Annotated in this window: 211 protein-coding genes, 2 tRNA genes, 7 pseudogenes and 1 riboswitch (1 of these 221 only partly in view); of the genes and pseudogenes, 94 read left to right on the top strand and 126 right to left on the bottom strand. The window is 51.4% G+C overall.

The window, feature by feature from the left end; all coding sequences use genetic code 11:
• Window positions 1-59 precede the first annotated feature (59 nt).
• Window positions 60-314: a YkgJ family cysteine cluster protein gene (locus tag IEV89_RS02345; protein ID WP_188470018.1), complete on the bottom strand. Its 255-nt coding sequence runs from the start codon at window positions 312-314 to the stop codon at window positions 60-62.
• A 255-nt stretch (window positions 315-569) separates the two neighbouring features.
• Here IEV89_RS02345 and yeiP point away from each other — a divergent pair, with 255 nt between their 5' ends.
• Together yeiP and IEV89_RS02335 are read left to right on the top strand one after the other, a co-directional pair.
• The gene (yeiP, locus tag IEV89_RS02340) at window positions 570-1142 is read left to right on the top strand and encodes an elongation factor P-like protein YeiP (RefSeq protein WP_188470016.1); all 573 of its coding nucleotides are present in this window, start codon (window positions 570-572) and stop codon (window positions 1140-1142) included.
• A gap of 290 nt (window positions 1143-1432) precedes the next feature.
• Complete coding sequence (locus IEV89_RS02335) at window positions 1433-2902, top strand: mannitol dehydrogenase family protein (protein WP_188470014.1); 1470 nt, start codon at window positions 1433-1435, stop codon at window positions 2900-2902.
• 62 nt (window positions 2903-2964) lie between these two features.
• On the opposite strand, the gene IEV89_RS02330 is transcribed toward IEV89_RS02335, so the two are convergent.
• Both IEV89_RS02330 and IEV89_RS02325 read right to left on the bottom strand, forming a co-directional pair.
• A complete protein-coding gene (locus IEV89_RS02330) occupies window positions 2965-3696 on the bottom strand; it encodes an FCD domain-containing protein (protein ID WP_188470012.1) in 732 nt (243 codons plus the stop codon).
• A 240-nt stretch (window positions 3697-3936) separates the two neighbouring features.
• Window positions 3937-4245 (bottom strand): YmdA family protein, encoded by a 309-nt coding sequence (locus IEV89_RS02325; RefSeq protein ID WP_188470010.1) that lies wholly within the window; start codon window positions 4243-4245, stop codon window positions 3937-3939.
• A gap of 265 nt (window positions 4246-4510) precedes the next feature.
• Here IEV89_RS02325 and IEV89_RS02320 point away from each other — a divergent pair, with 265 nt between their 5' ends.
• The 5 genes from IEV89_RS02320 to IEV89_RS21885 all read left to right on the top strand — a co-directional run bounded on the left by IEV89_RS02320 (window position 4511) and on the right by IEV89_RS21885 (window position 9758).
• Window positions 4511-5494, top strand: a complete 984-nt coding sequence (locus tag IEV89_RS02320; RefSeq protein WP_188470008.1) for a CobW family GTP-binding protein — start codon at window positions 4511-4513, stop codon at window positions 5492-5494.
• A gap of 52 nt (window positions 5495-5546) precedes the next feature.
• Window positions 5547-6248: a phosphatase PAP2 family protein gene (locus IEV89_RS02315; protein WP_188470005.1), complete on the top strand. Its 702-nt coding sequence runs from the start codon at window positions 5547-5549 to the stop codon at window positions 6246-6248.
• 449 nt (window positions 6249-6697) lie between these two features.
• A complete protein-coding gene (gene mepS / locus IEV89_RS02310) occupies window positions 6698-7282 on the top strand; it encodes a bifunctional murein DD-endopeptidase/murein LD-carboxypeptidase (protein WP_188470003.1) in 585 nt (194 codons plus the stop codon).
• A gap of 402 nt (window positions 7283-7684) precedes the next feature.
• Complete coding sequence (locus IEV89_RS02305) at window positions 7685-9493, top strand: extracellular solute-binding protein (protein ID WP_188470000.1); 1809 nt, start codon at window positions 7685-7687, stop codon at window positions 9491-9493.
• 139 nt (window positions 9494-9632) lie between these two features.
• A complete protein-coding gene (locus tag IEV89_RS21885; RefSeq protein ID WP_268235624.1) occupies window positions 9633-9758 on the top strand; it encodes a hypothetical protein in 126 nt (41 codons plus the stop codon).
• Between the two features lie 32 nt (window positions 9759-9790).
• Here IEV89_RS21885 and IEV89_RS02300 read toward each other — a convergent pair whose 3' ends face one another.
• Window positions 9791-10135 carry a YejG family protein gene (locus IEV89_RS02300; protein ID WP_188469998.1) on the bottom strand — a complete coding sequence of 115 codons (345 nt, stop codon included), beginning with the start codon at window positions 10133-10135 and terminating at the stop codon, window positions 9791-9793.
• A gap of 441 nt (window positions 10136-10576) precedes the next feature.
• On the opposite strand from IEV89_RS02300, the gene IEV89_RS02295 reads away from it, so the two are divergent.
• Entirely contained in the window at window positions 10577-10720 is a 144-nt protein-coding gene (locus tag IEV89_RS02295; protein ID WP_188469996.1) for a hypothetical protein, read from the top strand.
• A gap of 116 nt (window positions 10721-10836) precedes the next feature.
• Here IEV89_RS02295 and IEV89_RS02290 read toward each other — a convergent pair whose 3' ends face one another.
• Both IEV89_RS02290 and idnO read right to left on the bottom strand, forming a co-directional pair.
• Window positions 10837-11580, bottom strand: coding sequence for an SDR family oxidoreductase (locus IEV89_RS02290; protein WP_188469994.1), 744 nt, complete (start codon window positions 11578-11580; stop codon window positions 10837-10839).
• Window positions 11581-11592: 12 nt separating this feature from the next.
• On the bottom strand, window positions 11593-12357 hold the full coding sequence (idnO, locus tag IEV89_RS02285) for a gluconate 5-dehydrogenase (protein ID WP_188469992.1): 765 nt from the start codon (window positions 12355-12357) through the stop codon (window positions 11593-11595).
• 186 nt (window positions 12358-12543) lie between these two features.
• Between idnO and IEV89_RS02280 the strand changes: the two genes are divergently transcribed.
• From IEV89_RS02280 to IEV89_RS02270, 3 genes are all read left to right on the top strand, one after another.
• Window positions 12544-13527, top strand: coding sequence for a LacI family DNA-binding transcriptional regulator (locus IEV89_RS02280; protein WP_188469990.1), 984 nt, complete (start codon window positions 12544-12546; stop codon window positions 13525-13527).
• 181 nt (window positions 13528-13708) lie between these two features.
• On the top strand, window positions 13709-14629 hold the full coding sequence (locus tag IEV89_RS02275; protein ID WP_373283344.1) for a 2-hydroxyacid dehydrogenase: 921 nt from the start codon (window positions 13709-13711) through the stop codon (window positions 14627-14629).
• A gap of 114 nt (window positions 14630-14743) precedes the next feature.
• The gene (locus tag IEV89_RS02270) at window positions 14744-16099 is read left to right on the top strand and encodes an MFS transporter (RefSeq protein ID WP_188469986.1); all 1356 of its coding nucleotides are present in this window, start codon (window positions 14744-14746) and stop codon (window positions 16097-16099) included.
• Between the two features lie 52 nt (window positions 16100-16151).
• Here IEV89_RS02270 and IEV89_RS02265 read toward each other — a convergent pair whose 3' ends face one another.
• Window positions 16152-17348, bottom strand: coding sequence for a Bcr/CflA family multidrug efflux MFS transporter (locus tag IEV89_RS02265; protein ID WP_188470350.1), 1197 nt, complete (start codon window positions 17346-17348; stop codon window positions 16152-16154).
• Window positions 17349-17387: 39 nt separating this feature from the next.
• Window positions 17388-18095, bottom strand: coding sequence for a 16S rRNA pseudouridine(516) synthase RsuA (gene rsuA, locus IEV89_RS02260; protein WP_188469984.1), 708 nt, complete (start codon window positions 18093-18095; stop codon window positions 17388-17390).
• A 279-nt stretch (window positions 18096-18374) separates the two neighbouring features.
• Between rsuA and radD the strand changes: the two genes are divergently transcribed.
• Window positions 18375-20138 (top strand): DNA repair helicase RadD, encoded by a 1764-nt coding sequence (gene radD, locus IEV89_RS02255; RefSeq protein ID WP_188469981.1) that lies wholly within the window; start codon window positions 18375-18377, stop codon window positions 20136-20138.
• Between the two features lie 135 nt (window positions 20139-20273).
• Complete coding sequence (rplY, locus tag IEV89_RS02250) at window positions 20274-20564, top strand: 50S ribosomal protein L25 (RefSeq protein WP_188469979.1); 291 nt, start codon at window positions 20274-20276, stop codon at window positions 20562-20564.
• 100 nt (window positions 20565-20664) lie between these two features.
• On the opposite strand, the gene yejK is transcribed toward rplY, so the two are convergent.
• The gene (gene yejK / locus IEV89_RS02245; protein WP_188469977.1) at window positions 20665-21672 is read right to left on the bottom strand and encodes a nucleoid-associated protein YejK; all 1008 of its coding nucleotides are present in this window, start codon (window positions 21670-21672) and stop codon (window positions 20665-20667) included.
• Window positions 21673-21901: 229 nt separating this feature from the next.
• Between yejK and IEV89_RS02240 the strand changes: the two genes are divergently transcribed.
• The 4 genes from IEV89_RS02240 (at window position 21902) to IEV89_RS02225 (ending at window position 26525) form a co-directional block, all read left to right on the top strand.
• Window positions 21902-22129, top strand: coding sequence for a YejL family protein (locus IEV89_RS02240; protein ID WP_188469975.1), 228 nt, complete (start codon window positions 21902-21904; stop codon window positions 22127-22129).
• A 24-nt stretch (window positions 22130-22153) separates the two neighbouring features.
• A complete protein-coding gene (yejM, locus tag IEV89_RS02235) occupies window positions 22154-23935 on the top strand; it encodes an LPS biosynthesis-modulating metalloenzyme YejM (RefSeq protein WP_188469973.1) in 1782 nt (593 codons plus the stop codon).
• Between the two features lie 251 nt (window positions 23936-24186).
• The gene (locus tag IEV89_RS02230; RefSeq protein ID WP_188469971.1) at window positions 24187-24429 is read left to right on the top strand and encodes a DinI family protein; all 243 of its coding nucleotides are present in this window, start codon (window positions 24187-24189) and stop codon (window positions 24427-24429) included.
• A gap of 329 nt (window positions 24430-24758) precedes the next feature.
• Complete coding sequence (locus IEV89_RS02225; protein WP_188469969.1) at window positions 24759-26525, top strand: penicillin-binding transpeptidase domain-containing protein; 1767 nt, start codon at window positions 24759-24761, stop codon at window positions 26523-26525.
• Between the two features lie 406 nt (window positions 26526-26931).
• Here IEV89_RS02225 and rutR read toward each other — a convergent pair whose 3' ends face one another.
• A complete protein-coding gene (gene rutR / locus IEV89_RS02220) occupies window positions 26932-27612 on the bottom strand; it encodes an HTH-type transcriptional regulator RutR (protein ID WP_373283343.1) in 681 nt (226 codons plus the stop codon).
• 426 nt (window positions 27613-28038) lie between these two features.
• On the opposite strand from rutR, the gene rutA reads away from it, so the two are divergent.
• From rutA to rcsB, 11 genes are all read left to right on the top strand, one after another.
• Window positions 28039-29130, top strand: a complete 1092-nt coding sequence (gene rutA / locus IEV89_RS02215; protein WP_188469965.1) for a pyrimidine utilization protein A — start codon at window positions 28039-28041, stop codon at window positions 29128-29130.
• A 5-nt stretch (window positions 29131-29135) separates the two neighbouring features.
• Window positions 29136-29912 carry a pyrimidine utilization protein B gene (gene rutB, locus IEV89_RS02210; protein ID WP_373283342.1) on the top strand — a complete coding sequence of 259 codons (777 nt, stop codon included), beginning with the start codon at window positions 29136-29138 and terminating at the stop codon, window positions 29910-29912.
• 26 nt (window positions 29913-29938) lie between these two features.
• Window positions 29939-30328 (top strand): pyrimidine utilization protein C, encoded by a 390-nt coding sequence (gene rutC, locus IEV89_RS02205; RefSeq protein ID WP_188469963.1) that lies wholly within the window; start codon window positions 29939-29941, stop codon window positions 30326-30328.
• A gap of 9 nt (window positions 30329-30337) precedes the next feature.
• Window positions 30338-31177: a pyrimidine utilization protein D gene (gene rutD / locus IEV89_RS02200; protein WP_188469961.1), complete on the top strand. Its 840-nt coding sequence runs from the start codon at window positions 30338-30340 to the stop codon at window positions 31175-31177.
• Window positions 31162-31752: a malonic semialdehyde reductase gene (locus IEV89_RS02195; protein WP_188469959.1), complete on the top strand. Its 591-nt coding sequence runs from the start codon at window positions 31162-31164 to the stop codon at window positions 31750-31752. The genes rutD and IEV89_RS02195 overlap by 16 nt, the downstream gene beginning before the upstream one ends.
• 29 nt (window positions 31753-31781) lie before the next feature.
• Window positions 31782-32333, top strand: a complete 552-nt coding sequence (gene rutF, locus IEV89_RS02190) for an NADH-dependent FMN reductase RutF (protein WP_188469957.1) — start codon at window positions 31782-31784, stop codon at window positions 32331-32333.
• A gap of 24 nt (window positions 32334-32357) precedes the next feature.
• The gene (gene rutG / locus IEV89_RS02185; RefSeq protein ID WP_188469955.1) at window positions 32358-33707 is read left to right on the top strand and encodes a pyrimidine utilization transport protein G; all 1350 of its coding nucleotides are present in this window, start codon (window positions 32358-32360) and stop codon (window positions 33705-33707) included.
• A gap of 326 nt (window positions 33708-34033) precedes the next feature.
• Entirely contained in the window at window positions 34034-34420 is a 387-nt protein-coding gene (locus IEV89_RS02180) for a helix-turn-helix domain-containing protein (protein ID WP_188470346.1), read from the top strand.
• A 226-nt stretch (window positions 34421-34646) separates the two neighbouring features.
• Window positions 34647-36656 carry a DUF4034 domain-containing protein gene (locus IEV89_RS02175; RefSeq protein ID WP_188469952.1) on the top strand — a complete coding sequence of 670 codons (2010 nt, stop codon included), beginning with the start codon at window positions 34647-34649 and terminating at the stop codon, window positions 36654-36656.
• A 254-nt stretch (window positions 36657-36910) separates the two neighbouring features.
• Window positions 36911-39601, top strand: a complete 2691-nt coding sequence (gene rcsD / locus IEV89_RS02170; protein ID WP_188469950.1) for a phosphotransferase RcsD — start codon at window positions 36911-36913, stop codon at window positions 39599-39601.
• Between the two features lie 4 nt (window positions 39602-39605).
• Window positions 39606-40256, top strand: coding sequence for a response regulator transcription factor RcsB (rcsB, locus tag IEV89_RS02165; protein WP_188469948.1), 651 nt, complete (start codon window positions 39606-39608; stop codon window positions 40254-40256).
• A gap of 82 nt (window positions 40257-40338) precedes the next feature.
• Here the strand turns inward: rcsB and rcsC are convergent, their stop codons facing one another.
• Both rcsC and gyrA read right to left on the bottom strand, forming a co-directional pair.
• A complete protein-coding gene (gene rcsC, locus IEV89_RS02160) occupies window positions 40339-43209 on the bottom strand; it encodes a two-component system sensor histidine kinase RcsC (protein ID WP_188469945.1) in 2871 nt (956 codons plus the stop codon).
• Between the two features lie 143 nt (window positions 43210-43352).
• Window positions 43353-46031 (bottom strand): DNA topoisomerase (ATP-hydrolyzing) subunit A, encoded by a 2679-nt coding sequence (gyrA, locus tag IEV89_RS02155; RefSeq protein WP_188469943.1) that lies wholly within the window; start codon window positions 46029-46031, stop codon window positions 43353-43355.
• A 286-nt stretch (window positions 46032-46317) separates the two neighbouring features.
• On the opposite strand from gyrA, the gene ubiG reads away from it, so the two are divergent.
• The 4 genes from ubiG to yfaE all read left to right on the top strand — a co-directional run bounded on the left by ubiG (window position 46318) and on the right by yfaE (window position 51283).
• A complete protein-coding gene (gene ubiG, locus IEV89_RS02150) occupies window positions 46318-47055 on the top strand; it encodes a bifunctional 2-polyprenyl-6-hydroxyphenol methylase/3-demethylubiquinol 3-O-methyltransferase UbiG (protein ID WP_188469942.1) in 738 nt (245 codons plus the stop codon).
• 488 nt (window positions 47056-47543) lie between these two features.
• Window positions 47544-49826 carry a class 1a ribonucleoside-diphosphate reductase subunit alpha gene (gene nrdA / locus IEV89_RS02145; protein ID WP_188469940.1) on the top strand — a complete coding sequence of 761 codons (2283 nt, stop codon included), beginning with the start codon at window positions 47544-47546 and terminating at the stop codon, window positions 49824-49826.
• 64 nt (window positions 49827-49890) lie between these two features.
• Window positions 49891-51021 (top strand): class Ia ribonucleoside-diphosphate reductase subunit beta, encoded by a 1131-nt coding sequence (gene nrdB / locus IEV89_RS02140; RefSeq protein ID WP_188469938.1) that lies wholly within the window; start codon window positions 49891-49893, stop codon window positions 51019-51021.
• A 1-nt stretch (window position 51022) separates the two neighbouring features.
• Window positions 51023-51283, top strand: coding sequence for a class I ribonucleotide reductase maintenance protein YfaE (yfaE, locus tag IEV89_RS02135; RefSeq protein WP_188469936.1), 261 nt, complete (start codon window positions 51023-51025; stop codon window positions 51281-51283).
• A 626-nt stretch (window positions 51284-51909) separates the two neighbouring features.
• Here the strand turns inward: yfaE and IEV89_RS02130 are convergent.
• The 24 genes from IEV89_RS02130 to lrhA all read right to left on the bottom strand — a co-directional run bounded on the left by IEV89_RS02130 (window position 51910) and on the right by lrhA (window position 79341).
• Entirely contained in the window at window positions 51910-53115 is a 1206-nt protein-coding gene (locus tag IEV89_RS02130) for a nicotinamide mononucleotide deamidase-related protein YfaY (protein WP_188469934.1), read from the bottom strand.
• Window positions 53116-53274: 159 nt separating this feature from the next.
• Window positions 53275-53820 (bottom strand): YfaZ family outer membrane protein, encoded by a 546-nt coding sequence (locus IEV89_RS02125; RefSeq protein ID WP_188469932.1) that lies wholly within the window; start codon window positions 53818-53820, stop codon window positions 53275-53277.
• Window positions 53821-54040: 220 nt separating this feature from the next.
• Window positions 54041-55414: an o-succinylbenzoate--CoA ligase gene (menE, locus tag IEV89_RS02120; protein WP_188469930.1), complete on the bottom strand. Its 1374-nt coding sequence runs from the start codon at window positions 55412-55414 to the stop codon at window positions 54041-54043.
• Window positions 55402-56400: an o-succinylbenzoate synthase gene (gene menC, locus IEV89_RS02115; RefSeq protein ID WP_188469928.1), complete on the bottom strand. Its 999-nt coding sequence runs from the start codon at window positions 56398-56400 to the stop codon at window positions 55402-55404. Before menC ends, menE begins: the two co-directional genes overlap by 13 nt.
• Window positions 56400-57257, bottom strand: coding sequence for a 1,4-dihydroxy-2-naphthoyl-CoA synthase (menB, locus tag IEV89_RS02110; RefSeq protein ID WP_188469925.1), 858 nt, complete (start codon window positions 57255-57257; stop codon window positions 56400-56402). Before menB ends, menC begins: the two co-directional genes overlap by 1 nt.
• Complete coding sequence (menH, locus tag IEV89_RS02105) at window positions 57244-58041, bottom strand: 2-succinyl-6-hydroxy-2,4-cyclohexadiene-1-carboxylate synthase (RefSeq protein WP_188469923.1); 798 nt, start codon at window positions 58039-58041, stop codon at window positions 57244-57246. Before menH ends, menB begins: the two co-directional genes overlap by 14 nt.
• A complete protein-coding gene (menD, locus tag IEV89_RS02100; protein ID WP_188469921.1) occupies window positions 58038-59723 on the bottom strand; it encodes a 2-succinyl-5-enolpyruvyl-6-hydroxy-3-cyclohexene-1-carboxylic-acid synthase in 1686 nt (561 codons plus the stop codon). The genes menH and menD overlap by 4 nt, the downstream gene beginning before the upstream one ends.
• A 22-nt stretch (window positions 59724-59745) precedes the next feature.
• Entirely contained in the window at window positions 59746-61134 is a 1389-nt protein-coding gene (gene menF, locus IEV89_RS02095; RefSeq protein ID WP_188469919.1) for an isochorismate synthase MenF, read from the bottom strand.
• A gap of 234 nt (window positions 61135-61368) precedes the next feature.
• Window positions 61369-61692: an ElaB/YgaM/YqjD family protein gene (locus tag IEV89_RS02090; RefSeq protein WP_188469917.1), complete on the bottom strand. Its 324-nt coding sequence runs from the start codon at window positions 61690-61692 to the stop codon at window positions 61369-61371.
• Window positions 61693-61794: 102 nt separating this feature from the next.
• Window positions 61795-62322 (bottom strand): DUF1097 domain-containing protein, encoded by a 528-nt coding sequence (locus IEV89_RS02085; RefSeq protein ID WP_188469915.1) that lies wholly within the window; start codon window positions 62320-62322, stop codon window positions 61795-61797.
• Window positions 62323-62531: 209 nt separating this feature from the next.
• Complete coding sequence (nuoN, locus tag IEV89_RS02080; protein ID WP_188469912.1) at window positions 62532-63992, bottom strand: NADH-quinone oxidoreductase subunit NuoN; 1461 nt, start codon at window positions 63990-63992, stop codon at window positions 62532-62534.
• Window positions 63993-63998: 6 nt separating this feature from the next.
• The gene (gene nuoM, locus IEV89_RS02075) at window positions 63999-65528 is read right to left on the bottom strand and encodes an NADH-quinone oxidoreductase subunit M (protein ID WP_188469910.1); all 1530 of its coding nucleotides are present in this window, start codon (window positions 65526-65528) and stop codon (window positions 63999-64001) included.
• 36 nt (window positions 65529-65564) lie between these two features.
• A complete protein-coding gene (gene nuoL, locus IEV89_RS02070) occupies window positions 65565-67412 on the bottom strand; it encodes an NADH-quinone oxidoreductase subunit L (protein ID WP_188469908.1) in 1848 nt (615 codons plus the stop codon).
• A complete protein-coding gene (gene nuoK / locus IEV89_RS02065) occupies window positions 67409-67711 on the bottom strand; it encodes an NADH-quinone oxidoreductase subunit NuoK (protein WP_188469906.1) in 303 nt (100 codons plus the stop codon). The genes nuoL and nuoK overlap by 4 nt, the downstream gene beginning before the upstream one ends.
• The gene (gene nuoJ / locus IEV89_RS02060) at window positions 67708-68265 is read right to left on the bottom strand and encodes an NADH-quinone oxidoreductase subunit J (RefSeq protein WP_188469904.1); all 558 of its coding nucleotides are present in this window, start codon (window positions 68263-68265) and stop codon (window positions 67708-67710) included. The genes nuoK and nuoJ overlap by 4 nt, the downstream gene beginning before the upstream one ends.
• A 12-nt stretch (window positions 68266-68277) precedes the next feature.
• Window positions 68278-68820, bottom strand: coding sequence for an NADH-quinone oxidoreductase subunit NuoI (gene nuoI / locus IEV89_RS02055; protein ID WP_188469902.1), 543 nt, complete (start codon window positions 68818-68820; stop codon window positions 68278-68280).
• Window positions 68821-68834: 14 nt separating this feature from the next.
• Window positions 68835-69812, bottom strand: coding sequence for an NADH-quinone oxidoreductase subunit NuoH (gene nuoH / locus IEV89_RS02050; protein ID WP_188469900.1), 978 nt, complete (start codon window positions 69810-69812; stop codon window positions 68835-68837).
• On the bottom strand, window positions 69809-72535 hold the full coding sequence (gene nuoG, locus IEV89_RS02045) for an NADH-quinone oxidoreductase subunit NuoG (protein WP_188469898.1): 2727 nt from the start codon (window positions 72533-72535) through the stop codon (window positions 69809-69811). The genes nuoH and nuoG overlap by 4 nt, the downstream gene beginning before the upstream one ends.
• A 157-nt stretch (window positions 72536-72692) precedes the next feature.
• Window positions 72693-74063: an NADH-quinone oxidoreductase subunit NuoF gene (nuoF, locus tag IEV89_RS02040; protein WP_188469897.1), complete on the bottom strand. Its 1371-nt coding sequence runs from the start codon at window positions 74061-74063 to the stop codon at window positions 72693-72695.
• Window positions 74060-74584 carry an NADH-quinone oxidoreductase subunit NuoE gene (nuoE, locus tag IEV89_RS02035; protein WP_188470343.1) on the bottom strand — a complete coding sequence of 175 codons (525 nt, stop codon included), beginning with the start codon at window positions 74582-74584 and terminating at the stop codon, window positions 74060-74062. The genes nuoF and nuoE overlap by 4 nt, the downstream gene beginning before the upstream one ends.
• A 14-nt stretch (window positions 74585-74598) precedes the next feature.
• Window positions 74599-76398 (bottom strand): NADH-quinone oxidoreductase subunit C/D, encoded by a 1800-nt coding sequence (nuoC, locus tag IEV89_RS02030; RefSeq protein ID WP_188469895.1) that lies wholly within the window; start codon window positions 76396-76398, stop codon window positions 74599-74601.
• 148 nt (window positions 76399-76546) lie between these two features.
• Window positions 76547-77221 (bottom strand): NuoB/complex I 20 kDa subunit family protein, encoded by a 675-nt coding sequence (locus tag IEV89_RS02025; RefSeq protein ID WP_188469893.1) that lies wholly within the window; start codon window positions 77219-77221, stop codon window positions 76547-76549.
• Between the two features lie 21 nt (window positions 77222-77242).
• Window positions 77243-77680, bottom strand: coding sequence for an NADH-quinone oxidoreductase subunit A (locus IEV89_RS02020; RefSeq protein ID WP_188469891.1), 438 nt, complete (start codon window positions 77678-77680; stop codon window positions 77243-77245).
• A 716-nt stretch (window positions 77681-78396) separates the two neighbouring features.
• Window positions 78397-79341, bottom strand: a complete 945-nt coding sequence (lrhA, locus tag IEV89_RS02015) for a transcriptional regulator LrhA (protein ID WP_188469889.1) — start codon at window positions 79339-79341, stop codon at window positions 78397-78399.
• Between the two features lie 971 nt (window positions 79342-80312).
• Between lrhA and IEV89_RS02010 the strand changes: the two genes are divergently transcribed.
• Window positions 80313-81527 (top strand): pyridoxal phosphate-dependent aminotransferase, encoded by a 1215-nt coding sequence (locus IEV89_RS02010; RefSeq protein WP_188469887.1) that lies wholly within the window; start codon window positions 80313-80315, stop codon window positions 81525-81527.
• 145 nt (window positions 81528-81672) lie between these two features.
• Window positions 81673-82272, top strand: coding sequence for a 5'-deoxynucleotidase (gene yfbR, locus IEV89_RS02005; protein ID WP_188469886.1), 600 nt, complete (start codon window positions 81673-81675; stop codon window positions 82270-82272).
• A gap of 6 nt (window positions 82273-82278) precedes the next feature.
• Here the strand turns inward: yfbR and IEV89_RS02000 are convergent, their stop codons facing one another.
• From IEV89_RS02000 to yfbV, 4 genes are all read right to left on the bottom strand, one after another.
• Window positions 82279-84111, bottom strand: a complete 1833-nt coding sequence (locus IEV89_RS02000; RefSeq protein ID WP_188469884.1) for an SLC13 family permease — start codon at window positions 84109-84111, stop codon at window positions 82279-82281.
• Window positions 84112-84246: 135 nt separating this feature from the next.
• The gene (locus IEV89_RS01995; protein ID WP_188469882.1) at window positions 84247-84900 is read right to left on the bottom strand and encodes a sugar phosphatase; all 654 of its coding nucleotides are present in this window, start codon (window positions 84898-84900) and stop codon (window positions 84247-84249) included.
• 26 nt (window positions 84901-84926) lie between these two features.
• Window positions 84927-85421, bottom strand: a complete 495-nt coding sequence (locus IEV89_RS01990; RefSeq protein ID WP_188469880.1) for a YfbU family protein — start codon at window positions 85419-85421, stop codon at window positions 84927-84929.
• 178 nt (window positions 85422-85599) lie between these two features.
• A complete protein-coding gene (yfbV, locus tag IEV89_RS01985) occupies window positions 85600-86055 on the bottom strand; it encodes a terminus macrodomain insulation protein YfbV (protein WP_188469878.1) in 456 nt (151 codons plus the stop codon).
• Between the two features lie 535 nt (window positions 86056-86590).
• On the opposite strand from yfbV, the gene ackA reads away from it, so the two are divergent.
• Both ackA and pta read left to right on the top strand, forming a co-directional pair.
• Complete coding sequence (gene ackA / locus IEV89_RS01980; RefSeq protein ID WP_188469876.1) at window positions 86591-87793, top strand: acetate kinase; 1203 nt, start codon at window positions 86591-86593, stop codon at window positions 87791-87793.
• A gap of 206 nt (window positions 87794-87999) precedes the next feature.
• Entirely contained in the window at window positions 88000-90138 is a 2139-nt protein-coding gene (pta, locus tag IEV89_RS01975) for a phosphate acetyltransferase (protein WP_188470341.1), read from the top strand.
• Window positions 90139-90225: 87 nt separating this feature from the next.
• Here pta and IEV89_RS01970 read toward each other — a convergent pair whose 3' ends face one another.
• From IEV89_RS01970 to IEV89_RS01950, 5 genes are all read right to left on the bottom strand, one after another.
• The gene (locus IEV89_RS01970; RefSeq protein WP_188469874.1) at window positions 90226-91179 is read right to left on the bottom strand and encodes a transketolase family protein; all 954 of its coding nucleotides are present in this window, start codon (window positions 91177-91179) and stop codon (window positions 90226-90228) included.
• Window positions 91172-92005, bottom strand: coding sequence for a transketolase (locus IEV89_RS01965; protein WP_188469872.1), 834 nt, complete (start codon window positions 92003-92005; stop codon window positions 91172-91174). The genes IEV89_RS01970 and IEV89_RS01965 overlap by 8 nt, the downstream gene beginning before the upstream one ends.
• Window positions 92006-92109: 104 nt before the next feature.
• Window positions 92110-93486, bottom strand: coding sequence for a PTS ascorbate transporter subunit IIC (locus tag IEV89_RS01960; RefSeq protein WP_188469870.1), 1377 nt, complete (start codon window positions 93484-93486; stop codon window positions 92110-92112).
• 55 nt (window positions 93487-93541) lie between these two features.
• A complete protein-coding gene (locus IEV89_RS01955; protein WP_188469868.1) occupies window positions 93542-93823 on the bottom strand; it encodes a PTS sugar transporter subunit IIB in 282 nt (93 codons plus the stop codon).
• A gap of 119 nt (window positions 93824-93942) precedes the next feature.
• On the bottom strand, window positions 93943-94386 hold the full coding sequence (locus tag IEV89_RS01950; protein WP_188469865.1) for a PTS sugar transporter subunit IIA: 444 nt from the start codon (window positions 94384-94386) through the stop codon (window positions 93943-93945).
• Window positions 94387-94718: 332 nt separating this feature from the next.
• On the opposite strand from IEV89_RS01950, the gene IEV89_RS01945 reads away from it, so the two are divergent.
• The gene (locus IEV89_RS01945; protein WP_188469863.1) at window positions 94719-95735 is read left to right on the top strand and encodes a LacI family DNA-binding transcriptional regulator; all 1017 of its coding nucleotides are present in this window, start codon (window positions 94719-94721) and stop codon (window positions 95733-95735) included.
• A 51-nt stretch (window positions 95736-95786) separates the two neighbouring features.
• Here the strand turns inward: IEV89_RS01945 and yfcD are convergent, their stop codons facing one another.
• A complete protein-coding gene (yfcD, locus tag IEV89_RS01940; protein ID WP_229746336.1) occupies window positions 95787-96437 on the bottom strand; it encodes an NUDIX hydrolase YfcD in 651 nt (216 codons plus the stop codon).
• 385 nt (window positions 96438-96822) lie between these two features.
• Between yfcD and yfcG the strand changes: the two genes are divergently transcribed.
• Together yfcG and IEV89_RS01930 are read left to right on the top strand one after the other, a co-directional pair.
• Window positions 96823-97452, top strand: a complete 630-nt coding sequence (yfcG, locus tag IEV89_RS01935; protein ID WP_188469861.1) for a GSH-dependent disulfide bond oxidoreductase — start codon at window positions 96823-96825, stop codon at window positions 97450-97452.
• A 161-nt stretch (window positions 97453-97613) separates the two neighbouring features.
• Window positions 97614-98513, top strand: coding sequence for a TIGR01777 family oxidoreductase (locus IEV89_RS01930; RefSeq protein WP_188469859.1), 900 nt, complete (start codon window positions 97614-97616; stop codon window positions 98511-98513).
• Between the two features lie 290 nt (window positions 98514-98803).
• Here IEV89_RS01930 and rlmF read toward each other — a convergent pair whose 3' ends face one another.
• Window positions 98804-99769: a 23S rRNA (adenine(1618)-N(6))-methyltransferase RlmF gene (rlmF, locus tag IEV89_RS01925; protein WP_188469857.1), complete on the bottom strand. Its 966-nt coding sequence runs from the start codon at window positions 99767-99769 to the stop codon at window positions 98804-98806.
• A gap of 218 nt (window positions 99770-99987) precedes the next feature.
• On the opposite strand from rlmF, the gene IEV89_RS01920 reads away from it, so the two are divergent.
• Entirely contained in the window at window positions 99988-100617 is a 630-nt protein-coding gene (locus IEV89_RS01920; protein WP_188469855.1) for a flavin reductase family protein, read from the top strand.
• Between the two features lie 54 nt (window positions 100618-100671).
• On the opposite strand, the gene IEV89_RS01915 is transcribed toward IEV89_RS01920, so the two are convergent.
• The 5 genes from IEV89_RS01915 to dinG all read right to left on the bottom strand — a co-directional run bounded on the left by IEV89_RS01915 (window position 100672) and on the right by dinG (window position 107871).
• On the bottom strand, window positions 100672-102534 hold the full coding sequence (locus IEV89_RS01915; RefSeq protein ID WP_188469853.1) for a M3 family metallopeptidase: 1863 nt from the start codon (window positions 102532-102534) through the stop codon (window positions 100672-100674).
• A 114-nt stretch (window positions 102535-102648) separates the two neighbouring features.
• Complete coding sequence (locus tag IEV89_RS01910) at window positions 102649-102990, bottom strand: zinc ribbon domain-containing protein YjdM (RefSeq protein ID WP_188469851.1); 342 nt, start codon at window positions 102988-102990, stop codon at window positions 102649-102651.
• A gap of 923 nt (window positions 102991-103913) precedes the next feature.
• Complete coding sequence (ybiB, locus tag IEV89_RS01905) at window positions 103914-104876, bottom strand: DNA-binding protein YbiB (protein ID WP_188469849.1); 963 nt, start codon at window positions 104874-104876, stop codon at window positions 103914-103916.
• 75 nt (window positions 104877-104951) lie between these two features.
• Entirely contained in the window at window positions 104952-105593 is a 642-nt protein-coding gene (locus tag IEV89_RS01900; protein ID WP_188469847.1) for an FMN-binding negative transcriptional regulator, read from the bottom strand.
• A gap of 106 nt (window positions 105594-105699) precedes the next feature.
• Window positions 105700-107871 carry an ATP-dependent DNA helicase DinG gene (gene dinG / locus IEV89_RS01895; protein WP_188469845.1) on the bottom strand — a complete coding sequence of 724 codons (2172 nt, stop codon included), beginning with the start codon at window positions 107869-107871 and terminating at the stop codon, window positions 105700-105702.
• Window positions 107872-108174: 303 nt separating this feature from the next.
• On the opposite strand from dinG, the gene ompC reads away from it, so the two are divergent.
• Window positions 108175-109284: a porin OmpC gene (gene ompC, locus IEV89_RS01890; protein WP_188469843.1), complete on the top strand. Its 1110-nt coding sequence runs from the start codon at window positions 108175-108177 to the stop codon at window positions 109282-109284.
• A 193-nt stretch (window positions 109285-109477) separates the two neighbouring features.
• The gene (locus IEV89_RS01885) at window positions 109478-110284 is read left to right on the top strand and encodes a 5'-nucleotidase, lipoprotein e(P4) family (protein WP_188469841.1); all 807 of its coding nucleotides are present in this window, start codon (window positions 109478-109480) and stop codon (window positions 110282-110284) included.
• Between the two features lie 595 nt (window positions 110285-110879).
• Here the strand turns inward: IEV89_RS01885 and IEV89_RS01880 are convergent.
• On the bottom strand, window positions 110880-111413 hold the full coding sequence (locus IEV89_RS01880) for a GNAT family N-acetyltransferase (protein ID WP_188469839.1): 534 nt from the start codon (window positions 111411-111413) through the stop codon (window positions 110880-110882).
• 234 nt (window positions 111414-111647) lie between these two features.
• Between IEV89_RS01880 and IEV89_RS01875 the strand changes: the two genes are divergently transcribed.
• The 9 genes from IEV89_RS01875 to IEV89_RS01835 are packed head-to-tail and all read left to right on the top strand — an operon-like array spanning window position 111648 to window position 118449.
• On the top strand, window positions 111648-112442 hold the full coding sequence (locus tag IEV89_RS01875) for a MerR family transcriptional regulator (protein ID WP_188469837.1): 795 nt from the start codon (window positions 111648-111650) through the stop codon (window positions 112440-112442).
• A complete protein-coding gene (locus IEV89_RS01870; protein WP_229746335.1) occupies window positions 112423-112878 on the top strand; it encodes a nuclear transport factor 2 family protein in 456 nt (151 codons plus the stop codon). Before IEV89_RS01875 ends, IEV89_RS01870 begins: the two co-directional genes overlap by 20 nt.
• Window positions 112875-113591, top strand: a complete 717-nt coding sequence (locus tag IEV89_RS01865) for an SDR family NAD(P)-dependent oxidoreductase (RefSeq protein ID WP_188469834.1) — start codon at window positions 112875-112877, stop codon at window positions 113589-113591. Before IEV89_RS01870 ends, IEV89_RS01865 begins: the two co-directional genes overlap by 4 nt.
• Before the next feature lie 7 nt (window positions 113592-113598).
• Window positions 113599-114906 carry an NAD(P)/FAD-dependent oxidoreductase gene (locus IEV89_RS01860; protein WP_188469832.1) on the top strand — a complete coding sequence of 436 codons (1308 nt, stop codon included), beginning with the start codon at window positions 113599-113601 and terminating at the stop codon, window positions 114904-114906.
• A complete protein-coding gene (locus IEV89_RS01855; RefSeq protein ID WP_188469830.1) occupies window positions 114903-115619 on the top strand; it encodes a DUF1365 domain-containing protein in 717 nt (238 codons plus the stop codon). Before IEV89_RS01860 ends, IEV89_RS01855 begins: the two co-directional genes overlap by 4 nt.
• Before the next feature lie 2 nt (window positions 115620-115621).
• A complete protein-coding gene (locus IEV89_RS01850) occupies window positions 115622-116854 on the top strand; it encodes an SAM-dependent methyltransferase (protein WP_188469828.1) in 1233 nt (410 codons plus the stop codon).
• The gene (locus IEV89_RS01845; protein WP_188469826.1) at window positions 116851-117351 is read left to right on the top strand and encodes a DUF2878 domain-containing protein; all 501 of its coding nucleotides are present in this window, start codon (window positions 116851-116853) and stop codon (window positions 117349-117351) included. Before IEV89_RS01850 ends, IEV89_RS01845 begins: the two co-directional genes overlap by 4 nt.
• On the top strand, window positions 117351-117878 hold the full coding sequence (locus IEV89_RS01840; RefSeq protein WP_188469824.1) for a chalcone isomerase family protein: 528 nt from the start codon (window positions 117351-117353) through the stop codon (window positions 117876-117878). The genes IEV89_RS01845 and IEV89_RS01840 overlap by 1 nt, the downstream gene beginning before the upstream one ends.
• A gap of 22 nt (window positions 117879-117900) precedes the next feature.
• Entirely contained in the window at window positions 117901-118449 is a 549-nt protein-coding gene (locus IEV89_RS01835; RefSeq protein WP_188469821.1) for a DUF3833 domain-containing protein, read from the top strand.
• Window positions 118450-118575: 126 nt separating this feature from the next.
• Here IEV89_RS01835 and yedA read toward each other — a convergent pair whose 3' ends face one another.
• The gene (gene yedA / locus IEV89_RS01830; RefSeq protein ID WP_188469819.1) at window positions 118576-119499 is read right to left on the bottom strand and encodes a drug/metabolite exporter YedA; all 924 of its coding nucleotides are present in this window, start codon (window positions 119497-119499) and stop codon (window positions 118576-118578) included.
• Window positions 119500-119724: 225 nt separating this feature from the next.
• Between yedA and IEV89_RS21930 the strand changes: the two are divergent.
• Window positions 119725-119826: pseudogene (locus IEV89_RS21930) on the top strand (YohO family small membrane protein); the annotation flags it as partial.
• Between the two features lie 119 nt (window positions 119827-119945).
• Here IEV89_RS21930 and IEV89_RS01820 read toward each other — a convergent pair.
• The 6 genes from IEV89_RS01820 to IEV89_RS01795 all read right to left on the bottom strand — a co-directional run bounded on the left by IEV89_RS01820 (window position 119946) and on the right by IEV89_RS01795 (window position 126089).
• Window positions 119946-120692 carry an ABC transporter permease gene (locus tag IEV89_RS01820; protein ID WP_308420845.1) on the bottom strand — a complete coding sequence of 249 codons (747 nt, stop codon included), beginning with the start codon at window positions 120690-120692 and terminating at the stop codon, window positions 119946-119948.
• A complete protein-coding gene (locus IEV89_RS01815) occupies window positions 120689-121633 on the bottom strand; it encodes an ABC transporter ATP-binding protein (protein ID WP_188469817.1) in 945 nt (314 codons plus the stop codon). Before IEV89_RS01815 ends, IEV89_RS01820 begins: the two co-directional genes overlap by 4 nt.
• Window positions 121630-122796, bottom strand: coding sequence for an ABC transporter permease (locus IEV89_RS01810; protein ID WP_229746334.1), 1167 nt, complete (start codon window positions 122794-122796; stop codon window positions 121630-121632). Before IEV89_RS01810 ends, IEV89_RS01815 begins: the two co-directional genes overlap by 4 nt.
• A gap of 91 nt (window positions 122797-122887) precedes the next feature.
• The gene (gene osmF / locus IEV89_RS01805; protein WP_373283341.1) at window positions 122888-123805 is read right to left on the bottom strand and encodes a glycine betaine ABC transporter substrate-binding protein OsmF; all 918 of its coding nucleotides are present in this window, start codon (window positions 123803-123805) and stop codon (window positions 122888-122890) included.
• A 193-nt stretch (window positions 123806-123998) separates the two neighbouring features.
• On the bottom strand, window positions 123999-125105 hold the full coding sequence (locus IEV89_RS01800) for a suppressor of fused domain protein (protein WP_188469813.1): 1107 nt from the start codon (window positions 125103-125105) through the stop codon (window positions 123999-124001).
• Between the two features lie 324 nt (window positions 125106-125429).
• A complete protein-coding gene (locus IEV89_RS01795) occupies window positions 125430-126089 on the bottom strand; it encodes a TetR/AcrR family transcriptional regulator (RefSeq protein WP_188469811.1) in 660 nt (219 codons plus the stop codon).
• A gap of 175 nt (window positions 126090-126264) precedes the next feature.
• Here IEV89_RS01795 and IEV89_RS01790 point away from each other — a divergent pair, with 175 nt between their 5' ends.
• The 3 genes from IEV89_RS01790 to bhsA (IEV89_RS01780) all read left to right on the top strand — a co-directional run bounded on the left by IEV89_RS01790 (window position 126265) and on the right by bhsA (IEV89_RS01780) (window position 127620).
• Window positions 126265-126519, top strand: coding sequence for a hypothetical protein (locus tag IEV89_RS01790; RefSeq protein WP_188469809.1), 255 nt, complete (start codon window positions 126265-126267; stop codon window positions 126517-126519).
• Window positions 126520-126930: 411 nt separating this feature from the next.
• On the top strand, window positions 126931-127188 hold the full coding sequence (gene bhsA, locus IEV89_RS01785; protein WP_188469807.1) for a multiple stress resistance protein BhsA: 258 nt from the start codon (window positions 126931-126933) through the stop codon (window positions 127186-127188).
• A gap of 174 nt (window positions 127189-127362) precedes the next feature.
• Entirely contained in the window at window positions 127363-127620 is a 258-nt protein-coding gene (bhsA, locus tag IEV89_RS01780) for a multiple stress resistance protein BhsA (protein ID WP_188469805.1), read from the top strand.
• Window positions 127621-127759: 139 nt separating this feature from the next.
• On the opposite strand, the gene ddlA is transcribed toward bhsA (IEV89_RS01780), so the two are convergent.
• Together ddlA and IEV89_RS01770 are read right to left on the bottom strand one after the other, a co-directional pair.
• Window positions 127760-128857, bottom strand: a complete 1098-nt coding sequence (gene ddlA, locus IEV89_RS01775; protein ID WP_188469803.1) for a D-alanine--D-alanine ligase — start codon at window positions 128855-128857, stop codon at window positions 127760-127762.
• 60 nt (window positions 128858-128917) lie between these two features.
• Window positions 128918-129247 (bottom strand): DHCW motif cupin fold protein, encoded by a 330-nt coding sequence (locus tag IEV89_RS01770; RefSeq protein ID WP_188470333.1) that lies wholly within the window; start codon window positions 129245-129247, stop codon window positions 128918-128920.
• A gap of 310 nt (window positions 129248-129557) precedes the next feature.
• On the opposite strand from IEV89_RS01770, the gene IEV89_RS01765 reads away from it, so the two are divergent.
• Window positions 129558-130937, top strand: a complete 1380-nt coding sequence (locus tag IEV89_RS01765) for an NAD-dependent succinate-semialdehyde dehydrogenase (RefSeq protein WP_188469801.1) — start codon at window positions 129558-129560, stop codon at window positions 130935-130937.
• Between the two features lie 162 nt (window positions 130938-131099).
• The gene (locus IEV89_RS01760) at window positions 131100-132221 is read left to right on the top strand and encodes a ribosomal protein uL16 3-hydroxylase (protein WP_188469798.1); all 1122 of its coding nucleotides are present in this window, start codon (window positions 131100-131102) and stop codon (window positions 132219-132221) included.
• Window positions 132222-132308: 87 nt separating this feature from the next.
• On the opposite strand, the gene phnE (IEV89_RS01755) is transcribed toward IEV89_RS01760, so the two are convergent.
• The 4 genes from phnE (IEV89_RS01755) to phnC all read right to left on the bottom strand — a co-directional run bounded on the left by phnE (IEV89_RS01755) (window position 132309) and on the right by phnC (window position 136091).
• Window positions 132309-133229, bottom strand: coding sequence for a phosphonate ABC transporter, permease protein PhnE (gene phnE, locus IEV89_RS01755; RefSeq protein ID WP_188469796.1), 921 nt, complete (start codon window positions 133227-133229; stop codon window positions 132309-132311).
• Complete coding sequence (gene phnE, locus IEV89_RS01750) at window positions 133229-134092, bottom strand: phosphonate ABC transporter, permease protein PhnE (protein ID WP_188469794.1); 864 nt, start codon at window positions 134090-134092, stop codon at window positions 133229-133231. Before phnE (IEV89_RS01750) ends, phnE (IEV89_RS01755) begins: the two co-directional genes overlap by 1 nt.
• A 158-nt stretch (window positions 134093-134250) precedes the next feature.
• A complete protein-coding gene (gene phnD, locus IEV89_RS01745; RefSeq protein WP_188469792.1) occupies window positions 134251-135183 on the bottom strand; it encodes a phosphonate ABC transporter substrate-binding protein in 933 nt (310 codons plus the stop codon).
• A 77-nt stretch (window positions 135184-135260) separates the two neighbouring features.
• Entirely contained in the window at window positions 135261-136091 is an 831-nt protein-coding gene (gene phnC, locus IEV89_RS01740; RefSeq protein WP_188469790.1) for a phosphonate ABC transporter ATP-binding protein, read from the bottom strand.
• Between the two features lie 173 nt (window positions 136092-136264).
• Here phnC and dld point away from each other — a divergent pair, with 173 nt between their 5' ends.
• Window positions 136265-137968, top strand: a complete 1704-nt coding sequence (gene dld / locus IEV89_RS01735) for a D-lactate dehydrogenase (RefSeq protein WP_188469788.1) — start codon at window positions 136265-136267, stop codon at window positions 137966-137968.
• Between the two features lie 57 nt (window positions 137969-138025).
• Here the strand turns inward: dld and IEV89_RS01730 are convergent, their stop codons facing one another.
• Window positions 138026-138409, bottom strand: coding sequence for a nuclear transport factor 2 family protein (locus tag IEV89_RS01730; protein ID WP_188469786.1), 384 nt, complete (start codon window positions 138407-138409; stop codon window positions 138026-138028).
• A 64-nt stretch (window positions 138410-138473) separates the two neighbouring features.
• Between IEV89_RS01730 and IEV89_RS01725 the strand changes: the two genes are divergently transcribed.
• Entirely contained in the window at window positions 138474-138818 is a 345-nt protein-coding gene (locus IEV89_RS01725; RefSeq protein ID WP_188469784.1) for an SH3 domain-containing protein, read from the top strand.
• Here IEV89_RS01725 and IEV89_RS01720 read toward each other — a convergent pair whose 3' ends face one another.
• The 5 genes from IEV89_RS01720 to IEV89_RS01700 form a co-directional block, all read right to left on the bottom strand.
• On the bottom strand, window positions 138819-139349 hold the full coding sequence (locus IEV89_RS01720; protein ID WP_188469782.1) for a GNAT family N-acetyltransferase: 531 nt from the start codon (window positions 139347-139349) through the stop codon (window positions 138819-138821). It lies immediately after the preceding gene.
• 153 nt (window positions 139350-139502) lie between these two features.
• A complete protein-coding gene (locus tag IEV89_RS01715; RefSeq protein ID WP_188469780.1) occupies window positions 139503-141899 on the bottom strand; it encodes a glucose/quinate/shikimate family membrane-bound PQQ-dependent dehydrogenase in 2397 nt (798 codons plus the stop codon).
• 164 nt (window positions 141900-142063) lie between these two features.
• Window positions 142064-144217, bottom strand: a complete 2154-nt coding sequence (gene pqqU, locus IEV89_RS01710; RefSeq protein WP_188469778.1) for a TonB-dependent receptor PqqU — start codon at window positions 144215-144217, stop codon at window positions 142064-142066.
• Between the two features lie 253 nt (window positions 144218-144470).
• Window positions 144471-145457, bottom strand: coding sequence for a coiled-coil domain-containing protein (locus IEV89_RS01705; protein ID WP_229746333.1), 987 nt, complete (start codon window positions 145455-145457; stop codon window positions 144471-144473).
• A 422-nt stretch (window positions 145458-145879) separates the two neighbouring features.
• Complete coding sequence (locus tag IEV89_RS01700) at window positions 145880-146470, bottom strand: Yip1 family protein (protein ID WP_188469775.1); 591 nt, start codon at window positions 146468-146470, stop codon at window positions 145880-145882.
• A 329-nt stretch (window positions 146471-146799) separates the two neighbouring features.
• On the opposite strand from IEV89_RS01700, the gene IEV89_RS01695 reads away from it, so the two are divergent.
• The 8 genes and pseudogenes from IEV89_RS01695 to IEV89_RS01665 all read left to right on the top strand — a co-directional run.
• Window positions 146800-147459, top strand: coding sequence for an aspartate/glutamate racemase family protein (locus tag IEV89_RS01695; protein WP_188469773.1), 660 nt, complete (start codon window positions 146800-146802; stop codon window positions 147457-147459).
• Window positions 147460-147553: 94 nt separating this feature from the next.
• On the top strand, window positions 147554-147637 hold the full coding sequence (locus IEV89_RS22060; protein WP_019105993.1) for a small membrane protein YohP: 84 nt from the start codon (window positions 147554-147556) through the stop codon (window positions 147635-147637).
• Window positions 147638-148098: 461 nt separating this feature from the next.
• Window positions 148099-148941: a shikimate dehydrogenase family protein gene (locus tag IEV89_RS01690; protein WP_229746332.1), complete on the top strand. Its 843-nt coding sequence runs from the start codon at window positions 148099-148101 to the stop codon at window positions 148939-148941.
• 236 nt (window positions 148942-149177) lie between these two features.
• Entirely contained in the window at window positions 149178-149699 is a 522-nt protein-coding gene (locus tag IEV89_RS01685; protein ID WP_188469771.1) for a DinB family protein, read from the top strand.
• Window positions 149700-149859: 160 nt separating this feature from the next.
• Window positions 149860-150399: an MFS transporter gene (locus tag IEV89_RS01680; protein WP_268235626.1), complete on the top strand. Its 540-nt coding sequence runs from the start codon at window positions 149860-149862 to the stop codon at window positions 150397-150399.
• 24 nt (window positions 150400-150423) lie between these two features.
• Complete coding sequence (locus IEV89_RS01675) at window positions 150424-151206, top strand: AraC family transcriptional regulator (protein ID WP_188469769.1); 783 nt, start codon at window positions 150424-150426, stop codon at window positions 151204-151206.
• 102 nt (window positions 151207-151308) lie between these two features.
• The gene (locus IEV89_RS01670) at window positions 151309-151788 is read left to right on the top strand and encodes a DUF2269 family protein (protein WP_188469767.1); all 480 of its coding nucleotides are present in this window, start codon (window positions 151309-151311) and stop codon (window positions 151786-151788) included.
• Between the two features lie 147 nt (window positions 151789-151935).
• Window positions 151936-152115 (top strand): annotated as a pseudogene (locus tag IEV89_RS01665) (transposase); the annotation flags it as partial.
• A gap of 5 nt (window positions 152116-152120) precedes the next feature.
• Here IEV89_RS01665 and IEV89_RS01660 read toward each other — a convergent pair.
• The 3 genes from IEV89_RS01660 to IEV89_RS01650 all read right to left on the bottom strand — a co-directional run bounded on the left by IEV89_RS01660 (window position 152121) and on the right by IEV89_RS01650 (window position 154222).
• Window positions 152121-152417, bottom strand: coding sequence for a cupredoxin domain-containing protein (locus tag IEV89_RS01660; RefSeq protein ID WP_188469764.1), 297 nt, complete (start codon window positions 152415-152417; stop codon window positions 152121-152123).
• 155 nt (window positions 152418-152572) lie between these two features.
• Window positions 152573-153610: a S66 family peptidase gene (locus tag IEV89_RS01655; RefSeq protein ID WP_188469762.1), complete on the bottom strand. Its 1038-nt coding sequence runs from the start codon at window positions 153608-153610 to the stop codon at window positions 152573-152575.
• Window positions 153611-153691: 81 nt separating this feature from the next.
• Entirely contained in the window at window positions 153692-154222 is a 531-nt protein-coding gene (locus IEV89_RS01650; protein ID WP_188469760.1) for a type 2 periplasmic-binding domain-containing protein, read from the bottom strand.
• Window positions 154223-154481: 259 nt separating this feature from the next.
• Here IEV89_RS01650 and IEV89_RS01645 point away from each other — a divergent pair, with 259 nt between their 5' ends.
• A complete protein-coding gene (locus IEV89_RS01645; RefSeq protein ID WP_188469758.1) occupies window positions 154482-155384 on the top strand; it encodes a GGDEF domain-containing protein in 903 nt (300 codons plus the stop codon).
• Between the two features lie 222 nt (window positions 155385-155606).
• Here IEV89_RS01645 and IEV89_RS01640 read toward each other — a convergent pair whose 3' ends face one another.
• Both IEV89_RS01640 and IEV89_RS21590 read right to left on the bottom strand, forming a co-directional pair.
• Window positions 155607-156113, bottom strand: a complete 507-nt coding sequence (locus tag IEV89_RS01640) for a GNAT family N-acetyltransferase (RefSeq protein WP_188469756.1) — start codon at window positions 156111-156113, stop codon at window positions 155607-155609.
• Window positions 156114-156247: 134 nt separating this feature from the next.
• Window positions 156248-156379: pseudogene (locus IEV89_RS21590) on the bottom strand (glutathione binding-like protein); the annotation flags it as partial.
• Between IEV89_RS21590 and IEV89_RS01630 the strand changes: the two are divergent.
• Window positions 156376-156752: pseudogene (locus IEV89_RS01630) on the top strand (LysR family transcriptional regulator substrate-binding protein); the annotation flags it as partial. The pseudogenes IEV89_RS21590 and IEV89_RS01630 overlap by 4 nt on opposite strands.
• A gap of 59 nt (window positions 156753-156811) precedes the next feature.
• Here the strand turns inward: IEV89_RS01630 and IEV89_RS01625 are convergent.
• From IEV89_RS01625 to IEV89_RS01605, 5 genes are all read right to left on the bottom strand, one after another.
• Window positions 156812-157552 (bottom strand): SDR family oxidoreductase, encoded by a 741-nt coding sequence (locus IEV89_RS01625; RefSeq protein WP_188469754.1) that lies wholly within the window; start codon window positions 157550-157552, stop codon window positions 156812-156814.
• 255 nt (window positions 157553-157807) lie between these two features.
• The gene (pbpG, locus tag IEV89_RS01620; protein WP_188470327.1) at window positions 157808-158749 is read right to left on the bottom strand and encodes a D-alanyl-D-alanine endopeptidase; all 942 of its coding nucleotides are present in this window, start codon (window positions 158747-158749) and stop codon (window positions 157808-157810) included.
• Window positions 158750-158995: 246 nt separating this feature from the next.
• Window positions 158996-159424, bottom strand: a complete 429-nt coding sequence (locus IEV89_RS01615; protein WP_188469752.1) for a VOC family protein — start codon at window positions 159422-159424, stop codon at window positions 158996-158998.
• A gap of 64 nt (window positions 159425-159488) precedes the next feature.
• Window positions 159489-160418: a tRNA dihydrouridine(16) synthase DusC gene (gene dusC, locus IEV89_RS01610; RefSeq protein ID WP_188469750.1), complete on the bottom strand. Its 930-nt coding sequence runs from the start codon at window positions 160416-160418 to the stop codon at window positions 159489-159491.
• A gap of 105 nt (window positions 160419-160523) precedes the next feature.
• On the bottom strand, window positions 160524-161957 hold the full coding sequence (locus IEV89_RS01605; RefSeq protein WP_188469748.1) for an MFS transporter: 1434 nt from the start codon (window positions 161955-161957) through the stop codon (window positions 160524-160526).
• A 125-nt stretch (window positions 161958-162082) separates the two neighbouring features.
• Between IEV89_RS01605 and IEV89_RS01600 the strand changes: the two genes are divergently transcribed.
• Window positions 162083-162748: a helix-turn-helix transcriptional regulator gene (locus IEV89_RS01600; RefSeq protein ID WP_188469746.1), complete on the top strand. Its 666-nt coding sequence runs from the start codon at window positions 162083-162085 to the stop codon at window positions 162746-162748.
• Between the two features lie 61 nt (window positions 162749-162809).
• Here IEV89_RS01600 and rhlE read toward each other — a convergent pair whose 3' ends face one another.
• The gene (gene rhlE, locus IEV89_RS01595; RefSeq protein ID WP_188469745.1) at window positions 162810-164210 is read right to left on the bottom strand and encodes an ATP-dependent RNA helicase RhlE; all 1401 of its coding nucleotides are present in this window, start codon (window positions 164208-164210) and stop codon (window positions 162810-162812) included.
• A 392-nt stretch (window positions 164211-164602) separates the two neighbouring features.
• Here rhlE and IEV89_RS01590 point away from each other — a divergent pair, with 392 nt between their 5' ends.
• Window positions 164603-165805, top strand: coding sequence for a multidrug efflux MFS transporter (locus IEV89_RS01590; protein WP_188469742.1), 1203 nt, complete (start codon window positions 164603-164605; stop codon window positions 165803-165805).
• Window positions 165806-166665: 860 nt separating this feature from the next.
• On the opposite strand, the gene IEV89_RS01585 is transcribed toward IEV89_RS01590, so the two are convergent.
• The 6 genes from IEV89_RS01585 to moaA all read right to left on the bottom strand — a co-directional run bounded on the left by IEV89_RS01585 (window position 166666) and on the right by moaA (window position 170203).
• Entirely contained in the window at window positions 166666-167376 is a 711-nt protein-coding gene (locus IEV89_RS01585) for a Bax inhibitor-1/YccA family protein (RefSeq protein WP_188469740.1), read from the bottom strand.
• A gap of 118 nt (window positions 167377-167494) precedes the next feature.
• Window positions 167495-167947 carry a molybdopterin synthase catalytic subunit MoaE gene (moaE, locus tag IEV89_RS01580; RefSeq protein WP_188469738.1) on the bottom strand — a complete coding sequence of 151 codons (453 nt, stop codon included), beginning with the start codon at window positions 167945-167947 and terminating at the stop codon, window positions 167495-167497.
• A gap of 1 nt (window position 167948) precedes the next feature.
• Window positions 167949-168194 (bottom strand): molybdopterin synthase sulfur carrier subunit, encoded by a 246-nt coding sequence (gene moaD / locus IEV89_RS01575; RefSeq protein WP_188469736.1) that lies wholly within the window; start codon window positions 168192-168194, stop codon window positions 167949-167951.
• Window positions 168191-168670 carry a cyclic pyranopterin monophosphate synthase MoaC gene (gene moaC, locus IEV89_RS01570; protein ID WP_188469734.1) on the bottom strand — a complete coding sequence of 160 codons (480 nt, stop codon included), beginning with the start codon at window positions 168668-168670 and terminating at the stop codon, window positions 168191-168193. The genes moaD and moaC overlap by 4 nt, the downstream gene beginning before the upstream one ends.
• A 2-nt stretch (window positions 168671-168672) precedes the next feature.
• Entirely contained in the window at window positions 168673-169185 is a 513-nt protein-coding gene (moaB, locus tag IEV89_RS01565) for a molybdenum cofactor biosynthesis protein B (RefSeq protein ID WP_188469732.1), read from the bottom strand.
• A gap of 31 nt (window positions 169186-169216) precedes the next feature.
• Window positions 169217-170203: a GTP 3',8-cyclase MoaA gene (gene moaA / locus IEV89_RS01560; protein WP_188469730.1), complete on the bottom strand. Its 987-nt coding sequence runs from the start codon at window positions 170201-170203 to the stop codon at window positions 169217-169219.
• A riboswitch (molybdenum cofactor riboswitch) is annotated at window positions 170193-170363 on the bottom strand. Its footprint overlaps the gene before it by 11 nt.
• A 323-nt stretch (window positions 170364-170686) precedes the next feature.
• Here moaA and yvcK point away from each other — a divergent pair.
• Window positions 170687-171595 (top strand): uridine diphosphate-N-acetylglucosamine-binding protein YvcK, encoded by a 909-nt coding sequence (yvcK, locus tag IEV89_RS01555; RefSeq protein WP_188469728.1) that lies wholly within the window; start codon window positions 170687-170689, stop codon window positions 171593-171595.
• On the opposite strand, the gene IEV89_RS01550 is transcribed toward yvcK, so the two are convergent.
• Both IEV89_RS01550 and uvrB read right to left on the bottom strand, forming a co-directional pair.
• Entirely contained in the window at window positions 171592-171951 is a 360-nt protein-coding gene (locus IEV89_RS01550) for a VF530 family DNA-binding protein (RefSeq protein WP_188469726.1), read from the bottom strand. The two genes, yvcK and IEV89_RS01550, sit on opposite strands and share 4 nt — an antisense overlap.
• Before the next feature lie 197 nt (window positions 171952-172148).
• Window positions 172149-174155 carry an excinuclease ABC subunit UvrB gene (uvrB, locus tag IEV89_RS01545; RefSeq protein WP_188469724.1) on the bottom strand — a complete coding sequence of 669 codons (2007 nt, stop codon included), beginning with the start codon at window positions 174153-174155 and terminating at the stop codon, window positions 172149-172151.
• A gap of 979 nt (window positions 174156-175134) precedes the next feature.
• Between uvrB and IEV89_RS01540 the strand changes: the two genes are divergently transcribed.
• Window positions 175135-175845, top strand: a complete 711-nt coding sequence (locus IEV89_RS01540) for an ABC transporter ATP-binding protein (RefSeq protein ID WP_188469723.1) — start codon at window positions 175135-175137, stop codon at window positions 175843-175845.
• On the opposite strand, the gene bioD is transcribed toward IEV89_RS01540, so the two are convergent.
• From bioD to bioB, 4 genes are all read right to left on the bottom strand, one after another.
• Window positions 175835-176515, bottom strand: a complete 681-nt coding sequence (gene bioD / locus IEV89_RS01535; RefSeq protein ID WP_188469721.1) for a dethiobiotin synthase — start codon at window positions 176513-176515, stop codon at window positions 175835-175837. The two genes, IEV89_RS01540 and bioD, sit on opposite strands and share 11 nt — an antisense overlap.
• 151 nt (window positions 176516-176666) lie before the next feature.
• The gene (gene bioC, locus IEV89_RS01530; protein ID WP_188469719.1) at window positions 176667-177458 is read right to left on the bottom strand and encodes a malonyl-ACP O-methyltransferase BioC; all 792 of its coding nucleotides are present in this window, start codon (window positions 177456-177458) and stop codon (window positions 176667-176669) included.
• Window positions 177442-178593, bottom strand: coding sequence for an 8-amino-7-oxononanoate synthase (gene bioF / locus IEV89_RS01525; protein WP_188469717.1), 1152 nt, complete (start codon window positions 178591-178593; stop codon window positions 177442-177444). The genes bioC and bioF overlap by 17 nt, the downstream gene beginning before the upstream one ends.
• Window positions 178594-178596: 3 nt before the next feature.
• Window positions 178597-179634, bottom strand: a complete 1038-nt coding sequence (gene bioB / locus IEV89_RS01520) for a biotin synthase BioB (RefSeq protein ID WP_188469715.1) — start codon at window positions 179632-179634, stop codon at window positions 178597-178599.
• 118 nt (window positions 179635-179752) lie between these two features.
• Here bioB and bioA point away from each other — a divergent pair, with 118 nt between their 5' ends.
• Window positions 179753-181027: an adenosylmethionine--8-amino-7-oxononanoate transaminase gene (gene bioA, locus IEV89_RS01515; RefSeq protein ID WP_188469713.1), complete on the top strand. Its 1275-nt coding sequence runs from the start codon at window positions 179753-179755 to the stop codon at window positions 181025-181027.
• Between the two features lie 62 nt (window positions 181028-181089).
• On the opposite strand, the gene IEV89_RS01510 is transcribed toward bioA, so the two are convergent.
• Window positions 181090-182052, bottom strand: coding sequence for a LysR substrate-binding domain-containing protein (locus IEV89_RS01510; RefSeq protein WP_188469711.1), 963 nt, complete (start codon window positions 182050-182052; stop codon window positions 181090-181092).
• 188 nt (window positions 182053-182240) lie between these two features.
• Here IEV89_RS01510 and IEV89_RS01505 point away from each other — a divergent pair, with 188 nt between their 5' ends.
• The 6 genes from IEV89_RS01505 to IEV89_RS01480 all read left to right on the top strand — a co-directional run bounded on the left by IEV89_RS01505 (window position 182241) and on the right by IEV89_RS01480 (window position 188129).
• Window positions 182241-183395 carry a methionine aminotransferase gene (locus IEV89_RS01505; RefSeq protein WP_188469709.1) on the top strand — a complete coding sequence of 385 codons (1155 nt, stop codon included), beginning with the start codon at window positions 182241-182243 and terminating at the stop codon, window positions 183393-183395.
• A 40-nt stretch (window positions 183396-183435) separates the two neighbouring features.
• A complete protein-coding gene (locus IEV89_RS01500) occupies window positions 183436-184215 on the top strand; it encodes an ABC transporter substrate-binding protein (protein ID WP_188469707.1) in 780 nt (259 codons plus the stop codon).
• A 183-nt stretch (window positions 184216-184398) separates the two neighbouring features.
• Window positions 184399-185442: an NADPH-dependent curcumin/dihydrocurcumin reductase gene (gene curA, locus IEV89_RS01495; RefSeq protein WP_188469705.1), complete on the top strand. Its 1044-nt coding sequence runs from the start codon at window positions 184399-184401 to the stop codon at window positions 185440-185442.
• 44 nt (window positions 185443-185486) lie between these two features.
• Window positions 185487-186182, top strand: coding sequence for a type 1 glutamine amidotransferase domain-containing protein (locus IEV89_RS01490; RefSeq protein WP_188469703.1), 696 nt, complete (start codon window positions 185487-185489; stop codon window positions 186180-186182).
• Window positions 186183-186240: 58 nt separating this feature from the next.
• Window positions 186241-186723 carry a kinase inhibitor gene (locus tag IEV89_RS01485; protein ID WP_188469701.1) on the top strand — a complete coding sequence of 161 codons (483 nt, stop codon included), beginning with the start codon at window positions 186241-186243 and terminating at the stop codon, window positions 186721-186723.
• A gap of 92 nt (window positions 186724-186815) precedes the next feature.
• Window positions 186816-188129 carry a putative acyl-CoA thioester hydrolase gene (locus IEV89_RS01480; protein WP_188469699.1) on the top strand — a complete coding sequence of 438 codons (1314 nt, stop codon included), beginning with the start codon at window positions 186816-186818 and terminating at the stop codon, window positions 188127-188129.
• 118 nt (window positions 188130-188247) lie between these two features.
• Here IEV89_RS01480 and pgl read toward each other — a convergent pair whose 3' ends face one another.
• Complete coding sequence (gene pgl, locus IEV89_RS01475) at window positions 188248-189264, bottom strand: 6-phosphogluconolactonase (protein WP_188469697.1); 1017 nt, start codon at window positions 189262-189264, stop codon at window positions 188248-188250.
• Window positions 189265-189446: 182 nt separating this feature from the next.
• Here pgl and IEV89_RS01470 point away from each other — a divergent pair, with 182 nt between their 5' ends.
• The gene (locus IEV89_RS01470; protein ID WP_188469695.1) at window positions 189447-190268 is read left to right on the top strand and encodes a pyridoxal phosphatase; all 822 of its coding nucleotides are present in this window, start codon (window positions 189447-189449) and stop codon (window positions 190266-190268) included.
• A 62-nt stretch (window positions 190269-190330) separates the two neighbouring features.
• On the opposite strand, the gene modC is transcribed toward IEV89_RS01470, so the two are convergent.
• The 5 genes from modC to IEV89_RS01445 form a co-directional block, all read right to left on the bottom strand.
• Entirely contained in the window at window positions 190331-191392 is a 1062-nt protein-coding gene (gene modC, locus IEV89_RS01465) for a molybdenum ABC transporter ATP-binding protein ModC (protein WP_188469693.1), read from the bottom strand.
• A gap of 2 nt (window positions 191393-191394) precedes the next feature.
• Entirely contained in the window at window positions 191395-192084 is a 690-nt protein-coding gene (modB, locus tag IEV89_RS01460) for a molybdate ABC transporter permease subunit (protein WP_188469691.1), read from the bottom strand.
• Window positions 192085-192169: 85 nt separating this feature from the next.
• Complete coding sequence (locus tag IEV89_RS01455) at window positions 192170-193183, bottom strand: nickel/cobalt transporter (RefSeq protein ID WP_229746330.1); 1014 nt, start codon at window positions 193181-193183, stop codon at window positions 192170-192172.
• A gap of 124 nt (window positions 193184-193307) precedes the next feature.
• Window positions 193308-194081, bottom strand: a complete 774-nt coding sequence (modA, locus tag IEV89_RS01450) for a molybdate ABC transporter substrate-binding protein (RefSeq protein WP_188469689.1) — start codon at window positions 194079-194081, stop codon at window positions 193308-193310.
• Window positions 194082-194251: 170 nt separating this feature from the next.
• Entirely contained in the window at window positions 194252-194410 is a 159-nt protein-coding gene (locus tag IEV89_RS01445) for an AcrZ family multidrug efflux pump-associated protein (RefSeq protein ID WP_188469687.1), read from the bottom strand.
• A gap of 190 nt (window positions 194411-194600) precedes the next feature.
• Between IEV89_RS01445 and modE the strand changes: the two genes are divergently transcribed.
• The 10 genes and pseudogenes from modE (at window position 194601) to IEV89_RS01400 (ending at window position 204320) form a co-directional block, all read left to right on the top strand.
• The gene (modE, locus tag IEV89_RS01440; protein ID WP_188469685.1) at window positions 194601-195383 is read left to right on the top strand and encodes a molybdenum-dependent transcriptional regulator; all 783 of its coding nucleotides are present in this window, start codon (window positions 194601-194603) and stop codon (window positions 195381-195383) included.
• A 124-nt stretch (window positions 195384-195507) separates the two neighbouring features.
• Window positions 195508-196980, top strand: a complete 1473-nt coding sequence (modF, locus tag IEV89_RS01435; RefSeq protein WP_188469683.1) for a molybdate ABC transporter ATP-binding protein ModF — start codon at window positions 195508-195510, stop codon at window positions 196978-196980.
• Between the two features lie 365 nt (window positions 196981-197345).
• A pseudogene (gene galE / locus IEV89_RS01430) lies at window positions 197346-198321 on the top strand (UDP-glucose 4-epimerase GalE).
• A gap of 33 nt (window positions 198322-198354) precedes the next feature.
• Window positions 198355-198753: a galactose-1-phosphate uridylyltransferase gene (gene galT, locus IEV89_RS21585; RefSeq protein ID WP_229746329.1), complete on the top strand. Its 399-nt coding sequence runs from the start codon at window positions 198355-198357 to the stop codon at window positions 198751-198753.
• A gap of 16 nt (window positions 198754-198769) precedes the next feature.
• A pseudogene (galT, locus tag IEV89_RS21580) lies at window positions 198770-199187 on the top strand (galactose-1-phosphate uridylyltransferase).
• Window positions 199187-200282: pseudogene (gene galK / locus IEV89_RS01420) on the top strand (galactokinase). The pseudogenes galT (IEV89_RS21580) and galK overlap by 1 nt, the downstream one beginning before the upstream one ends.
• A complete protein-coding gene (galM, locus tag IEV89_RS01415) occupies window positions 200276-201322 on the top strand; it encodes a galactose-1-epimerase (protein ID WP_188469681.1) in 1047 nt (348 codons plus the stop codon). The pseudogene galK and the gene galM overlap by 7 nt, the downstream one beginning before the upstream one ends.
• A 187-nt stretch (window positions 201323-201509) precedes the next feature.
• Window positions 201510-201842: a PsiF family protein gene (locus tag IEV89_RS01410; protein ID WP_188469679.1), complete on the top strand. Its 333-nt coding sequence runs from the start codon at window positions 201510-201512 to the stop codon at window positions 201840-201842.
• Window positions 201843-201996: 154 nt separating this feature from the next.
• A complete protein-coding gene (gene gpmA / locus IEV89_RS01405) occupies window positions 201997-202749 on the top strand; it encodes a 2,3-diphosphoglycerate-dependent phosphoglycerate mutase (protein ID WP_188469677.1) in 753 nt (250 codons plus the stop codon).
• A 113-nt stretch (window positions 202750-202862) separates the two neighbouring features.
• Entirely contained in the window at window positions 202863-204320 is a 1458-nt protein-coding gene (locus IEV89_RS01400) for an MFS transporter (RefSeq protein WP_188469675.1), read from the top strand.
• 41 nt (window positions 204321-204361) lie between these two features.
• Here IEV89_RS01400 and aroG read toward each other — a convergent pair whose 3' ends face one another.
• Window positions 204362-205414: a 3-deoxy-7-phosphoheptulonate synthase AroG gene (gene aroG, locus IEV89_RS01395; RefSeq protein WP_188469673.1), complete on the bottom strand. Its 1053-nt coding sequence runs from the start codon at window positions 205412-205414 to the stop codon at window positions 204362-204364.
• A 223-nt stretch (window positions 205415-205637) separates the two neighbouring features.
• On the opposite strand from aroG, the gene IEV89_RS01390 reads away from it, so the two are divergent.
• On the top strand, window positions 205638-205979 hold the full coding sequence (locus IEV89_RS01390; protein ID WP_188469671.1) for a protein YbgS: 342 nt from the start codon (window positions 205638-205640) through the stop codon (window positions 205977-205979).
• A 557-nt stretch (window positions 205980-206536) separates the two neighbouring features.
• Window positions 206537-207490: a CDF family zinc transporter ZitB gene (gene zitB, locus IEV89_RS01385; protein WP_188469669.1), complete on the top strand. Its 954-nt coding sequence runs from the start codon at window positions 206537-206539 to the stop codon at window positions 207488-207490.
• A gap of 69 nt (window positions 207491-207559) precedes the next feature.
• On the opposite strand, the gene pnuC is transcribed toward zitB, so the two are convergent.
• The 23 genes from pnuC to sdhC all read right to left on the bottom strand — a co-directional run bounded on the left by pnuC (window position 207560) and on the right by sdhC (window position 229679).
• The gene (pnuC, locus tag IEV89_RS01380; protein WP_188469667.1) at window positions 207560-208282 is read right to left on the bottom strand and encodes a nicotinamide riboside transporter PnuC; all 723 of its coding nucleotides are present in this window, start codon (window positions 208280-208282) and stop codon (window positions 207560-207562) included.
• 51 nt (window positions 208283-208333) lie between these two features.
• On the bottom strand, window positions 208334-209395 hold the full coding sequence (gene nadA / locus IEV89_RS01375) for a quinolinate synthase NadA (RefSeq protein WP_188469665.1): 1062 nt from the start codon (window positions 209393-209395) through the stop codon (window positions 208334-208336).
• A gap of 435 nt (window positions 209396-209830) precedes the next feature.
• Window positions 209831-209906: transfer RNA gene (locus IEV89_RS01370), tRNA-Lys, on the bottom strand.
• Between the two features lie 49 nt (window positions 209907-209955).
• Window positions 209956-210031, bottom strand: a tRNA-Lys gene (locus tag IEV89_RS01365).
• 183 nt (window positions 210032-210214) lie between these two features.
• The gene (cpoB, locus tag IEV89_RS01360; protein ID WP_188469663.1) at window positions 210215-211012 is read right to left on the bottom strand and encodes a cell division protein CpoB; all 798 of its coding nucleotides are present in this window, start codon (window positions 211010-211012) and stop codon (window positions 210215-210217) included.
• Between the two features lie 9 nt (window positions 211013-211021).
• Window positions 211022-211531 (bottom strand): peptidoglycan-associated lipoprotein Pal, encoded by a 510-nt coding sequence (pal, locus tag IEV89_RS01355; RefSeq protein WP_140470458.1) that lies wholly within the window; start codon window positions 211529-211531, stop codon window positions 211022-211024.
• Window positions 211532-211575: 44 nt separating this feature from the next.
• A complete protein-coding gene (gene tolB / locus IEV89_RS01350) occupies window positions 211576-212868 on the bottom strand; it encodes a Tol-Pal system beta propeller repeat protein TolB (protein ID WP_188469661.1) in 1293 nt (430 codons plus the stop codon).
• A gap of 131 nt (window positions 212869-212999) precedes the next feature.
• Window positions 213000-214193 carry a cell envelope integrity protein TolA gene (gene tolA, locus IEV89_RS01345; RefSeq protein WP_188469659.1) on the bottom strand — a complete coding sequence of 398 codons (1194 nt, stop codon included), beginning with the start codon at window positions 214191-214193 and terminating at the stop codon, window positions 213000-213002.
• 127 nt (window positions 214194-214320) lie between these two features.
• A complete protein-coding gene (gene tolR, locus IEV89_RS01340; protein WP_140470461.1) occupies window positions 214321-214752 on the bottom strand; it encodes a colicin uptake protein TolR in 432 nt (143 codons plus the stop codon).
• A gap of 11 nt (window positions 214753-214763) precedes the next feature.
• A complete protein-coding gene (gene tolQ / locus IEV89_RS01335; RefSeq protein ID WP_188469651.1) occupies window positions 214764-215453 on the bottom strand; it encodes a Tol-Pal system protein TolQ in 690 nt (229 codons plus the stop codon).
• On the bottom strand, window positions 215450-215854 hold the full coding sequence (ybgC, locus tag IEV89_RS01330) for a tol-pal system-associated acyl-CoA thioesterase (protein WP_188469649.1): 405 nt from the start codon (window positions 215852-215854) through the stop codon (window positions 215450-215452). Before ybgC ends, tolQ begins: the two co-directional genes overlap by 4 nt.
• Window positions 215855-216003: 149 nt before the next feature.
• Entirely contained in the window at window positions 216004-216297 is a 294-nt protein-coding gene (gene ybgE, locus IEV89_RS01325; protein WP_188469647.1) for a cyd operon protein YbgE, read from the bottom strand.
• Window positions 216297-216416: a cytochrome bd-I oxidase subunit CydX gene (cydX, locus tag IEV89_RS01320; protein WP_188469645.1), complete on the bottom strand. Its 120-nt coding sequence runs from the start codon at window positions 216414-216416 to the stop codon at window positions 216297-216299. Before cydX ends, ybgE begins: the two co-directional genes overlap by 1 nt.
• 27 nt (window positions 216417-216443) lie before the next feature.
• The gene (gene cydB, locus IEV89_RS01315) at window positions 216444-217583 is read right to left on the bottom strand and encodes a cytochrome d ubiquinol oxidase subunit II (RefSeq protein ID WP_188469643.1); all 1140 of its coding nucleotides are present in this window, start codon (window positions 217581-217583) and stop codon (window positions 216444-216446) included.
• Between the two features lie 14 nt (window positions 217584-217597).
• A complete protein-coding gene (cydA, locus tag IEV89_RS01310) occupies window positions 217598-219166 on the bottom strand; it encodes a cytochrome ubiquinol oxidase subunit I (protein ID WP_188469641.1) in 1569 nt (522 codons plus the stop codon).
• A 699-nt stretch (window positions 219167-219865) separates the two neighbouring features.
• Window positions 219866-220741 (bottom strand): succinate--CoA ligase subunit alpha, encoded by an 876-nt coding sequence (sucD, locus tag IEV89_RS01305; RefSeq protein ID WP_188469639.1) that lies wholly within the window; start codon window positions 220739-220741, stop codon window positions 219866-219868.
• Window positions 220741-221907: an ADP-forming succinate--CoA ligase subunit beta gene (sucC, locus tag IEV89_RS01300; protein ID WP_188469637.1), complete on the bottom strand. Its 1167-nt coding sequence runs from the start codon at window positions 221905-221907 to the stop codon at window positions 220741-220743. The genes sucD and sucC overlap by 1 nt, the downstream gene beginning before the upstream one ends.
• A gap of 93 nt (window positions 221908-222000) precedes the next feature.
• Entirely contained in the window at window positions 222001-223239 is a 1239-nt protein-coding gene (gene odhB / locus IEV89_RS01295; RefSeq protein ID WP_188469635.1) for a 2-oxoglutarate dehydrogenase complex dihydrolipoyllysine-residue succinyltransferase, read from the bottom strand.
• 21 nt (window positions 223240-223260) lie between these two features.
• On the bottom strand, window positions 223261-226068 hold the full coding sequence (gene sucA, locus IEV89_RS01290; RefSeq protein ID WP_188469633.1) for a 2-oxoglutarate dehydrogenase E1 component: 2808 nt from the start codon (window positions 226066-226068) through the stop codon (window positions 223261-223263).
• Between the two features lie 373 nt (window positions 226069-226441).
• Complete coding sequence (locus IEV89_RS01285) at window positions 226442-227158, bottom strand: succinate dehydrogenase iron-sulfur subunit (protein ID WP_188469631.1); 717 nt, start codon at window positions 227156-227158, stop codon at window positions 226442-226444.
• A gap of 20 nt (window positions 227159-227178) precedes the next feature.
• Complete coding sequence (gene sdhA / locus IEV89_RS01280; protein WP_188469629.1) at window positions 227179-228945, bottom strand: succinate dehydrogenase flavoprotein subunit; 1767 nt, start codon at window positions 228943-228945, stop codon at window positions 227179-227181.
• Between the two features lie 3 nt (window positions 228946-228948).
• On the bottom strand, window positions 228949-229296 hold the full coding sequence (sdhD, locus tag IEV89_RS01275) for a succinate dehydrogenase membrane anchor subunit (protein WP_188469627.1): 348 nt from the start codon (window positions 229294-229296) through the stop codon (window positions 228949-228951).
• Window positions 229290-229679 (bottom strand): succinate dehydrogenase cytochrome b556 subunit, encoded by a 390-nt coding sequence (gene sdhC / locus IEV89_RS01270; RefSeq protein ID WP_188469625.1) that lies wholly within the window; start codon window positions 229677-229679, stop codon window positions 229290-229292. The genes sdhD and sdhC overlap by 7 nt, the downstream gene beginning before the upstream one ends.
• Window positions 229680-230632: 953 nt before the next feature.
• Between sdhC and IEV89_RS01265 the strand changes: the two genes are divergently transcribed.
• On the top strand, window positions 230633-230686 hold the start of the coding sequence (locus IEV89_RS01265; RefSeq protein ID WP_188469622.1) for a citrate synthase. Its footprint extends 1233 nt past the window's final position; only the first 54 of its 1287 coding nucleotides appear in the window; its start codon is at window positions 230633-230635; its stop codon lies beyond the right edge, outside the window.

Genomic DNA, 230686 nt, shown 5'->3' with positions numbered 1-230686 from the left:
AGATCAGTGTGTTGTCTCGGGCGGGTAAAAGAGGTTGACGAAAAACGGGCTGAAGCGACTTAAGGCAAAGTATCCATTTCAAGTTGCGTCAGATAAATCAGGGCATCATCACGGTGGTTGTGACACATCTCACGGCTGGCCTGTAAGCTGGCGCAAACCTTTGGGCGTAGCGGCGACGTGAAAATGTCGCATGAGAAGTTATCTGCCAGGTGAATACAACGCGTATTCGCTGGTTTGCCGTTCGGCATTCCCGGGATTGGGCTGGAAATAGACGGCGCAATACAGCAGGCTCCGCAGTGGGTACGACAATCCATCAGTGTGCCTCCTGCAGGTGTTGGTGAAGCGCGACAATAGCAGTCGCTCAGATGCGCCACCAGCGAAATATTTCCCTATTGAAACTTATTGGCTACGCGAGTTTTTAATCAGCGCAACGCAAAACCGCAATTCGTTAACAAACGCCCCGGCAACAGGTTTTTAGTCACTCTTTTTTCGCGAGAAGCTTGCCTGAAATCGGCGGTACGAGTAACGTGTCGCAAAATATTTTCTTTTCTTTTTGGACGAGTATTTATATGGCACGTGCTAATGAAATTAAACGCGGTTTTGTCGTTAACTATGACGGTAAACTGCTGTTGGTAAAAGACATCGATGTTCAAAGCCCAAGCGCGCGCGGTGCCAGCACCCTTTACAAAATGCGTTTTGCTGACGTGCGTACTGGTGGAAAAGTAGAAGAACGTTTCAAAGGTGATGACATCCTCGATACGGTCAGTCTCACCCGCCGGCGAGTAAACTTTTCTTACGTCGACGGTGATGAATATATCTTTATGGATGACGAAGACTTCACGCCGTACACCTTCAACAAAGCGCAAATTGAAGAAGAGCTGCTGTTTATCCCTGAAGAAGGTTTACCCGGTATGCAAGTCCTGACGCTGGACAGCCAGCTGTTAGCACTAGAAATGCCGCAAACGGTTGATCTGGAAATCGTTGAAACGGCACCGGGCATTAAAGGTGCATCGGCCAGCGCACGTAACAAACCTGCGGTAATGAGCACCGGTCTAAGCATTCAGGTGCCGGAATATCTGAGCCAGGGCGACAAAATCCGTATTCATATCGCTGAACGCCGTTATATGGGCCGTGCTGACTAAGCCATCCCATTACTGTTTTGACTAAGAGCGCTCAGGCGCTCTTTTTTTATCACCTTAATTGACGCAAAAACGGATCTAAAATGTCGTCTCTTTTGCTCTCTTTGGATCAACCTCACAAAAGCGACGCGAATCTGGACTAACCAATTTTCATTTCTGTCATATGACTTTACACTCATAGACCTGTTTTATGACTGAAATGCCGACAGCCAACTCGCTAGCCGTGCATCACTCACAATAAACTCTTTTTTGGCCTGACCAATTTTGGCTGTTCTAACATTATGGAGTCGTGCATGAAAACTATCGCTACAGCGTCGCTGCCTGTCGGTGTGCAATTACCGACGTACGATCGCAATTTGCTGAAAACCCGTATTGTTCACCTTGGATTTGGCGCTTTTCACCGTGCGCATCAGGCATTGCTGACCGACCGCGTGCTAAACAAGCTGGGTGGCGATTGGGGTTTTTGCGAAATCAGCCTGTTTGGTGATCCGAGTTTGATACAGTCCCTGCAGCGGCAGGACCATCTGTTCACCGTGCTGGAGAAAGGTGCGGAAGGAAATCAGGCTATTGTGGTCGGCTCGGTCCGTGAGTCATTACACGGCAGCGTTGATGGGCTGGAGGCGATCATAGAGAAAATGGCCGAGCCTCAGGTAGCCATTGTATCACTGACCGTTACCGAGAAAGGCTATTGCATTGAACCTGGCAGCGGTGAACTGGACCTGAACCATCCGCAAATAAAGAAAGACTTAACCGGCGAACATCCCCCGTCAACAGCGCCTGCCGTACTGGTCGAAGCACTCCGTATTCGCCATCAGAGAGGCTTGCCTGGCTTTACCGTACTCTCATGTGACAACATTCCGGAAAATGGCCACGTGGTGAAAAAAGCCATTTTGGGTATGGCCAGAGCAAGATCGTCTGAACTCGCCGAGTGGATTAGCAATAACGTCACGTTCCCAAGCACGATGGTTGACCGTATCGTTCCCGCGGCCACCGAGGATACTTTGCAGGAGATCACTAAGGCGCTGGGCGGAGTGACCGATCCCTGTGGCATAGCCTGTGAACCCTTCATTCAATGGGTGGTTGAGGACAATTTCGTGGCCGGACGCCCAGCGTGGGATGAGGTTGGTGCACAACTGGTCGCCGACGTATTACCTTTCGAGCAGATGAAATTACGCATGCTCAACGGCAGCCATTCATTTTTGGCTTATCTCGGGTATCTGGCAGGTTACCAATATATCAATGAATGCATGGAAGATAGCCATTACAAGCAGGCCGCACATCGCCTGATGATGCAAGAGCAGGCACCCACGCTTAGCGTTGAAGGTGTTGACCTGAAAGCCTATGCCGACAGCCTTATCGCCCGCTATTGCAATACGGCGCTCAAACACCGGACCTGGCAGATTGCCATGGACGGGACCATGAAGCTGCCGCAGCGCATGCTCGACTCGTTGCGCTGGCACCTTGCTAACGGCGGGCCATTTGAGTGTCTGGCGCTGGGTGTTGCGGGGTGGATGCGCTATGTCAGTGGTATTGATGATGCAGGTTTAACCATTGAAATCAAAGATCCGATGGCGGAACGACTGGCAGAAATCGTTGCCGCCACACAAGACGGCAACGAACGAGTCAATGCGTTGTTGGCATTAGCATCCGTATTTGGTGAGCAGTTGCCGCAGAACAGCAAAGCAGTACAGGCCATTCAAGAAGCGTATGCCAGCCTGCAGGAATATGGGGCTAAACAGAGCGTCAGCAGACTGGTGGGATAATCACGAAGTTGGGGATATACCCCGTCATTTGAAGGCTGCGATCGCAGCCTTTATTCATTTAATTATTCATTCAATACTGGCGGAACAGATTCAAACAGAAAACCGTCGAACGTTGGGTCTTCAGCATCCGAGACTTCCAGCAGCATCATTTTTACGTTTTCCAGATGTTGCCACATAGCCTGTTTGGCCGCTTTGGGATCACGTCTTAACACTGCCTGTAATATTTTTTGATGATCCAGTAGCCACTGTTGAACATGGTTGCTTTTACCAACGTGTTGCTGAATGCCTTGCCACATCGCGCTACGTTTACGGACTTGCCACAAATCCACCACCATATTAGCCAGCACGCTGTTTTGCGAAGCCTGTGCCAGCAAGGTGTGGAATAACTCGTCAGCGGTTTCATCCAACTGGCCACGCTCAATAAAGCCTCGTTCCAGCTCGATGGCATCACGCATTTTGAGAATATCGGTCTTGGTAGCCTGCATCGCTGCGAAAGCCGCTACTTCGCTTTCCAGTAGCTGCCTGGCCTGTAACAATTCGAACGGGCCATAGCCGCAGTCGCCCAGAAAGATATTGGCCTCGGGCTGACGGGGAAGCACATAGACGCCAGATCCCTTGTGTACTTCGACCACCTTCTCCAGTTCCAGCATGATTAACGCTTCCCGCACTACGCTGCGGCTGACCGAGAAGGTTTCAGCAATGTCACGTTCCGGAGGCAAGCGGTCACCAACAAGGTAGTCACCCGCCTCAATTGCGCTGCGTAATTTTCCGCCAACTTCCTGATAAAGTCGCATTGGATCGCCCAAATAATAATAAATTGGTCAGGCAGATAAAGCGCGGGATACCGTCACTTAATGCCTAAAAACAAGGGGAAAGTATATCACGCGCTGCCAGCGAGTCGTGTTCTGAGGTGAGAAAGTGTCGGTGGAGTCACCATTGGATAGACCAAATGAGACAACATATCAGACCATTTATGGCGCAGAGAATTCACCCAGCGCCATTGATTAGGAAAATTATTCATTGCCCATCATGCGTTAATTATAAGTAACGGTCACAATGGCCAGATAAGGGTTGTTATTGATATACCTTGTCGTCACTTGCCCTAAAGACTGAGGCAACGAAAAGTCCGGTAGATTACGGGGCGCTATAGCATGACGCTGAACGATACTTTTCCCCTCTCTAAAACAATGACTTATCACCTCACTCTGAGACATATTTAAGCTGCATATGTCTTCTACAATAGCACCGTGGAAATGAATAGTTCCCGATGATACATTGACTGCCGCCTGCGTCATCCCTGAGGCACCAAATCCAAAAAACAGGAGCATTGCTAATCTGTTCATGGCTACCTCATCTGCATTGTTTACTCACTATAAACATTAGTAAAACTTCACAAAAAAGCACGATCATTACGCACAACAAAAAACAAAACGGTCTTAAGTCGCATTAACACAACGTGCGGTTGTGGCTCTCTCATCGGCACAGAAGTGGATTTCCTTAAGCATAAGCGGCATCTTATTGATCGTCTTTTTCGACCAACAAGATGAATAACAAAAAAATACGATTACTTTCAATAAGATAACAAGCACGCTAGAAGAGGGGTTCTCAATGACAAAAACCAATCTCATTACCGGTTTTCTCGGCAGCGGTAAAACCACCACCATTCGCCATTTACTGGCGCAGAAACCTGATGGAGAAAAGTGGGCTGTACTGGTGAATGAATTCGGTGAAGTGGGTATTGATGGTGCGCTCCTGGCAGATAGTGGTGCGGTGCTCAAAGAGATCCCCGGCGGTTGCATGTGCTGTGTAAACGGCCTTCCAATGCAGGTGGGTCTGAATATGTTATTACAACAAGCCCGGCCAGATCGTCTGCTGATCGAGCCGACCGGCCTTGGTCACCCTAAGCAAATTCTCTCTTTGCTGACCTCTGAGGTTTACAACAACTGGCTGACACTCAATGCTTCACTCTGCTTGCTTGATGCCCGCAATCTTAGCGATCAGCGCACGGTAGAAAATGAAAACTTCCGCGATCAACTGGCAGCAGCTGATGTCATTGTTGCCAACAAGACTGACACCTATTCAGAACAGGACCATCAAGCCCTAAACGCCTGGCAAAGCCAGTGGGCTGCAGGCCGGAACATAGTGATCGCCTCGCATGGTGCTATTGACGTGAACTTACTGGAACGTCCGCGTCTTAATCAAGCGTCATTACCAGACGGTAAACACCACCATGCTCATGCCTCACCACGCGGACTGGCAGCATTGAACCTGCCAGGTAATCAGCGCTGGCGTCGGGCACTGAATCAGGCAGAGGGTTACTCAAGCTGTGGCTGGATTTTCGATGGGGAAACGGTATTCGATACCGTGGCACTGCTCGACTGGGCACGCCTGGCACCGGTGGATCGCGTGAAAGGCGTAATGCGAATTAAAGAAGGCACACTGCTGATAAACCGCCAGGGACAAGACCTGAGGATTGAAACGCGGTCAGTCGCCCCACTGGATAGCCGAATTGAGCTCATTACTCGTGACGAAGCCCAATGGAATGCATTGCAATCCTCTTTGTTGAAGGTTCGTTTAGATTTGAAACATTAATGTATCCTTCTTCTGCAATAGTTAACATTCGCTAAATAACAGGTTTACATTCATGTGGTATCGCAATCTCCCCGCCATTCTGATGCTCAATGTGTTGGGCATTGCCCTTTTTTTGTCGTACTACCTGCCCGCTAATCACGGTTTTTGGTTTCCGATAGATGCCTCGATTTTTTTCTATTTCAATCGGCAACTCGCAACCAGCGAGGCGTTTCTACACCTGGTCGCCATTACGAATAACCGTGCCTTTGACGGAATTTCACTGCTGACGATGGGACTGCTCTATTTATCATTCTATATAAAGCGTGATACCGCTGAGCGACGCCGCATGATTATTATTGGTGTGGTGATGTTGCTTACCGCAGTGGTACTTAACCAGTTAGGGCATCTGTTGCCCGTCAGCCATAAAAGCCCATCGCTGAGTTTCCCCGGCGTCAACCGTGTGAGTCAGTTGATTGGTATTCCGACCAAAGATGCTTCAGCCGATAGCTTCCCCGGTGACCATGGAATGATGCTGATGGTGTTCTGCTGTTTCATGCTGCGTTACCTGGGTAAAGGGGCGTTTGCGATAGCCGTGCTGATCACCCTTATCTTCTCATTACCGCGGGTGATGATCGGTGCGCACTGGTTTACCGATATCGCAGTAGGTTCAATGTCCGTTGTTCTGGTGGGAGCAAGTTGGTGGCTGATGACGCCGGCGAGTGACGCCATGGTTAGCTGGCTGGATCGCCACTTGCCTCAATTGCGTCGCCGCTAAATCCTTTTTATAGCCGTGTTTATTTTTGACACCTATATGTAAATATTATGGCCCGAATTTTTTCGCGCGCGCAGTATCGGGCCATTTATAAAGTTTAGGTTATGGAAGAGCATCACTGTTTTTTGCCCGAAAGGCCCGTTTCAGGCGGCTTGGTGCTAAAAATGTACAGAACCATTCATCATTTATTACATTAACGTTAATATCACGGCACATCTCAATTTCATATAACAAATCCCGTAAAAGCTCTCGCAATCCCTTATTCATTACGGTAATCTCCAAAACGTTTACACAGAAATGTGGCATAAACGGCTTGATCCCAGAAAAAGTGTGCGCTATAGCACGTTTCCCTGACCAGGCGTTTGCTGACTCTGTGTGCAGCAAGTAACCTCGCTACGTTTGGCAATTTATAACGATTTAATCGTTAAGGACATCAAGGGATAACAACAATAATGGTCAAGTCTCAACCGTTTATGAGATATATCACGCGGATAATTCCCGCGATTGGCGCAGCAATTATTCTCACTGCGTGTAGTGGTACACATTCTTCGGACACAGTAAACGCGCAAACTGATATGCGTGCAGTAAATGACAATAACAGTCTTCTACTGCAAGCCTCTCAGGATGAATTCGAAGCAATGGTTCGTAGCGTCAATGTAAAATCCAAAATTATGGATCAGTACGCTGACTGGAAAGGCGTTCGTTATCGGTTAGGTGGTGAAAGCAAGCGTGGTATCGATTGCTCAGCCTTCGTTCAGGTAACATTCCGCGAACAATTTGGTATGGATCTACCTCGTTCAACTTATGAACAGGAAGAAAAGGGCAAGAAAATCCAGCGCACTAAACTGCGTGCGGGTGATCTGGTTCTGTTCCGTGCAGGTTCAACAGGTCGTCACGTCGGTATTTATTTAGGTAACAATCAGTTTGTTCATGCTTCCACCAGCAATGGTGTGATGATTTCAAATCTGAACGAGTCCTACTGGAATAGCCGTTTCCGTGAAGCAAGACGTGTTTTAGCCAGTGGTGAACACAGCTAATTAGTACACGTACTTTTGTTGTCCTAAGCCAAGCGAATAAAAAAACGTCATCCACGGATGTCGTTTTTTTTTGCCTCTTTATTCCCTCCCTCTCTAAAAAGCCACAATGGCCCCCTTCGCCATCCCTACTTGCGAAACCTGACCGATGCAATGAAGCCTCTCAGCCACCACTCAAGAGAGGCTGTTATCGCAGAGGACATGATGCACAATGTTTGCGGCTGCGCTTTTGTCTTAGCCACTGTTTCAGATTATGGTAAAACAACCGAAATCAGGGAAAAAAGAGTTATGGATCATTCTTTCAGATAGGTTATCTGCACATCTCTCATTATTATTTACCCCCAGATTTCCGCGCAGCAAGCCGCTGCGATGAAATCCCGTCATCTTAGCAGGAGCGCTCCCCGGATGTTTATGCGTCTTTTTATCGCTGCTTTACTGTCTGTTTTGAGCCTGTCTGCTCAGGCTGAGACCATTGAAAGTAGCTACGCTTTTGCCATTTTTGGTGAGCCTAAATACGTCTCCCATTTCACCAGTTTTGACTACGTCAACCCTGCGGCGCCCAAGGGTGGCACTATCCGTCTTTCGGCTATCGGCAGCTACGACAATTTCAACCGTTACGCGTCTCACGGTAATGCCGCAGCACGCTCCGATACGTTGTATGACAGCCTGTTCACGACATCAAGTGATGAGATTGGCAGCTACTATCCGCTGATTGCTGACTCGGCACGCTATGACAGTCATTTCCGCTGGGTAGAAGTGGATATCAACCCGCATGCCCGTTTTCATGATGACAGCCCAATCACCGCCAAAGATGTCGCGTTTACCTTTAAAAAATTCATGACCGAAGGCGTACCGCAATTTCGCGTGGTTTATAAAGGCGCCGAAGTGAAAGCTATCTCGCGTTTGACAGTCAGGATCGTTTTGCCACGGGCAAACAAGGACATGATGCTCGGCCTGCTGGGATTGCCTATTTTGCCGCAGAAATTCTGGGAAAAACATAAGCTCAATGAGCCTCTGTCGAGACCGCCGTTAAGCAGCGGGCCTTACCGTATCAGTGACTACAAATTGGGGCAGTACGTCATCTATTCGCGTGTGACGGATTACTGGGCCGCCAACCTGCCGGTAAACCGCGGGCGATATAATTTCGACACGATTCGCTATAGCTACTACCTTGACGACAATAGTGCTCTGGAAGCTTTCAAGGCTGGCGCATTCGATTTCCGGATGGAATCTTCGCCAAAAAATTGGGCGGCACAGTATCAGGGGACTAATTTCAGTAAGCATTACATCGTAAAACAGGATCTGGAAAACCAGGCAGCGCAAGAGACCCACTGGCTGGCTTTCAATATTCAGCGTCCCCAGTTCAGTGACCGCCGGGTGCGCGAAGCCATTACGTTAGCGTTTGACTTCGACTGGATGAATAAAGCGCTCTATTACAGCGCTTACCAGCGGACTAACAGCTATTTTCAGAACACCGACTATATGGCGAAGAATTATCCTAACTCGGCAGAACTGGCGTGGCTCGCGCCGCTTAAAGGCAAAGTACCTAACGAAGTATTCAGTCAGTTATATCAACCGCCCCGTTCGGATGGCAGTGGCAACGATAGAGCTAATCTACTTAAAGCGACCAACCTGCTGAAACAGGCTGGCTGGACATTGCAGAACCAACAATTGATCAGTCAGAGCACCGGCAAACCCTTCACCTTTGAACTGTTGCTACCCCGTGGTAGCAACACGCAGTATGCCCTGCCCTTTCAGCACAATTTACAGCGCCTGGGTATCACCATGACGATCCGTGAAGTTGACAGCTCACAGTTTGTCCACCGTCTGCGTCAGCGGGACTACGATATGCTGCCGACGGTCTATCCTGCCACACCTTATCCGAGCGCGGATTTGCAAATCGTCTGGAACAGCAAATATATCAACTCGTCATATAACAAGCCGGGCGTAAAAGATCCGGCAGTTGACCAGTTGACCGATCAAATTGCTGCCCATCAGGGAGAACCGGAGACGCTGCTGGCACTCGGCCATGCGCTGGACCGTGTATTGACCTGGAACCAATATATGATCCCGATGTGGTACATCAATCATGAGCGCTACGCCTATTGGGACAAATTCTCGATGCCCGCAATCCGCCCGACTAATGGCCTGGAGCTGGATACCTGGTGGTATGATATGAACCGGGCAGCCCGACTGCCCGTCCAGCGCCGTTGAGGTGCCTGCTGTAACCCGTTATCTATAACCACGCCTGCGTCAAATGATCCCGACGCTCTGAATCAATCCATGCAGGATTGATTCTTGCGATCCCCAACGCTTTTTAACAGCATCTGGGATTATCAGCCGGGACCTACAGATGATACGCACAGAGTGTCATCATCTGATTGTGTTACACGAAGGGAAACGGAGGGCACAAGGCGAAGATGAAGCGATGTTCAACGTACCTGCACATGCTGATACCCGAGCGTTGCTCTCGCGCTGATCATTAACAATCTGAGCGGAGAAAGCGGGATGTTAGAAGGGGTAAAACGCTGAAACTGTTTCAGCAATGGCTGCACCGGTATTTTTCAAACGGCACATCGTGGCGCTTTCGTCATCACGTTTAACGAATAGGCAAGGCTCGCCGTCGCATTCCACCACAGCACTTTCAACCTGAATTTCCTGCAGGCACTCGGTTAGCCGGCGCATCACCCGCCAGGCAACATCGCCTTCATGGCTCAATAATTTCAGACCAATAAGGTTGCTGCCTTCCTCGCTGCCCGCCAGCGGAATCGGTTCAACTTTGATACCGGCAAAACCCGATAACCATCGGTAACTTTGCGGTAAACGATGTACTACCGAAAGTTGAATATTATTCACGTGAATCCCCAGATAATGATTAATTTCAACAAATAATTCACACAATAGTTACATACATATCCAGTTATAGCCGATTAATACTGAATATGCTTGCACGAAGTCAAAAAACTTAACATATTTGCAACTTTCACGCACAGAGTGCAGAGCAAATCGCTTATTTTATGTCCAACTCACCTTCATTGTGCGAGCCAGATCTCATTTTGGGTTACTTGTAACCTTTTCCATCTTATTTCTCAACCGATTTTAATCATTATCGCTACTATTTAGGTCTTTTTAATTTACATTTTAAAAACAATCCGGATTCAATACAAACCCCTTACGCCAGAGTAAACCATTCGATATCAACTCATTACAAAAAGGATAACGAAGCATCATCCAACGCTCCCGCTTCCCGGGATGATGAAAATGGACCCTGTCTTCAACTCTTGTGGTTGCACAAAAATGGTTAACATTATGGTATGGGTTGAAGGTGCCTACGTCGCCCGGCTTAATGACCAGCAGATGACTGATATCTCTAATGATGTGCTGAAAAATCAGCGAAATGCGGCTATTCAGTGCGGTGCGGCGGGAGGGGTTATTCTGTGAGTGTTGCTTTTTAGGTTGGGCAAGACGCGTAAAACCAAAACTGAATAACTTTTAGCTTACCGTTATCCAATAAAAAACGGCCCAATGAGCCGTTTTTTATTTTTTGAATCAGGACGTTATCCACGCCCAACCAACGGCATAGCGGTGGCCATAATCGTCATGGTTAATATATTAGCGTCAAGCGGTAAACCGGCCATATAGGCGACGGCCTCTCCTATACGCTCAACCTGGATCACCGGCTCTTCGGCAATTTCGCCATTGGCCTGCATTCTGCCAGCTAACGCCTTATTGCCCATATCGGTTGCCGCATTGCCAATATCAATCTGCCCGCAGGCGATATTAAAGGCGCGGCCGTCCAGCGAAGTCGACTTAGTCAGGCCAGTAATGGCATGTTTACTCGTGGTATAGGGCGCGGAGTTGGGACGCGGCGACTGCGCTGATACCGAGCCGTTATTTATAATGCGCCCACCCATCGGGATTTGCTGCTTCATAAGAGCAACTGCCGCGCGAGTACATAAGAACACACCGCTCAGGTTGGTATTGATCACGTCCAGCCAATCCTCCACGGCCAATTGTTCGATCGGCACATCTTTTACATTGGTTCCCGCGTTGTTAAACAACAGGTCGAGCCGCCCAAAGGTGGCTTTGATATCGGCAAACAGCGCGTCCACAGACTGCGGGCTGGTGACATCCAACTGGCGCGCTATCGCTTGCCCGGCAGGAAACTGTGTAACAGCCTGCTCAAGTTTATCCAGATTGCGTCCGGTGAGAATCACGGTGAAACCGCTCGCGGCAAGCGCCTTAGCCGAACTCAACCCAATACCGCCGCCACCGCCGGTGATCAGTGCAACTTTGCTCATTTTTATTCCTTTTTATACGGCTGCCAGCATACCGCCATCAATAAATAGCAAATGTCCATTAACAAAGTCAGAGGCTTTAGACGATAGGTAAACCGCACCGCCAATCAGCTCTTCTGGATTGCCCCAGCGCGCCGCAGGGGTGCGCTTACACAACCAGTCGGAGAACTCTTTATTGTCCACCAGCGCCTGTGTCATGTCGGTTTTGAAATAACCCGGTGCGATACCGTTAACCTGAATGTTATAACGCGCCAGCTCAACACACATGCCGCGGGTCAGCATTTTCACCGCGCCTTTGGACGCGGCATAAGGCGTTATGGTGTCTCGTCCCAGTTCGCTTTGCATCGAGCCGATATTAATGATTTTGCCGCGTTCACGTTGCACCATATAGCGCGCCACAGCCTGCGACACCAAAAATACAGATTTCTGATTGACCGCGATGATGTCATCCCAGTCTTTTTCCGGAAACTCAGTAAACTTGTGACGACGCTGAATACCGGCGTTGTTGACCAACACGTCAATCGCACCGATCTCCTTTTCAATATGGTCAATCGCCTGATTCACCGCTTGGCTGTCGGTCACATCAAACGAGACCGGATGCACAATAAAACCTTCGGTGCGCAATGTTTCAGCCACGCGGGAGGTCGTCTCTGCTGAGGTCCCGTTAATAATGATTTCCGCCCCATGCTGCGCCAGCCCTTTCGCCAGCAGGAAACCCAGACCGCGCGTGGAGCCAGTGACCAGAATTTTTTTGTTATCAAGGGAGAAGAGGTTTGTCATGATAAATGTCCATAGCAAAAAGTTACTTCACACTTAAGCGGTTTATCGACGGCCAAACTGTGACACAGATCACTCGGCTCCGTGTTAACAAACTCTGTTACCACAAGCGTGATCCTTATCATTTTGCTAACATGCTTCCTGCATAACTATGCTTCACGCTTCATTATTCACACAGGACCTGCGCGGATGAGAAACCAACGCGTCACGCTGCAAGATATTGCGTTACTCGCCGACGTGACCAAAATGACCGTCAGTCGTTTTTTGCGTACCCCGGAAAAAGTATCGCCGGAAACTCGCGAGCGCATTGCCAAAGTCATGGAGGAAGTGGGATATCCGCTGGAAGACATCGAGCGCCCACAAAAAACGCCTCGCATCGGTATTCTGGTCCCCTCTTTCAACAACCAGATCTTCTCGGATCTGCTGGCGGGCATTGAATCCGTCACTTCTCAGCAGGGTTATCAGACGCTGGTGGTCAATTACGAGTACAGCAAAGAACGTGAAGAAGAGCACATCATTAATTTGCTGACCTATCAGTTGGCAGGCCTGATTCTCACGGATTCCGTGCACACGTTGAAAGCCGATAAGTATCTTAATGCTGCTGCTATTCCGATAGCACAAGTGATGGGTCTCGATGACACCCACGGGCGCATTGCCGTGGGTTTCGATAATGTCCAGGCGGGTTATGACATGGCGAAGACCTTGCTCGCCAGCGGTAAGCAGCACGTCGTATATTTTGGTTCGATGTCGGATGCCCGTGACCAAAAACGCTATCTGGGGTATAGCCAGGCGATGCATGAACACCAGCTTGAACCGATGCGAATCACCCCAAATAAAGTCTCTTCGGTCTCTATCGGCGCCGGAATGCTGGCGCTGGCCCGGCAGCTCTATCCTCAGGTTAACGCGGTGTTATGTACTAATGATGATATTGCGGTCGGCGTGTTACAGGAATGCCTGAAGTCCGGCATCAGAGTTCCCGAAGACATGGCGATTTCTGGCTTTCACGGTCTGGACATTGGGCTGGCCACCACGCCGCTATTAGCCAGTGTTATCACGCCACGTTATGAAATGGGTAAAGTCGCCGCCGAGATTATTCTCAAAAAAATCAAAAAGATACCCACCATTGAACGCGTGGATTTGCATTATCAAATTTCTATGGGCGGGACAATTTGAGCCTCGCTTCGTCTTTACTCTCCATGAATGCTCATCGGTGAATTGTGGTTTAGGATCACGTTACAAGTAACACCCTTTTTTAACATGATCCAACGTGACGCCGGTCACGAAATAGTTTCCTGAAAATGCTTTTATTAGCACATCGATTCTGAGAAGAAAACTTTGACAGGTAACGACAATGATCCAACAACAAAAACCACGCGTATTAATTCTGGCTCCGGTCATGGACAGCCTGACTGAACAATTGGAACAGCAGTTTGCTGTAGATAAATATACCGACCAGCAGAATAAAGATGCTTTTTTGGTCTCCAACGGCAAAGGTATTGTTGGTCTGGTAACACGCGGTGATGTCGGTGTCGATAATAGTGTTTTGGAATGCCTGCCCGATTTAAAAGTTATTTCAGTTTTTGGCGTTGGTACCGATGCCATTGATTTATCCTATACGAAAAAACATAATATTCAGGTTGAAATAACCCGCGGTGTATTAACCGAGGATGTCGCCGATATGGCCATGGCTTTAATGCTCGCCACGTCACGCAATCTCTGTCAGGCCGATCATTTTGTTCGTGAAGGGAAATGGCTGGAAGGCAATTTCCCGCTATCGAGCAAAATCAGCGGCAAGCGTCTGGGAATATTTGGCATGGGCCAGATTGGTCAGGCGATTGCCCGTCGTGCCAGTGGCTTTGATATGCACATCAGCTATGCCAGCAATAACGAAAAACCCGAACTGCCTTACCGCTTCTATCCTGACGTTAAACAACTTGCCGCACAGATCGATGTGCTAATGATCGCGGTGTCTGGCGGGTCGCAATCTGCTGGCGTGATTAATGCATCAATATTTGACACCCTGCCTGACAATGCTCTGGTGGTGAATATTTCCCGCGGCAGTGTGATCAATCAGCAGGATTTAATGACTGCATTGCAGAATAAAAAAATAAGTGGCGCAGGGCTGGATGTATTTGCTGAAGAACCTCGGGTTCCCCACGAATTAATTGCTATGGACAATGTGGTTTTACAACCGCATGTAGGTAGCGGCACACATGAAACACGACAGGCAATGAGTGAAAAAGTATTGGCGAACTTGCATAAGCACCTGGATTAATAACAGCATCATTATTTGCATATCAATAACACATTATTAATAAAAGAATCAGATTAACCTTCCCTCATTTATTTAATATCGGGGAAGGCGGTCTGTATAGCCGAGGTGTCCACGATGGATAATAAAATCCCTAAAGCCCGTTGGTTACGCGTTATTACGCCGATATTAATTGCCTGTATTATCTCCTTTATGGACAGAGTGAATATCAGTTTCGCCATGCCTGGCGGAATGGATGCTGAATTAGGTATCACCTCGTCGATGGCTGGCCTGGCAGCCGGTATCTTCTTCATTGGGTATCTATTTTTACAAGTCCCGGGCGGCAGCCTGGCTGTACACGGCAGTGGACGTAAGTTTATTGCCTGGTCTCTGGTCGCGTGGGCAGTCATATCGGTGCTAACCGGTCTGGTCACCAATCAGTACCAATTGCTGTTCCTGCGCTTCGCGCTCGGTGTGGCGGAAGGTGGGATGCTGCCGGTGGTGCTGACGATGGTCAGCAATTGGTTCCCGGACAAAGAGCGCGGGCGCGCCAACGCCTATGTGCTCATGTTTGCCCCACTCGGCGGTATGATCACCGCTCCGCTTTCCGGAGTGATCCTGGATGTACTCGACTGGCGCTGGCTGTTCATCATTGAAGGGCTGCTCTCGCTCGTTGTGATGATGTTCTGGTGGTTTACCATCAGTGACCGCCCGGAAGAGGCCAAATGGTTATCTGACCGCGAACGCAATTATCTGGTCACTGAGCTGAACCGCGAACGTGAAGCCCTGAAAGCCCTGGCACCGGTACAAAATGCTCCGCTAAAAGAGGTGTTCCGCAACGGTTCAATCAGAAAGCTGATCATTATTAACTTCTTCTACCAGACCGGAATTTACGGCTATACCTTGTGGCTACCGACTATCCTTAAAAACCTTACCGGCGGCGATATGAGTTCGGTCGGGATGCTGGCTATCATCCCTTACGTTGGCACGATGTTGGGGATCATCACGATGTCCGTGCTATCGGACAAAACGGGTAAACGCCGTATGTTCATCGTGTTGCCGCTGTGCGGGTTTGCTGCCTGTCTTGCGGCCTCAGTGAGCGTCAGCCACAACATTATGGCGTCATACGGCTTCCTGGTCGGCGCGGGTTTCTTCCTGCAAGCTGCCACCAGCGCCTTCTGGACCATCCCAAGTAAAATTACCACGCCAGAAGTGGCGGGTAGCGCACGCGGTGTGATCAACGGTCTGGGAAATTTGGGCGGCTTCTGTGGGCCGTATCTGGTCGGAGTGCTAGTCAATATCTACGGTCAGAGCACCGCGATCTATGCGCTGGTCGCATCACTGCTGATTGCCGCGCTGGTCACCACGTTGTTGCCGAAAGAGTGTGACATGGCGCTGATACCGGGCGCGAAAGCCAAAACGATGGCAGATGAATATGCGAGAGCGCGCAAAATGCGTAAAGCCGAGGGGATCAAAGCGTCGGTTGTAGGGTAAAGAACACCGCTCCCCCTTCTCTGGGGGAGCGGTTGATGGATATCCGGCCTTTTCAGCCCCTCACTTTCATCGGGCGGCTGGCGTACAGAAACAATAACACGGCGGCAGTGACACAAAACGCCATCGACCCGACCATCGGCCAGGCGCTTTTGGCGGTAAATAACGACAGTATGGAGCCAATCGCCGCACCGGTGCCAAAGCGAATCGTACCCGCCAGAGAAGCCGCTGTTCCCGCCATATGTGGAAAGTCATCCATAATCACTGCCATCGCATTTGACGTCACCATGGCTATCACGCCAACGTAACCCGCGACACCGAGCACCAGCGCCCAGAACGGCAGCCCAAAGGCGCACACCACCAGTAACCAGATGCCCATAATCAGCTGCACAACCAGGCCGAAACGGAACATTTTCACTGCCCCCATCCGACGCACGTTACGGCTGTTGATGAGCGTCAGGATCACCAGGGCGACAATATTCAGCGCAAAGTAAAAGCCAAAGTTCTGCGGTAATACGCCGTTTAGTTCAATATAGACAAACGGACCGGCACTGAGAAAAGAAAATAATCCGGCAAAGGAGAAACCACTCGCCAGCATATAACTCAGTACGCGCTTATGCCGGAACAGCGAGGCAAAATTGCCAATACTGGCGCGCAAATGGAATTTTTGTCGCCGCGCTTTGGGGAGTGTTTCTTTGATGTAAACACCAACTAACACCGCAGCGATCAGCGCCGCAATGGCCATCGCCCAAAAAATGGCATGCCAGCTGAAGGCGACCATCAGCATACCACCGAGCATCGGTGCCAGCAGCGGTGCGACAGTCATGACCAGCACAACAAACGACATCATTCGAGAGAATTCATCTTTAGTGAACATATCGCGCATCAGGGCATTGATCACCACACTCGCCGCCGCCGCCGCTAAGCCATGCAGGAAACGCATATAGACCAGTTGCTCGACCGACTGTGCCAGTGCGCAGGCCGCGCCCGCAAGAGCAAAAATCAATACCCCCCAAAAGATAACCGGCTTACGCCCGAGGCTGTCCGCCATCGGCCCGTAAAACAACTGACCGACAGCGAAACCCAACACATAGGCACTGAGCGTCATTTGCACGCTGCCAGCAGGCACGCCAAATTCCTTAGCAATCACTGGCATACTCGGCAAATACATATCGATAGCTAATGGCATCAGCATCGAGATCAATCCGAGGATGAAAATCAACCCTATGTGCGATACCCGGTTCTCTTCCACTTGCACGTTCACCACCAAATGAATCAGATAATGAGAAAACTAACGGCCTGGCATTTCAACACTGGCCACTTCCTCGTCGGTCAGTCGACGGTATTCGCCCGGCGCCAAATCGTCGTCCATGGCAATCGCACCGATACGTTCACGGTGTAACGCAACAACGCGATTCCCTACAGCGGCGAACATACGTTTCACCTGATGATAACGACCTTCGCTGATAGTCAGGCGTACCACGCACTCTTCGATCTGCTCAAGTACGGCCGGTTTGGTCAGAGAATCTTCGTTATGCAGTTGTACCCCGGCGGTAAACTGCGTGGCAGTATCCTCGGCCAGCGGTTGCTCCAGGGTCACCAGATAGGTTTTTTCGCAATGATGTTTTGGCGAGGTAATACGATGCGACCACTGACCGTCATCGGTCATCAGTACCAGACCGGTCGTGTCGATATCCAGACGCCCTGCCGCATGCAGTTTGTAAGCGACAGGTTCTTCGAGGAAGTACAGCACGGTCGGGTGATCCGGATCGTCGGTGGAACAGACATAACCCTGAGGTTTATTGAGCATAAAGTAGCGCGGGCCACCAATTTGCTCCAACACGTTGCCGTCAAACTCCACGCGGTGCTGCGGTTCCAGTTTCAGCGAACCGGTTTTGATAATTTCACCGTCTACTGTGACGCGTTTATTACGGAGTTCACGCAGCGCGATTGCACGGCTGACGCCCAGTTGCTGAGCTAAAAATTTATCGAGACGCATTGAATCTGCCTAACCTTTGATGGCGACCTGAGAGATCGCATTTCTGATAAAACACAACACCCCGCCGTTACACCAGGGTAACTGACAGGGCTGAGAGTGATGAATACTTGGCGAGGCAGACCAGCTGCCTATTATTGAACAGGCAGTATAGCCGCGCTTGGCGCATCATCATAGAAGCTTGTGACACAGATCGACAAAAGTTAGCCGGGTTTGGTGATCGCCATCCGCGCTAACTTTTGGCATACTTAACCCCTGTATTTATCACCAGTGAATATTGCCGTGACCGCTTTCACCCTCCGCCCTTATCAACAAGATGCCGTTGACGCCACGCTGCGCCATTTTCGTCAGCATGATGAACCCGCGGTGATCGTCCTGCCGACGGGGGCGGGAAAAAGCCTGGTGATTGCCGAGCTGGCGAGGGTTGCCAGAGGACGCGTGCTGGTGCTGGCACATGTTAAAGAACTGGTGGCGCAGAATCACAGCAAATACCTCTCTTACGGATTGGAAGCCGATATTTTCGCCGCCGGACTGAATATCAAACAGAGCAGCGGCAAAGTGGTGTTCGGCAGCGTGCAGTCGGTCGCACCGAATCTTGCTGCCTTCGGCGGTGAGTTTTCCCTGCTGATCATCGACGAATGTCACCGTATTTCTGACGATGAAAACAGCCAATATCAGCAAATCATCAATCATCTGCGCACCAGCAATCCACGGTTGCGTCTGCTCGGCCTGACCGCCACACCTTACCGGCTGGGCAAAGGATGGATTTATCAGTATCACCATCAGGGAATGGTCCGCGGCGACGCCGACAGCCTATTCCGCGACTGTATTTATGAGCTACCACTGCGTTACATGATCAAAAATGGCTTTCTGGTCCCGCCAGAGCGTCTCGATATGCCGGTGGTGAGCTATGACTTCAGCCGCCTACAGGCTAACAGCAACGGCCTATTCAGTGAGGCCGATCTGAATGACGAACTGCGCCAGCAAAAACGTATTACTCCGCACATCATCAACCAGATTGTTGAGTTCGCCGCTGACCGCAAAGGGGTGATGCTGTTCGCCGCTACGGTAGAGCACGCGGGTGAGATATTTGGCCTGCTGCCAAAAGGTCAGGCAGCGCTGATCAGCGCACAGACACTGGCGTCTGAACGTGACCGGCTCATCGGTGAGTTTAAACAACAGCAGTTACGATTTTTGGTCAACGTCTCCGTGCTGACGACGGGTTTCGATGCACCGCACGTCGATCTTATTGCCATTTTGAGACCGACTGAATCCGTCAGTTTGTATCAGCAGATCGTTGGGCGTGGGCTACGCCTGTCACCAGGAAAAACCGACTGTTTGATCCTGGATTACGCAGGAAACCCGCATGATATTTTCACGCCAGAAGTGGGCAGCCACAAACCGGGCAGCGACAATAAACCGGTACAGGTCTTTTGCCCGGCCTGCGGTTTCGCCAATATCTTTTGGGGTAAAACGACGGAAGACGGCACATTAATTGAACATTTTGGCCGCCGCTGTCAGGGCGTTCTGGAAGATGATGATGGTGAGCGCGAGCAGTGCGACTACCGCTTTCGCTTCAAAAACTGCCCTCACTGCGGCGCAGAGAACGACATTGCCGCACGGCGATGCCATCAATGCCAGGAGATTCTGGTCGACCCAGACGATATGCTTAAAGCCGCACTGCGACTCAAAGATGCGTTGGTGCTGCGTTGTGGGGGCATGAATCTGGAAAACGGCCGTGATGAAAAAGGCGAATGGCTCAAAATCACCTATTACGATGAAGATGGCGCCGATGTCTCGGAGCGTTTTCGTCTCAGTACGCCTGCCCAGCGGATGGCTTTTTTGCATAATTTTCTGCGCCCGCACCAGCGTGCACCCGGTGTGGCGTTGGAATGGCAAACGGCTGCCGACGTCGTAGCGCAACAGATTCTGCTGCGACACCCTGATTTTGTGGTCGCACGGATGAAAGGCCAGTTCTGGCAAATTCGCGAGAAGATATTTGATTATCAGGGACGTTATCGCCGCGCCAATGAGCTGCGTGGTTGAACAGAAAATGGCGTAATTGATTGCTGATACAGCACGACTTCGGTATCATACCGCCCGCTTTCGCCTCGCGCGGGAGTAAATACCATCCACTGGGTCGCCTGTGATGGGATTAATTTTCTTATTAGAGAAAAAACAATGTTTACTATCAATGTAGAAGTACGCCCACTGGGTGAGCAGGGTAAGGGTGCGAGCCGCCGCCTGCGTTTAGAGAACAAATTCCCAGCTATCATTTATGGTGGCTCAGCTGCTCCAGTTTCTATCAAACTGGACCATGATTCTGTAAAGAACATGGAAGTTAAAGAAGAATTTTACTCTGAAGAAATCACTTTGGTTATCGACGGTACAGAAACCAAAGTTAAAGTTCAGGCAGTACAGCGTCACCCGTTCAAGCCAAAACTGGCTCACATCGACTTCGTTCGCGTTTAATCTTTTAGATTAGACAACAATGAGTTGATGCGCATCGGGACGCCGTGCGTGAACAATAAAAAACACCGCCTCGGCGGTGTTTTTTATATTGGGGAACAAACTACTTATTATTTCCAGACCGGCGCTGCAGTTGGTCACGCAAATTGGGTGGCGTGCCTTTAATCGTCAATGTATCCGTCGCCGGGTCCCAGAAAACCCGCTCGCCCATAAGCATCGCATCAAAGTTAATACTCACACCACCACCGCTGCCGGCAAACTTAGTCAGTTGACGCAAGGTGCTACGGTCAGCCGGAAAAGTCTCTTCCAGTTGATAGCCCTGTTCCTGAGTAAATTCTTTAAATTTCTTATCATTCCACGGTGGCAGTTCTTCGGACAGATCATCAAGCGCAATCTCTTCCCCCGACTGCAACTGCTCGTTGCAATAAGTGTAAACCTGTTGACGATAATTCTGCCGTTCGTTCTTGTCTAGCTGGGCCTCGGCACAGAAATCATCAACCGCCTGTAACAAGCCCCGGTTTTGAGCTTTGGTATCCAGACCTTCTGCTGCGCCAAGAAAATCCATAAAGAAGTCGGAGACTTTGCGCCCGACCCGGCCTTTGAGGAAGGTTAAATAACGGGTGGATTCAGGGCTGGTTTCCCATTCGGTCAAATCAATGCGCGCCACGATATCGGCATGGTTGATATCAAGGTAGTGGATGCTACTGACATCCAGCTGTTCATTCACCCGCATACTGCTGCGGCTGTTAAGCACAGCAATCAGTAAATAGTCTACCGCCAGGAAGCGGTAATGGCAGAACAGCACCACCCCGCCTTCGGCAAACGGGTACTTCGACAACTCGTCGCGCAAACGTCCGGTAGCAGCACGGCTAAAACCGAGAAAATCCTCTTCACCCTTGCGGCAGTTACGGAGCGCCACGGCGAGTTCGCTGTCTTGATTAAATAACCCGTAAGCTTTGCTCTTGGCGCTATAAACGCGATGCAACTCGGCCATCATCTCTTCAACCGCCGCATTCGGGGTTAGCAAGGTATCGCGCAGCACAACATCCAGCGTCTGCTCGTCACGCTTATTCAACTGGTGCAGAGCAATCTGCTCGATATCCAGGCTCATGGGGTTTCTCCGGTTAGAAATTTGATGGAATTGGGATCGATACCCAATGCAATGGCGCGTATTCAAACATTGAATATGTGATGCTTGCAACTGCAAAGCCTTACGCGCTGAAACACATACAAATACATCTCATCAATATCTCAACATCTGCCACATTATAAAAATGCAGAAACTGATGCCACGATACGTTAAGATATTGCACTTTGTCAGGCTTTGAGCACATTAATCTATGCCACAATCATCTCGTTACAGTGACGAACACGTTGAACAGCTCCTTTCTGAACTGGTCAATGTACTGGAAAAACACCGCACCCCAACCGATCTTTCATTGATGGTTTTGGGTAATATGGTGACCAATTTAATCAATACCAGCGTCGCACCTGCGCAGCGGAAAGCCATTGGCGGCTCTTTTGCAAGTGCATTGCAAGCGTCGATTAGAGAAGATAAAGCCCATTAATCCAATATTTTCCCAAGACCTCTTATGGTGACAAATAGTCAGCGCTATCGCGAAAAAGTATCCCAGATGATCAGCTGGGGGCACTGGTTCGCCCTATTTAATATTCTGCTCAGTCTTGGACTCGGCAGCCGCTATCTTTTTGTCTCTGACTGGCCTTCTTCGCTTGAAGGGCGACTCTACTCGCTGGTCAGTTGGCTTGGGCATTTCAGCTTTATCGGTTTCTCCACTTATCTATTGATCATCTTCCCGCTGACCTTTGTGGTGATGTCACAGCGTTTGTTGCGTTTCCTGTCGGCGATTTTAGCCACGGCAGGCCTGACGTTGTTACTGGTGGATACCGAGGTATTTACTCGCTTCCACCTGCACATTAACCCGGTAGTTTGGGAATTGGTGGTTAACCCAGGTCAGGGAGATCTGGCACGCGACTGGCAGCTGATGTTTATTTGCGTGCCGGTGATTTTCTTGATCGAAATGTTATTCGGCACTTGGGCATGGCAAAAGCTGCGTAGCCTGAATCGTCGTAATTTCGCCAAGCCATTAGTTGCACTGTTCATTGTCAGCTTCTTTGCCTCACACCTGATGTACATCTGGGCCGACGCTAATTTCTATCGCCCCATCACCATGCAGCGCTCAAACTTGCCGTTGTCCTACCCAATGACGGCCCGCAAGTTCCTCGAGAAGCATGGTTTGCTGGATGCACAGGCCTATCAAAATCGCCTGATTGAACAAGGCAATCCGGAAGCGCTGTCGGTCGAGTATCCGCTCAATGACATTAGTTTCCGCGATGCAGGCAGTGGCTATAATTTATTGATGATCGTGGTCGATGGCCTCCATGCCTCTACCACGGCTAAAGACATGCCTGCCTTGAGCGAATTCGCGCGGCAGAATGTCAGTTTTAATCAGCATTACAGCTCAGGAAACCGCGTTGACACCGGTCTTTTCGGCCTGTTCTATGGAATTTCACCCACGTATATGGAAGGCATTATTGCGGCACGTAAACCTTCTGTGTTGATGACGTCGCTGGCGAAGCAGGGTTACGAATTTGGCCTGTTCTCGTCCGATGGCTTCAACAGCCCGCTTTATCGCCAGGCCCTTCTGACCGACTTCTCCTTACCGGCGCCAAGCAATCAACCTGACGCGTCAGTGGCGCAGCAATGGCAACAGTGGCTAAATGCACGCAGCACACGTCCGTGGTTCTCTTATGTCAGCCTGAATGGAGTCTCGGCTTCCCTGCACCGTGGAAATGACGCGGTGCCAACGGGCAAAGCCTTTGTCGAGCGCTATCAGCAAGGTGCAACGGAAGTCGATCAGCAGATCGCGGTGATTTTACAAGGGTTGAAACAGCGCGGCATTCTGGATAAAACCGTGGTGGTGATCACCGCTGCGCATGGTGTAGCGCTAAATGAAAATGGGGTCTCGGATTCAGGCAATAGCATAAATCGCGACCAACTGCGCGTACCGCTGGTCATCCACTGGCCGGACACACCGGCGCAGTCCATCAACAAGCTGACGGATCACGAAGACGTCATGCTAACCCTGATGCAACGCCTGTTGCACGTTACCACCTCTCCGGCTGATTTCTCCCAGGGAGAAGACCTGTTTGCGGCCAAACGACGTCATAACTGGATCTCAACCAGCAAAAACGGCACGTTAATTATCACCACCCCGACCCATATATTACAGCTGGAAAGGAATGGTGATTACCGTGCCTATGACCTTGATGGCAAACGCATCAAAGATCAAAAACCTGACCTGGGACTTCTTTTACAGGTTCTGACCAATGAAAAGCGGTTTATTGCTGATTAAAACGGATGAAAGCGCGGCGACCCCTAAGCACGCTTTCCTCCCGTAATAAGACGTTCAACCTGTCGTTGTGCATATCAGCCGTCGTTCTGGCTTCCAACAAAACGTAAGCAAGACCCCATCACAGACATTACATAAATCTGCATTGAAAACTGTTGGAGCACCTGTTGATTATACTGTATATTTAGCCAGTTAATTTTACTTACAGCAAGCAAGAGCGGCTAACCCCGCGGTAACGTGAAGGATGATGAGTAATGCTGGTTGAATTGGTTTATGACAAACGAAACGTGGCAGGTGTCCCCGACGCCAGCGAGAAAATCAAGGCTGAGCTGACCAAGCGCGTGCACCGCCTGTTTCCTGACGCAGAAGTCAAAGTGAAGCCGATGCAGGCAAACGGGCTGAACACCTCGGGTGCCAGCAAGCAAGATCGTTCACATCTCAACCAGATGTTGGAAGCGATGTTCGAAGAAGCCGATGAGTGGCTGTCCATTGAGTAACAACCCGTTGTCTGTGGCTCAACATCATTTGCGTTGGAGCAAGACAGCAAGTGAATGCATCTCGATGAGCTGATTATCGCCAGTTGCTCTGGTGAATGAAGCCAGCTAACACAGCTGCGGCATAAAGGATGAAGAGTAATTCGCATTTACTTACAAAGCGCAACTTAAATAAACATAACCCGGCAACCGCTTATTATATGATGAGTAGGATATAAAATTCATTATCAATCAGAATGATGAGCGCCGGGTTTATGCTGCATTAATAAGGGTATTTATCGTCTGGTTCTTTGTTCCTGGCAACATCAGCATCAACGACTTGCGAAGCAACCATGCCCCCGAAAAAATCCAATGCACAGCCTCATTTTTATTCAAAACGTTTTGCCCTAATTTGCCTGGGCATCGTCGGTTGCATGTTATTTCTGCTGGCACGCGTGGGTTATTTGCAGTTACTTAACCACCCTATGCTGGAGCGCCAGGCGGATCAACGTTCACTACGCTCCACGGTGATCCCGGCCGATCGCGCAACCATTGCTGACCGCAATGGACATCCTCTGGCACTGAGCGTCGCGTCAAAAGATATTATCGCAGACCCTTTCCGCATCTTGCAGCTACACAGCGATCTTAACAGCCCGAAATGGCAGTATCTGGCCTCGGCGCTGAATATGCCGCTGTCGCAGTTACAACAGACTATCACCAGCGACCCACAGCGCCGCTTTGTCTACCTTGGGCGCAAAGTTGAACAGGGTATCGCTAATGATATCGGCCTGTTACATCTGAGCGGTATCAGCAGCCGGCATGATGACAGCCGGTATTATCCGATGAGTGAAGCGGCCGCCAACCTGGTCGGAATCGTAGGGACTGACAATGAAGGGCTGAACGGTATCGAGAAAGGGTTTAACTCGCTGCTGGAAGGTAAGCCAGGTATGCGTGAATACCGTCAAGATGGTCATGGCAATGTGATCGGTATCCTCAAAGAAGTTCCCCCTCAACAACCGCCCACGATCAATCTGAGTATAGACAGCTATATGCAGTACGTGATGTATTCACGCCTGAGCGCAGGTGTGATACAGAACCAGGCCGATTCTGGCGCAGCGGTGCTGGTTGACGTTAATACCGGCGAGATCCTCGGCATGGCCTCTTACCCATCCTACAATCCGAACAACTATGTTGGCGTACAGCCCAAAGACATGCGCAACGTCGCGATCAGTGACAGTTTCGAGCCTGGTTCTACGGTGAAACCGTTGGTGGTGATGGCAGGCCTTGCACGTAAGATGATCCGTCCTGACTCGGTGATCGATACCCATCCCTACACTGTCAATGGGCACCTGATTAGAGACGTCGGCCACTGGCCAGCGCTCACGGTTACCGGCGTGTTACAGAAGTCCAGTGACATCGCCGTTTCCCATATCGCGCTGGCCATGCCTGCGCAGGTGCTGGTTCAACTGTATCAATCATTTGGCCTCGGTAAACCTACCGATCTCGGTATTGGTGGCGAGAGCGGCGGTTATTTCCCACTGCATCGTGAACGCTGGGCAGACATAGAACGCGCCACCTTCTCGTTCGGCTATGGGCTGCGCGTCACGCCGCTGCAAATTGCTCGCGAATACGCCACTATCGGCTCTTTCGGTATCTATCGGCCCTTGTCGATCACCAAGGTGACACCGCCGGTGCTCGGTACTCGTGTGATGTCTCAGGATGTGGCGCAAACTGTGGTACATATGATGGAAAGCGATGCCCTGCCCGGAGGCTCGGGTCTCAGCGCCGCCGTGCCCGGCTATCGTCTGGCGATCAAAACCGGTACCGCTGAAAAAATGGGGGCCAGTGGCAAATATGATGGTGGCTACATCAACTACACCGCCGGTGTTGCACCGGCCAGTAATCCACGTGTTGCTCTGGTGGTTATGGTGAATAATCCGCAGGCAGGTAAGCACTTTGGGGGTTCCGTTGCCGGTCCGATATTCGGCCAAATCATGGGACAGGTACTCAACCATATGAATATCGCTCCGGACGCACTGGTGCCAGAAACACCTCCGAATACGGTTATCAAAGATGGACAGAAGACCAATCTGGTCAGGCGCAGCGCAACGGCAGAATAATTTTTCTCCCTGGATGCTGGATTTATGCTGCTTTTCTGGGTAACGTCCCACCGGTTTCGCCCGCAAGGGCGTTTGTGTGAGGAAGAGCTAAGGCTCTCAGAAGTAGATTATGAAACGTCTTATCATCGTGTTTATCGTATTTATTGTAGTATGTGCCGCAGTCATTGCATTGAATATGCAAGGAACCGGCCCCTGGTAACAGGGCAGTATGAGGTTATCAAGGAGAGCTGATTTTGCCTACAGGTAAGCGATTCGTCATTCTGATCATCGCCATTCTTATCGGAATTGTCGTGCTAAACGATATAATTGCCAGGCTGATTCACTGGATCTTGCTGCATTAATCAATGACCCATCTGGGGCAGTAAACATGCTGCCTCATCATGAAACCGAATCCATCCTGAGCCTTTTAAGCCCGAAGCCGTATACCTTCGGTAATAATGCGCTGTACGTTATTCACGGTCTGTTCAAAGAACGCCGGGTCGTTGAGGGTTTTGCCGGTGATAGCTTCGACCTGTACACCAAAATCCGCATAATGCTGAGTGGTCGCCCACAGCATAAAAATCAGCTGCATCGGATCAACCGGTGCGATCAATCGATCTTTTATCCAGCCGCGGATCACATCTGATTTATCTTCCACCAGCGTTTTCAAACTGCCGCCGAGTTCCTGTTTCAACAGCGGCGCGCCCTGCAGCATCTCCAGACAAAATAGACGTGAAGCTTGAGGATGATCGCGCGAGACGCAGAGTTTCAGGCGGATATATTCGCCGATAGCCTCCAGTGGATGCTGATCCGACTGCAAGGCTTTGAGCGGTGCCAGCCAGATATCCAGCAGCCCTTTCAGCACCGCGATATACAAATCTTCCTTCGACGGAAAGTAGTACAGCAGATTAGTTTTCGAGACGTCGGCACGCTCGGCCACCTGATCCAGGCTGGTGCCGTGGATACCGTACAACGAAAAAAATTCCAGGGCCGCAGCCATGATGTTGCCACGTTTAGCGGCGACGGCGCGCGAGCGTCGCGTCGGCGCTTTGGTTGCGACTTTGCGGGATTGACTTTCCCCGGCGACAGGCTGCGGATGTTCATCCATTGGCTTCACAATGTCTCCCTGAGACAAACGGCAAGGCGGAAATCATAACAAATGGGGATAGAAGCGACTATCGCTATGCATCCGCATAGTGAAAGCAACAACTCATCTAACACCACATAACCACAAAGGGTTATAAATTTAACAAATTTGCACCATTTCCGTTCAGTCCTGCCTGATTTACGTGCAGTTTGTTTTGACCAAATGGTCTAAAACAGACCGTTTGCTCCACCTCAACGCCAGATTATTTATTAACTCACTGAATATTAATATAATTATAAAAGTGGCATCCCCTTTGCAATAGTCTTCACGTCTGGAAATTTCAGCCCGGTGCAATTCGGAACCCGCAGGACGCACTCAAGCCGCGCAGAGATTTTCGCAAGCCCTTGTTTTGATCTCTTATTTTCAAAATCTGTCATGAGGTGAGCTATGAAAATCGGCGTCTTTATTCCTATCGGTAACAACGGCTGGTTGATTTCTGAAACCGCGCCACAGTACAAACCGACCTTCGAACTGAACAAAACCATCGTGCAGAAAGCCGAGCATTACAATTTTGATTTCGCACTGTCGATGATCAAACTGCGCGGCTTCGGCGGGAAGACTGAGTTCTGGGAACACAATATGGAGTCGTTCACGTTGATGGCCGGCCTGGCCGCCGTGACTTCCCGCATCCAGCTTTACGCCACCGCCGCCACGCTGGTGATGCCACCAGCGATCGTGGCACGCATGGCCGCCACCATCGACTCCATCTCTAATGGTCGTTTCGGCGTCAACGTCGTCACCGGCTGGCAGAAACCGGAATATGAGCAAATGGGCATGTGGCCGGGCGATGACTATTTCAGCCGCCGCTATGACTACCTGACCGAATACGTCAGCGTGCTGCGCGATCTGTGGGGTACTGGCCACTGCACGCTAGACGGCGAATTCTTCAAGATGGACGACTGCCGCGTCAGCCCGCGTCCGCAAGCCGAGATGAAAGTCATCTGCGCCGGACAAAGTGACGCTGGCATGGCCTTCTCCGCCAAACATGCTGACTTCAACTTCTGCTTTGGCAAAGGCGTCAATACGCCAACCGCTTTCGCACCGACCGCCGCGCGCATGAAAACCGCCGCCGAAGCCGAAGGCCGCGACGTCTCTTCTTATGTCCTGTTTATGATCATCGCCGATGAAACCGATGCCGCCGCCCGGGCCAAATGGGAGCTGTATAAATCCGGCGCCGACGCAGAGGCACTGGCATGGCTTACCGATCAGAGCAGTAAAGACACCAAATCCGGTGCCGACACCAATGTCCGTCAGATGGCTGACCCGACCTCTGCGGTCAATATCAACATGGGCACGCTGGTCGGTTCTTACGCCAACGTGGCCAAAATGCTTGATGAAATCGACACCGTACCCGGTGCAGAAGGCATTCTACTGACCTTCGACGATTTCGTGGAAGGCATCGAGAACTTTGGCCGCTTCATCCAGCCATTAATGAAAACCCGCCAGCACATCGCGACAGAACAGAAAGAGGTGGCGTAATGACCATGCTTCAAGAATCGAGAGCTGAGAAACCTAAAGCGATTGAGAATCAGACCATTGTCCGCCGCGAGCCGAAAAATACCGGCGATGAAGTCATCCTCACCGCCCGACCTGAAGCCATCGCCTTCACGCCGCAGCAAACCGCGCTGATTGTGGTGGATATGCAAAATGCCTACGCCTCACAAGGCGGCTATCTGGACCTGGCGGGTTTTGACGTTTCCGCCACCGCGCCGGTGATTGCCAACATCAAAGTGGCGATTGCTGCCGCACGTGCCGCCGGAATCAAAGTGATTTTCTTCCAGAACGGCTGGGATAATCAGTACGTCGAAGCGGGCGGTGCCGGTTCGCCGAACTTCCACAAATCCAACGCGCTGAAAACCATGCGCAAACGCCCTGAGCTGATGGGCAAACTGCTGGCGAAAGGCGACTGGGATTACGATCTGGTGGATGAACTCCAGCCACAGCCGGGCGACATCGTGCTGCCGAAACCGCGCTACAGCGGCTTCTTCAACACCCAGCTCGATAGCCTGCTGCGCAGCTACGGCATTCATCATCTGGTCTTCACCGGTATCGCCACCAACGTGTGCGTTGAATCCACGCTGCGTGACGGTTTCTTCCTCGAGTATTTCGGTGTGGTGCTGGAAGACGCTACCCATCAGGCGGGACCTGACTTTGCGCAAAAAGCGGCCATCTATAACATCGAAACCTTCTTTGGTTGGGTGTCGGACGTGCGCAGTTTCTGCGATGCAGTGGGTGACAAATCTGAACAAAACGCGGCCTGACCGTCAGCAGATAAGGAAAATAAACGATGCCTAAAAGTGCAATTATCCCGGCCGGTACCGGCGTTCCGTTGGCCCCTTTTGTTCCGGGCACGCTGGCCGATGGCGTGGTGTATGTCTCCGGTACGCTACCTTTCGATAAAGACAATAACGTTGTGCATCTGGGTGACGCCGCCGCACAAACCCGCCATGTGCTGGAGATCATCAAAAGCGTGATCGAAACCGCCGGTGGCACAATGGACGACATCACCATGAACTCGATTTTCATCACCGACTGGGCGAACTATGCCGCGGTGAATCTGGTTTATGCGGAATATTTCCCCGGCGAAAAACCCGCACGGTTCTGCATTCAGTGTGGGCTGGTCAAACCCGGCGCGCTGATCGAAATCGCATCGATTGCCCATATCGGTAAGCCGTGAGGTAACCCTATGTATTACAAGGTGTCAGGTAAGAAAAACGCAGACGCCGAAACCGTGGTGCTCTCCTCCGGCCTCGGCGGTTCGGGCGGTTTCTGGCAACCACAACTGGCGATGCTGAATGCGCATTTTCGCGTGGTGGTGTATGACCAGCACGGCACCGGCGTCAGTCAGGGCAGCGTCCCCGCCGGTTACCGGATGGAAGACATGGCCGACGAATTGGCCGGAATGCTCAACGAGCTGGACATCAACCGCTGCCATTTGGTCGGTCACGCGCTCGGCGGCATTATCGGCCTGCACCTTGCCCTGCGCTATCCGGCGCTGCTGCAAAGTCTGGTGGTGATTAACGGTTGGACAACGCTCGACAACCAGACCCGCCGCTGCTTTGAAGTGCGTCAGAATCTGCTGCTTAACAGCGGCGTCGATGCCTACGTGCAGGCGCAGCCGCTGTTTCTGTACCCCGGCGACTGGCTTGCTGAACACGAGACATTGTTGCAGGAAGAGCGCCAGCATCAGGTGGCGCATTTTCAGGGAATGGAGAACCTGCTGCACCGCTTACAGGCACTGATGGCGTCCGATCTTACCGACACGATTGGGGAGCTGATCGCCCCAACGCTGGCATTCAGTTGTAAAGATGATTTGCTGGTGCCGTGGATGCGTTCCGCTGATCTCGCCGCACGTCTGCCCAACGGCGAACACACGCAAATGCTGTACGGCGGTCATGCGATGAGCGTGACCGATCCGGAAACGTTTAACCCTATTTTACTGGATTGGCTGCTATGGCATTCATCGCAAAACAGTGCCACGCCCTCCAGCCGCCTGCCCACGGAGACATCATGGCCGAAGCATTAACCGCCAGCGCACTGGCAACTTTATTCACCGACGCCCGCACCCACAATGGCTGGCAAGACAAACCGGTCACCGGTGAACAGCTGAAAACCATTTATGAACTGGCGCGCATGGGACCGACCTCCGCGAACTGCAGTCCGGTACGTATTGTGTTTATTCAGAGCCCCGCAGCCAAAGAGAAACTGGCACCGGCATTATCCAGTGGCAACCTGAAAAAGACCATGACCGCCCCCGTCACGGCGATCATTGCCTGGGATCCGGAATTTTACGAGCTGCTACCTGAGCTGTTCCCGTCCGGCGATGCCCGTTCGTGGTTCACCTCCAGCCCACAACTGGCACACGACACGGCGTTTCGCAACAGCAGTTTGCAGGCGGCCTACCTGATCCTAGCCTGCCGTTCGCTGGGGCTGGATACCGGCCCGATGTCCGGTTTCGACAACGCCAAAGTCGATGAAGCCTTTCTGTCCGACACCGGCTGGAAATCCAACTTTCTGATCAACATCGGCTACGGCGATACCAGCAAAGTGTATCCGCGTGCGCCACGACTGGATTTCGACCGCGCCTGCCGCGTGCTGTAAGTCACTGACTGAACTCTGAGGACACGACCATGCAATCAACCCTGAACGCCACATTACCTGCAACAAACGGCGTCTCCACTGACATTCCGGCGGTGGAAAAACAAGAGTTCCGTGATGCGATGGCGCACCTCGGTTCCGCCGTCAACATCATCACCACCGACGGCCCCGGCGGACAGGCAGGTTTCACTGCCTCCGCCGTGTGCAGTGTCACCGATACACCGCCAACATTGCTGGTATGCCTGAACCGCTCGGCTTCGGTCTATCCGATATTTAAGGAGAATCAGGTGCTGTGCGTAAACACGCTGGCGGATTGCCACGAGTCGCTGTCCAACTTGTTCGGCGGAAAAACCCCGATGGAACAACGCTTCGACGCCGCCGAATGGACGCAGCTCGCCACCGGATCACCGATCCTCAGTAACGCGCTAGTGTCGTTTGACTGCAAAGTCACACAAGTCACCAGCGTCGGCACCCATGACATTCTTTTCTGTGAAGCCGTCGCGCTGCGACGCAACGATGAACGCCATGGACTGGTGTATTTCGACCGCCGCTATCACCCGCTGATGCGTCAGTTAACCTGTTAATTCACCCTATAAAGGGATCACAGCATGGCAAACACCCCCTACTTTCCAACATGGCGTAAAAGAACAGGCAATTTAGATGGCGCGGTGATCGCACCGGAGGAACGGCTGCCGTTGGGGCCGACCGTGGTCATGGGGCTGCAACATACGGTAGCGATGTTTGGTGCCACGGTGCTGATGCCGCTGCTGATGGGTTTCGACGCCAATATGGCAATCCTGATGTCCGGCATCGGCACCCTGCTGTTCTTCCTGGTGGTCGGCGGGCGCGTGCCCAGTTATCTCGGTTCCAGCGCGGCGTTTGTCGGGCTGGTGATCGCGGTGACCGGCTACAGCGGCCACGGTGCAAACCCGAATATCGGCGTGGCGCTCGGCGGAATCATTGCCTGCGGCGTGGTCTACACGCTGATAGGTTTTGTGGTGATGGCGGTCGGTACGCGCTGGATTGAACGCCTGATGCCGCCGGTAGTGACTGGTGCGGTGGTCATGGCGATTGGCCTGAACCTCGCGCCGATCGCCATTAACAGTGTGTCGGCTTCTTCCTTCGACAGCTGGATGGCGGTGGTGACCGTGTTGTGCATTGGCTCCGTCGCCGTCTTTACACGCGGCCTGGTGCAGCGCCTGCTGCTGCTGCTGGGCCTTATCGCCGCGTACCTGATTTACATGGTGGTGACCAACGGACTGGGGCTTGGTGCGCCGGTGGATTTCTCCGCCGTGGCTCAGGCACCGTGGTTTGGCGTTCCGACCATCACCACGCCGGTCTTCAACTCGCACGCCATGCTGATGATAGCGCCGGTGGCGGTGATTCTGGTGGCAGAAAACCTCGGCCACATTAAAGCGGTCGCTGGCATGACCGGCAAAAACCTCGACCCGTACATCGGCCGTGCGTTTGTCGGCGACGGTCTGGCGACGTTACTTTCCGCTTCAGCGGGCGGCACTGGCGTGACCACTTACGCAGAAAACATTGGCGTCATGGCGGTCACCAAAATTTACTCCACGCTGATTTTCGTTGCGGCGGCCGTTGTTGCCATTGTGTTGGGCTTCTCGCCCAAATTTGGTGCACTGATCCACACCATTCCCGGCCCGGTGCTCGGCGGCGCGTCGATTGTGGTGTTCGGTCTGATTGCGGTAGCCGGTGCGCGTATCTGGGTACAACACCAGGTGGATCTGGGACTTAACGGCAATCTGATCATGGTCGCGGTGACGCTGGTACTGGGCGCAGGCAACTTTACCCTGAGCCTTGGCGGCTTCAGCATGGGCGGCATCGGCACGGCGACATTCGGCGCAATCCTGCTCAATGCCTTCCTGAGTCGCAGCAACAAAGAAAAAACGTTGCCTGTTTCAGAAACTGGCACAGAAACTGCATTAAAAGATCACTGACGACCTCAGTTTCTCCTTAGCTCATCATCTTTGATGATCGCCAGCGGTTAGCCGGTCCACCCGTCCGGATTAGCCGCTGGTTTTTTTCTTTCTGACTTCCCCACTGATATACTCCATCAATAATGCTTCTACTCAATCAACACATTTTAGCGTGGGCGAGTCAGCGAGTGACATTTTCACCTACACTAACATGTAGGGTTGAGTGCGTTTTAATGAAATCCAGTGATACGGTCAGAGAGTCGACTCGTGTAATTAATATTAATAAAAACAAGACACTGCGTTGTATTCTCGTCTGACTTTACTATAAAAGGACCGTTTTTATGTTAATAGCTCAGGACATTCATCTTACGATCGTCCGTGAACTCAGCAAATGGATTGAAGGCCACCTTGGGCGCGTCATTCATCTTGAAGAATTGGCTGAATATTCAGGCTATTCGCTTTGGCATATGCAGAAACTGTTTAAAGAATCGACCGGGATCTCGCTAGGTAAGTATATCCGTGAGCGCCGCCTGGCCAGCGCGGTCTACCAGCTCAGCAGCAGCGATACTTCTATCTTTGATATCGCGATGGACTTCGGCTTTGGTTCGCAGTCGCATTTTACCTATATGTTCCGCAAACGCTTCAACATTACGCCTTATGAATTCCGTCAGAATCCTGAGATCAAACTCGACGTTGCCCCGCCGCTGCACATTATTCATCAAAAATCGGCCTGACCCAGTTTAGAAAACTCAAAAGCTCAACCAAGGATGCTCATCGGGTCGGCGTCCTTACGTCAATCCGACCGTGATATGTGCGCCGACGATAATCTCATTTTTGGGCAGTATTGGTCAGTTGGCGGAGCGATCGGTAGTATAAGAGCAATCTCGCTGATGTTAATAAATCCAACAGTTACAATAGCGTTAATGCGCCACCTTTCACTATCCAGATTCAAGGAACCTCATGTCACCACCGGATCAGTACGACAACCTATCCAGAGCCAGAATGCTTCTGGCAACCCGCCGTTTTGTAAAACTCGACGAGTGGCTGTTATCGCTGATGCGCGGCTGGCAGAATCAAACCGACCAGCACAGTGATTACGGCCTTGTTGTGCATCCGGGAAGTCTGATCACAGGTGCTGATACCCATACCGTCGACCCGCTGGAGATCCTGAGCGACTGGATACAGCAATGTCCGCAGAGCTACCATGCTCAGGTTTTACTGGGGATGTACTGGCATGAGCAAGCCTGGATTATCCGTAATAGCAATGGGGTAGAAGCCGTTGAAGACAGTCAATGGCTGGGAGCACAACTCTGCTGCGACTACGCAGTACTGGCTTTTTTACGCGCTATCGAACGGCATCCTCGCCCCACCCACGCCTTCCGACATTTGATGAACCTGAGTGGTGGGTTCGGCGAACCTTATTGGCTCCGTGATCTTTTCGCTGGTCAGCAACCGCTGCCGCTACATGAAAAATTCAATATTGCGGGCAGTGCCGTTTGGCGTGCAGGTGTGGTTTATTTACACGCGTTGGGTGTTGAACCGGCCACCCACTGGCCGCAATCCCTGCCCACCGCGCTGCGGAACAGCCGTAAAGTGGGTGAAGAAGCACTTGATTATTGGCTGCGTATGGCAATGTCAGTGCGCAATAGTGATGTCGGCACCATGGAGTCCTACCTGCTGTTCCATTCGGCAGCATGGGATGGCGATGACCAACAACAGATGGCGATCATTGATGGCCCACTTTGTGCTGGATTCAGCGAGCAAGAGCGCAATCATTTTCGCACCAATGCTCTGGCAGAAGCGCTCTCAGGTGAAATTGCCGATCGCGACTCCGAACAGGCGCAACAGTTGCAGCAGCGCTTGCAACATCTCCTGGCGCAGCCGTTGGATGATGCCGCCCGAATCCGCTTATTGGATCTTTATGGTACCTGCGCCGCCTATTGGCAGGATGACGATCAGGCCGGTCTGGCCATTTATAGCCAACTGTTCGACGTCTCACCACATGCCATGCCAGGACATTTCGCCGCGATGTTTATCTCGCGGGCGGTACTGGCCAATGGCGAACAAAAGGGCATGGCAGTGCTGACTAACCTGCTAATGCGCACCATCAGTCAGCCCAATAATCCGGTGTTGCTGGTGTATGCGGCTACCGCGCTGCAATACGGCCTGTACGGATTACCGCTGCAACCTGAATTGAGTGCAGATCTGATCGATCATGCAACGTCATTGATGACGGAGCAAAATACCAAAGAGCTGATTATTATCGCCCACGACCTCGCCATCAATGATGACATGGAGGCCGCTCATTTCCTGCTCACTGAAATGGCTCGCCGGGGCAATGCCCTGCACAGTTATGAACTCTATTTTTTCTACCGCAATGGCTGGCATCAGGAGGTTCCTGAGCATTTTCATAATGACAGTAACGCCATGGATTGTGTGCTCAGTGCGGCCCGTTCGGGGCTCGTTCCGGCGATGTTCACCTGCGCCAATGCTCTTCGTGAAGGCATTGGGGGAGAAGCAGATTACCCGCAGGCAATGCAGTGGTACCAGCGAGCTATCGACGCAGGTCATCCCGCAGCGGATTACTGGCGCGCAAGTTGTGCCCTGGATGATGGCCCTGAGCAAGATAAACGCATCGCAGCAGAAGCGTGGCTACCGGCAATTCTGCTCGACACCCAGCACCCGCATCGCAGTGAAGCGGCTTATACCCTCGGTATGGCGTGGTTGACCGGCAGCGGCGTGAAAAAAAATCGCCATATCGCAGAGCAATTCATGGAGTTCGTCCTTGAGCTGGATCCTCAATCTGATGCGGCCCGTCAGGCGCTGGAGAAGCTCAAAGGCTCACTGCGCGGCCGTATGAATCTGTGGCAGGACAAACGTAAAGCAGAAGAGGTTGACGCGGTGGCGAAGTATCGTGAAGCAACAGAAACACCGGGATCTCCCTCGCAAGAAACGGACATCGAGCAGTAAATAAGAGTTTTGGTCATAACGCACAGCTGAGGTTGCTGTTAAAATATGTCGCCCATGTTCAGCACCGCAGACAACCAGACAGCGATTTCTGGCCATTGCCTCTGTGACAATACTCGGTTATGTCGGTATTCTGGCAGGCTTGGCGTTAATGGGTTTTATCGCCAACTCAGCAGCCTATTGGTTGCCTTAAGCTGCGTTGCTGGTGACCGCCCGCGCTCGCCGTGACCCGATAATTAAGGAAATGCGTCACCATCATGCCAAGTAAATATCTGTCGCTGACTTCGACCAATATCACGCGTTTCTTCTGGTTGTTTATTTTGCTACTCGCCATGGGCCTGGGTATGTACGGCTATAATTATACGAATGCGTATCTGAAAGATAAGCAACGAACGTTGCAAACCACAGCAGAACGTTTGCAAAAACGCATCGACAATTACCGCTACCTCACTTATCAGATTTATGACAGTTTCACCGGTGAAGCGTTAACACCGGATGTCATTTCTGCACATGAAGTCCGCCTTCGTCAGGATATGTATTACATCACCAAACCGCATGAAAAAACTGATGCGCTGATTTTTGGTACCCATGACAGTTCGACGCTGGATCTCACCCTCAAAATCTCCAGCTTCCTCGATCACCAATGGGGAGCAAAAACACAACCCTACTCAATGTATTATCTGAATGGTCAGGACAACAGCATGATCCTGATCACCACACAGCCGCTGCAACAGCAAGACTCCCGGCTAAAAGAGGGCTACTTCACCAGTACCTTGCATGCACGACGAGCTGAAATGCTGCAGCAGGCCAATACGTTGGATGAACGCGAAAGCTACTCCAATTTACGCAAATCGCGCTTTTCCAATGACTATTTTTTCTCGCTGCGCACAACCTTTAATAATCCCGGGCATCTGGCCACCGTGATTGCTTTCGATATGCCAATGAGCGATCTGATCCCACACTCAATGGCGCGAGATAATTTCCAGCTAAGCAATAATAATGATGCGATAAATGAAGGGGATCTTTCCCAGACCACCAACATCAGCAGCATTGCGCTGCAGGGATGGTCGGTGAACTTCACCGTACCGCTGAGCAATTCCCCGCTGGCGCTGAGTTACCACGTCCCCTTGTTAAACCTGATTGTGGACCTGTCGCGTAATAATTTCTGGCCGGTGCTGATCAACATCTTGTTGCTGGGGCTGGCGATGGCCGGGATCTATTTTATCCGCCATCAGTACATCCGTCCGAGCGAAAATATGGCAGCACAACTGCACACTCAGCAGGCTCTGAGTCAGGAGATTATTTCCAGCCTCCCGCTTGGCCTGTTGGTCTATAACTTCAGCAATCACAGTGTGGTCATCAGTAACAAAATTGCCGACCAACTCCTTCCGCACCTCAGCCTGAATAAAATAGCGAACATGGCTGAGCAGCATCATGGCGTGATTCAGGCTACTGTGAACAACGAAGTGTATGAAATCCGCATGTTACGCAGTCAAATCTCGCCGGAAACCTATCTGTTCCTGCTCCATGATCAAGATAAAGAAGTGATGGTCAATAAGACCTTGCAGCAGGCACGCCGCGAGTTCGATAAAAACCTGCAGGCCCGTAAACTGATGCTGCACAATCTGGGCATTGAGCTCAATCAGCCGCTGAATGATCTCAACGGGCTGGTGCATGCCCTGACCGAGAGTTCGGATATGCAAGAGCGGCAAACACTGCAAGCTCGTTTGCTGAATGAGTCACGGAATGCACTGACGCTGGTCGATAACATTACCCTGCTCACCCGATTGGAAACCCAAGACTGGCAACCGATCCAGCAACCCTATGCATTGTCCCCACTGGTGGATGGGCTACTGCTTGAGGCGCTTCCGAAACTCAATCAAAAGGGTCTGACCATACTCAACCATTTCCACCCTGAGCCGGAAGTAAGTTTTGTCGGTGACAGCCAGGCGCTGAAAAAAGTGCTGTCCCTGCTGATCGACTACGCGATTGTGACCACCTCGGTGGGTAAGGTGACTCTGACGACAGAGCATGACGCAGAACAACCTGGCCAGCTGGTTTTCCACATTACTGACACCGGCAGTGGCATTTCAAAAGAAGAATTGAGCAATCTGAATTATCCTTTCCTGAGCCAGACCATGCTGGACCGATTTAATCATGGCTCTGGACTGACCTTCTTCCTGTGTAATCAGTTGTGCAAGAAACTGGGAGGACAATTAGAGATCCGCAGTAAACTGGATATTGGCACACGCTATACTGTACGGATCAAACAAGCGTTGGAGGAAATCGAACCTCATGCAGCCCATGAGAAACTGCTGGATGACGTGACACTGTTGCTGGATATTACTTCGGAAGAAGTGCGCGGTATTGTCACCCGGACAATGAACGCATATGGCGCGGTATGCATTGTGGCTGATGAGCGTCAGATCACCCGTGAGTATGACGTTTTACTCACAGACTCCCCACAAAATAGCGGCCAATATACGCTGTTGCTAACCAGCGATGAAGCCGGTTTCCAACAGCTCGAAAAGCATTATATTCGCGTCAACTACAACATCAGCAGTGCGCTGATTGATGCCACTTTGCTGTTAATCGAACATCAATTTTCTGAATCTGATGACAGTATTAACACCGAAGACTCCGGGGAAAAACCTCTCGACTTCTATGAAAAACAGCTCAAATCAAGTGATTACTATCAGCTGTTTGTCGAGACAGTACCGGAAGATCTCGAGAAACTGTATAATGAAAATCAACGCCGTGATTTTACATCACTTTCCCAGACCGCTCATCGCCTTAAGGGAGTGTTCGCGATGTTGAACCTGACCCCAGGCAAGCACTTGTGTGAAACGTTAGAACAACATATCGTCGCAGGCGACGTTTTGATGATCACTGATAACATTAATCACATTGATTCTTTTGTCTCCAGACTGCTGCAGCAAGGTAGCTAATCACATGAATAATATGAACGTAATTATTGCTGATGACCATCCTATTGTCCTGTTTGGGATCCGTAAATCACTCGAACAAATTGAGTGGGTAAACGTGGTAGGTGAGTTTGAAGATTCGACCGCACTGGTCAATAGTTTGAGCAAACTTGACGCCCACGTGTTGGTCACAGATCTGTCGATGCCGGGTGATAAATACGGCGATGGCATCACGCTGATCAAGTACATTAAACGCCACTATCCGCAACTGTCTATCATCGTACTCACCATGAACAATAACCCAGCAATTTTGAGCTCGGTGTTGGATTTGGATATCGAAGGCATTGTACTGAAACAAGGTGCGCCGACGGACTTGCCAAAAGCCCTGGCAGCGTTGCAGAAAGGCAAGAAATTCACACCGGATAGCGTAGCGAAATTACTCGAGAAAATCAGTGCTAACGGTTACGGCGACAAGCGTCTCTCTCCGAAAGAGAGTGAAGTTCTGCGTCTTTTCGCTGAAGGTTTCCTGGTGACAGAAATTGCCAGAAAACTTAACCGCAGTATCAAAACTATCAGTAGCCAGAAAAAGTCAGCCATGATGAAACTGGGCGTAGAAAACGATATCGCGCTGTTGAACTACCTTTCTTCCGTCAGTTCACAGCCCGTTGATCGGGACTGAGTAAACGCTGTTGTATTAACAACGTTTTACAGAATCAGTCGAAAGGCACCTAAGGAAAGGTGCCTTTTTTATTGACCGCCGTTTACTGATTTTCCCGGGTGTGCCGCACCACTTTGCTGTAATAGGCCAGCGTGTCGCGGAGGGTTTCCAGCGTGACGGGTTTAGACAGACAATTATCCATTCCCGCCTCAAGGCAACGCTGACGCTGTTCGGCCAGCGCATTTGCCGTGACGCCAATCACTGGCAAAGTATAACCCAGCTCGCGCAGCTTTTGCGTCAGCGCGTAGCCGTCGAGTCTTGGCATATTGACGTCGCTAAGCACGATATCGACGGTGTGGACTTTGATCGCCTCCAGCGCATCCATCCCATCATTGGCTGTGACAACCTGATAACTCATCGAATTGAGCTGATCGGCTAACAGACGACGGTTAATCGGGTGGTCGTCCACCACCAGCAAGTGAATATCACTGTTATCCTGAATTGCCGCTGATTCCTGCGCTGGCAATAATAGCTCATCCTCTTCTGCCGGATCGATCAGCTGATAGATACGGTTAAGCAACGCCGTGATTTCCAGTGGTGTTGAGGTACTGTGGATCCAATAACCTGGCCGGGTTTCCAGCGGCGGCCCGATATGATCGATGGAGAATTCAATATGTGCCGCCAACTTACTTTGATGATTCAGTGAAGTATCCGTTATCAGCACGTCATCTAATTGGCTGATATGACCGGCATCCCATCGTTGTACATTAGCACCCTGACACCGTAGCAGCTGCATGAGATAGCTTTCCAAATGCGCATTGCGGATCTCAAGCCACAACGTTTTACCCTGCCACAGATCAAGCGGTTGCTCCGACGGGAATATCGCATCATACAGCGGAATTCGCACGGTAAACTGGCTGCCCAGACCCGGCTCGGAATCGACGGCGATATCGCCGTCCATCAGGTTAATCAGCTTCTCACAAATTGCCAGCCCAAGCCCGGTTCCCTGAAAATGGCGCTGCACCCCGGTACCAACTTGAAAGAAGGGATCAAACAGGCGGGTGATCTCTCGTTCAGGAATACCGCACCCGGTATCGCGAACCTGGAATTCCATATAGTTTCCAGACGTTCGCGCATGCAGCACGATGCAGCCGGTATCGGTAAATTTAATGGCATTATTGAGAATGTTAGACAGGATCTGTTGCAGGCGCACCGGATCGCCCTGGAATGACATGGGGACGTTATGCTCGATGAAGCAGTAAAGTCCAAGGTGTTTTTTCACCACCAGCGGCAAATAGTTACCCGCAACGTGGGTGATCATTTCACGACAGGAGAAAGGCTGCGGTTCAATCTTCAACTGCTCAGATTCTATTTTCGAGAAATCGAGAATATCGCTGATGATTTTCAGTAACAGTGCTGACGAGTTGTTCATCGCCGTCACCAGGCGATCGACACCCTGCGGTAATCCCTGGGTTTGCAGCAGATCCAGGTTACCAATAATGCCATACAGTGGTGTGCGCAGTTCATGACTGACGGTGGCGAGGAACATGGATTTTGACTGGCTGGCCTGCTCGGCCGCATTCGCCATCTCCTGCAATGACTCTTCCATTTTGACCCGCGAACTGACGTCAATCAGTACGCAAATCGCCACATCCTCATTGCGATAACGCGAGTGGACAAAACTCAGCTGGATATTGTTGTTATCTTTGGTAATGACATCGACAAGATTGACCTGTTGATTGCAAATAATACGGGTAATGCGCTGACGATCTTCTGCTGTCAGCATGTTGATATAGTTATGCGCCAGTTCATTACTCAGAATATTCACGCCATCGCTGATGCGTAAAATTGAGATCCCAACCGGGGCTGAAGCCACTATTTTATGGTTGAACTGCTCATGCTCTTCCAGGCGAAAAGCATTCTCTTCAGCCGGCAGGAACATTTTTCGCTCAAACACCCACGCCAGAATAAACAGCAGCAGCGCTGAGAATATATTAAGCAATACCGCATTGAAGATAAGGATCTTAAAACGCTCAATCACAGTGCTAAACGGCAGGGAATAGACCACGCTCAGGCCAGAAGACGACAGCGGTTTTTTGTAGACCAGATCGTTATAACCATTCATATAACCAAAATAGGTCGGCTCTTCGGGGTAACGTTGTAATTGCGCAGTGTCATGCTCACTTTCGGATAAACGTAGCAACGATTGATTGTTATCATCGAGCAGCGTCACGCCGACATGTTGTGCCCCCGCAGCGACCATATCTTCCAGTCGCAATGTCTGCTGGACCCCCATTAACGCTTCGAGTTTGTTACCCACATAAATCGGCGTCAGGATATAGAGATAACCCAGGTCTTTATTCGGACCGGGCGACACCCAATAAATGCTTTTCTCTTTATCCTGATTTTTGCCATTGCGATATCGCAGAATCTTCTCATGCAGCGATTTGAGTCCCGCGCTATTTTCATTCTCAATTGGCACGCTGTTAAGGCCGAAATCCACCATACACAGACTCTCGCCACTGATGAAAAAAACCCGATTCAGGTCATAAGCGTCAGTGAAGTTATCTTTCCAGTAGTGAATCATATTACCGAGCGAGTTAAGCGAATTGCGGTAGCTGCTACTGAGTTGGGAACAGTCGGATTCGACATAGAGCGAATGATAGGTCGGCGCGATATTTTTACTACTAATGACGCCGTTGATGATATCGAGGCCATTCATAGAATCGCTGAGGCGTTTTTCAGCCATATATTTGATATCCCGCATAATATCTTCGGAATTTCGGATATAGCTCTGCGCTTGATCGTAATTGAGGTTGTCCTCATCACGGATTTCAGACTCTTTGGTATGGAAAATATTGAGCACGTAGAACGTCGTCAGCAGTGCGCCAAGTGACCACAGCATAAAGGCCAGAACCCGGAAGAGATAGCGGGAGATCCTGAGCGTTGTTCTAAACGAGGTAAGATATTTCAAGGGGCTACCATTAACATTGCGACGTCACCACGGCGGAAAACGGTCATCAGAATACACTATTGCCACAGAGACTAAAAAGGTCGATATAAAAGAAAGGGCATAACACGTCGCCATGTTATGCCCTGTTTCAACGCGGCTGAAACTTATCCTTTCTCAGGATCCGTGTCATCAGAATCCGCTTCATCATCTTCAACAGGTTCGTCGTCAGATTCTGCTTCATCCGGCAGGTCGCTCGCCTGAGCGGCTTCCAGTTCACCCTCTTCGGTGGCTACGCCGTCGAGTTCTTCGTCTTCAACCGGCTCAGCTACACGTTGCAGGCCGACCACGTGCTCGCCTTCCACAGTACGGATAAGTGTAACACCTTGGGTATTACGGCCTACGGTACTGACTTCAGAAACACGGGTACGGACTAGCGTGCCAGCGTCAGTGATCATCATGATCTGATCGGCTTCATCCACCTGGATCGCGCCGACGACCGGACCGTTACGCTCACTCACTTTGATCGAGATAACGCCCTGTGTCGCACGGGACTTGGTTGGATACTCAGCTGACTCGGTACGCTTACCGAAACCATTTTCCGTGACGGTCAGGATACACCCTTCACCACGAGGAATGATCAGGGAGACGACGCTGTCGCCTGAACCCAGACGGATACCGCGAACACCGGTTGCCGTACGACCCATTTTACGCACCGCTTCTTCAGAGAAGCGCACCACTTTACCGGCGGCGGAGAACAGCATAACTTCATTTTTACCGTCAGTCAGGTCAACACCAATCAGCTCATCCCCCTCATTGAGGTTAATGGCGATAATGCCAGCGCTGCGTGGACGACTGAAATCAGTCAGTGCGGTCTTCTTCACCGTACCGCTGGCCGTTGCCATAAAGACATGACGACCTTCTTCGTACTCGCGGACTGGAAGAATAGCGGTAATACGTTCATTTGGCTCAAGCGGCAACAGGTTGACGATTGGGCGGCCACGCGCACCACGGCTGGCTTCCGGCAGTTGGTAAACCTTCATCCAGTACAGACGACCACGGCTGGAGAACATCAGAATGGTATCGTGGGTGTTAGCCACCAGCAGACGGTCGATGAAATCTTCTTCTTTAATACGTGCTGCAGACTTCCCTTTACCACCGCGGCGTTGCGCTTCGTAGTCGGTCAGAGGCTGGTATTTCACATAGCCCTGATGCGACAGCGTCACCACAACGTCTTCCTGATTGATCAGATCTTCGATGTTGATATCGGAAGTGTTGGCGGTAATTTCGGTACGGCGCGGATCGTTATACTGATCACGAATCGCTTCCAGCTCTTCACGAATGACTTCCATCAGACGATCGGGGTTTTCCAGAATGAAGATCAGCTCTGCGATTTGCGTCAGCAGCTCTTTATATTCATCCAGCAATTTTTCGTGCTCAAGGCCGGTCAGTTTCTGCAGACGCAGATCCAGAATGGCTTGTGCCTGCTGTTCAGTCAGGAAGTATTTGCCTTCGTGAATACCGAACTCTGGTTCCAGCCATTCAGGACGTGCAGCGTCATCACCGGCACTGGCCAGCATGGCAGCTACATTGCCCAGATCCCAAGAACGGGCAATCAGGCCCGCTTTCGCTTCGGCCGGGGATTGCGCTGCGCGGATCAATTCAATGATGGGATCGATGTTAGCCAAAGCAATAGCCAGCGCTTCAAGGATATGGGCACGGTCACGGGCTTTACGCAGTTCGAAAATGGTACGACGGGTCACCACTTCACGGCGGTGACGAACAAACGCCGATAGAATCTCTTTCAGGCCAAGAATTTTTGGTTGCCCTTGATGCAGCGCAACCATGTTGATACCAAAAGAGGTCTGCATCTGGGTCAGGGAGTAGAGGTTGTTCAGAACCACTTCACCGACGGCGTCACGTTTGATTTCAATGACAATGCGCATACCGTCTTTATCAGACTCATCGCGCAATGCACTAATACCTTCCAGGCGCTTTTCCTTCACCAGCTCGGCGATCTTTTCGATCAGACGGGCTTTGTTCACCTGATACGGGATCTCGTGAACGATGATGGTTTCGCGGCCAGTTTTGGCATCAGCTTCGACTTCCGCACGAGCGCGAATCAGAATTTTGCCGCGACCGGTGCGGTAAGCATCTTCAATACCACGACGACCATTGATGATAGCTGCCGTTGGGAAGTCTGGACCCGGAATATGTTCCATCAGCCCTTCGATGCTGATGTTTTCATCGTCAATAAACGCCAGACAACCGTTGATAACCTCAGTGAGGTTATGTGGCGGGATGTTGGTCGCCATGCCGACGGCAATACCGGAAGACCCGTTAACCAATAGGTTAGGAATACGGGTTGGCATTACCGCAGGGATCTGCTCGGTGCCATCATAGTTCGGCACAAAATCAACGGTGTCTTTCTCTAAATCGGCCAACAGTTCGTGGGCGATTTTAGACATACGGATTTCGGTGTAACGCATGGCAGCAGCGGAGTCGCCGTCTACCGAACCGAAGTTACCCTGCCCATCCACCAACATGTAGCGAAGTGAAAAAGGCTGAGCCATACGTACGATGGTGTCATAAACTGCGGTATCACCGTGTGGGTGATATTTACCGATAACGTCACCGACCACACGGGCCGATTTCTTATAGGCTTTGTTCCAGTCGTTCCCCAGAACATTCATTGCGAAAAGTACGCGGCGGTGGACCGGTTTTAAACCATCGCGCACATCTGGTAGCGCACGTCCAACAATAACGGACATGGCGTAATCCAAATAAGAGTTTTTCAGCTCTTCTTCGATGCTTATCGGTGTGATTTCTCTGGCAAGGTCGCTCATGGAGCTGCTATCCCTCTACTGATTATTCATGGCCGCTGCCTGCTTAGGCATTACTTATGCAGATATAGCTAGCGCAAAGGTGTAAAATTATACCACAAAGCTGAGATCTGTGGAAAAGAACCTCCCTTTTTACCCTCTATTATCCAACGATTATCAAACCCTTGCCTCAGCCCCGAATAAAACGTCATCATTCGCTCAAACAGTAAGCAGAAAGACAAAACTGAACCCCTTCACAAGGAATATGTATAATCTGGCTTAACGACGAATTAAGGAGTTCACCACATTCATGAATACTGCATCGAATGCCCACACCCAGAACATTGACCATGATGAGATCGCCAAGTTTGAGGCCGTTGCTTCTCGCTGGTGGGACCTTGAAGGGGAATTCAAACCGCTGCACCGTATTAATCCGCTGCGTTTGAACTATATTCTCGAACGTGCCGACGGCCTGTTTGAAAAGAATGTTCTCGACGTCGGTTGCGGCGGCGGCATTTTAAGCGAAAGCATGGCGATTGCGGGTGCCAAGGTTACCGGGCTGGATATGGGCAGTGAGCCATTACAGGTTGCTCGCCTGCATGCACTGGAAAGTGGCGTGAACGTGAATTACATCCAGGAATTCGTGGAAGCCCATGCCGATGCTCATCCGCAGCAGTATGACGTGGTCACCTGTATGGAGATGCTTGAGCATGTGCCGGATCCGGCCTCCGTGGTAGCGGCCTGCGCACGTTTGGTAAAACCCGGCGGCCACGTATTTTTCTCAACCATCAATCGCAACAATAAAGCCTGGTTGATGGCGATCTTTGGCGCAGAATATGTGCTGAAAATGGTGCCCAAGGGCACACACGACATTAAAAAGTTCATCAAGCCGTCTGAATTACTGGCGATGGTGGATCGCACCTCACTGTTTGAACGTCATATTACCGGACTGCACTACAACCCGCTGACTGATCATTTCAAACTTGGGCCAAACGTCGATGTAAATTACATGGTCCACACACAGTCGTTAGTGACCTTCGTACAATAACGTTATCGTCAAGCAAAGAAATGAAATTCCAGGCGCAGAATCCCCTGTCAGAAGGCTAAATCTACGCCTGGAAAATCACTAAGATGTTAGTTTTTAGCGCGTTGGCGTAGCATAACTGCGCAACATGCTTTTTTAGAATAGTTGCCTCCATCAATATAGCTTTTTTTTCTAACGTTTAAGAAACCGGCAGTCGATCAACATTTCAAAAAATATAAGAAAATCGTATCGAAGTTATTGACACTCCAACGGTCCCAGCAATCACGTAGGCTTCAGGCTTTTACTGCAAAATTCTCCCCAGCTTATCCACAAAATGGGCCGTTTTGTTCACTTGCAAAAGGCAAGTTCAAACACTATCTTGTCATCAGAAAATAACAAATCCACAATATATTGTGTTTATATCCTGACCAGCACACTACAGACGAGTGAAGCCCTTCGGCCTGTATCGGCGTGTGCTCAAACTGTTATAAACCTCTAAGGTACAGCCCCTCATGAATCAGAGCCTCCTTGTTACTAAACGCGATGGTCGCAAAGAACGCATTAACCTTGATAAAATTCACCGAGTCATAGACTGGGCAGCTGAAGGTCTGCAAAACGTCTCCGTTTCACAAGTTGAACTCCGCTCCCATATCCAGTTTTATGACGGTATTAAAACCAGCGATATTCATGAAACCATTATTAAAGCTGCCGCGGATTTGATCTCTAAAGATGCGCCGGATTATCAATATCTGGCCGCCCGTCTGGCCATTTTCCACTTGCGTAAAAAAGCCTATGGCCAGTTTGAACCGCCAAGCCTGATGGCGCAGGTAACGCGCATGGTCGAGATGGGCAAATATGACAAACATCTGCTGGAAGACTACACGGCTGAAGAGTTCGAGCAGATGAACAGTTATATCGATCACTGGCGCGACATGAATTTCTCTTATGCTGCGGTCAAACAGCTCGAAGGCAAATATTTGGCGCAAAACCGCGTCACCGGCGATATCTACGAGAGCGCACAGTTCCTGTACATTTTGGTCGCCGCCTGCCTGTTCTCCGGCTACCCGCGTGAAACCCGTCTGGATTACGTGAAGCGTTTCTACGATGCGATTTCCTTGTTCAAAATTTCCTTGCCTACGCCAATCATGTCTGGCGTGCGCACCCCGACGCGCCAGTTCAGCTCCTGCGTACTGATTGAGTGTGGTGACAGCCTCGACTCCATCAATGCGACCTCAAGCGCGATCGTAAAATACGTTTCCCAACGTGCTGGTATCGGCATCAACGCGGGTCGCATCCGTGCACTGGGCAGTCCAATCCGTGGCGGCGAAGCCTTCCACACTGGCTGTATCCCTTTCTATAAACATTTCCAGACAGCGGTCAAATCCTGCTCTCAGGGCGGCGTGCGCGGCGGTGCAGCGACGTTGTTCTACCCGATGTGGCATTTGGAAGTGGAAAGCCTGCTGGTACTGAAGAATAACCGTGGTGTTGAAGGTAACCGCGTCCGTCATATGGACTACGGTGTGCAGATCAACAAACTGATGTATCAGCGTCTGGTGAAAGGCGGTGATATTACGCTGTTCAGCCCGTCTGACGTACCTGGGCTGTACGATGCGTTCTTCGCCAATCAGGATGAATTCGAACGCCTGTACGTACAATATGAGCAGGACAGCAGCATCCGTAAGCAGAAAGTGAAAGCCGTTGAGCTGTTCTCTCTGATGATGCAGGAACGCGCATCCACTGGCCGTATCTACATTCAGCACGTTGATCACTGCAACACTCACAGCCCGTTTGATCCGGCGATTGCGCCCGTTCGCCAGTCCAACCTGTGTCTGGAAATCGCGCTGCCTACCAAACCACTGGATGACGTTAACGACGAAAACGGTGAAATTGCCCTGTGTACGCTGTCGGCATTTAACTTAGGTGCGATTGAAAGTCTTGATGATCTGGAAGAGTTGGCAACGTTGGCGGTACGTGCGCTCGATGCCCTCCTCGACTATCAGGATTACCCAATCAAGGCCGCCAATCGTGGTGCTATGGGCCGTCGTACTTTGGGTATCGGCGTGATTAACTACGCTTATTATCTGGCGAAGAATGGCGTGCGTTACTCTGACGGCAGCGCAAACAACCTGACGCATAAAACCTTCGAAGCCATTCAGTACTACTTACTGAAAGCCTCCAATAACCTGGCAAAAGAGCAAGGTGCCTGCCCGTGGTTCAACGAAACCACTTACGCCCAAGGCATCATGCCGATCGATACCTATAAAAAGGATCTCGATGCTATCTGTGATGAACCGCTGCACTATGACTGGGATGCTCTGCGCGCCGAGGTCAAAACTCACGGTCTGCGTAACTCGACACTGTCAGCGCTAATGCCATCTGAGACCTCTTCACAGATCTCCAATGCCACTAACGGCATCGAACCACCACGCGGACATATCAGCATCAAAGCGTCGAAAGACGGCATTCTGCGCCAGGTCGTGCCAGAATATGATCGCCTGAAAGATCAGTATGAGTTGCTGTGGGATATGCCGAACAACGACGGTTATCTGCAGTTGGTTGGCCTGATGCAAAAATTCATCGACCAGGCCATTTCGTCCAACACCAACTATGACCCATCGCGCTTCCCGAACAGCAAAGTGCCGATGAAGCAGTTGTTAAAAGACTTGCTGACGGCCTACAAATTCGGCGTAAAAACTCTGTACTATCAGAACACCCGTGATGGTGCTGATGACGTACAAGAAGATATGAAAGCCGAGGTCGCTGACGACTGCGAAAGCGGTGCCTGCAAAATCTAATCAACTGTTTTGATTTATCATTTTATATAAAGCCCCTTCTCAGGGGCTTTTGTCCGAGGACAATATGGCTTATAGCACTTTCTCTCAGAACAAGAACAACCAGTTGCTGGAACCGATGTTTTTCGGCCAGTCCGTCAACGTGGCGCGTTTCGATCAGCAAAAACATGAAATATTCGAAAAGTTGATTGAAAAGCAGCTTTCCTTCTTCTGGCGCCCGGAAGAAATTGATGTGTCCCGTGACCGTATCGATTTTCAAGCGCTGCCGGATCATGAAAAGCATATTTTCATCAGCAACCTGAAGTACCAGACATTACTGGATTCCATTCAGGGCCGCAGTCCGAATGTAGCGTTGCTGCCGTTGATCTCTATTCCTGAACTGGAAACCTGGGTAGAAACCTGGGCATTTTCAGAAACTATTCACTCACGCTCTTATACGCACATCATCCGCAACATCGTGAATGATCCTGCCGTCGTGTTCGATGACATTGTCACCAACGAAGAGATCCTCAAGCGTGCAAAAGATATCTCCGGTTACTACGACACGCTGATTGAGATGACCAGCTATTACCATCTTCTTGGGGTCGGTACACATCAGGTGAATGGTAAAACCGTTGTCGTTGATCTGCATGAGCTAAAGAAAAAACTCTATATCTGCCTGATGAGCGTGAATGCGCTGGAAGCCGTGCGTTTCTACGTCAGCTTTGCCTGCTCCTTTGCATTTGCGGAACGTGAATTGATGGAAGGCAACGCTAAGATCATCAAAATGATCGCCCGTGATGAAGCCTTACATCTGACCGGTACTCAGCATGCGCTGAATCTGTTACGTTCAGGCCAGGATGATCCTGAAATGGCCGAGATCGCGAAAGAGTGTGAACAAGAGTGTCATGACTTGTTTGTGCTGGCCGCACAGCAGGAAAAAGAGTGGGCAGAATATCTGTTCCGTGACGGCTCAATGATTGGTCTGAACAAAGACATCTTGTGCCAGTACGTAGAATACATCACGAATATCCGCATGCAGGCTGTTGGCTTGACGGCACCCTTTAAAACCCGCACAAACCCGATCCCGTGGATCAATGCCTGGTTAGTGTCGGACAACGTGCAGGTCGCCCCGCAGGAAGTCGAAGTCAGCTCTTATCTGGTTGGTCAGATTGATTCAGAAATGAATGCCGACGATCTGAGCGATTTTGAGTTCTAAAATGCGCCAGCGGACAGTGACCCTTTCAGCGAATGGGCAGCAACTTACCTGCCTTGCTGAGCACCGCAATTTGCTGGAAGTATTTGAACATCACGACGTAGACGTTGAGTATCAGTGTCGGGAAGGTTATTGCGGGTCTTGCCGGATGCGGTTGGTCAGTGGTGCTGTGGAATACAGTCAAAAACCCCTGGCGTTCATCGCGGAAGGAGACGTACTTCCATGCTGTTGCCTGCCGGTTGAGGATATTGAAGTCGAGTTTTGATGGGTTTCGGCCCGCTATCCGCTACTGAAATCGGCTTTTAAAACCACGTCAAGGTCAAGACCTTGGGTTGCCACCCAAACTGGCCTTAAGAGGCGCCTATCGCCGCGCCTCTTAAGAATCTCCGGCTCTTAACTGCGCGCTACCGCTAAATCGGGATGGCCGTGTTTCAGGTATCTCAGTGATAGCCGCAAAATGTCAGCCCTACGGGCTTCCCGGCTGCGGGTTTGAGCCAACGATAAACACGTTGTCTCGCCACCGACTTGCCGGTGACATTTTGAACGCGGCCGAAGCTTTTTAAAGCTAATTCAAAACCCGATCTGCTTTTATCTTTAAAAACCTGTGGGTCGCATTCAAAAATGACGCCGACGGAGAGGTGAAAAACCGCGTGTCTTTTTACGCGGGTTGAAGCCCGAACTGAGAGCACCACGCAGCGGCGGAGTTTGCGGCTATAACAGCGGCACCTGAAACACGGCCATGGTGACCAGCGCAGTTGCCGGTGTTGCATCAGCAAAAAACGCAGGATTCCAAAGGGTTTCGTTTAAAACCCTTTGGGCCCGTGTGGGCAGCGAGCCCACGACCTTGAATTTAGAGATTTAAAAGCGGGTTTGGGCTGCAAGCCCAAAAAACTACGCCTTAGCTATTCTCTCTAACCACGGATAGTCCGCCACCGGCTCCCAGCCGTTCAGATACCGCCGTAACATATCCATCCCCACCATGGCGATAGTCTCCTGCCGTAACGCCAACCCGTGCCGCGTCGCACTATACCGGATCGTTAACCCGTAAGTTCCTGATGGAGTATGTAGCGCCAGACTGAGCTGATCGCCTGATAATGCCCCGACGGCCAGCGCCAATTGTGTGCCGCTGGTGTCGGCCAGTGTCTGCGCACGTGCTAATAAGTGTTCGAGAGATTTTTCCGGCGAGGCATCATCGCTGCGTGGCAAGAGTTCACCGTCAGCCAGCGGAACACCCGCGCTTTGCAGACGCCAGTTGAGCAGGCCGCCCGTAAAACTTTCACTGATCGCCAGATGCAGGTTTTGCGCGAGCAGACGTTCTGCAAGACGGTCCGGCAAGCTACCGAAACCTTCAAAAATAGTGCTTTCACCAGCTACTTCACGCACGCGCTCAAAGACTTTGCGCATTGCAACTTCCTGCGAACGCGGGCCTGTCACTTTCAGTTCAATGATCGGCGACGAAGAGCGATACCCCATCGTCACGCCGTCAGGCAAAACCATGGCATCCAGATCAGTGGCCAGATCACTTTCTCCACGTCCAAACGTGGTCAGACGCAGACACAAGGGGGCTTCGAGAGACGGGAATTTTTTGTGCAAGCGTGGAACAATTTGCTGCTCTACCATGACTTTGAATTCAGAGGGCACGCCGGGCGTGAAGAAAATCTGGCAACGATTGAGAATAATGCTGAATCCACAGGCCGTACCGACCGGGTTATCCAGGACTTCGGCTCCTTCGGGAATTTGCGCTTGTTTGCGGTTTGACTCAGCCATCGGACGGCCTCGTTCGGCAAAAAAGTCCTCCATCGTACGGATCCAGTTGGCATCTTCCACCAGACTGACACCACAGGCGGTAGCTGCTGCCAGCGCGCTTAAATCGTCGCTGGTCGGCCCCAGCCCGCCATTCACAATCAGCACATCGGCAATCTGACTGCGCTCTTTTATCACACTAACCAGCTCTTCCAGACTGTCACCCACCGTTTCACGGCTGGTCATTGGCAATCCTTCACCAAACAGATAACTGGCCAGCCAGGCAGCATTAGAATCGACTATTTGACCGTGCAGAACTTCTTCGCCAGTACTGAGCATCTCAACCCTAAGCATTGTTCTCTCCTCTTGTTTTGTCCCTTCACTGTAGAAAGGCTGCGTCCGAAAAACAATCGTATCGGCACAAAGTGATAGAACAGACGAAAAAAAAGCCTGCTAAGCAGACTTTCCGAATGTGTTCTGTGGATATCCCAAAAAATGTCGAGTGACGGGATATTAGAAATTAATCGCGCCGCCCACGTAAGCACCATCAGCGATCACGTTATCGCGATTACCATCTTTACCATCCAGCGCCATGTAGCGGTAACCCACGCTCACGGTAACTAATGGAATAGCGGTCAGACGGACACCCGCATTGGCTTCTTTGTAGTTGCCGATACCGCTGGAGAGGGAATCTGGGGAATAGTAGTAGTCACCGTAGAGGGTGAACAGTTTAGCGATTGGCAACTGCAAACCACCGCCAAGGGCAGCAGCATAACCCTCGTCACCGTCTTTAGGGTTGGTGTACAGACCTTTGCCGCCCACGGTCGCCATGAATGGACCTAATGGAATGTTATAGCCCAGGCCCAGACCTGCAACATCACCGTCGTCATCATTGTGTGTCCAGTCGCCGCTCAGCGCCAGGCCCGGCGAGGTCGTCCCAAAACCCGCGCCCAGATGAGTGTAATGCTCGCCAACTTCACCGTTGACACTGATGGCGCTGGCAGAGGCCGCAACCATCATCAGGCTGGCAGCAGCGCCAGCGACAAGTAATTTTTTCATTATTGATCCTAAATAATTGCAACACAGCAGTAAATCTTCCCTATGGAGTCTAAAGCAATTTACCGTAATGCAACATCTTTTTGCCTCGTCAACTGATCAGGCAGTACACAAAGAATGGTAAGAATCATCAATGACATCGATGAAAGCAAGATCCTGGCACAACAAGAAGAACCACTATGTGTGCGGACACAGCGGCTCTTCTTGTTCCCTCGGGCGATAATTACACCAGCTGCTTCTCCAGCCATTGCTTGAGTTGCTGGCGGGAGATCTTAATGCCGCCCTGCACGACCTCCTGCGGCAAGCGGTAGTAACGCACCGGTTGTTGGTAACGCGCCAGTTTTCCTTGTAACCACTGAGCCAGATGCTCAAAAGTTGCGTCAGGATGGGTGTCCACCAGCGCGACGGGCCGTTGACCAAATTCATCATCGTTCACTGGCAGTACGAAGGCGTGATTCACCTGCGGATGCGACTGTAATACCCGCTCAATATCTTCAGGCTGAATACCCTCTCCGGCGCTGAAAAACAGATTATCCACTCTTCCGGCGATATACAGTTCATCGCCCTGCCACACCCCACGATCGCGGGTATGGAACCAGCCCTCGGCATCAGTTAATGGCGTTAACTCGCCGTGCTTCCAGTAACCAGCAGCCAGACTCGGCGTGCGGATCAGCACTTCGTCATCTTTTAGCATCACTTCTTTACCGGCCAGAACATAACCGACACTTGGTGTACCGTCAGCGCGTTTAGCCACTACGGTAGAGGCGGTTTCCGTCATGCCATAGCCACACCAGCAGCGGATACCCGCCTGTTCAGCCTGTTCCGTCAGTTCGAGCGGAATATGTGCGCCACCGAGTAGAACGTTTTGTAATTTTTCCGGCAACTGAGGTTGTTGTAACAAACGCCAGAGCTGTGTCGGCACCAGTGAGGCGTGGCTGCAATGTTCCAACGCAGTTTCCAGTGATTCACCGTCAGCCAGCACCACGGCAGCACCGGCACTCAGCCAGCGCCAGATGATCCCTTGCCCTGAGACATGGAACAGCGGCAGAGAAAGCAGCCAGCTGTCGCCCTGAGAATAGGGGATTAGCCCGAGAACACCCGCAGTACTGGCAAGATGTGCCTGTATGCTGTGAGCGGCAGCTTTGGGCAATCCGCAGGAACCTGAGGTCAGCGTCAGCGTCGCCAGACGCTCAGGCTGCCACGCGGCAGCATTCTTACATGAACCAACATGGCGTAGTTCGAGTGCAGGTAGTGCCAGTGTGAGCGACGTATCGCTGAGGTCGAGAATAAAACTGATATCCAGCGACGGCAGCAGTTCCGCGTTCAATCCAGCAGGCAACTGCGGATTGAGGAGCAATAAGTGGGCACCGGTTTGCAGCAAAGCCAAATAAGCCAGCAACGCATCAGGGCTATTTTTACTGCGCAGTACGACACGGGTTCCTTCACTGACGCCCTGCTGAATAAAACCGGCTGCCAACGAATCTATGCGCTGTTGTAGATCGCGCCAGCACCATGCAGTACCGCGTGATTTCAGCGCTACTGCGAACGGCGTCCGTTCGGCCCACACACGCCAGGGCCAGTTATTCAGGCATGCCATATTGGCTCCAGTTGATCTTCTGCTATCAGCGGCAGCGGTGAGTCAGGCCAGCGGCGAACCAGCTGTGCCTGCATCAAGTCCAGGGTGTCCAAACCCGGCACAACGTCCGGCGTAAGCCAGGCGGCCATACGTGCCAGCTGATTCAGGCCCAGGCTGGATTCAATACTGGAGCTGATCACCGCCACCAGTCCGGCGCGGTGCGACTGAGCAATCAGCTCACGACAGCGGGTCAGGCTGCCGATTAAGGTCGGTTTGATGATGATGGCCACCAGCCCCGGTTCAGCGTGCACCTCAAAGCCTTTTTCACGCACGCTCTCATCCCATGCAATGGCAATCCCTGTGTCGCGGGCAAACTCAAGGGATTGCTCCCGCGTAGTACAAGGTTCTTCAATAAAGGCGATACGTGAGCGTAGCTCCGGCGCTACATATCGGGCAAAGGCCGCCGCTTTAGCCGGTGCCCAACTGCGGTTAGCATCCAGACGCAGGTGTAAATCAGGCAGCGCTTCCAGCAACATGGTGACATTGAGGCCATCACCCACGGCTTCATATAACCCGACTTTGACCTTCGCCACTTTATTCCCATTACCGTCGCCAGGTAATGCGCCAAGACGACTATACAGCTCGTCGGGATCACCATGACACAACGGCGCGCTGTGAAGACTTACCTCCGCGGGCAACTGCCTGCGCAGTTCTGCATCAGCCATACTTAAACCAAAAGCCACCGACGGCAGGGCGCTAAATGCAGAAGCTACCGCACTGAGCGACGCTCCCTGAGACCACTGCGCCAACGCATGCAGCGTAGCCTGCTGAGCTTGTTCCAGGCTTTCCTGACTAAAGCCCGGTAGCGGCGCGACTTCGCCCCAGCCGATTTGGTCATCCTGCCAAAGCTGCACCAACAGCCCATCGCGGGATTTCAACCGCTGATTTCGCAATACCACGCCCGCCTCCATTGGCAGACTGTACCGGTATACCGTAACGCGGCGCATTACGGATTACGCTTGAATTTGCTGAAGTCCGGCTGGCGTTTTTCATTAAACGCGTTGCGGCCTTCCTGACCTTCTTCGGTCATATAGAACAGCATGGTGGCGTTACCCGCCAGCTCCTGTAGGCCAGCCTGCCCGTCGCAGTCGGCATTGAGTGCCGCCTTCAGACAACGTAGCGCCATCGGGCTGTTTTCCAATATTTCACGACACCAACGCACGGTTTCTTTTTCCAGATCCGCCAGCGGAACGACGGTATTCACCAGCCCCATATCCAGTGCAGCGGCCGCATCATACTGGCGGCACAGGAACCAGATTTCGCGGGCCTTTTTCTGACCAACGATACGGGCCATATAAGAGGCTCCCCAACCGCCGTCAAACGACCCCACTTTCGGGCCAGTCTGACCAAAAATGGCGTTATCGGCAGCAATGGTCAGGTCACACATCATGTGTAAAACGTGGCCACCACCGATGGAGTAACCGGCCACCATCGCCACTACCGGTTTTGGGCAGGTGCGGATCTGGCGCTGGAAGTCGAGCACGTTAAGATGATGCACACCGCTGGTATCCTGATAACCGCCGTAATCGCCGCGGACTTTCTGGTCACCGCCTGAGCAGAACGCTTTGTCGCCTTCGCCAGTCAGAACAATCACGCCGATATTATCGTCATGGCGTGCATCATCCATCGCACGGATCATCTCTTTCACGGTCAGCGGACGGAAGGCGTTGCGTACCTGAGGGCGATTAATCGTGATCTTAGCGATACCATCCGCAGATTTGTGATAACGGATATCTTCAAATTCGCCGCTAAAGTCCAGCCATTCGACGGGTGCATAGAGTTGTTTTTCATCAGGATAGATCATGTTCTACCTCCTTTGATACAGGTGAAGTAATCAGTGCCAGTGCCTGACGGGCAAAATCCGCCGGGTTGGCACGATGGGCGTTATGCCCGGCATTGGCGATGAGTCGCAGCGGGAAATTCGCCTGCTGTGCAAGAATGATAAATTTGGAATCAAGGCTGCCACACAACCAGACGATCGGTAGCGGTAAGTGTGAAATACATTCGCGCAGGTCCGGCTGTACCGACAGCGACGTAGCGCTGAGCATGGCGGCAAGCCGCACCGGATTATTATTGAGCCGCAGTGCGACCAGTTGCTGACGCAGCTCGTCGGTCAGATCGCTAAACACCGGCTGGCGATACCAAAGTTGTAATACCTGTTGCCAGGTTTGATGCATGAACCGCGTCGCCCACAGATGGTCATGATGGTGGCGTTGCCGGCGGTCGCGCAGGCTTTTCAACCCCGGATGAGCGCCTTCCACCATCACGCCCAGTAAACCACGGGTATCGCCGTGGGTGGCGTGATAGAGGCTGATACGCCCACCGAGGGAGTAGCCGATCAACCAGTGCTCGTGAATCTCCATTTCCCGCAACGTTGAGCTGAGTAACTGGCTGACATCGGCAAAACCGACGGTGGTGACGTCGGCTGAAACACCATGACCGGGCAGATCAATGAGCAGGCAGGGCCAGTCAGAGAACCAGGGCATCAGCGATTGCCAGTCTTCACCACTGCCAAGCAGACCGTGCAGAAACACCAACCATGGTTTCCCCGTGATATGACCATTCACCCGCTGACAGGATAGGGTCATAACCCCCCCGCCCGCGTCACCAATTCACGCAATATTTCAGCGCCATCAGTGGGGCTGACTTTCAATTCAATGAGTTTCACGCCGCCGCGCTCCCAGCAATCATGCACCGCTTCACTCAGCGCCGGAAGATCCGTTGGACAGGCATAATTCAGTCCGAACATCGCCGCGGCATGGCTGAATTCAACATCCTGCGGCATACAGTAGAAGCGCTCACGTTCCGCCTGCGGCGTAGGGAGCAGCGAGAAAATCTGCCCACCGTTGTTGTTAACGACGATGATAACCGTCGGCGCTGAACTTTGACGCATCAGCGCCAGCGCGTTGAGATCGTACAGGGCGGAGAGGTCACCGATCAGCACCAGCGTTGGTTTACCCGTCGCACGCTGGACCCCTGCGGCGGTAGAAATCAAACCATCGATACCGCTGGCGCCACGGTTAGCAAATACCGGATATCCAGCCGGCAATTGCGCCAGAGCGTCGACTAACCGGACCACCAGACTGTTGCCAAGGAACAACTGTCCATGCTCCGGCAGCAGCGCCGGTAAATAGCGGGCCAGAGCGGCTTCGCCAAAATGGTCGTCTAAACAAGTCTGTACCCGCTCATCGACCTGACGTGAGAGCATTTCCAGCTCGGAAGCCCAGTGGGCCTGCGGCTGCGCCGGATGCAGTGTCAGCCACTCGCTGACCGGCATCTGCAAACGCCGACCACAGTGCTGCGCGGGATCAAGGCGTCCCGGTAGCGGATCCACCAGCCAGTACTCCTCGGGCTGGCAGTTAGCCTGCCATTGTAGCAAGCGTTTACCGGTCAGGCTGGAACCCAGCTGAACCACCAGCTGCGCCTGCTTCAGCGTGCTGTACGCCTGCGGATTCGCCAGCCATAAATCTGCACAGGGAAGCGGATTACCGGTTTGCGATTGCACATCACTCAGCAGCGGCCAACCGAGGATTTTCGCCCAATGTGCTAATTGCAGTCCTTCTATTGCATTCATTCGCCCGGCAACAATCACCCCGCGTTTTTGTCGCCAGTATGACCAGTCAGGCTGGGCGAGGTGCGGTTGCGGCGCACAATGGCGCAGCCACGGCTGAGTGCCATGCCACCAGTCGCCCAGGCTTTGGGACCACTCGAGATAATCATCCCCTTGCTCACCATACAGCGGCTCGGCAAAAGGACAGTTGATATGCAGCGCACCGTGACCCAGTGCTGAAATCCCCTGATCAATCGCCGAGACCAGCCAGCGTGCGCTGATGTCCGGGGTCGGGCGCGGCAGATTGAGGGTTTGCTGAGCATGGCTGGAAAACATTTCTGGCTGGCGGATGGCCTGATTGGCCCCGCAGTCAATCAGTTCTGGCGGACGGTCGGCGGTCAGCATGATCAGCCGCTCACCGGTCAATCCGGCTTCAATGATGGCCGGATAGAGATTTGCCACCGCCGTGCCTGACGTCACAATGACGGCAACCGGCTGACCGCTGGCCTTCGCCAGCCCCAGTGCCAGATGGCCCAAACCACGTTCGTCAAAGTGTGTGTGGCAAATCAGATGTGGATTAGCCGCCGCCGCCAGCGTGAGAGAGGTCGAACGTGAGCCGGGCGCGATACAGACATGCTGTACCCGATGGCGGCTCAGCGCTTCCAGAATGAGCGTTGCCCAGCGGCGGTTAAAGATGGCGTTAGAAAGCGTCGATGACATGAGTAACTCCGGCAAAGCGGGCTTAACCAGCCCGAACGGCGGGCGCATAATTTTCGTCTGACAGATCGTTCTCAACGGATTGAGCGTTTCCGTCCAGCAAGGTGCGCAACCCGGCAGCTTTATTCTCGATCTCCAGCCATTCCTGTGCAGCGTCAGAACCGGCAACAATGCCTGCTCCAGCAAATAAATCCAGTTGGCTACCGTTCACCGCCGCAGAACGCAGCGCCACGGCAAATTCACTGCGAGCCAAACTGATATACCCCGCAGAACCGGCATACCATTGACGATTAAAGGGTTCATGTTGTGCAATAAAGTCCCGGGCCGCCTGTCGCGGCAAGCCGGCCACGGCGGCAGTAGGTTGCAATCTTTGTAGGCAATCAGCGTCATCGACATAAGTGAGTACAGCATGAATACTGCGGCGAAGATGCTGCACTTTACGCAAACGGAGAATCTCAGCGGAGGTCACGTCTAATGAGTGTGTGCCTCCTTGTAAACGCTGACAGATATCATCAACCACCAGCATATTCTCTCGCTGATTCTTGGCATCTTTCAGCAGCCATTGTCCCAGTTCCTGGGCTTTGCGATTGTCGATTGTGCCAGCCACGGTTCCGGCCAGCGCTTCAGTAAAAAGCGCATGACTTTCGCGCAAAAAAAGTCGCTCCGGACTGGAGCCGAGAAATGCCTTTTGCGCCGTGAAGGCCAGCATAAAGTGATAACAATGATGATTCACAGCGCGGCTGGCCGCTAAAAATGCGGCGGCATTTAGCGGCTGACGGAGGGTCAGCGTTGTCTTACGTGCCAGCACCACTTTATCAAACTGCCCCTGCTCAATGCAGGTCAGTGCCGTATGAATCATCTGTTTCCACTGTGGTTCTGTGGGCAGATGCTGATGTTGCAGTACCTCAGCGGTCAGAACTGGCAGAGGGCGGCTCTTCACCAGCGAACGCAGGAAGATCCGCATCTGACGGGCTTCGTCGCGTAAGGAGTCTGTACTGTAGAGATGACAAAGGAGAGTATATTGGTTATCTCGACGGCTGATCTCAATACGAGGCAAAAAGAGTGTATTAGCCTCTGACGCGATGTTCTCTGCAACCATCGCATCCGCTCCGTGAAAGGCGTTAAGCCCCCAGATACGTAATTCAGTGAGTTGCGGATACTGTTGCAGAAAGGCCTGAGCAGCGGAGAGATGGCCGAAGGTGCGGGCGCTGCTACACAGGGCTACCTCTTCATGTTCATCACGCTGCTGCCAGTAGAATTTTGGATAACAGCTTTGCGCGTTCAGCCACTCCAGCATGTCCGTTTCCGGTTGACCTACCAGTACATAACTAAACTGCCGCAGGCCTGCCGTATCAGGGAAATTTTCTGAGAGTATGACGTCCAACTGATCAATAATTGCTGAAATCTGTTTCACCGTAACCCCAGGCCGTATCCGATGGATTGATGTCAGGCAGGAATGCCCTTCTGGATCAAAAAACGGGTTAAATCAAATACGAGTGAAGTATGCGGCGTTACGGACATGGATAATATGCGACAGATCAAACCGAGGCGCAAGGCAGTTAATATGAAGGGAATAGAAGGCAGTGAACAGGCGTTACCGAAGGTGAAACCGAACAGAGACAACCATGGCTGCCTCTGTGAAAAACATTTAGCGACGCAACAGAAGACCCACGACTAAGCCCACGGCTGCACCTGCACCCACGCCGTGCCATGGGTTGTCACGGACGTACGTGTCGGTTTGTTCCGCGACCTGGCGGGCTTTCTTGCAGTAAGAATTGAGACCGCCGTTGAGGCGCGACTTCACATCTTCCAGTGCTTGCTCCGCACGGCTTTTGATTTCAATGTACTTTTGGTCCGCTTTATCACCCGACGATTTGAGAACTTCCTCCAGTGTTTCAGAAAGCATTCTTAAATCATCATCCAGGGAAGTTTGCTGTGGCTCAGTCTGGCGCGGTTCAAATTGGTTCGACATAGTTATCTCCTTATTTGTGATTTTCACAATACCCCTTAACCCTAGCGCAGATTTGCCCAGCGTGCAGTGCCAAAAACGAGGGGATACACTCCGATGACGCTTTTAAGAACCTTCCGACCGCTGTGCCGGGGGGAATGACGCGTCGCCAGGTGCTTTTCTAAGCACGCGTCGCCGTTGCTTTGCACGCCGTTCTGCCAACCATAGGCCACTATTTTTCATCGCGTACCCAAACAGCAGACCGACTAACAAAGAGAGAACCACCTGACGCCAATTTCCCTGTGCCGCAAAGGTCGCACAGGCACCAATGAAAGTACCAGGCACAAAAGCCAGCCACTGCTGCCATGCCTGAAGACACATCAGGAATGCCACTACGCCAGTGAGCATATAACCTACCAGAGTCCATTCAGGGCGCAGGTTACTGCCAGCTAAGATCACCTCAGCCCAAAAGACTCCGCTCAAGCATGTCAGCGTACTGATAGCCAGGCCGCGCAATCCCCCTTTCGGGCAAGCGAAATAGGCCGTACAGCCGAGGAAACCCGCCCAGCTGATCAGGCCAAGGCTGATAGCGACCCAGCCCCAAACGCCAGAAAGAATGCCGGTTGTAATGGCGATCATCACCAGTACGTTCATGATATGTGAACCTATACTCATTTGGACAAGCGCGCAGTTTACGCATTGGCAGGAAGAATGAAATGGCAGGGATCACAATATTGATGTAATTACCCCCATTACGTACATTAAATTGTGATTCAAATCACAATTTATTATTCCCTTGTACAAAATACAGTCATAAAAAAGCCGCTCAGAGGAGCGGCTTTAGGATGTTCAGTGACCCACGCTTACAGTATCGGTTGAGCCATTTGCACCAAGGTTATAAGCGGTTGTGGGTAGATACCCAGTGCCAACACCAGAATCGCGGAGATCAGCACCACCACACCACCAGCGGTCAACGCCCAGTTGTTCGGGGTATCGCGCACCAGCGTTTCCGGCGCACTGAGGAACAGACTCACCGTCACACGCAGATAGTAGTAAAGACCAATGGCAGAACCGACGACCACAGCACCGGTCAGCCACCACAGATGCGCGGTTACACCGGTCGCAATCACGTAGAACTTACCGATAAAGCCCAATGTCATCGGGATACCAGCCAACGACAGCATCATTACTGTCATTACCGCAGACAGAATGGGCTTATGCCAGAACAGACCACGGTAGGAGAACAGTGATTCCGCATCCGGGCCTTTATACGGGCTGGACATCAGGCTGACTACGCCGAACGCACCAAGGCTGCTGAACAGGTAACCGGCCAGATACACGCCGACGGTTTCCATAGACAACTGATGGGTTTGTACCGCAATTAGTGCCACCAGCAAATAGCCGAGGTGAGCGATAGACGAGTAACCGAGCAGACGCTTGATGTTGTTCTGGCTGATAGCCATCAGGTTACCGACCAGAATCGAGCAGAAGGCGATAATGCCCAGCACGATGCGAATCGCTTCGCTGTCAGCCACCGGCGCATACAGGAATAAACGCATGACTACCGCAAAGATAGCGATCTTGCTGGCGGTTGCCAGGAAGGTTGATACCGGTGCAGGTGCGCCCTGATACACGTCTGGCGTCCACAGGTGGAACGGAACCAGTGACAACTTGAAGCCCAAACCGACTATCATCATGCCCAGACCCGCCAGCAGCAGCGGCTGGTGCAGCATCACGCCATCGGCCAGGTTTTTACCCAGCGCCGCGAAGGACAAATCACCGGACTGTGCGTACAGCAGCGCCATACCGAACAGCAGGAAAGATGACGCCGCCGCAGATAGCAGCATGTATTTGATAGCCGCTTCCAGCGAGCGTTTCTGACGGTAGGCATAACCGATCAGGCCGAACAATGGCAGGGAAATCAGTTCGATCCCGAGGAACATTGACGCCAGATGGTTAGAACATGCCAGCAGAATGCCACCCATGGTCGCGATAAGCACTAACAGATAGAACTCTTCGCGGTTGTCCGGATAACCGGCCAGCCATGGGTAAGCAAACGTACTGGTTGCAAGACTAGCCAATATAACTAACCCAATGTAGAACATTGAGTAACCGTCAATACGCAGCAACGGCGTGACATCCTGTGGCCCGACCAGCCCGACGTAGTAAAGGGAAAGTAAGGCAACGTTCAGCCCGATGACTGTCAGTGTGGCATTAAGAAAATGGTCGCGTCGCCACGCAATGGACAGCATCACCACCACCACCGTCAATCCGACGATCATCAGCGGTAATAGTGCGATCAGATTTTGAAGTGTAAATGTCATGGCGAGTTACGGCCTTGTCGTTGAAATAGTGGAAACTGATGACCCGTACCAGTGCTGAATGTTGGTCATCGCTGCACTTGATGTATCCAGAATTACCTGCGGGAAGAAGCCCAGCGCCACCAGCAATACCACCAGCAACAGGATAATCGACAGTTCGCGTGAGGTCATGCCCGGCAGAGGTTCGTCAGATTTTGCTTTGCCGTAGTAAGCGCGCTGCATCATCGCCAGAGAATACACAGAGGCAAACACCAGACCGAATGTCGAGATGACAGTAATAACCGGAACAACCGGGAAGCTGCCAAACAAGATCATGAATTCACCCACAAAGTTACCGGTACCCGGCATCCCTAAGGTCGCCACTGCAAAGAACAGCGACAGTGCAGGCAGGTATTTTATGCGTCCCCACAATCCACCCATCTGACGCATATCGCGGGTATGCAGACGTTCGTACAGCTGACCACAGATGATGAACATACCGGCTGCGGACAGACCGTGTGCAATCATCTGAATCACTGCGCCTTGGTACGCCAGCTGGCTGCCGGTGTAGATAGCGATTAGCACGAAGCCCATGTGCGACACAGAGGTGTAGGCGATCAAACGTTTGATATCGGTTTGTGCGAAGGCCATCCACGCGCCGTAGAAGATACCTATCACACCCAGCCACATAGCAATCGGGGCGAATTCGTGCGAGGCATTCGGGAACAGCGGCAGACAGAAACGCAACATTCCGTAGGCGGCGGTTTTCAGCAAGATACCCGCTAAGTCAACGGAACCCGCGGTCGGTGCCTGACTATGCGCATCCGGCAACCAGCCGTGCAACGGAACCACCGGCATTTTCACCGCAAAGGCGATGAAGAAGCCCAGCATCAGCAGATATTCAACGTTATGTGACATCGGCGTTTTCAGCAGGTCAGCGTAGTTGAATGTCCAGATACCGGTCGCGTTATAGTGCACAAACACTAAGCCAAGAATCGCAATCAACATCACCAGACCGCTGGACTGCGTATAGATGAAGAATTTGGTTGCTGCGCTGATACGCGTTTTACCGTCTGACGCTTTGTGACCCCACAGAGCAATCAGGAAGTACATTGGCACCAACATCATTTCCCAGAAGAAGAAGAACAGGAATAAGTCGATGGCAAGGAACACGCCGATCACGCCGCCGAGGATCCAAAGTAAGTTCAGGTGGAAGAACCCCTGATACTTCTGGATCTCACGCCACGAGCAGAGGATAGCCAGTACGCCGAGCAACCCAGTCAGCACCACCATCAGCAGGGACAAACCGTCCAGCGCCAGATGGAAACTGATACCAAATCGTGGGATCCACGGCAGTGAAAATTCAGACTGCCATTGCGGAAGACCCGCTGGGTTGACTAAAGAATAACCTCCCTGCAACCACAGTTGCAGGGAAAGTGCCAAGGTAAGCCCCATCGAGATCAGAGCTATCCAGCGCGGTACTTTGGTCCCGAAGCGCTCAGTCTGCCAGCACAGCAGCCCGCCGATAAAGGGGATAAGAATTAGCCAAGGAAGTAGCATGGCGTTTTGTGTCCCTATTTTTCTAACGATTTATTCTTAAACAATCAGCAACAGTGCCAAAACAACCACTGCTCCCAAACCCATTGACGCGACATACCAACGTGTCTGCCCATTTTCACTCAACGTCAACCCACGGTTACCCAAGCGGGAAAGCACGGCAGGGAAGTTCATCATTGAATTAAGCGGATCACGTTGCAAGAGCTTAGTGATGGCCAGATACGGCTTGACGAAAATCATGTCGTATAGCCAGTCGAAGCCCCACGCGTGGAACCACCAGATCGTGAAGAAGCGGCCAACGGCGCTTTTCGCGATGCTGTTAACCAGAGTGCGTTTGCCAAGGTACAGCGCAGCAGCCAGCAGAATGCCGGCAATCGCCACAACGCCCGAGGTGATTTCCAGGGTCAATATGCTGCCATGTGCCAGCTCAGTCGTATCAGGTAAGACGCCTTTCAGCGGCGGAACGATCATCGCACCGATAAAAGTCGACAGTACCATTAGAACCAGCAATGGCAGATGGTGTGTGATGCCTTTACCCGCATGAGCTTTAATTTTCTCTTCGCCGTGAAACACGATGAAGATCATGCGGAAGGTATACATGGATGTCATAAACGCACCGACCAGACCGGCAATCATCAGATTGAGGTGGCCGTTAGCCAATGCACCTGCGAGGATTTCATCCTTACTGAAGAAGCCTGCCGTAAGGATTGGCAACGCAGACAAGGCTGCACCACCGACCAGGAAGCAGACATACACCAGCGGAATCGATTTACGCAGGCCACCCATCTTGAAGATGTTCTGTTCGTGGTGGCAGGCTAAAATGACCGAGCCAGACGACAGGAACAACAGCGCTTTGAAAAACGCATGGGTCATAAGATGGAAGATAGCGGCATCCCATGCCTGAACGCCAAGTGCCAGGAACATGTAACCAATCTGGCTCATGGTCGAGTAAGCAAGGACGCGTTTGATGTCGGTTTGCACCATCGCGGCAAAACCGGCCAGTACCAACGTAACACCACCAATGATGCCCACCAGATGCAGAACATCAGGCGCCATCAGGAACAGGCCATGAGTACGTGCAATCAGGTAAACACCGGCAGTCACCATGGTTGCGGCGTGGATCAGTGCAGAAACCGGTGTCGGACCGGCCATGGCATCTGCCAGCCAGGTCTGTAATGGAAGCTGCGCAGATTTACCCACTGCCCCACCAAGTAACATCAGCGTCGCCCAGGTGATAGCTGTATCACCCACAGCCAGTTTCTGCGGTGCCAGCACCATCAATTCACGGATGTTCAGCGTACCCAGCTCGCGGTACAAAATGAACAGCGCAAATGCCAGGAATACGTCACCAACGCGGGTGACGATAAAGGCTTTCATTGCTGCCGAGCCGTTGGCCGGATGGGTGTAGTAGAAACCGATCAACAGATAGCTGCACAGACCCACCCCTTCCCAACCGAGGTACATCAGCAACAGGTTGTCTGCCAATACCAGAATCACCATGCTGGCAATAAACAGGTTGGTGTAAGCGAAGAAGCGCGAATACCCTTCTTCACCGCGCATGTACCAGGAAGCGAACATGTGGATGAAGAAACCGACGCCGGTCACCACGGACAACATGGTCATCGACAACCCATCGAGGGTCAGTGTAGCGGCGATGTTGAAGTCGCCTACCTGCATCCAGTTCCATAGGTTCTGGTTGAAAATTTCAACGCCAGCAGCACGCTGGGTCATGAAATCGAAGCCGACATAAATTGTCGTCAGCGCAGCCAGACCAATTGAACCTACGCCAACGGTAGCGGAGGTATTTTCAGACCAGCGACCGCGTGAGAAGGCCAACAAAATGAAGCCAATCAGCGGGAACAGAATGGTTAAATATAATAGGTTCATCCGCGCATCTCACTGACAGTGTCGATATTCAGGGTGTGGCGGCGGCGATGGAGTTGCAACAGCAACGCCAGACCAATACTGGCCTCCGCCGCTGCCAGGCTGATTGCCAGGATATACATCACCTGACCGTCTGCCTGACCCCAATAGCTCCCGGCCACGATGAATGCTAGCGCCGCTGCGTTGATCATCACTTCCAGACTGATCAGCATAAACAGCAGATTACGGCGAACAAGCAGCCCGGTTAGCCCCAAAACAAACAAAATTGCGGCCAGGATCAGGCCATGCTGTAGAGGGATCATGCTCTCTCCTCCGTTTTTCTTTTCGCCATTTCAGTGGTGCCAGGTGCATCACCAAACACTTCACCCGCTTTCTGTTCACGGCCAATATGGAAGGCCACCACTAAACCAGCCAGTAGTAACATAGACGCCAGCTCAACGGCCAGAACGTAAGGACCAAACAGCGCGATACCAACCGCTTTCGCGTCTACCATCGTACCGTTGATGCCGTGGTCGTGGAGGCCAGTAATTGAGGTGATCATCACACCCAACAGCACTATCGACAGAATCGAAGGACCAATCCAGGTGGAAGGCTTAAGCCACAGGCGTTCCTGTTCTTCGACGTTGCCAAGGTTCAGCATCATCACCACGAAGACGAACAACACCATAATGGCACCGGCATACACGATGATCTCCAACGCACCGGCAAAATACGCACCGAGCGAAAAGAACACTGCAGCGATCGCCAGAAGCGAGACGATCAGATACAGCAATGCGTGAACGGGGTTGGTGTGCGTGATAACACGCAATGTCGCCAACACGGCCACCACGGCTGCAATATAAAATGCAAATTCCATGCTTGCGGCTCCTTAAGGCAACAGACCTTTGACGTTGATCGGTTTGGCTTCATTTTCGGCTTCGCCTTTCGACTTGCCGTCAACTGCCATACCGGCCATCCGGTAGAAGTTATATTCCGGATACTTACCCGGCCCCGAGATCAGCAGATCTTCTTTTTCGTACACCAGATCCTGGCGCTTGAATTCACCCATTTCAAAGTCCGGCGTCAACTGAATGGCTGTTGTCGGGCAAGCTTCTTCGCACAGACCGCAGAAAATACAGCGTGAAAAGTTGATACGGAAAAACTCAGGATACCAACGACCGTCTTTATGTTCGGCTTTTTGCAGCGAAATACAGCCTACCGGGCAAGCTACCGCACACAGGTTACAAGCAACACAGCGCTCTTCACCGTCCGGATCGCGCGTCAGCACGATTCGACCACGGTAGCGAGCCGGTACGTTAACTTTTTCTTCCGGGTACATCTGGGTTTCGCGCTTGGCGAAGGCATGCAGGCCTATCATCCACAAGCTGCGAACCTGGGTGCCGAACCCGACAACTATGTCTTTCAATGTCATGGTTAAATCACCCCTTATTGCGCGTTGTACAAGATGACCGCAGCGGTCGCCAGCAGGTTAATCAACGTCAGCGGCAGGCAAACTTTCCAGCCGAATGACATCACCTGGTCATAGCGCGGACGCGGCAGAGCAGCACGTATCAAAATAAACATCACCATGAAGAATGCCGTTTTCAGCGCAAACCAGATAACCGGCGGCAGGAACGGTCCCTGCCAACCACCGAAGAACAAGGTGACAATGAGCGCAGAGACAGTGACGATACCAATGTATTCACCCACGAAGAACAGACCGAACTTCATACCGGAATATTCAATGTGGTAACCATCTGCCAGTTCTTGCTCCGCTTCTGGTTGGTCAAACGGATGACGGTGACACACCGCAACGCCCGCTATTGCAAAGGTCAAAAAGCCGAAGAACTGAGGAATGATGTTCCACATGTGCGTCTGAGAATTGACGATGTCCTGCATATTGAACGAGCCAGCTTGCGCCACCACGCCCATCAGTGACAAACCAAGGAACACTTCATAGCTCAGAGTCTGGGCGGACGCACGCATCGCACCTAACAGCGAGTATTTGTTGTTACTTGACCAGCCAGCGAACAGCACAGCATAAACCGTGAGGCCAGCCATCATCAGGAAGAACAGAATACCTATGTTCAGGTCAGCCGCGAACCAAGTCGGCGTGACCGGCACGATGGAGAAAGCAATCAGCATCGAGCTGAAGGCAATCATAGGCGCGAGGGTAAAAATGGCGCGATCGGTGAACTTCGGTACCCAGTCCTCTTTGAAGAACATTTTGATCATGTCAGCAACCAGCTGTAGCGAGCCACCCCAGCCGACACGGTTTGGTCCGTAACGGTTCTGGAACAGCGCCAGCAAGCGGCGTTCACCAAAGCTCATGAACGCACCGCAGACCACGACCACTAACAGGATCACTACGGCTTTGAGCACGGCGATAAGCACCGCGATCACTTCAGGTGTAAACCAGCTCATCGTGCTGCCTCCCGCAGATTCTCAACCGTTGCACCGACCAGAACCGGCGGAATACCCGGCAAGCCCAGTGGCAGACCAACTTGTCCCTGACTCAAGGTTTCACTCAGGCGTACCGGCAAGCTCAGTGTCTGACCGCCACAGGTGAATTCCACCTGCGAACCTGCATTCACACCTAACTGCGCAGCATCTACCGGGTTCACCATTACGTAAGGTTGAGGCATACGTTGCTGAATCACGCCAGAACGCTGGCTCATCTCTTCGCTGCCGAACAGATGATAGTACGGAGCAACACGCCATTCATTGGCAGACGCACTAAACGCCGCAGGAATGTCGGAGAAGTAATCCAACGTCCCCTCGCCTGCTTCGATCATGCGCACACCCGGATCACCATGACGCAGACTGCCGCCAACTTCGCTCTGGAATTTGTTCCAGGCTTGCGGTGAGTTCCAGCCCGGTGCCCAGGCAAAGGGTACCTGATTGCGGTCGGCTAACGGGTTGTTGTTCCCTTCCATCGAGAAGGCAAACATGGTGTCTTTATCTTGCGGCTGACGCGGTTCATGTACGCTGATGTCCGCACGCATCGCCGTACGGCCACTTGAGCGGTGTGGTGAACGGGCGAGTTTCTGACCACGAATACGGAAGCCCGCATTGGGTGCTGCTTCAACCATGCCTTTCAGTTGTGGCAGTGCTTCAACGCAGGCTTCGATCACGTGATCAAGCTGAGTCCAGTCGACCTGACGGCTGTTGAGCGTGGAGTGCAGCGAGTGCATCCAGCGCCAGCTTTCCAGCATCGCAACGGTAGTGTCGAAATACGCGGGGTCATAAACCTGGAAGAAGCGCTGGGCGCGGCCTTCCTGATTCACCAACGTACCGTCACTTTCTGCAAAACTTGCTGCAGGCAGGATCAGGCTGGCCTTATCCATAATGCGGGTGCGCTGATGATCAAGCACCAACAGATTCTGGACGTTGTTCAGTGCCGCTTCGACTTGCGCTTCCGGTGCGTGACGGTAAAGGTCATTTTCCATCACGATGGCGCTGTCTGCACCGCCGTTGACCAACAACTCAAGTGCAGCGTCCAGCGTGCCACCACCAATCATCGACAAACCAATGCTGTTGGCCGCTGACGCAACGAAGGTAATACCGACGTCACTGCCGCGAGCCTTCAGGGCTTTCGCCACGTTAGCGGCCGCCGCGATAATCGCGTCACTGCCGGCATTGCTGCCAGTAATAATCAGTGGCTTACGTGCACCCGCTAAGGCTTGTACGATCACATCGATTTTTTTGTCGAGACCGTCAGCCAGGTCGGAAACTGCGGGGGCTGAATCATCCAACGCATGGGCGATGGCAAAGCCGAAACGGGCTTGATCATCGACTGGTGCGCGGTAATTGTAAGCAGCGATATCGTCGAGACGGGTGTTATCAACGTTGGTGATAAACAGCGGATGCTTGGCGTGCTGTCCAATGTTCTGCACGGCGGCAATCTGCCAGTCAGCAACGCGCTGTGCTGCAGCCATCGCACGGGCTTTACCTTTCACTGCCTGGCGAACAGATAGCGCAATACGCGCACCGGTCTGAGTCAAATCTTCGCCCAGAACGAGCACTGCGTCGTACTCTTCGATTTCCCGCAGCGCTGGCGTATGCACGCCACTGTTGCGCAATACGTTGAGCATCAGCTCAAGACGGCCCTGTTCGGCAGCATTGATACCGGTATAGAAGTTGTCAGCACCCACCAATTCACGCAGCGCAAAGTTGCTTTCGAGACTCGCGCGAGGAGAACCGATACCGATGGTTTTTTGTGCCTGACGCAGAATGTCTGCCGCGCCTTGCATCGCCTGTTCAGCGTTCAGTTCGATCCAGTCGTTGCCGCGCAATTGCTGGGGTTTCTTTGGTCGATCTTTTGCATTGACGTAGCCATAACCGAAGCGGCCACGGTCGCACAAGAAGTAATGGTTAACCGTGCCGTTATAACGGTTTTCGATGCGGCGCAGTTCTCCATAACGTTCACCTGGGCTGGTGTTACAGCCAACGGAACATTGCTGACAGATGCTTGGTGCAAACTGCATGTCCCATTTACGGTTGTAGCGTTCAGAGTGGGTTTTGTCAGTAAATACGCCGGTAGGACAGACTTCAACAAGGTTACCGGAGAATTCGCTTTCCAGCGGACCCTCTTCAGGGCGACCAAAGTAGACGTTGTCATGTGCGCCATACACACCCAGATCGGTACCATCCGCGTAATCCTTGTAATAACGGACACAACGGTAACAGGCGATACAGCGGTTCATTTCGTGAGAGATGAACGGCCCGAGATCCTGGTTGTTATGAGTGCGCTTAGTGAAACGGTAACGACGCATGCTATGACCGGTCATGACCGTCATATCCTGAAGGTGACAGTTGCCGCCCTCCTCGCACACAGGACAGTCGTGCGGATGGTTAGTCATCAACCACTCGACCACACTTTCACGGAACTCTTTGGCTTCGCCGTCATTGATAGAAATAAAAGTCCCATCAGAGGCCGGTGTCATACATGACATCACCAAACGTCCACGCGTGTCTTCCGCGTTTTGATATTGCTTAACCGCACATTGGCGGCAAGCGCCGACGCTTCCCAGCGCCGGATGCCAGCAAAAATAAGGAATATCGAGGCCGAGAGAGAGGCAAGCCTGCAATAGGTTGTCCGCTCCATCTACATCGTATTCTTTGCCGTCTACATGAATCGTAGCCATAGTCAGCATGCTTCCACGTGGCCCACCTAACAGTGGGTGTTAATCAAAAATTCTTGCCGGGTTGGCGATTGTCATCTTGGCAGCGCGTCCCGTTGAGGGCTTCGCACGCAGCGGGCTCACCGTCCGCTGTCTGTTGCCATTAATTTTACTTAATCTTTTACCAACGCTGTTTGAGCAGGTTATTTGGCTGAATCCCGCCAATCGCCCGCGCATTGTTGTAATGTTGTTTGGCGATGCCTGCTTCAAACTCGTCCCGGAAATATTTAATCGCACTTTGCAGAGGTTCCACAGCACCCGGCGCGTGTGCGCAAAAGGTTTTGCCCGGACCCAATTGGCGGCAAAGCTGCTCGAGGGTTTCAATATCCCCTGGCTGACCTTCACCACGCTCCAGCGCGCGCAGGATCTTCACACTCCATGGCAAACCATCACGACATGGCGTACACCAGCCACAGGACTCGCGTGCGAAGAACTCTTCCAGATTCCGGACCAGCGACACCATACCGATTTCATGGTCGACAGCCATCGCCAACCCGGTACCCATACGGCTACCGGCTTTACCGATGCTCTCAAAGTCCATAGGCAGATCGAGGTGATCGGCCGTCAGGAAGTCGGTACCTGCGCCACCCGGTTGCCAGGCTTTGAATTTCAGGCCATTACGCATGCCACCGGCATAATCTTCCAGGATTTCACGGGCAGTAATACCAAAGGGGAGTTCCCAAACGCCCGGGTTTTTTACCCGGCCAGAGAAGCCCATCATTTTGGTGCCGGCGTCGTTGCTTTTACCTGCGGAAATCCCTTTATACCACTCCACGCCATACTCAATAATTGCCGGCACATTGCACAGGGTCTCGACGTTGTTTACACAGGTCGGTTTACCCCATACACCTGATGAAGCCGGGAACGGTGGTTTGGAGCGAGGGTTAGCGCGACGGCCTTCCAGGGAGTTGATCAGGGCAGTTTCTTCGCCGCAGATGTAACGGCCAGCGCCGGTATGTACCACCAGTTCGAAGTCAAAACCGGTACCGAGGATGTTTTTACCCAATAGGCCTGCCGCTTTGGCTTCTTCAATGGCTTTGCGCAGATTGACGGCGGCTTCAATATATTCGCCACGCAGGAAGATGTAACCACGGTAAGCTTTCAGGGCGAATGCGGAGATCAGCATCCCCTCCACCAGCAAATGGGGCATTTGCTCCATCAGCAAGCGGTCTTTATAAGTACCGGGTTCCATTTCATCGGCGTTACACAGCAGATAGCGGATGTTCATGCTTTCGTCTTTCGGCATCAGACTCCACTTCAACCCCGTGGAAAAACCTGCGCCGCCGCGGCCTTTAAGGCCCGCATCTTTGACCAACGAGATCACGTCATCCTGCGCCATGCCTTTCAGGGCTCGCTCAGCACCGACGTAGCCATTTTTGCTACGGTACTCATCGAAGAAAACCGGTTGTTCGTCTTCGCGCATACGCCAGGTCAACGGATGCATTTCCGGCGTGCGGTCGATTTTTTTTGGTGTAAACCCCTGGAATGTCATAAGTAACGCTCCAATAATTCACTGATTTTCTCAGGCTGCAAACGACTGTGAGTGTCCTCGTCGATCATCATCGATGGGCCTTTATCACAGTTACCCAGACAGCAGGTTGGCAGCAGGGTAAACCGCCCATCTTCGGTAGTTTCGCCCGGTTTGATATTCAATTGCTGTTCAAGTGCCGCCTGGATCCCCTGATAACCGGTGATGTGGCACACCACGCTGTCACAGTAACGGATCACATGTCGGCCAACCGGCTGACGGAAAATCTGGCTGTAAAATGTCGCCACGCCTTCCACATCACTGGCGGGAATATTCAGGATTTCAGCGATAGCGTAAATCGCACCATCCGGAACCCAGCCACGGTGCTTTTGCACGATTTTCAGCGCTTCGATAGACACCGCACGGGAGTCTTCGTAGTGATGTTTTTCATGCTCAATGGCTTCGCGCTCAGCGTCATTGAACTCAAACGCAGACTGCGTGTTTGGCTCTGAAACGTTGATGTACTGAAGCTCTGAATTGTTCATGGAATTAGTCATCGTTAGCGGTCCACATCTGACATTACGAAATCGATACTGCCCAGGTAGACGATTAAGTCTGAAACCAGGCTGCCACGGATAACTGACGGGATCTGCTGCAAATGCGGATAACTTGGCGTACGGATACGGGTGCGGTAGCTCATGGTGCTGCCGTCACTCGTCAGGTAGTAGCTGTTTATCCCTTTGGTGGCTTCAACCATCTGGAAAGATTCTTGCGCTGGCATGACCGGGCCCCAAGATACTTGCAGGAAGTGCGTGATCAGGGTTTCGATATGTTGCAGCGTGCGCTCTTTCGGTGGCGGCGTTGTCAGCGGGTGATCGGCTTTGAACGGGCCTTCCGGCATGTTTGCATAGCACTGTTCCAGAATGCGCAGGCTCTGACGCAGCTCTTCCACTTTTAGCATCACACGCGAGTAGCAGTCACTGACACCATCACCAACCGGCACTTCAAAATCGAAGTTTTCATAACCGGAATACGGGCGCCATTTGCGCACGTCAAATGGAATACCGGTTGCACGAAGACCTGCACCGGTAGTGCCCCAAGCCAGCGCATCATCCGCATTATAGGCAGCAACGCCTTTGGAACGGCCAATCAGAATCGTGTTTTTCAGCGCGGCTTTAACGTAAGAGTCCAAACGGGCTGGCATCCAGTCCAGGAATTCACGCAGCAGACGCTCCCACCCTTTCGGCAAGTCGTGGGCCACGCCACCGATACGGAACCACGCTGGGTGCATACGGAAACCGGTGATCGCTTCAACCAGATCGTAGATTTTCTGACGGTCGGTAAATGCGAAGAACACGGGAGTCATCGCACCGACGTCCTGAATGAACGTACTGATATAAAGCAAATGGCTGTTAATGCGGAACAGTTCGGAAAGCATCACGCGGATGGTGTTAACGCGATCACCTACGGTGATACCGGCCAGTTTTTCAACGGCCAACACGTAAGGCATTTCATTAACGCAACCGCCGAGATATTCGATACGGTCAGTGTACGGAATGTAGCTGTGCCATGACTGACGCTCGCCCATTTTTTCCGCACCGCGGTGGTGGTAGCCAACATCCGGTACGCAGTCGACGATCTCTTCACCATCGAGCTGGAGAATAATACGGAATGCACCGTGCGCAGACGGGTGGTTTGGACCAAGGTTGAGGAACATGAAGTCCTCGTTTTCGGTACCACGCTTCATGCCCCAATCTTCAGGCTTGAAGGTCAGCGACTCCATCTCCAAATCTTCTTTCTGTTTGGTCAACTCGAAAGGATCGAATTCGGTCGCGCGCGCCGGATAATCTTTACGCAACGGATGCCCTTCCCAGGTCTGCGGCATCATTATGCGCGTCAGATGCGGGTGGCCATCGAAGGTAATACCAAACATTTCCCAGGTTTCACGCTCATACCAATTGGCATTTGGGAACACCTTGGTGATGGTTGGAAGATGCAGGTCGTTTTCCGCCAGCGCAACTTTGAGCATAATGTCGCGGTTTCGCTCGACAGAAAGCAAGTGGTAGAAAACGGAAAAATCCGCGGCCGGTAAACCGTCGCGGTGAGTACGTAAACGCTCATCCATACCATGCAGGTCGAACAGCATGACGTAAGGTTTTGGCTGTTTGCGTAAGAAAGTGATCGCTTCAAGTATCTGTTCACGCTTGATCCATACCACGGGTATTCCGGTACGGGTTGCTTGAACAGTAAAGGCCTCTGGCCCAAAACGGTTGCGCAATTCGCCGATGACCGGATCATCAAGATGATCGCGGGTTTGCCATGCTGGCTGAGCGGTGTCTTGCGTCGTCAAATCTGTCATTTTATTTTCACCACACTAAATGGTCATTTATGCCGTAAGGGGAGATCCTTCACCCTCAGGGTTGACTATACCTGGCCTCTTTCAAGTCGCATCTGCGCTGACTGCCTTGATGAAACTCGACTGACCTTGTATATGCCAGACCGCAGTGTTAAATCTCGTCAGGAGACTTCAGATTCGTCACGGCGATACGCTCTGCGCGTTTACGCTCTTTCTCAGACTGCATATTTGCACGGTAAACGCCCTGATCACCAACAACCCACGACAGCGGGCGGCGCTCTTTACCAATGGACTCTTGCAGCAGTAACAGGGCCTGCATGTAAGCTTCCGGACGCGGTGGACAACCTGGGATATAAACATCAACGGGCAGGAATTTATCAACGCCTTGTACTACGGAATAGATGTCATACATGCCGCCTGAATTTGCACAGGCTCCCATGGAGATCACCCATTTCGGTTCAAGCATTTGGTCATACAATCGCTGGATCACCGGTGCCATTTTGGTAAAACAGGTCCCGGCGATGACCATGAAATCAGCCTGGCGCGGCGAAGCACGCAGAACTTCCGCACCAAAACGTGCAACATCGTGAACCGCAGTAAACGAGGTGACCATTTCAACATAGCAACAAGAAAGGCCGAAGTTATATGGCCAAAGGGAATTTTTGCGACCCCAGTTCACCATCCCATGCATCGCCTCTTCGAGGTTCCCCATAAAGACGCTGCGCTTAACTTGCTCCTGAAGAGGATCACCAACGATCTCTTGCTTTTGCAGGGGGTACCGGTCGTTCTCACCGTCCGGGTCTATGCGGGTGAGCGTATAATCCATCTTAATATGCCTCGCTATTACTTACTGCGGATGACTGTTGGTGTTAATCGCTGGGCTCGGTTTAACAGGTCCTTTCGAACGTGTTGGTGTCCAGTCTAGTGCGCCAATGCGTACTAGATAAAACAGGCCGGCTAACAGGACTAAAATGAAAATGGTGGCTTCAACGAACCCGGTCCATCCGCTTTCACGGATAGAGGTTGACCATGCATAGAGATAGAGGGCTTCTACGTCGAAAATAACGAAGAACATCGCTACCAGATAAAATTTGGCGGAAAGACGCATGCGGGCCGTACCCACAGATGCGATACCAGATTCAAAAGGTGTGTTTTTGTATCGCGCTCTGGCTCTCCCACCCAAGAACGCTGCACCCAATAACATGAGGCAACAAAGACCCATTGCGACGATCAGAAATACCGCGAACGCCCAGTGTTGAGCGATAACTTCAGTGGCTGTTGACATACTCTTAGCTTACTCATCAAAAGCGGCGCTATAGCATCTGCTCTTTGACGGCAGCTTGCGCACCACATCGATTCAAGGGAAGGATTAATAACCACATAATATCACGGCCTATAAACGGTTTAAGCCAGTGATTTACTGTGGGCTTTTTACCCCTTTATATAACCTTTTGTCAACTTAGACAAAAGCATCTCTACATTAATTTACATGAACATCATTTTATTAACATATCATGCGAACGCGACGTGCTAAATCGAGTCAGTGAATAGTTTGATAGAACAAGGCTATGTTTTCAGGATTTAATGCATCGGGCTAAAGAATACCATCTCCTCAGGAGGAAACGGTTCTTCCATGTACTAAACAAGGTTATTTTTTTGATCCAAGACACATTTTGATGAGATTTTCTGCTAAAAAACACAATGTTTTGACAACTTTTTTTGATTATCATCGATAAAATAGCGTGCTTGATTTACTCCATGCTCACTAAGCCCCCCCCAAAAGAAAGTTCTTTCGGATGAGGATTTGGCTTAAAAAAAGCAATCTTTGTCGCTGTTGTCGGAGTGACACTTATAGATAAGATGAAAAAATAGGGGTTATGGTCATGAAACCGACCAAAACCCCTATTTTTCCTACCTGGCATACTCATAAAGAAGGATGAGTCTTTACTACCGTCTTCACATTTCTGGAGGGCTGGGGGTAAGTGTACTCAAATAACAGACTTAAATTTTAGGATTTGCGACGATGATCTGATTGTCATCCACTGCCGGACGTTGAGCATAAGAACTTAATGAATAGGGATCGTTACCCTGTTCCAGGGCATTAAAAATTGCCATTGCCAATTCATTTTCACTATGTGCATTCTTATAAAGAACATACTGCGTGTCCGGCAGGCGCGGCAAGCCATCTTGATCACCCAAAACCCGCAATTCTGGGCTCATCATCTCAATCGGTCGCGCGGTAATACCCAGGCCAGCTCTTACAGCAGCACGGATAGCCGATAACGTAGAGGCCACGTAAGCAATACGCCATGGGATGCCTGCCTGATTAAGGTAATCGATTGCCATAGACCGGTAAGGACTCGGTTCATCAAGCAAAACCAGCGGCACACTATCACCAGACGGATAAGCAAAATCAGCAGAGCAGTACCATAAGGTTGGCGATGTACGTAAGACTATATGCGGATGATCCGACGTCGTCATCGTGGTGATCGCCAGATCCACTTCCTCACTTTCCAACATAGGCAGCATAAACGGACTGCGTTTGACCCTAACGTCAATCGAGAGCTTCGGATACACAGAGGTTACACGGCTTAAGAGGAAGGGAAGAATGGTATCTGCAGTATCATCTGAGGCCCCAATGGTGATGCCACCCTGTACATTGCTATACATAAGCGAAGTACAGGCTTCATCGTTAAAACGCAGAATTTTCCGCGCATATCCCAGTAGCTGAATTCCGTGTTCAGTCAATAATTTATTACGTCCATGTCTGGCAAACAGCTCTTTCCCTACCAGTTGTTCGAGACGCTGCATCTGTTGGCTGACGGCTGACTGAGTACGACATACTGCAGCTGCGGCGGCGGCAAACGTATTCAAATCAGCAACTGCAACAAAAGTCCTCAGCAGATCAAGGTCAAGATTAAGGATTGGACGATTTGCATTTGTCATAGTTTTTCTTCACTTTTAAAATCTAATAACAAGCTACCCTGATTAATGCGGTAAAGTACCCGCAAATTCAGAATACCAGATATGGCACGCACTCACTCATTAGTTGAGTAGAAATGAGAAATATTTCTGCAATATGGCTAAAAATTATCGGGGATTGCCCCTCGTCATGTACAAAACGCCTTAATATTTTCTCATTTTAAATAACCAGAAATGATTAGAACTACTGATTTGAGAACTTTATTGATTAATCAATACCGGTGCACAGTTAGCAACAGAGCGCTGTTCAGCAACTGTTGCACAACAAAACCGCGACGCAATGCAGAGTACACATAAGGCTTATTAATTAATAATTCCTCTAATTTGAATTATTAATGGATTTTCCATTTAGCCCGTTAGAAAACCACATGAAAGATGGGATCATTAAGCTAAAGCATGCTTCGGAATTTTCTACATTTATTGATATTATTCAAAATAAGTTTTAATAAAATATATTGATTAGTCCTGCTTACAAATTTAAGAGTAAGACTTACGTAGTACTGTTCCGATCTGTTAATTTATCCAGTGTTTTACAGAATTAGGTATAAACACGTTAGGATATCTTTTATCCACTAAACATAATCTTAAGAACCTACCTGACTTTTTAAATTTTTCCTTATCACCCCGCCCCATCAGCTTAGGCAACTTGTATTTCACGTCCGCAAAGCAGAAACATCTTGTCTGCAAGGTCAGTAACGTATCATTTCTTTGGTTTATCATGCTTACATTAAGTAAAATAAAAGGTAATCAAACCAAGTAAATAATAAAAAACCAGATAATACATCACCACCCATGCCACATCTAATGTTTTGCACTAAAGCCAAGCATACCCCTTCAAAAGTAGAGCCGGTGAGAGTAAATTGTGCCCTTCGCTTTGTTCCACGGCTACCATGCGCCAGGGAAGAACAGGCTTTACAGAAAAGGCTCACATTCACATGTCCCCGATTGAAAAATCCCGCAAACTGGACAACGTCTGCTACGACATTCGCGGCCCGGTACTCAAAGAAGCAAAACGTCTGGAAGAAGAAGGTAATAAGGTTCTCAAACTCAATATTGGCAACCCTGCGCCATTTGGTTTTGATGCACCTGATGAAATTCTTGTTGATGTTATCCGTAACTTACCGACAGCCCAGGGCTATTGTGACTCGAAAGGCCTTTTCTCTGCCCGCAAAGCCATCATGCAGCATTATCAGGCGCGCGACATGCGTGACATTACCGTTGAAGATATCTATATAGGCAATGGGGTTTCAGAACTGATCGTGCAATCTATGCAGGCACTGCTGAACACCGGCGATGAAATGTTGGTTCCTGCGCCTGACTACCCTTTATGGACTGCTGCAGTATCACTTTCCGGCGGTAATGCTGTCCATTACCTCTGTGATGAAGGGGCGGACTGGTTCCCAGACCTTGATGATATCCGTGCAAAAATCTCCCCGCGGACCCGGGGTATTGTGATCATCAACCCGAATAATCCTACCGGCGCGGTGTACAGCAAAGAGTTGCTGATGGAGATCGTCGAGATCGCCCGAGAGCATAACTTGATTATCTTCTCAGATGAAATCTACGACAAAATTTTGTACGATGATGCCGAGCATATTTCCATTGCAGCGCTGGCACCGGACTTGTTGACAGTCACGTTCAACGGTCTGTCCAAGACTTACCGCGTGGCAGGTTTTCGTCAGGGATGGATGGTCCTTAACGGACCCAAAAAACATGCTAAAGGCTATATCGAGGGGCTGGAGATGCTAGCGTCGATGCGTCTTTGTGCCAATGTCCCGATGCAGCATGCCATTCAGACGGCACTCGGCGGCTATCAGAGCATCAGCGAGTTTATACAACCGGGCGGGCGTCTACTTGAACAACGCGACAAAGCCTGGGAACTGATCAATCAGATCCCAGGAGTATCATGTGTTAAACCCCGCGGCGCGCTGTATATGTTCCCACGCATCGACGCCAAACGCTTTAACATTCATGATGACCAAAAATTGGTTCTTGACCTGTTGTTACAGCAAAAAGTCCTTCTGGTTCAGGGCACCGCGTTTAACTGGCCGTATCCGGATCACGTGCGTATCGTCACCCTGCCGCGCGTTGATGAACTGGAAATGGCCGTCAATAAACTCGGTCGATTCCTCGAAACCTACCGCCAGTAATCAGGATAAAAACGCGTCATCCTCCAGGTTGCCCAGCACACAGCAGCAACATGAAGGATGACGCGTATCTCTTCACATAATCCTTTGCATAACCCAGCGCCACTGCACACAATAGAACCTCCTTCGCTGTTGTTGTGAGAGACCTATGAGCCAAAGCCACTTTTTTGCCTACTTATCCCGTTTGAAACTGATTGGCCGCTGGCCACTAATGCGCAATGTGCGTACTGAAAATGTCTCCGAACACAGTTTGCAGGTCGCTTTTGTCGCCCATGCGCTGGCCGTTATCAAAAACCGAAAATTTGGCGGCCATCTGAATGTGGAACGCGTAGCATTGCTGGCGATGTACCACGATGCCAGTGAGGTGTTGACGGGCGATATGCCGACGCCAATTAAGTATTACAATCCGCAAATTGCGCATGAATACAAAAAGATAGAGAAAATTGCCCAGCAGAAGATGATCGACATGCTGCCAGCAGAGCTTCAGGCTGATTTCCGCTCGCTGATTGATGAGCATTATTACAGCGAGCAGGAGAAATTGACGGTGAAGCAGGCTGATTCGCTTTGCGCTTATCTGAAGTGCCTCGAGGAACTGTCCGCAGGGAACACCGAATTCACGCTGGCAAAGGCGCGCCTGGAAAAAACCCTCGCATTGCGCCAAAGCCCGGAAATGGACTATTTCATGGAAGTCTTCATTCCAAGCTTCAGCTTGTCGCTGGACGAAATCAGCCAGGATTCGCCACTCTGAAATGCATCAGAATGGGAACAGAACCGGCACCAGCAGGATACTAACGGCCATCACGATCAAAGTAAAAGGCACGCCAATCCGGACGAAGTCGCTAAAGCGGTAATTTCCTGGCCCCATCACCAGGGTATTTACCGGTGATGAAACCGGGGTCATAAAGGCCGCTGAGGCGGCAATAGCGACGATCATAGTAAAGGGATATGGCGATAATCCCATCTGTTGCGCCGTGGCGATAGCGATAGGAGCCATCAGAACCGCAGTGGCCGTATTTGAAATAAACAGGCCAGTGATGGCGCACAGGATGAACAAACTGAGTAGCATAATATGTGGGCCATGTCCTCCGCTGATCCCCATTAATCCCTGCACGATTAACGCAATCCCACCGGTTTTCTGGAGCGCCAGCGCAAACGGCATCATGCCAACAATCAGCAGTAAACTTGGCCAGTGAATTGACTTGTACGCCCCTTCCATCGTGATACAACGGAATTTACCCATGAGCAGGCAGGCAGCGATAGCCGCAATGACATTGGGTACTTCGTCGGTAAGCATCAACGCGACCATTAACGCCAAACAAAAAAGGGCATGCGGTGCCTGGCTAACTGCCGGAGCAACATCATCGACCTCAGCAGGCAGGTTTAATACGACAAAATCATGCATCTGCTGTTGCAGTTGGCGAATGAGTTTCCAGTCACCTATCACCAGCAGCATGTCGCCAAGTTGCAGCGCCTCATCAACCAACTTACCTTCCAGCACCTCACCCTGACGGCGTATGCCTACAACGTTCAAACCATAACGTGACCGGAAACCGACCTGACGCAGGCTTTTACCCAGAAGTTCTGAATCGGGGATCAATGACACTTCGGCCATGCCGACGTCGCGCGACTGTTCTGAGAAATACTCGCCGCGTAGCACCATCGGCTCAAGCTGTTCATCAACACAGAACTGACGGATGGAAATTTCACTATCCGACATGTCGAGCAACAAGACATCGCGAGCACGAAGTTCAGTGTTGCCGGTGGCGCTAACCATTACCCGGCGGAATTTTCGCCAGCGCTCGATGCCCACCACATTGGCACCGTATCGCGAGCGTAAATGTAGATCGTCAAGTGCTTTGCCTGCCAGCGGAGAACCCGGACGTATCGCCATCCGGCGCGCCCTGCCGGTAAGGCGGTAATCGCGAATAAGATCTCGAAAAGTACGCCGCTGCCAGGTCTCTTTTTGTACAGCACCGTTCTCAGATGAGAGCCATCCCCGCGCTAGTAACATATAGCCGACACCCATAAACAACACCACCAGACCTACCGGAGTTACGCCAAAAAATCCAAACCCATCAAATCCTTCATGCAGCAACTCGCTGTTCACTACCATATTGGGCGGCGTGGCAACCAAGGTCATCATGCCGCTGATAAGGCCAGCAAAACTCATTGGCATCATCAGTCGCGCCGGAGCGGTTTTCATTTTTGCTGAGACATTCAGTACCACGGGGATAAAAATTGCCACCACGCCGGTTGAACTCATAAACGCACCGAGTCCGGCAACGGTCAGCATCAATAAAACCAACATGCGGGTTTCACTGTTACCAGCAACTTTCATCAACCATTCCCCGACCTGCCAGGCAATGCCGGTGCGAACCAGACCATGACCGACCACAAATAGTGCAGCGATCAAGATCACGTTCGGGTCACTGAATCCTGCCATGGCTTCATTGAGCGTCAGAGTTCCGCTCATCACAAAAGCGATAATCACCAACAGGGCGACCACGTCCATCCGCAGTTTGTTGCTGGCAAAAAGTACTATCGCTGCCGCCAGTAGCGTCAATACCCAAATCAGTTCACTGGTCAAAACAAGGCTCCCTTTGTAATGAGAAGGTAAAAGCGACAAAAGCAGGTAAAGCGTATATTCAAGAATGCCATAAAAAACCCCGCCAATGCGGGGTTGATGTCAACGAAATTGTTGTTTTAAACAGCATGCCGTAAATTAGCGCAGGCTCACGCAGACAGTCTGCCCGTTCGCTTCAACCAGCAGCACTTCCAGCGTAGTCAGGATCATATCAACCCGATCCATTCCCGGCGTATCGGAGGGCGCATTCACGGCGATCACTTGGCAACCAGCAGCAAGACCAGACATAACGCCTGCAGCAGCATCTTCGACCACCACGCAATCTTCCGGCGCCAGACCCAATCGTTCCGCACCCAGCAGATAGGCATCTGGCTGAGGTTTACCCCGTTTTACCTGTTCAGCAGTAATAAACACCGCCGGTCTTGGCAAATGAGCGGCACCGTGACGCGCATGCGCTACCGGAACTGAACCCGAGGTAACAATCGCCCAGGGGATATTCTGGCGGTTCAGTTCACTAAGCAACACATGTGCGCCCGGAAGCGCGGTGACACCTTCGGTATCAGACGCTTCCATCTGCTCAAGTTTGAGAAATTCGCGCTGAATTCTCTCTTCACTTTCGCCCGGCATAAAATGACGTAAAGAAGTTATCGCCTGTTTGCCGTGAATAAACGCCAGTACTTCTTGTGGAGCAAGCCCACGACTCAGCGCCCAACTGATCCACGCTCGTTCTACCGCGGGTAGTGAGTCCACTAACGTTCCATCAAGATCAAACAAGAACCCTTTGCAAAGCACAGGCAAGCTCCTTTAAATTTTTAATTTCAGGCGTTAATAATTTGTGCGATCTCAACCGCGCTCAAATGATACTGGCGAGGACATGCCAGCCAGATGGCCAACATGCGCTGATACTTCTCCCACATCTTGGTTTGGGAATTAAAACCGTGCGTTCCAGAATCAAAATCGGTGTAGCGCCCTTCCGTGTTAACCATAAAACGTACATAGCTGAGATAACGGGATTCAGTCGCAGCATCGAAGCCAAGAAAATCCAAACGGCGGCGATCTATACCTTGAGTATCTTTAATGTGGGTCCATGAAACCTGCATTGCGTGGTGCATTTCCATGACGTTGATGACAATACGGCAGGTCTCTTCTGACAACTCACCAAAGTCACGATCGAGTTCACGCATCTGCAGCCCAAAACCACGCTCGATCACGGTTTGTAGCCGGCGATATCGGTCAACGTTATCCGGATCCAGCATTGTCATCATTTTATATTGATTGGATAAAATCAGGCGTTGAGCGTTTGTCATTTCCATCGTGAAACTCCTCTTGTCTGCATAATGACCGAAGAATGGCACAGGGCAAACTTGTGCGAAATCGCAAGCTAAGCATTCTTTGATTTGAACCCATAAACTGAGTTGAAATGCATTTAATTAAGAAGCCTCAATGAACATGCAAAAGCCGCATTGAGTAAAACGGATGCCGCAGCATCCGTTAAATATCGTCCAGAAAGGTTTTGTCCAGTTGTTTGAAAGCACGCTTCAACACATCGGCCAGCGACTGGTAAGTGGGCGTTCCCTCTATAGGTGCCAGCGCCTGCCCGGCCTCTACCAATTTTTGACGCACATCATGGAACCAGCCGAGTAAAGTGGGAGGCAAAGGGGTAAGTGATCGGCGACCCAGCCACCAGAGCCCCTGCATCGGTAGGCTACAAGCGAAGATAGATGTCGCTGCCGCCGGGCCAAGCTGGCCTCCAAGGGCAATCTGCCAGGTTAATGTGAAGACAGCCAATGGTGGCATAAAGCGCACCGCAAAACGCGTCGCTGTCGAGATGCGGTTCTCAGGAAATACAGGCGCCAGACGCTTATCGGATGGCCAGGTTTTCATGTAATGCTGTCCGCGCTGGAAAACCTGAAACCAACTGACAGAACCTGATGGCTTACTGGTCATAATGAACCTCAACTTCACCTATAAAAATTAAAAAATAGTTTTAAAAAACAAACGGGATTTTAACCCAATTAAATATATTTTGTTTTTGCGGGCACAATCGGTATCCTGTGCCAGCAAAATCGGGGCTTTTGATCAACAGCCACATCCTGTCTAATCGCGGTTTGACGCCCCTAAACCCGTTTTTACAGCAAGCTGATATAATATTGCTTCTGCAAAGGGTGTTTTGTAACTAAATAGAGTCTTATTTGTTAGTGTTTTTACAAATAAACAACACTAAAAAATAACATTCTGAAGAACAGATAACCGGTACATTGTGACCATAGCCAGTATAACTTTTGTTCTATAAAGTGCAGACCTTTATTAACGTGAGTGATTCTTCATCTTTTTCATTGGCATGCTGGTTTTGGTTGTCTGGCATGATACGAATCATAATTACCAGACTCATTATGCGCTACGCTTGGTGTCAACCTGACGATTTATTAACCACGCGTATTGTTTATTTACTATACAACACCAACTATCAATAGGTACTTCCATGTCGAGTAAGCTTGTTCTGGTTCTTAACTGTGGCAGTTCTTCCCTTAAGTTCGCCATCATTGATGCAGTGAACGGCGAAGAGCACATTTCAGGTTTGGCCGAATGTTTCCACCTGCCGGAAGCCCGCCTTAAGTGGAAAATGGACGGCAAAAAAGAAGAGGCCGCTTTAGGTGCCGGTGCTGCGCACAGTGAAGCGCTTAAATACATTGTTAACAACATCCTGTCGCAAAAACCTGAACTGTCTGCTGAACTGGTTGCCATAGGCCACCGCATCGTTCACGGCGGCGAAAAACTGACGAAATCAATGCTCATCAATGAAGCAGTGATTCAGGGTATCAAAGAATCTATTCCGTTTGCACCACTGCATAACCCCGCGCACCTGATTGGCATCGCTGAAGCCTTGAAATCCTTCCCGAAACTTGCTGATAAAAATGTAGCAGTCTTTGACACAGCATTCCATCAGACCATGCCGGAAGAGTCATATCTTTATGCACTCCCGTACAGCCTATATCGCGATCATCACATCCGTCGTTATGGCGCACACGGCACCAGTCACTTCTACGTGATGCAGGAAGCTGCAAAAATGCTCAACAAGCCAGTGGACGAAGTGAATCTGATCACTTGCCACTTGGGTAACGGCGGTTCCGTCAGCGCAATCCGTAACGGTAAATGCGTAGATACTTCTATGGGTCTGACCCCGCTGGAAGGTCTGGTGATGGGGACCCGCAGCGGTGACATCGACCCGGCGATCATCTTCCATCTGCATGACGCACTTGGCATGAGTGTTGATCAAATCAACAAGCTGCTTACCAAAGAGTCTGGTCTGCTGGGCCTGACTGAAGTCACCAGTGATTGTCGTTATGTTGAAGACAACTACGCAACCAAAGAAGATGCCAAACGCGCGATGGACGTCTTCTGTCACCGTCTGGCGAAATACATCGCTAGCTACACGTCACTGATGGAAGGTCGTCTGGACGCGGTTGTCTTCACCGGCGGTATCGGCGAAAACGCAGCCATGGTGCGCGAGCTGTCTCTGGCGAAACTTGGCCTGCTGGGCTTTGAAGTTGATCACGAACGCAACCTTGCTGCACGCTTCGGCAAATCCGGTGCCATCAACAAAGAAGGCACTCGCGCCGCGCTGGTTATCCCAACCAACGAAGAGCTGGTTATTGCTCAAGATGCCGCCCGTCTGACCGCATAATATTGCATCCACTGCCAGCGTCTGCTGGCAGTTTTTTACATAACAATTTTTCATAACAGGCGAGCGTAGCCAGTCCGGAAGCAGCCAGCGTAAAGTCCCCATCGTGACCTGTTCAAATACAGGATAGCGAATCCGCGCAGCCCCTTCCCCACCGGGTTATGCTTCGTCTGGCAAACCAGAGAGGTTTAGCCGTGTCCCGTACAATTATGTTGATCCCTACAGGCACCAGCGTCGGTCTGACCAGTGTCAGTCTTGGTGTGATCCGCGCCATGGAACAAAAAGGCGTTAGCCTGAGCATCTTCAAACCTATCGCTCAGCCGCGCACTGGCGGCGATACACCCGATCAGACCACCACCATTATCCGCGCCAACTCCAACGTTCCGGCAGCGGAACCGCTGAAAATGAGCCATGTGGAAACGTTGCTAGGTTCAAACCAGCAAGACGTACTGATGGAAGAGATCATTGCCCGTTATCACGAAAATACCAAAGACGCCGAAGTGGTGCTGGTTGAAGGTTTAGTGCCAACACGCAAACATCAGTTTGCCAACGCACTGAACTACGAAATTGCCAAAACACTGAATGCTGAAATCGTGTTTGTTATCGCGCTGGGTAATGACTCTCCGGCCCAGTTGAAAGAACGAATCGAACTGGCCAGCAGTAGCTTCGGTGGCAGCAAAAACAAAAACATCACCGGCGTTATCATCAATAAACTGAATGCCCCGGTTGATGAGCAAGGCCGTACACGCCCGGATCTGTCAGAAATCTTCGATGACTCCACCAAAGCCAGCGTGGCCAACGTTGACCCAAGCCAGCTGTTTGCTAACAGTCCGCTTCCGGTGCTGGGCTGCATTCCATGGAGCTTTGAACTGATTGCTACTCGCGCAATCGATATGGCGAAGCACCTGAATGCCCGCATTATTAATGAAGGCGATATACAAACTCGTCGTGTGAAATCTGTCACCTTCTGCGCGCGCAGTATTCCGCACATGCTGGAACACTTCCGTCCGGGCTCACTGCTGGTTACCTCTGCGGACCGTCCGGATGTGCTGGTTTCAGCCTGCCTTGCCGCAATGAACGGCGTTGAAATTGGCGCAATTCTATTGACCGGTGGTTACGACATTGATGATCGCATCAACACGCTGTGTGAACGTGCTTTCAAAACTGGGCTGCCGGTGTTTATGGTTGAAACGAATACCTGGCAGACCTCGCTCAGCCTGCAGAGCTTCAATCTGGAAGTCCCTGCGGATGATCACCAGCGCGTTGAGAAGCTGCAACAGTATGTGGCTTCACACATCAACAGCGACTGGATCAATTCTCTGAGCGCCCATTCAGAGCGTTCACGACGCCTCTCTCCGCCAGCGTTCCGCTATCAGTTGACTGAACTGGCCCGCACGGCTAACAAACGTATCGTACTGCCGGAAGGCGACGAACCCCGCACTGTAAAAGCCGCGTCGCTGTGTGCTGAACGTGGTATTGCAGAGTGCGTACTGCTGGGCAACCCAGACGAGATTCAACGCGTCGCGGCCGCTCAGGGTATTGAATTAGGTAAAGGCATCCAGATTGTTGACCCAGCCGTCGTGCGCGAAGAATACGTTGCCCGTATGGTCGAACTGCGTAAAAGCAAAGGCATGACTGAAGTGGTCGCCCGCGAGCAGTTGGAAGACAATGTCGTGCTCGCTACACTGATGCTGGAAAAAGGTGAAGTTGACGGTCTGGTCTCTGGCGCGGTTCACACCACGGCTAACACCATTCGTCCAGCCTTGCAGTTGATCAAAACCGCACCAGGCAGCTCACTGGTTTCTTCTGTGTTCTTCATGCTGCTGCCCGAACAAGTTCTGGTTTACGGTGACTGCGCGATTAACCCGGACCCAACTGCTGAACAGCTGTCTGAAATCGCCATTCAATCTGCTGATTCCGCTGCCGCTTTTGGCATCGAACCGCGCGTTGCGATGATCTCCTATTCAACCGGCGACTCAGGTGCCGGTAGCGACGTTGAGAAAGTGCGTGAAGCTACCCGTCTGGCGCAGGAAAAACGTCCTGATCTTATCATCGACGGTCCGTTGCAGTACGATGCCGCGATTATGGCTGATGTTGCGAAATCCAAAGCGCCAAATTCTCCGGTTGCCGGTCAGGCTACCGTGTTCATCTTCCCAGACCTGAATACCGGGAACACCACTTACAAAGCGGTTCAGCGTTCTGCGGATCTGGTTTCTATCGGGCCAATGCTGCAAGGCATGCGCAAACCGGTAAATGACCTGTCCCGTGGCGCACTGGTAGACGATATCGTCTACACCGTGGCACTGACGGCGATTCAGTCTGCTCAGACACAAGCGGCAGCAAAGTAATTCTCTGAATTATTGCGCGCTGTAGCCACTACCCGCAAGACAGCAAAACGCCGACATCATGTCGGCGTTTTGCCTCGGCCTTTCTGTTCACAGCAACTGCCTGGCGGCCTCAAGAATCTGCTCAGCAGTCAGCCCGTATTCATGCTGTAAAAACGCCTGCGTGCCAACCTGACCATAACGCTCTTTAACGCCCACACGGCGCATAGGTACCGGATGATTCTCCACCAGCACTTCAGCCACCGCAGATCCCAACCCATTGTGAATACTGTGGTTTTCGCAGGTCACGATCTTGCCGGTTTTTGCGGCATACTGAATGATGATGTTTTTATCGATTGGCTTGAGCGTAAACATGTCGATCACCGCAGCACTAACACCTTCGCGTTCCAGCATCTCAGCCGCTTTGAGTGCTTCTGCCACCATAATGCCGTTGGCAATCAGCGTCACATCGGTGCCGTCTCGTAGTAAATTGGCTTTGCCGATGGTAAACGTCGAGCCTTCTTTGTAGATCTGAGTCGCCTGTTTACGGATAGTCCGCACCCAGTAGAAACCGTTCAGATCCATCAGCTGCAACAGAATATTGCGGAACATCACCGCATCCGTCACTTCCATGACGACCGAGTTCGCCAGCCCGCGCACGATTCCCATATCTTCGAACGACATATGTGTACCGCCGTTGTGACAGGCACTGACGCCCGCATCCGACGCAATAATTTTGACATTGTTCTTTTGGTAATCCAGCGACATAAACAGCTGATCGAAGCAGCGGCGGCTGGCGAAAGCAGTAAAGGTATGCACAAACGGCACGCGGCCGGTGAGCGATAACCCTGCTGCCACACCGATCACATTGGCCTCCATAATGCCGCAGTTAATCACATGCTCCGGATAATCTTTATGCACGTCATCCATTGCCATCGAACTCATCAAATCCGCTTCCAGCGCGATGATTGGCGTGTTCTCAACAATTTTTTCACGCACGGTATTGGCATAGACTTTACGCATTTCCACGGCGTCTTTTTGTAATTCCAGAGAGACTTCAAACATGGGCGGCCTCCAATTCGGCGATCGCGTTTTCAATTTCCAGCTTCACATCCGGCGTTAAACGCAGATGGTGTGAGTTCGCCAGTTGCTCAAGATAGGTCACGCCCTGCCCTTTAATGCTGTCGAGGATCACCACCAGCGGACGCTGCTCGCCCTGACGTTCCGGCGTCACAGCATCGCGTATTGCGACTACGTCATCGCCTTTAATCGTCTGTACATCGAATCCGAACGCACTAAATTTACCGGCCAAATCGAATGGTTTAATCACATCCTCCAGCATGCCATCAAGCTGCTGCTTGTTATAATCGATAAACAACGTCAGGTTGTGCAGGTTATGGTGCGCAATAAACTGAAAGGCTTCCCAGCACTGGCCTTCGTTCAGTTCGCCATCGCCGAGAATACAGAACACACGGTTCGCACGATCGGCCAATTTGTGCGAGAGCGCCATACCGGCGGCAATAGACACTCCCTGTCCGAGCGAACCAGTGGTGGCATCGACGCCTACGGTGCGCAGGCGATCCGGGTGGCTCGGCAGTTTAGTGCCGTTTTCATTCAGCGTTTTAAGCTCACTGACAGGGAAATAGCCCTTCAGCGCCAGCGTGGCATACAGCGCCGGACCGGCATGGCCTTTAGAGAGCACAAAATAATCCCGCTCCTGCCAGTCAGGCTTTTTCGGGTCGATGCGCATCACATCGCCATACAATACCGCCAGCGTTTCCACCACAGACATACTGCCGCCGTAGTGTCCAAACCCCAAACCCGTCAGCATTTTCAGCGTCTCAATGCGGATTCGTCGGGCCAGGTCATGTACCTCGTGGAGATCTTTCATCTTGTTGGGTCCTTATTAAGTGAGCACTTATCCAGACCTGTTATTTCTAACAGGCCTGGAGTGTGTTTCCCTGATGGTGATGAGAGAGTGAATAAGTGGTTGAATTACTCTTCGCTAACCGCTTTCGCCGCCGCCGGTTTTTTACCCAAATAATTGTAAGCGACGAGCACGGCGAAGATTCCGACAATCAGCGCCATGATGGCTTCCTTCGACATAAAGCGAGCCAGATTGCCCAGCAGAATACCGATGACCCCGAAGTCTGCGTCAGAGAAGGTGGCATTAGCGAAGCCCAACGCGCCAAGGACAGGCAGCAACAGAACCGGCAGGAAGGTGATCAAAACACCGTTAGCAAAAGCACCGACCATCGCACCGCGACGTCCGCCAGTTGCGTTACCGAACACTCCCGCGGTCGCACCGGTGAAGAAGTGTGGCACGACACCAGGCAGAATCAGCACCATATGCATCTGGCCTAACAAGAACAGGCCAACCAGACCGCCAAGGAAGCTGAACAGGAAGCCGATCAGCACAGCGTTTGGCGCATAGGGATAGACGACCGGGCAATCCAGCGCCGGGCGAGCGTTAGGAACCAATTTCTCAGAGAAACCGACAAACGCTGGGACAATTTCAGCCAGAATCAGACGCACACCTTGCAAGATGATGAACACACCCGCCGCGAAGGTAATCGCCATGATGATGGCGTATACCAGATAGTTCTGGCCTGCGCTGTAGGTTTGCTCAACGAAAATTTGCCCGGCAAACACCGCCATAATCAGGTAGATGATAATCATGGTCAGAGAGATAGAGATGGAACTGTCACGCAAGAAACTGAGATTTTTAGGCAAGTTCATCTCTTCGGTAGAGCGTGAACCCTTACCGACTTTGCTGCCGATCCAACCGGAAAGCACATAACCGATGGTGCCGAAATGGCCGAAAGCGATATCGTCATTCCCAGTAATTTTACGCATATAACGCTGCGCCAGCGCCGGGAAGAACGCCATGATAAGGCCCAATGTCAGTGAGCCGGTGAAGACCAGCGCCACGCCTTCAAAACCGGCCACGGTCAGAATGACGCTGATCATACAGGCCATGTAGAACGTGTGGTGCCCGGTCAGGAAGACGTATTTGAGGCGAGTGAAACGTGCCACGATAAGGTTGGCGACCATCCCGAAAGCCATAATTAATGCCGTTGGCGCACCGAATTTTTCCATCGCGATAGAAACAATCGCTTCGTTATTCGGAATGATCCCCTGAATATTAAAGGCATGTTCAAACATTCCGCCCAATGGATTTAACGAGCCGACTAATACCGTCGCACCGCCTGCTAAAACTAAAAATCCAAGTATTGTTTTTACCGTACCTTTAACCACATCAGAAAAGTTTTTCTTTTGGGCGACCAGACCGATCAATGCAATGATACCGACCAGCACTGAAGGCACTTTTAATATATCAACCACAAACTTGAGCGTTTCCTGGATAAACATATCCACCTCTGATATCTATTGTTTTTTATTGTAGGGTAATCAGTGTCGGTCAGGATCAGGACAGTGAGTACTTGTCAAAGTGTGCGATCAATTTAGCTTCCAGCTCGTTGATATCCACAATATTGGTAATGACAACCAGCTGATTTTCCGGAATGTTAGCGCTTGCGGCGATGTCTTTTGCCATCACGAACAGATCGGCTTCACCGGGAATGGCCGATGACAAATCAGAATGCTCAACGTCAGCCTGAATATTTAATTTTTTCAGCACCTTTTTAATGTTCATTTCGACCATAAAGCTGCTGCCTAAACCGGAACCGCAAATCGCCATGATTTTCATCTTATTCACCTGTGTTTTAAAATGTTTTTAGGTTTACGCACCAGAATGCCTTCTGATGTTTTTTCTCGTCAGTACTTTCGTTATAAATTAATGTAATTCCATTAATTTATAACTCACGGTCAGAATTTCGCGATGATATCCTGAATTGTTTTAACATCGGTTGCTTGGTGTATTTTTTTCATATCTTCATCACTAGAGAAGAGCTCTGCTAATTCAGAGATCAATTCGATATGACTGTGTTTATCTGGTGCCGATAACATCACCACCGTATAAACCGGGTCATTATCTTCAGAATTAAACTTCACGCCTTGTGGCAATGTGAGTAACGACAACCCTAACCCTTTCGCGCCCTCTTCTGGTCGGGCATGCGGCATCGCAATGCCTGGTGCCAGAACGAAATACGGCCCTAACGTTTCCCGTTGGGCAAAAATTGCCGCCAGATAGTCAGGTGTGATCGTCCCTTCTTTCAGCAGTGGCTCAGCGCTGACTTCCACTGCCTGCCGCCAGTCCGTGATATCTGTTCTGATCTGAATCCTGTCAGATGTTAACCAATCATTCAGCATCGCTGTAGCTCCGGTTTAATTTTCATTAGCTGGCGTGCCAAATTCCCCCAGACAACACCAACGCCTCTGACTTTACTCACCGGTAGCGTTAACATCCGTGATACAACTCACAAAGATAGCGCTACCAAATCGCTACCATTACGTTCTGTGATAGCGCTATCAAAAATAGTCGCCTATCGCCATCACCGGGCCGCAGGTCGCACAAATAACGGTATACTTTGTCAGGAAATCACCGATAATTTACTCAACTCTGCCGTGGACCCTTCGGGTATAACCCCTTCCCCGGCTTGCTTTTTTCGCTATACCTCGGGGTATAGGAGTCAGGATTGTGAATGTCGATTAACAAAAAACGACGCAGTACCGGAAGAGTCACGTTGGCTGATGTTGCTCTATTGGCGGGAGTTGGCAGCATGACCGTATCCCGGGCGTTGCGAACGCCGGAACAGGTATCCGATAAACTACGGGAGAAGATCGAAGAAGCTGTCAGCCAATTGGGGTATCTACCCAATCAGGCCGCCAGTTCGCTGGCTTCCGCTTCGTCTTATACTATTGCGATGATTGTGCCAAGTTTGTCCGAGTTCGGCTGTGCTGACATGTTTGCCGGGTTACAGAAAATCCTACAACCTGCGGGCTATCAAATCATGCTGGCAGAATCACAGCACCGGATGGAGCGTGAAGAGAAGTTGCTGGAAACCTTTCTCTCTTACAACCTGGCGGCGGCCATTTTGCTCAGCGTTGAGCACTCGGCTAACGTGCGCAACTGGCTGGACAATGCTTCAATACCCGTTTTGGAAATCGGGGCGTTGACCGAATCTCCCATCGACATGAACATTGGCATCGATAATGTTGAAGCGATGCATCAACTGACCAAAGCGGTGATTGATAAAGGCTATCAAAACATCGGTATGCTATGCGCCAATCAAGAACAGTGGATTTTCCAGCAACACCTGCAAGGTTGGCACAAAGCCATGCTGCGGGCGCACAGATCGATACACCGAGTCATTAACTCGGCAGAACCGGCCAGCTTCTCAACCGGTGCGCGCCAGCTACCGGAGTTTCTGCTTGCCTGGCCTGAACTGGATGCGCTGGTGTGTGTGTCCGATGAGCTCGCCTGTGGCGTATTGTATGAATGCCAGCGGAGGCGCATAAAAGTGCCAAACGATCTCGCCGTGGTCGGCTTTGGCAATGGCGACGTCAGTCGTGTCTGCCAGCCTCCGCTTACCACGATGACGGTTCCCCACAAAGAAATTGGCACCCGTGCAGCACAAGCTTTATTGGCAAGAATTCATGATGAAGAGTGGGAGGAGGTGACGATTGCCTCGTCATTGTGTCGGCGGGACAGTTGTTGAGCAGCCAGGGTTGAAAATGCAAAACAGCAGGCGGCCTGAGCCACCCTACTGTTATTTTAGATCACACTTCACCCGTATTTTGTCTTCTTCACGACCACTCAGCGAGAACGACGAACGTTCAACCGGCAGAGGATCGCCAGGCAATATAGGTTCTTCACGTACCAGCGGCTTGCCGTGTTCTTTCTCATTATTCCGCGTCATCCACAGCGACAGCGCTTTTAGTGAGTCTGGGGTAAATTCATCACAACGCGCGGTGATCTCCTCCGGCGTCATCCAGCGAACTTCGTCGATCTCTTCCTCTTGCAAAGCAAATGGACCGTGCGACACGCAGCTAAATAGCGCGCCCCACACGCGACATTTATTCGGCTCTTCAAAATAGAACATGCCATGCTCGGCAAAAGGCACACCAGCAATGCCCAGCTCCTCTTCTGCTTCGCGACGTGCCGAGTCCAATACCACTTCGCCGCTTTGCACTACGCCACCCGCTGTGGCATCTAGCCAGCCGGGGAAGAAATCCTTGGTCTCGGTGCGTCGTTGCACCAGGATATTACCCATACCATCATGTACCACAATATAGCTGGCACGATGGCGCAGGCATTGAGCTCGCATCTGCTGACGGCTGGCCTGGGCAATAACCTCATTTTCTTCATTGACGATATCAACCCATTCGCCGGTGTCGGTGTTCTGCTCTTGTTCCGCCATCCTATGAAACCTTCTCTTGAGCGCAGGCTTTTGCGCAATTAATTGTTGTTCTGCCGGGAGAGAATTTACCACTTTGTTCAAGACTGTCTATCGGTAAAAAAGCGCATGCAAGATGATTCTATCTGTCTCTATGGGTGTGCTTCAATAGCAACAGATGCGTTATCTCACTGTTAAACCTATGTCACCCATCAGGGGATGCCATCAGACTTGTCTCACTGTAGTAGTGACCTTTAACGACTATGTTAACCTAAGGGCGTTCGATTCATGGCGGATAACGCCAGATGCTGCATAAATATCTATTTTTTCAAAACATTAGACGCACCCAGCCCTGCCGATTGGTGGACACATACCAACGGACAGAGAATAAAATACCGCAGGAGGCAATATGATTGATCTTTATTTTGCACCAACACCTAACGGTCACAAAATCACGCTCTTCCTTGAAGAAACTGGACTTCCCTACCACCTTCACCGTATTGATATCAGAACGGGTGATCAGTTCAAACCCGAGTTTTTAGCCATCTCACCTAACAATAAAATTCCGGCCATTGTTGACCATCAACCCGTCGATGGAGGAGCCCCGGTCAGCGTGTTTGAATCGGGTGCCATTTTGCAATATTTAGCGGAGAAAACCGGCAAACTGCTCAGCCTGGAGTTGCGTGAACGCACCCGGACACTGGAGTGGCTGTTCTGGCAAATGGCCGGGTTCGGTCCGATGCTGGGTCAGAATCACCACTTCAACCATTACGCCCCGCAACCGGTGCCTTATGCCATCGAACGCTATCAGCAAGAGACCAAACGCCTGTACGGTGTTCTGCATACCCAGCTCATGAAAAATGCCTACATCGCCGGAGAGCATTACAGTATTGCAGACATCGCCACCTATCCGTGGGTCGTCTCTCACGAACGCCAGCGTATCGATCTGGCAGACTTCCCTGCCGTGCGTAACTGGTTCGAACGCATTAAAAATCGCCCGGCTACCGAAAAAGCCTATGCAATCGCTGAACAAAAGTAAGCACCTTTGCCTTGGCTCTCGCCAAAGGCCTCTTCAGGTGACGTGAAGTCTTCAAAATAAATACGGTGAGATGTGCTCTGCATCGCGTGCTAAGCAAGTAGAGTAATCTATGCTGGTAGGAAGTGTTCGCGCATGCATTCAAACAGTTAAGGAGCCAGCCTATGCAAATATTGATAACCGGTGCCACCGGTCTCATCGGACGCAGACTCACCGAGCGCCTTCTGGGCCAATCGCATCAGATCACCGTATTGACACGCACACCTGAAAGGGCTGCTAAAATCCTCGGCCCGGAAGTGCTTCTGTGGAAGACGCTTGACGATAAAACGTCACTCAATGGCTTTGACGCAGTGATCAATCTGGCAGGAGAACCCATTGCCGACAAGCGCTGGACCAAAGAGCAGAAACAGAAATTATGCGACAGCCGCTGGAAAGTCACTGAACGCCTGGCGACATTGATCAATGCCAGCCAGAACCCGCCACCGGTGTTTGTATCCGGTTCAGCAATCGGTTATTACGGTGATCAAAGGCAAGCCTTGGTGCCGGAGGACGAACCGCCTAATAAGCAATTTACCTGGCAGCTTTGTGAGCGCTGGGAAGCGCTGGCCCTGGCTGCTGAAAGTGACCGTACCCGCGTGTGTCTACTGCGGACGGGTGTCGTATTGGCGAAAAGAGGTGGGGCGTTGGCAAAAATGGTCCTGCCCTTCCGCGCCGGTCTTGGCGGCCCGTTAGGTGACGGCCAACAGTACATGCCGTGGATCCACCTCGACGACATGGTAAACGGCATTATTTTCCTGCTGATGCACGAAACGCTCAGCGGTCCTTTCAATATGGTTTCTCCCTACCCGGCACGTAACGAACAATTCAGCGCCCTGCTCGGCGAGGTTCTGCACCGTCCGGCCTTTATGCGCGTTCCTGCGGGGCTCATCAGGTTGTTGATGGGCGAATCCGCCGTTCTGGTCCTCGGCGGACAGCGGGCCGTTCCGCAACGGTTGGAAGATGCTGGGTTTACATATAGTCATCAGGAGTTGAAAGCAGCACTGGAGGATCTACTGGCGGAGTGAAGAATACGTTGTTTTATCCCGCCTGGCCGGCTGAGCACCGCGGCTTGTAAACTCAACGTCAAAAGGTGGAGTTGATACCTAAACCGGCGTTAAGAGGTGCCAATCGCAGCACCTCTTAAATATCTCCTGCGCTTTAACTGCGCGCTTGGCGAAATCGAGGTGGCCGGGCTTCAAGCATCACGTCTATAAGCGCTAAGGCACAGTCAACAATAGAACCGCTGAAGATTTTCAGCCTGACGCCATGTTGTGCGTCAGGCTGAGGAATTGCACAATAAAACCCGCAGATGACATTAGTTCCAGCGTTTATCAGCCCAGCTTTTTTGCTGCCACGGCGTGAGAAACGTCCAGGCGACAAAACGGCTGATCTTATTGCCTTGTGTCATTTCGACGGTACGCACATCGGTGGCTTCCAGTTCTTCCAGCGCTTCGTAAATCAGTGGCAGCGTGGTTTTTTTAGAAATCAGAACGGTGAACCACAAGCAATTATTACGTTTTTCAGCACTCTCTTCCGCCATACGCACCACAAAGGACTCTTCACCGCCTTCACACCATAACTCGTTGTGCTGGCCACCGAAATTCAATTCAGCCTTGCCGGTGCGACGATCGATGCCGAGATTCTGACGCTTACGTTGACTGCTGCCTGCCGCTTCTTCTGCGGAACCGTGGAATGGCGGGTTACACAGCACCGCATCATAACGCTCGTCGTGACGGATAATCGTGTCAAAAATACGCGGTGGTTTTGCCTGTAAACGAAAACGGACCTGGTTGGTCAGCAGCGGATTGGTCGCAACAATTTTCTTCGCCGCCGCCATCGAAGTGGCATCAATCTCACTGGCGGTGAAACGCCAACCATATTCGCGCAGGCCGATAATGGGATAGATACAGTTAGCGCCTACACCGATATCCAGAATAGCAATGTCTTTGCCTTTCGGGATTTCACCCTGATTGCTACCCGCCAATAAATCGGCCAGGTGATGCACGTAGTCCGCGCGCCCCGGAATAGGCGGGCAGAGATAATCGGCAGGGATTTCCCAGTTTTCAATCTGATAGAAATGACGCAGCAAAGCCCGGTTCAATGCTTTGACCGCCAGAGGTGCAGCGAAATCCACCGACAGATCGCCCCATTTATTTTCAGAGACAAACGGCTCAAGCTCAGGGCTGCTGGCAATCAGGGCCGGGAAGTCATAGCGGCTGCGGTGGCGGTTGCGCGGATGCAGGCCGCTTTTTTCTTGCGGGAAGATTTTTTTGTTTTCCACCTGAATGACTCTCCGGAGTATTTTATGAAAAAATAATTTTATAAATCGTATAGGGTGATGAAAAGACGGGTCTTGCGAATGAAAACCAACCTGTCGTAATTTCTGGCGCGTAAGATAACACAAACCGCCCACCTCTGCCGGACACTGACGGGCAGAGGTGCAGAAAAACGATTAACGTGCCAACCAACACCCCCACTATCGCGCCACAGAGGAACACTATGAGCATAGACGAACGTTATTATTATGAACCTTCCGCGGGTCACGGCCTGCCACATGACCCGTTTAATGCCATCGTTGGACCTCGCCCTATCGGCTGGGTCGCATCACGCAATACCGCGGGTCAGCGCAACCTCGCGCCCTACAGCTTCTTCAACGCATTTAATTATCATCCACCCATTATTGGTTTTGCCAGTATCGGCTGGAAAGATAGTGTGGCAAACATCGTGGAAACCGGCGAATTCGTCTGGAACCTCACCACCCGCTCGTTGTTGGAAAAGATGAACCAAAGTTCAGTTTCCCTGCCACGCGACGGTGATGAGTTTGAATTTTCCGGCCTGACACCGCGCCCCGGCCGCATCGTCGCCGCAGATTGTGTCGCGGAAAGCCCGGTTAATTTTGAGTGCAAACTCACGCAATGCATTCAGTTGCAAAGTGCAGCCGGAGAAAAAGTCGATACCTGGCTGGTTCTCGGTGAAGTCGTCGCGGTGCACATCGCAACAGATTTGCTGATTGACGGGGTTTACCAGACGGCGCTGGCTGAACCCGTGCTGCGAGCCGGTGGCCCGACCGCCTACTACGGCATATCTGAGGAGAATCGATTTGACCTGATTCGCCCTGACGCCCGCTAAATTCTGCGATAAAAAAGCGCGGGATTCGTCCCGCGCCCGCTGATCTGACAGTGATTACTTCCCTAAATATGTTTGCTCGACAAAATCAGCGAAGTCCTGACACATCGCGTCATCGCCATCGGCGCTGTCCGCCAGTACACGGTTGCCATCCACGACGCGGATATGCACGTTGAGGTCGAAATCGGCCACCGGCTGTTCACGCTGCGCTGCCCGTCTGATCGTCTCCTGTGCCTCTTCCCATGCCACGTCTACGGTCTGGTTACATACCTGCGCAAGATAATCTGGGTTAAAGCCTTCGCCGGTCAGACGACGCAAAGTCTCATCATGGCTGATGCTATTACCCGGCGACCAATAATGTTTCGCCAGATCGGGGCCGATGGCAGGATTATCTGTTAGGTAACCATCGCGTTTCAGGAAGAAGGCGCGAGTCTGTTCTACCGCCATCAGTGCCAGCAGGTATCCCTGATAAGAGCAGGCGGACTCCATCGACAACAGATGCGGAATGGCCAGCGTCGGGCGCGGGCTGCCGGTAACCCCCAGAATGTGCGTTTCGACATCGCGGGCCAGCGCCAGCATGGCTTCTGGTGTGCGTTTCTCATCCGGCCATTGATAAAGCTGCCATTCAAAATAAGGCACCAGCAAAATATGGCGCTCGTTGAACGCACGCATCGGCTGACGGGCGGCAATGTTGTCGTGGATCAGCGTATCCGGCACCGGTTCTCCAGCGGCGTTTTTCGCATAACGTTTCAGCCAGTCGGCATCATCGAGCAGGCTGTCGCAGAACATGGATTGCGTTTCCGCATAAGCCATTGAGGTCGGTGGGAATTCTTGCGAGAAACAGGGGGCATTTTGTCGGATATTAGCAAAGTGCGCCGCGTGTCCGCCTTCGTGGAACAGCGTATTCAGCCCGCTCGCCCCACTGCCCAGTTGATCCGGTTTCGCCAGACTGGTGAAGTTGATCTCGCCGGGGACCCATTTACCCTGATCATAAAATGCCGGTACCGGGCTGTGCATAAAGCCGTTCTCATATTTGCCTTCGCGAACCAGCAAATCGAGCTGCATATCGGCACCATTGAAGCCAATGTTCAGGCGTTTGAAACTGTCGAGCCAGCGGCGCAGAGAGTCAGCAAAAGGAAAGTAAGGATCGAGCTGGCGGGTAACGTCGCCGGCGCTGGCAAAGCGGATGTTCCATGGTAATAATGCCGCATCCCCCTCTCGCGCCACCAGTTCATTGAGACTGCGCACATTGCCTTCACGCGTCTGCTCTTCGAAACGATCAAGAATGGCGAACAGTTGTTCCGGCGTCATACGCTCGGTTTTGTTCACTTTGTAATCGAAATAGTTGCGGAAGCCTAACTGACGCGCAAAGCGATTGCGCAGACCAATAAGCTCCGGTAAGCCGTTATGCAGCAACCACTCTTCCAGTTCGCGCAAGGCAATCTGCGAACTGCGGCGGTAAGACTCATTTTCATTGGTTGCCTGATTGGTCAGCAGCTCACCCAGCGAGGCGTTAACGCGTTCCCCTTTGGCATTGATGTGGGTCAGACGATGCTGTTTACGTTTGGCGTAGAGGGCAGACTCAGCCTGAATAATCTCATCCAGCAGCGCTTGTGCTTTGGAATCTTCGATCGCATTGCAGTCAAAAAAACGATACCAGCCTTGCAGGCCGTGCAGCAGGGCTTTGCCATCGTCGTCGAGGGTCTGTTTTTCCAGTCCGGAAATCAGTTCACGCAGCTCGCTCAGGCGGGAAGGTTCGGCGATAAAACGTTTATAGGCGGTTTCAGCCGCTGAGAATTCAGCAGAAACATTCTCATCGCCGGTACCCATATAATTTTGCCAGAACAGGTTTTCTTTGGTTTTGTGGACGTTGAGGTAGTCGTGATTCAGGGCGTTAAAATAGTCTTGAGGCTTTTTCATGCAATCTTCTCTACTGAAAGTTAACGAGATTATGCATTGAGTGTAAAGTGAGCTAGCGGTTCTGTCGATGTCACAAAACCGCTAAAGGTGCTGGCGGGGTCATGCGGAGGCAAATCAGTTTTTCTTAACGAACTCGGATTTCAGTTTCATCTGCCCAAAACCATCAATCTTGCAATCGATGTTGTGGTCACCTTCGCATAAACGGATGCCTTTCACTTTGGTGCCAATCTTCAGCATCGAAGAGCTGCCTTTAACTTTCAGGTCTTTAATGACGGTGACTGAATCGCCATCCACCAGTATATTACCGTTAGCGTCAACGACCACCAGCGCGTCATCTTGAGCTTCAGTATCGCCTTCCAGTGACCAGACATGTCCACATTCAGGACAATTCAGCATCGCACCATCCTGCCAGGTAAATTCAGAACTGCAGCTTGGGCATTTAGGTAACTGTTCCATGGATAAACCTCGTTAAATTGGTTTTAAAAAATGAGTAAAATCAGTATTTAAAGCTTTAATACTGGGTATTTTACCTTTTAATACGCAATTTTGATAGTGAGTGACCTAATTCTGCTTTTAAATTCAAAATGTCGGGCTGCCGCCCAAACCGGCTTTACATGCAACTTCAAGGTCAAGACCTTGGGTTGTCATCCAAACCGGCTTTAGATTCAACTTCAAGGTCAAGGCCTTGGGTTGCCACCCAAACTGGCTTTAGATTCAACTTCAAGGTCACAACCTTGGGCTGACGCCCAAACCGGCTTTAGATTCAATTTTAAGGTCAAGACCTTGGGTTGCCACCCAAACTGGCCTCAAGGGTGGCTTATCGCCACCACCCTTGAGAATCCCGGGCTCTTTTAAAAACAGCAGCTGCGCAAGTTGGGATGGACGTGTTCCAGTGACCCCAGTGATAGCCGCAAAATGGCGCCGCTTAGGCGGTGTCTTCGCTGCGGGTTCCAACCCGCGTAAAAAGACACGCGGTTTTCCACCTCTGGCTCAGCGCCATTTTTGAATGCGGCCTTGGCTTTTTAAAAACGAAATCCAGCTCTGGATTTTGCCTTGCGGTTGGGGTTGGGGTTGGGGTTGGGGTTAGAATTTTAAAGAAGCTTCGGCCGTGTTCAAAATGTCACTGGCAAGTCGGTGGAGAGACAACATCTTTACCGTTGGCTTGAACCCGCAGCCGGGAAACCCGAAGGGCTGACATTTTACGGCGATAACGACAATCCCTGAAACACGGCCATGGTGACCCGCGCAGCAGCGAAAACCTCATGAAAGAACTCGGGAGTCCAGAGGGCGGCGACGACGGGCCGCCCTCTGGACGGTGTGGGCCGATGCCCACAACCTTGAACTTGAATTGAAATTTTACTTAGGCTTTTCCCAAAAGCCTAAAACACCTGCTCTATAATCATCCGCGCTTCCGCCATATCCCCCGATATTCCGGTGGCCACCAAACAACAAACCAACTGATTAGAGATAGCCTGCGGAATAGCCCGTTGCCCGTTCAGGCACTCCTGGGTGAAGGCCACGGTGGCAGCAACCTCTTTTGATACAGGCAGTTCGACATTAGCGAATTCCTGCTTCTCAATGAGGATCTCCTGCGCGCCGTTGGCGATCAAATAGACGGGTGGACTACGCAGTGGGTTGGCATAAACTTCACCTTCCGTTCCCTGCGAGAGCAAAGCGCGCCCATCGACCTGACTGAAGAACGACGATACTTTCTGAATATATTCCGGGTGCGACACACTCGACAAACGCAGCGATGCTTGTCCGGCAAAAGGCGTGATCAATTTTGCCAGCGTATGGCTGCTATTCCGCACACCCATTTTCCAACGTAGCGCAAGCTGCTTGTCTATCGGCGCGCACAGCACCGATATAGGGACGAAAACCGGCAGACGCCCTGCATCAAGCTGCTGTTGTGCCTGCTCTTGGTTATGCGCCGCTCCGACGCCCAGCGCGCGTAAGATCTCGGCGCTGGTGATCCGTGTTGGGTCTTCATCCACACCGTGAACCAGTACCGGCAGCCCGAGTTTACTGAGCAGCATCGCCAACAGTGGCGTCAGGTTGGCCTGTTTACGTGCACCATTATAGGTAGGGATCACCACCGGCATTGGACCTTCTGCTGGAGTTTGAAGTCGCATCACCTGCTCCTCCATCGCCTGATAAAACCCCAGCATTTCCTCTTCTGACTCGCCTTTAATGCGCAGGGCGATAAGCAGAGCGCCAAGCTGCAAATCAGGCACCGCACCAGCCAGCATGTCACGGTACAGCGCCAGCGCCTGTTCACGATCCAGATCACGGGCGTGATTCTTCCCGCGACCCACTTCTTTGATAAACCTGGTGTAGTCCATGGCCCCGCCATTAATCAATATCGAATGCTGCCAGCATAACTCAGTCGCACACAGGGGAAAACGCCCGTCGCGGGCTCATTTCAGAGAATTGGCCTTCGCCATGCTGCTTGCCAGCCCGCTTTGTGGGCCTTGATGTTCGCGCAACCCCTGAATGACACCGCTGACATCTTCCCGCGTACGGTTCTGGTTGAGCTTCCACTTACCTTCTGTCTTGCGCGCTATCAGCTCAATACCAACAATACCTTTGAGCTGCGCCGCGATGAAGTTTTCCGGCGCATCGCTCACTGACCACGGCTCACGCTGTCCACCTTCGTGTACAGTGGTGAGTTCATGCAGCAACGTCAGCAGCCAGTCGCTGTTGTCGATTAGGGTCGCTTCGCCGCTCACCTGCACGGTGATGTAATTCCAGGTCGGTACCGTTTTCCCGCCATTTTGCTTTTTCGACGGATACCACGATGGCGAGACATACCCTTCTTCTCCCTGAAACACCACCATGCACTGGCCGTCAGCCGCCAAAGATTTCCATTGCGCATTGCCACGCGACAGGTGCGCACGCAAGGTGAGTTGCCCAGCCGTGTCGATGTCGACTAAAAAAGGTATAGGGTTGGCTTCGAAGCCGTCAGGCCCGTGGGTGATCAGCAACCCCAGCGGATACTGGCGGATAAGCTCCGCCTGCACCTGGATATCATCTTGTTTGAATGCAGTGGGTAAATACATCGGAGCCGTTCCTTGTTCATCCTTTATCAGAGAATTATTGATAATGCATGAACGAGGAAGAGTAAAGAGACGAAAGAAGGGGATTACACGAATACAGCACGCAAATTTATTTCGCTTTACGGCGACGCTTCACGGTTTTGGTGGCACTTTTGAGCCGATCGGGGCGTTTTACTGAACCCGGTTCTGGCATTTCCCGGTGCTCAATAGGGAATATTGGCAATGCGGCCAGCAGGCGTGATCCGTAATTTTTCGTGATCAACCTGCGGTCATAAATCACGATTTCGCCACGGCATTCATGGCTGCGGATCAACCGCCCTACTTGCTGTATCAGATTGAACGAAGCACTCGGTAAGCTTTGTACTTCGAACGGGTAACGCTTCAGGGTTTTCAGCCACTCACCTTCGGTCAGAATGACCGGACTGTCGATGGGAGGAAACGCGATTTTGTGAATGTGAACCTGTGTCAGCAGATCACCTTTCAGATCCAGTCCTTCAGCAAAAGATTGCAGGCCGACGAGTACGCTGGTGCTACCCGCTTCCACCCGTTTGCGGTGCTCTTCCACCAGCCGGTAGCGAGGCTGATCCCCTTGCACGAGCAGCATCAGGCGCAAATCAGGCAGCAGGCTGACAAACTGTTGTAGCGCACGGTTGCTGGCGAACAAAACCAATTGGCCTCTATGTAACCCTTTTGCCAGTTCGGCGCGGAAGAAATCAGCCATTTCCGCCAGATGTGCCGCTTCATTCGCCATCAACGGTTCATTTATCATCTGCGGAATCACCAGTTTGCCCTGTTCGATATGGTTGAACGGTGAGTCCAGGCTGACAAAGCGGTCACCGGCTTTCTCACTCAGACCACTAATCTCCTGCAGGCGGGAAAAACTGTTGAGTGAACGCAGCGTCGCTGAAGTGATCACCACGTGAGGTACCTTGCGCCAGAGCAATTTCTCGAGCTGTTCACTGACGCGGATGCCCACGCAGTGGAAAATCAGATGGCTCTGGTTATCGAAATAGTGACGCGTGACCCATTTGCCAATCGGCGCATTGGACGCTTTCTCCATCGACGCTAGCTTCCACAATTTGCTCATGGTTTCGAGGTAACCCTGCATGCGACTCATGTGCAAAATGGCGCGGTGCAGACGCATTATGTCGTGCTTGCCAGTCTTTTCACTCAGATCGTTAACCATGTACTCCGCCAGGCTGCGCAGACCGTCGGTCAGCTTGAACAACCGGGCACAGAGTTCGGTAAGTTCTGGTGGCAGCGCACCCATTTCAAATCGGTATTCTGCTTCCGGCACATCCTGCGGCAGAAACTGGCTCACCTGTTGCTCTATCAGCAGCAACAGTTCGCGCATTTCGGCACAATGTGTATGCAGACGTTCAGCATGGGTAAGCGGCGGTGGGTTTTTCGGTGTAAACAACGCCAGACATTGTTCAATCTGGCGAACAAAATTATCGAGTTGCAGATGATTCCACACCGCGCCGATCTCCGCCTCGACTTTGAGCGCATCGCGGGCTACGTCGGGCAGATGATGGCCTTCATCCAGTACCAGCAATAAATCCTTGGCTGGCGGAAGCACAGACTCTGACTCCAGTGCCGCCATCACCAGCGCGTGGTTGGTCACCACCACATCGGCGCTTTCAATTTCTTTGCGCGCCACGAAGTACGGGCACTCTTTGAAGTAATGGCAGTTGCGCCCGAGGCAGTTGGCTTTGTCAGTGCTGATTTTGGCCCACAGCGGATCCAGAATAGTCAGCTTGTAGTGATCGCGCAGACCATCCCACTCGTAGCGGGCCAGCGCGGTTTCCAGCGTTTTTGACAATTTCTGCTCTTCGCCACTCGAAGGTGCCAGTTCCTCACCCAGAAAAAGACCGAGATCGCCCTGTGCATTCTCATTACTCATCATCGACAGATTGCGCGGGCAGACATAGCGGCCTCGGCCAAAAGCGCCGGTGAATTTTAAATCTGGAATGATCTTTTTCAACAAAGGTAAATCTTTACTAAAAATTTGATCCTGCAGCGCCACATTGGCGGTACTGACAATCAGCGGTTTCTCCTCTTCGCGGCTGACCGCGATGCCGGGGATCAAATAGGACAGCGTTTTGCCGACACCCGTCGGTGCCTCGATCGCCAGATGGCGTGCGGAATCACCGGAGAATGCCTTCGCGACCTCAGCAATCATCTGACGCTGTGGTGCTCGAGAAATAAAGTCCGGGATTTGCTGTTGCAGGGCTTTGTACCACTGACTTATCTGATCTTTAACCGCGGGGGAAAGCGCCATTCATCTCTTATAAAGTTGCGTTGTTAAGGGAAAATCTGGCGGCCATTGTCCCACAGACCGGGCTGCGACGCAGCCCGAAATCGTGTTGCCTGACTCAAATGGCAGGATTCATTTATCGAATAAAAAGAAAGTTCATTTCTAATTGTCATAAATTGATCACATATGTACGGTAAAAAACCCTCGCTGAGAAAATTTCGAACTCACACGAAATGAATAGCAAAATGATGAATAGCGTCTTTCTACAAGACTTCATATAAAGCTTTCCAACCAAAGCTTTTAATAAAGAATGCAGGGTAAAAAAACATGAAACGTAAAATTCTGGCACTTTTAATTCCTGGTTTATTGATTGCATCAGGCGCACATGCAGCAGAAATTTATAATAAAGACGGCAACAAACTCGACCTATACGGGAAAGTAAAAGGTCTGCATTATTTCTCTGATTCAACAGGTAATGATGGCGACCAGAGTTATGTGCGTTTCGGTTTTAAAGGTCAGACGCAAATTAACGATCTGATCACCGGTTACGGCCAGTGGGAATATAACATCATGGCAAACCACGCCGAATCCGACAGCGCAACACCAAGCACCACGGGCACCAAAACGCGTCTGGGCTTTGCCGGTCTGAAATTCGGCCAATACGGTTCATTCGATTACGGCCGCAACTATGGCGCACTGTATGACGTCGAAGCCTGGACAGATATGTTCCCTGAGTTCGGTGGCGACGGTTACACCAAGGCTGACCGCTTCATGACTGGCCGTGCCAACGGTTTGGCAACTTACCGTAACCGCGGCTTCTTCGGTCTGGTTGATGGCCTGAATGTTGCTGTTCAGTACCAAGGTAAAAACGAAAACGACGGTCGTGGTAGCAGCACAGCAAACGGCGACGGTTATGCACTTTCTACCACTTACGCTCTGGGTGATACCGGCGTGAGTGTCGGTGGCGCTTATGCATCATCTGACCGTACTGTTGGCCAGAGCAACTCTGCCTACGGTAAAGGTGATAAGGCAGACGCATGGACAGGCGGCATGAAATATGATGCCAACGGTGTTTATTTAGCCGCTATGTATGCTGAAACCCGTAATATGGTCGCGATCACTGTCCCTACAGGTATTTCTGGCGCACCAGCTGGAAGCGGTTTTGCTAATAAAACGCAGACCGTTGAAGCTGTGGCACAATATCAATTCGACTTCGGCCTGCGCCCTTCCCTGGGTTATGTACAGACCAAGGGTAAAGATATTGAAGGCATCGGCGACGTTGACCTGGTTAAATATTTCGAGGTGGGCGCTACCTATTATTTCAACAAAAACATGTCAGCCTATGTTGATTATAAAATCAACCAACTGGATGACAACAACAAATTGGGTCTAAATACCGACGACGTTACTGCTGTTGGTTTGGTTTATCAGTTCTAAGATTGACCCGTGTGACCTTCACAAGTCCACACACCCCTCATTGATAAAATGTTACTCGTTTCATTATTCGCCGGGCTCATCCCCCGGCTTTTTTATTATTTGTGTCGCATGACCCGATTTTCACTCTTCACTAATCTTATGAATCTGCTAATGTTTTAAGGATTTTTCTTATAATGCGTAAAGGTGATAGTGAATGAAAAAGATGACGCTTTGTACCACCAGTGCATTGATCCTGCTGACACTGACCGGCTGTGCACAGCAAAAAACGGATGCTCAACAAAAGCTTAACGATCAATCTGTGATGGCGCTGAACTGGTTCCAACAGTCTGGTGAGTACCAGGCGCTAACCTATCAGGCATTCAATATCGCCACCGTGGCGTTTGATAATGCCAAGCCTCTCGACGGCAAACCCAAAGCCGTGGTCGTTGATCTCGACGAAACGATGATCGACAACAGCGCCTACAGCGCATGGCAGGTGAAAGCCAACAAGCCGTTTGACAGCAAAACCTGGTCAGAATGGACCTCGGCCAAACAGGCTCTGGCGGTTCCGGGGGCTGTTAATTTCGCTAATTATGTGAATTCCCATGGCGGCACGATGTTCTACGTGTCGAACCGAAAAACCAGCGAATACGCCGCTACCATGGAAAACCTCAAACGCCTTGGTTTCACTGGCGTAAACGAAAAAACCTTGTTGCTGAGTAGCAATACGTCCAACAAACAGACGCGCTTCGACTCAATTAAAGCCGCGGGCTACAACATTGTTCTCTACGCCGGAGACAACCTGAATGACTTTGGCTCGGCGACGTATCATAAAGACAATACCCAGCGCCGCGCCTTTGTGAACCAGAACCACAGCCAGTTCGGCACACAGTACATCGTATTGCCAAACCCGCTGTACGGTGACTGGGAAAGTGGCCTCGCGGCGGATTACAACAAGCTGACGCCAGAGCAGAAACTCAAGGTTCGTGAGGCGAACTTACGGGTATGGAGTGGGAAATAAGCGTTAAAAAGCAGAGAAACGTTTTTTAAGGTCAAAACCTTGGGTTGCCACCCAAACCGGCCTGAAGGTCAAGGTCGTGGGCGTCGGCCCACACCGGGGTAAGGGGATTGAAACGAATCCCCTTACCCATCCCGCGTTTTATTCACTCCGTTGCTGCGCAAGTTGAAACGGACGTGTTCCAGTTACCCCATGTGATAGCCGCAAAATGTCAGCCCTACGGGCTTCCCGGCTGCGGGTTCGAGCCAACGGTAAAGATGTTGTCTTTCCACCGACTTGCTGGTGACATTTTGAACGTGGCCGAAGCTTTTCTAAATTCAAAACCGGCATGGTGATTGACCTTCAAAAGTCGAGGCCGCATTCAAAAATGAGGCAGACGGAAAGGTGCAAAACCGCGCGTCTTTTGGCGCGGGTTGGAACCTGAACAGAGGGAACCGCCTAAGCGGCGACATTTTGCGGCTATCACTTTGGCGCCTGAAACACGGTCATTGTGACCTGCGCAGCTGCTGTTTTTAAGAGCCGGAGATTATTAAGAGGCGCGGCGATAGGCGCTTCTTAAGGCCAGTTTGGGTGGCAACCCAATGTCTTGAATTTAAATTTAAAGAATCTTGTACATCACTGTTGTCGGTTCCAGCTCCCCGTCCGTCGACATCGCATAGGCTGGAATTCGTCCCGAAATCTCATACCCCAGCGAAGTGTATAAGCTCTCGGCGGCACCGCCAGAAATCGTGTCCAGCACCAGCAGGGTTTTGCCTGCGCTGCGCGCGACAAGCTCGATGGCCACCATCAATGAACGGGCGATACCCAGACGGCGGGCGTCGGGGTGGACCATCAGTTTATTCACATCAGCACGGTGAATGCCATTGGCGGGCTGGCTGACGGCAAGCTGCACCGTGCCGATAATCTTGCCGTTTAGCCGCGCCACCAGCAACCGGCGCTCTCCGGAAGTGAATGCAGGAATGAGTTTCAGCCAAAATGCCAGCGCTTGTTGATGCCCGAAAGGTGGAATAAAACCGATACTCGCTCCCTGCGCCACTGCCTGATCCAGCATCTCGGCCAGTTGATTCAGATCATCGGCACTGAGGGCACCGTCACACACTTCGCTCACAACCACTTCATTTTGTTTAGACATGCTGTTGGCCTCAGGGATCACTGGCTGGAGGATATTAAGGTCGGGAAATGACAATCGCATAGTACGCATCTTCCGGGCCGGGAACGTGAAATGATGAAGTGATGTACAGAGGGAATCAAGGGATATCTGACAAGCTCTGATAAGGGTCTAAGTTGTACAAGGATAATAAACTTGTACAAGTTTCCTCATTACAGCTAGAGTAAACATTAACGGTATGAATATTTCGGAAAACTTATGTCTTTGTACAGCATCGGCGAGGTGGCTCGCATTTGTGGTATCAATCCCGTCACTCTCCGCGCGTGGCAGCGACGCTATGGTCTGCTTAAACCGCAGCGCAGCGAAGGTGGCCACCGGTTGTTTGATGACAGCGATCTCGACACTATTCGCATCATTTTGTCGTGGATCAACCGTGGCGTGCCGGTCGGACAGGTAAAAGCCCTGCTGGAAGGTAAAGTGGAACCGGTGCCGACCGGCTGGTCGCAGTCGGAACATCGGCTGCTGGACGCGTTGCAAAACAGCAGTATGCAGAAAGTCCGTCAGTTGCTCAGTGAATTGGGGCGCGATTACCCGGCGAACGCGCTGGTTAATAACGTTTTGCGCCCGCTGCGTGCCCGGCTCGGATCCGGTGGCCCGTCATTGATGCTGTTACGCAATTTGCTGGATGGCATCCTGATTGAACACGCAGTGATGTGTCTGAATGCCGCCCGTAAAAAAACCGGTGTGCGAGTCGTGCTGTTGGGATGGGGATCGATAGACAGCATTGAACTTTGGCTTGAAGCCATTATTCGCAGTGAAGAAGAAGGTGTACAGATTGACCTGCTGCCACAACCGCTTGAAGAACCCCATCTGGATAACATTCACGCGCACCAGATTCTGTTGTGGTCCGAAGGACGCCTGACCCGTTTGCAGAAAAACAAACTCGCACAGTGGCATGCTCAGGGCCTCCCAGTCGACCTGCTCGGAAGCGCGGCACTGCTTACTGAATCAGCCCCTCACCAAGGAGACGACCATGACTTACAGCAGTGTTGATATTAATGAATCGATGGAGACGCTTGAGCGGCTGGCTGATTTTTATCGTCGTCTCGATGTCAGTCAGCTACCCCGGTTGTCGCAGATTTATCACCCGCAGATTAAATTTATTGATCCCGTCGGTCAGCATGACGGCCTGGCGTCGCTGGAACATTATTTCCGGCAGTTGCTCAAAACCGTGAACTCTTGCCGTTTTGATATCCAGCACATACATCGGCACGGCAGCGAAGCCACACTGTTATGGCGTATGGATTATTCACATCCTTCGCTCCAAAAGGGGCAAGACCTGTCCCTGGATGGCATCAGCCATTTGCGCCAGGCCGATGGCCTGATTATCTATCAGCGCGATTATTACGATATGGGTGCCATGTTGTATGAGCATGTTCCACTGCTGGGAACGGCCGTCAAGGCGTTGAAGGAGAGATTGAAATCATGAGCCATGTTTTGATCACCGGTGCCAGTTCAGGCATCGGCAAGCAGCTCACACTGGACTACGCCGCCGACGGTTGGAAAGTCACCGCCTGCGGCCGTGATCCCGCCAAACTTGAGGCACTCCGCGCAACCAACCCAAAGATCAATACACTGACTTTCGATATGACCGATCTGGCGTTAACCCGTCAGTCACTGGCATGGGTTCAGGCTGATGTCATTATTCTCTGCGCCGGAACCTGCGAATATCTGGACAACGGCGTGGTCGATGCCGAGAAAGTGTCTCGGGTAATGAATACGAATGTGATTGGCCCCATCAACTGCCTTGACGCGCTACTGCCGGGTTTACAAACCGGCGCACGTGTCGTGTTAGTGGGTTCGACCGCTTCACTGGTGCCTTTGCCACGGGCGGAAGCCTATGGCGCATCCAAAGCTGCATTAGCCTATTTTGCACGCTCTTTGGCGCTTGATCTGGTTCCTCGAGGGATTCACGTTTCATTTGTGATGCCCGGGTTTGTTAAAACGCCGCTGACAGAGCGCAATGACTTCCCGATGCCGATGATGGTCACCGTCGAGAAAGCCTCTAAATATATCCGTGATGGGTTGGCCCGCGGGGCAAGTGAAATTGCCTTCCCGCCGCTGTTTGCCCTGTTGCTAAAAACGGTCGCTCTGCTGCCTCTGGCGTGGCAGAAGCGACTGGCTCAACGGTTGGTGAGGTAACCCCATTATGAAAATTGCCATTATCGGCAGCGGTATTTCCGGGCTGAGCTGCGCCTGGATGTTGTCCCGCCAGTCACCCGATGACACCATCACCCTGTTTGAAGCTGGCGAAACCCTCGGTGGCCATACTGCCACCGTCGATATTGCCCTTGATGGCCGCGAATACGCCATTGATACCGGGTTCATCGTCTACAACTCGCGCACTTATCCACACTTCATTGCTCTGCTCAAAGAGTTAGGATTGCAGGGACAGCCGACCGAGATGAGTTTTTCGGTGCGTAATCCGCAAAGTGGAATGGAATATAACGGCCATACGCTTAATACGCTTTTTGCCCAGCGCCGCAACTTTTTCAAACCGACATTCTGGCGCTTTCTGCGCGAAATTTTACGTTTCAACGCCTTGTGCAAACAGCGTTTGCAAAGCCCGAACAATGACGAAATGACGCTGGGCAATCTGCTGGTGCAGAATCATTTTTCTGAGTTTTTCTCCCTGCACTATGTGCTGCCAATGGGCGCGGCTATCTGGTCATCCTCGCTGGGAGAGATGAGTGAGTTTCCCCTGTCGATGTTTTTACGCTTCTTCGACAATCACGGCCTGCTGGACGTCGCCAATCGCCCGCAGTGGATGGTGGTACCTGGCGGTTCGCGGGAGTACATCCGCCGGATGCAGCAAAAACTCCCATCCAGCGTTGAATTACTCACCTCAACCCCGGTACAGAGCGTGCTGCGCCATCAATCCGGTGTGACATTGCAAACCTCACGTGGTACGGAGGATTTCGATCAGGTGATTTTTGCCTGCCATTCGGATCAGGCGCTGGCGCTGCTAGGCGAAAACGCAACCGACGACGAGAAAGCCATCCTCGGCGCACTCCCTTATCAGTCCAATGAAGTGATTCTGCATACCGATACCCGTCATCTGCCACAGCAGAAACGAGCGTGGGCCAGCTGGAATTATCTGCTGCCGGTTGAAGACCCGGCGGTTCGTGAACGCCAGGCCAACGTGACGTACAACATGAATATTTTACAAGGCCTGAATTCACCGCATACCTTCTGCGTATCGCTGAACCCGGTCACGCCGGTGGACGAGAGCAAAATCCTGTTCCGCACGCATTACATGCATCCGGTGCTTAACCTTGCCAGCCACGCCGCCCAACGGCAACGTGGCAGGATCAACGGCCATCACCATAGTTGGTTCTGCGGCGCTTACTGGTACAACGGCTTTCATGAAGACGGCGTCAACAGTGCCCGCGACGTAGTAGATCAGCTACTGAAAAAGGCCAATCCTCTGCCTCAGCCTGAGCAGGAGCTGTCATGAACAGCACCTTGTACGTCGGCGGGGTACGCCATCGTCGGTTCACGCCGGTGGAACACCATTTTGACTATGCGATTTTTATGCCGCTCATCGATCTCGATGAACTGGATAAGCTGCATCAGGTGGGGATTCGACTGGAGACGTTTTCCGCTGCCAGCTTCCGGCGCAGCGACTATCTGGGCGGCGGTGACATCAAGACCAAAGCGCAGGATCGTATTGCTGAACTGACCGGTGACCGGCTAACCGGTCGGGTGATGCTGCTATGCCAACTACGTTATTTTGGCCTCTATTTCAATCCGGTCAATTTTTACTACCTGTATGACAGTGGCGATGTATTGCGCTGGATGTTAACCGAAGTGCGCAATACGCCGTGGAACGAGCGCCACACTTACGCCGTCTTGCCAGATGGCAGCCTGCCCGTCGCTAAAGCGTTTCACGTATCCCCCTTTAACCCGATGGATATGGTGTATCACTGGCAGTTGACACCGCCCGGCAAACAGTTACGTATCCATATAGAGAACCATCGCAAAACGCGAGAGTTCGACGCCACACTGACGCTGAAAGCTCAGCCTCTGACCCGCCAGACCTTGCGTAAGCAACTCTGGCGACTGCCTTTGATGACCGCTAAAACGGCTGTCACCATTTACTGGCAGGCGATCAAACTGTGGCTCAAACGCGCACCTATTTATCCTCACCCTCCCGCTGATAAGGACTGACGATGAGCAATCCAGATGTACAGCTTGCCCGTGAAGGCGTGACAAGCCGACGCAGTAAAGCGGCCCGCAGCGTGATCCTCAGCATTCTGAAACAGCTGCGCGGCGCCGGTTTAACCATTCAGGAACCGGGAACGGAACCGCTGTTTTTCGGCGATGAAAGCGCGCCACTACAAGGTGTGATTGAAGTCCAGCAGCCGCGTGCCTACCGCCGTGTTTTGCTGGGCGGCAGCATTGCAGCAGGCGAGAGTTTTATCGATGGTGACTGGACCACGCCGAACTTAACAGCCGTACTGCAATTACTGGCCGAAAACCTCGGACTGGTCGATAGAATTGAAGCCCGTCTGAGCTGGCTCAGCGCACCAGTGAATCGTCTGATCCATCTGCTGCGTAGCAACAGCCGTAAGCAGGCGCGCAAAAATATCTCGGCACATTATGACCTTGGCAATCAATTCTATCAGGGTTTCCTCGACAGCCAGATGCTCTACTCCTCGGCCTGGTATCAGGAGCCGCAGATGACGCTGGATCAGGCTCAAGAAGCCAAAATGCGCCGCCTGTGCGAACAGTTACAATTACGCGCCGGGGATCATCTGCTGGAAATCGGTACTGGCTGGGGGGCAATGGCGGAATTCGCTGCGCGCGAATATGGCTGCAAAGTCACTACCACGACCATATCCCGCGAACAGTATGATTTTGCCGTGCATCGCATTGAAACCGCCGGGCTGAGCGACCGGGTCACCGTATTGTTTGAAGACTACCGCACACTGCGCGGCCAGTACGACAAACTGGTGTCTATCGAGATGATCGAAGCGGTCGGTAAGCGCTATTTGCCCACCTTCTTCAAACGCTGTAATGCACTGTTAAAACCGCAAGGACGCATGGCGATTCAGGCCATCACCATCGCCGATCAACGCTACAAATATTACAGCCGCAATGTGGACTTCATTCAGCGCTATGTTTTCCCCGGTGGTTTTCTGCCCTCGATCACCGCCATGAGCGAGGCGATGACCCGCCACACGGGTCTGGTGGTGCGCGACCTGTTTGATATTGGTTCAGACTACGCCCGCACACTGCACGAATGGCGCGAGCGTGTCATCTGCTATTGGAACCAGCAAGCCTCACCCGATAGCGATGATCACTTCAAAAGACTTTGGCTGTTTTATCTGTGCTATTGCGAGGCCGGTTTCCGGGCACGCACCATCAGTACCGTGCAGATGACGGCTGAGAGACGCGCATGAAACCCCTGCGCTTCTGGTTACTGACCCTAGGCTTCGATGCCTGGTGGACGCTGGCCGTGTGGGGGCGCGAACGGGTGATACTGCTGTTATTGATCAGCAGTTTTTTGATGATGGCGTTGACACCATCACAGCGTCGTCTTTGGGTCGCGTTGGCCTGCATGCTGGGCATCATGATGGATTCACTGTGGTGCATCCTCGGTCTGTTTGAATTCGCTAACTCGCCGGGATTACCGCCGTGGATGATGGCGCTGTGGCTGGGGTTCAGCGCTTGGTGGCTGTGGTTACTCGGAAATGTACGACTGACATGGTACTGGCTGGTACCACTCGGTGCGGTCAGCGGTCCCTTGGCTTATTACATTGGCATGCGGCTCGGCGCGATGAACCTGCTCGCCACGCCGTCTTACGTGTGGTTGCTGCTGGCAGTGGGTTGGGCAATCTTCCTGCCGCTGATCAGTCTACCGATATTACTCAACAGGAATACGCGACGGAGAACCTGATGAAACATATTGCAATCGCCGCGTTGGCATTGATCTTTTCATGTGCGACTTTCGCTTCGACGCCCTGGGACCATTGGCAACGAGTAGGTCGCGCCACGTTAAGCTGGGGACCCTTCGACGTTTATCACTCCACATTACTGACGCCCGATGGCAAATATCAGGCGCAGCAATGGCCGCTGGCGCTGGCGATCGACTACCTGCGCAGCATTGATCGCCAAGAGCTTGCCAAAGCGACCGAAGATCAGTGGCAGGCGCTGGGCTTGGTAAATACCGCAAAGAAAAATGGCTGGTTGAATGCGGTAGAAAACACCTGGCCGGACGTCAGAGAAGGGAGTGAGATCGTTTTTGTGGCCGATGCCCAAGGTGGACAGTTCTACAGTCGTGCGCCTGGCAGCGTCATCGTCAGCCCAATTGGCAAACCGTTCAGCCCAGAATTTCGCGATGCGTTTCTGGCGATTTGGTTATCGCCTGGCACCCAATATCCTGATTTACGCAGCAAGCTTACTGGCGCAACGGCGTCAGATTAAGGTTCATCCGACCGGAGGTTTTATGACAGTTTTACACTCTTTTCTGCGCAAAGGTTTTCTCGGGCTGATGGCGGCCAGTGTGTTGTTACTCACCAGTTGCAGTGCCGACATCAAAGATTATGCACAAACCCAGCCAAGGCTGGATATCTTCAGTTATTTCAACGGTGACAGTGTGGCCTATGGCATGGTGCAAGATTATACCAACAAACAGACCCGACGCTTTACCGCGAAAATTCGCGGAGACGTGGTGGGCGATACGCTGACCTTGCATGAAGATTTTGTTTATAACGACGGCGAGAAACAAACCCGTGTCTGGCATATCCGTAAGCTCGCGGACGGGACTTATACCGGCACAGCAGGTGACATTATAGGCACCGCCACCGGCAAATCCGCTGGCAATGCCTTTAACTGGAACTACGTGATGGACGTGAAATCAGGCGGCAGCACCTACCGTCTGACCTTCGACGACTGGATCTATCAGCAGGATGAGCAACACCTGTTTAACGCCACATCGCTAAAGAAATTCGGCGTAGAAGTGGCGCGAGTCACCCTCTTTTTCGAGAAAAAATAACCTCGTTAAAAACAAGACCGCGAGATCCCAAAGGAGGTTCGTTTACACCTTCTTTGGGACAGTGTGGGCAGCGAGCCCACGATCTTGCATTTGGATTTAAAAGCAAGTCTGGGCAGACGCCCAAGCCTATCGGTCGGTATTAACTTCCTGTAAAGAAGCCGGTTTTCTTCCAAAAACAAACTTCCCTAAGGTCACCAGCAGTACGGCACACAGGATAACCCCTAACGCCATCCACTCGACCGGCGAGAGCGATTCGCCGGCGAAACTGATCCCCAGTAGCACTGCCACGATCGGGTTAACGTAGGCGTAACTGGTGGCAATCGCCGGACGGACAGTTTTCAGCAGGTACATATAAGCACTGATAGCAATCATTGAACCAAACACCATCAGGTAAGCGAGCGCCAAAAAACCGCTAAATGAGGGCATGGCCGTCAGATGTTCGTGGGTAATACGGCTGGCGATCAGCAAAACCCCGCCAGCCACAATCATTTCGGCAGCACCGGCCATCAGGCCAACCGGCAGCGGAAGGCGAGAACTCCATACCGAGCCGAACGCCCAACTCAGTGAAGCCAGCAGAATCAGCAACGCGCCCCAGGGATTACCACCCAGATTGCTGCCGGTATTGAGCAACACAATACCAAACAGGCCGATACCTACACCGGTCCACTCTATCCGGCTATTCGGCATTCCCCATAAACGGCTGAAGCACAGGGTAAACAGTGGCACCGTCGCAACCATCACCGCAGCAATACCTGAGGGTACCTGCATATGCTCCGCCACGGTAACCAGTCCGTTACCTACCGCCAGCAATAAAATGCCGATGGCACCTGCGGCCAGCCACTGTTTGAGCGACGGTAATTTGTGTCCGCGCAGCAGCAAAAAAGCAAACATCACGCAACCCGCCACAAAGAAACGCAGTCCGGCCATCATCAACGGTGGCCAACTTTCAACACCAATGCGGATGACGAAATACGTCGAACCCCAGATAAAATAGAGTGCAAACAGCGCAGCGATCAACGGCAGGAAAGAGCGAGCGGCAGAACGGGTCATGATGACGACACTTTTAAGCAGACATTCGAAGGGAAACAGTTAACGCTATTACGGGTCAAAACAGCGAGGGAATCTGTGCTATTGCATCAAAATGTTGCTAAATAGTTTCACGACCTGTTGATTTGCAGTGCAAATATGGACAGGCTGCTGGCCTGATATAAATAGACGGTTGCAGGAACCAGCAAACAACTTATAATTCCGGGCAATAATTGAAGAGGTTCTATGATGAAGAGTTTCGGCAAAAAATGTCTTATCGCCCTGTTCGGCCTAATGGCTATCGGCGCTATCGGCGGTGTGATGGTGGCGGGCTATGCGGTGGTGATCCAGGATGATAAAGCACCTGATACGAGCGCAGAGCCTGCTGTCACTCCGGCGCCGGTGACTCATAACGCGTCCTGACGGCGCGTTTTTTCACTCCATCCTCCTTTCGCACCTCGCGCTTATTCCTACGGTGGTGTGACCTGCCAGCCTTGCAAATAGCGGCTCCAGCGCTCAAAAGTCATATCAACGATAATCGCCAGCAGCGCCACAATGATCGCACCTTGCAATACATAGGCCGTATTAAACCCACTCAGACCAATGATGATCGGTGAACCGAGACTTTGCGTGCCCACTGTCGAGGCGATAGCCGCCGTGCCAATATTAATAATCACCGAGGTGCGGATCCCGGCGACGATCACCGGTGCCGCCAACGGCATCTCCACTTTAGTGAGGATTTGCCAACTGCTCATGCCGACACCCTGCGCAATCTCCCGTGCTGAAGCGGGTACCGATTCGATGCCCGCAATCGTTCCCTGTAAAATCGGGAGTAAACCGTAAAGTACCAGCGCGATGATGGCGGGTTTTTCGCTAAATCCCATCACGGGAACCGCCACCGCTAATACCGCGACCGGCGGAAAAGTCTGTCCCATGGCGACGATGGTCTCCACCAGCGAGCGGAACACTTTGCCCGCATGTCGGGTGACGCCCACTCCCGCCGCCACGCCAATGATGACGGCGATCACGCTGGAAATTCCCACTAACATCAGGTGTGCCTGCACCAATGATGCAAAGCTCTCTTGCTGGTATACCGGCCGGTCCAGCGCCGGAAACATCCAGTGAAAGAGGCCACTGAGTGAGGTCATACCCCACACCAGCGCGATCAGCAGCAGCGTGACCCACGGCAACGGATCTTTCAGCCAACGCAGTGTCATATATCCTCTCTTTCGGCAATTAAATCGCTGAAATGCAACACACCAAGCGGCTGGCCAGCCTCATCGATGACCGGTAACCGCTCGGTATGACGCGCCACAAACACGGATAGCGCCTCACGCAGCGTCATTGATGCCGCTACAGGCGCGTGATTTCCAGTCAGCAACTCTCCGCGTCGGGTCCGTTCTCCCACCAGCCCGAGAGACAACAGTTTAATGCCCATATCACTGCGACCAAAGAAGTCACGCACGAACGGCGTCACGGGTTTGGTCAGCATTTCCAGTGGCGTTCCATGTTGAATAACCTGCCCGTCATTTAATAAGACGATACGGTCTGCCAGACTCAGCGCTTCGTCAATATCATGAGTGACCAGCACAATGGTACGGTTAGTCAGTTGGTGAATACGCGCCACTTCCTGTTGCAGCGTGCCGCGAGTGACAGGATCCAGCGCGCCAAAGGGTTCGTCCATTAGCAACACCTCAGGATCGGAGGCCAACGCCCGTGCGACACCCACTCGTTGCTGCTGTCCGCCAGACAACTGATGGGGATAGCGTTGACGAAACTGCGCCGGATCCAGATGTAGTAACGCCATCAGCTCGGTAACGCGGTCGCGGATTTTGGCTTTCGGCCATTTAAGTAACTGCGGTACCGTGGCAATGTTCTCTTCCACTGTCCAGTGAGGAAACAGCCCAATCGACTGAATGGCATACCCCATCCGCCGACGCAGATCCTGTACGCGGAATTTTTCTATCGGCTCTCCGGCAAAGGTGATTTCCCCCTGATCGTGCTCCACCAGCCGGTTAATCATCTTCAGCGTGGTAGATTTCCCCGAACCGGAAGTGCCAATGAGCACGGTGAACTCGCCCTGGGCCATTTCCAGCGTCAGATCGCGGACCACCGCTTTTCCGGCAAAAAGCTTACTTACCTGCTTGAAATGAATCATCTGCGTGAGGTTTCCAACATTGAGACTAAAAATTTAAAGATCCCATCGACAATCACCGCCATCAGCACCACGGGGATAACACCCAGTAGCACCAAATCCAGTGCGCTGCTAAGCAGCCCCTGGAACATAATGGCACCAAGGCCACCGGCACCGATCAGCGCCGCCACCACCGCCATGCCGACAGTTTGCACGGCTACAATACGCACACCGGTGAGGATCACCGGTAAGGCAATCGGCATCTGGATTTTATAAAACACCTGCATCCGGTTCATGCCCATACCACGGGCAGATTCGAGGACACCTGACGAAACCGAATCCAGACCCGCAATGACACTGCGCACCAGTGGTAACAGCGAATAGAGCACCAGCGCGATGATGGCCGGTGCCAGACCAATACCGCTAATACCGTGATCTGCCAGCCAGGGAATCGCTTTAGCCAACCCGGCCAGTGGAGCCAGCAGCAGACCGAACAGAGCAATCGACGGCACGGTCTGAATAATGTTTAGCACTGAAATAATGGGCGTCTGCCAACGCACCGAACGGTGACAAACTATTCCCAGCGGCAGACCAAGCAGGACGGCGGGTAACAACGTGCCGAACAGAATGCCCAAATGCTGCCACAGTGCAGCATTAAACACCTCCGACCGGTTGTCATACTCTTTAAGCAGCGACAACTGATCAAGCTGGCCGCTGCCAAGCAAGACAACTACCGGCAGAAACAGCTGTAAATTCAGCAAAATTCGCCAGGTATGATTTGGCGTGAAGCGAGAGATGGCATCAGAGGCAATCAATAGCGACAGCGCCCCGCAGGCCCAGAATCCGCCACCCAACGAGGTACGTGCCAGACTCTCTTCATCACCGCCCATCAGCGTAACGGCGGTATGCCCGGCAAGCGCCGTCAGGCCAAACAGCAGCACTTCCGCCAGCAGCATGACGATGAACATGTTGCGACGAGAAGAAGAGAAGAATGAAAACAACAGCAGAAACAGTACCGGCAGCAGTAATAGTGCGCCGGTCCCATTCAGTTGGCTGGCGAGATAAAGCCCCTGCCCCGACACCAACCGATTGGGCGCAAGGCTGAGAAATGCCAAACCCGATCCGGAGGCAATCAGCAGGATCACCAGCGTCAATAACACGCGGTTTTTAACGAAGTCCTGGGTCAAAAAATCACCTGAAGCTAAAAAGATCTGCCCGCGCAGTCAGCCGGAGCTGGCCTTACGGGCCGGAGTCATTATTCTACCGTCATGACGGGGCTTATTTTTTCACGAAGCCTTTTTCCTGCAGATATTTTGCCGCCACTTTCTTCGCATCCATGCCACCCACGGCAATTTTAGCATTGAGTTTTTGCAGCGTCGGGCCATCCAGTGAATCAAATACCGGCTTGAGCAGTTCAGGGATGTTCGGATGCGCTTTCAGCACAGATTCACGGATGATCGGTGCCGGAGCGTAAATCGGCTGAACACCTTTTGGATCGCTCAGCGTTTGCAGGCCCAGCGCCGCTACCGGGCCGTCGGTACCGTAGGCCATCGCTGCATTGACGCCAGAGGTATTCTCTGCCGCTGCTTTAATCGTCACCGCAGTATCTCCTCCCGCCAGCGACAGCAACTGATTCTGTTTGAGCTTGAAGCCGTAGGCATTTTCAAACGCCGGTAAGGCATCCGGGCGTTCGATAAATTCAGCCGACGCCGCCAGCTTGAAGTCACCGCCACTGCTGATGTAGCTGCCAAGATCGCCGAGCGATTTCAAATTATGCGCACTGGCCACATCCTGACGCACTGCGATGGTCCAGGTGTTATTGGCAGGCGAAGGATCCAACCAGACGATTTTGTTCTGGTCGTGATCGAGCTTCTTCACTTTTTCATAACCGGCTTGGGCATTTTTCCATGCCGGATCTTTTTCATCTGAGAAGAAGAAAGCACCGTTACCGGTGTATTCCGGATAGATATCAATCTCACCGGCGGTGATCGCTCCACGCAGCACCTTGGTGTTACCCAACTGCAGTTTATTGGTGGTTTTGATGCCGTTAGCTTCGAGTACCTGAATGATCAGGTTACCGAGCAGTGATCCTTCGGTATCAATTTTCGACCCAACACGCACATTGTCTGCCGCCTGAGCAGAGATGCTCGTCGCCGAGACCATCGCCAGCGTCGCCGCGACGAGGGTTCCACGCATACGCCCTGTCATAAAAGCCATGTTTTTTCCTCTCAACGCATTACCCGTCATGCTGCAATGCTTTAAAAACGATATGCAATCAAGGATAGACCAATTTTTACGACGGGCAAAAAACGGCGAGGCAAAAAGGTCCCAGCGGCTTTTTAAGTCAGAGAGGTATGGGCGACAAGCCCAGGGTTTTGAATATGAGCAACTAAATGACCGGCTCCCTCGGCGCAAACACATGCCTTGCGCCCTGTGCGATCATCGCGGCAACCAGGTCAAATCCTCCGTTGGGGCGCGAGAGTGCCAACTCACGTTCGGCGGTGAAAATTGGGCTAATCCAGAACAGATTAACCGGGTCACCAAAGTTATCAGGCAGAGATACTTTGCTCGACGGCGAACAGAGTGCGGAGGAAACGACGTGGCCTTCGTAACCCAATGGGGCCATCGGCGAAATCAGCGTATGCCCTTCCCCGAGCCAGCTTAGCGTGGTCCATGGCAGTTGTGCATAACCGGACAGCGCACTGGCCATCTGAACCGCATTCTCTTCGTTCACATACTGTTTGCCGACAGCGAACGCGAGTTCAATGCGCCGGTGTTCACGAGCTTCATCGGTGAAAACAATGTCGATTTGCGGCATCGGCCGGATGCTCATACCGAGGGTGAAAAAGTAATAATTTTCATCATCTTCATGCTGGGAGATCGCCATTGGCGGCCAGTTGCCCTGATCGATACCGTAATATTTCACCGATGGCCCAAAACGATTTTCATAGCTGCCGAGGAATTTACGCTGAATTTTCAGCCACGGATTTTGCTCTTCCTGCTGCCAGTCGCGCCAAAATTGGCGGGTTTTGTCGGCCAGATCATATTGAGGATTCGTGGATGCCGAGCCCAGCGGGAGCGTCAGCAAGTTCTGTTTAATGCAACCTGCGGAATAACACACAGCGTGATCAATATACAGGCTCCAGCCAGGGATAACGGCCAGCAACAACCCCTGATACCAGAGCGCGGCACCGTCATCACTTTCATTCCACAGGATCTGAATATGTGCAGGATCGAGCGGCGCTTCAGCTTCAAGGCTACGGCAATATTGCGCGGCCAGCATCGGCGCCTGCCCATGCTCCATGGCGTGCTGATCGTCTTGCAAAGGTGCAGGAGAAAGATTGCGGATCCAGCAGGCACGCATCCGCGGGAAGCGGTCACGTAAATCTTCGCAGGCGTAAATATAGAAATAAGCCACGCGTTCGTCCTGCTCGACCAGCGCGGTCAATGTTTGTTTATCATTACTCACTTCAACGAGAATGTCTGACTGGCGCATAAAACCTCTGCGGGTTGGGCCTCAATGAGAATATGAAGCGTCTGGGTCGCTTTCCAGTCAGTGTAGAACGGTTATCATCCGGGGATAACGGGCAAAAGTCCCAAAAGTCACTGCACTACGCGTTTTTTCACCGCGATTTTAATGGCATGATTCCTCCAACAGAGGAATAAAGACGCTAAGCTCTGCTTACCGATCAGACCAGGCGTTATCCGCATACCTCGTGCGCTGTAGCAAAAAATAGAAAGTAAAACGCCAGGTCTGGTTATTGAAAATAACCAGACCTGGCGTTGCGTCTTCGGCGACGTAATAGAACGGGATCTAACGTCAATGCGCGAGCGGTTGTGCGGCAGTGGCTTTATTCAACTCAGGCCACAGAACTAACACCAGATCAATCAACCGGTGAAGCTGTTCGGCGCTGGCACCATCACGTGCTTGCACGGACATTCCCTGAATGGTACAGGCGATATATTTGGCCAATAAGGCACTATCCGTGGTCTTCGGGACTTCATCAGTGAGTTTCTTCTTCTCGAAATATTCGCACAAAGTACGTTCCTGAGAAAGATGCCGTCCGCGCAGCATCTCGGCAATATCCTGAGATGAAGAGGACATCCCTGAAGACGCGCTGATCATGAAACAACCGCTTGGAGTATCGCAGTCGGTAAACAACTCCGCCGTAGTACGCAGATACTGTTCTATAGCTTGCTCGACGGACAAATCTGTTCTGCTTAGCAGACAGAAACTCTTTTCGTAAAAGGTTGCCAGATAGTGTTCAACGGCAGCGCGGAATAACCCTTCTTTATTGCCAAATTCCGCATACAGGGTAGGCGCTTTCGCACCGGTGGCTTCGACCAAATCCGCTAATGAGGTGGCCTCGTAGCCATGACGCCAGAATAAATTCAGGGCCTTGCTCAGAGCAGTTCCGCGATCGAACTGTTTTGGGCGACCGCGACATTTCCGGACCAAAGCCGTCTGTTCAGTGCTCATACACCCTCCCTCCATCACCCAGTGGTTCTGGTTGTTATTAATATAACGATCATTATTAAAAATAGTTGCACACAAGTCCAGCAGAGATTATTATTTAATTATCGAGCGATAAATAAATAGCTCACACCAGCAAGTCATACGCTGTCATCAGCGAATAATCCCAGGACAACACATCATGCACAATCTTAAGATCCTTCTTGCAGTATTGGCGTTAACCGCTGTCCCGGTTGCCCATGTCGCCGCACAGCAGGTTATCATGATGCCAACCCAGAGTCAGGAAGTCGCCATGGTCAATGTGACTGGAGACAGTAATTTTTGTCATCCTGGCCGTTTTGCTAACGGCAAGTCCTCACAACAACCTATCCCGACTTCGCCGACAATGCCACCCACTCCAGCGGGTTCAGTCAATCATCCGCCTGTTTACTACTAAGGCGTGTGATCTGAACCCAGCAGAGTGAAGAACGAGGCGACATGATGTCGCCTTATCTTTGTCTGCTTATCTCAACCGTTAAGCACCTTCTCGGTTTTAACATCCTCAGCCGCCCAAACCAACCATTACATTAATACGCATTAAATAATCATACGCACTCATGGCGACAAAACGTGCATCGTCTTTTTCATCAGATAACAGTCAACTTTTTCGCGCATTTTACTTTACAACCTCGCAACAACAAGCCTCATTAACGTGACCTGAGTCACAGCACGATTAGTTAACGATTATTAAAAAAACATCTTGCGCAAGAACCGGTCAGTCGCTAACATTAACTTATCGAACGTTAACTAATAACGTTTACCGAATCAAAAATAGACTTATCCAGATTAACGAACAGGAACTGACATCATGAAAAACGTAAAAATGACGCTCGCAGCACTGGCACTGGCTACCGTATCTTTCTCTTCAATGGCCGCAACTCTGGTTGATTCAGCACCAGCGAACCAACAGAAAATTGGGGTTATCAGTGCGACATCAGGCAGTGACCTTTCCAGCCTGCAACACGAACTGAATGCTAAAGCTTCCGAAATGGGTGCAAGTTCATACCGCATTATCGGTGCCTCAGGTGATAACTACCTTTACGGTACTGCTGAACTGTACAAATAACAGCGGACAGGTTTAAACCCACCACCGCACAATTAGTTAACGATTAATAAATAAATACATTGCACAGAATGTGATCCCGGTCTAAGATTTAATTATCGAACGTTAAATAAAACGTCTGACCCATTTTTCACCTGCTGATGCGCAGAATATCAAAGAACAGAGAAGGTCTTTATCATGAAAAACATCGCAATGACATTTGCAGCAATCGCCCTGGCTACCGCATCATTCACTACCCTGGCAGCCACTCAGGTTCAGTCTACACCGGCTAATTCACAAGCCATCGGTGTGATAAGCGCGCAGGCAGGTTCTAACCTGTCCAGCCTGGAAAACAAACTGGCGGCTAAAGCTGACGCCAATGGTGCAAGTTCATACCGCATCATCTCCGCTTCCGGTGACAACCGTCTGTACGGTACTGCTGAGCTGTATAAATAAGTATTGAGTTTCACAACAGTATGCAGAAGAGGCGGCGCTTGCCGCCTTTTTCGTGCCTGCCATTAATATCTCGCATTCTTTTAGCACGACCTCGCAAAGACACCCTGCCCTGCCCCTCTTTTTCACTTTAGCTCTAATATCAGTGTGCTGAGCTTTTCAGCTGGCTGTCTTGCTGATGTTGTTCCAGCGCCAGTTCGACAAGTTTGGTGATCAATTCGCTGTAACCCAGACCGCTGGCAGCCCATAGTTTAGGGTACATGCTGATGTTGGTGAATCCCGGCAACGTATTGATTTCATTAATAACCACATCGCCCTGCGCGGTGAGAAACACGTCTACACGCGCCATTCCACGACACTCCAAGATTTCAAAGGCCTGTAAAGCGATGGCACGGATGCGATCATGGGTTTCCTGCGGTAAATCCGCCGGAACGGCCACTGAAGCACCTTGCTCATTGATATATTTTGTGTCGTAAGAGTAGAACTCATCTTGCAGGATCACTTCCCCACAGAGGCTGGCCTGCGCATGGGCATTGCCCAACACGGCGCACTCAATCTCGCGGCCAACAATGGCGGATTCCACCAGCACTTTGTGGTCGAAATCGAATGCCAGCGCCACAGCGGTGATATATTCGGCTTCATCAGTGACTTTACTGACCCCCACTGAAGATCCCTGATTGGCCGGTTTGATAAACAACGGCAGGCCAAGCGATAAGGACACAGCTTCAAAAGTATGCAGGTGTCGGTTACTGCGCGTCAGGCTGACAAAAGGAGCAACGTTCAGTCCTGCATCACGTAGCAGACGTTTGGTCACGTCTTTATCCATACTGACCGCAGAACCCAATACGCCCGACCCGACAAAAGGCATGTTTGCCATGCGCAATAAACCCTGTAATGAACCATCTTCCCCCAACGTGCCGTGCACAATAGGGAAAATAACGTCCAGCTGTGAAAGTGCACTGGCGCTGCTGGTTTCAATCAGCTGGTTTTCAGTCTGGCCAGGGATCAGCGCAACCTGATTATTCGAACGATTTAGGGCAATCAGCGACGGGTTTTCAGCGTTGATTAAATAGTTACTGGCATCGTTAATGTGCCATTCCCCCTTTTTATCGATCCCCAGCAGCGTGACATCAAAACGACTCTTATCAATGGCATCGACGATATTTTTTGCCGACTGCAATGACACTTCATGCTCAGCCGACTTACCGCCAAAAATGATACCTACGCGTACTTTACTCATCCACGACTCCTTGACATCAATATTCTGCACGGTTACAACACTGACAGCTCAGTTGCGCTTTCAGTCCACAACAAAAAGTTTTGCACCTTTAACGGTGGAAGACTGATGCGCTTCAGCATCATCGGCCACCTGATAACTCATACCCGGCGTCAGGGTGAAGGTACGCCCATCATCCAGCCGGGTTTGTAATTCGCCTTCCAGACAGAAAAGCACGTGACCTTTGCTGCACCAATGGTCAGCCAGATATCCCGCCGAATATTCAACAATACGCACACGGATCTCACCAAAATGCTGAGTACGCCACAAGGCCAGCCCCGTTTCACCGGCATGTTCTGTCGGCGCGATCTGGCTCCAGTCTGTGGTACAAAAAGGAATATCGACAAGTTGCATGCGTTTCTCTGCTTCGGCAAAGGGGAAAGGAAAACCAGCATAAAAGTGAGCATGGTTTTTATCAATCACTGTTCCCTGATCACCTGACGATTTGTAGAAATAGTGAGTCAATAAAGCGTTGCAAGCCTGAAGCTGAAAAGTTGAGTAAAGGCGACTTATCTGAGGATCACGCGCCAGGCCAGACGTGGCGCGGGTTAAGCCAGTACGATTAAAAACCCCCAAACTGGTGTGTTTCGAAAGATGACTATGAGACGAAGCTCTCATTTCTTCGTCTATCCTTAGTCTATACGTTCAAAACAAGGAGCACGTCATGCCTTACCAAACAATCAATCCGTTCAACAATAAGCTCATCAAAGAATATCAAACACATAATGACCAGCAAGTTGAGCAGACGCTGAGTGCGGCACATGCCCTTTATAAGTCTGACTGGGGTCAGGGCGACATGCAGCAGCGCTTGAAAGTCCTGCATAAACTGTCAGACCTGATGTCATCCCGCGTAGAAGAACTCGCAGAAATCGTCAGTGTCGAAATGGGCAAACTGATTGAGCAAAGCCGCGCCGAAGTGAAGCTTTGTGCTGAGATCGCAAAATATTACGCCGATAACGCAGAAGCGTTCCTCAAACCCGTGCCTTACAAATCCAGCCTGGGCGAAGCTTGGGTGGAACATAGCCCGATTGGTGTGATCATGGCCGTTGAACCGTGGAACTTCCCGTTCTATCAGTTAATGCGCGTGCTGGCACCGAATCTCGCGGCCGGTAACAGCGTTATCGTCAAACACGCCAGTATCGTTCCACATTGTGCGGAAACCTTTGAGAAACTGGTGACCGAAGCGGGTGCGCCAAAAGGGGCTTACACCAACCTGTTCATCTCCCAGGATCAGGTCGCGAATATCATCGAAGATGACCGTGTTCAGGGTGTCGCGTTGACAGGTTCTGAAAAAGCAGGTGCCGTTGTGGCTGCCAAGGCTGCCAGTAAACTGAAGAAATCAACGCTGGAACTGGGCGGTAATGATATTTTTGCGGTTCTGGAAGATGCAGACATTGAGCATGCTGCCAAAGCCGGGGCGCAGGCCCGTGTTTCTAATGCCGGTCAGGTTTGTACCGCCGCCAAGCGCTTTATCATTCATGAGAAAGTGGCCGATGAGTTCCTGAAAAAATTCACCGAACACTTTAAGGCACTGAAAATCGGTGATCCGTTAGAGGCCAGCACCACGCTTGGCCCACTCTCCTCCGCCGAGGCGTTGAAAACGCTCGCCAGGCAGGTTGAGCAAGCGGTTAAAAACGGCGCCAAACTGCACGTCGGTGGTAAAAAAGTGGCGGACAACCCAGGTAACTTCTTTGAGGCGACGATTCTGACCCACATTACCCGTGACAATCCGGCCTATTTCGAAGAGTTCTTCGGCCCGGTCGCGCAGGTTTATGTGGTCAAAAATGATGAAGAGTTGGTCAAACTGGCCAATGACTCAAACTATGGTCTGGGCGGCGCACTGTTTACCCAAGACATGAATCGTGCACGTCAGCTGGCGACGAAAATTGAAACGGGCATGCTGTATGTCAACTCTCCGACCGATACCGCGCCGGAGCTGCCATTTGGCGGCGTGAAGCGTTCCGGTTTTGGCCGTGAGCTGTCCGATCTGGGTATTAAAGAGTTTGTGAATCAGAAATTGGTTGTCCTGGCCGCTAAGTCTTAATTTCCTCCCTCATGACCGCTTCCCTCTCAGTAACCTGAGAGGGAAATCAAATCCCTCCGACTTTCCAACGCGTCATTCCCGAAGCCTTGACCCATGACAAAGCACGGCCTGCCTCATTCTCTCTATAATCGTGGCCGTTTGTCCTTCCACGGGTATATCAACATGGCTTATGAACTCAATCTGAACTGGCAAGAATTTTTAGAAAAGTACTGGCAAAAACGACCGGTGATCTTAAGAAAGGCGTTCATTGATTTTATCGACCCTATTACCCCTGACGAACTGGCCGGGTTGGCGATGGAACCTGAAGTGGACAGCCGTCTTGTCAGTCATGCCAAGGGTGAATGGCAGGCCAGCAACGGTCCGTTTGAGCATTTTGATGGTCTGGGTGATACAGGTTGGTCACTGCTGGCGCAGGCGGTAAACCACTGGCATGCGCCCTCTGCGGAACTGGTCCGCCCTTTCCGCGTGCTGCCCGATTGGCGTTTAGACGATCTGATGATCTCCTATTCCGTCCCTGGCGGCGGCGTTGGGCCTCATATCGATCAATATGACGTGTTTATCATTCAAGGCATGGGCAGCCGTCGCTGGCGTGTCGGCGATAAATTACCACTCAAACAGTTCTGCCCGCATCCGGCTTTGTTACACGTCGAGCCTTTTACACCGATCATCGACGAAGACCTCGAGCCAGGCGATATTTTATACATCCCACCGGGTTTCCCACACGATGGATTTACCCATACCGAAGCGTTGAATTATTCAGTGGGTTTCCGCGGGCCTAACAGCCGGGACTTAATCAGTAGCTTTGCTGACTATGCGCTGGAAAACGATCTTGGCGGCGAGCACTACAGCGATCCTGACTTAACGCTGCGCGACCATGTAGGCAACGTTGAAGAGTATGAATTGGAACGCGTGCGTCGCATGATGCATGAGCTTATTGACCAGCCAGAAGATTTTAAGCAGTGGTTTGGCCGTTTTGCGACCACGCCGCGACACGAGTTGGATATCGCGCCTGCCGAGCCGCCTTATGAAGCACAAGAAATCGCCGATGCGCTGATGCAAGGTGACAATCTGAACCGCCTAAGTGGCCTGCGCGTGCTGAACGTTGGCGAACGTTTTTTTGTTAACAGTGAACCGCTGGAAACATCCAACCATGACGCCGCTGATGCATTGTGCCGTTTCACTCTGATAGGCCGTAAAGAGCTGGGAGATGCACTGCAAGACCCCGCTTTCCTTGCTGTACTCACCAATCTGGTTAATCAGGGTTACTGGTATTTTGACCAATAACCCCCCTGTTTAACGACGAAAATAACAACCAAAGGCAGCATCCATTAACCATGGGCTGCCTTTGGCATTCATGGAAGGACAGGGTTATTACGGACGATAAAGCTGCACGGGGACTTTCGGCTTACGCGGTTTATCGAAGAGCTCGATGTCTTCACCATGAATATATTTAGCCCGCAGAATAGATGAAATCTTATCCATCGCCATCACGATCACCACTAAAATCAGGGTGATGAACATCACCACGTCCCAATTCCATAATCGCATATTCTCGGCATACACCAGACCAATCCCGCCGGCACCGACAAAACCCAGCACCGCAGCGGAACGGGTATTGGACTCAATCTGGTATAGCGACAGTGCAAGGAAGGTCGGGAAGGATTGTGTGAAGATGCCGAAGCGGTGAGTTTGTAACGGCGAAGCGCCCAACGCCCGCAGCCCACGGCTTGGCGAACGTTCTACGGCTTCGTGACCCTCGGCGTAAAGTTTACCCAGCAACCCCATATCCTGCATGATAATCGCCAGGACACCGGCCAGCGGCCCCATGCCAACGGCGCGCACGAAAATCAGCCCCCAGATCGCCATATCCAACCCGCGCAGCACGTCCAGCAGGCGGCGAACCACCAGCGATATCGGACGCAGCACCGGGGTAGACATCACATTACGCGCCGCCAGAAATGAGAGCGGCAACGCAAGCAATGTGGCGGTGATCGTTCCGGCAAATACGATCGCCAGCGTCATGGCGATCTGCCCAAAGTAGTACATCAGCGGCCACTCAGAGAAGTTATGCCAAACAAACATGCGCATAAAATAGCGGCCAATCTGACTGGTTCCACGTACAACGGCCTCCCATGGAATGCCGTAAAAGGTAAAAAAATAGAGATAATACAGAACGATAAGCACAGCAAAAATACTGAGATAGCGCAGATAGCGGCGCTGAGCGGCAAACAGGTGGGGATGATCGCGCCTGATGTCAGCCATTGCCGACGGTGTCAGTGCTTTAGTCAGCATCAGAAGGTGCCCTCTACTGCGCGTTTACGCAATTTTCCAGATAAGAAGTCCATGACGGAAACCACCAGAATGATCAGCAGCAACGTCATGCTAACCTGGTCGTAACGGTCAAGCTTGATGGAGGTCATCAGCTCCTGGCCGATGCCACCCGCGCCCACCAGACCGAGAATCGTGGACTGCCGGAAGTTGATTTCAAGACGCATAAAACTGTACGAAAGGAAGATGGGTTTGACCTGCGGCCATATGGCGAAGCGCATACGTTGCAGACGCCCTGCGCCACAGGATTTCAGGCCACGCACCGGTTTGTCCGATGCGGTTTCAATAGATTCGTAAAACAACTTTGTCAGGCTACCGACGGTATGTAACGTCAGGGCAATAAAACCCGGTATCGCACCGATCCCAAACGCCATGACGCACATTACCGCCCACGCCAGTTCAGGCATGGTGCGCAGAAAAGCCACAAAGGTACGGATGCTGAATTTCAGCCATTTGGGCGAGTCAGTGTTACTGGCGGCCATAAAAGCCAGTATGATCGCCAGCGCGGTCGATAAGATAGTGGAAGAGAGCGCCAGTTGAATGGTTTCCCAAATCAGCGGCAACTGTATATTTAGGCGGTAACCCCAATAGGCCAGCGAACCTTGAGTATGAGCATCGGCAAACAGCAAGGACCAATGTAATACCGGCACCGTTTCACCAATGTAATCAAAGAAATGCGGTGCAGAAAGAAATACCGTTTTCAGATTGAGTTCAGAAACATTGCCTGACCACAAATAAAGCACCAGCATCAGCCCTGACCAGACCAAGGCCTCACGCTTTTGCTTACCGCGTATTTGCTGATAATAACGATTGAAATCTTTATTCAAAATAGAATTCCGGTTTTATCTGGAAATGTTCATCTATACGATAGGGGTTATTGTCGCAGGCAATTTGGATGCGGGCAGCGCACAGGATCCAGAGCGTACATAAAGTACGTGAGGAGTCCGGGCACTGCCGCATTCAAAGTGGCAAGTAAAATAGTCTATTAACGGCTGCCCTTGGTGAGCTCTCGTTTCATATCGATAATCTGTTGATATTCGGCCAGCGTAGTGTCACCAATATGCATTTTACCGCCAGAGGCTTTAATCCAGCAGGCGTGGTCGTCTTTATCCAGTTTCTTAATAGCGGCAACCAGCTTAGTTTTGAATTTTGGTGGTAAATCACTGCGAACTAAAATCGGGCCATTGGGAATTAACGGCGATTCCCAGATAATACGGATTTTGTTCATCAGATCAGGTTGATCCATACGGATCATGCGGTTGAAAGCACCGGAGGTATAGCCTGTTGCGCGATCGCCAATCATTGAAGTCCAGGTCACTGCGCCGTCAAACTGGCCATTCAGCACACCGAGAATATCTTGTTCATGACCGCCGGAGAAGGTCACGCTGGAGAAGAAATTGTTATATTTATTGTCAGTATTGCCGCCAAACTCTTTCTTGAAGGCGTAGTTCGGGATCAAATAGCCTGATGTAGAATCAGGATCAGCAAAACCAAAGGCTTTGCCTTTCAGGTCAGACAATTTTTTGTACGGGCTGTCCGCTTTCACGACCACCACAGAATGGTAACCACGGGACTGGTCAGTGTCATCAACCGTGATGCCGATAATATCTACAGCTTTAGGGTTATTAATATAAACCGAGGCGAAGGCGGAAGGTGACATACTTAATACCATATCCACTTTCCCACCTAATAACCCCTGAATAACACCGGAGTAATCAGAAGAATTACGCAATTTAGTGTCGACATGTAACTCTTTATCGAAGAAATCTTTTACACACTGATTATCGCCGATTTGTTGAGTCGCATTTTGCCCACCCAAAATACCTAAATTCAGTTCCTTTGGTGCATCTTCTGCCATTGTGTGCATCGCGGTCAATGACCCAGCTACCAGGACTGCCAGACGTAATAATTTCTTCATGTAATATATGGCCTTGTGTAGAAGGAGATAAAGTTGAGATAAATAAAAACAAAAAAATGATATACCGTTATATTTAATTACTGTGCTTCACCATCCTCCCCATATAACTGCTGGAGAATGTCATCATTTAATTGATCAGGATGACCATCAAATATTATCTGCCCTTTGGCAATACCAATAACCCGCGTGCAGAAGTCTTTAACCAGTTCAACGGAATGCAAATTCACCATGACGGCAATATTCTCATCACTGACTTTTTTCAGCGCATTCATGATCCGTAGGGTATTTTTCGGGTCCAGCGAGGCCACCGGTTCATCGGCCAGCAGGATTTTCGGATTCTGCATCAGTGCACGGCAGATCGCCACACGCTGCATCTGGCCGCCTGAGAGATTCTCAGCACGCTGAAGCGCATGCGGCAACATATGTAACCATTCGAGCAACGATATCGCGCGAGCGCGGTCTTCGTCGTCAAACTGGTTAAAGAAAGATTTTAACGTCGAGGTTTGGCTCAGGCGACCAAGCAACACATTGGTCAGCACATCAAGACGCGGGACCAGGCAAAAGTCCTGGAAGATCATGCCACAACCCGCACGCCAGCGGCGCAGCGCTTTGCCGGTCAGGCCCGCCAGTTGTTGTTGCTCGCCATTTTCATAGTGGCAAACCACACTGCCCTCTGACAACGGGATCGTACCGTTAAGCACATGCAGCAACGTCGATTTCCCCGCGCCAGAACGGCCAATCACGGCGACAAACTCGCCGGCATGCAGGTCAAAATTGATGTCGTTAAGTACACGCTGACCGGATTTATAGGACTTCACCAACCCTTTTACATCCAGGACTTTGTTCTGCTGCTGTGGCCTGGCCTGAGGATATTCAGCCTGTGCCAGCTTAAGTTGAGCTTGCGCCATGATGCTGTCTCTCGGTTGCTTAAAGATTATGCTAGTCATTAAGCGTGAGTTTTATGACACATTGATGATGTTTTAATGGTTTTCTGGTGACGTTAACCTTCCCCCGGTAGCATTTAAGTCTATGATTATTTCTGATGCCAATTGCGCTCAAGCGACAAACTGAAGGAGAAGAAATGAGCATTTATCAGGACAATCAGGGGCTGATTTTGCGTCTGAAAGAGATTGCTGGTAGCCGTCACGTATTAACGGGCGACAGTAATACGGAACGCTACCGCAAAGGATTTCGTTCAGGCGGCGGTAAAGCACTGGCTGTCGTGTTCCCGCAGACCTTGCTGCAACAGTGGCAACTGCTGAAAGCCTGCGTCAACGCCGACAAAATTGTCATCATGCAAGCCGCTAACACCGGGCTGACCGAAGGTTCAACGCCCAGCGGTGACGATTACGACCGTGATATTGTGATTTTCAGCACCCTAAAACTCGACCATATTGAACTGCTTGACGGCGGCAATCAGGTGATTGGCTTTCCCGGCAGCACATTGTACAAGCTGGAAAAAATCCTCAAACCTTATGAGCGCGAACCCCATTCAGTGATTGGTTCTTCGTGTATCGGCGCATCGGTTGTGGGTGGAATTTGTAATAACTCCGGCGGTTCACTGGTAAAACGTGGCCCGGCTTACACCGAGATGGCGCTGTATGCACAAATCGACGCTCAGGGTGAATTACAGCTGATTAACCATCTGGGGATCGCTCTGGGTGATACGCCGGAACAGATGCTGACGCGGCTGGAAAAAGGCAATTTCAAAGACGAAGAGATCAGCCACGACCAGCGTCAGGCCTCTGATCATGACTATGCAGCGCGGGTACGTGATGTCGAAGCGGATACACCGTCGCGTTTTAATGCTGACCAGCGCCGTTTGTTTGAAGCCTCCGGTTGTGCTGGCAAACTGGCCGTATTCGCCGTGCGCCTCGATACCTTCCCAGCCGAGAGCCAACAGCAGGTCTTTTATATCGGCACCAACAGCACCGCTGTGTTGACCGAATTGCGCCGACAGATTCTGCGTGATTTCAAAAACCTGCCCGTCGCCGGTGAATACATGCACCGCGACATTTTCGACATCGCCGAAGTCTATGGCAAAGACACTTTCATGATGATTGATAAACTCGGCACCGACAAAATGCCGGACATGTTCAGTGCCAAAGGCAAATTTGACGCCCACATCAGCAAAGTGCCGTTCCTGCCGAAGAACATTAGCGACCGGGTAATGCAGTGCATCAGCAAGGCCCTACCCAACCACCTGCCACCCCGGATGAAGCAATACCGCGACCGCTACGAACATCATCTGTTGTTGAAAATGTCCGGTGCAGGAATTGAAGAGGCGCAGGCCTTCCTTACCCAATTCTTCAGTGAGAATGAGGGCGACTTCTTCGTATGCACCGACGATGAAGGGAAAAAAGCCTTCCTGCATCGCTTCGCTGCCGCCGGTGCCGCAGTGCGCTATCACGCTGTGCATGAGAAAGACGTGGAAGACATTCTGGCACTGGATATTGCGTTGCGTCGCAATGACCCGGATTGGTTCGAAACCCTACCGCCGGAAATCGATAATCAGTTGGTGGCGAAACTCTATTACGGCCATTTCATGTGCCACGTTTTCCACCAGGATTACATCGTCAAAAAAGGGGCCGACAGTCAAAAACTCAAACATAAAATGCTGGAAATCCTCGACGCCAAAGGCGCGGAATACCCTGCCGAACATAACGTCGGGCATCTATATTTGGCAAAACCCCATCTGAAAGCTTTTTATCAACATGCCGACCCGACCAACAGTTTTAACCCTGGGATTGGGAAGACGAGTAAATTAAAAAATTGGCGAGGTTAGTACAGATTTTTATACCGGCAGTTCAACAATAGAGAAGCAGAAACAGCTCAGGCGCGTTTATAAACCGAGGCGGTTTCTGTTCCCGGTAGTGTCCGGCGTTCCCTGATGAAACAGCAATTGCCAGCCAGTACCTTCGGTCAGTGTCCAGCATGATGAACGCAACGCAGCACACACATTTCCTGCGCCACTGCGCACCACGGTTTTGTATGTCAGGATCACACATCCTGCATTGACCGGTTGCAGGTTAAAATCGGAAGCGACAATTTGCGGTGCCGCGGCTTCAGCGGTCAACGCGGCAATCGTTTCCTGCCGATTAGTGAGAATACCTGAACGGGTGATCTCCATAAAATCCGGGTGCAGTATCTTTTCCAGCCACAGGCGGTTGGCGCGTTTAGCATCATGAAGACTGCATTCAAGGTCTTTGATTTCATTTAAATGCATAGGTATTTCTCCCGATTCAATTTGCCCATGTCACAGAGATAGCCTAAACCCGTGGAGGTCGTTCTTGAACAGACGAGCTATTGTGATCAAGGAGTATCGTTCTTCCTACCCAAACCCTATTTCATTAACAAAAGATGACATCGTGGTTATCAGCCATTGCGATCTTGAATGGCGTGGCTGGGTATGGATCCAGCTCGCTTCAGGAAATGCGGGCTGGGCACCGCAACAAATATTCTCGCCGGTATCTTCGAACCACGTCATCTGTATGGAAAATTATACGGCACATGAGCTATCTGTTATTACCAACGAAATCCTCATGGTGGAAAGATCACTTAATGGATGGTTCTGGGCGATCAAGGGCTGTGGAGAAGCAGGTTGGGTACCACAAGAATATGTCGAGCTGATCTAATCACTGCAACGGGTGATGTTGCTCATCGTAGTGATCACGCTCAGACACCTGATAAAAAATAAAGTGCATCGGCAAGTCTCTGTCTTGCATCACTTTCTCTTCGTATTGGCCCTGGGTCAGTGAGCCAATAGCCGAACGCCAAAAGTTCAGCGCAGGGATATTCTCAAGCAAGACGCGCGTCTGCCAGAGTCCTGGTTGCCCGGTCACCGCCAGGCGAAAGGCTTCCTTCCCGACGCCTTGTCCTTTGAATTTGCGTAATACAAAAAATTGATCAATATCGAAACGGTCGACATTATCAGGATAACGGCGTAACAAGCAGAAACCGGCTAATTCTTTGTCGTGATAAATGAGCCAAGGCCAGTGATGTTCATCTGACCAATAAGGTTCCAATAAAGCCGGGCTGTATTCATAGCGACCATCGAGGCCACAAGGCCACTGCCCCGATTCGGACAAATCGTAAACATAATAGGTAAATAAGTTCTCGACGATATGGCGATATTCTTTTGCTGGTATGAGTTGAACGGTTCCCATGGTTATTCCATTACATTCGCGAGATTGTTCTACGGTTTTTATATTCAAGTGCAACCACACTATAGCGGCCCAACGCAATTTGCACCTCTCCCTGCTTGCACCGACAAAAAAGGCCGCTTTCGCGGCCTTCGTTATATCAAAACACTTTTAGCGCTATGACTTCGCGTCTGGCAGTGCGTAAGCGATGATGTAATCTCCCAGCTTGGTGCCGAACGAACCATGGCCACCGGCCGCGATGACAACATACTGTTTGCCATTCACCGAGTAAGTCATTGGCGTCGCCTGACCACCTGCTGGCAGACGAGCTTCCCACAGCTTGTCGCCGTTGCTCATGTTGAACGCGCGCAGGTAGTTGTCTGCGGTTGCCGCGATGAAGAACACGTTACCGGCGGTGGAGATCGGCGCACCCAGCATTGGCATGCCCATTTTGAACGGAAGCGGAAGCGGTGAGCTGTCGCGCACGGTGCCGATACGTTGTTTCCATACGATGTCGTTGGTTTTCAGGTCAACCGCCGAGATGTAACCCCATGAAGGCTGTTTACACGGCAAGCCCAGCGGAGACAGAAACGCGTTTAGGGTCACCGCATAAGGCACACCGTACTGATGCTGAATACCTGATTCAGAGCCCGAACCGCCCTTCTCGTTAGGTTCAGGTTCGATCGGGTTGCCTGGACCACGCGGGATCAGTTTAGACACAAACGGCAGCGCAATGGGGTTAGCAATAGCCAGCTGACGATCAGTATCAACAGAGATACCGCCCCACTCGAACATCCCGAGATTACCAGGGAAGACCAAAGTACCCTGCTCAGATGGCGGCGTGAAGGTGCCTTCATAACGCAGTTTATGGAACATCACACGACACATCAGCTGGTCGTAAATCGTCGCGCCCCACATGTCTTTGCCAGTCAGCTTGGCTTCCGGACGGAAGGTCAATTTGGAGAATGGCTGAGTCGGGGACACATGGTCGCCCTTCGCCGCGCCTTGCGGAACCGGCTTCTCTGGTGCATCGACGATCAGCTTACCGTCACGACGGTCCAGCACGAAGATGTTACCGGTTTTGGTCGGTACATAAATCGCAGGGACTTTGTTGCCGGATTTGTCAGTGATATCCGCCAGCGTTGGCTGCGCCGGAACGTCCATATCCCAAAGGTCGTGGTGGACGGTCTGGTAGAACCATGCCAGTTTGCCGGTGGTCGCATTCAGCGCCAGCAGACCGCTCGCATAACGTTCCATATCCGGCGTACGGTTGCCGCCCCAGATGTCCGGCGTTGCGACGCCAATGGGCAGGTACACCAGATCCAGTTTGTCATCATAAGACGCAGGTGCCCATGAGTTCGGCGAGTTGGCCGTGAAGTGTTCACCATCCGTTGGCAGTTTGTTCGGATCAGAAGCACCCGGATCAAACGCCCACAGCAGTTTACCGGTCTCTACGTCGAAACCACGGATCACACCGGAAGGCTCGCGAGTTGAGAAGTTATCGGTCACCGCACCGGCCACAATAATCACAGATTTGGTGATGATGGGTGGTGACGTTGGCTCGTAGTGACCTGGCACTGCGTTAGGCATATTGTTTTGCAGGTTCAGCTCACCGTTGTTACCGAATGCCGGGCAGCGTGCGCCGGTTTCAGCGTCCAGCGCGAACAGACGGCCATCGTTGACAGGCAAAATGATGCGGCGTGCGCACACAGCAGGTGCCGCGCCGTTCGCTGCATTGCCTTCGGCGGCAGGCGTGGTCTCATGATAAGACACACCACGGCAGGTCACGTGCTGGAAGGTCGGGTTCGGCTTGAGCTGCGGATCAAATTTCCACTTCTCTTTACCGGTTGCGGCATCCAGCGCAAACAGCTTCTGGTGCGGCGTACACAAGTACAGCATGTCGCCGATCTTGATTGGCGTCACTTCGTCGGTGATTTCGCCCGGATCGTTGGCCGTTTTCAGGTCACCGGTACGGAAGGTCCACGCAACGTCGAGTTTGCTGACATTCTGATCGTTGATCTGGCTCAGCGGCGAGTAACGGGTACCGCCCTGAGTACGGCCATAGGCTGGCCAGTCACCGTCAGGAATGCCGGAATCTGATTTCGCCGGTGCGGAGTCTGCGGCTTTAATCGTGCCGTTGATCACCTGCGGGTCATTGAAGATGGCGTAACCGAGCACCGCCACGGTGAAGACCAGTGACAGCGCCAGTGCACCGCGCGCGAAAGCGTTTTTAGCCGCCATCTGGCGGTAAACGAACGGCAATATGATCCACAGACCGAGGAAGAAGGTCACGTCCAGACGCGGCGTCAGCGCCCAAAAATCCGTGCCCACTTCCCAGACTGCCCACACCGTGGTGCATAACAGGAACACGGCATACAGCAATAATGCAGAAGCCTGACGGCGATACAGCAGCCACGCGGTTACCAGCGAAACTACACCGGCAATAATGTAATAAAGAGAACCACCTAATTTTGCCAGCCAGATACCGCCGACAAGAAGATAAATCCCGCTTAACGCGGCGAACAAAGCGGTAATTATAACGACGATGCGTGATAACGAGGCTTTCGTTTCCATAGTTGATGACCTTACTGATTTTTATAATTGTCGATTTAGAATGAGCTAAACCTTCAAGAACATCCGGCTCTCACCGGGTGTCATTCCTTGCGAATGCTGCCGGGCTTTAACAGGTGCAAGTGCAGATGTTTTGGCAGCGCTGCGTGGTTCATAGAAATAAGACATTACTGGAAGCTATAAGAAAGCGTAGCTCCACCGCCGTAGTTCCTGCCAGCTGCAGGTTCAAAATAGCGACCATTACCTTCGTTGACGATCACTGAACCGACATAACTTCTGTCAAACAGGTTGTCGACGCGGGTGAACAGGTCGAGCGCCACTTTGTCCCAGTTAAAGCGGTAACCCGCATTTACGCTGGCGACGGTGTACGCCGGTGCCTGCTCGCTGTTCTCGTCATTGACTTCAATATCACTCATGTAACGGACATCCGCACCGGCGTGCCAGCCATCGACCGGTGCCCACTCTAATGAAGCGTAGCCCATGTTGCGGGCAATCCCCGGCAGACGGTTGCCCGCTGGCGTGCAGTCGCCGGATCCACAGGTCTCGTTGCGGAAGGTCGCATCGAGTAAGGTCCAGGTCATCTTCACGCGCCAGTTCTCTTCAATCTGTTGATCCAAAGAGAGTTCCAGACCGCGACGGCGGGTTTTCCCGGCATTGGTATAGCTCGAACGGCCACCGACGCTTTGGGCGACAATCAGCTCATCATCGGTATCTGTCTGGAAGACGGCGGCGGTCACCAGACCATTGCCGACGCGCCATTTGCTGCCGAGTTCGACGGTATTGCTGGTCGAGGGTTGCAGGCCGAGGTTCAGGCCGGCGTTGCCGTCGGTGCGGTATGAAAGTTCATTGATGGTCGGTGTTTCAAACCCTTTACCTGCGGAGATATAGGTATTCAGCGCCGGCGTCACCGCGTAGTTCAAAGACGCCATCGGCAGCAGTTTGTGATAACGACGCGAACCGCTGTCATCCGGGTTGGTGCCAGTAATGTAGTAATCGGTGGAATCGAAGTTCACCGTGCTGTAGCGCGCGCCGACGTCCAACGTCCAGCGTGGCGTCAGGTTCCACGTGGTTTGCAGATACGGGTCGAGGTTCCACATGACGTTCTTTTCGTTGCGGCGCTCATTGCCCTTCACGCCCAAATCGCCCTGGTCGTTGAAGTTCTCATAACCGAAACGGCGCTCGGTCATGGTTTCATAATCCACACCGCCGGTAACCGAGAACGGCACGGAGCCGATCTGGTCATCATGTTTCCAGCGGGTATCCACACCGGAGTATTTACGTTCAAGCACGATCACGCCGCCCGCGTTAAGGGGATTTTTCTGCGCCGTGGCCGGAATGGTCTGGTATTGCGTGGTGTGACGCTCGCCGTGGTAGGTCATTAGGCTGAATTCGTCATGCTCTGTCATCTGACGCTGATAGCGCAGGCCGACCTGCGTCTGGTCGAGGCTCTTGCGGGCGTTGTACTGATCGGCGCGCGTCGCCTGTTTCGGATTATCGTGCCATTCAGACTCTGTCAGGCCGCCCGGATCGTTGGCATCGATGGAAACGCTGTTGAACATCAGCGTCAGGGTGCTGGCGTCATCAATACGCACGCCCAGTTTTCCGTTGCCAAGATTTTTCTGCGTGCCGCTGTGATCGCGGTAACCGTTAGTGGTGAAACGGGAACCGGAAATGAGGTAGTTCACGTCACCCGCATGAGTGCCGTCGCCGGTCGCTCCGCTGGCTTTTATGCTGTTTCGGAAAGAACCGTAACTGCCGAAATAGGTTCCGGCTTCGAGGGTCGTCGGTTGCGAACCGGTTTGCGTATCAACATTAACCACGCCGCCGGAAGCATTGCCATACAGCGCCGAGAAAGGCCCACGCAGCACTTCAACCCGATCAACAGAATTCAGATCGATATTCGACGTCTGTCCTTGCCCATCGGGCATGGTGGCGGGAATACCATCGACATAAATACGCACACCACGCACACCATACATTGAACGGCTGCCGAATCCGCGTACCGAGAGCTGTAAATCCTGCGCATAGTTTTGTCGGTTCTGCACCTGCAAGCCAGGAACGCTGCCCAGACTTTCTGACAGATTGACCTGCGCTTTGCTGTTACGGAAATCCTCACCGTCGATCACGCTGACCGCCGCTGGGGTATCCAGTTCGGACAGGTCGCTGGCATCTTGTTTTTTAATGATCATCAATGACGATGAATCGGAGGTGTTCTCTGAGTCACCTTTCGGCGTATCGGTTGCTGACACCGCATAACTCACTGAGATAGGGCTTAAAAATGACAGGAAGGTGATGATAAAAACAGAGGTTTTGGCATTCACTTTAGGCGTTCTTTTGTTTTTAGCTAAAAACGCGAGTTGACGGGCCGATTTAAATTACGACACACATCCCATTTTTAGACGTTTGGAGTAGACAAAAAACCATCAATCTGATTGAGAGTCAGGAAGGTGTTCACTATAGTTTTTTTCTTCCTGTTAGTATATACGCAACTTTACAAATATAACTTTTTAACAAAATAGCGCACACAGAGTGCACTGAAAGGTTTGGCAATCCATGCCAGCGATGGCTTTGCCGTTACACTTTCCGGCTCCAGACGATCATGTGGGAAAGCGCATAGACCACCACCCCCAGAAAAACGGCGGGAGTGAAGCTCTCCAACAGGTGTCCGGGTTGTGCTTCGGAGTACATCATGAACCCCATCGCCGCAAGGCTCATCATGGCACTCGGCGCGTGGAACCATCGGGTGAAACGTTCTTTTTTCGCTTTATAGGCAGCAAACTCTTTAGCAATGCGTTCCAGGGCGTTGCTCAGCCTCTCACAGTCATCATAATTATTGCGGGATTCCTCCGCTAACTGGCTGTTTTCATCTTCCAGTTCAGCGATCTGTTTTTTCAATTTCGCCGTTTCATTTTTCGCAGACAACCCTTCAAGCTCTTCGAGTTTGAGACTCGCGCGAAGCCGAGTGATTTTACGGTTAGCCTCTAAGGTCAATTCTTTCTGCTGCCCGAGCAGTGCGTAGTTGCCATCCGCCCTGCGGTTTGATGCGTGGCGTTTATCTTCTTCCTCACGCACCCGGCAGTTAGAGTCGGTTTCCACCTGGTTTAAACGCTGTTGCAGGGCATCGCGTGTCGAAGCCAGTGCGGCCATCTGGCTGCCGATGTAGGTGATCAAATCATTCGCCGCATCCAGCTCGACAGAATTTGAATTCCCCGCTGTCCACTGGCGTGTGCGAATCAATGCCAGCTCGTCGGCGTACTGTTTTTTCTGTATTTCTGACTGTCGTTGTAGTTCTGTCATCCGCGTATTCAGGCGGAGGATCTCCGTTTTCATCCGCTCAACATCTTCTGCATTGCTGTTGCTGACTTTACTGCGTGTCACGGCAAGTTCGTTAGTCAGGCTGCGAACCTGCCTTTCCAACATGGCCAGCTTCTCGAGCGTGACGGCGGAGTCCTTATAGATCGTTTTTGTCTTAGCTTTTACGCTGCTCTCTGCGTCGGGACGAATGAAGCTGACACCTTTGAGCGCACTTTCCACTTCTCGGGCGATGAAGATTTTATCCATCGTCTTCATCCGGTTGCAGGCGCTAGCCAAAAAACTGGCAGCTTCATGACCGTTAGTGGTTCCAAATGCTTGTTTGATAAGGCTCTGAATAACGCTCATTTTTGTCGCGCTCACTCGCAATAAATATTTAGGACACACCTAATACAGCGCTGATGTGTATCAAAATCCAATAACTCTGGGTATAAAAGAGGATTTCTTTTTTTCGGGCTATCTTAAGCGCGAGTATAGGCGGATTCATTGCGCCTACGTATGACAGGCAGCACTTTTTTGTTTAGCCACAATAGCGGACTTTAGGCAGGATGGCGCAGAAAGTAAGCCGGAGTCAGGTTAGCCTATTCCGGCTTTCTTTGTCGATGTGATGCAGAGATAGATCAGACTGAAGTGAGATCCCCGCCCGCAGGCGGGGAAATTGCATCAAAGCCTCAAAATAGTTTCGTTCCGTAACCCCACATCAATACGGTCAGTGCCAGCAGCAACTCCAGCACCAAAACGCCCATTGCCAACGTTGAACTGGAGAACAGAAATCCTTCGCGTTGGTCGATATTGAGGAAGTTAGGAATACCGAGATACAGCAGATAACCGCTGTAGCAAAGACCTATCAGCCCGACAAACAGGCATAACCAGACCATCGGGTAGAGCGCGACAATACCGCTCAGGAACATCGGCGTCGCCACATACCCAGCGAAAACGATGCAGCTATCGAGCGTTGGGCGGCTGTCATAACGGCGTGCCATCCAGTAGATTATCCGCCCCATGAGTGCCACGGCGCCCAACATCATGACGTAAAAAATTACGGCAATGTAGGCGGCAGTGAACAGGGAGACCAGCAGGTTCTGACCATCGCCAAAATTCCACCCCAGTTGAGTGGTACCGATAAAGGAACACACCACCGGGATCAGCGCCAGTAACAATACGTGATGATAATAAAGGTGTGAGACAGTTTCCCTCTCACGCTGGATTCGTTGCAGTTCAGGGCCGGGATGGGACATCAGTCCCCAGACATGATTGACCATAGTACACCCCCATCAACGCCGAAAGCCGCCAGCGGCGCGGGTGAAATATCCTTCCGGGATGCCGGGGACAGTAGTGTCTTGGGGCATAAAGAAGGTGGCGGCCTGAGTTAATTATAGTCCCCCATCGGCGATGTGCTTAGTTATGATCAAAACGGCAACATTCAACCTTAAGCCGCAAACATAACCTCACCGCAGTTATCCCCATCTTGTAAGAGCAATCCTGTTTGTCTTCTTTACCTTTATTTCCTGAATGATTTTCACCACCCTGCGCCTATAATGCTGAACATTATATAAGCGGTGTCTATCACCCCATCACCTTCGGAGCCACTTTGCGCATAGCCTGTTTACATACCGCCGACAGCAATATCGCGGTTTTCAACGCTACAGCCGACCAACTAGGCCTGACACCAGACCGGTTGTCTCATCATTTACGCCCCGATCTTTTACTGGCTGCGGCGAATGCTGGCGGGCTGACTGCCGACATTCAGCAGCAGACCGTCGACGTGCTACTGGAACTGGCACAAACGGCAGATCTGGTGTTGCTAACCTGTTCAACCTTGGGACCGGCCGCCGCTGTCGCCAGTGATCTGGCTTTGGTGCCGGTATGGCGTGTCGACCAGGCTTTAGCCATACAGGCGATGTCCCGAGCGGGCAAAACACAGGTACTCTATGCCGTGCAAACGACGTTGGAACCGACGAAAAAACTGTTTGAACAGGTTAACCATCACCCCCAGGCGGAAATGGAATTTAAGTGGGTTGAAGGGGCATGGGAAAAATTTATGGCCGGGGATATCGCCGGATATTTGCAGAATGTTGCTGCCGCTGCCGACCGTGCATTCCAGCAAGGTGTCGACCGGGTAGCACTGGCACAGGCTTCGATGTCAGGTGCCGCCGAATTAACTCAGTTTGGCGTGCCGCTCACCAGCCCGCGCTGTGGATTGCGTGTGGCCATTGAACATCTGCGCAAAAGGCAATTTGAGGAAGGTTAACAGCAAAATCTGCGATCTTGCCTATACTGTGTGAAGGATATCATCGGCTTACAGAAGATGATTTTACCGACAACACCATCTTGAGGGATAGCGCATGAAAATTATACTGTGGATCATCGCCATTATTTTTATTGTCGGTTTACTGACCCTGACCGGCGTATTCAAACTGATCTTCTAACCGGTTGTTCTGCCCTACATTCGATTTTGCTGAAAAAAAACCGCCTACAGCTAACACTGAGGCGGTTTTTTTATATTAGTGCATCACGAATACATGGTGGGGACTGAAAATCCATGTCGGCGGTACCAAATGAAATAATTTCAGCCCTTTGGTAACGACCCCACTTGATTGAGGGAGAATCGGTCCGGTTAATGATGGTATCGAAGATACTGCCTCGTTCTGTCATTTTTGGCTTACCTCTCTCCATGAAGAATTCAACAAAAGCAATACCATAAAGGTGTAACTGCCACAATGTGCGAGGAATGGGCATTGACGCTGAAAGACGCTCTGTCCAGAAGTGCAACTAGCCATTTTTCGAATGAGGTCTCACCCTCAAGGTGATACTTTTTCAACAAGCGCAAGGCTGACATCAACCAAATGACGCTGACATCGGATTAACTTATCCTCGTATGTAGCATCAAATGATTGAAGATCTTTCTATGGGGACAGATATGAATGAACTCAGTATCGTGAGCGGGAAATTGCAACTTTTATCCATCATCGGAGATCCGATAGTTCAGGTAAGCGCACCGCTTATGATAAATACAGCGCTTCACACAGAAAATATCTCCGACGTGTTGATGGTACCGCTTCATGTAAAACCTATCGGCCTTCAGAATGTACTTGATGGCCTAAAATCTATGCTGAATTTTCGGGGGGCTATTATAACCATGCCCCACAAGCAGCGGACGCTTTCATTTATTGATTCAGCCAGTGAAACTGCGGTGGCGGTTGGGGGGTGTAATGTTATCAGAAGAGATAACGAAGGATTGTTGTACGGCGATATGCTTGACGGTGAAGGGTTTGCATTGAGTCTTTTGAATCGTGGGATCAATATTGAAGGTAGCAAGATTTACCTGGCTGGGACAGGGGGTGCTGGCTCAGCCATCGCACACGCCATGGCCGACCGAAAACCTGCTGAACTACTCATTTATAACCGGACGCTGGAAAAGTCAGTTGAACTGATTAAAAAGCTTTCTGGTCTTTTCCCAAATATAAACATAAATGTCGGTACTAACATTCCGGAACAGGTCGATATTGCAATCAATGCGACATCTTTGGGGATGGGGGAAAACACTGATTTGCCTTTCTCTATTGAAAAGCTGGGGCCAAAGACCCTTGTCTGCGACATCGTGATTTTTCCTGAAAAAACCCGTCTAATCAGTCTGGCTGAACAGCAAAAACTTCCCATTCACACAGGTAGAGCGATGCTTGATGCCCAGATTAAGTTAATGCTGGATTTCATGCTTCGTTTGGAAAATTAATGCTCCGTCAGGTTCACAACGTCCACTTATTTCACAACGCAGTTCAGCTAAAAGGCCGCCATCTTTTCTACGAGCAGTGAGTTCAACGGGTCAAGAGTGAAGGACGTCATGCCACAGTGAATACATCACGAACCGCGAGGTATTCTGACCGACGAGAAACCTGGCAGAACAACCGTGGTGCAAGCTGGCATTCTGATTCGTTAATGCGATGAGGAACTCAGTGCCGGTCTTTTGATATGATATCTGCGCATAAAAATCTGGAGCCAATCAGGGATAAAGACACAATAGTTACGTTGCTGAAATATAAACGCTGGATTGATTCCGAAACACTCCAGGCAATACAAGAGATAGACAGCTCCTTTTACGTGGAGAAACATCACCTGATGCTAAGGCTGATGAACCATATACACGTAGTGGATATGATTTTCAGAGCTAATATCACGGGTCAGCAACATGGTTACACGGCCCTGAATACACGAGAAACGCCATCATTAGATGAGCTTAAAGTGAAAATGGCCGAATGTACGGACTGGTATATCCAGCATGTCAACTCGATGACTGTAGCAAACCTCGGTGAAACGATTAAATTCAGGTTCGTGGATGGAGGTGACGGAGAGATGAAAGCCATTGATATGCTCAACCACGTGCTTTTTCACGGAACATACCATCGAGGCGCTGTAGGCTGGCTGGTTTCGGAATGTGGTGGGACACCTGCGAAGGACGTTCTGACCGTTTTCCTGAGGGATCATAACCAGTAAGATCATCCCGGTATAAGCGGTTTTCGTTGAGTAGTGACCTGAAAGCCGCTTTAAACATCCCAGCATTTTGGCGAGTGATCGGGTACTCCAATGATTCAGGAATGCCGCTTCTGACTCTCTGCTGCCCCCAGAAACATCTTTGATAGCTTTAAACGGAAGAGTGACTTTGGTTTTGCTGTCAAGCGCAGGGCTATATACTTCCGTGACTTTATTACCCTTAGCGCTTAATCAGCAAGCCGCCTCAACGGGATTATTAATTATGCTTGCGGCGTTGGGATGGGTTATCGGGGCAGCCGTTTGTGGCGCGAGATTAGCGAAGTCCGGTTACAGAAAAAATGCCTTTATCGGCATGCTACTGCTTACACTTGGCGCTTTCCTTGTCATGCCCGGCCTCTCGCACCAAAGCCGATATATTATTGCAGGCGCATTATTAATGATTGGTCTTGGCATGGGGTTTGCGGCAACCACCACGTTAGTCTTTACCCAAAACAAGGTACCGGCAGAACACCTCGGTGCCTGGACTGCAACGGTACAATTCTTGCGAAATATGGGCGCGGCACTGGGTGTTAATGCCCTCGCCACACTCCAACTGCGTTTATCTGAGGTCTATGCTTTCCAGGGATGCTTCGCCACGCTAGGGGTTTGCATGCTGGTTGGCTTAGTCTTTACGCTATGGTTGCCGAAAGGTTATTCAGCTTAGTATTTAAGAAAATGAAGGGAAGCAATGACGTTAGAAAACGATGCGCTTGTTATTGAACGTGTGCTCGACCGGGTAGATGAAGATGAGCATCTACCTCACCGTCACCCACTCGGACAGTTTGTTTTGGTGAAACACGGTGTGCTGCACGGACACACTCAGGAGCAACACTGGTTAATGAAGTCAGGCATGGCGGTATGGATACCGCCCAATACCCTGCATTCGGGGGAAGCTTATAATCGCGTTGACCTTACCGTCATGTATATCGCGCCGGAACTGTGTGATTCTTTTGTCTCTGAGGTCAAACTTATTGAGGCCTCCTTTCTGATAACCGCGCTGTGCGATCGTCTTGCCAGTGCCGATCGTCCGGTTTGTATAAAACGCCGTAATAACATGTTGCAGCTGCTGTTTGAAGAAATTGAGGAGATGCCAGCCAGCAATTTAACGCTGCCGCTGCCTAAGGATCCCCGCCTGAAAAAGGTCACCGACAGCCTGTTGGGCAATCCGTCACAGCGTCTCAGTCTGGCCCAGTGGGGAGCTAAAGTCGGTGCAACAGAAAGAACCCTGGCACGGCTGTTTCGTAAAGATACGGGTTTACGTTATACCGAATGGCACAATCGCATGCTGCTGGCCGTCGCGTGGCAAGGTCTGGCAAACGGCGCAACGAATGAACAGCTTTCGATGATGTTAGGATTTTCTTCAGGTGATTCTTTCGGTCACTGGTTTAGACGTGTGGCGGATAACTGTCCGGGGGAAGTTCGCCGATATTTACAGGCGCTGAATTTGAGTACTGCACATCAGGCTGATTAAGGTTGTCAGTTTTGTTCTTAAAGAAGTCATTTTTGAACATTCTTAACACTAACGCTCGCCAGTAATTTATCACGACTTATTGATTTTACTGGAAGAGTTACGATGAATTATGACCTGATTAAAGTTGTACATGTGTTAGCTGCCGTCGTTGCCGTCGGACCAATGATCTTTGCCCCTTGGTTATCCCGCAGGCTGAAAAACTGTCACGCCGACAACAAGGCATGGCTGTTAAGCGGACTGAATACCACTGATACTTATTACAATATTGCCGGGTGGGTGTTAATTTTGACCGGTATCGGCATGTTTTATCTGCAAGACTGGCACCGTATATTTCAGCTGTGGTTTATCCTCAGCGTCGTTATTTTCATCTTCGATTCTATTGTGGAAAAACGTATACGTGACCCGGCCAATGATGCACTCGCGAATCTCCAACCTAGTGATAGTCAATGGTCAGAGAATACCGACAGACTGCACCAAGCGGTCACTGCACAAATGCTCAGCACGGTACTCATTTTTGTTATCATGTTGGTTCACAGCCAGCTTAATTTTAATCTTCTCGACGCAACGCCATTTTCCAGATAATAAAAACGTGGTAGATAAGACTGAGCTAATAACCACCTCATTTTGACTGAGCCAATCGATACAGCACGTATCTTCGCTGCTCAAAAAGGACGCAAGGATCGAATCCGGCGTCCTTTCTATCAAAATATCGTCCCGCCTCAGCGTACCATGCCCCGCATTGCACACAGGGTAGCAAAGCGACTTCACGCTATCCTGAATGCGATGAAAAAACGGGTATCGAATGGGAATACGGAGTCCCTTAACAGCAAAATACGGCTGCTCAGGGACAAAGAACGTTTCAGGCTAGGCGTAATGTTCCACTATAGGAAACTGAATATAAATTTTTGAGCAAATCACTTAAGAGAGTTATAGAATTTTTTTTGCTGGTAATGTTGTATTCGCTCGTCATTCTCCTTTTCTTTTTCCTTTTGCCACATATTGCTGCATCCCGGATCGCTAGGGGTAAGGCAATATGGCGTTTTATCAGCTTGAGACTCACTTTTCTCCCAAGATAATGTTGACGTTGCTTCTGGTGGTAATAAATAGTCTTTATTATCATCAGCATAAAGCATACCGGGTGAAGCCGATACTGCTACACCATGAAGCAGCAAGATAAAGGGGGCATAAGCATAATTTTTTAAGCATGGCATGAACGTTATTCCTTTAAACGTAAATACATATGACATCCATATAGAAGTCTACATTCCTGATACGGCAAAAAGAGTAAGAAAGTTACAATATAGTGCTGTTGATTGTCACACCGTGATGCGAGATACATCCGCTTTTACCCTTAACATGGTTTCGTCTAGAGTTGCTGAGTGACTGAACTGCCATTTTCAGTGAATAAGACGGTTGCACTTGCTCCATTCACCAAAGAAAGTTGAGGCGGTATGTGACCAATATCAACATCATAAAGCACGGGAACAGCAATATCGCCAAGAGCGGCTCTGAGGGCGTCCATATAGTTATGCTTAGTCGGATCGCTTACGTCAGGTACCGCACTTCTACCGATGAGAATACCGCTTAAATTATTAAACCAACCCTGTAAGCGTAAGCTGAATAATGCGCGTGTTAATTCACAGGGAGCCATTTCCACGTTTTCAAAATAGAGAATAACGCCTTCACCGCTATTCTGTGCCTTGAATAAAGGTAGATTTCCGAACCGCGTACCCGCTAACCTCGATATTATTTCGAGGCAGCCACCAATTAGGCATCCACTAAAGCTGGCTGAAGATGTCACGCCATCAAGGTGTTTCCACTGTGTTTTTTGCGTCAGATTGAAACCTTCATTTGTCGCTGTTCCCCACTGATTTTCATCCGTTTGAAAGGCTTTTGAAGAATGCTGTTTAATAACAGTTCCTCGGGCAGATCCCAAAATTTCCCATACAGCCTGAGTGGTAGAATCTAACGCTTGAGCACCAAGATCCATGAGGTTCGGTCCATGCAGCGTTGCCCAGCCAGAAAGCGTAGTGAGTGGAAAATGAAGTGTACTCAGGTCTGAAAAGCCCACAAACCATTTTGGTTCAGACTCAGCTAACAGGTTGAAATCAATCAGTTCAAGCAGCTCCATAGCAAGATCGCCGCCCCATGGAGGCATAACAGCTTTTACTTCCGGATCAGTAAGATAAGACATCAGCTCGTCTGCTCGTGAGACTTTACAAGCGCTTTGATTTTTATGCTGCGAACGCAAGCATCTTCCTTCGCGAACTCGGAAACCTTTTTTCTTGAGATTAGCGATGGCAAGTTCCAGCCGGGGATGCAGATGCTGAGGTACACCAGAAGATGGAGCGGTTACCGCAATCAAATCTCCAGCAACCAGCTTGGGCGGAAAGCGAGCACTCATATTTAAAACCTTTTTAATACAAACGTGAGAATCCATAATCCATAAATTAAGCCTGGATGTAAAATCAGCTAATCTGCTGATTCACACAGCCTCATTTTTGCGAAGCGGATATTCATCACACGACATCCTCCCAGATACCTGATCGAGCGTGAGTACAAGGATCTGGCTGAATGACGCGCAGGTGCGTAGCTTGGTTGCATCACTGAAATCCCGACTGTAGAGCACAAATTCAGCATCAGGCAGCTCCGGCAATGCTAACGCGGTGGGAGAGAACATCTCTGTGGGATGAATAGCGGAAAGATTTAGGCAGCCAATACCGAGTCCCGCGGTAACCGACTCAGGTAAACCGCGCACTCCAGACGCGATAGGGCGAATAACATCAGGTCGGTGATGTTTTTTTAATGTCTGACAGGCTATCTTATGCAACGTGCAGCCTTCGGATAGCAAAGTAAGTGAAATCGGAGCAGACAGACTTTGTTGAGTACCCTTCGCTGCTTCAATCCACCGTAGAAGTTCGCGAAATAACACTTTTTCTCTTCCGGTCTTAGTGTGAATACCGCCGCCAGAAATCCTCATCACTATCGCTAAATCCAACTCACACACATACCCCATTGTTTTTCATTATCTCAAAGATGTCTCTATGGTAAAGTCAGTTTTCGAAGCCCTTTCTGAAGGACGGTTCACTGTAAAGGCGCCCAGACTATTCAAGCTTTCACCGTCAAGCGAGGCCCACTGAATTCTGAAAACTGAAGGCCGCAGTTTCAATACGGCGGCTCCCTTACGAGGTTGATGCATTCAATTTTTGTGTTAAAAATAACATGTTTTGTGTTGATATAAGTACCATGGTCAACTATTTCAAGAGGATTCTAAATTGCTGGGAAAAGATAATTTTTGGGGGAAGAAGGTCAAAACAAGTCATCTAATTATAAAGGTGATACTTCCAATTTTTTTAATGATAGTCATAATCTTATCAGTGAATGTAAGCATGCTGGGTGTTTTGAACGATATTTCCCCATTTTTGAAAGCCGGTTTATATTTCGATATGCTTTCTGTTTTTTTTCTGGTTTCACTGTTTGTATTATCCTGTAGCATTCCAGTCTATAACTATAAGATTTATATTATCAGAGCTGGATTTGTGCTATGGATTGCAGGTCAGACCTTTGATTTATCAGATGAGTTTACCTATCAGCCGAAATGGATGGCTTTTTATTGCGAAGATTTTCTTAAAACTATAGGGATGTTCATTGTTTGTTTTTTTAGTTTTAAATTAGTCAGGAAACTTGGCTTTATGCACTCTGAAGCAAATATACAATCTTTTAGTGATGAACTAACAAAATTACCCAATAGGAGATTTTTTATCAAGCATCTCGATGATCTGGAAAATGAACGGTTTGCGCTATTATTAATAGATATCGATCATTTTAAAAAAATTAATGACACTTATGGTCATGATGTTGGCGATCTTGTTCTTAGTGATTTTGGTGAGGTCCTTTCACATTTTTGTAGTGAACTATCGATGCCTGCCAGAATAGGTGGCGAGGAGTTTGCTATATTAATAAAAAATACATCAGAAAATCAGGTTAAAAAAATTGCAACCGATGTTTTCAATGCATCAAATAAAATAAAAATTAACGAGAATGCATTCCTTTCAATTAGTATCGGCGGTGGCATTAAAAAAGAAGCAGAAACCGTAAAAGAACTATTGAAAAGAGTTGATGTTATATTATATGAAGCCAAAAAATCAGGGCGTGGTAAAATTATGTGGTCGGAGTGATTTAAAATAAATGATGATGTATTCAATAGGATTATTATAATTACAACAGATAGTACTCATTGACCTGCTCTCAATTTTTTGCCGCATTGCAGAATACGGTCACGTCCGGATCTGAGGATCTGAGTGAAAATATTTATGTCACAATGACGGCCTTACGAACGGCGAATGATCCCAGCTTCTGTAAAACGGGTCAAAATCACGCCGATTTACCCAATAATTCGGTTACAAATCGGACTCAGACTCTCGCCTCATAAGACATTCATCATGAAATACACCATTAACAAATAACGCAGCGGTATCTGTTGCCCATTCAGTGAATCCAAAAGAACGATAAAGAGCTTGTGCTGCGTGATTAGTCGTTACTACTGAAAGTTTTATTGTCCGGGCTGATTTAGCAGCCTCCAGCGCTGCGGCTAAAAGCGCTCGGGAAAGGCCCGAACCTCTCATCTCGGCACGGACATACATTCCCCAGATAGTGGCAATATGGCTTAGCTTTGGGGCGGCACTACAACTAACGCCAATGATACCCTGTAAGGTGTTCTGAAGATCGAATCCTCCAAAGACACAATCGCCCAGTAACCGCTCAGCAAAGAACTGTGTTGGTTTCTTATTCCAGTCCTCATAGGAGGCACCAAAAGCGTCAGGATGAAGCCGCAGTGCTTCCAGCCTTACTCGTCTAAAATCGTCAAGATCATTCACATTAAGACGGCGCACACTAAGTGTTTTCATTCCGAGCTCCTTGCTACCGCAAATTTTTACTCACCCACAATGGTATCAACTTACAATAATAACGTATCTACGACGCATCTTTGTTGTAAGCCCAAAGCGTTAATGCCAGCTCCTGGCATAAGGTCGCCAACGACTTTACACCAGCCCAGCACGGTGAAAAGGTAGGCATCAGCAACGCTGAACGACAAGCTCATCAGATAAGCTTCCCCGGAGAGCGTATCCTGGAGGAAATCGAACCGCCTGAATAGCTTCTCACGAAAAAATGAACCCCATTCCTGGACGTGCAGAAGTTGTATTAGGCCAGGATGCATGGGTGGCGGTATTACCAGCCCGTCATGTGCAGGCACGCCATAAAAGGGAGTGCGGCATAACGCTTGAAGAACTGGCAGCCCAACCCTTTATTCTCGCGACAGGCGGCTGTGTAGTGAATGGAAAAAGTCTGATGAAACAGTCTGGCTTGCACGATCTGACGTACGCGTGACAGTACGTGAAGGCATGGGAGTAGCGCTTGTACCTAAATCAACCCTGCCGGAAGAATTGCGCGGCCTGTGCGTGGTGCCAGTGATACCACCTATACACCGAGAATTTGGGCTCGTTTGTTCGAAAGCCGGAAAGTCTTCTCTAGCGACGCAGGCATGACTTAAAGGGCTGCGCAAAGGAGGGTGTTCTGCTGTTGAAGACTTAATTCAGTTTCTTAATCAATAGTGAACCAGTCCGCCGTCCACAGCATACTGGCTTCCGGTTACGTAAGACGCATCATCTGAGAGCAGAAAAAGTGCGACGGCGGCAGCTTCATCAGCGGTACCGGCTCGCCGGAGTGGCACTTGGCTTACCACAAAATCTTCAAACTGTTGCCGCAACTCATCGGGCATGAAGTGTCTAAAATTAGTCTCGATTGGCCCTGGTACCAGCGTGTTGGCGCGAATGTTGCGCGTAGCAAGCGAGGCGGCCCAGCTTTTTACCATGGCGACAACGGCGCCTTTGGTTGCAGCATATAGGCTCGTCATTGCCGCACCTTCGTAGACCGAAGACGATGCGGTGACCAACACGGATGCGCCGGGATTCAACAGGTTGGAAAGTGATGCAAGCTGAAGCATAGGCCCGCGGACATTGGCATTCATCATGCGATTAAAGGCGTCGGCCGTAACGGATTCCGGTGCGCCAACTTCTGTGTAACCCGCATTCAGCCACAATCCGTCAAGGTGTCCCCAGCCGCTGACAGCCGTTGCGAGTGCATCAATATCAGCCTCACTTGCTGCATCACTTTTCAGGATCAATGCGGTGCCCGGCAACAGCTTGCGGGCTTGGGCCAGACGTTCTTCACTGAGCCCTGTGATGGCAACGTGTCCCCCCTCTTTTACAATGCGCAGTGCACCGGCCAGCCCCATGCCACTAGTGCCACCCGTTATAAGTAAACGTTTGCCGTGAAATCTGCTCATAACTACTCCCTTTTATCCTTAAAATCGCCATTTACCTTACGAAAGATATACACAACCGTCATCTGTTTCATCATGCAGCCATGACATTAATGGATGGCCTACCAAGATTAGATACACTGGCAGTTCGTAATTTCGCTGTAATGAGTTTTTAGAATTGTTTCAAGGTCTGCTCTGCTACTGGCACTGAGCGGTCTGTCGGATTTGATCAAAACTTATCTTCCGAAATGGTCAGACCGCGTATAAGTCAGTACCCGATTAATCGTCAGCTTGTTCGATATTTGGCTGAGTGCGTTGCTGATCTTTAGTCTTACGGTAGTTTTTGGCGATTTGTGGCACAGACACCGTTTTGCCGGTTTCCATCCAGGTACGCAGACGGTTGGCATCCGCGAATGCGGTGAATTTACCAAAAGCATCCATCACCACCAGCGTCACTGGCCTGCCATTAATGGTGGCGCGCATCGCAAGACAGTGGCCTGCCTCATCGGTATATCCGGTTTTGGTCAGCTGAATTCTCCAGCTGGGGTTCATGATCAAATGGTTGGTATTACGGAAAGGTAACGCATAGGCCGGATGGCTGAAGACCGCCGTTTTTTCAGCGGTAGTGCTTAGCTCGCCAATCAGCGGATATTTTTGCGAAGCCAGCAGCAGACGCGTCAAATCACGCGCCGTAGACACGTTGCGCGGCGACAGCCCGGTGGGTTCGACATAATGGGTTTGGGTCATCCCCAACTGTTTGGCTTTGGCGTTCATCGCATGGATAAAGGCATCATAGCCACCGGGATAATGCGCAGCCAGACTGGCAGCCGCGCGGTTTTCAGATGACATCAGCGCCAACTGTATCATCTGCCGACGGGTAATTTCACTGTTCACTTTGACGCGGGAAAAGACGCCGCGCATTTCGCTGGTGTTATGGATATCAACCGAAATCACTTCGTCCAGCGGCAGCTTGGCATCCAGCGTTACCATCGCGGTCATCAGTTTAGTCAGTGAGGCAATCGGCCGCACCTGATCAGGATTTCGGGAATAAATCACTTCGTGGGTTTTAAGATCAACCACCATGGCACTGCCGGAAGCAATTTGTACAATAGGTGCAGTCACCGGCGCACGTTTTTCGCCAGCCGTTGCAGAACAGACAGACATCATGCCTGTGTTTAAGGCCAAAAGGCTCAGAATCAAAAGACGGATTTTCACATGCATTGCTCTGTATTTAAAAAGGGAATTCATCAATAACTCACCGGAACTGCCGGGGATTATAAGGGAGGCGAGGCAAGATGACACTCGGATTTTATGCAGGCATTTGTGACAAAGTCTGTCACAAATGCCCTAAAAATAAGGGCTGACGAGTAAGTGAACACTTGCGAGGGGGCGCTAAGATGATACCTCAGTATAAAAAAAAGCCCCAGCGAGGGTTACTCCGCTTCTTTCTGGGATAGGCCTAAAAAGCTATTCGCTTGTCTCAATCAAATAACCCATCTCTTGCCCAAACGAAAGCTCAAGCGTATTGCCATCGGGGTCGTCTAGAAATGCCCAATAGCCTACCGGCGGGCCACTATCTTGCGGCTCTTTGCGCAGAACGCCATCGGCACGTGCCAGCGCCAGTTTGGCATCCATCTCATTTTTTGATTTACAGGCTACCCCAAGGTGTCCAAACGGGCCAAGTTTAGTGTCAGTTGAGTCTGGGTTCTCTACCAGCACGATGGCGAAATTACGGGTCATGTCGCTGATCCACGCCACCGGTCTTGCGTCAGTGCCGCGCTCTCCGCGCTGGTGAATCACTTTCATGTCAGCAAATTTTTCATAAAATGCCAGACTGGCATCAAGATCTTTGACTGAAAACGCGATGTGGGTCAGGCCGATATCTTTGTTACCCATGATATTTCTCCGTTGTGTTGATTTATTTTTCATTCAGCACGCACGGAGAAATCAGGGAAAACAATCAGCGGTTAATACGTTCTCTAATCGTTTTCGATGTTTTCAACATGCGTACTTCATTGAAGAGTTCTGTCGCTTCGTCGTACTCTTTACGCAAATAGCCCAGCCACTGTTTGATCCGCGCGACATGGTACAAACCGGTGTCACCCTGCTTTTCCAAATGGGTATATTTTTTCAGCAGGATCATCACATCAGCCCACGGCATGCGAGGTTCGTTGTACTTCACCACACGGCTAAGGTTCGGAATATTCAGCGCCCCACGGCCAATCATTACCGAGTCACACCCCGTCACGTTCATACAAGCCTGAGCACTGGCATAGTCCCAAATCTCACCGTTGGCGATCACGGGAATAGTCAGCCGCTGGCGGATCTCCGCTATCGCCGGCCAGTTAATACGTTCGGCTTTATAACCGTCTTCCTTAGTACGGCCATGCACGGTTAATTCCGTCGCACCCGCCTGCTGTACCGCATCGGCAATTTCAAAGCTCTGGGCCAGAGAATCCCAGCCGAGACGTACTTTTACCGTGACCGGCAACTCAGCGGGCACCGCCTCGCGCATGGCTTTAGCGCCCTGATAAATCAGCTCGGGATCTTTCAACAATGTCGCGCCGCCGCCGCTGCCATTCACCGTTTTCGACGGGCAACCGCAATTAAGATCAACGCCGTAAGAACCGAGTTGTACTGCCAGCGCAGCATTCTCTGCCAGCCATTGCGGGTATTGGCCAAGTAACTGGATGCGAACCTGGGTGCCGGATGGTGTGCGGCTGTGGTTAAGTAATTCAGGGCAGAGACGATAGAAGGATTTGGCGGGAAGCAACATGTCGACCACGCGCAAAAACTCGGTGATGCATAGGTCGTAATCATTCACTTCGGTCAAAAGTTCTCTGACCAAAGGATCCAGTACGCCTTCCATCGGAGCCAGTAATACACGCATGACGTTCACCCTTAAAAAATGACGGGCAATAATACGGGTGAACGCCCTGCTATAGCAATATCCCCTTCCTACTTCAAGCCACCGCTGCGTGGGCTGCACACCCACTTATTCTGGGTATACAAGCACTTCCGGGTGAGAAATACGGCGTTTCTTCACCGAACGCCAGGCGGTGAAAATGCCCAGCCCCGAAGGAATGATAAAGAACAAGAACAGCCAGAATGCGGCATGACTGGCCGCTTCAGGCTGGCCACTGTTAACACCGGCAAGGTTAGCGATGGTTCCAGCCAGCGCGGCACCCAGCGCGGCGGCGAAAGATTGCACCAGCGTAATAGAAGCCCCCGCGGTCTCTTTCTCCTGCGCATCGGCCTGTTGTAATACGCGAGTCAGCAAGTGAGGCCAGCCAAGACCGATACCGAAACCGGCCAATGTCAGCCCCAGAATAATGCCACTCACGTTGAACCACGGTGGACCGAAAACCACCGGCACTGACGCCAGCAATAACAGCAGGCCTACCGCCAGAATGGCGGGGCCAGAGACAATCGACTGATTGACACGGCGACCGGTCCACCCCGCGCTGGTCATTTCACTCAGCGTCCAGCCAGCGGCAGCGGCGGCGGTAATGTACCCCGCAGCCAGCGGTGTCTGCCCGTGCAGATGTTGCAACATATAAGGCACGTAGATTTCACAGCCCAGACCTATCATCAGCAACGCCATCGTCATGTACAACCAGCACAGCGGCGAGGAAAGTGATAAAGAATGACGCGGCAGCAAACGAACTTTTGCAGTGAATTCCCGCTGGCGTAGCAACAGCATCATCAGAATTGCCACCACGATACCGCCGAGGTTCACCCAACCGTGGGCTGATAAACTTCCGGCCGACACCACCAGCACCGAGCCGGTCAGTAAGGCCAGTTGAATAAGCGGAAGCGGTTCTGCTGTCTGCGGTTTTGCCTGCTGCGCGGGTAAAGTATGCCAAACCAATGCGCCGAATAGCAGGGTCACTGGCACCAGCAATCCGAAAGCGTAACGCCATGCATGCAGTTCAGCAAAGATGCCGCCAATCGCCGGGCCGACTAACGTCGCGACGCCCCACATGGCAGAGATCAGCGCCATAGCGCGCGGCCACAACGACTCTTTAAATACCAGATTGATCATGGCGTAGGAGAGTGCGAACAGGAACCCGCCGCCTAATCCCTGAATCGCTCGCCCCAGCAGTAGAATCGGCATACTGGGTGCCGCCGCACATAGCGCCGAGCCGACCATAAAGATACCGGTTGCCGTCAGATAACTACCGCGCGGCCCCGCTTTACGCATCAGACGTGCCGACAATGCCGCACCGAGAATCGAGCTGACCACAAATAATGTCATATTCCACGCGTACCACGTCAGGCCGCCAATATCCTGCACGACTGAGGGCAGAATAGTGATGACGATATAACTGTTGGTAGCGTACAACGCGACGCCAGCGCTGAGCGCAATCGCGCTGCCCCGGTTCTCTGCGCTGAATAACCCGCTCCAGCCGCCCTGATTCTCTGACATGTATTCTTCCCTTAGTATTGTTTGATCACGAACCTTATTGTGGCGCGTCATGAATGTGGTAACATTAAACAAGAAATATCTTGGAATACTAATTCATGCCGTAATCTAAAACCTGAGGAGGAGATATGTCAAGTGATGACTTGGAAAATTCAGGTGAAATACATCAAAATGCGATTAAAAAAAGCGTAGCAGAGCGCCTGCTGCTGTTGCTTAAAACACGGGGAGAATTACAAGCCAGTGACGCCGGTAACATTCTCGGCACCACCAGTGAAGCGGCACGCCAGCAGTTCGTCAAGCTGGCAAAAGATGAACTGGTTGAGGCGAAATCTGTTTCTCAGGGCGTTGGGCGTCCGGTGCAATTCTGGAAACTCACCGCACGGGGTCACGCGCATTTTCCTGATGCCCACGCTGACCTGACCGTACAACTGCTCACGCTGATCCGATCATCGTTAGGTGATAAGGCGCTGGATAAACTGATCTCCAGCCGCGAAGAACAGACCCGTGACGCCTATCAGCAGGCCATGACTGGCGCAACGACGCTGGAAGAACGCTTGCAGCGGCTGACCGCAATCCGCACCCGCGAAGGCTATATGGCAGACTGGCAGCAAGTAGAGGATGGCAGCTTTCTACTGGTCGAAAACCATTGCCCAATTTGCGCGGCGGCGGCGACCTGCCAAGGTTTTTGCCGGGCAGAACGCGAGGTGTTCAGCGCCACGCTTGAAGCTAACGTCGAACGTACCGAGCATATTCTGCAAGGTGCACGCCGCTGCGCCTACCGCATCTGGTTATAAATAGCCGAAAAAAAACCGCCTACAGCAAACGCTGAGGCGGTTTTTTCATTCAGGGCAACGCTTACGGCTTGCGACCGCCAGCCGGAGGACCTGAACGTCGCTGACCGGCATTCGCTGCGCGGGCAGGACGAGCAGCCGGACGGCCTTCGCCTGAACCCCGATGTTCGCTGCCGCCGCTGCGCTGGCCACTGCCTGCCGGACGCGGAGCGCTTGAGCGAGGAGCACCTGAACCAGAGCGCTGACCGCCACCCTGACGCGGAGCACCACGACCACCGCCGCCGCTACCCTGACGACCATTAATGATCGGCTCAGCTCTGATGGTGGGATCCGGCTCGTAGCCTTCCAGCGCAATGCGTGGAATTTCATGCTTGAGCAAACGCTCGATATCACGCAGCAGTTTGTGTTCATCAACACAGACGAGCGAGATCGCTTCACCGGTGGATTCGGCACGGCCAGTACGGCCAATGCGGTGAACATAATCTTCAGGCACATTGGGCAACTCGTAGTTGACTACGTGTGGCAAGTGATCGATGTCCAGACCACGTGCCGCAATATCCGTCGCAACCAGCACACGAACGCCGCCGTCTTTGAAGTCAGCGAGTGCACGAGTACGCGCGCCCTGACTTTTGTTACCGTGAATAGCAGAGGCAGTGATGCCATCCTTATTCAGTTGTTCTGCCAGATGATTTGCGCCATGTTTAGTCCGCGTAAAGACCAGCACCTGTCTCCAGTCGCCTTCGCCAATCATCTGAGACAGCAATTCTCTTTTGCGTTTTTTATCAACAAAATGCACACTTTGTTCAATCTGCTCTGAAGCGGTATTACGGCGCGCTACTTCGACAGATGCCGGGTTAGTCAGCAATTTGCTGGCCAGACCTTTGATCTCATCAGAGAAGGTGGCAGAGAACAGCAGGTTCTGGCGCTTGGCGGGTAGCTTAACCAGAATACGACGAATGTCGTGGATGAACCCCATATCCAGCATGCGGTCAGCTTCGTCCAGCACCAGAATTTCAACTTTGGATAAATCCACCGCGTTCTGATGTTCTAAGTCCAGAAGACGGCCAGGCGTCGCGACCAGCACGTCTACACCTGCGCGTAGCTTCATCATCTGCGGGTTAATGCTTACGCCACCAAATACGACCAAAGAACGCAAGGTCAGGTATTTGCTGTAAGACACGACGTTTTCGCCAATCTGCGCGGCCAGTTCACGGGTCGGCGTCAGGATCAGCGCACGAACAGGGCGACGTCCTTTGAATTGTGCGTTGGAATGGCTGAGCATGTTGAGCAGTGGTAAGGTGAAACCAGCGGTTTTACCGGTACCGGTCTGCGCACTTGCCATCAAGTCACGGCCTTGCAGAACAACAGGGATAGCCTGGCTCTGAATAGGCGTAGGCTCACGATAGCCCTGTTCTTCAACAGCACGCAAAATTTCGGCACTTAAGCCGAGAGAATCAAATGACATATAAGGAAAAGCTCCAGTCCACTCTAACCCGAACGGGGTTCGGTGCAGTTTCAAGAGTGGATGATCAGACGAGGCAAATGAGGCATTACCACGAGGATTCGGCACAAACTGCAGTGCGCCAGTTGCGGCGATTTTAACACAAGACGGGCTGCTGCGCGAAATTATATACAAAATGACGGTGTAACAGGGTATTTTCGGCCAGGGTATAAGGTATTAACTGTTGTTATTTCAATCGCTGCGGCATTTTATACCGTGATAGCCAAAAAGTCTGATGCAGGATAGCAAATTACCCCAGCGACCTTTACTTACCACTTTTTGCCGTCCTCTGCGCCGCCTGGCTTGCTATGCTTGGCGCAGTTAACACTCTTTCATTAAGGCTATTCCGCAACACCATGGAAACCTGGAAACTCAATCTAATCTCCGTCTGGCTGGGGTGTTTTTTCACCGGCATGGCGATGAGCGAAATTCTGCCCTTCTTGCCGCTTTATATCGAACAACTCGGCGTCACTTCCCACGCCTCACTCAGTTTATGGTCAGGTCTGGTATTCAGCGGTTCCTTTCTAGTCTCAGCGATAGTCGCGCCCTTATGGGGCAGCCTTGCTGATCGCAAAGGGCGTAAGCTGATGCTGCTCCGCGCTGCGCTCGGTATGGCGATTGTCATGATGTTGCAGGGTTTTGCCACCAATGTCTGGCAGTTGTTCATTCTGCGCACACTGATGGGGTTAACTTCTGGTTATATCCCTAACGCCATGGCGCTGGTTGCATCGCAAGTGCCACGCGATAAAAGCGGTTGGGCATTGGGCACACTCTCGACAGGACAGGTTTCCGGGGTGATCATCGGCCCGCTGCTGGGCGGTTTTATGGCCGACCACCTTGGGTTGCGCACGGTGTTCTTCATCACCAGCGGCATGCTGTTTATCAGCTTTCTGATCACCTTATTCCTGATTAAAGAGCGCGTAGTGCCGATCACCAAGGCCAACCGCCTCAGCGGTAAAGCCGTGTTCACTTCCCTGCCCTATCCATGGCTGATCCTCAGCCTGTTCGTCACCACAATGATGATCCAGTTGGCAAACGGGTCGATAAGTCCAATCCTCACGCTGTTTATTCGCGAACTGTCTCCTGATACCGGCAATATTGCCTTTATCAGTGGCGTGATTGCCGCGGTGCCTGGCGTGTCTGCGCTGATGGCGGCTCCCAAACTTGGCAAGCTAGGCGATCGAATCGGCGCGCATCGGATCCTCATCGCCGCGCTGATATTCTGTTTTGTCCTGTTCTGCATGATGTCCAGAATCAGCTCCGCTACCCAGCTCGGCATTCTACGGTTTATGCTCGGCTTCGGCGACGGCGCGCTAATGCCTGCTGTTCAGGCGCTGCTGGTAAAATACAGCAGTGACCAGACGACCGGCCGCATCTTCGGTTATAACCAATCATTTATGTATATGGGGAATGTGATCGGCCCGCTGATTGGCTCGAGTACCTCGGCGCTTCTGGGGTTCCGGTCAGTGTTCGTCGTGACCGCGATTCTGGTGTTGTTTAATACCACTCAGGTATGGTGGAGTTTTAGGCGTGTGCCGACACGCCAGTCGCGGTTTTAATTTCAAATTTCTTAAATTCAATTTCAACGTCAAGGTCGTGGGCGTCGGCCCACACACGATGTGTTCGGATTGCGATCCGAACTGGCTTTTCAATTCAATTTCAACGTCAAGGTCGTGGGCGTCGGCCCACACACGATGCGTTCGGATTACGATCCGAATTGGCTTTTCAATTCAATTTCAACGTCAAGGTCGTGGGCTCGCCGCCCACACTGGCCCAAAGGAGGTTTAAACGAACCTCCTTTGGAATCCTGCGTTTTTTGCTGCTGTAACACCGCAGCTGCGCGAGTCACAATGGCCGTGTTTCAGGCATTTCCGTTATAGCCGCAAAATGTCGCCGCTTAGGCGGTGCCTTCGCTGCGGGTTACAACCCGCGTAAAAAGACTCGCGGTTTTCCACCTCTTGCTCAGCGCCATTTTTGAATGCGGCCCATACTTTTTTTAAAACCAATACCAGTCTGGTTTTGAATGTGAATGTGAATGTGAATGTGAATGTGAATTTGGGTTTGGGTTTGGGTTTGGGTTTGGGTTTGGAATTTTGAAGAAGCTTAGGCCGCATTCAAAATGTCACCGGCAAGTCGGTGGCGAGACAACGTCTTTTCCGTTGGCTCAAACCCGCAGCCGGGAAGCCCGCAGGGCTGACATTTTGCGGCTATCGCTGTGGCATCTGAAACACGGCCATTGTGACCTGCGAAGCTGCTGTTTTAAAAAAGCTCGGATTCCAAAGGCCCGAGCGCCTGCGGGCCTTTGGTCGGTGTGGGCCGACGCCCACGACCTTGAAGTTGAAGCTGAAGCAGTACTGGGCTGCCACCCAAAAAGAAAGGGGCACTTTTCAGCGCCCCCTCACATAGGCAATCAAAAACCTTAACGGCGGTTGCCAAAGATGCGTAAAAGCATCAGGAACAGGTTGATGAAGTCTAAGTACAACGTCAGCGCACCCACAATCGAGTATTTACGGAAGTTGTCTTTGTCATCGACCGACAACTGCTCACCCATGTTTTTCAGCTTCTGAGTGTCATATGCGGTCAAACCGACGAAGATCAGCACGCCAGCATAAGAAATGATGTTGGCAAGGCCGGAGCTTTTCAGCCACATATTCACCAGTGACGCCAGAACCAAACCAATCAGCGCCATAAATAACATGCTGCCGATACCACTCAAATCACGCTTAGTCACATAACCGTAAACGCTCATTGCACCGAACATACCGCCCGCCACAATGAAAGTGCCGAAAATGGACTCGCCGGTATAAACCGTAAAAATACTGGAAAGCGTCAATCCGGTCAGCGCGGAATAGAGCATAAACAGCCCCGTTGCCACCGTTCCGCTCAAGCGATTCACCATACCGGAAATAACGAAAACCAATGCCAGTTGGGCGATGATCAAGCCAAAGAATGTAATTTGGCTTGAGAATACAAAACTCTGGATGGCGTAAGAATTTGACGCATACCAAGCAACGAAAGCAGTGAGTAACAAACCACAGGTCATCCAACCATAGACCTGCGCCATATAAGCCTGAATGCCGCTGTTAGCACGTTCAACAATCGAGCCATTACTGCGTGGATATCGATCCATGATGATTACCTCTTGCATGGAGGACAAAAAATAGGCCCTAAAAACAGGCCGCCTGTTGCATAACATTATCACAAATCTGCCGCACTGCGCGGTTGTAAGCGTAAGGTTTAGTGACAGTTTACCAGCGCTTTGCCGCATCCTCGTCACTGTGGCGGGCATCAACCCAGCGCTCGCCTTGCTCCGTCATTTCCTGCTTCCAGAAAGGTGCCCGGGTTTTCAGGTAGTCCATGATGAATTCGGTGGCGTCAAACGCCATGCCACGGTGCCCACTGGTCACGCCGACAAACACAATTTCATCGCCGGGATACATCGCGCCAATACGGTGATACACAGAGACTCGCTGTAACGGCCAGCGATGACGGGCTTCAGCCACAATTTCAGCCAGCGCTTTTTCGGTCATGCCGGGATAGTGCTCTAGTGTTAACGCGCTGACGTGACTACCCAGATTGTGATTACGCACTTTGCCGGTGAAGGTCACGACGGCTCCGTCGGCGTCGGACTGCGCCAACCAGTTATATTCATCACCGACGTTGAACGGCGCGGCATCAACAATGATTTTGGTCTGGTCCATCTCAGCCTCCGGTCACCGGCGGGAAGAATGCCACTTCGTCGCCCGCGTTCAATGGATGCGCCATATCGGTCAGCGTCTGATTCACCGCCACCAACAATTTGCCCGATTCCAGCGCCAGCGCCCAGCGGTCACCGCGCTCAGTCAGTGAATGACGTAAATCGTCAACCGTCGCGAACTCAGCCGGCAGTTGCAACGCAGAGGTACCAATCAGTTCGCGCACTTGCGCAAAGAATAAAATCTCAATCATGGTGCCACCTTAAAGGTGCCGGATTTCCCGCCGGTTTTTTCCAGCAAGCGGATCGGGCCGATCACCATGTCTTTCTGCACTGCTTTGCACATGTCATAAATCGTCAGCGCGGCGACTGAAGCCGCAGTGAGTGCTTCCATCTCTACGCCGGTTTTACCACTCAGACGACAGCGGGATTCGATGCGCACGCGGTTATGTTCTGGTTGCGCTTCCAGATTCACTTCGACTTTAGTCAGTAGCAATGGATGGCACAGCGGGATCAGATCCCAGGTTTTCTTCGCGGCTTGAATACCGGCAATGCGCGCGGCGGCGAACACGTCACCTTTATGGTGATTACCGCCGATGATCATCGCCAGCGTGCTTTCAGCCATTTCGACAAAGGCTTCGGCGCGGGCTTCACGAACGGTTTCGGCTTTACCGGAGACGTCCACCATGTGGGCATCGCCGGAAGCGTTAATATGAGTGAGTTCAGACATGCTTATTTCTTCAAATGTGGCGTGAAATTACAAGGTCCCTGACGGGCGTCGAGCTGGGCTTCAATGATGTTATCCCAGGCTGTCTGGCAAGCACGGGTAGAACCCGGCATGGCGAAAATCACCGTTTGGTTAGCGAGTCCGGCGATAGCACGCGACTGAATGGTCGAGGTGCCGATATCTTCAAACGACACCATGCGGAACAGCTCGCCAAAGCCTTCGATTTCACGGTCAAACAGCGGCTTCAAGGCTTCCGGCGTGTTGTTACCGGCGTTGAAGCCGGTGCCACCGTTGATCAAAATCGCCTGAATATTTTCATCGGCAATCCAGGCGGATGCGACAGCGCGAATGCTGTAGAGACTTTCTTTAACGATTTGCTGCGCGACAACATGATGTCCGGCTTGTGTCGCCGCGTCTTTCAGGTAATGCCCGGAGGTGTCTTCCTCGTCGGTACGGCGATCTGAGACGGTCATGATCGCCACAGATAACGGCAAAAATTCTTTGCTGGCTTTGCTCATCAGTTTGCTCCTTAAACGATTGGTGCCGGTTTCAGCCGCCGATAAACGACAGGTTCTGAGTGATACCGGTATTACCTTCATGCAGAAAGTGAGTCTGTTTTTTACGGCTGAGGCCGCCCTGAATGCGATCCATCAGGTCTTCCTGCTGCATATCATCGGCCAGTAAATCACGCAGGGGAATGCCCTGCTCGCCGAACAAGCACAAATGCAAGTTGCCGATGGCAGACACGCGCAGGCGGTTACAACTGGCACAGAAGTCTTTTTCGTAAGGCATGATCAAGCCGATTTCGCCAAGATAATCCGGATGACTGAACACCTGTGCCGGACCATCGCTGCGGGAGCGGAGCTGCAACTGCCAGCCCTGACGCACCAACTGCTCGCGCAACACTTCGCCGGAGACGTGATGTTTGCGAAACAGATCGCCGCCGTCGCCGGTTTCCATCAGTTCAATGAAACGCAACTGGATCGGACGGGTTTTGATCCAGTCGAGGAAGGTGCTTAGGCTGGCATGATTGACATCGCGCATCAGCACGGCATTCACTTTTACCTTGCTGAAACCGGCGTCAAACGCGGCATCAATGCCGTCCATCACCTCGCGGAATTTATCCTGCCCGGTGATAGCATGAAATTGGCGGGCGTCGAGGCTGTCAACACTGACGTTGATGTTGGTCAGCCCGGCATCGTGCCATTTGTTGATATCACGCGCCATGCGATAACCATTGGTGGTCACAGCCAGCGTTTTGATGGAAGGATTTTCGCGAACGGCAGCGATGATGTCGCAAAAATCGCGGCGCAGCGAGGGTTCCCCGCCAGTCAGGCGCACTTTTTCCGTTCCTAAATGAGCAAACGCGCGGCTGATACGGCGAATTTCGTCCAGAGACAAAAAACTTTTATTGCTGTGTCCATGCGGTTTGTAACCGTCAGGCAGGCAATAGGAGCAACGAAAGTTGCACACGTCAGTAATAGAAAGCCGCAAGTAATAAAACTTGCGAGCAAAAGCATCGGTAAGTTGAAGCACCTTAACACCTTTCCAAATACGGGAGATGCAGGCATTTCTGCCTCGCACCCTGGTGGCTGAGCCACGGCCAGGAAACCTTATCGTTTTTCTGACAACGCGATGGGTACTATCCGCAGCAGAAAAACAACTTAGGTATCAGGGCTAGGAGTTTGATTTTTTCGGCAGCCATTGCCGGCGAAAAAACACGGGTTACAGCGGCTATTCTAACGCCGTAAAAGGCGTATCAACAAGGCGGTTTTCGTTATAAATATTGATATATAACGATTTTTAACCTCCAGAACGCTGCAGCTATCAACATTCACCTTGCTTTTTTATCTGCGATTTTTCATCCTTTCAGACATGTAAGAGATAACATCTTGTTGCATAATTAGGTAAAAATCCCGGATGTCATTATTAATGCCCCAAATAATGCGAATCGCAGGAAGGTGATGGTGAACAGCCAACGCATCTGCGGCTCGAAATATAAAGGGTACAAGGAAATTTATGCGCAATCGTACGTTAGCTGACCTCGACCGTGTGGTGGCGTTAGGCGGAGGACATGGCCTCGGCCGCGTGATGTCCGCTCTCTCGACGCTGGGGTCGCGCTTGACCGGTATCGTCACCACCACCGACAACGGCGCCTCAACCGGTCGCATCCGCAGTTCCGAAGGTGGCATTGCCTGGGGCGATACGCGCAACTGTCTTAATCAGCTGATCACGGAGCCCAGCGTTGCGTCGGCAATGTTTGAGTACCGCTTCAGCGGTCAGGGTGAACTGGCCGGACACAACCTTGGCAACCTGATGCTACGTGCCCTTGATCATCTTAGTGTGCGCCCACTGGAAGCCATTAATTTGGTTCGCAGTCTGCTGAAAGTTGACGCCGAGCTGATCCCAATGTCAGAACAGCCCGTCGATCTGGCGGCGCGAGATGCCAACGGCGAGTGGGTTCATGGGGAAGTGAATGTGGATAAACTGGCACAAATCCCGCACGAACTGATGCTGGTCCCACAAGTTACAGCGACGCGCGAAGCGATCCTTGCCATCAAGGAAGCCGATCTGGTGCTGATTGGGCCGGGCAGTTTCTACACTAGCCTGATGCCACTGCTGCTGATGAAAGATTTGACACAGGCGCTGCGGCGCAGCCGGGCGCACATTGTTTACATCGGCAATCTGGGGAAAGAGTTGAGCGTAGCCGCTGCGTCACTGACGCTGCACGACAAACTGTCGCTAATTGAACAACAGATCGGGCTGCGCGCCGTTGATGCCGCTATCGTCGGGCCTCAAGTGAATATTGATGACGCAGGTGAACGGCTGATCATTCAAACCACGCTCGAGGCCAGCGATATTCCCTACCGTCATGACCGCGAGCTGCTACGCAAAGCCCTGGAAGAAGCACTACAGCGTATGATTTAAGGTTTTTTAGTCAGCGGATGGTTATTCCATGGGCTATCTGCGGCGGGTTTGGCTGTACTGACTTTCAGTTGTTGCGGTTTCTGCTCGGATAACGGCGTGCGGCGTTTACTGCGAGTCACCGTATCCGGGCGCAAATGGCCTTCGACAAAATCCAGATACAGCGTTTCCACTTCTTTGCGTGCCCAGGGCGTGCGACGCAGAAACTTCAGGCTGGACTTGATACTCGGGTCACTCTTAAAACAATTGATGTTCACCCGCGAAGCCAGTGCGGGCCAGCCAAAGTTATCGACCAGCGCGGTCAGCAGCGCTTCCAGCGTGAGGCCGTGCAGAGGATCTTTCGGTGGCTGTGTTGTCATTGTCTTGTCCTGAATTTTTGCTGGCGCATACCTTAATCAGGTTTACCCAACGGTACAAGTCTTTTACCAGGCCAATGCTCTAAATCATTCGAGTCGCAGCAAGGCGGCAACCGAGCAAGCCCCAGGAGCTTAGCCAACTAAGTGACTGGGGTTCGCGAGGGCAGCCAACGCCGCTGTGGCTGGAAGGATGACGAGTATCAGGAGAGCGCGATAAATTGCGCCCGCAACGCCTGCAACTCATCGCGCGTATTGGCCGCCTCTTCGAACTCCAGATTCTGCGCGTGAGCGTACATCTTGCTCTCAAGTTCTTTAATACGCTGGTCCAGCGCTTTAGGCGTGAGCAGTTTGACGGTTTCAGAGGCTGCGGCATCGCGTTTATCTTTATTTTTCTTCGTCTTCGGCTGACCAAGTTGCAGGATATCGGAGATCTTCTTATTCAGCCCTGTCGGCGTGATACCGTGCTCAATGTTATACGCTTCCTGTTTAGCCCGGCGGCGTTCAGTTTCGTCAATGGCTTTCGCCATGGACTTGGTAATTCTGTCACCATAAAGAATGGCCTTACCGTTTAGGTTACGCGCCGCACGTCCGATCGTCTGAATCAGCGAACGCTCGGAGCGCAGGAAACCCTCTTTGTCTGCATCAAGGATCGCCACCAGTGACACTTCAGGCATATCCAACCCTTCACGCAGTAAGTTGATGCCAACCAGTACATCGAATTCCCCCAGGCGTAAATCGCGGATGATCTCCACACGCTCGACGGTATCGATGTCAGAGTGCAGGTAACGCACCTTCTCGCCGTGTTCTTCCAGATACTCGGTCAAATCCTCAGCCATACGCTTGGTGAGCGTGGTGACCAGCACACGCTCGTTAACCTCGACGCGTTTGCGGATCTCCGACAGCAGATCGTCGACCTGAGTCCCCACCGGGCGCACTTCAATCAGCGGATCAAGCAGCCCGGTCGGGCGCACCACTTGTTCGACCACATCGCCGCCTGACTTCTCCATCTCATAAGTGCCCGGTGTCGCTGAGACATAAATACTTTGCGGCGCAGCGGCTTCGAATTCCTCAAACCGCATCGGGCGGTTGTCGAGTGCCGAAGGCAGACGGAAACCGTACTCCACCAGCGTCTCTTTGCGCGAACGGTCGCCTTTGTACATCCCACCAATCTGCGGAATGGTGACGTGAGACTCATCGACAATCAGCAGGCCGTCAGCCGGTAGATAATCAAACAGCGTAGGTGGCGGCTCGCCAGGCCCACGCCCTGAGAGATAACGTGAGTAGTTTTCGATACCGGAGCAGTAACCCAACTCGTTCATCATCTCCAGATCAAATTGGGTACGCTGGCTGATGCGCTGCTCTTCCAGCAGTTTGTTGCTTTCGAGCAGATTTTTGCGCCGGTCAGCCAGCTCAACTTTTATATCTTCCATTGCCTGCACGATACGTTCACGCGGCGTTACATAGTGCGTTTTGGGATAGATAGTGAAACGTGGAATTTCTTGCTGCACCTGGCCTGTCAGCGGATCAAACAAAGAGAGGCGCTCCACTTCCTGATCAAACAGCTCAATACGCACTGCCAGATCGTCTGACTCCGCAGGGAAGACGTCGATCACTTCCCCACGCACGCGGAAAGTACTGCGCTGGAAAACCTGATCGTTGCGGGCATATTGCAGCTCAGCTAAGCGGCGCAGGATAGCGCGTTGGTCGATGATCATGCCCTTGGTCAGGTGCAACATCATTTTCAGATAGAGGTCCGGATCGCCCAAACCGTAGATGGCAGAAACAGAGGCCACGACGATCACATCGCGGCGTTCCAGCAATGCTTTAGTTGCAGAAAGACGCATTTGCTCGATGTGTTCGTTTATCGAGGCGTCTTTTTCAATAAAGGTATCAGAACTCGGCACATAGGCTTCCGGCTGATAGTAGTCGTAATAAGAGACAAAATATTCAACGGCGTTATCCGGAAAAAACTCTTTCATCTCGCCATAAAGTTGCGCAGCCAGAGTCTTGTTCGGCGCCAAAACCATAGTGGGCCGGTTAAGGTCAGCAATCACATTGGCGATGGTAAACGTCTTCCCTGAACCGGTTACACCCAGCAAGGTCTGGTGCGCAAGCCCATTCTCCAGCCCATCTTCCAGCGCGCGTATGGCCTCAGGCTGATCGCCTGACGGTTTAAAATCGGAATGTAGTTTGAATACTTTACTCATTGACGGGCTACCTGACTGAAGAGAAAGAATGCACAACACCAGCTAAGGAGACTCAGTATGGAAGACTCAGCGATTTTTGCCAGCCATATAATACTGGATATAAACCCAGCTTCCAATGGCTAAATTCCACGCATTTCTAACACATTGCCTTGTTGGCTTTTACCATCTTGCCACGCTGCACTTATTTAGGTTTCATGATTGGCCTCTTTTCCCCATCGCAGAACATTTATCCCCAGGTATTGGCGCAATTTAACGTTCTGACAACAGGCTGACAAAAATTGACACTGATGGCATACAGCGATTTGACAAAGCTTGATTTTATACAAGCCTTTGAATAATAAAAGTTTATATAAAAAGCTGCGATTCCGGTCAAACTGAGCGCAACCCGCGTCCTGACTCGCTTGGGGGAACTTTCCCGACGCTAATGCACATGGTTATCCACAGGAATGGTGGATAACTCACATCACGCCGCTTGTAGCGGGACCTGCCAAAAATCGGCCTTTCGTCTACGCCGACCTCTCTGGGATGTTTTTTAGTTCTTTTTAGCCATTTTTACTTCTTTATATATACAGATTTTGCCTAGATATCCTGTGCCGTGGATATTGCAAAATGAAAAAGTGCATCCCATGAGGATCTTTTCGCTTAAACCACGCTAATGCATTGCACCAAATCCATCATCTTCAGCACTGGAAAAGTGCACTAACGGGTCTGATATACGTCCGATTAATTTCGGGTTATTAATATTTTCCTTATGCCGCCCGCCCGGCTGTTTACATTCCTATCACTTAATCTTTAGGACATTTATACCCAAACTTGGCCTGAGAGTTGCAAGATCTTCCAGCGTTAAGAACTGCCTTAACAGCGCAAAATAAATGTCAGAAATATGACAATGGTCGTCAATATACATAAACCAATCCCAACGTCACCCGCGGTAAAAAGCCCGTGAAATAAGGAATGAGTCATGAGGAAGGAAATTCTGATGTTAAGTGTTAAATCGGTTAATCAATACTACGGCAACAACCATATTTTGTGGGATATCAATCTGGAGCTATATCGCGGGCAGTGTACCTGCCTTATCGGGCGAGATGGCGTCGGTAAAACCACGCTCATTAACTGCATCATGGGTCACCTGCCAGTTAAAAGCGGCACCATTTCCTGGCAGTCAGCCAATGAGGAGCCGCAAAGTTTATTGCATCTGCCGGTGGAAACTCGCGCGAAAATGGGCATTGGTTACGTCCCTCAGGGCCGTCAGATTTTTTCGCAAATGAGTGTGGATGAAAATCTGCAAATTGCAATGATGGCCGGGCGCAATAAGACCCGACGTGTCCCTGAACAGGTATATGAGCTGTTTCCGTTATTAAAAGAGATGGGGGCACGTAAGGCTGGAGAACTGGACGAAAACCAGCAGCAGCAATTAGCGATTGGCCGGGCGCTGGTGCAAGAACCGGAGCTGCTGATCCTCGACGAGCCAACCGAGCACGCCAGCGAGGCAATGTCGGCCAGCATGAGCAATATTATTCACCGTCTAAATCGGGATCTGAGCCTGACACTGTTGCTGGTCGGGCATCAACTCCCTTTTATCCGCACCGTAGCCGACCGTTTTTGCCTGCTTGATGACGGCCGTAACGTGGCGCAAGGTACGCTGGCGGAACTCAATGAAGGATTGGTAAAAAATCATCTCACGGTTTGAGGTAATCCAGGTTGAGATAGCGTCCAACATCACCGCGGGTATTCGCACTGAGGAACGGGATCTCGCCCAGCAGCGGCGCAGGCAGCATACGCATGAGCGTTGCCAGATAGGCCTGATGATGCTTCCCCGTTTCCTGTATGTCATTGGCTATCCAGCCAGCCAACCGTAAACCGCTGTGAATGATGGCCTCTGCGGTGAGCACCGCATGGTTGATACATCCCAAACGCATTCCCACCACTAAAATCACCGGTAGCTGCTCGGCAATCACCCAGTCGGCAAAAGTCTGCTGCTCATTGAGTGGCGTAAACCAGCCTCCCGCGCCTTCAACTACCGTCCAGTCAGCCTTGAGTGCGAGATGACGCAACCCTTGCGACAGGGTATCAAGCACAATCGGACGTTGTTCAAGTTGGCTGACAATATGTGGGGAAGTCGGTTCAATGAATGTACAGGGATTCACTTCATCATAGCTAAGCCGCACCGAACTGTTAGCCTGTAAAGCCAGTGCATCAGTGTTGCGCGGCCCATCTTCGGTCATTTCACTGCCGGAGGCCACGGGCTTATACCCTGCAGTCGAAAAACCTGCGTGCGTTGCGGCCTGCAAAAAAGCCGTCGTCGCGACCGTTTTTCCGACTTCGGTATCTGTGCCAGTGATAAAGAAGGTTTTTTTCATTTATTGGACAACCCTAGCTGAAATGTTAAATCCAATGCCATTGTCACGGTATCAAGGCAGCCAGCGAGCGAATCCCGATGAGCTGACAGGGTTCAGTGATTCAAGTGAGCTCGCGTAGCTAACGCAGAGACAGCGTCAAGGACGCAGGATTTTAGCGGGGAATAAGCTTTTCCACTTGCAGCACGCCATACACCAACCGATAGGTCAGCGGTAGCATGCCATCCTGCCGAACATAGTACTTATCCAGCAGCGCCAAACGATCGCGCCCGCCCAGCCCACCGAGGCGGCCATTTTTGATATGCGTCGCGCCGATACCTTTTAGCGAGCGCAACAGCGACATGGCATCAGGGAACAGTACGGTGCACTGACTGAACTGAACGTCATGACGATAAGGGGCGCAGGCTTCGGCGATTTTGTCCGGGGTCAGGAACTGATTCACATGAGGACGACCATCTACTTTTTTCCAGGCCGCAGACAGTTCGCCAAGCGACCCTTCCGCCAGCGTGGAAAATAGCACCAGCCCGCCGATACGCGTGACGCGATGCATCTCTTCGAGCGCACGCGGCAGCGCATTACACCACTGCACGGCCAGATTACTGAAGCAAATATCCAATGAGCCGTCGTCCAGTGGTAAACGCTCGATGTCTCCGGGCAAGTAATGATGGGCAGAGTCCTGCGCACGGGCCATCTCCAGCATGCCCTTCGACAGATCCAGGGCTGTCACCTGCTTACCCATATCACGCCAGCGGCGGCTGAAATAACCGGTGCCGCAACCGGCATCGAGCAGGGAGTGACCCGCAGCCTGATGGGTGTCTGCTACCATGCTAATAAGATGTTCACCCACGTCGCGCTGTAACTGTGCAGCGCTTTCGTAACTGACGGCGGCGCGGCTGAACGCCTCTGCCACCGCTTGTTTGTTCACTAATTCAGTGACTGCACCCATGAAGGGACTCCAGCAAAAAATCGATATCTTCGGACCGATGAGCGGCCGTCAGGGTAATGCGCAATCTTGCGCTGCCCTGCGGGACGGTCGGCGGGCGGATCGCACTGACCCATACACCGCGCGCACGTAACTGTTGTGCCAGATCCAGCGTCGGCTGATTTTCACCCACAATCAGCGGCTGAATAGCCGTGGCAGAGGCCGTCAGCGGATAAGGCAAACCGGCAACCCCGGCACGGAAACGGGCAATATTGCCCATCAGTTTATCACGCAGGTCATCGCCGTGCTGAATACAGCGCAGGCTGGCCTGCAATGCGCAGACCTGCGCGGCAGGCATCGCGGTGCTGTAAATAAGATGGCGGGCGAATTGCAGCAGGTACTGTGCTGTAGCCTCATCGCACAACACCGCGGCACCGCTGCATCCGAACGCTTTGCCAAAGGTCACCACCAGCAGTTCAGGTTTTACGCCTTGATGCCAACAGCTGCCACGTCCTTGCTCCCCCAGCACGCCGACGCCATGGGCATCATCGACCAGCAGCCAGGCCGAGTGTGCCTGCACCAACTGATGCAATGTTTTGAGCGGTGCAGTATCGCCGTCCATACTGAACACGCCTTCGGTGACCACTAGCGTATCGCCAGCCACCGGTTTCTCCAGCAGACGTTGCAGGGAATCTGACTGATTATGTTGAAAACGCCGCAGTTGAGAAGGCGCATAGGCTGCAGCTTCCAGCAGTGACGCATGGCTGAGTTTATCAGCCAGAACTCGATCCGATGCCTGCAACAGTGCCGCAAGAATCGCCTGATTCGCCGCAAAACCAGAGATAAACAGTAACGCCCGCGGGTAACCCTGCCAGTCCGCCAATTGCTGTTCGAACTCGGCGTGGATGTCGCTGTATCCAGTCACATGCCCTGAACCGCCGCTGCCCACACCAAAACGCGCCGCCCCTTTTTGCCAGGCAGTGATCACCTTCGGATTCTGGCTAAGCCCCAGATAATCATTACCGGAGAAGTTCAGCCAGCGCTGCTCACCCTGCGTCAGCCAGCGGGCGCTGCCGCCTGCATTCGACTGACGAACACGGAACGCTGCAGCTTGCTTGCGCGCGTCCACCGCCTCTTCAATGCGCGTTTGCCAACTCATTAGTCAGACGGCGGCATTGTAAAATTGTGGGGTATCGGCACGGACCAACTGTTCAGCCAGTGCATCCTGCTGTTGCTCATCACCCAGTTCGGTTTCAAACACCTGCGGGTTGAGGCCCAGTTTGCCAAACAGAATCAGGTCTTTATCTTCAGCCGGGTTCGGCGTAGTCAACAGTTTGCAACCGTAGAAAATCGAGTTAGCTCCGGCCATAAAGCACATGGCCTGCGTCTGCTCGCTCATCTGCTCGCGACCGGCGGAAAGACGGACGAAGGATGTCGGCATCATGATGCGTGCCACGGCAATGGTGCGGATAAAGTCGAAAGGATCGACGTCGTCGTTATCAGCCAGCGGTGTGCCTTTCACTTTGACCAGCATGTTGATTGGCACGCTCTCAGGCGCGACCGGAAGATTTGCCAACTGCATCAGTAAACCAGCACGGTCTTTTACCGTTTCGCCCAGACCGACGATGCCACCGGAACAAACTTTAATCCCTGCACTGCGGACCTCTGCCAGCGTGTCCAGACGTTCCTGATAGCTGCGGGTGGTGATGATGCTGCCGTAAAATTCCGGCGAAGTGTCAAGGTTATGGTTGTAGAAATCCAGCCCCGCCGACGCCAGGCGCTGCGCCTGCGTGGTATCCAGTGAGCCGAGCGTCATGCAGGTTTCCATGCCCAACTCTTTTACACCTTGCACCATTTGCTCAAGGTACGGCATGTCACGCTCATGCGGGTTTTTCCACGCAGCCCCCATGCAGAATCGGGTCGAACCGGCGGCTTTGGCCTGACGAGCGGACTCCAGCACCTGCTTCACTTCCATCAGACGCTCAGTTTCCAGACCGGTTTTGTAGCGCGAACTCTGAGGACAATATTTGCAATCCTCCGGACAGGCGCCGGTTTTAATCGACAACAGAGTACTGACCTGAACCTGACGCGGATCGAAGTGCTCACGATGAATTTGCTGGGCTTCAAACATCAGCTCCAGAAAGGGTTTATCAAACAGCGCCTGCGTCTTTTCCAGCGTCCAGTGGGTACGGGTTGTCATGCGACATCTCCAAAAATGGGTTTGACCTTATAAATCGTCAGCTATTCTTTATTTGTTTTAGTTTACCGTCAACGTTAAAATTATTTTTTGGTTTACAAGTTTCATCAAGGATACTGTCATGACGCCCGCCGATCTTGAGTTCGATCAACGCCACATCTGGCATCCGTATACGTCCATGACTAAGCCACTGCCGGTCTATCCGATAGAGTCAGCGTCCGGCGTACTATTGCAACTCGCCAATGGAAGTCAGTTGGTCGACGGAATGTCGTCATGGTGGGCCGCGATCCACGGCTATAATCATCCGCAGCTCAATCAGGCGGCCATCGAACAGATCGGCAAAATGTCCCACGTGATGTTTGGCGGGATAACCCATCCTTCGGCGATAGCGCTGTCGCGTCAGTTGGTAGAGATGACGCCTGTCGAGCTGGAGTGCGTATTTCTGGCCGACTCAGGTTCGGTGGCGGTTGAAGTCGCGCTGAAGATGGCCATGCAGTACTGGCAGGCGCGCGGTCAGAAACGCCAGACGCTGCTGACTTTGCGCAACGGCTACCACGGCGATACGTTCGGCGCGATGTCGGTGTGCGATCCGCAAAATTCGATGCACAGTTTGTATCAGGGCTATCTGCCGCAGCACTTGTTTGCCGATGCGCCGCAGTGCCGGTTTGGTGACACGTGGAATGAAGAGGATATCGCGCCGTTCGCCGCGCTGCTGGAGCAACATCAGCAAAAGATCGCGGCAGTGATTTTAGAACCGGTGGTTCAGGGCGCGGGTGGGATGCGGATTTATCATCCGACCTACCTTAAACGGGTGCGTCAGTTATGCGATAAATTTGGCGTGCTGCTGATTGCCGATGAGATTGCCACGGGATTTGGCCGTACCGGCAAGCTGTTTGCCTGTGATCACGCAGGAATTTCACCTGATATCCTCTGCCTTGGCAAAGCCCTGACTGGCGGTTATATGACGCTATCCGCGACCTTGACCACCCGCCATGTGGCCGACACCCTCAGCGAGGGTAAAGCGGGCTGCTTCATGCACGGTCCGACATTTATGGGTAATCCGCTGGCTTGCGCGGTTGCCAGCGCCAGCCTGAGTCTCCTGGCGGAAAATCGCTGGCAGGGGCAAGTGGCAAATATTGAACAACAGTTTAAACGCGAGTTGATGCCGCTGGTAGCGCATCCGGCGGTGGCCGAGGTACGCATCATTGGTGCCATTGGTGTCGTAGAAATGCATCAACCGGTGAATATGGAAAAATTGCAAAAACACTTCGTGGCTGAAGGCGTGTGGATCCGGCCCTTTGGCAAACTCATTTATCTGATGCCACCTTACATTATTTCCCCGGCACAACTGACGAAACTGACAAGTGCTATCACCAGCGCGCTTGAAATCATTTAACGCTATCTCTCCCTAAAATCCTTCGTGTTGCATCAAGGCGGCAACGCGAAGGATGACAGGGATTAATTTGAATTAACCAGCCGGTGGGAACTTGAGAGTAACCCGCTCAGTTTCTGCCGGCTGATTCTGGCATGCTCGTTAAGATAATCGATCGCCACCTTCAGCACCGGCGTTGGGCTATCGGGATAGAGCAGCGTATAAGATGCGCCGCTGGCCACGCACAGCGGGAATGGCGCAATCACCCTGCCCGCCTGCAAGTCATCCTCGATTAAGGTGAGATCGCCTATCGCCACACCGTATCCCTGTAACGCCGAGTTGATCGCCAGATCCAGGGTGTCAAAATGCTGAGATTTCGCCGACGGCAACCCTTTTACTCCCGCCTCGCGCAGCCATAACAGCCAATCGCGGCGATCACGCGTCGGGTGAAGCAGGGTTTTACCCGCCAGACAGCCCACGTCAAAGTGTCCTTTACGGCCAGGCAAAAAGTCTGGGGTGCAGACCGGCGTCAGCACCTCGTCAAACAGATGATGTGCGCGGCGCGGTGAGTCAGGCGCGCGACCAAAGACGATAGCAGCATCGAAATGTTCAGTACTGAAATCTACGCCGTGAGCAATCGAGGCAGTCAGTTCAATCTGTATATCGGGGCGATCATTCTGTAACTGAATGACCCTGGGCAATAACCAGCGCATTGAGCAAGTCGGGCATTTGATACGTAACGTATCGGGATGGGACTCCACACGCCGGAATGCTTCTCCCATCTGTTCCAGCGCCTGCTGCACCGCCGGTAAAAGCTGCGCACCGCGCGGTGTCAGCGTCAACCCACGGGCCTGGCGCAAAAACAATGGATATCCCAGTGCCGTTTCCAGCCCGGTCATTTGACGGCTGACCGCGCCTTGAGTGATGTGCAACAGTTCTGCTGCATGGGTTAGGTTGAGGGTTTTAGCCACCACACTGAAGGTTTTCAACAGGTTAAGTGACGGAAGATTGAGCGCCGTCAGATAAGAAAAATCAGATGAAGTTGCCATTCATACCTCGTGAAAAGTTTGCCAGCCATGATCGGAGATCATGCCAAGTATGACAAATTTTCCCTTGTCGGCACAGGGGAACTGTTGCTTAATCATTCATCAGTTCTAATTATTTATGCTCAGCATCCTTTTCGCGCAGACAGCAAACGCATCAGCGGCTTGAAGGATGAAGGGGCTTGGGGTCTGTTATGAAAAGCGCTATTTCACCACTATCAAAGTTGCCTGACGTTGGCACGACCATTTTCACCGTGATTGGCCAGTTGAGCGCCGAGCATAATGCACTGAATTTATCGCAAGGTGCACCCAATTTCTCATGCCAACCTTCACTGATTGATGCCGTCAGTAAAGCTATGCGTAACGGTCATAACCAGTATGCGCCGATGAGCGGCGTGGCGGCGTTGCGTCATGCGCTGTCGGCCAAAGTGGAAGCGTTATATGGCTGTCATTACGATGCGGATAGCGAAGTGACCGTGATCGCCAGCGCCAGCGAAGGGCTGTACTCCGCCATCAGCGCGCTGGTGCATCCGGGTGACGAGGTGATCTATTTCGAACCCGCCTTTGACAGTTACGCGCCGATTGTCCGCTTGCAAGGTGCTACACCGGTCGCCATCGGTCTGTCGCTGGAAGATTTCAGCATTGACTGGAATGAAGTCGCCAGCGCGATTAACAACAAAACGCGGATGATCATCATTAACAGCCCGCACAACCCGACCGGCGCGATTTTTACCGCCGTCGATATTGAACGCCTGACTGCATTGACCCGCGATACCGACATCGTAATTTTGTCCGATGAAGTCTATGAACACGTGGTGTTCGACGGTCAACGCCATGAAAGCATGGCCTGCCATCCGCAACTGGCCGAGCGCAGCGTGATTGTTTCGTCATTCGGCAAAACCTATCACGTCACCGGCTGGCGCGTGGGATATTGCCTGGCACCTGTCGAGCTGATGGATGAGATCCGCAAGGTGCATCAATTCATGGTATTTTCGGCCGACACGCCGATGCAGGTCGCATTCGCTGAGGCGTTGGCTGACCCGCAGAGTTATCTCGGTCTGGCCGATTTTTATCAGCAAAAGCGTGATCTGCTGGCCACTGCTCTCAGCGGCTCACGTTTTGAGTTACTGCCAAGTCACGGCAGCTTCTTTATGTTGGCCCGTTTCAGCCAGTTTAGTTCGCTGACTGACGACGCGTTCGTTCTAAGTTTGATCCGCGATCACCAGATCGCCACCATTCCGCTGTCGGCATTTTATAGCCATAACTCACCGACCGGACTTATCCGCCTGAGCTTTGCCAAAGACGACGAAACGCTGTACGAAGGTGCACGTCGCCTGTGCCGCGTCTAAACGCCATACTTGATACCCTCTGGGAGAAGTGAAAATGATAATGAAAAAATTAAACATCGCCTTGTTGTTAGGTTGCGCCGCTGCGTCATTTTCTGCGCTGGCAGACGGCTCAACGCTGAAATTTGGTCTGGAAGCACAGTATCCGCCGTTTGAATCTAAGAGCGCCACCGGTGAATTGCAGGGCTTCGATATCGATGTCGGTAACGCCGTTTGCGCCGCCGCCAAACTAAAATGTGAATGGTTTGATACTGCCTTCGACGGGCTGATCCCGGCGCTGCAGGCGCGTAAATTTGACGCCATTAACTCGGCGATGAATGTCACTGAAAAACGCCGTCAGGCCATTGATTTCACCAACGTGATTTACCGCGTACCCAGCAAACTCATCGCGAAAAAGGACGCTAAATTGCTGCCAACTGCCGACTCTCTGAAAGGCAAGCATATCGGCGTGTTGCAAGGTTCGATTCAGGAAAGTTACGCGCAGGCGCACTGGGCACCGAAAGGCGTGGATATCGTCTCTTATCAGGATCAGAATCAGGTCTATCTGGACCTCTCTTCCGGTCGTCTTGATGGCACATTAGTGCTGGCACCGGCAGGCCAGACCGGCTTCCTCGATCGCCCGGACGGCAAGGATTATGCCTTCGCTGGCGATGCGGTACGTGATGACAAAATCCTCGGCAGCGGTATCGCCTTCGGCCTGCGTAAAGGCGACACGGCCACCAAAGAGAAACTGGATGTGGCTATCGCCAAAATCAAGCAAGACGGCGTGATCGAAGCACTTTCGAAGAAATATTTCGGCGATATTGATATAACCGCGAAGTAACTCTCAATACCGGCTTAAACGCGGGGACTCGTCATGACGGCCTCCGCGTTTGCATTCAATTCGCCACATGAAGCATAAACCGCTTCAGTCATAACTCACCTAGCCGCCTATACTTATTCCCCATGACACAGGTTTTCACCCAACAGTGGCTACCTTAGAACACGCGTCAATGAAGGAGTTTGTATGTCTCAGAGTCAATCCATAAACCGCCGTTTTTTGCTGGCATCACGCCCGCACGGCGCACCAACCGCAGATAACTTCCGCCTGGAAGAACAAGAGATTCCCACGGCCAAAGAAGGGCAGTTGGTGCTGCGCACACTTTTCCTTTCCCTTGACCCCTATATGCGCGGACGCATGAGTGATGCGCCCTCTTACGCTGCGCCGGTACAAATCGGTGAAGTGATGACCGGCGGTGCGGTATCCCGCGTGGTGGACTCTCACAGCCCTGATTTCAAACCGGGCGATCTGGTGGTTGGCAGCACTGGCTGGCAGGATTACTCAGTGGCCGATGCAAAAACGGTGAAGAAACTGGAAGGCCCGGCGCTGAAAAAACCCTCTTTGGCGCTAGGCGTTCTGGGTATGCCTGGCTTCACTGCATTTATGGGGCTACTGGATATTGGCCAACCGCAGGCGGGCGAAACCGTGGTGGTCGCCGCTGCTACTGGCCCGGTGGGTTCTTTGGTCGGCCAGATTGCTAAAATCAAAGGCTGTAAGGTCATTGGTATCGCCGGTGGCCCAGAAAAATGCCGTTACGCCGTTGACTATTTCGGCTTTGACCAGTGCTTGGATCATCGGGCACCCGATCTGGATAAGCGTCTAAAAGAAGCCTGCTCCGACGGCATTGACGTTTATTTCGAAAACGTCGGCGGTGCCGTCTTTGATGCCGTCCTACCGCTGCTCAATACCAAAGCGCGTATCCCAGTGTGCGGTTTAGTCTCACAGTACAACTCAACTGGCCTAAATGATGGTCAGGATCGCCTTTCGCTGCTAACCGGAACTATCCTTAAGAAACGTATGCGCATGCAGGGCTTTATCATTTTTGATGATTATGGCCATCGCTATCCTGAGTTTGCCAAACAGATGAGTGAATGGTTTGAAGCCGAAAAAGTGAAGTTCCGCGAAGATATCGTTGAGGGGCTGGAAAATGCACCACAGGCTTTCATCGGCCTGCTCGAAGGTAAAAACTTTGGCAAGTTAGTGATAAAAGTGAGTCACGACAATAATTGATCATAGGTCAGCCAGGCAATTTGGCCTGGCTCACAGGAGATAACATGAAATTACTGATTGTATTAACGTCGCACGACAAACTCGGCGATACAGGCAAAAAAACGGGTTTTTGGTTGGAAGAGTTCACAGCGCCTTATTATCAATTTCTGGATGCCGGTGCGGTGCTGACGCTGGCGTCACCGAAAGGCGGTCAACCACCGCTGGACCCGGTAAGTGATGAGAAGGATGCCCAGACTGAAACGACCGATCGCTTCCGTCAGGATAAAGACGCACAACATGCGCTGGCCAATACCGTCAAACTGGCAGACGTGAATGTGGCTGATTTTGATGCTGTATTCTATCCCGGTGGCCACGGCCCGCTGTGGGATCTGGCAGAGGATGCAAACTCGGTAAAACTCATCGAGGATTTCTGGACGGCGGGTAAACCGGTAGCAGCCGTTTGCCATGCGCCCGGCGTCTTGCGGGATGTGAAACAGGCCGATGGCTCGCCGCTGGTCAAAGGCAAACGGGTGACCGGTTTTAGCAATAGCGAAGAAGACGCGGTTGGCCTGACGGATATCGTGCCGTTCCTGGTCGAAGATGAGCTGAAAAAGAACGGCGGCGATTACAGTAAAGCCGCTGACTGGAGTCCTTATGTCATGACTGATGGTAAGCTGATCACCGGCCAGAACCCGGCGTCATCCGCCAATGTCGCGCAAGCCCTGCTTAAATTACTCGGCGGCGGCGAAGTCACCCAATAAGCGTGAATTGAATTTAATGGATGTGAAAATAATAACCTTTGATGAGGACGTTGACTGTATGCCCTTCACTTTAATCAGTTCAGACCTGCGCGACGGCGAAAAAATGCCCAACGCACAAGTGTTCAACAGCATGGGTTATAGCGGTGATAACCTCTCTCCGCATCTCGCCTGGAGCGGTGCGCCGGAAGGCACCAAAAGTTTTGCTATAACTTGCTTCGACCCCGACGCGCCCACCGGCTCTGGCTGGTGGCATTGGGGCGTGGCGAATATCCCTGCGGACGTGACCGAATTACCGCAAGGGGCTGGTTCCGGCAAACCTGGCCTGCCGCCCGGTGCGGTGCAAACCCGCACTGACTTCGGCAAAGCAGGTTACGGCGGTGCTGCACCGCCAAAAGGCGAAAGCCATCGCTACCAGTTCACGGTATATGCTCTGGATGTTGACGCGCTAGAAGTTAACGAGGAAGCCAGCGGTGCCTATCTGGGTTTCAACATTCATTTCCATTCTCTTGGTAAATCATCTCTCACGGTGATATACAGCTGAGTGCTGTGGTATAAATAAGACAGTCAGAATACAACGCGGGGGTCAGTTCTGCTGACCGCCGCTTTTTGTCGTTTATCAAGGAGTCAGACCCAGTGAAAATCTCCACCCTGTCGCGCGCCTGCGCCATGTTGTCCGTCAGTCTGGTGTTGGCGGCCTGTAGTAGCAGCCACGAAGGCATTTCCAGCCAGGTCGCACCAGGCACTGCTGTTGATCCTATTCTGAGCCCAGATGAAGCCGCAAACTTTACGGCCAAACACTATCTGGCCTTTGGCGGTCGCTCCCTGCAGGTTCAGCCGCAGGGCTGGTACCCTAACCTGGTGGCGACCACCGACGTGAAAACTGACTTCGTGGTCGGCACGCAAATGGGGGTTAACGGCGCGGCATATACCAGTGTCCAGCAAGCGATTGAAGCAGCCCTACGCGTGCGTAACCATGGTGAGCGCGTGTTCATTAAGATCCTGCCTGGCACCTATACCGGTGCGGTTTATATTCCATCCGGTGCGCCACCGATCACGCTGTTCGGTACAGGGACCAACCCAGGCGACGTGGTTATCCAGCAAGGTTTGGAAGCATCAGTAACGCCAGCGGTTTACCGCGCCACGTTGAGCCAGAATGGCGAGTTCATTCCGGGTAACCGCGCCTGGTATATGTTCAATGACTGTGCCACTCAAAAATCCGATACTGTCGGTGCTGGCTGTACAGCAACCGTCTGGTCACAGAGCAGCGGTTTGCAACTACAGAATCTAACCATCACCAATAGCCTGCTCGACAGCGTTGATGCGGGTGATCACGCTGCGGTGGCATTGCGCACCGATGGCGACAATATTATGCTCGACAATGTGCGCCTGATTGGCCGTCAGAACACCCTGATGCTGACCACCGCTAACGTGAAAAATCAGCCAGATAACAAACGCTACAGTCGTGCCTACGTGAAAAACAGCCTGATCGAAGGTGATGTGGATTATGTTATTGGCCGCTCAAGTGCCGTGTTTGACCATGTTGAATTCCACACAGTCAGCAGCCGCGGCGTTAAGCAAGCTTCTGTTTTAGCCCCGAATACTCCGGCCCATGTTCCTTACGGTTTCCTGGTCACTAACAGCACGTTCACCACCGACCGTGGTTTCGAAGGTCAGGCGGCGAAAGCCCAACTGGGCCGCTCGTGGGACGAAGGCGCTGAAAATGGTGGATATGTTGCAGGTACCACACCAAACAGTCAGGTCGTTATCCGCGATAGCCAGATCGACAACGGTTACAACCTGATGAATCCATGGGGCAACGCGGCCTTCTCCGGTCGTGCTTTCACCGGCAATGTGCCGAAAGATGAAAAACAACCGCGTGATTTGAATGATGTGAACTTCAACCGCCTGTGGCAGTACAACAATATCATGACACCTCCGGCGAAATAAGCCGCAGCCCAGACATGCAAAAGCCGCCGAGTATGACTCCGGCGGCTTTTTTACGCGCTGAATTTTGCGTTGGGCCATCTGAGGGTTTTCGTTGCAGACCCAAAGACAGGAACAAAATTCAGAGGGAAACGTTATGGCTTCTTAGCTCGACAATGGACACCCACATCGGACCTTTGCCTACCGGGTAGGTTTTCAGGGCAGTCAGCGCTCCGCTGTTCTGATCAATCTTCGCCACTTCGATGGCATCAGATTTTTGACCGGCGGTGATCACAAAACGCCCACGGTGATCGATATTAAAACCGCGTGGCTGAGTTTGCGTGGCGTGATGCCCCGCCAACACCAGTTCGCCGCCATCCCCGGAGACGGTCATCACAGAGATCAAGCTGGAGCCGCGATCCGATGTATAAAGATATTTACCGTTTGGCGTGATGTGAATATCTGCCGCCCAACGGGTTTCTTTAAAATCAGACGGCATGATGTCAAGCGTCTGCACCCTACAATACTCGCCGCTTGTGACATCTTTCTGATACACATCGACACTGCCGTTGAGTTCATTGACGCAGTAAGCGAAGTGCTGGTTCGGATGGAAGGCCATATGACGCGGCCCCGCCCCCGTGGCTGTAGACACCGATTGCGGCTGATGTGGCGTGGCTTCGCCCTGCAGGCTGAAGTCAAACAGACGAATGCAGTCTTCTTTCAACGCCGGGATCATCAGTAACTGGTTGGTCGGGTCAATGTTAGCGGAGTGCGGCGCCTGAATATCTTCCAGCACATGAACCGGTGCCAACGCTTCACCTTTTTCGTTAATCGGATGGATGCTGACATTGTTAAAACTATAGGAGGCAGAGAACAGAAAACGCCCCTGTAGATCAACCCCCACGTGCGTAGGGCTGCCCGGCAAAGGTGCCATCGCTGCTTGCTCCAGCGAGCCGTCATGGCCGATATTATAGGTCAGCACGCCAAACTCAGGACGTACGCCGACATACAGGCGGTGTCCGTCTGGGTGAATCACCATCGGTTGAACCTGGCCTGGTACATCAACTGTTTGCAGCAGGCTCAGTTCACCTTCTTCGCCAAGACGGAAAGCATGGATTTGCTGGCTCTCAGGGCTGGCAACGTAGACAACTTGCTTCATCACATCTCCTTATTAAGACTGAATGCGTCGTTATGTTTTTTTAAAGCATCATTAAGATTAGCACGATAACTCAGCTTAGGAACGCGTCGTTTACCCCTTGATGCGAGGTTCTCTCATCTTGTCTAACGGTGTAATATGGCGAGAATTTCTTCTATTTTATGGCTATCTAACGGATTATCACTATGACTTATCGCGTTATCGCTCTCGACCTTGATGGCACCTTACTTGACCGTCAAAAACGTATCCTGCCGGAATCCCTGGCTGTGCTGGCCGAAGCCCGCTCTCAGGGTATTAAGGTCATTATTGTCACTGGCCGCCACCACGTAGCTATCCATCCGTTTTACCAGGCATTACAGCTCGATACTCCGGCTATCTGTTGTAATGGCACCTATTTGTACGACTATCAGGCACGTAAAGTCATCACGTCGGATCCGATGGACAAAATACAGGCCAAAAAAGTGGTCGACTTGCTGGATTTTCACGGTATTCACGGGCTGCTGTATGTTGATGATGCGATGCTGTATCAAGATGCAAGTGGTCACGTAAGCCGTTCGATTGCCTGGGGTGAAACGCTGCCGGAAGGGCAACGTCCCAATATTGTGCAGGTCAATAATCTGCGTGATGCCGCTGATGAAGCGCACTCGATCTGGAAATTCGCCACCTCGCATCAAGACCTTGATGCTCTGCATACCTTCGCCGCACAGGTAGAAAACGAGCTGGGCCTGGCCTGTGAATGGTCATGGCACGATCAGGTGGATGTCGCGAAAGGTGGCAACAGTAAAGGCCGTCGTCTGCAGGAGTGGGTGGAGTCCCAAGGGATGAGCATGCAGGATGTGGTGGCCTTCGGCGATAACTTCAATGATCTCAGTATGCTGGAAAATGTCGGTTTGGGCGTGGCGATGGGCAATGCCGTGGATGCGATAAAAGAACGCGCCGCACTGGTGATCGGCGATCACGAACAACCTGGCATTGCCGAGGTGATCCGCACCAAAGTACTGGCTTAAATTCCCCGGTAACGCCATAACAGGGCACGCTCAGGTGCCCTATACTTCATGTCTAAAAACCTTTAGCGGCTCAGCGATACACTTTTAATCTGTGCGTACAGCCACTGGCCAGGGCGCACCATCAGTTCGTCACGCGCCCAAGGCGTAATTCGCGCCCAGAGAATATGGTCAGCCATCGCCAGCTTAACTTCTACCTGCGCGCCGATATCCAGACATTCCAATACCTTGGCAGGCAACACATTACGGATACTGCTGTTGTTGGCTGTCGGTTGCAGCACCAGAGAGACGTCAGCGGCGTTGACTCGTACGCGTATCGGTGTCCCTTCTGGGGCATCAACTTTGCTAATCCACAGACGCTGATCGCCAATGGCCAGCGCGGTCATCTCATAGCGTTGGTGGTGCTCAAGCACGCTGACATTAAGTACGCTACTCTGCTCCTCACGCGGTAACCACGGGCGCAAAATGTTACTGGCCCAAACGGTTTCCAGATCCCCCATGGCCAGCACGTTGCCGTTATCCAGCACCAGCACTTTGTCGGCTAACCGCAGGATCTCATCCAAACTGTGTGTCACATATAAAATGGGGATACTGACTTCTTTCGCCAGTTTTTCCAAATAGGGCATCAGCTCGCGTTTACGTGGTAAATCGAGCGCTGCCAGCGGTTCATCCATCAGCAGGATTTCCGGTGCAGTCAGCAGCGCACGGCCAATCGCCACGCGCTGTTTTTCACCGCCGGAGAGCGTCAACGGAAAACGATCGAGCAAAGGTTCAATCCCGAGGAGCCGCACAATGCTATCAAATTTACCGCGCATCGATGCCGCCATACCGTATTGCAGGTTTCCCTTTACGCGATAGTGCGGGAACAGGCGCGCATCCTGAAAAACGTAACCGATACGGCGCTTTTCAGGTGGCAGGAAAATCTTATTTTCAGCATCTGAGAGCATTCTGCCATTGAGCGAAATGTGCCCGCTATCGGGCTTCGTCAGCCCGCCGATGGCGTTGATCAGCGACGTTTTTCCTGCACCGGACAATCCGAAAATCGCGGTGATGCCCTGAGCTGGCAAGATCTGCGAAACCTGTAAGTTGAGAGCCCCCAGTTGCTGGCTGAAATCCAGTTCAAGCATGTTCAGCCTCCCAGCCGCGTACGGCTGCGTTTTGCCAGCCAGTCAGAAATCAGTAATGCCGCCAGAGACAGCAGGATCGCCAGCACGCACAACCGTGCTGCCGCACTTTCCGCGCCGGGGGTTTCAATCAAGGTGTACATCGCCAGCGGGATGGTACGGGTTTCGCCGGGGATATTCGATACGAAGGTAATAGTCGCGCCGAATTCGCCAAGCGAACGCGCAAACGCCAGCACCACACCGACAATAACGCCGGGAACCGATAACGGTAAGGTGATGGTAAAAAATACCCGCCAGGGTGATGCGCCCAGCGTGCGTGCCGCGAGTTCCAGTTTGGAGTCAACCGCTTCCAGAGACTGGCGGATCGCCCGCACCATCAGCGGAAACGCCACCACGGCAGACGCCAGCACCGCACCGTGCCAGCTGAAACTGAAGCTAAACCCGAACCAATCATATAACCACTGCCCCACCACGCCCCTGCGGCCCATCACCACCAGCAGCAGATAGCCAACCACTACCGGCGGTAGCACCAGCGGTAAATGGATAATGCTGTCGAGCAACGATTTGCCGGGGAAATGACAACGGACCAAGATCCATGCCATCAGAATACCAAGTGGCAAACTACACACTACGGACAAGCCCGATACTTTCAGACTGAGAAATACCGCCTGCCACTCATATTCGCTCAGTATCATGTCGCTTTGTTATTCCTGAATTTTTGTGTTGCTAAAGATAAAATATCGGCATAAATCGCAAACGCTTTAATTAACATGCTGATTATCAGCATCCGGCAGCCACAAAATCTCCGTTTCCACTGACCGGGATCACCGAGAAAAATAGCACCATCGCAAAAAGTATCAGTAAAACACCCGCAAACAGCATCAAAGCTTTGCTGCCATGTTGCCAGTGCGCCAGGCCATTTTTCGCATTAATTTTCATGACTTTTTCGCGGGCATGAGTCACCAGCGTCGCAACAATTGTAATCGACAGCGCAGTGCCCAGCGCCATACTCATTGCCGCTGCCATTCCCCAGCGAAACATCCCGACCGCATTGGCGAAGACCAGAATCAGGATAGCGCCGCTACAAGGGCGGATCCCAATCGATAGAATCACCCACAGACGTGAGGCGAAAGTCCCGCTGAGGTCATCCGGCATCGATAAATGTTTGTGCCCGCAACCACAAGTTTCTGCGGAATGAACCTGATTAAATACCGCTTTCGGCGGGTTGATGAGCGGAGAGAAAGCGGGTAGACGGCGTTTCGTATTTCTACGCCACGGCGTGAATCCAAAGGCGCGGGCAAGCGTGATCAAACCAAAAAACGCAATAAATACGGCACTGGCTTTTTCGACATACCAGCGGCTGAGGCTCAGATCACCCATTGAGAAATTAAATATCACCGCCAGCAGCCATACGAAGGCAATCGCCACTACGCCCTGCATCATACTTCCGGTAAAAGAGATTAACCGGCTGATGGCCATCTTTTCGCGGCTGGTGCTGAGATAGGTGGTGATGACGAATTTCCCATGTCCCGGCCCGACGGCGTGTAAGAGGCCGTAGATAAAGCCGCTGGTGACTAAAAACAGGCCGCCGCTGTACTGACCATTACGAATTTCCAATAAATACAGCACCAGATAGCGATGCATAAAGATTTGCATGCTGATGCAAATCTGCACGAAATCCCTCCAGTACTCCCACGCCACCAGCAGAACCACAATCAGCGCAATAATGATCACCACATTGGCTAACACCCACGGGGCGATGCGGAATCTGTTATTCAGGGTATTAAGCATCATAAACACCTGTAATGGCGGGAAACTTTGGAATTCTATTATTGCACAGCATAATGAAAAAAATAGGGATTTGAGACACGTTCATCCCCGCTGGAAAGAACGTGTCGGGAACAGCGAAATCGCGAAATTAACCGCGCGGCGTGAAGCCGTATTTTTTGAAGATCTCAGCCGCCGCCGGGGTTTTCAGATAATCATAAAACGCGGTGACAACAGGATTTTCATGGCCTTTCACTATCGCCATCAGGTACTCCACCGGTTTATGACTTGCCGCTGGGAATACTCCAATAACTTTCACTTTTTTACTGGCAATAGCATCAGAACCGTAAACGATGCCTAGCGGCGCTTCTTCGCGTTCGACCAGCGCCAGAGCGCCACGGACGTCACTGGCGCGCGCCAGTTTAGGTTCGAGCACGGTCCAGGCACCCAGTTTTTGCAGTGCTTCTTTGGCATAAATGCCTGCCGGAACGTGATCCGGATCGCCAACCGCTAAACGGCTATCACCAATCAGTCTCAGCCACTCGGTTTTTTCTGAGATATCGACTTTATTGATTTTGCTGGTTTTGGCAGAAATCAGCACCAGCTCATTACCGAGCAACGTATAACGGGTGTTATCGACAATTTGCTGTTTGTCGATGGCATAATCCATCCATTGCTGATCGGCAGAAATAAACAGATCGGCTGGGGCGCCCTGCTCAATCTGACGTGCCAGCGTGGACGATGACGCAAAAGAAGAGACGACCTGTACGCCCTTTTCTTTCTGATACTGCGTGGCAATATCCTGCAATGCGTTGGTCAGCGATGCGGCGGCAAAGACGGTGATTTTATCCGCAGCCTGCGCCTGAATGCTAAAACCGGCAACCAGTACACTGGCAGTCAGCATTTTATTCCATGACATTTTCATACGTTTTCCTCGTTAGATGAAGCGCCTCGTTATATAAACGGAAATATAGCGCGAAAAGAGGGAACATAGTTTGATTTATTGGCGGGAATTTGAATAACTTGATGGTTGTTGATCTTAGCCATAAAAAAACCCGGCCTCATGGCCGGGCTTCAGAATACGTTAATGCCGTTTCAGTTCTGTTGCGGATGCTTGCGCTTTTCTTTGGAGTGGCCAACGCCGGAGATAACGTTACACACGGTGCCTATACCCCAAATCATTCCTAGTATCAAAGCGATAAACAGTGGGACCATGATCACCACAAAGATCAAACTTTCCAAAATCTCTAACATGATAGCCTCATTTAACTGGCTGACACACGCCTAAATGGCGGTGGTAAAACATAACTGTTATCGATAATAGCAGCCGCAGCATGAGATTACTTTAGCTTTTAACCGACTTGGCGCGGCAAAATACCTCATGCGGTTTAAGTCACTCAGCATATCGACGACAATACTGCATCATCTTTAGAGGAAGTCCTATATGCAAGCTGAAATCCTGTTAACGCTCAAACTACAGCAGAAAATTTTTGCCGATCCGCGTCGTATTGAATTGCTCAAGCAGATCAAGATCACCGGCTCAATCAGCCAGGGCGCGAAACTGGCGGGTATCAGCTATAAAAGCGCCTGGGATGCCATTAACGAAATGAATCAGCTGGCAGATCAAACGCTGGTCGAGCGCAGTACCGGCGGTAAAGGCGGAGGCGGCGCTATTCTGACGCGTTACGGGGATCGACTGATTCAACTGTATGACCTTCTGGCAAAAATTCAGCAAAAAGCCTTCGATGTATTAAAAGAAGATACGTTGCCACTCGACAGTCTGCTGGCCGCCATTTCCCGCTTCTCATTGCAAACCAGCGCCCGTAATCAATTCTTCGGCAGTGTGGTGGGACGCGATCATCAGAAAGTCCAGCAGCACATCGACGTCCTGCTCAATGACGGTAACACCCGAATTCGTGCCGCCGTAACCCAGCAAAGCGCCGATCGTCTGGCACTCTCGCCTGGCAAGGAAGTGCTGGTGCTGATCAAAGCGCCGTGGATCACGCTGACAGCCCAGGCTTCCAGTTCCCATAACTCCCTGGCAGGTAAGGTGCTGAGCATTCAATACGGTGCTGAAAACAGCGAAGTGCTGGTCAGCCTTGAAGGCGGTGAGACATTATGCGCGACAGTGGCTGAGTCTGAGATTGAGCATCTGAAATTGCAGGAAGGGCAGAATGTGTTCGCCGAATTTGATGATGACAAGGTGATCATTGCCACGCTCTGCTAATAATAGGCCTTTATATCAGTATATTGCACAACCAGAATTGACAATTTTCAGAATTGTCAATTGACATCGATGACTGATGCGCTTATCCCTTAACCATAATATTGCCACTATAAATGGATGAGACATGTCATCGTTGCGTATCTCGCAAGGCATTTTCCGCCTTAGCGATACCCGAATCCTTACCCTGCATGAATTATGTATTAATCAGGGCGAAAGCTGGGCTTTTGTCGGCTCGAACGGCAGCGGCAAGTCAGCGCTGGCTCGTGCACTTGCCAGTGAACTGGTGATGCTGCAAGGCGAGGCTGAGAGCACCTTCAGTAAGGTCGTGCGCCTCTCTTTCGAACAGTTACAGAAACTGGTGGAAGAAGAGTGGCAGCGTAACAACACCGATCTACTGAGTGAGGGCGAGGACGATACCGGCCGCACTACCGCCGAAATGATTCAGGAACAGATTAAAGACCCGCAACGTTGTGCCGCACTGGCCGCTCAGTTTGGTATGACTAAACTGCTAGATCGCCGCTTTAAATATCTCTCCACCGGTGAAACCCGCAAAACCCTGCTGTGCCAGGTATTGATGCAGCAACCCGATTTACTGGTGCTGGACGAGCCTTTCGACGGACTTGACGTCAATGCCCGTGCGCAACTGGCAGAACTGCTCGCCGGGTTGGCGCAGCAAGGGCAAACGATGGTGATCGTGCTAAACCGCTTCGATGATATTCCCTCGTTTGTTCAGCACGTCGGCGTCCTGGCGGATTGTACCCTGGCGATGGTCGGCCCACGAGAAAGCGTCATGGCCGATGCGTTGGTGGCGCAGCTCGCACACAGTGAAAATCTTAAAGGAATGGCCCTGCCAGAGGCGGAAGACACGAGCCAGCGCGTCAGGCCCGCTGGCGACGGCCCGCTGATTATCTTGCGCAATGGCGTCGTGGAATATAACGATCGTCCTATTTTACATCACCTCACCTGGCAGGTTGATCAGGGCCAGCACTGGCAGATTGTCGGTGAAAATGGTGCAGGGAAATCGACCTTACTCAGTTTGATCACCGGTGATCACGCCCAGGGTTACAGCAATGATTTGACGTTGTTTGGCCGTCGTCGCGGTAGTGGCGAAACCATTTGGGACATCAAACGTCATATCGGCTATGTCAGCAGCAGTCTGCATCTCGATTACCGTGTAAGTTCCAGCGTACGCAACGTCATTACCTCTGGCTTTTTCGATTCCATTGGTATTTATCAGGCAGTGTCTGACCGCCAGCATTTTTTGACCAGCCAGTGGCTGGAACTGCTCGGCCTTGGCGGGAGTCAAGGTGACGCACCTTTTCACAGCCTATCCTGGGGCCAACAACGTCTGGCACTGATTGCGCGTGGCTTAGTCAAACATCCGGCGCTGCTGATTCTTGATGAGCCCTTACAAGGACTGGACCCGATCAATCGCCAACTGGTGCGGCGTTTTGTGGATGTCATGATTGGCGAAGGTGATACTCAGTTGCTGTTTGTCTCGCACCACGCTGAGGATGCGCCCGAGTGCATCACTCACCGCCTCTCGTTTATCCCAGATGGTGATATTTATTGCTATCAACTGGATGCATTGAAGTAAAAACCTTCCATATCCTAAATCATTCGAGTTGCAGCGCCGCGGCAATTGAATGAATATCCGGGAACATGGTCAGCCATGTTCCCGGCGCGAATAAAGGCAGCCAGCCATGCTGCGGCTTGAAGTGTGACAAGTCTAAATACGTGAGAGAATTCTGTTGTGTTGCGGGATTCATTCTAATGTAATCGATTACACTTATTGTCTACGCTGCATCTTGGCACTCTCCCTCGGCCCTTGCACTGACTGTCTAAAACCCCCTGAGAGTGTTAAACTTGACGTGTAAGCGATTCCATATAATTTGGCACTGATCACCTTTTTCAACATTCCTGCATGATATTGTTGTCCCACATTACTATCGAGGAGCATTTATGTACGTCTTAGTCACTGGTGGTAGCGGTTACATTGGCAGTCATACCTGTGTGCAACTGATTGAAGCGGGCTATACGCCGATCATCGTTGATAATCTTCATAACAGTAAGGCCAGCGTGCTCGAACGAATCAATACGCTGACCGGCAAAACACCACTGTTCTATAAAGGCGATATTCGCGACCGCGCCATCCTCGATCAGATCTTCAGCGAGCACAAAATCCACTCGGTGATCCACTTTGCGGGCTGGAAAGCCGTGGGTGAATCTGTCGCCAAACCACTGGCGTACTACGACAACAACGTCGCAGGTACTCTGGTATTGGTTGAAGCCATGCGTGACGCTGGCGTGAAAAATCTGATTTTCAGCTCCTCAGCGACAGTTTATGGCGACCAGCCGAAAACCCCTTACGTCGAAGACTTCCCAACCGGCAATCCTTCCAGCCCTTACGGGCGGAGCAAGCTGATGGTTGAACAAATTCTCGAAGATGTGCAGCGAGCTGAAACCGAATGGAGCATGACGCTGCTGCGCTATTTCAATCCAGTGGGTGCGCATCCGTCAGGCCTGGTTTATTGCACAGGTCGCCGTGGGCCGCCGCGAATCGGTCTCTATTTTCGGCAACGACTACCCAACACCCGATGGCACAGGCGTGCGCGATTATATTCACGTGGTCGATCTGGCTGACGGCCATATCGCCGCGATGAAAAACCTGAGCAACAAAGCTGGAGTGCATATCTATAACCTTGGCGCAGGCTTCGGCCACAGCGTGCTGGACGTCGTGAATGCCTTCAGTAAAGCCTGCGGTAAACCTGTGAAATATCACTTTGCTCCGCGTCGCGACGGCGATTTGCCAGCCTATTGGGCTGATCCGACCAAAGCGGCTAATGAATTGAACTGGCGTGTCAGCCGGTCGCTGGAAGATATGGCTAACGACACCTGGCTGTGGCAATCGAAAAATCCGCAGGGTTATCCGGACTAAACACCGGATAACAACCCGAATAAAGGAAAAAGCATGTCAGAATTCAATCCTGTCGATCACCCGCATCGACGCTATAACCCACTGACTGATCAGTGGATCCTTGTCAGCCCACACCGAGCCAAACGTCCGTGGCAGGGCCAGCAGGAAACGCCGTCGCAGGAGATCCTGCCGCAGCACGATCCTGACTGTTTTCTTTGTCCGGGTAATACCCGAGTCACTGGGGACGTCAACCCTGATTACACCGGCACTCATGTTTTCACCAATGATTTTGCGGCACTGATGCCGGATACACCATTTGCGCCGGAAAGTAAGGATCCCCTGATGCGGATGCAACTGACGGTGGCTGCGCTGGAAGAAGTGGTGAAAACGTGGCAGGAGCAGAGCGCCGATTTAGGCAAGACCTACCCTTCGTTTACAGCGCGCCTATTATGAGCAGCAAGGCTCGCCAATGCTGGTCGACTACGCGCAACGTGAATTGGCCGATGGCAGCCGCACCGTGGTGGAAACCGAACACTGGCTGGCCGTCGTACCTTATTGGGCCGCCTGGCCATTCGAAACCTTGCTGTTACCGAAGGGACATGTTCAACGCATTACCGATCTCACAGATGCACAGCGCAGTGATTTAGCCTTGGCGCTGAAAAAACTGACCAGCCGTTACGACAATTTGCTACTCGGAAGGCGACCACAGTCACTGGCAGCTACATGCGCATTTTTATCCGCCGCTGTTACGTTCGGCGTCGGTACGTAAATTCATGGTCGGCTACGAGATGCTGGCTGAAACTCAACGCGATTTGACCGCTGAACAAGCGGCAGAACGTCTGTGTGCGGTGAGTGATATTCATTATCGTGAGGCCGGAGTAAAATAATGAAACTGAAAAACAAGACCCTGGACATTTTTGAGCAAAAATTCGGCTACCCGGCCACCATCACGATCAAAGCGCCGGGTCGTGTCAATCTTATCGGCGAACATACCGACTACAATGACGGTTTCGTTCTTCCCTGCGCAATTGACTACGCAACCGTGATCGCCTGCGCGCAGCGTAATGATCGCCAGATCCGTGTGGTCGCAGCAGATTTTGGCAATGAAGAAGATCTCTTCTCCCTCGATGAACCGATCCTCAGCAGCAAAACCCATCCTTGGGCCAACTATGTGCGCGGCGTGGTGAAACACCTCATGCAGCGCAACAACGATTTCTCTGGCGCCGACATGGTCATCAGCGGAAACGTGCCGCAAGGTGCGGGCCTCAGCTCTTCGGCATCGCTGGAAGTGGCCGTCGGCCAGGCATTGAAATCCCTGTATGACCTGCCGCTTGACGGCGTGGCGCTGGCGCTGAACGGCGATTTCTGCTCTCGGTAAACAAGGTCACGCGCTGTTGATCGACTGCCGCTCGCTGGAAACTCGCGCAGTCTCCATGCCGAAAAACGCCGCCGTGGTGATCATCAACTCCAACGTGAAACGCGGTCTGGTAGACAGTGAATACAACACCCGTCGCGAACAGTGTGAAACAGCGGCCCGTTTCTTTGGTGTCAAAGCACTGCGAGACGTTGACCCTTCTCTGTTTTTCTCCATTGCTGACGAACTTGATCCGGTAGTTTCCCGCCGCGCCCGTCACGTGATCACTGAAAATGATCGAACCCTGGCAGCCGCTGATGCGCTGGCCGCCGGTGATTTGAAAAAGATGGGCGAACTGATGGCGGACTCTCATGCATCAATGCGTGATGATTTTGAGATCACCGTTCCGCCAGTCGATACCTTGGTCGAGATCGTCAAAAGCGTGATCGGCGACAAAGGCGGCGTGCGTATGACCGGTGGTGGTTTCGGTGGCTGTATCGTGGCACTGATCCCGATTGATTTGGTGGATGCCGTGCGCGAAACTGTCGCCCGCGAATACCCGGTGCAAACCGGCCTGAAAGAGACATTTTATGTCTGTACCGCTTCGCAAGGAGCCGGGATATGCTAAAACCAGAAAATACCTTGCTGGCACCGGATGGCGAACCGTTCGAACGGGTTACCCTGAAGAACGCGAGCGGTACTACGGCCACATTGATGGATTGGGGTGCGACCTGGCTTTCGCTTGAATTACCGCTGGCTGAGGGCGAGAAACGCGAACTATTACTGGGCTGTGAAAACCCACAGGCTTATATCAACCAGAATGCCTATCTGGGTGCAACAGTAGGGCGTTATGCTAACCGTATTGCCCGCTCACAGATTCAGATCGACGGTAAGCCGCATCTGCTGGTCGCCAATCAGGGCGTACATCAGTTGCACGGCGGACCGGAAGGTTTCCATGCGCGTCGCTGGAAAATCGTGTCGCAGGATGGGCAGCAAGTCAGCTTCCAGCTGTTTTCAGCCGACGGTGATCAGGGCTATCCAGGTGACATGACGGCTGAAGTTCAGTATCAACTGACCGATGACAACCGTCTTGAGATCCGCTACACCGCGACGGTGGATAAGCTCTGTCCGGTAAATCTAACCAATCATGCCTATTTTAATCTCGACGGCGAAGGTAAAGATGCACGTCAACAAACGCTGCAATTGTTTGCTGACCGTTTCCTCCCCATCGACAGCGACGGTATTCCCTGCGCGGACCCGACCGCCGTTGAACACACCGGCATGAATTTCAACGCACCAAAAACACTGGCCAAAGACTTCCTGAGTGACCGGGATCAGCAACGTGTTAAAGGTTATGACCACGCTTATTTGCTCAACCGCAGCTGCAACAGCGGTGAACATCCAGCCGCACATCTGTGGTCTGCAGACGGTAAAGTGAAAATGAGCGTGTTTACATCGGCCCCAGCCCTACAGCTATACAGTGGCAATTTCCTGAGTGGTACGCCAAATCGCACCGGCGGAACCTATGCTCAATATCAGGGCGTCGCGCTGGAGAGTGAATTCCTGCCCGACAGCCCGAACCACTCAACCTGGCCTCAGCCAAGCTGCTGGATAAAACCTGGTCAGACCTACCTCTCACAAACGGTTTATCAATTTTTCGCATTATAAATTGAGCTAATACGATATCTGCAGGGCCGAAAGGCCCTGTTTTTTAGCATTCCGTATTCAGACTGTCATCTTCCTGTGAAATGTGATCGCCTGCTCATCCCGCTACGTTTTTCTTGTGCTAAAGCGCCTTTGCCCATCTACGCTTATGAGATGTCCTGCCAATGGGACGCCTGATAAGGAATCTGTTATGCGTTTAACCGTGATACTACCGCTGCTCACTACCTTGTTAATCGGTGGTCAGGCGCTGGCCGCTGACACGACGAAAGCCCCTTCTGCCGCGCAATCTGCGCAACGTCAAAAAATGACCGACTGTAATCAACAAGCCACCGGTCAGTCACTCAAGGGCGATGAGCGCAAAAATTTTATGAGTCACTGCCTGAAAGCAGAAACCAAGCCCGATAAGAAAATGACAGAGCAGCAGAACAAGATGAAAAACTGTAATGCCGATGCAGGGAAAAAACAGCTTAAAGGTGACGCCCGTAAGGCCTTTATGAGTACCTGTCTGAAAAAAGCCCGCTAACGGCTGAAGTGAACGCTTAAATTCGCTATGGTGAAAGGACATTGAGCGGCACAGTTGGCAAAACACCGTGAGATTCAGATTGCCGTCTGCGACGCTCAGACCCTATAATGATAACAGTTATCATTGGAATTTCAGTTAATTGAGGATTTTAGCTATGGCTGTAACCAAGCTGGTTCTGGTAAGACACGGCGAAAGTGAGTGGAACAAAGAGAACCGTTTTACCGGTTGGCATGACGTCGAACTTTCTGACAAGGGCCGCACCGAAGCAAAAGCGGCGGGTCAGTTGCTGAAAGACGAAGGTTTCCATTTCGACTTCGCTTACACTTCTGTGCTGAAACGTGCCATCCATACGCTGTGGAGCGTTTTAGACGAACTGGATCAGCCTTGGCTGCCAGTTGAGAAATCCTGGAAACTGAACGAACGTCACTACGGCGCGTTGCAGGGTCTGGATAAAGCAGAAACCGCCAAGAAATACGGTGACGAGCAAGTGAAACAATGGCGTCGTGGCTTTGCCGTGACACCACCTGAACTGGAAAAAACCGATGAGCGCTTCCCTGGACACGATCCGCGTTATGCGAAACTGCGTCCTGAAGAGCTGCCAACGACTGAAAGTCTGGCACTGACCATCGAACGCGTTATCCCTTACTGGACTGACGTTATCAAACCACGCATTGAAAGTGGCGAGCGCGTGATCGTTGCTGCACACGGTAACTCCCTGCGTGCATTGGTTAAATACCTGGATAATCTGGGTGAAGACGAAATTCTCGAATTGAACATCCCTACCGGTGTGCCGTTAGTTTACGAATTCGACGAAAACTTCAAACCGATTAAACATTACTATCTGGGCAATGCCGACGAAATCGCAGCGAAAGCAGCGGCAGTGGCAAACCAAGGTAAAGCTAAGTAATTTCGCCGTATCTGAGTGATATTACCAGTACCGAAAAGGGATAGCGCAAGCTGTCCTTTTTTTATGTTTTTCAGTATAAAATCGACAGATAAACGCCTGGACAGGAATGAGTCATGTCACGTGCTGAAACAAAACCAGAACAAACGTCTCAGCCAACCGATAGTCCAGGCCGCGGTACCGGAATATCTCCCATGGCGCTGCTGGTGGCCGGGGCTTTCTTTATGGAGTTTCTGGATGGCACCGTCATTGCCACGGCGCTGCCGGCTATGGCGCGCTCTTTTGGCGTGTCGGCGGTGGATTTAAACATTTGTATCAGCGCCTATCTGATGACACTCGCAGTACTGATACCCGCCAGTGGCTGGATCGCCGAACGTTTCGGAGCCCGCAACGTCTTCAGTGCTGCCCTGCTTATCTTCACACTCTCCTCGTTATTTTGCGGACTGGCGCACAACGTCACTGAATTTGTCGCGATGCGGATTATTCAGGGTATTGGAGGTGCCATGATGGTGCCCGTTGGCCGGCTGGCCGTTTTGCGCAGTACGCCTAAAGATCAATTGATCAAAGCGATAGCAACATTGACATGGCCAGCACTGGTTGCCCCCATCCTCGGCCCACCAGTAGGCGGCTTCATCACCACTTATGCCAGTTGGCACTGGATATTTTTTATCAATGTTCCCCTTGGCGCGCTGGCGATCATTTTGGCCTGGCGGCTGATCCCCTACCACACTCCCACGGCAAAACAGCCCTTCGATATCAAAGGCTTTATCATGATGGGTGTCTCGATGCTCTGTTTAGTGATCGGGCTGGAAATGTGCAGTCAGCAGACGGTAAATCTGACCTATGCGCTAACCCTTCTGAGCACGGGCGGCGTCACACTATGGATGGCGGTCAGGCATCTACGTGATGCGACTTCCCCAATGATCAGGCTAGATTCACTCAAGGTGAACAGTTTCCGTGTCACCATGCGAGGTGGGTTTATTTTTCGCACCACCATTAGTGCTGCGCCCTTCATGTTGCCACTGATGTTTCAGGTGGGATTCGGATTGGATGCCTTTCATTCGGGTATTTTGGTGCTGGCGGTGTTCGCCGGAAATCTGATGATGAAACCGGCAACCACGCCGCTGATTCGCTATTTTGGTTTTAAAAAATTACTGATCGGTAACGGTCTGCTCAGCGCACTGTCTTTGCTGGTGTGCGCCTTTCTCACACCTTCCAGCCCGGAAGTGCTAACCATCGTGATGCTGTTCTGGGGTGGGTTGTGTCGTTCAATGCAGTTCACTGGGATAAGCACGCTGGCATTTGCCGAGGTGCCAGATGCCGAAATGAGCTCAGCGAATACGCTTTTCAGCACCTCGTTACAGCTGGCTGCAGGCCTTGGCGTGACTCTCGGCGCATTGAGTATCCGGGCGGGAGAATTAATCGCGACACATGCCGGGTTAACGTCAGTGCCGGGTATTGCCTTCAAACTGGGGTTTGCGATTATTGCACTGGTCACCGCGCTAGCGGTGATCGATATTGCTCGTTTAGCCCCCGACGCAGGTGATGCCGTATCACGGCAAGCTAAAAAGTGAAAAAGCCCCGGTATAAGCGGGGCTTCAAAAGTGGGGACGGGTTAACCGCGACGCGCTTTTACCGCAGCCGCCAGCTCACGCAGCAAGATTTCGGTATCATCCCAACCGATGCAGGCATCGGTCACGCTCTGGCCGTAAGTCAAGGGTTCGCCACTGTCGAGGTTTTGATTCCCTTCGACCAAGTGGCTTTCAACCATCACACCCATAATGGCCTGCTCTCCGTTCGCCAGTTGACTGCAAACGTCGGTGCAGACTTCCATCTGTTTTTTGAACTGTTTGCTACTGTTCGCATGGCTGAAGTCGATCATGATTTGCGCAGACAAACCGCCTTTTTTCAGACCTTCTTTCACTTCTTTCACATCTTCAGCGCTATAGTTCGGCTTTTTGCCGCCGCGCAGAATGATATGACAGTCGTTGTTACCGCTGGTGCTAACAATCGCTGAGTGACCCCACTTGGTGACGGACAAGAAGCAGTGCGGTGCGCCAGCAGCATTAATGGCATCGATGGCCACTTTGATGGTGCCATCAGTGCCGTTTTTGAATCCCACCGGGCAGGAGAGGCCCGACGCCAGTTCTCGGTGAACCTGAGATTCTGTAGTACGTGCACCGATAGCTCCCCAACTCATCAGATCGGCTAAATATTGCGGAGTGATCATATCGAGGAATTCACCGGCTGCTGGCAAACCCGAGTCATTAATATCCAGCAATAATTTGCGTGCAATACGCAGGCCATCATTAATCTGATAACTGTTATTCATTTGCGGGTCGTTAATCAAGCCTTTCCAGCCCACGGTGGTTCGCGGTTTTTCAAAATACACGCGCATCACAATTTCCAGTTCACCTTGCAACTCTTGGCGCATAGACATCAAAAGGGCAGCGTACTCTTTCGCGGCTTTGGGATCGTTAATCGAGCATGGCCCAATGACAACGAGTAAACGGTCATCGTTTCCTTTCAGTATCTTATGGATGGCATTGCGCGCCTGAGATACTGTTTTTGCTGCTTTATCGGTCGCTGGGAATTTCTCTAACAGCGCTACCGGAGGCAAAAGTTCCTGAATTTCTTTGATGCGTAAATCGTCGTTTTGATAATTCATAACTGTTCCATAAGATCTTTCAAAATGAAGGCGGTACGAAATGCCGAATGAGTCCAATCTAGCCGCATTGTACGCGGGTGTAAATGCACTATAAAACAGAGAAGCCTTTGCGAATAGTCTCAATCATGTTGCAGTCGCCTAATCATTAGCTACGCTTTAGATATAGCGTTTATAAAGCAATACCAAGACGATAGATCATAACCATAAAATGGAGAGACAAGGTATGAATAAGCTTGCAATGATGATTCTTGCCACATCAATGGCGTTAGGTAGTGGTGCAGTTTTTGCAGCAGGTACCGATGCAGGTTCCAACAATGGCGCGGCTAACCAATCAGACAGTCCAGGGTCGATTCAAAAAATCGCACCTAAGAGTGTTGATAATAGCAAAATTAATAACACGGATAAGCCCGTGAATGAAGTACATACAAAAGCGCACAAGACCACGAATGAAGCACATAAAAGTGGGAATAAGAAAGTCACAGACCATAAGAAAACCATGTGTAAGGATGGCCGCTGTCCTGATCAAGTTCCGGGTAACAAACAATCTAAAGCCACTGGCAACTGATTTAATTCGATCAACAGCGACGCGATGAGTCAATCTGTAAATGGGAGCTTAGGCTCCTATTTTTATGAGCGTCTGCCAGCGAAGCACTTCAGTTATGCTGAAAGTCCTTTTATCTCTTAGCGCTAAATATCCTGATCCCTATTCTCTCTCTGTTACTGACCGACGATCCTCCTTTAGTGCAGATGGTGTGGAGGCCAGCGTTACCGAGATAGGGACAGCAATGGCAACTGAACAGTGTTACTGATGGTGTGCAAGCCATGCATTGTCTGGCAGCGTACACCTTCGAATTGGTGATTCTGGACATTGCCCAGCCGCAAGTCGATAGTTTACAGTTGATGAAGCGAATGTTGCGCCACTCCCCTACGCTGAATAGTTGATCTACACAGCACAGGAAGATGACGTGCACGCACGCCTGGCGCAAAAGCATGGAGCCAACGGCTTGGCCAGTAAGGACAGCCCATGAGCAAATTAATCACCGCCGTTGACGCTCTCAATCAGGGAGAACATTTCTTTCCTGAATGACTAGTCCATCCGGTTTTACCTAGATAAGGAAAGGTATGTCAGTAACGTCATTTTTACCTCAGGATAAAAACAGTCGCCGTCTACTGCTGGCATTTCTGATCACTGTAGTCTTTATGGTCGTAGAGGTGATCGGTGGCCTGATCTCCGGCTCACTGGCACTGCTGGCCGATGCCGGTCATATGCTGACTGACGCCGCCGCTCTGCTCATTGCGTTGCTGGCGGTTCATTTCGCCAAGCGTAAACCCAGCGCCAGCCATACCTTTGGTTATCTACGGTTGACCACCATGGCAGCTTTCGTCAACGCGGCGGCGCTGCTGGTGATCGTAATTTTGATTGTTTGGGAAGCCATCACTCGTTTCATTAACCCGCAGCCCGTGATGGGCGGAACCATGCTAGTCATTGGTATCGCCGGACTGTTCGCTAATTTGGTGTCTTTCTGGTTACTCCATCAGGGCGAAGAGAAAGCCAATATCAACGTGCGGGCTGCTGCATTACACGTAATGGGTGATTTGCTGGGTTCAATCGGTGCCGTCGCGGCTGCACTTATTATCATGAAAACTGGCTGGATGCCTATTGACCCGATTTTGTCGGTGCTGGTGTCGTGTCTGGTGCTCAACAATGCGTGGCGCTTAATGAAAGAGAGTTTTCATGAGTTGCTCGAAGGTACACCGCAAGAAGTGGATATTGAGAAACTACGCAAAGATCTGTCGGTCGCTATCCCCGAAATCCGCAGTATTCACCATGTTCACGTATGGCAGATTGGCGAACAGCGCTTGATGACATTACATGCACAGGTTGTCCCACCGCACGACCACGATGCGCTGTTAGGCCGGATACAGAAGTATCTGCTTGATAAATACCGTATCGGCCATGCCACTATTCAGATGGAATATGGCGAGTGCAGCACGCCGGATTGTCTGATTAATGAAAACAGTGCCACAGAAACCGGACACGATCACCACGGACACAGCCACGCACATCATCATTAGTCTACCTGGCCGTCAAACGTGCAGCGCCCCCATGAAGGAGGCGCTGCGATGTTGCTATTCCACAATGCGCTAAACACGCTGAAGGGGCTTAGAGCCGTTCTCAGCCGCACTTTTGATCCATAGCCAGGAACCGTTCAGCGCAATTAGCGTCAGCAATACATATTCCAGAGCCATGGCATATACGCCCTGATAAGCAAAAATCGCCACGCTGATCACATCAATAACCACCCATATCAGCCAGTTCTCCACGTATTTTCGGGTCATCAACAACATCGCGACAATAGACAGCACCATCATGGATGAGTCCCAGAATGGGAAGGCATCCGGCTGCAACGCGGGCATCTGCACATCCAACCCCATCGCCTGCATAAGATTCACGGCAATCTGGCTTAATGTCCCAAAAACGCGGTCAATATTAAAGGTCATAAAGAGAATGCCGACGATGCAGACCAAGCTCCACACCAGTGCCTTTCCACGCGATAGCCAGCGGATTTGCAACTCGGCCTGCTTATCGGCCGTTTGACGGCTCCAGGCATACCAGCCGTAAATATTGGCGGCGAAGAAGAAAATTTGCAGTAGCAGGCTGGCATAGAGCTGGATCTGAAAGAAAATCACTGCGAACAGGGTGACGTTAATCAGGCCAAACGGGTAGTTGATGATCTTCTCTTTACTGGCATACCAAATGCACAACAGCCCAAACAGAGTCCCTATCGCCTCAATCCACGAGAGATCATAACCGCCTTTACCCAGCGGGATATGGACTAAGATGTTACTAGTACTGAAAAAATCCATAACGCTTCCCTTCTTTTGCACCATTAAGACAGGAGCAGAGCCCCCTCAGTTTTACGCATTACCCTGCACGCGCAGTTTAAGCCCTGTGGCAAAATCCAGCATCCGGTTCAACGGGATCAGTGATTTGACCCGCAGCCCTTCATCTACTTCTATCGCATGCTGAGCACCGCCAAGTTCCAGGCCTTCTGCAATGGCTTTAAGGCCGTTCATGGCCATCCACGGGCAGTGCGCACAGGTGCGACAACTCGCACCTTCGCCAGCAGTTGGCGCTTCGAACAGCTCTTTATCGGGCACAGCCTGCTGCATTTTGTAAAAAATACCGCGATCGGTGGCCACAATAAGTGTGTTATTAGGCAGAGTTTTCGCCGCCTGAATCAACTGACTGGTTGACCCTACGGCATCAGCCATATCGACAATCGCCTGCGGTGACTCTGGGTGCACTAACACGGCGGCATCCGGATACAGCGCTTTCATTCTTTCCAACGCTTGTGTTTTGAACTCATCATGCACGATACATGCGCCTTGCCAGCAAAGTATATCTGCACCAGTCTGTTTGCGTACGTAATTACCTAAATGGCGATCCGGTGCCCAAATGATTTTCTGGCCCAGGCTGTCGAGATATTCAATAAGTTCCACTGCAATACTCGAGGTGACCACCCAGTCGGCGCGTGCTTTCACCGCAGCGGAGGTATTAGCGTAGACCACAACCGTGCGATCAGGATGGCTGTCGCAAAAATCTACGAACGCTTGTTCCGGGCATCCCAGATCTAATGAGCACTCGGCATTGAGCGTCGGCATAAGCACGGTTTTTTCCGGGCTGAGGATCTTCGCTGTCTCCCCCATAAAACGTACCCCAGCAACCAGCAACGTTGAAGCAGAATGCTGACTTCCGAAACGCGCCATCTCCAGCGAATCAGCCACGCAGCCGCCGGTCTCTTCTGCCAGCGCCTGAATTTCCGGATCGGTATAATAATGCGCCACCATCACCGCGTTGCGCTGTTTAAGCAGGGTTTTAATTTTAGCTTTATAGAAAGCTTTTTCGTCCTGGCTTAACGGGACCGGCTTTGGAGGAAAAGGATACACTGCTGCATTCAGGTCTAAAGTCTCGCTCATCACTCATCATCTCTAGTGGCCGGAGGCTCAGCCCGGACTCAGGAAGCAATAACGGAATAAATTCGCCCGTTTGTTTTGTATGCTAAACAAAATACCGCAGATAAGTGGAAAAGTCGCAGGAATTTTACTCTTTAATCAGAAAGTGTTTAAGGGACTTAAAAAATAATGAAGGGAATGACTTTTATTAGGCTGGAAACTAAAAAAACGCCTCAAGGCGTTTTAATTGACTTCTTTAAGTAAGAAGTATTGGTTCATGCTGGATTGATTCGGCCTTTGGCCTTATCTTGCGGACAACGCGTTCACATTGTCATCTTGCTTCGCTCAGCTCGAACCCACGTCTCATTGATTAAAAATCAACGGTACTACCCACTGAACTAACGACCCGCGCTGTATCACGGTAGTACAGACGGTTAATGAGTCTTAGCAACTAAGAAGTGGTGGGCCGTGCTGGATTCGAACCAGCGACCAATTGATTAAAAGTCAACTGCTCTACCAACTGAGCTAACGGCCCACGGTCTACTTCTTAATATTTCTTATTTTGCGATGTGCTCTACCTGAAATGGTGGGCCGTGCTGGATTCGAACCAGCGACCAATTGATTAAAAGTCAACTGCTCTACCAACTGAGCTAACGGCCCGCACAAAGCTAAATATCTCACTGCTTTAACGCCTTACAGTTGCCTAGGCAACGGCGGCATATATTACTTATATAACTTTTCAGTGCAACGTTTAATTGATGAAAAAGGCCTGACTGCTTGTTCTTCACGCACTCAAGCCCAGAAAACAGACGAAATCGGTGTTTTCCGGGCCTGAATAGCAAATTACTGTGAAGCTAAGCGTTTTTGAGCTTGTTTAGCCGCATCGGTATTGGGGTACTGTTTTATGACCTGCGAATAGACGGCTTTGGCTTTATCAACCTGCCCTTTCTCTTGCATGATCACCCCAACCTTATACATCGCGTCCGAACTTTTTGGCGACTTGGGGAAGTTTTTGACTACAACCGCGTAAAAATAGGCGGCATCGTCTTTCTTACCTTTGTTGTAATACAACTGCCCTAACCAGTAGTTGGCGTTAGGTTGGTAAGTCGATTTTGGATATTGCTTGATAAATGCCTGGAAGGCAGAAATAGCTTGATCGTACTGTTTCTTTTCCAGAGCCAGTGAAACCGCCGCATTGTAGTCACTGTTTTCATCACCCGTGCTCGCAGGAGCCTTAGCAGGCGCTGTAGTGGATGAATCAGTAGCCGCGCCAGCAGAAGCTCCGGCAGCAGTGCCTGATGCAGCAGCATTCGCATTATCCGCTGAATTCTGGCTGCTTAAGCTGTCCATCTGCTGATAGATTTGCTTTTGACGATCGACAATCTGACTTAACTGATATTGGTTTTCCTGAATCTGACCTCGAAGAGAGTCAATATCGCGTTGGGAATCAGAGAGTTGTTGCTGAAATTGAGTTAATAGTTGGCTATGAGCGTTAGAAATACGCTCCAGAGAGGTGACCCGATCTTCAATCGAGCCTGAGCCGACATTACTGATTGGCGCTTGGGCAGTAGCGGCCCATGGGACCGCTACGCCAATCAATAACGACAGACCCACCAGGTGAGTTCTGAAGTTATTGCTCATGCGACTCTCTTAGTATACCAGTACAGCACGACGGTTTTTAGCGTAAGCCGCTTCGTCATGGCCCAGTACAGCTGGTTTTTCTTTACCGTAAGAAACGATAGAGATTTGGTCAGCAGAAACGCCTTTGCCTTGCAGATACATTTTAACTGCAGTAGCACGACGCTCACCCAGAGCGATGTTGTATTCTGGAGTACCACGTTCATCCGCATGACCTTCAACAGTCACTTTGTATGAAGGGTTGCTACGCAGGAATGCAGCATGCGCGTCCAGCATTTGAGCGAAGTCAGAAGCGATATCGTATTTATCTAAACCGAAGTAAACGATATTGTTCTTTTGCAGTTCTTGCATCTGCAGACGTGCTTGCTCTTCAGAAGACATGTTGCCGCTTTCTGCACCAGTGCCAGCGCCAGCGCCCATACCAGATTGGCCATTGTCTGCGCTTTTGTGAGAACTACACGCGGCGATTGCCAGTACAGGCACAGCCAGCAGCAGTCCTTTAAGCACTTTGTTCAGTTGCATCTCGTTGATCCTTTTATAATTTGCCATACATAGCTATATATGCATCACAGGTACGGCGACCAGGCAGGGAATTTTACCTGTCCATCAGTCGCCGGAAGACGCGCTTTGAAACGCCCATCAGTCGAGACCAACTGCAACACGGAACCCAGCCCTTGAGAGGAACTGTAAATAACCATGGTGCCATTCGGTGCGATACTAGGCGTCTCATCCAGGAACGTGTCCGTTAATACTTGAACGGCTCCCGTTACCAGATCTTGTTTGGCGATGTGCTGGGAACCACCATTAGTGCTTACCATTACCAAGAATTTACCATCTGTGCTTATGTCAGAGTCCTGATTCTGAGAACCTTCCCAGGTCAGTCGCTGAGGCGCACCGCCATTAATACTCACTTTATACAATTGTGGACGACCACCCTGATCAGATGTGAAAGCCAGATTTTGGCTATCCGGGAACCAGGTAGGTTCAGTGTTGTTGCTCCGTCCATCGGTAACCTGGCTGATTTGACCCGAGCCCAGATTCATAACATAGATGTTCAGACTTCCGCCTTTAGACAGGGCGAAGGCCAGTTTGCTACCGTCTGGTGAGAATGCTGGCGCACCGTTATGACGCGGAAACGAAGCTATTTGCTTGATCGCGCCATTAGCCAGAGTCTGCACAACCAGCGCAGAACGACCGCTTTCGAAAGTCACATACGCCAGTTTGCTGCCATCCGGTGACCATGCAGGAGACATCAGTGGTTCCGGTGAACGGTGAACAACGAATTGGTTATAACCATCGTAGTCGGCAACGCGCAGCTCATACGGGAATTTACCTCCGTTAGTCTGCACTATATAAGCAATACGGGTGCGGAACGCGCCTTTGATATTAGTGAGCTTCTGAAACACCTCGTCGCTGGCGGTATGGGCAGAATAACGTAACCATTGCTTGGTAATTTGATACTGATTTTGCGCCAGAATGGTACCAGGGGCGGCTGCGGTATCAACTAACTGGTAAGAAACCAAATATTTTCCATCTGCACTCGGCTGAATCTGACCGACCACGACCGCATCAATACCTAATGCTGCCCAGGCCGCAGGCGTCACTTCTGATGCACTTGACGGTTGCTGAGGCATACGGGATGTATCGATCGGATTAAATTTGCCGCTGTTACGTAAATCAGCCGCTACTATAGCGCCAATATCTTCAGGTGGAGCACCTGGACCAGCCCATTTAAAAGGTACAACACCAATTGGGCGAGCAGAATCCACCCCTTGGGTAATCTCAATGCGAACTTCTGCATGTAACACAGACGCCCACAGGATCAAAAGACCGAACGCTACTCGAAATGCATGCTTCATTGTATCTCCCTTATCTGGACGATCTGCCCACGATAATTTTGCAGAACTTTAACAAACCAGCGCACACAAAACTAGAATTTCAACCCACATACCATAGTAAAATTCTGAAAACACAGTATTTTCAACAATTACTATGGCTTGAAGTCTAATGGCGCATTTTTAAAGACATCGTAAACAGCTTCTGAAGGTGGTTTAGGGAACTTCGCCTGCCTTGCTGCAGCGAGCGCCGCTTGGCAAAGCGCAGGATCGCCACCTTCCGCCTTCACATCAATCAGTAAACCATCAGGCGCCATCTTAACGCGCAATGTGCAAGTTCTGCCCGAATAGGATTGTGCATCATAGAACTTGCTCTCAATCGCCGCCTTAATTTGGCTACCGTAGTTAGCAATATCTGCACCGGATGCACCCGCTTTCTTCTGAGTACCCTTCCCTGCCGGAGCGCTTGCTCCACCAGCAGATCCACCTTTCGGGGCATTTTTAGAATCTGCCAGACCCCCGAAGAGATCGTCGACTGATTCAGATTGCTTGGCTGCAGCTGCCGCTGCCGCTTTCTTATCAGCGGCGGCTTTTTTGGCAGCCGCGGCAGCTTCAGCTTTCTTAGCAGCCGCAGCGTCAGCCTTAGCTTGCGCGGCGGCCTCTTTTGCGTCAGCAGCAGCTTGCTTCTTGGCCTCGGCTTCGGCCTGTTTTTTAGCATCTGCTTCAGCTTGCTTCTTGGCCGCGGCTGCCGCAGCGGCGGCTTCGGATTCTGCTTGTTTCTTCGCTTCGGTCGCGGCTTTTTTCTGAGCATCAGCGGCTGTTTTTGCTGCCTTATCTGCTTCTGCTTTCGCCTTGGCAGCCGCTTCAGTCTGCGCTTTGGCTGCTTCAGCTTTGGCTTTCGCCGCCGCATCCTCAGCTAGCTTCTGTTGTTCCTGCGCCTGCTTTTGCTGTTCGGCGGCTTGTTTTTGTTGCTTCGCCTCTTCCTGAGCCTGTTTGGCATCATCTTGCGCCTGCAGACGTTCTTTCTCTAATTCTTTTAGTCGTTGCTGCTCCGCTGCCTGCTTCTGCTGAAGTTCTTCAGCCTGCTGTTCCGATTTTTTCTGACGGGATTGTGCGGCACGTTGAGCATCAGCCGATTGCTGCTGCTGCCGATTGTACTGATCAACCACCGCACTAGGATCTACCATCACAGCAGAGATATCACTCCCGCCGCCACCACCACTCATGCTGGTGTCTTCGGACAGCGATCCCCAGATCAACAGGGCTATTATGATGACATGCAGAACGACCGAAACAATAACGGCGCGTTTGAGCTTAGCGTTTTGTTCAGTTGCAGTTGCCTTTACCAAAATAGATTTCCCAACACAGGATTGCCAAAAACCCGGATTTCTTCAGCGCCAGTCATCACCATACAGACCACTGTTTTATCAGACCAAGAAAAGCCGGGTTTACAATAAGTGTTACAAATGCCTATCGTCAGATAGGCTGTGTCATCAGACCGACAGATTTAACACCTGCCTGATGCAGCATATTCAGTGCCTTGATGATCTCATCATACGGCACATCTTTTGCACCGCCGATCAAGAACACCGTCTTCGGATTCGCTTTGATACGGTTGGCAGCCTCAGCCACAACCTGCTGTTCCGGTAACTGCTCCATACGCTGATGATCCACCACAATGGTGTACTGACCCACGCCGGAAACTTCAACAATGACCGGTGGATTATCATCACTGGATACTGTTTTTGAGTCTGTCGCATCCGGCAGATCAACTTCCACACTTTGCGTAATGATCGGGGCTGTTGCCATAAAAATCAGCAGCAGAACCAGCAGCACGTCAAGCAGCGGAACGATGTTGATCTCCGACTTACCTTCGCGACGGTTACGACGACCTCGAACTCGAGCCATGCCATCCCCCTTTAGTTACTGCTGCTTTCGCGAGAGAAAGCCTGACGGTGTAGGATAGCCGTGAATTCTTCCATGAAGTTATCGTAATTTTGTTCGACTTTATTCACTCGCTGGTTCAGACGGTTATAGGCCATAACCGCAGGAATCGCGGCGAAAAGACCAATCGCAGTAGCAATCAATGCCTCAGCGATACCGGGCGCAACCATCTGTAAGGTGGCCTGTTTTACAGAACCTAAACCAATGAAGGCGTGCATGATCCCCCAGACCGTACCAAACAGACCGATGTACGGACTAATGGAACCGACGGTGCCAAGGAATGGAATGTGCATTTCAAGAGATTCCATCTCACGGTTGAAAGAGATACGCATTGCACGAGAAGAACCTTCAATAACCGACTCGGGTGCATGGCTGTTTGCACGGTGCAAACGGGCGAACTCTTTGAAACCTGAATGGAAAATCTGTTCGGCGCCAGTGAGACTCTCACGACGTCCCTGGCTTTCCTGATAGAGACGAGAAAGCTCAATACCGGACCAGAATTTATCTTCAAAAGCTTCTGCCTCACGGGTAGCGGCATTCAATACTTTCGTTCGCTGAATGATGATCGCCCAAGACGCGACAGAAAAGCACACCAGAATAAGCATTATCAACTTAACCAGGATGCTGGCCTTTAAAAACAAATCAAGCATGTTCATGTCAGTCACTGCTTAAACTCCGCGACAATAGACTTAGGAAGCGCTTTTGGCTTCATTTGGTTTGGATCGATACATGCAATCAACACCTCTGCAGAACAGAGGAGATTGCCACTCGCATCAAGAATTCGTTGTACAAAACTAAGAGAAGCCCCCCGAATAGACGTTATCTCACTTTGAACATCAAGCAAGTCATCGAGACGAGCAGGAGCCAAGAATTCGACCGTCAAGCGGCGGACAGCAAAAGCGACGCGTTCATCCAGTAACTGCTGCTGGTGAAAATTGCGTTGGCGCAACATCTCTGTGCGGGCCCTTTCAAAAAAGGCGACATATCGGGCGTGGTAGACCACCCCTCCCGCGTCGGTGTCTTCGTAGTAGACACGAACCGGCCATCGGAACAACGAATTACTCACTCTACATCCCGTAATGCAATTTGACGGGCCTACTATACGCAAGAGATTTATGGTTGGGAATGGGTTGTAGGGCGAGAATGCAAATAATTATGGGCCTGAATGGCCCATAGGAAAAGTCGTGTAAATATCTATCATTATTAGATAAAAAACTATCCAAAAAAGTAAATAAGTCCCGCCAGCAGGATAATCATCGCCGGAAGCGGAGAAAAGAACCCTTTCCATACAGGCCCGTGGGGGCGGAATCCAAAACCGTGAACCAATCCGGCACAGACGGCCCAAATCAGAATGATTCCATGCCAGACTTCCAGCTTGCTGGTTGATGAAGAAAATTGAGCTGGTTGCCAAAACACACAGCCTGCCAGCACGAGTGCCATGCAGAGAGAAAGGGCCCTCAAGGGGCCCTTGTCAGTGATGGCGTACAGTTTATCAGCGAGCAAACTCATTATTGCCTATCTTTCGCTGCCGCAGCTTTATTCTCTTCGCTGTGCTCATAAGCCAGGGCTGTAATAATCCCGAACGAACAAGCGAGCAGCGTTCCGAGGATCCAGGCAAAATACCACATGGTGTTATCTCCCGTTCAGTTGAACGATTAGTACAAAGAGTGTTTGTTGTTGTCGATGTAAGTTTTGTCGAGACGACCAAACATCTTGTAATACGCCCAACTAGTATAAATAAGGATGATCGGCACGAAGATACAAGCCACAACGGTCATCACTTTCAACGTCAACAGGCTGGAGGTTGCATCCCACATCGTCAGACTCGCATCAGGCGTAGTGCTTGATGGCATAACGAATGGGAACATAGTGATACCGGCCGTCAGGATCACGCAGGCAATAGTCAGTGAAGATGACACAAATGCCAGCGCCCCTTTATTGATACGTGAGAACAGGATAGTCAGCAGTGGCAAAATCACACCCAACGCTGGAATAGCCCATAAGACTGGCATCTTATTGAAGTTAATCAGCCATGCACCGGCCACATGAGATACCGTTTTGCGCAGTGGATCTGACGGGCCTGCATGGTCCATAACAGAAGTCACTGTGAAACCATCAATCCCTTTCACTAACCAGATACCTGCCAGCAGGAAGCACACCATCATCACCAGCGCAGAAATCTGGGATGCCGCGCGGCTACGCAAGTGCAACTCACCCACGGTACGCATTTGCAAATAGGCTGCACCCTGCGTAATCAGCATAGTCAGGCTAACCAACCCAGCCAGAAGACCAAAAGGGTTCAGCAGTTGCAGTAGGTTACCGGTGTAGAACAAACGCTGATCCATATCAATATGGAACGGAACGCCTAGCAACAGGTTACCGAATGCGACACCGAACACCAGTGCAGGAACGAAGCTACCAATAAAGATGGCCCAATCCCACATACCACGCCAGCGAGGGCTTTCCAGTTTTGAACGGTAGTCAAATCCTAGCGGACGGAAGAACAAGGCGCATAGCACCAAGATCATCGCGCCATAGAAACCGGAGAAGGCAGCAGCATAGACCTGAGGCCAAGCGGCGAACAACGCGCCACCGGCAGTAATAAGCCATACCTGGTTACCGTCCCAGTGTGGTGCAATGGCGTTGATCATTACACGTCGGTCAGTATCGGTTTTCCCGATAATCCTCACCAAAATGCCCACGCCCATATCAAAACCATCGGTGACCGCGAAGCCGATAAACAGCACGCCAATCAACGCCCACCAGATGAACCGTAGCGACTCATAATCAAACATAATTGGACTCCCTTTTACCGAGTTTGCTCAAGTGGCGCTGGAGTTTGCTCAAAATGATAGCGGCCAGTTTTCAGGCTGCTTGGGCCCAGGCGTGCATATTTGAACATCAGGAACATCTCAGCGATCAGGAACAGGGTGTACAAGCCGCAGATCAGAATCATCGACGTCAGAACATCAGTCACAGTCAGTGAGGAGTGTGCTATAGCCGTTGGTAACACTTCACCAATCGCCCAAGGCTGACGACCGTACTCTGCCACAAACCAGCCTGCTTCAACTGCAATCCACGGCAATGGCAGAGCGAGGAACACCGCACGGTGCAACCAGCGTGTCTCACCGATCTTGCCACGAACAACCGCCAAGAAGGAGAGACCTATCAGCAACAGCATCAAGATGCCGCAAGCAACCATGATACGAAATGCAAAGTAGAGTGGCAGAACGCGAGGTATAGAATCTTTGGTCGCTTTCTGAATCTGTGCTTCCGTCGCATCAGCAACATTATCGGTGTAGCGTTTCAGCAGCATACCGTAGCCCAGATCCTGCTTGGTGCTTTCGAAATCGCTGTGAACTTTCGGATCAGTGTTACCTGAACGCAATTCTTCCAACAAGGTGTAAGCTTTCATCCCGTTGCGAATACGCACTTCATGCTGTGCCATCAGGTCTTTCAGACCCGTGACTGGCGTATCAATAGAACGGGTGGCAATCAGACCAAGAAGGTACGGAATTTGAATGGAGTATTCATTTTCCATTTTATCCTGATTTGGCATACCGAACAGCGTAAAGCTGGCAGGTGCAGGTTGCGTATCCCATTCTGCTTCGATAGCGGCCAGTTTAGTTTTCTGTACGTCACCCATTTCGTAACCGGATTCATCACCCAATACGATAACGGACAATACAGCAGCCAGACCGAAGCTCGCTGCGATTGCGAATGAGCGTTTGGCAAACCCAACGTCACGGCCTTTGAGCAGATAATAAGAGCTGATAGCCAGAATAAACATTGCACCGGTAACATAACCTGCCGCCACGGTGTGAACGAATTTAACCTGCGCAACCGGGTTCAGGACCAGCTCAGAGAAGCTGACCATTTCCATACGCATGGTTTCGTAGTTGAAGTTTGAGGCGATCGGGTTTTGCATCCAGCCGTTGGCGACCAGGATCCAAAGAGCAGATAAGTTAGAACCGAGGGCAACAAACCAAGTCACCGTCATGTGTTGAACTTTCGTTAAACGATCCCAACCGAAGAAGAATAAACCGACTAAGGTAGATTCGAGGAAGAACGCCATCAAACCTTCGATGGCCAACGGAGCCCCAAAGATATCACCGACGTAATGTGAGAAATATGACCAGTTAGTCCCGAATTGGAATTCCATGGTCAAACCCGTGGCCACACCTAAAGCGAAGTTAATTGCAAATAACTTGCCCCAGAATTTGGTCATATCTTTATAGATTTGTTTGCCGGAAAGCACATACACCGTTTCCATAATTGCCAACAAAAACGCCATACCAAGCGTTAATGGGACGAATAGGAAATGGTACATGGCTGTTAAAGCAAACTGCAAACGCGACAGTTCAACGATATCAAACATCTTGACCCCTAGTTCCTCGGAGGAAGACTCCAACGTGCAACGCTCTGACGAACCGATTGACGGAACGCCTCATAACTTCCACTTTTAAAACCTGTCTTAAGACGCTTTTCACTAACAATGATTTTCACCATCAATAAGATCAAATACGCCAGATACCCAACCTCACTTCGCGCGGACAAAGCAAAACTGCAAGGCGAGCCGCAGCGAACGGGAGTAAGGAGTGGGGAAAATTAACAATCTCAAACCTATTTTTGGATACTCATGTTACAGATGCATGATGTTACGCCACTAATCCCATACAATAAATAGGTTTTTACGTGACCTAAATCTAATTTCCATCTACAGGTCAATTATTAGCCCAAACACTCTCACTCCATAGAATTGATCTACAGCAATTTAAGCCTATCTCGCTGTTTATTTCTATATTGTTCTCGCAGTTTCTAAAAAAAACCTGAAATATTGTTAATTATTGGTTTAATAAGGTTTTATTGAAAGCTTGGCTGTTAATTTATTGTGAAATTAAAGTAAAGGCACCACTAACCTCAATGGATAATACGCATTATTAATGCTTTCATTTTCTTTTTTACATTTAATGCGTTGTTAATAACTCTCATTAAAATGATGCATTGTTAAATATTATAGCAGTAATAAAAAAGGCCACCCTCAGGTGACCTTTGATGATAAATAAGAACAATATGTTTATTTATTTGGCAAAACTGCTCTCACCGCATCGCCAATATCAGCCAGGCTGCGAACGGTCTTCACGCCAGCCGCTTCCAACGCAGTAAACTTGTCCTCTGCGGTGCCTTTGCCTCCAGCAATGATGGCGCCAGCGTGGCCCATACGTTTGCCTTTAGGGGCGGTGACACCCGCGATGTAACCGACAACAGGCTTCGTCACGTGAGCTTTAATGTAAGCTGCCGCTTCTTCTTCTGCGTTACCCCCGATCTCACCGATCATCACGATCACTTCGGTTTGTGGATCTTCCTGGAACAGCTTCAGAATATCGATAAAATTAGAGCCTGGGATTGGGTCACCACCGATGCCTACACAGCTTGACTGGCCAAAGCCATTGTCCGTGGTCTGCTTAACCGCTTCATAAGTCAGAGTACCTGAACGGGAAACGATACCCACTTTGCCCGGCTTGTGAATGTGGCCCGGCATAATACCAATTTTGCACTCGCCTGGAGTAATAACGCCCGGACAGTTTGGCCCAATCATGACCACATCGCTCTGCTCAAGCTTCATTTTCACTGCCAGCATATCCAGCGTCGGGATGCCTTCAGTGATACAGATGATAAGCTTAATACCGGCGTCGATGGCTTCCAAAATCGAATCTTTACAGAAAGGTGCCGGAACATAAATCACCGATGCAGTAGCCGCTGTGGTTTCTACCGCTTCACGCACGGTGTTGAAAACAGGCAGGCCAAGATGCTGTGTGCCGCCTTTGCCCGGCGTAACACCACCGACCATTTGCGTGCCGTAAGCGATCGCTTGCTCAGAGTGGAAAGTCCCCTGGCTACCGGTAAAACCCTGACAAATCACTTTGGTATCTTTGTTGATTAAAATCGACATTATTTCCCCTCCACTGCCGCGACGACTTGTTGAGCCGCATTAGTCAGGCTGGTCGCTGCAATGATATTCAAACCGCTGTCTGCCAGTTTCTTAGCACCCAGCTCGGCATTGTTACCTTCAAGTCGCACCACCACAGGTACGCTGACACCCACTTCTGCCACTGCGCCGATAATACCGTCGGCAATCAGGTCGCAGCGAACAATACCGCCGAAGATGTTGACGAAGACCGCTTTCACTTTTTCGTCAGACAGAATGATTTTGAATGCTTCAGTAACGCGCTCTTTGGTTGCACCACCACCGACGTCAAGGAAGTTAGCCGGTTCACCACCGTGCAGCTTCACAATGTCCATGGTGCCCATGGCCAGGCCGGCACCGTTTACCATGCAACCGATGTTGCCATCAAGCGCCACATAGTTCAGTTCCCACTGGGCTGCCTGAGATTCACGGGCATCTTCCTGGCTGTGGTCACGCATTTCACGCAGTTCTGGCTGGCGGAACAAGGCGTTGCCATCGGCACCCAGTTTGCCATCAAGACAAATCAGGTCCCCAGCCGTCGTAACGACCAGCGGGTTGATTTCGATCATCGCCAGGTCGCGCTCGAGGAAAATAGCGGCCAGGCCCATGAAGATCTTAGTGAACTGCTGAACCTGTTTACCCGTCAGACCCAGCTTAAACGCCAGTTCGCGGCCCTGATAAGGCTGCGGACCTGTCAGAGGATCCAGCGCCATTTTGTGGATCAGGTGTGGGGTTTCTTCTGCAACGGTCTCGATTTCCACGCCGCCTTCGGTAGACGCCATGAACACCACACGACGTGAGCTGCGATCAATCACGGCACCGAGATAAAGTTCTTTGTCGATGTCAGTCGCTGCTTCAACCAAGATCTGGTTTACCGGCTGACCCTGCGCGTCTGTCTGGTAAGTCACCAGACGCTTGCCCAACCAGTTTTCAGCAAAAGTACGGATCTCTTCTTTGCTTTTAACCACTTTCACGCCGCCCGCTTTACCACGGCCACCGGCATGAACCTGACATTTCACTACCCACGGGCCGGATCCGATTTTAGACGCGGCTTCTTCCGCTTCCCGCGGTGTGGAACAGGCAAAGCCGGTTGGTGCTGGCAGGCCGTAACGCAGGAAAAGCTGTTTCGCCTGATACTCGTGTAAATTCATGATGTTCTATCCATTCTTAGTAGTAAGGCTTATCAGGACACGGCGAACCGTGTCTCAGATTTTAATGATCTCTTTTGCTTCTCTCTGCAGGGACTAGACGTCCAGCAGCAGACGAGCCGGATCTTCCAGCATTTCTTTGATGGTCACCAGGAAGCCCACTGACTCACGTCCGTCAACCAGACGGTGGTCATATGAAAGCGCCAGATACATCATCGGCAGGATCACAACCTGTCCGTTCACTGCCATCGGACGATCTTTGATGGCATGCATACCAAGGATCGCACTCTGTGGTGGGTTGATGATTGGAGTCGACATCAGCGAGCCAAAAACGCCGCCGTTGGTCACAGTGAAGTTACCGCCGGTCAGTTCTTCAACTTTCAGCTTACCGTCGCGGCCTTTCAGAGCCAGCTCTTTGATATTCTTCTCAATGTCGGCCATGCCTAACGTATCCACATCACGCAGAACCGGCGTAACCAGACCGCGTGGAGTCGAAACCGCAATGCTGACATCAAAGTAGTTGTGGTATACCACGTCTTCGCCATCGATAGAGGCATTCACTTCAGGGAAGCGTTTCAACGCTTCGACCACGGCTTTCAGATAGAAAGACATAAAGCCCAGACGGATGCCGTGACGCTTCTCGAATGCCTCGCCGTACTGCTTGCGCATATCCATGATTGGCTTCATGTTGATTTCGTTAAACGTCGTCAACATGGCAGTACTGTTTTTTGCCTCCAGCAGACGCTCAGCCACGCGTTTGCGCAGACGGGTCATAGGAACACGTTTTTCACTGCGTGCACCAATAGCCGGAGCCGGAGCAGCAGAAGCGGCTGCTTTATCCGTTGCTGCATTAGCCGCAGGCTTGGCATCTTTCGCCGAGTTAGCCAGATGCGCTTCGATATCTTCACGGGTCAGACGACCGCCGACACCGCTGCCTTTAATGGCATTGGCATCGAGAGAATGTTCAGCGATCAGGCGGCGGATAGCCGGGCTGAGTGCGTCACTGCTCTCCTCTTCCAGTGCCGCAGTGTGGCGTTGGGAAGGGGTAGACTCTTTAGCGGAATTTTTTTCCTGACTCGTCTTTCCGGTACTGTTGCCCGGACGCAGACGTGCCAAGATCTGGCGGGAAATAACAGTCGCGCCTTCGTCTTCCAGAATGCTCTCCAGAATACCCGCTTCGCTTGCCGGCACTTCCAACACGACTTTGTCTGTTTCGATCTCAACCAGCACTTCATCGCGCTCTACACTGTCGCCCGGCTTTTTGTGCCAGGTGGCAACCGTCGCATCCGCAACGGATTCAGGAAGGTCTGGGACCAAAATATCTACGCTACTCATTCTCAATCCTTCTTAAAATCGTTAATTAACGTTTAACGCATCATTAACCAGATCTTGCTGCTGCTTCTGGTGAACAGACATATAGCCTACTGCCGGAGAGGCAGACGCCGGACGTCCTGCGTAACGTAAAGAAGCCCCGAAAGGAATCACTTCACGGAAATTGTGTTGGCTACAGTACCAGGCACCCTGGTTCAGCGGCTCTTCCTGACACCAGACGAAATCATGGACGTGAGAGAATTTCTCAAGCACTTCCTGAATAGCCTTATGCGGGAACGGATACAGTTGTTCGATACGTACAATGGCCACATCGGTTTGTTCGTTTTTGCGACGTTGCTCTAGCAGATCATAATAGACCTTGCCTGAACACATCACGACCCGCTTGACCTGTTTTGGATCCATCGTGTCGATTTCGCCAATCGCAGGCAGGAAGCTTCCGTTGGCCAACTCATCCAGCGTAGAAACCGCCAAAGGATGACGTAAAAGAGACTTCGGTGACATGACGATCAGTGGACGACGCATTCCGCGCAGCGCCTGACGACGTATCATGTGGTAAACCTGCGCCGGAGTAGACGGGATACAAACCTGCATGTTTTGCTCAGCGCAAAGTTGCAGATAACGCTCCAGGCGTGCAGAGGAGTGCTCTGGACCCTGTCCTTCGTAACCATGCGGTAGCAGCATCACCAGGCCACACATGCGACCCCATTTCTGCTCGCCGGAACTGATGAACTGATCGATAACCACCTGAGCGCCGTTGGCAAAGTCACCAAATTGCGCTTCCCAGATGGTTAGGGTGCGAGGTTCTGCAGTAGCGTAACCATATTCGAACGCCAGAACAGCCTCTTCGGACAACACCGAGTCCCAGACGTTAAACTCGCCCTGACTGTTATGAATGTTCGCTAACGGTACATAAACAGAACCGTTTTTCTGGTTATGGACCACGGCGTGGCGGTGGAAGAAAGTTCCGCGGCCGGTATCTTCACCCGACAGGCGGATAGGAATACCTTCATCAACCAGCGTGGCATAAGCCAGGTTCTCGGCACCGCCCCAGTCAAACTTCTTATTGCCTTCAGCCATTTCATTACGGTCACCATAAATTTTGGCAACGCGTGCCTGCATTTCGATGGCTTCCGGTACGTGGCTGACGCGATGGGCCAGTTCCTGCAAACGCTTCGGTTCGACTTTGCTCGGGTACTCTTCATCCCATTCGTGATTCAGATACGGCGACCAGGTGAAGGTATGCATGTCGTTCGCACGCCACTCATCCACCACGCAATCACCGGCGTCGAGAGCATCACGGTACAGATTGACCATTTCAGTGGCATCTTCAAGACTGGCGACGTTTTGCTCAGTCAGAATATCCGCGTAGATTTTACGCGGCGTTGGATGCTTTTTGATTTTATGGTACATCAGCGGCTGAGTTGCACTCGGCTCGTCGGCTTCGTTATGGCCATGACGGCGATAACACACCAGATCGATCATCACATCACGTTTGAAGGTATTGCGGAAATCCAGCGCCAGGCGCGTAACAAAAGCGACGGCTTCCGGGTCATCTGCATTGACGTGGAAAATCGGTGCCTGCACCATTTTGGCTATATCAGTACAGTACTCGGTGGAGCGGGCATCTTTCGGATTCGAGGTGGTAAAACCTACCTGGTTATTGATGACAATACGCACCGTACCGCCCACTTCATAACCCCGTGCAAGCGACATGTTCAGGGTTTCCTGAACCACGCCCTGCCCGGTAATAGCCGCATCACCGTGAATGGTAATAGGGAGAACCATATTACTGCGCGCTTCATCCAGACGATCGCGACGGGCACGCACAGAACCAATAACCACCGGGCTTACGATCTCAAGGTGCGACGGGTTAAACGCCAACGCCAGGTGAACCATACCGCCTTCAGTTTCCACATCAGACGAATAGCCCATGTGATATTTCACGTCACCGGTACCCAGATGTTCTTTATGCTTGCCGGAGAACTCATCGAACAAGTCCTGCGGTTTCTTGCCCAACACGTTGATCAGCACGTTCAAACGTCCGCGGTGCGCCATACCAAGCACCACTTCACGTGTACCGTTTTTACCGGCGTGACGGATCATGTCTTTGAGCATCGGCACCAGCGCATCACCACCTTCCAGTGAGAAACGTTTAGCACCAGGGAATTTTGCGCCAAGATAACGTTCCAAACCTTCTGCTGCAGTCAGTTCCTTCAGGAATGTTTTCTTCTCGACATCACTGAAGTTGGCACGGCCCGCGACAGACTCGATACGCTGCTGTATCCAGCGCTTTTCGTCGGTGTTGGTGATATGCATGTATTCCGCACCGATTGACCCGCAATAGGTTTGCTTCAGTGCTTTATACAGTTCGCCGAGCTGCATGGTCTCTTTGCCAATGGCAAAAGAACCTACATTGAAGGTTTCCTGGAAATCAGCGTCAGTAAGATTGTGGAAAGCCGGATCCAAATCAGCGACGACATCCTGTTTCCACAAACCGAGTGGGTCAAGGTTGGCATTCTGATGGCCACGAAAGCGGAAGGCGTTGATAAGTTGCAACACCTTAACTTGCTTGGCATCCGTTTGTGGATCGTTGATGGCGGAATTATACCGCGAAGTGTCTTTCGCCAGGCGACGGAAGTAGTCGCGTGTTTGAGAATGGAGTTGCTCTGGTTTAACCCCCACTGTCGGAAGCTGTTTAAAAATTGAACGCCAGCTATCGTCAACGGAACCAGGATCGGTTAAGTAGTCTTCATAGAGCTGTTCTATGTAAGACTGATTTGCACCCGCCAGATAGGAGGAATCCAGCCAGGCCTTCATTGCGCCGTTCTGCATCGTGATCCCTTAAGCTTTGAAGCTTTAGTTTTCGCCGTGGTTAATAATAATGACCGTGCTACACCGCAGTAAGACGGTTTCCATACAAAACAGTTCATTGGTCTGGAGCCTGCGGCCCGTACAAGGAACCTCCAAAAGCTAACTTTGATTCTTCACACTTCGAGCTGCTGCTGTGCTCATTAATCAGAATCACCTACACAATAAAGCTGTCTTTTGGCGCTGCCCTGCTGCATCTCACCTGATTATCACTTCCCTGGCTATTCTACTCTAATTGGGATCAACCTTGTTGCATCATGTTGCTGATATGTTACCAACAGCTCACTTAATTTTAGCGGGAACCCGAGTTCCCGCTATTCAGTATGCACTTATAAACTCAGGCACCACGCTGTAGCAGCATAGATTTGATATGACCGATAGCTTTGGTCGGGTTCAATCCTTTTGGACATACGCTGACACAGTTCATAATGCTATGGCACCGGAATACGCTGAAAGCATCGTCGAGATCGTCAAGTCGCGATTGCGTTTCCGTATCGCGGCTATCGATCAAGAAGCGGTATGCAGCCAGTAATCCCGCCGGACCCACAAACTTGTCAGGGTTCCACCAGAAGGACGGACAGGACGTTGAGCAACAGGCACAGAGAATACACTCGTACAATCCGTCCAGTTTTTCACGCTCTTCCGGCATCTGCAAGTGCTCCCGTGCCGGAGGATTTTTCCCATCATTCAATAAGTAAGGCTTAATCTTCTCATACTGCTTATAGAATTGCCCCATGTCTACGACCAGGTCACGAACCACCGGTAAACCAGGCAAAGGACGAATGACAATTTTCTTGCCTGACTTCTGCAAAACAGACACTGGCGTGATGCAAGCCAAGCCGTTCTTACCGTTCATGTTAACGCCATCTGAACCGCAAACACCTTCACGACAGGAACGACGGAAAGAGAGGGTCGGATCCTGTTCTTTCAACTGGATTAAAGCATCCAGCACCATCATGTCACGCCCTTCTTCCGCTTCCAGCACGTAATCTTTCATGTACGGTGCGTCGTCAATATCCGGGTTATAGCGATAAATCGAAAATTCGAGTCTCATAATTTGTCCCAGCTCATGCCCTAGTAAGTACGCGCTTTCGGCGGGAAGGCCGCACGAAGTTTAGGCTGCATGTTCACCTCACGGCGGGTCATGCTTTCGGTTTCCGGCTGATAGAGCGTATGGCAAAGCCAGTTGGCATCATCACGGTCAGGGAAGTCGAAGCGGCTGTGTGCCCCACGGCTTTCGGTGCGGTAATTGGCAGAAACAGCGGTTGAGAAGGCGGTTTCCATCAAGTTATCCAGCTCCAGACACTCAACACGCTGGGTATTGAACTCCGTGGAGGTATCATCCAGACGGGCAAATTTCAAACGCTCGCGGATCACCTTCAGCTGTTCCAGACCTTCGGCCATCGCATCACCTTCACGGAACACCGAGAAGTTATGCTGCATACAGGTTTGCAGATCTTTACGGATAGCCACCGGATCTTCACCCGAGCGGGTATTGTTCCAGCGATTCATACGTTCAAGCGATGCATCGATATCATCCTTCGACGCATCCCGGCTTGCGCCCTGCTCGTTGATCGACTCTTGCAGATGCAGACCGGCTGCGCGCCCAAACACCACCAGATCCAACAGCGAGTTACCGCCAAGACGATTGGCACCGTGAACCGATACGCAGGCAATTTCGCCCACCGCAAACAGACCCGGGATCACCACATCTTCACCTTTCTCGTTCACACGCAGTGCCTGACCAGTCACTTTGGTGGGTATACCGCCCATCATGTAGTGGCAAGTTGGCAAAACCGGGATCGGCTCTTTAATCGGGTCAACGTGAGCAAAGGTACGGGACAACTCAAGGATGCCCGGCAGGCGGGATTCCAGAACGTCACGTCCCAGATGGTCGAGTTTCAATTTAACGTGCGGGCCCCACGGACCTTCACAGCCGCGTCCCTCACGGATTTCGATCATGATGGAACGTGCCACCACGTCACGACCCGCAAGGTCTTTCGCATTCGGCGCATAACGCTCCATAAAGCGTTCACCCTCTTTGTTCAGCAGATAACCGCCCTCACCACGGCAGCCTTCTGTCACCAGAACGCCAGCGCCAGCGATACCGGTTGGGTGGAACTGCCACATTTCCATATCCTGAACCGGCACGCCGGCACGCAACGCCATGCCGACACCATCGCCAGTATTGATGTGTGCGTTAGTGGTGGACTGATAAATGCGGCCAGCACCGCCGGTGGCTAGCACGGTCGCTTTGGCTTTGAAATAGACAACTTCACCGGTTTCGATACAGATGGCGGTACAACCCACAATCGCACCGTCCTGATTTTTCACCAGATCCAGCGAATACCATTCGGAAAAAATAGTGGTGCCTTTTTTCAGGTTCTGCTGATAAAGAGTGTGCAACAGCGCGTGACCGGTCCGGTCTGCCGCTGCCGCTGTGCGTGCCGCTTGCTCGCCGCCAAAATTCTTAGACTGGCCACCAAACGGACGTTGATAAATTGTTCCGTCATCAAGACGGGAGAACGGTAACCCCATATGCTCAAGCTCAAGAATCGCTTCAGGGCCCGTTTTACACATATATTCGATCGCATCTTGATCACCGATGTAGTCGGAACCTTTGACGGTATCGTACATATGCCATTGCCAATCATCCTCATGGGTATTGCCCAGCGCCACGGTGATACCACCTTGTGCTGATACCGTATGGGAACGGGTTGGGAAAACTTTCGAAATCAAGGCACAGCTCTGCCCCGTTTCTGAAATCTGTAATGCAGCACGCATACCGGCGCCACCCGCACCAATAACGACAGCATCAAACTCTCTGACTGGCAGATTCATTGACTAGGCTCCCCAAACAACAATTGTTCCATAAAGTAGATAAACCACTAAAGTCACGACGATAGCCAGTTGCAACACCAGTCGTACCGCCAATGGTTTAACGTAGTCCGTTAACACCTGCCACATACCAATCCACGCATGGATCAGAATCGATAGCAACGCCAGCAGGGTAAATACTTTGGTAATAGAGGAAGCAAAGAAGCCTTGCCAGACATTAAAATCAATATCCCTGGCAATCACAACGAAGCCAATAATATAGAGGATATACAGAGTGATAACGATAGCGGAAGCACGCAGAAGCAGCCAGTCGTGCACGCCATTGCGTCCTAATGCTGAAACATTGTTTACCATACTAAGACTCCAGCAAGAATGGACAACAGAACGGTCAAACCGATCACCACTTGGGCAGAACGGGTACCGACAGCCAAACTCTCTTCGAGATAGCCAAAATCCATCAGCAAATGGCGAATGCCACCGCAGACATGATAGGCCAGAGCAGTGAGTATTCCCCAGAAGATGAATTTAACGATGAAACCATTCATGATTTCAGCTGCGTGTGCAAACCCTTCAGGCGAAGAGAGTGACATGCCGAGCAGCCAGAGGAGGATACCTACAGCGACGAAGGTAATTACGCCGGAGACACGATGTAAGATGGACGCTATCGCAGTAACAGGAAACTGAATCGTTTGCAGATCCAGATTGACAGGTCTTTGTTTTTTCACGGTTTTGCCCACACACCTCATAGAGCCTTTCGTATCGCGGCGAGCGCGTTGATGACGAAGGCACTTATTATTTTACTACCCCGGCCTTAGCGGTGTTCAGACAGCATCGTCCTTTTCTTGATTGAGGCTACAGATACGTTGGCTGCTCTCGCTTGCACGAATCACTTACTAACGTAAGCTCATCGTAACTCGCTCAATTGTCGCCTTCCTGCAATCCCATTCACTTCGAGTATGAATGAGCCATAAGCCCTTCACGTCATACGCTCAAACAACGACATCCATTGTAATCAAGACGCGTAGACTGAATTTCATACTTTGAAGGATTTCAGATTACTGCCAGATGGCCCGTGCGCAAATCCCTGAAAGCTTACAATAGGTAAGTGACGAGGGCGGACGCGCAAGCCAACAACGCAGTAATTTGAAAGACAAAGAAGGTGTGCTGGGTGCCCCTACTTCGGTTACCCGGAGACCTGCAGAAAGTATAAGTCGATCACATTCTTATTACAATTCCCCTACAAACGCTTTGGTCACATTTCTGCTAAACAGTGATTTAGCTCGCAGTTCTCACAATAGACACAAAATAAATTATGTAGTTTGACATTGAATCAACATTCCCATTACATATTAGCCATTCGATCGCTGCCTGGATGACTTCGACACACGCATCTGCGCTTCCCTGTTACGCCAAGTTATGCAAAAGTGGGGATTGCGTAAAACCTCATATTGGTCGCGAGTTGTCTATAATTTAAGCACAAGAAAATAATGATCTATCGAATCTTTAACAACGATGAAACGCCGCTCGTCCGTCAAATAGTGGTCTAAAGCCACAAAACGACAGGGCACTACGCTCTCTAATCACATTGATCGCAGAGTCCGTCGGCATAATAGCGACGGAATTTCGGGTCGGATTTCAGGCTGTTCAGTTGTTGAGGATTTTTAAAATAAAGGCGCTAAGGAGACTGTAAATGGCTGATAAGAAAGCGACACTTACCCTACAAGGTCAAGATCCTATTGAACTC

This window comes from Hafnia psychrotolerans, from assembly GCF_014639435.1.
Lineage (GTDB): Bacteria > Pseudomonadota > Gammaproteobacteria > Enterobacterales > Enterobacteriaceae > Ewingella > Ewingella psychrotolerans.
This window is presented reverse-complemented; position numbering and strand designations above follow the sequence as displayed.

What these genes read in the sequence shown, in the direction of transcription:
- IEV89_RS02325 (WP_188470010.1), bottom strand. Translation starts at nt 4,245, where the DNA reads ATGAACAGATTAGCAATGCTCCTGTTTTTTGGATTTGGTGCCTCAGGG.
- IEV89_RS02240 (WP_188469975.1), top strand. Translation starts at nt 21,902, where the DNA reads ATGCCACAATCATCTCGTTACAGTGACGAACACGTTGAACAGCTCCTT.
- IEV89_RS02195 (WP_188469959.1), top strand. Translation starts at nt 31,162, where the DNA reads ATGGCCGAAGCATTAACCGCCAGCGCACTGGCAACTTTATTCACCGAC.
- cydA (WP_188469641.1), bottom strand. Translation starts at nt 219,166, where the DNA reads ATGTTTGATATCGTTGAACTGTCGCGTTTGCAGTTTGCTTTAACAGCC.
- IEV89_RS01400 (WP_188469675.1), top strand. Translation starts at nt 202,863, where the DNA reads ATGTCACGTGCTGAAACAAAACCAGAACAAACGTCTCAGCCAACCGAT.
- dusC (WP_188469750.1), bottom strand. Translation starts at nt 160,418, where the DNA reads ATGCGTGTATTACTGGCTCCGATGGAAGGCGTACTGGATCCTTTGGTC.
- menD (WP_188469921.1), bottom strand. Translation starts at nt 59,723, where the DNA reads ATGTCATCGACGCTTTCTAACGCCATCTTTAACCGCCGCTGGGCAACG.
- yfbV (WP_188469878.1), bottom strand. Translation starts at nt 86,055, where the DNA reads ATGACCAGTAAGCCATCAGGTTCTGTCAGTTGGTTTCAGGTTTTCCAG.
- nuoC (WP_188469895.1), bottom strand. Translation starts at nt 76,398, where the DNA reads ATGACAGATTTGACGACGCAAGACACCGCTCAGCCAGCATGGCAAACC.
- IEV89_RS02330 (WP_188470012.1), bottom strand. Translation starts at nt 3,696, where the DNA reads ATGCGACTTTATCAGGAAGTTGGCGGAAAATTACGCAGCGCAATTGAG.
- ackA (WP_188469876.1), top strand. Translation starts at nt 86,591, where the DNA reads ATGTCGAGTAAGCTTGTTCTGGTTCTTAACTGTGGCAGTTCTTCCCTT.
- galM (WP_188469681.1), top strand. Translation starts at nt 200,276, where the DNA reads ATGCTAAAACCAGAAAATACCTTGCTGGCACCGGATGGCGAACCGTTC.
- rsuA (WP_188469984.1), bottom strand. Translation starts at nt 18,095, where the DNA reads ATGCGTCTCGATAAATTTTTAGCTCAGCAACTGGGCGTCAGCCGTGCA.
- moaD (WP_188469736.1), bottom strand. Translation starts at nt 168,194, where the DNA reads ATGATTGAGATTTTATTCTTTGCGCAAGTGCGCGAACTGATTGGTACC.
- IEV89_RS01540 (WP_188469723.1), top strand. Translation starts at nt 175,135, where the DNA reads ATGTTAAGTGTTAAATCGGTTAATCAATACTACGGCAACAACCATATT.
- IEV89_RS01550 (WP_188469726.1), bottom strand. Translation starts at nt 171,951, where the DNA reads ATGACAACACAGCCACCGAAAGATCCTCTGCACGGCCTCACGCTGGAA.
- rutR (WP_373283343.1), bottom strand. Translation starts at nt 27,612, where the DNA reads ATGGATGAACATCCGCAGCCTGTCGCCGGGGAAAGTCAATCCCGCAAA.
- pbpG (WP_188470327.1), bottom strand. Translation starts at nt 158,749, where the DNA reads ATGCATGTGAAAATCCGTCTTTTGATTCTGAGCCTTTTGGCCTTAAAC.
- IEV89_RS01970 (WP_188469874.1), bottom strand. Translation starts at nt 91,179, where the DNA reads ATGTTTGAAGTCTCTCTGGAATTACAAAAAGACGCCGTGGAAATGCGT.
- IEV89_RS01945 (WP_188469863.1), top strand. Translation starts at nt 94,719, where the DNA reads ATGTCGATTAACAAAAAACGACGCAGTACCGGAAGAGTCACGTTGGCT.
- IEV89_RS01510 (WP_188469711.1), bottom strand. Translation starts at nt 182,052, where the DNA reads ATGGCAACTTCATCTGATTTTTCTTATCTGACGGCGCTCAATCTTCCG.
- IEV89_RS02025 (WP_188469893.1), bottom strand. Translation starts at nt 77,221, where the DNA reads ATGGATTATACGCTCACCCGCATAGACCCGGACGGTGAGAACGACCGG.
- IEV89_RS01845 (WP_188469826.1), top strand. Translation starts at nt 116,851, where the DNA reads ATGAAACCCCTGCGCTTCTGGTTACTGACCCTAGGCTTCGATGCCTGG.
- IEV89_RS01505 (WP_188469709.1), top strand. Translation starts at nt 182,241, where the DNA reads ATGAAAAGCGCTATTTCACCACTATCAAAGTTGCCTGACGTTGGCACG.
- IEV89_RS02280 (WP_188469990.1), top strand. Translation starts at nt 12,544, where the DNA reads ATGAGAAACCAACGCGTCACGCTGCAAGATATTGCGTTACTCGCCGAC.
- IEV89_RS01600 (WP_188469746.1), top strand. Translation starts at nt 162,083, where the DNA reads ATGTCAAGTGATGACTTGGAAAATTCAGGTGAAATACATCAAAATGCG.
- IEV89_RS01720 (WP_188469782.1), bottom strand. Translation starts at nt 139,349, where the DNA reads ATGGGAACCGTTCAACTCATACCAGCAAAAGAATATCGCCATATCGTC.
- sucA (WP_188469633.1), bottom strand. Translation starts at nt 226,068, where the DNA reads ATGCAGAACGGCGCAATGAAGGCCTGGCTGGATTCCTCCTATCTGGCG.
- rplY (WP_188469979.1), top strand. Translation starts at nt 20,274, where the DNA reads ATGTTTACTATCAATGTAGAAGTACGCCCACTGGGTGAGCAGGGTAAG.
- gpmA (WP_188469677.1), top strand. Translation starts at nt 201,997, where the DNA reads ATGGCTGTAACCAAGCTGGTTCTGGTAAGACACGGCGAAAGTGAGTGG.
- uvrB (WP_188469724.1), bottom strand. Translation starts at nt 174,155, where the DNA reads ATGAGTAAAGTATTCAAACTACATTCCGATTTTAAACCGTCAGGCGAT.
- IEV89_RS01790 (WP_188469809.1), top strand. Translation starts at nt 126,265, where the DNA reads ATGCACAATCTTAAGATCCTTCTTGCAGTATTGGCGTTAACCGCTGTC.
- nuoG (WP_188469898.1), bottom strand. Translation starts at nt 72,535, where the DNA reads ATGGCTACGATTCATGTAGACGGCAAAGAATACGATGTAGATGGAGCG.
- IEV89_RS02130 (WP_188469934.1), bottom strand. Translation starts at nt 53,115, where the DNA reads ATGCTTAGGGTTGAGATGCTCAGTACTGGCGAAGAAGTTCTGCACGGT.
- modF (WP_188469683.1), top strand. Translation starts at nt 195,508, where the DNA reads ATGTCATCGTTGCGTATCTCGCAAGGCATTTTCCGCCTTAGCGATACC.
- menH (WP_188469923.1), bottom strand. Translation starts at nt 58,041, where the DNA reads ATGACCCTATCCTGTCAGCGGGTGAATGGTCATATCACGGGGAAACCA.
- IEV89_RS01850 (WP_188469828.1), top strand. Translation starts at nt 115,622, where the DNA reads ATGAGCAATCCAGATGTACAGCTTGCCCGTGAAGGCGTGACAAGCCGA.
- IEV89_RS01390 (WP_188469671.1), top strand. Translation starts at nt 205,638, where the DNA reads ATGAATAAGCTTGCAATGATGATTCTTGCCACATCAATGGCGTTAGGT.
- ybgE (WP_188469647.1), bottom strand. Translation starts at nt 216,297, where the DNA reads ATGAGTTTGCTCGCTGATAAACTGTACGCCATCACTGACAAGGGCCCC.
- IEV89_RS01490 (WP_188469703.1), top strand. Translation starts at nt 185,487, where the DNA reads ATGAAATTACTGATTGTATTAACGTCGCACGACAAACTCGGCGATACA.
- cpoB (WP_188469663.1), bottom strand. Translation starts at nt 211,012, where the DNA reads ATGAGCAATAACTTCAGAACTCACCTGGTGGGTCTGTCGTTATTGATT.
- IEV89_RS01930 (WP_188469859.1), top strand. Translation starts at nt 97,614, where the DNA reads ATGCAAATATTGATAACCGGTGCCACCGGTCTCATCGGACGCAGACTC.
- menB (WP_188469925.1), bottom strand. Translation starts at nt 57,257, where the DNA reads ATGATCTATCCTGATGAAAAACAACTCTATGCACCCGTCGAATGGCTG.
- IEV89_RS01960 (WP_188469870.1), bottom strand. Translation starts at nt 93,486, where the DNA reads ATGTTTATCCAGGAAACGCTCAAGTTTGTGGTTGATATATTAAAAGTG.
- bioD (WP_188469721.1), bottom strand. Translation starts at nt 176,515, where the DNA reads ATGAAAAAAACCTTCTTTATCACTGGCACAGATACCGAAGTCGGAAAA.
- IEV89_RS02290 (WP_188469994.1), bottom strand. Translation starts at nt 11,580, where the DNA reads ATGAGCAAAGTTGCACTGATCACCGGCGGTGGCGGCGGTATTGGGTTG.
- moaB (WP_188469732.1), bottom strand. Translation starts at nt 169,185, where the DNA reads ATGAGCAAAGCCAGCAAAGAATTTTTGCCGTTATCTGTGGCGATCATG.
- IEV89_RS01640 (WP_188469756.1), bottom strand. Translation starts at nt 156,113, where the DNA reads ATGAAAACACTTAGTGTGCGCCGTCTTAATGTGAATGATCTTGACGAT.
- IEV89_RS01860 (WP_188469832.1), top strand. Translation starts at nt 113,599, where the DNA reads ATGAAAATTGCCATTATCGGCAGCGGTATTTCCGGGCTGAGCTGCGCC.
- sucD (WP_188469639.1), bottom strand. Translation starts at nt 220,741, where the DNA reads ATGTCGATTTTAATCAACAAAGATACCAAAGTGATTTGTCAGGGTTTT.
- rhlE (WP_188469745.1), bottom strand. Translation starts at nt 164,210, where the DNA reads ATGTCATTTGATTCTCTCGGCTTAAGTGCCGAAATTTTGCGTGCTGTT.
- osmF (WP_373283341.1), bottom strand. Translation starts at nt 123,805, where the DNA reads ATGCGTGGAACCCTCGTCGCGGCGACGCTGGCGATGGTCTCGGCGACG.
- rutG (WP_188469955.1), top strand. Translation starts at nt 32,358, where the DNA reads ATGGCAAACACCCCCTACTTTCCAACATGGCGTAAAAGAACAGGCAAT.
- rutF (WP_188469957.1), top strand. Translation starts at nt 31,782, where the DNA reads ATGCAATCAACCCTGAACGCCACATTACCTGCAACAAACGGCGTCTCC.
- lrhA (WP_188469889.1), bottom strand. Translation starts at nt 79,341, where the DNA reads ATGACAAATGCAAATCGTCCAATCCTTAATCTTGACCTTGATCTGCTG.
- IEV89_RS01675 (WP_188469769.1), top strand. Translation starts at nt 150,424, where the DNA reads ATGACGTTAGAAAACGATGCGCTTGTTATTGAACGTGTGCTCGACCGG.
- nadA (WP_188469665.1), bottom strand. Translation starts at nt 209,395, where the DNA reads ATGAGCGAGACTTTAGACCTGAATGCAGCAGTGTATCCTTTTCCTCCA.
- rutB (WP_373283342.1), top strand. Translation starts at nt 29,136, where the DNA reads ATGCTTCAAGAATCGAGAGCTGAGAAACCTAAAGCGATTGAGAATCAG.
- IEV89_RS01835 (WP_188469821.1), top strand. Translation starts at nt 117,901, where the DNA reads ATGACAGTTTTACACTCTTTTCTGCGCAAAGGTTTTCTCGGGCTGATG.
- pnuC (WP_188469667.1), bottom strand. Translation starts at nt 208,282, where the DNA reads ATGGATTTTTTCAGTACTAGTAACATCTTAGTCCATATCCCGCTGGGT.
- IEV89_RS01625 (WP_188469754.1), bottom strand. Translation starts at nt 157,552, where the DNA reads ATGAGCAGATTTCACGGCAAACGTTTACTTATAACGGGTGGCACTAGT.
- sdhA (WP_188469629.1), bottom strand. Translation starts at nt 228,945, where the DNA reads ATGAATCTGCCAGTCAGAGAGTTTGATGCTGTCGTTATTGGTGCGGGT.
- IEV89_RS01590 (WP_188469742.1), top strand. Translation starts at nt 164,603, where the DNA reads ATGGAAACCTGGAAACTCAATCTAATCTCCGTCTGGCTGGGGTGTTTT.
- moaC (WP_188469734.1), bottom strand. Translation starts at nt 168,670, where the DNA reads ATGTCTGAACTCACTCATATTAACGCTTCCGGCGATGCCCACATGGTG.
- IEV89_RS02295 (WP_188469996.1), top strand. Translation starts at nt 10,577, where the DNA reads ATGGTTAACATTATGGTATGGGTTGAAGGTGCCTACGTCGCCCGGCTT.
- yfbR (WP_188469886.1), top strand. Translation starts at nt 81,673, where the DNA reads ATGAGCCAAAGCCACTTTTTTGCCTACTTATCCCGTTTGAAACTGATT.
- IEV89_RS01855 (WP_188469830.1), top strand. Translation starts at nt 114,903, where the DNA reads ATGAACAGCACCTTGTACGTCGGCGGGGTACGCCATCGTCGGTTCACG.
- IEV89_RS01800 (WP_188469813.1), bottom strand. Translation starts at nt 125,105, where the DNA reads ATGCGCCAGTCAGACATTCTCGTTGAAGTGAGTAATGATAAACAAACA.
- IEV89_RS01910 (WP_188469851.1), bottom strand. Translation starts at nt 102,990, where the DNA reads ATGGAACAGTTACCTAAATGCCCAAGCTGCAGTTCTGAATTTACCTGG.
- IEV89_RS01880 (WP_188469839.1), bottom strand. Translation starts at nt 111,413, where the DNA reads ATGTCTAAACAAAATGAAGTGGTTGTGAGCGAAGTGTGTGACGGTGCC.
- IEV89_RS02175 (WP_188469952.1), top strand. Translation starts at nt 34,647, where the DNA reads ATGTCACCACCGGATCAGTACGACAACCTATCCAGAGCCAGAATGCTT.
- menE (WP_188469930.1), bottom strand. Translation starts at nt 55,414, where the DNA reads ATGGCATGCCTGAATAACTGGCCCTGGCGTGTGTGGGCCGAACGGACG.
- IEV89_RS02020 (WP_188469891.1), bottom strand. Translation starts at nt 77,680, where the DNA reads ATGTCAACAGCCACTGAAGTTATCGCTCAACACTGGGCGTTCGCGGTA.
- IEV89_RS02345 (WP_188470018.1), bottom strand. Translation starts at nt 314, where the DNA reads ATGGATTGTCGTACCCACTGCGGAGCCTGCTGTATTGCGCCGTCTATT.
- IEV89_RS01585 (WP_188469740.1), bottom strand. Translation starts at nt 167,376, where the DNA reads ATGGATCGATATCCACGCAGTAATGGCTCGATTGTTGAACGTGCTAAC.
- zitB (WP_188469669.1), top strand. Translation starts at nt 206,537, where the DNA reads ATGTCAGTAACGTCATTTTTACCTCAGGATAAAAACAGTCGCCGTCTA.
- IEV89_RS01445 (WP_188469687.1), bottom strand. Translation starts at nt 194,410, where the DNA reads ATGTTAGAGATTTTGGAAAGTTTGATCTTTGTGGTGATCATGGTCCCA.
- pgl (WP_188469697.1), bottom strand. Translation starts at nt 189,264, where the DNA reads ATGAAGCAAGTTGTCTACGTTGCCAGCCCTGAGAGCCAGCAAATCCAT.
- IEV89_RS01655 (WP_188469762.1), bottom strand. Translation starts at nt 153,610, where the DNA reads ATGAGTGCTCGCTTTCCGCCCAAGCTGGTTGCTGGAGATTTGATTGCG.
- IEV89_RS01885 (WP_188469841.1), top strand. Translation starts at nt 109,478, where the DNA reads ATGAAAAAGATGACGCTTTGTACCACCAGTGCATTGATCCTGCTGACA.
- cydX (WP_188469645.1), bottom strand. Translation starts at nt 216,416, where the DNA reads ATGTGGTATTTTGCCTGGATCCTCGGAACGCTGCTCGCTTGTTCGTTC.
- bioF (WP_188469717.1), bottom strand. Translation starts at nt 178,593, where the DNA reads ATGAGTTGGCAAACGCGCATTGAAGAGGCGGTGGACGCGCGCAAGCAA.
- rcsD (WP_188469950.1), top strand. Translation starts at nt 36,911, where the DNA reads ATGCCAAGTAAATATCTGTCGCTGACTTCGACCAATATCACGCGTTTC.
- nuoJ (WP_188469904.1), bottom strand. Translation starts at nt 68,265, where the DNA reads ATGGAATTTGCATTTTATATTGCAGCCGTGGTGGCCGTGTTGGCGACA.
- yejM (WP_188469973.1), top strand. Translation starts at nt 22,154, where the DNA reads ATGGTGACAAATAGTCAGCGCTATCGCGAAAAAGTATCCCAGATGATC.
- IEV89_RS01660 (WP_188469764.1), bottom strand. Translation starts at nt 152,417, where the DNA reads ATGCCATGCTTAAAAAATTATGCTTATGCCCCCTTTATCTTGCTGCTT.
- IEV89_RS02315 (WP_188470005.1), top strand. Translation starts at nt 5,547, where the DNA reads ATGTGGTATCGCAATCTCCCCGCCATTCTGATGCTCAATGTGTTGGGC.
- IEV89_RS02320 (WP_188470008.1), top strand. Translation starts at nt 4,511, where the DNA reads ATGACAAAAACCAATCTCATTACCGGTTTTCTCGGCAGCGGTAAAACC.
- IEV89_RS02010 (WP_188469887.1), top strand. Translation starts at nt 80,313, where the DNA reads ATGTCCCCGATTGAAAAATCCCGCAAACTGGACAACGTCTGCTACGAC.
- bioB (WP_188469715.1), bottom strand. Translation starts at nt 179,634, where the DNA reads ATGACAACCCGTACCCACTGGACGCTGGAAAAGACGCAGGCGCTGTTT.
- IEV89_RS01605 (WP_188469748.1), bottom strand. Translation starts at nt 161,957, where the DNA reads ATGTCAGAGAATCAGGGCGGCTGGAGCGGGTTATTCAGCGCAGAGAAC.
- nuoN (WP_188469912.1), bottom strand. Translation starts at nt 63,992, where the DNA reads ATGACATTTACACTTCAAAATCTGATCGCACTATTACCGCTGATGATC.
- nrdB (WP_188469938.1), top strand. Translation starts at nt 49,891, where the DNA reads ATGGCTTATAGCACTTTCTCTCAGAACAAGAACAACCAGTTGCTGGAA.
- yejK (WP_188469977.1), bottom strand. Translation starts at nt 21,672, where the DNA reads ATGAGCCTGGATATCGAGCAGATTGCTCTGCACCAGTTGAATAAGCGT.
- IEV89_RS02225 (WP_188469969.1), top strand. Translation starts at nt 24,759, where the DNA reads ATGCCCCCGAAAAAATCCAATGCACAGCCTCATTTTTATTCAAAACGT.
- phnE (WP_188469796.1), bottom strand. Translation starts at nt 133,229, where the DNA reads ATGCTGACTAAAGCACTGACACCGTCGGCAATGGCTGACATCAGGCGC.
- yfcD (WP_229746336.1), bottom strand. Translation starts at nt 96,437, where the DNA reads ATGGCGGAACAAGAGCAGAACACCGACACCGGCGAATGGGTTGATATC.
- pta (WP_188470341.1), top strand. Translation starts at nt 88,000, where the DNA reads ATGTTGATCCCTACAGGCACCAGCGTCGGTCTGACCAGTGTCAGTCTT.
- IEV89_RS02335 (WP_188470014.1), top strand. Translation starts at nt 1,433, where the DNA reads ATGAAAACTATCGCTACAGCGTCGCTGCCTGTCGGTGTGCAATTACCG.
- phnD (WP_188469792.1), bottom strand. Translation starts at nt 135,183, where the DNA reads ATGAAGAAATTATTACGTCTGGCAGTCCTGGTAGCTGGGTCATTGACC.
- IEV89_RS01770 (WP_188470333.1), bottom strand. Translation starts at nt 129,247, where the DNA reads ATGCAACTTGTCGATATTCCTTTTTGTACCACAGACTGGAGCCAGATC.
- idnO (WP_188469992.1), bottom strand. Translation starts at nt 12,357, where the DNA reads ATGACAAACCTCTTCTCCCTTGATAACAAAAAAATTCTGGTCACTGGC.
- IEV89_RS01950 (WP_188469865.1), bottom strand. Translation starts at nt 94,386, where the DNA reads ATGCTGAATGATTGGTTAACATCTGACAGGATTCAGATCAGAACAGAT.
- bioA (WP_188469713.1), top strand. Translation starts at nt 179,753, where the DNA reads ATGACGCCCGCCGATCTTGAGTTCGATCAACGCCACATCTGGCATCCG.
- IEV89_RS01715 (WP_188469780.1), bottom strand. Translation starts at nt 141,899, where the DNA reads ATGGAAACGAAAGCCTCGTTATCACGCATCGTCGTTATAATTACCGCT.
- rutC (WP_188469963.1), top strand. Translation starts at nt 29,939, where the DNA reads ATGCCTAAAAGTGCAATTATCCCGGCCGGTACCGGCGTTCCGTTGGCC.
- bhsA (WP_188469805.1), top strand. Translation starts at nt 127,363, where the DNA reads ATGAAAAACATCGCAATGACATTTGCAGCAATCGCCCTGGCTACCGCA.
- bioC (WP_188469719.1), bottom strand. Translation starts at nt 177,458, where the DNA reads ATGGGTGCAGTCACTGAATTAGTGAACAAACAAGCGGTGGCAGAGGCG.
- IEV89_RS02230 (WP_188469971.1), top strand. Translation starts at nt 24,187, where the DNA reads ATGCTGGTTGAATTGGTTTATGACAAACGAAACGTGGCAGGTGTCCCC.
- modB (WP_188469691.1), bottom strand. Translation starts at nt 192,084, where the DNA reads ATGATACTGAGCGAATATGAGTGGCAGGCGGTATTTCTCAGTCTGAAA.
- yfaE (WP_188469936.1), top strand. Translation starts at nt 51,023, where the DNA reads ATGCGCCAGCGGACAGTGACCCTTTCAGCGAATGGGCAGCAACTTACC.
- yeiP (WP_188470016.1), top strand. Translation starts at nt 570, where the DNA reads ATGGCACGTGCTAATGAAATTAAACGCGGTTTTGTCGTTAACTATGAC.
- rutA (WP_188469965.1), top strand. Translation starts at nt 28,039, where the DNA reads ATGAAAATCGGCGTCTTTATTCCTATCGGTAACAACGGCTGGTTGATT.
- odhB (WP_188469635.1), bottom strand. Translation starts at nt 223,239, where the DNA reads ATGAGTAGCGTAGATATTTTGGTCCCAGACCTTCCTGAATCCGTTGCG.
- IEV89_RS21885 (WP_268235624.1), top strand. Translation starts at nt 9,633, where the DNA reads ATGATACGCACAGAGTGTCATCATCTGATTGTGTTACACGAAGGGAAA.
- moaE (WP_188469738.1), bottom strand. Translation starts at nt 167,947, where the DNA reads ATGGACCAGACCAAAATCATTGTTGATGCCGCGCCGTTCAACGTCGGT.
- IEV89_RS01765 (WP_188469801.1), top strand. Translation starts at nt 129,558, where the DNA reads ATGCCTTACCAAACAATCAATCCGTTCAACAATAAGCTCATCAAAGAA.
- IEV89_RS02090 (WP_188469917.1), bottom strand. Translation starts at nt 61,692, where the DNA reads ATGTCGAACCAATTTGAACCGCGCCAGACTGAGCCACAGCAAACTTCC.
- IEV89_RS01615 (WP_188469752.1), bottom strand. Translation starts at nt 159,424, where the DNA reads ATGGGTAACAAAGATATCGGCCTGACCCACATCGCGTTTTCAGTCAAA.
- IEV89_RS01990 (WP_188469880.1), bottom strand. Translation starts at nt 85,421, where the DNA reads ATGGAAATGACAAACGCTCAACGCCTGATTTTATCCAATCAATATAAA.
- IEV89_RS01760 (WP_188469798.1), top strand. Translation starts at nt 131,100, where the DNA reads ATGGCTTATGAACTCAATCTGAACTGGCAAGAATTTTTAGAAAAGTAC.
- IEV89_RS01955 (WP_188469868.1), bottom strand. Translation starts at nt 93,823, where the DNA reads ATGAAAATCATGGCGATTTGCGGTTCCGGTTTAGGCAGCAGCTTTATG.
- phnC (WP_188469790.1), bottom strand. Translation starts at nt 136,091, where the DNA reads ATGGCGCAAGCTCAACTTAAGCTGGCACAGGCTGAATATCCTCAGGCC.
- IEV89_RS01915 (WP_188469853.1), bottom strand. Translation starts at nt 102,534, where the DNA reads ATGAAAAAGCCTCAAGACTATTTTAACGCCCTGAATCACGACTACCTC.
- curA (WP_188469705.1), top strand. Translation starts at nt 184,399, where the DNA reads ATGTCTCAGAGTCAATCCATAAACCGCCGTTTTTTGCTGGCATCACGC.
- tolB (WP_188469661.1), bottom strand. Translation starts at nt 212,868, where the DNA reads ATGAAGCATGCATTTCGAGTAGCGTTCGGTCTTTTGATCCTGTGGGCG.
- aroG (WP_188469673.1), bottom strand. Translation starts at nt 205,414, where the DNA reads ATGAATTATCAAAACGACGATTTACGCATCAAAGAAATTCAGGAACTT.
- gyrA (WP_188469943.1), bottom strand. Translation starts at nt 46,031, where the DNA reads ATGAGCGACCTTGCCAGAGAAATCACACCGATAAGCATCGAAGAAGAG.
- IEV89_RS01670 (WP_188469767.1), top strand. Translation starts at nt 151,309, where the DNA reads ATGAATTATGACCTGATTAAAGTTGTACATGTGTTAGCTGCCGTCGTT.
- IEV89_RS01650 (WP_188469760.1), bottom strand. Translation starts at nt 154,222, where the DNA reads ATGGGGTATGTGTGTGAGTTGGATTTAGCGATAGTGATGAGGATTTCT.
- IEV89_RS01865 (WP_188469834.1), top strand. Translation starts at nt 112,875, where the DNA reads ATGAGCCATGTTTTGATCACCGGTGCCAGTTCAGGCATCGGCAAGCAG.
- IEV89_RS01900 (WP_188469847.1), bottom strand. Translation starts at nt 105,593, where the DNA reads ATGTATTTACCCACTGCATTCAAACAAGATGATATCCAGGTGCAGGCG.
- nuoI (WP_188469902.1), bottom strand. Translation starts at nt 68,820, where the DNA reads ATGACATTGAAAGACATAGTTGTCGGGTTCGGCACCCAGGTTCGCAGC.
- ddlA (WP_188469803.1), bottom strand. Translation starts at nt 128,857, where the DNA reads ATGAGTAAAGTACGCGTAGGTATCATTTTTGGCGGTAAGTCGGCTGAG.
- IEV89_RS01705 (WP_229746333.1), bottom strand. Translation starts at nt 145,457, where the DNA reads ATGGATAAAATCTTCATCGCCCGAGAAGTGGAAAGTGCGCTCAAAGGT.
- dld (WP_188469788.1), top strand. Translation starts at nt 136,265, where the DNA reads ATGAGCATTTATCAGGACAATCAGGGGCTGATTTTGCGTCTGAAAGAG.
- sucC (WP_188469637.1), bottom strand. Translation starts at nt 221,907, where the DNA reads ATGAATTTACACGAGTATCAGGCGAAACAGCTTTTCCTGCGTTACGGC.
- IEV89_RS01685 (WP_188469771.1), top strand. Translation starts at nt 149,178, where the DNA reads ATGATATCTGCGCATAAAAATCTGGAGCCAATCAGGGATAAAGACACA.
- nuoH (WP_188469900.1), bottom strand. Translation starts at nt 69,812, where the DNA reads ATGAGCTGGTTTACACCTGAAGTGATCGCGGTGCTTATCGCCGTGCTC.
- yvcK (WP_188469728.1), top strand. Translation starts at nt 170,687, where the DNA reads ATGCGCAATCGTACGTTAGCTGACCTCGACCGTGTGGTGGCGTTAGGC.
- IEV89_RS02270 (WP_188469986.1), top strand. Translation starts at nt 14,744, where the DNA reads ATGGATAATAAAATCCCTAAAGCCCGTTGGTTACGCGTTATTACGCCG.
- galT (WP_229746329.1), top strand. Translation starts at nt 198,355, where the DNA reads ATGTCAGAATTCAATCCTGTCGATCACCCGCATCGACGCTATAACCCA.
- rcsB (WP_188469948.1), top strand. Translation starts at nt 39,606, where the DNA reads ATGAATAATATGAACGTAATTATTGCTGATGACCATCCTATTGTCCTG.
- IEV89_RS01470 (WP_188469695.1), top strand. Translation starts at nt 189,447, where the DNA reads ATGACTTATCGCGTTATCGCTCTCGACCTTGATGGCACCTTACTTGAC.
- IEV89_RS01730 (WP_188469786.1), bottom strand. Translation starts at nt 138,409, where the DNA reads ATGCATTTAAATGAAATCAAAGACCTTGAATGCAGTCTTCATGATGCT.
- IEV89_RS01875 (WP_188469837.1), top strand. Translation starts at nt 111,648, where the DNA reads ATGTCTTTGTACAGCATCGGCGAGGTGGCTCGCATTTGTGGTATCAAT.
- IEV89_RS01455 (WP_229746330.1), bottom strand. Translation starts at nt 193,183, where the DNA reads ATGATGCTTAATACCCTGAATAACAGATTCCGCATCGCCCCGTGGGTG.
- modA (WP_188469689.1), bottom strand. Translation starts at nt 194,081, where the DNA reads ATGAAAATGTCATGGAATAAAATGCTGACTGCCAGTGTACTGGTTGCC.
- sdhD (WP_188469627.1), bottom strand. Translation starts at nt 229,296, where the DNA reads ATGGTAAACAATGTTTCAGCATTAGGACGCAATGGCGTGCACGACTGG.
- mepS (WP_188470003.1), top strand. Translation starts at nt 6,698, where the DNA reads ATGGTCAAGTCTCAACCGTTTATGAGATATATCACGCGGATAATTCCC.
- pal (WP_140470458.1), bottom strand. Translation starts at nt 211,531, where the DNA reads ATGCAACTGAACAAAGTGCTTAAAGGACTGCTGCTGGCTGTGCCTGTA.
- IEV89_RS01410 (WP_188469679.1), top strand. Translation starts at nt 201,510, where the DNA reads ATGCGTTTAACCGTGATACTACCGCTGCTCACTACCTTGTTAATCGGT.
- IEV89_RS01840 (WP_188469824.1), top strand. Translation starts at nt 117,351, where the DNA reads ATGAAACATATTGCAATCGCCGCGTTGGCATTGATCTTTTCATGTGCG.
- yfcG (WP_188469861.1), top strand. Translation starts at nt 96,823, where the DNA reads ATGATTGATCTTTATTTTGCACCAACACCTAACGGTCACAAAATCACG.
- IEV89_RS01965 (WP_188469872.1), bottom strand. Translation starts at nt 92,005, where the DNA reads ATGAAAGATCTCCACGAGGTACATGACCTGGCCCGACGAATCCGCATT.
- cydB (WP_188469643.1), bottom strand. Translation starts at nt 217,583, where the DNA reads ATGTTTGATTATGAGTCGCTACGGTTCATCTGGTGGGCGTTGATTGGC.
- nuoE (WP_188470343.1), bottom strand. Translation starts at nt 74,584, where the DNA reads ATGAACAATTCAGAGCTTCAGTACATCAACGTTTCAGAGCCAAACACG.
- modE (WP_188469685.1), top strand. Translation starts at nt 194,601, where the DNA reads ATGCAAGCTGAAATCCTGTTAACGCTCAAACTACAGCAGAAAATTTTT.
- IEV89_RS01795 (WP_188469811.1), bottom strand. Translation starts at nt 126,089, where the DNA reads ATGAGCACTGAACAGACGGCTTTGGTCCGGAAATGTCGCGGTCGCCCA.
- tolR (WP_140470461.1), bottom strand. Translation starts at nt 214,752, where the DNA reads ATGGCTCGAGTTCGAGGTCGTCGTAACCGTCGCGAAGGTAAGTCGGAG.
- IEV89_RS01815 (WP_188469817.1), bottom strand. Translation starts at nt 121,633, where the DNA reads ATGATTCATTTCAAGCAGGTAAGTAAGCTTTTTGCCGGAAAAGCGGTG.
- ubiG (WP_188469942.1), top strand. Translation starts at nt 46,318, where the DNA reads ATGAATACTGCATCGAATGCCCACACCCAGAACATTGACCATGATGAG.
- IEV89_RS01700 (WP_188469775.1), bottom strand. Translation starts at nt 146,470, where the DNA reads ATGGTCAATCATGTCTGGGGACTGATGTCCCATCCCGGCCCTGAACTG.
- nrdA (WP_188469940.1), top strand. Translation starts at nt 47,544, where the DNA reads ATGAATCAGAGCCTCCTTGTTACTAAACGCGATGGTCGCAAAGAACGC.
- nuoK (WP_188469906.1), bottom strand. Translation starts at nt 67,711, where the DNA reads ATGATCCCTCTACAGCATGGCCTGATCCTGGCCGCAATTTTGTTTGTT.
- dinG (WP_188469845.1), bottom strand. Translation starts at nt 107,871, where the DNA reads ATGGCGCTTTCCCCCGCGGTTAAAGATCAGATAAGTCAGTGGTACAAA.
- menC (WP_188469928.1), bottom strand. Translation starts at nt 56,400, where the DNA reads ATGCGCCGCGTTACGGTATACCGGTACAGTCTGCCAATGGAGGCGGGC.
- IEV89_RS22060 (WP_019105993.1), top strand. Translation starts at nt 147,554, where the DNA reads ATGAAAATTATACTGTGGATCATCGCCATTATTTTTATTGTCGGTTTA.
- yedA (WP_188469819.1), bottom strand. Translation starts at nt 119,499, where the DNA reads ATGACCCGTTCTGCCGCTCGCTCTTTCCTGCCGTTGATCGCTGCGCTG.
- IEV89_RS01870 (WP_229746335.1), top strand. Translation starts at nt 112,423, where the DNA reads ATGACTTACAGCAGTGTTGATATTAATGAATCGATGGAGACGCTTGAG.
- ybiB (WP_188469849.1), bottom strand. Translation starts at nt 104,876, where the DNA reads ATGGACTACACCAGGTTTATCAAAGAAGTGGGTCGCGGGAAGAATCAC.
- IEV89_RS01820 (WP_308420845.1), bottom strand. Translation starts at nt 120,692, where the DNA reads ATGACACTGCGTTGGCTGAAAGATCCGTTGCCGTGGGTCACGCTGCTG.
- bhsA (WP_188469807.1), top strand. Translation starts at nt 126,931, where the DNA reads ATGAAAAACGTAAAAATGACGCTCGCAGCACTGGCACTGGCTACCGTA.
- IEV89_RS02125 (WP_188469932.1), bottom strand. Translation starts at nt 53,820, where the DNA reads ATGAAAAAATTACTTGTCGCTGGCGCTGCTGCCAGCCTGATGATGGTT.
- IEV89_RS02305 (WP_188470000.1), top strand. Translation starts at nt 7,685, where the DNA reads ATGTTTATGCGTCTTTTTATCGCTGCTTTACTGTCTGTTTTGAGCCTG.
- nuoL (WP_188469908.1), bottom strand. Translation starts at nt 67,412, where the DNA reads ATGAACCTATTATATTTAACCATTCTGTTCCCGCTGATTGGCTTCATT.
- IEV89_RS02085 (WP_188469915.1), bottom strand. Translation starts at nt 62,322, where the DNA reads ATGAACGTACTGGTGATGATCGCCATTACAACCGGCATTCTTTCTGGC.
- IEV89_RS01285 (WP_188469631.1), bottom strand. Translation starts at nt 227,158, where the DNA reads ATGAGACTCGAATTTTCGATTTATCGCTATAACCCGGATATTGACGAC.
- nuoM (WP_188469910.1), bottom strand. Translation starts at nt 65,528, where the DNA reads ATGCTACTTCCTTGGCTAATTCTTATCCCCTTTATCGGCGGGCTGCTG.
- rutD (WP_188469961.1), top strand. Translation starts at nt 30,338, where the DNA reads ATGTATTACAAGGTGTCAGGTAAGAAAAACGCAGACGCCGAAACCGTG.
- nuoF (WP_188469897.1), bottom strand. Translation starts at nt 74,063, where the DNA reads ATGACATTCCAGGGGTTTACACCAAAAAAAATCGACCGCACGCCGGAA.
- IEV89_RS01690 (WP_229746332.1), top strand. Translation starts at nt 148,099, where the DNA reads ATGATTGAAGATCTTTCTATGGGGACAGATATGAATGAACTCAGTATC.
- IEV89_RS01920 (WP_188469855.1), top strand. Translation starts at nt 99,988, where the DNA reads ATGAGCATAGACGAACGTTATTATTATGAACCTTCCGCGGGTCACGGC.
- modC (WP_188469693.1), bottom strand. Translation starts at nt 191,392, where the DNA reads ATGCTTGAACTGGATTTCAGCCAGCAACTGGGGGCTCTCAACTTACAG.
- IEV89_RS01500 (WP_188469707.1), top strand. Translation starts at nt 183,436, where the DNA reads ATGAAAAAATTAAACATCGCCTTGTTGTTAGGTTGCGCCGCTGCGTCA.
- ompC (WP_188469843.1), top strand. Translation starts at nt 108,175, where the DNA reads ATGAAACGTAAAATTCTGGCACTTTTAATTCCTGGTTTATTGATTGCA.
- IEV89_RS01485 (WP_188469701.1), top strand. Translation starts at nt 186,241, where the DNA reads ATGCCCTTCACTTTAATCAGTTCAGACCTGCGCGACGGCGAAAAAATG.